The sequence below is a fragment of the Streptomyces sp. NEAU-W12 genome (assembly GCF_026242095.1).
Taxonomy (GTDB): Bacteria; Actinomycetota; Actinomycetes; order Streptomycetales; family Streptomycetaceae; genus Streptomyces.
Window position 1 is genome coordinate 226625 of record NZ_JAPJDM010000003.1, and the last position, 195302, is coordinate 421926.

General features: G+C 72.2%; 164 protein-coding genes, 2 tRNA genes and 6 pseudogenes (1 of these 172 cut by a window edge). 103 read left to right on the forward strand and 69 right to left on the reverse strand.

Annotated elements, in window-relative coordinates:
* The 5 genes in view from ORI94_RS05300 to ORI94_RS05320 are tightly spaced (at most 27 nt apart) and all read left to right on the forward strand, a layout consistent with a single transcriptional unit that may run on beyond the window.
* On the forward strand, nucleotides 1-343 hold the end of the coding sequence (locus tag ORI94_RS05300; RefSeq protein ID WP_266072914.1) for an AfsR/SARP family transcriptional regulator. The gene continues 539 nt to the left of window position 1, outside the view; 343 of the gene's 882 nt are visible here — the last part of the coding sequence; the start codon falls outside the window, past its left edge; it ends in the stop codon at nucleotides 341-343.
* Between the two features lie 27 nt (nucleotides 344-370).
* A complete protein-coding gene (locus ORI94_RS05305; RefSeq protein WP_266072915.1) occupies nucleotides 371-640 on the forward strand; it encodes an acyl carrier protein in 270 nt (89 codons plus the stop codon).
* Nucleotides 637-1380, forward strand: a complete 744-nt coding sequence (locus ORI94_RS05310) for an SDR family NAD(P)-dependent oxidoreductase (RefSeq protein ID WP_266072917.1) — start codon at nucleotides 637-639, stop codon at nucleotides 1378-1380. The genes ORI94_RS05305 and ORI94_RS05310 overlap by 4 nt, the downstream gene beginning before the upstream one ends.
* Complete coding sequence (locus tag ORI94_RS05315) at nucleotides 1380-1769, forward strand: SchA/CurD-like domain-containing protein (RefSeq protein WP_266072919.1); 390 nt, start codon at nucleotides 1380-1382, stop codon at nucleotides 1767-1769. Before ORI94_RS05310 ends, ORI94_RS05315 begins: the two co-directional genes overlap by 1 nt.
* Nucleotides 1766-2218 carry a DUF1772 domain-containing protein gene (locus tag ORI94_RS05320; RefSeq protein WP_266072921.1) on the forward strand — a complete coding sequence of 151 codons (453 nt, stop codon included), beginning with the start codon at nucleotides 1766-1768 and terminating at the stop codon, nucleotides 2216-2218. The genes ORI94_RS05315 and ORI94_RS05320 overlap by 4 nt, the downstream gene beginning before the upstream one ends.
* 341 nt (nucleotides 2219-2559) lie before the next feature.
* On the opposite strand, the gene ORI94_RS05325 is transcribed toward ORI94_RS05320, so the two are convergent.
* Nucleotides 2560-2940, reverse strand: coding sequence for a SchA/CurD-like domain-containing protein (locus ORI94_RS05325; RefSeq protein WP_266072923.1), 381 nt, complete (start codon nucleotides 2938-2940; stop codon nucleotides 2560-2562).
* Between the two features lie 198 nt (nucleotides 2941-3138).
* On the opposite strand from ORI94_RS05325, the gene ORI94_RS05330 reads away from it, so the two are divergent.
* The 12 genes from ORI94_RS05330 to ORI94_RS05385 all read left to right on the forward strand — a co-directional run bounded on the left by ORI94_RS05330 (nucleotide 3139) and on the right by ORI94_RS05385 (nucleotide 12087).
* Nucleotides 3139-3474: a TcmI family type II polyketide cyclase gene (locus ORI94_RS05330; RefSeq protein ID WP_266072925.1), complete on the forward strand. Its 336-nt coding sequence runs from the start codon at nucleotides 3139-3141 to the stop codon at nucleotides 3472-3474.
* Nucleotides 3471-3908, forward strand: a complete 438-nt coding sequence (locus tag ORI94_RS05335) for a cupin domain-containing protein (protein WP_266072926.1) — start codon at nucleotides 3471-3473, stop codon at nucleotides 3906-3908. Before ORI94_RS05330 ends, ORI94_RS05335 begins: the two co-directional genes overlap by 4 nt.
* Nucleotides 3905-5191, forward strand: a complete 1287-nt coding sequence (locus ORI94_RS05340; RefSeq protein WP_266072928.1) for a beta-ketoacyl-[acyl-carrier-protein] synthase family protein — start codon at nucleotides 3905-3907, stop codon at nucleotides 5189-5191. The genes ORI94_RS05335 and ORI94_RS05340 overlap by 4 nt, the downstream gene beginning before the upstream one ends.
* Before the next feature lie 2 nt (nucleotides 5192-5193).
* Nucleotides 5194-6414 carry a ketosynthase chain-length factor gene (locus ORI94_RS05345; protein ID WP_266072930.1) on the forward strand — a complete coding sequence of 407 codons (1221 nt, stop codon included), beginning with the start codon at nucleotides 5194-5196 and terminating at the stop codon, nucleotides 6412-6414.
* Nucleotides 6415-6471: 57 nt separating this feature from the next.
* Nucleotides 6472-6936, forward strand: a complete 465-nt coding sequence (locus ORI94_RS05350; protein ID WP_266072932.1) for an SRPBCC family protein — start codon at nucleotides 6472-6474, stop codon at nucleotides 6934-6936.
* 10 nt (nucleotides 6937-6946) lie between these two features.
* Nucleotides 6947-7402 (forward strand): DUF1772 domain-containing protein, encoded by a 456-nt coding sequence (locus tag ORI94_RS05355; RefSeq protein ID WP_266072934.1) that lies wholly within the window; start codon nucleotides 6947-6949, stop codon nucleotides 7400-7402.
* 51 nt (nucleotides 7403-7453) lie between these two features.
* Entirely contained in the window at nucleotides 7454-8209 is a 756-nt protein-coding gene (locus ORI94_RS05360) for an SDR family NAD(P)-dependent oxidoreductase (RefSeq protein WP_266072935.1), read from the forward strand.
* Nucleotides 8209-8529: an antibiotic biosynthesis monooxygenase family protein gene (locus ORI94_RS05365; protein WP_266072936.1), complete on the forward strand. Its 321-nt coding sequence runs from the start codon at nucleotides 8209-8211 to the stop codon at nucleotides 8527-8529. The genes ORI94_RS05360 and ORI94_RS05365 overlap by 1 nt, the downstream gene beginning before the upstream one ends.
* Nucleotides 8519-8863 carry an antibiotic biosynthesis monooxygenase family protein gene (locus tag ORI94_RS05370; RefSeq protein ID WP_266072937.1) on the forward strand — a complete coding sequence of 115 codons (345 nt, stop codon included), beginning with the start codon at nucleotides 8519-8521 and terminating at the stop codon, nucleotides 8861-8863. Before ORI94_RS05365 ends, ORI94_RS05370 begins: the two co-directional genes overlap by 11 nt.
* Before the next feature lie 110 nt (nucleotides 8864-8973).
* On the forward strand, nucleotides 8974-9849 hold the full coding sequence (locus tag ORI94_RS05375; protein ID WP_266072939.1) for an NAD(P)-dependent oxidoreductase: 876 nt from the start codon (nucleotides 8974-8976) through the stop codon (nucleotides 9847-9849).
* Nucleotides 9791-11554: an FAD-dependent oxidoreductase gene (locus ORI94_RS05380; RefSeq protein ID WP_323056025.1), complete on the forward strand. Its 1764-nt coding sequence runs from the start codon at nucleotides 9791-9793 to the stop codon at nucleotides 11552-11554. Before ORI94_RS05375 ends, ORI94_RS05380 begins: the two co-directional genes overlap by 59 nt.
* Nucleotides 11555-11562: 8 nt before the next feature.
* Nucleotides 11563-12087: an antibiotic biosynthesis monooxygenase family protein gene (locus ORI94_RS05385; RefSeq protein WP_266073226.1), complete on the forward strand. Its 525-nt coding sequence runs from the start codon at nucleotides 11563-11565 to the stop codon at nucleotides 12085-12087.
* Here the strand turns inward: ORI94_RS05385 and ORI94_RS05390 are convergent.
* Nucleotides 12008-13549, reverse strand: a pseudogene (locus tag ORI94_RS05390) (MFS transporter); the annotation flags it as partial. The gene ORI94_RS05385 and the pseudogene ORI94_RS05390 sit on opposite strands and share 80 nt — an antisense overlap.
* Nucleotides 13550-13669: 120 nt before the next feature.
* On the opposite strand from ORI94_RS05390, the gene ORI94_RS05395 reads away from it, so the two are divergent.
* The 3 genes from ORI94_RS05395 to ORI94_RS05405 are packed head-to-tail and all read left to right on the forward strand — an operon-like array spanning nucleotide 13670 to nucleotide 18337.
* Nucleotides 13670-15505 (forward strand): asparagine synthetase B family protein, encoded by a 1836-nt coding sequence (locus tag ORI94_RS05395; protein WP_266072942.1) that lies wholly within the window; start codon nucleotides 13670-13672, stop codon nucleotides 15503-15505.
* Nucleotides 15502-16764 (forward strand): M24 family metallopeptidase, encoded by a 1263-nt coding sequence (locus tag ORI94_RS05400; protein WP_266072944.1) that lies wholly within the window; start codon nucleotides 15502-15504, stop codon nucleotides 16762-16764. The genes ORI94_RS05395 and ORI94_RS05400 overlap by 4 nt, the downstream gene beginning before the upstream one ends.
* Nucleotides 16765-16771: 7 nt before the next feature.
* Nucleotides 16772-18337, forward strand: a complete 1566-nt coding sequence (locus tag ORI94_RS05405) for a multicopper oxidase family protein (RefSeq protein WP_266072946.1) — start codon at nucleotides 16772-16774, stop codon at nucleotides 18335-18337.
* A 71-nt stretch (nucleotides 18338-18408) separates the two neighbouring features.
* Here the strand turns inward: ORI94_RS05405 and ORI94_RS05410 are convergent, their stop codons facing one another.
* On the reverse strand, nucleotides 18409-20148 hold the full coding sequence (locus tag ORI94_RS05410; protein WP_266072948.1) for an FAD-dependent oxidoreductase: 1740 nt from the start codon (nucleotides 20146-20148) through the stop codon (nucleotides 18409-18411).
* A gap of 151 nt (nucleotides 20149-20299) precedes the next feature.
* On the opposite strand from ORI94_RS05410, the gene asnB reads away from it, so the two are divergent.
* The 8 genes from asnB (at nucleotide 20300) to cydC (ending at nucleotide 31287) form a co-directional block, all read left to right on the forward strand.
* A complete protein-coding gene (asnB, locus tag ORI94_RS05415) occupies nucleotides 20300-22156 on the forward strand; it encodes an asparagine synthase (glutamine-hydrolyzing) (protein ID WP_266072950.1) in 1857 nt (618 codons plus the stop codon).
* A complete protein-coding gene (locus ORI94_RS05420) occupies nucleotides 22153-23094 on the forward strand; it encodes a DUF6410 domain-containing protein (RefSeq protein WP_266072951.1) in 942 nt (313 codons plus the stop codon). The genes asnB and ORI94_RS05420 overlap by 4 nt, the downstream gene beginning before the upstream one ends.
* 23 nt (nucleotides 23095-23117) lie before the next feature.
* Nucleotides 23118-24002 (forward strand): GNAT family N-acetyltransferase, encoded by an 885-nt coding sequence (locus ORI94_RS05425; RefSeq protein WP_266072953.1) that lies wholly within the window; start codon nucleotides 23118-23120, stop codon nucleotides 24000-24002.
* Nucleotides 23999-24967: a 2,3-diaminopropionate biosynthesis protein SbnA gene (gene sbnA, locus ORI94_RS05430; RefSeq protein ID WP_266072955.1), complete on the forward strand. Its 969-nt coding sequence runs from the start codon at nucleotides 23999-24001 to the stop codon at nucleotides 24965-24967. Before ORI94_RS05425 ends, sbnA begins: the two co-directional genes overlap by 4 nt.
* A 292-nt stretch (nucleotides 24968-25259) precedes the next feature.
* Nucleotides 25260-26564 (forward strand): cytochrome ubiquinol oxidase subunit I, encoded by a 1305-nt coding sequence (locus ORI94_RS05435; RefSeq protein ID WP_266072956.1) that lies wholly within the window; start codon nucleotides 25260-25262, stop codon nucleotides 26562-26564.
* Between the two features lie 39 nt (nucleotides 26565-26603).
* Entirely contained in the window at nucleotides 26604-27614 is a 1011-nt protein-coding gene (locus ORI94_RS05440) for a cytochrome d ubiquinol oxidase subunit II (RefSeq protein WP_266072957.1), read from the forward strand.
* Nucleotides 27614-29548 carry a thiol reductant ABC exporter subunit CydD gene (gene cydD, locus ORI94_RS05445; protein WP_266072959.1) on the forward strand — a complete coding sequence of 645 codons (1935 nt, stop codon included), beginning with the start codon at nucleotides 27614-27616 and terminating at the stop codon, nucleotides 29546-29548. Before ORI94_RS05440 ends, cydD begins: the two co-directional genes overlap by 1 nt.
* Nucleotides 29545-31287 carry a thiol reductant ABC exporter subunit CydC gene (gene cydC, locus ORI94_RS05450; RefSeq protein ID WP_266072961.1) on the forward strand — a complete coding sequence of 581 codons (1743 nt, stop codon included), beginning with the start codon at nucleotides 29545-29547 and terminating at the stop codon, nucleotides 31285-31287. Before cydD ends, cydC begins: the two co-directional genes overlap by 4 nt.
* A 618-nt stretch (nucleotides 31288-31905) precedes the next feature.
* On the opposite strand, the gene ORI94_RS05455 is transcribed toward cydC, so the two are convergent.
* Nucleotides 31906-33828: an ABC1 kinase family protein gene (locus ORI94_RS05455; RefSeq protein WP_266072963.1), complete on the reverse strand. Its 1923-nt coding sequence runs from the start codon at nucleotides 33826-33828 to the stop codon at nucleotides 31906-31908.
* A gap of 183 nt (nucleotides 33829-34011) precedes the next feature.
* Between ORI94_RS05455 and ORI94_RS05460 the strand changes: the two genes are divergently transcribed.
* The 4 genes from ORI94_RS05460 to ORI94_RS05475 all read left to right on the forward strand — a co-directional run bounded on the left by ORI94_RS05460 (nucleotide 34012) and on the right by ORI94_RS05475 (nucleotide 41689).
* Nucleotides 34012-36237 carry an MMPL family transporter gene (locus tag ORI94_RS05460; RefSeq protein WP_266072965.1) on the forward strand — a complete coding sequence of 742 codons (2226 nt, stop codon included), beginning with the start codon at nucleotides 34012-34014 and terminating at the stop codon, nucleotides 36235-36237.
* 417 nt (nucleotides 36238-36654) lie between these two features.
* A complete protein-coding gene (locus ORI94_RS05465; RefSeq protein ID WP_266072966.1) occupies nucleotides 36655-38178 on the forward strand; it encodes a peptide MFS transporter in 1524 nt (507 codons plus the stop codon).
* 145 nt (nucleotides 38179-38323) lie between these two features.
* Nucleotides 38324-39148, forward strand: coding sequence for an ABC transporter ATP-binding protein (locus ORI94_RS05470; RefSeq protein ID WP_266072968.1), 825 nt, complete (start codon nucleotides 38324-38326; stop codon nucleotides 39146-39148).
* Between the two features lie 3 nt (nucleotides 39149-39151).
* Nucleotides 39152-41689, forward strand: coding sequence for an FtsX-like permease family protein (locus ORI94_RS05475; RefSeq protein ID WP_266072970.1), 2538 nt, complete (start codon nucleotides 39152-39154; stop codon nucleotides 41687-41689).
* Between the two features lie 206 nt (nucleotides 41690-41895).
* On the opposite strand, the gene ORI94_RS05480 is transcribed toward ORI94_RS05475, so the two are convergent.
* The 3 genes from ORI94_RS05480 to ORI94_RS05490 all read right to left on the reverse strand — a co-directional run bounded on the left by ORI94_RS05480 (nucleotide 41896) and on the right by ORI94_RS05490 (nucleotide 44391).
* Nucleotides 41896-42372, reverse strand: a complete 477-nt coding sequence (locus tag ORI94_RS05480) for a MazG-like family protein (protein WP_416237778.1) — start codon at nucleotides 42370-42372, stop codon at nucleotides 41896-41898.
* Between the two features lie 60 nt (nucleotides 42373-42432).
* Nucleotides 42433-42975, reverse strand: coding sequence for a DoxX family protein (locus tag ORI94_RS05485; protein ID WP_266072972.1), 543 nt, complete (start codon nucleotides 42973-42975; stop codon nucleotides 42433-42435).
* 414 nt (nucleotides 42976-43389) lie between these two features.
* Nucleotides 43390-44391: a Gfo/Idh/MocA family protein gene (locus tag ORI94_RS05490; RefSeq protein WP_266072974.1), complete on the reverse strand. Its 1002-nt coding sequence runs from the start codon at nucleotides 44389-44391 to the stop codon at nucleotides 43390-43392.
* A 184-nt stretch (nucleotides 44392-44575) separates the two neighbouring features.
* Here ORI94_RS05490 and ORI94_RS05495 point away from each other — a divergent pair, with 184 nt between their 5' ends.
* From ORI94_RS05495 to ORI94_RS05505, 3 genes are all read left to right on the forward strand, one after another.
* Nucleotides 44576-46018 carry a multidrug effflux MFS transporter gene (locus ORI94_RS05495; protein ID WP_266072976.1) on the forward strand — a complete coding sequence of 481 codons (1443 nt, stop codon included), beginning with the start codon at nucleotides 44576-44578 and terminating at the stop codon, nucleotides 46016-46018.
* 11 nt (nucleotides 46019-46029) lie between these two features.
* Complete coding sequence (locus ORI94_RS05500; RefSeq protein WP_266073231.1) at nucleotides 46030-47148, forward strand: serine hydrolase domain-containing protein; 1119 nt, start codon at nucleotides 46030-46032, stop codon at nucleotides 47146-47148.
* Between the two features lie 193 nt (nucleotides 47149-47341).
* Nucleotides 47342-48355: a small ribosomal subunit Rsm22 family protein gene (locus ORI94_RS05505; protein ID WP_266072977.1), complete on the forward strand. Its 1014-nt coding sequence runs from the start codon at nucleotides 47342-47344 to the stop codon at nucleotides 48353-48355.
* Here ORI94_RS05505 and ORI94_RS05510 read toward each other — a convergent pair.
* Nucleotides 48352-49080: an NAD(P)-dependent oxidoreductase gene (locus tag ORI94_RS05510; protein ID WP_266072978.1), complete on the reverse strand. Its 729-nt coding sequence runs from the start codon at nucleotides 49078-49080 to the stop codon at nucleotides 48352-48354. The two genes, ORI94_RS05505 and ORI94_RS05510, sit on opposite strands and share 4 nt — an antisense overlap.
* Nucleotides 49081-49174: 94 nt before the next feature.
* On the opposite strand from ORI94_RS05510, the gene ORI94_RS05515 reads away from it, so the two are divergent.
* On the forward strand, nucleotides 49175-49858 hold the full coding sequence (locus tag ORI94_RS05515; RefSeq protein WP_266072979.1) for a TetR/AcrR family transcriptional regulator: 684 nt from the start codon (nucleotides 49175-49177) through the stop codon (nucleotides 49856-49858).
* 691 nt (nucleotides 49859-50549) lie between these two features.
* Here the strand turns inward: ORI94_RS05515 and ORI94_RS05520 are convergent.
* Entirely contained in the window at nucleotides 50550-50777 is a 228-nt protein-coding gene (locus tag ORI94_RS05520) for a DUF6243 family protein (RefSeq protein ID WP_266072982.1), read from the reverse strand.
* Nucleotides 50778-50882: 105 nt separating this feature from the next.
* On the opposite strand from ORI94_RS05520, the gene ORI94_RS05525 reads away from it, so the two are divergent.
* Both ORI94_RS05525 and ORI94_RS05530 read left to right on the forward strand, forming a co-directional pair.
* Nucleotides 50883-51539, forward strand: coding sequence for a TetR/AcrR family transcriptional regulator (locus ORI94_RS05525; protein WP_266072984.1), 657 nt, complete (start codon nucleotides 50883-50885; stop codon nucleotides 51537-51539).
* A gap of 184 nt (nucleotides 51540-51723) precedes the next feature.
* The gene (locus ORI94_RS05530; RefSeq protein WP_266072986.1) at nucleotides 51724-52461 is read left to right on the forward strand and encodes a bifunctional DNA primase/polymerase; all 738 of its coding nucleotides are present in this window, start codon (nucleotides 51724-51726) and stop codon (nucleotides 52459-52461) included.
* Between the two features lie 66 nt (nucleotides 52462-52527).
* Here ORI94_RS05530 and ORI94_RS05535 read toward each other — a convergent pair whose 3' ends face one another.
* Together ORI94_RS05535 and ORI94_RS05545 are read right to left on the reverse strand one after the other, a co-directional pair.
* Nucleotides 52528-53583, reverse strand: coding sequence for a hypothetical protein (locus tag ORI94_RS05535; RefSeq protein WP_416237779.1), 1056 nt, complete (start codon nucleotides 53581-53583; stop codon nucleotides 52528-52530).
* Between the two features lie 208 nt (nucleotides 53584-53791).
* Nucleotides 53792-54961, reverse strand: coding sequence for a serine hydrolase domain-containing protein (locus ORI94_RS05545; RefSeq protein ID WP_266072988.1), 1170 nt, complete (start codon nucleotides 54959-54961; stop codon nucleotides 53792-53794).
* A gap of 212 nt (nucleotides 54962-55173) precedes the next feature.
* Between ORI94_RS05545 and ORI94_RS05550 the strand changes: the two genes are divergently transcribed.
* Complete coding sequence (locus ORI94_RS05550) at nucleotides 55174-55635, forward strand: DNA-binding protein (protein WP_266072989.1); 462 nt, start codon at nucleotides 55174-55176, stop codon at nucleotides 55633-55635.
* Nucleotides 55636-55702: 67 nt separating this feature from the next.
* Here the strand turns inward: ORI94_RS05550 and ORI94_RS05555 are convergent, their stop codons facing one another.
* Together ORI94_RS05555 and ORI94_RS05560 are read right to left on the reverse strand one after the other, a co-directional pair.
* Nucleotides 55703-56164 (reverse strand): hypothetical protein, encoded by a 462-nt coding sequence (locus ORI94_RS05555; protein WP_266072991.1) that lies wholly within the window; start codon nucleotides 56162-56164, stop codon nucleotides 55703-55705.
* A 45-nt stretch (nucleotides 56165-56209) separates the two neighbouring features.
* Nucleotides 56210-56962: an SCO4225 family membrane protein gene (locus ORI94_RS05560; protein ID WP_266072992.1), complete on the reverse strand. Its 753-nt coding sequence runs from the start codon at nucleotides 56960-56962 to the stop codon at nucleotides 56210-56212.
* A gap of 156 nt (nucleotides 56963-57118) precedes the next feature.
* On the opposite strand from ORI94_RS05560, the gene ORI94_RS05565 reads away from it, so the two are divergent.
* Nucleotides 57119-57412, forward strand: a complete 294-nt coding sequence (locus ORI94_RS05565; RefSeq protein ID WP_266072994.1) for a hypothetical protein — start codon at nucleotides 57119-57121, stop codon at nucleotides 57410-57412.
* On the opposite strand, the gene ORI94_RS05570 is transcribed toward ORI94_RS05565, so the two are convergent.
* Nucleotides 57413-58165, reverse strand: a complete 753-nt coding sequence (locus ORI94_RS05570; RefSeq protein WP_266072996.1) for a transposase family protein — start codon at nucleotides 58163-58165, stop codon at nucleotides 57413-57415.
* A gap of 97 nt (nucleotides 58166-58262) precedes the next feature.
* On the opposite strand from ORI94_RS05570, the pseudogene ORI94_RS05575 reads away from it, so the two are divergent.
* The 3 genes and pseudogenes from ORI94_RS05575 to ORI94_RS05590 form a co-directional block, all read left to right on the forward strand.
* Nucleotides 58263-58557, forward strand: a pseudogene (locus ORI94_RS05575) (transposase); the annotation flags it as partial.
* 970 nt (nucleotides 58558-59527) lie between these two features.
* Nucleotides 59528-60295: a transposase family protein gene (locus ORI94_RS05585; RefSeq protein ID WP_266072998.1), complete on the forward strand. Its 768-nt coding sequence runs from the start codon at nucleotides 59528-59530 to the stop codon at nucleotides 60293-60295.
* A gap of 342 nt (nucleotides 60296-60637) precedes the next feature.
* Complete coding sequence (locus ORI94_RS05590) at nucleotides 60638-61282, forward strand: PhzF family phenazine biosynthesis protein (protein ID WP_266073000.1); 645 nt, start codon at nucleotides 60638-60640, stop codon at nucleotides 61280-61282.
* A gap of 56 nt (nucleotides 61283-61338) precedes the next feature.
* Here the strand turns inward: ORI94_RS05590 and ORI94_RS05595 are convergent.
* Both ORI94_RS05595 and ORI94_RS05600 read right to left on the reverse strand, forming a co-directional pair.
* Nucleotides 61339-61524: pseudogene (locus tag ORI94_RS05595) on the reverse strand (DUF397 domain-containing protein); the annotation flags it as partial.
* Nucleotides 61521-61676, reverse strand: coding sequence for a Scr1 family TA system antitoxin-like transcriptional regulator (locus ORI94_RS05600; protein ID WP_266073002.1), 156 nt, complete (start codon nucleotides 61674-61676; stop codon nucleotides 61521-61523). The gene ORI94_RS05600 and the pseudogene ORI94_RS05595, both read right to left, overlap by 4 nt.
* Nucleotides 61677-61713: 37 nt before the next feature.
* Here ORI94_RS05600 and ORI94_RS05605 point away from each other — a divergent pair, with 37 nt between their 5' ends.
* Both ORI94_RS05605 and ORI94_RS05610 read left to right on the forward strand, forming a co-directional pair.
* Entirely contained in the window at nucleotides 61714-62286 is a 573-nt protein-coding gene (locus tag ORI94_RS05605) for an ATP-binding protein (RefSeq protein WP_266073004.1), read from the forward strand.
* Between the two features lie 44 nt (nucleotides 62287-62330).
* Nucleotides 62331-62465: a hypothetical protein gene (locus ORI94_RS05610; RefSeq protein WP_266073006.1), complete on the forward strand. Its 135-nt coding sequence runs from the start codon at nucleotides 62331-62333 to the stop codon at nucleotides 62463-62465.
* A 223-nt stretch (nucleotides 62466-62688) separates the two neighbouring features.
* On the opposite strand, the gene ORI94_RS05615 is transcribed toward ORI94_RS05610, so the two are convergent.
* Together ORI94_RS05615 and map are read right to left on the reverse strand one after the other, a co-directional pair.
* Nucleotides 62689-63336, reverse strand: coding sequence for a heme oxygenase (biliverdin-producing) (locus ORI94_RS05615; protein ID WP_266073008.1), 648 nt, complete (start codon nucleotides 63334-63336; stop codon nucleotides 62689-62691).
* 153 nt (nucleotides 63337-63489) lie between these two features.
* Entirely contained in the window at nucleotides 63490-64347 is an 858-nt protein-coding gene (gene map, locus ORI94_RS05620; protein ID WP_266073010.1) for a type I methionyl aminopeptidase, read from the reverse strand.
* A 60-nt stretch (nucleotides 64348-64407) separates the two neighbouring features.
* Here map and ORI94_RS05625 point away from each other — a divergent pair, with 60 nt between their 5' ends.
* A complete protein-coding gene (locus ORI94_RS05625) occupies nucleotides 64408-64644 on the forward strand; it encodes a hypothetical protein (protein ID WP_266073012.1) in 237 nt (78 codons plus the stop codon).
* A 30-nt stretch (nucleotides 64645-64674) separates the two neighbouring features.
* On the opposite strand, the gene ORI94_RS05630 is transcribed toward ORI94_RS05625, so the two are convergent.
* Nucleotides 64675-65277, reverse strand: coding sequence for a hypothetical protein (locus ORI94_RS05630; RefSeq protein WP_266073014.1), 603 nt, complete (start codon nucleotides 65275-65277; stop codon nucleotides 64675-64677).
* 148 nt (nucleotides 65278-65425) lie between these two features.
* Here ORI94_RS05630 and npdG point away from each other — a divergent pair, with 148 nt between their 5' ends.
* Together npdG and ORI94_RS05640 are read left to right on the forward strand one after the other, a co-directional pair.
* Nucleotides 65426-66160, forward strand: a complete 735-nt coding sequence (gene npdG, locus ORI94_RS05635; protein WP_266073016.1) for an NADPH-dependent F420 reductase — start codon at nucleotides 65426-65428, stop codon at nucleotides 66158-66160.
* A gap of 56 nt (nucleotides 66161-66216) precedes the next feature.
* Nucleotides 66217-66435: a hypothetical protein gene (locus tag ORI94_RS05640; protein ID WP_266073018.1), complete on the forward strand. Its 219-nt coding sequence runs from the start codon at nucleotides 66217-66219 to the stop codon at nucleotides 66433-66435.
* A 24-nt stretch (nucleotides 66436-66459) separates the two neighbouring features.
* Here the strand turns inward: ORI94_RS05640 and ORI94_RS05645 are convergent, their stop codons facing one another.
* Nucleotides 66460-67260 carry a site-2 protease family protein gene (locus ORI94_RS05645; protein ID WP_266073020.1) on the reverse strand — a complete coding sequence of 267 codons (801 nt, stop codon included), beginning with the start codon at nucleotides 67258-67260 and terminating at the stop codon, nucleotides 66460-66462.
* Between the two features lie 207 nt (nucleotides 67261-67467).
* Here ORI94_RS05645 and ORI94_RS05650 point away from each other — a divergent pair, with 207 nt between their 5' ends.
* A complete protein-coding gene (locus ORI94_RS05650; protein ID WP_266073022.1) occupies nucleotides 67468-70857 on the forward strand; it encodes a BTAD domain-containing putative transcriptional regulator in 3390 nt (1129 codons plus the stop codon).
* 32 nt (nucleotides 70858-70889) lie between these two features.
* Here ORI94_RS05650 and ORI94_RS05655 read toward each other — a convergent pair whose 3' ends face one another.
* The 3 genes from ORI94_RS05655 to panB all read right to left on the reverse strand — a co-directional run bounded on the left by ORI94_RS05655 (nucleotide 70890) and on the right by panB (nucleotide 74001).
* Complete coding sequence (locus ORI94_RS05655; protein WP_266073024.1) at nucleotides 70890-71801, reverse strand: ABC transporter permease; 912 nt, start codon at nucleotides 71799-71801, stop codon at nucleotides 70890-70892.
* Entirely contained in the window at nucleotides 71798-72823 is a 1026-nt protein-coding gene (locus tag ORI94_RS05660; protein ID WP_266073026.1) for an ATP-binding cassette domain-containing protein, read from the reverse strand. Before ORI94_RS05660 ends, ORI94_RS05655 begins: the two co-directional genes overlap by 4 nt.
* Before the next feature lie 302 nt (nucleotides 72824-73125).
* Nucleotides 73126-74001 (reverse strand): 3-methyl-2-oxobutanoate hydroxymethyltransferase, encoded by an 876-nt coding sequence (panB, locus tag ORI94_RS05665; RefSeq protein ID WP_266073028.1) that lies wholly within the window; start codon nucleotides 73999-74001, stop codon nucleotides 73126-73128.
* Nucleotides 74002-74356: 355 nt separating this feature from the next.
* Between panB and ORI94_RS05670 the strand changes: the two genes are divergently transcribed.
* Nucleotides 74357-75412 carry an endonuclease/exonuclease/phosphatase family protein gene (locus ORI94_RS05670; RefSeq protein WP_266073031.1) on the forward strand — a complete coding sequence of 352 codons (1056 nt, stop codon included), beginning with the start codon at nucleotides 74357-74359 and terminating at the stop codon, nucleotides 75410-75412.
* Nucleotides 75413-75549: 137 nt separating this feature from the next.
* Here the strand turns inward: ORI94_RS05670 and ORI94_RS05675 are convergent, their stop codons facing one another.
* Nucleotides 75550-77304, reverse strand: a complete 1755-nt coding sequence (locus ORI94_RS05675) for an NAD+ synthase (protein WP_266073033.1) — start codon at nucleotides 77302-77304, stop codon at nucleotides 75550-75552.
* A gap of 173 nt (nucleotides 77305-77477) precedes the next feature.
* On the opposite strand from ORI94_RS05675, the gene ORI94_RS05680 reads away from it, so the two are divergent.
* A complete protein-coding gene (locus ORI94_RS05680) occupies nucleotides 77478-77939 on the forward strand; it encodes an RrF2 family transcriptional regulator (RefSeq protein WP_266073035.1) in 462 nt (153 codons plus the stop codon).
* Nucleotides 77940-77961: 22 nt separating this feature from the next.
* Here ORI94_RS05680 and ORI94_RS05685 read toward each other — a convergent pair whose 3' ends face one another.
* Nucleotides 77962-79146 (reverse strand): globin domain-containing protein, encoded by a 1185-nt coding sequence (locus tag ORI94_RS05685; RefSeq protein WP_266073037.1) that lies wholly within the window; start codon nucleotides 79144-79146, stop codon nucleotides 77962-77964.
* Between the two features lie 392 nt (nucleotides 79147-79538).
* Between ORI94_RS05685 and ORI94_RS05690 the strand changes: the two genes are divergently transcribed.
* Nucleotides 79539-80900 (forward strand): glutamine synthetase family protein, encoded by a 1362-nt coding sequence (locus ORI94_RS05690; protein ID WP_042173535.1) that lies wholly within the window; start codon nucleotides 79539-79541, stop codon nucleotides 80898-80900.
* A 111-nt stretch (nucleotides 80901-81011) separates the two neighbouring features.
* On the opposite strand, the gene ORI94_RS05695 is transcribed toward ORI94_RS05690, so the two are convergent.
* From ORI94_RS05695 to ORI94_RS05710, 4 genes and pseudogenes are all read right to left on the reverse strand, one after another.
* Nucleotides 81012-81662 carry a DUF3618 domain-containing protein gene (locus ORI94_RS05695; RefSeq protein ID WP_266073040.1) on the reverse strand — a complete coding sequence of 217 codons (651 nt, stop codon included), beginning with the start codon at nucleotides 81660-81662 and terminating at the stop codon, nucleotides 81012-81014.
* The gene (locus tag ORI94_RS05700) at nucleotides 81638-82060 is read right to left on the reverse strand and encodes a phage holin family protein (protein ID WP_266073042.1); all 423 of its coding nucleotides are present in this window, start codon (nucleotides 82058-82060) and stop codon (nucleotides 81638-81640) included. Before ORI94_RS05700 ends, ORI94_RS05695 begins: the two co-directional genes overlap by 25 nt.
* Before the next feature lies 1 nt (nucleotide 82061).
* Nucleotides 82062-82727 (reverse strand): hypothetical protein, encoded by a 666-nt coding sequence (locus ORI94_RS05705; RefSeq protein ID WP_266073235.1) that lies wholly within the window; start codon nucleotides 82725-82727, stop codon nucleotides 82062-82064.
* Between the two features lie 297 nt (nucleotides 82728-83024).
* Nucleotides 83025-83222, reverse strand: a pseudogene (locus ORI94_RS05710) (IS110 family transposase); the annotation flags it as partial.
* Nucleotides 83223-83724: 502 nt separating this feature from the next.
* Here ORI94_RS05710 and ORI94_RS05715 point away from each other — a divergent pair.
* Entirely contained in the window at nucleotides 83725-86727 is a 3003-nt protein-coding gene (locus ORI94_RS05715) for a bifunctional [glutamine synthetase] adenylyltransferase/[glutamine synthetase]-adenylyl-L-tyrosine phosphorylase (RefSeq protein ID WP_266073044.1), read from the forward strand.
* Nucleotides 86728-86747: 20 nt separating this feature from the next.
* Here the strand turns inward: ORI94_RS05715 and ORI94_RS05720 are convergent, their stop codons facing one another.
* Together ORI94_RS05720 and ORI94_RS05725 are read right to left on the reverse strand one after the other, a co-directional pair.
* On the reverse strand, nucleotides 86748-87791 hold the full coding sequence (locus ORI94_RS05720) for a phosphatase PAP2 family protein (protein WP_266073046.1): 1044 nt from the start codon (nucleotides 87789-87791) through the stop codon (nucleotides 86748-86750).
* Between the two features lie 235 nt (nucleotides 87792-88026).
* A complete protein-coding gene (locus ORI94_RS05725; RefSeq protein ID WP_266073048.1) occupies nucleotides 88027-88797 on the reverse strand; it encodes a response regulator in 771 nt (256 codons plus the stop codon).
* 107 nt (nucleotides 88798-88904) lie between these two features.
* On the opposite strand from ORI94_RS05725, the gene ORI94_RS05730 reads away from it, so the two are divergent.
* Together ORI94_RS05730 and ORI94_RS05735 are read left to right on the forward strand one after the other, a co-directional pair.
* A complete protein-coding gene (locus ORI94_RS05730) occupies nucleotides 88905-90512 on the forward strand; it encodes a sensor histidine kinase (RefSeq protein ID WP_266073049.1) in 1608 nt (535 codons plus the stop codon).
* Entirely contained in the window at nucleotides 90509-91714 is a 1206-nt protein-coding gene (locus ORI94_RS05735; RefSeq protein ID WP_266073051.1) for a PP2C family protein-serine/threonine phosphatase, read from the forward strand. The genes ORI94_RS05730 and ORI94_RS05735 overlap by 4 nt, the downstream gene beginning before the upstream one ends.
* A gap of 577 nt (nucleotides 91715-92291) precedes the next feature.
* Here the strand turns inward: ORI94_RS05735 and ORI94_RS05740 are convergent.
* Nucleotides 92292-93329, reverse strand: a complete 1038-nt coding sequence (locus ORI94_RS05740) for a LacI family DNA-binding transcriptional regulator (protein WP_266073053.1) — start codon at nucleotides 93327-93329, stop codon at nucleotides 92292-92294.
* A gap of 470 nt (nucleotides 93330-93799) precedes the next feature.
* Here ORI94_RS05740 and ORI94_RS05745 point away from each other — a divergent pair, with 470 nt between their 5' ends.
* The 4 genes from ORI94_RS05745 to ORI94_RS05760 all read left to right on the forward strand — a co-directional run bounded on the left by ORI94_RS05745 (nucleotide 93800) and on the right by ORI94_RS05760 (nucleotide 98956).
* Nucleotides 93800-95071 (forward strand): extracellular solute-binding protein, encoded by a 1272-nt coding sequence (locus ORI94_RS05745; protein WP_266073055.1) that lies wholly within the window; start codon nucleotides 93800-93802, stop codon nucleotides 95069-95071.
* 97 nt (nucleotides 95072-95168) lie between these two features.
* Nucleotides 95169-96164: a carbohydrate ABC transporter permease gene (locus tag ORI94_RS05750; protein WP_266073057.1), complete on the forward strand. Its 996-nt coding sequence runs from the start codon at nucleotides 95169-95171 to the stop codon at nucleotides 96162-96164.
* Nucleotides 96165-96177: 13 nt separating this feature from the next.
* A complete protein-coding gene (locus ORI94_RS05755; RefSeq protein WP_266073059.1) occupies nucleotides 96178-97095 on the forward strand; it encodes a sugar ABC transporter permease in 918 nt (305 codons plus the stop codon).
* Nucleotides 97096-97261: 166 nt separating this feature from the next.
* Entirely contained in the window at nucleotides 97262-98956 is a 1695-nt protein-coding gene (locus ORI94_RS05760; RefSeq protein ID WP_266073061.1) for a glycoside hydrolase family 13 protein, read from the forward strand.
* A 71-nt stretch (nucleotides 98957-99027) separates the two neighbouring features.
* Here the strand turns inward: ORI94_RS05760 and ORI94_RS05765 are convergent, their stop codons facing one another.
* Both ORI94_RS05765 and ORI94_RS05770 read right to left on the reverse strand, forming a co-directional pair.
* Complete coding sequence (locus ORI94_RS05765) at nucleotides 99028-99255, reverse strand: hypothetical protein (RefSeq protein WP_323056026.1); 228 nt, start codon at nucleotides 99253-99255, stop codon at nucleotides 99028-99030.
* Nucleotides 99256-99528: 273 nt separating this feature from the next.
* Nucleotides 99529-100386 carry an SDR family NAD(P)-dependent oxidoreductase gene (locus ORI94_RS05770; RefSeq protein WP_266073065.1) on the reverse strand — a complete coding sequence of 286 codons (858 nt, stop codon included), beginning with the start codon at nucleotides 100384-100386 and terminating at the stop codon, nucleotides 99529-99531.
* A gap of 171 nt (nucleotides 100387-100557) precedes the next feature.
* Here ORI94_RS05770 and ORI94_RS05775 point away from each other — a divergent pair, with 171 nt between their 5' ends.
* Both ORI94_RS05775 and ORI94_RS05780 read left to right on the forward strand, forming a co-directional pair.
* Nucleotides 100558-101430 carry a helix-turn-helix transcriptional regulator gene (locus ORI94_RS05775; protein ID WP_266073067.1) on the forward strand — a complete coding sequence of 291 codons (873 nt, stop codon included), beginning with the start codon at nucleotides 100558-100560 and terminating at the stop codon, nucleotides 101428-101430.
* A 189-nt stretch (nucleotides 101431-101619) separates the two neighbouring features.
* The gene (locus ORI94_RS05780; RefSeq protein ID WP_266073068.1) at nucleotides 101620-102003 is read left to right on the forward strand and encodes a hypothetical protein; all 384 of its coding nucleotides are present in this window, start codon (nucleotides 101620-101622) and stop codon (nucleotides 102001-102003) included.
* On the opposite strand, the gene ORI94_RS05785 is transcribed toward ORI94_RS05780, so the two are convergent.
* The 3 genes from ORI94_RS05785 to ORI94_RS05795 form a co-directional block, all read right to left on the reverse strand.
* Nucleotides 101912-102355, reverse strand: coding sequence for a replication-relaxation family protein (locus ORI94_RS05785; RefSeq protein ID WP_266073070.1), 444 nt, complete (start codon nucleotides 102353-102355; stop codon nucleotides 101912-101914). The two genes, ORI94_RS05780 and ORI94_RS05785, sit on opposite strands and share 92 nt — an antisense overlap.
* Nucleotides 102356-103192: 837 nt before the next feature.
* Complete coding sequence (locus ORI94_RS05790) at nucleotides 103193-103882, reverse strand: potassium channel family protein (protein ID WP_266073072.1); 690 nt, start codon at nucleotides 103880-103882, stop codon at nucleotides 103193-103195.
* Complete coding sequence (locus tag ORI94_RS05795; RefSeq protein ID WP_416237781.1) at nucleotides 103875-105215, reverse strand: TrkH family potassium uptake protein; 1341 nt, start codon at nucleotides 105213-105215, stop codon at nucleotides 103875-103877. Before ORI94_RS05795 ends, ORI94_RS05790 begins: the two co-directional genes overlap by 8 nt.
* A 432-nt stretch (nucleotides 105216-105647) precedes the next feature.
* Between ORI94_RS05795 and ORI94_RS05800 the strand changes: the two genes are divergently transcribed.
* The 3 genes from ORI94_RS05800 (at nucleotide 105648) to ORI94_RS05810 (ending at nucleotide 113084) form a co-directional block, all read left to right on the forward strand.
* On the forward strand, nucleotides 105648-107021 hold the full coding sequence (locus ORI94_RS05800) for an alpha-amylase (RefSeq protein WP_266073076.1): 1374 nt from the start codon (nucleotides 105648-105650) through the stop codon (nucleotides 107019-107021).
* Nucleotides 107022-107226: 205 nt separating this feature from the next.
* The gene (gene pulA / locus ORI94_RS05805) at nucleotides 107227-112644 is read left to right on the forward strand and encodes a pullulanase-type alpha-1,6-glucosidase (RefSeq protein WP_266073078.1); all 5418 of its coding nucleotides are present in this window, start codon (nucleotides 107227-107229) and stop codon (nucleotides 112642-112644) included.
* A gap of 65 nt (nucleotides 112645-112709) precedes the next feature.
* Nucleotides 112710-113084 (forward strand): 5-carboxymethyl-2-hydroxymuconate Delta-isomerase, encoded by a 375-nt coding sequence (locus tag ORI94_RS05810; protein WP_266073080.1) that lies wholly within the window; start codon nucleotides 112710-112712, stop codon nucleotides 113082-113084.
* Between the two features lie 31 nt (nucleotides 113085-113115).
* Here ORI94_RS05810 and ORI94_RS05815 read toward each other — a convergent pair whose 3' ends face one another.
* Nucleotides 113116-113832: a TetR/AcrR family transcriptional regulator gene (locus ORI94_RS05815; RefSeq protein ID WP_266073082.1), complete on the reverse strand. Its 717-nt coding sequence runs from the start codon at nucleotides 113830-113832 to the stop codon at nucleotides 113116-113118.
* Between the two features lie 87 nt (nucleotides 113833-113919).
* A complete protein-coding gene (locus ORI94_RS05820) occupies nucleotides 113920-115887 on the reverse strand; it encodes a hypothetical protein (RefSeq protein ID WP_266073084.1) in 1968 nt (655 codons plus the stop codon).
* 129 nt (nucleotides 115888-116016) lie between these two features.
* Between ORI94_RS05820 and ORI94_RS05825 the strand changes: the two genes are divergently transcribed.
* A complete protein-coding gene (locus ORI94_RS05825; RefSeq protein WP_266073086.1) occupies nucleotides 116017-116502 on the forward strand; it encodes a hypothetical protein in 486 nt (161 codons plus the stop codon).
* Nucleotides 116503-116621: 119 nt separating this feature from the next.
* Here ORI94_RS05825 and ORI94_RS05830 read toward each other — a convergent pair whose 3' ends face one another.
* The 4 genes and pseudogenes from ORI94_RS05830 to ORI94_RS05845 form a co-directional block, all read right to left on the reverse strand.
* Nucleotides 116622-118172, reverse strand: coding sequence for a DUF1996 domain-containing protein (locus ORI94_RS05830; protein WP_266073088.1), 1551 nt, complete (start codon nucleotides 118170-118172; stop codon nucleotides 116622-116624).
* A 225-nt stretch (nucleotides 118173-118397) separates the two neighbouring features.
* Nucleotides 118398-119051, reverse strand: coding sequence for a response regulator (locus ORI94_RS05835; RefSeq protein ID WP_266073090.1), 654 nt, complete (start codon nucleotides 119049-119051; stop codon nucleotides 118398-118400).
* The gene (locus ORI94_RS05840; RefSeq protein ID WP_266073237.1) at nucleotides 119036-120304 is read right to left on the reverse strand and encodes a sensor histidine kinase; all 1269 of its coding nucleotides are present in this window, start codon (nucleotides 120302-120304) and stop codon (nucleotides 119036-119038) included. The genes ORI94_RS05835 and ORI94_RS05840 overlap by 16 nt, the downstream gene beginning before the upstream one ends.
* 159 nt (nucleotides 120305-120463) lie before the next feature.
* Nucleotides 120464-121351 (reverse strand): annotated as a pseudogene (locus tag ORI94_RS05845) (NAD-dependent epimerase/dehydratase family protein); the annotation flags it as partial.
* On the opposite strand from ORI94_RS05845, the gene ORI94_RS05850 reads away from it, so the two are divergent.
* Nucleotides 121329-121697: an alpha/beta hydrolase gene (locus ORI94_RS05850; RefSeq protein ID WP_266073239.1), complete on the forward strand. Its 369-nt coding sequence runs from the start codon at nucleotides 121329-121331 to the stop codon at nucleotides 121695-121697. The pseudogene ORI94_RS05845 and the gene ORI94_RS05850 overlap by 23 nt on opposite strands.
* A gap of 47 nt (nucleotides 121698-121744) precedes the next feature.
* Entirely contained in the window at nucleotides 121745-122812 is a 1068-nt protein-coding gene (locus ORI94_RS05855) for an alkene reductase (protein ID WP_266073092.1), read from the forward strand.
* Between the two features lie 289 nt (nucleotides 122813-123101).
* Here ORI94_RS05855 and ORI94_RS05860 read toward each other — a convergent pair.
* From ORI94_RS05860 to ORI94_RS05870, 3 genes are all read right to left on the reverse strand, one after another.
* A tRNA-Pro gene (locus tag ORI94_RS05860) sits at nucleotides 123102-123175 on the reverse strand.
* A gap of 33 nt (nucleotides 123176-123208) precedes the next feature.
* A complete protein-coding gene (locus ORI94_RS05865) occupies nucleotides 123209-124012 on the reverse strand; it encodes a Pr6Pr family membrane protein (RefSeq protein WP_266073094.1) in 804 nt (267 codons plus the stop codon).
* Nucleotides 124013-124147: 135 nt separating this feature from the next.
* The gene (locus tag ORI94_RS05870; protein ID WP_266073096.1) at nucleotides 124148-125074 is read right to left on the reverse strand and encodes a metallophosphoesterase; all 927 of its coding nucleotides are present in this window, start codon (nucleotides 125072-125074) and stop codon (nucleotides 124148-124150) included.
* A 189-nt stretch (nucleotides 125075-125263) separates the two neighbouring features.
* Between ORI94_RS05870 and ORI94_RS05875 the strand changes: the two genes are divergently transcribed.
* Nucleotides 125264-125728 carry a GatB/YqeY domain-containing protein gene (locus ORI94_RS05875; protein ID WP_266073097.1) on the forward strand — a complete coding sequence of 155 codons (465 nt, stop codon included), beginning with the start codon at nucleotides 125264-125266 and terminating at the stop codon, nucleotides 125726-125728.
* 111 nt (nucleotides 125729-125839) lie between these two features.
* On the opposite strand, the gene ORI94_RS05880 is transcribed toward ORI94_RS05875, so the two are convergent.
* The 3 genes from ORI94_RS05880 to ORI94_RS05890 form a co-directional block, all read right to left on the reverse strand.
* Entirely contained in the window at nucleotides 125840-126016 is a 177-nt protein-coding gene (locus ORI94_RS05880) for a hypothetical protein (RefSeq protein WP_266073244.1), read from the reverse strand.
* An 18-nt stretch (nucleotides 126017-126034) separates the two neighbouring features.
* Nucleotides 126035-126535, reverse strand: coding sequence for a hypothetical protein (locus tag ORI94_RS05885; RefSeq protein ID WP_266073246.1), 501 nt, complete (start codon nucleotides 126533-126535; stop codon nucleotides 126035-126037).
* Nucleotides 126536-126705: 170 nt separating this feature from the next.
* The gene (locus ORI94_RS05890) at nucleotides 126706-129051 is read right to left on the reverse strand and encodes a transglycosylase domain-containing protein (RefSeq protein WP_266073098.1); all 2346 of its coding nucleotides are present in this window, start codon (nucleotides 129049-129051) and stop codon (nucleotides 126706-126708) included.
* Between the two features lie 783 nt (nucleotides 129052-129834).
* Between ORI94_RS05890 and wblA the strand changes: the two genes are divergently transcribed.
* Nucleotides 129835-130170 carry a transcriptional regulator WblA gene (gene wblA, locus ORI94_RS05895; protein ID WP_266073099.1) on the forward strand — a complete coding sequence of 112 codons (336 nt, stop codon included), beginning with the start codon at nucleotides 129835-129837 and terminating at the stop codon, nucleotides 130168-130170.
* Nucleotides 130171-130462: 292 nt separating this feature from the next.
* Here wblA and ORI94_RS05900 read toward each other — a convergent pair whose 3' ends face one another.
* Both ORI94_RS05900 and ORI94_RS05905 read right to left on the reverse strand, forming a co-directional pair.
* Nucleotides 130463-131980: an ArsA family ATPase gene (locus tag ORI94_RS05900; RefSeq protein ID WP_266073100.1), complete on the reverse strand. Its 1518-nt coding sequence runs from the start codon at nucleotides 131978-131980 to the stop codon at nucleotides 130463-130465.
* Nucleotides 131981-132074: 94 nt separating this feature from the next.
* Nucleotides 132075-133052 (reverse strand): ArsA family ATPase, encoded by a 978-nt coding sequence (locus ORI94_RS05905; RefSeq protein WP_266073101.1) that lies wholly within the window; start codon nucleotides 133050-133052, stop codon nucleotides 132075-132077.
* 81 nt (nucleotides 133053-133133) lie between these two features.
* Between ORI94_RS05905 and ORI94_RS05910 the strand changes: the two genes are divergently transcribed.
* The 4 genes from ORI94_RS05910 to ORI94_RS05925 all read left to right on the forward strand — a co-directional run bounded on the left by ORI94_RS05910 (nucleotide 133134) and on the right by ORI94_RS05925 (nucleotide 135672).
* Nucleotides 133134-133295 (forward strand): DUF4177 domain-containing protein, encoded by a 162-nt coding sequence (locus tag ORI94_RS05910; protein ID WP_019355547.1) that lies wholly within the window; start codon nucleotides 133134-133136, stop codon nucleotides 133293-133295.
* Nucleotides 133292-133762, forward strand: a complete 471-nt coding sequence (locus ORI94_RS05915; protein WP_266073106.1) for a RidA family protein — start codon at nucleotides 133292-133294, stop codon at nucleotides 133760-133762. Before ORI94_RS05910 ends, ORI94_RS05915 begins: the two co-directional genes overlap by 4 nt.
* Before the next feature lie 153 nt (nucleotides 133763-133915).
* Nucleotides 133916-134845: an NUDIX hydrolase gene (locus ORI94_RS05920; protein WP_266073108.1), complete on the forward strand. Its 930-nt coding sequence runs from the start codon at nucleotides 133916-133918 to the stop codon at nucleotides 134843-134845.
* On the forward strand, nucleotides 134842-135672 hold the full coding sequence (locus tag ORI94_RS05925) for an MBL fold metallo-hydrolase (protein WP_266073110.1): 831 nt from the start codon (nucleotides 134842-134844) through the stop codon (nucleotides 135670-135672). The genes ORI94_RS05920 and ORI94_RS05925 overlap by 4 nt, the downstream gene beginning before the upstream one ends.
* 84 nt (nucleotides 135673-135756) lie before the next feature.
* On the opposite strand, the gene ORI94_RS05930 is transcribed toward ORI94_RS05925, so the two are convergent.
* Complete coding sequence (locus ORI94_RS05930; protein WP_042163713.1) at nucleotides 135757-136431, reverse strand: Crp/Fnr family transcriptional regulator; 675 nt, start codon at nucleotides 136429-136431, stop codon at nucleotides 135757-135759.
* Between the two features lie 397 nt (nucleotides 136432-136828).
* On the opposite strand from ORI94_RS05930, the gene nth reads away from it, so the two are divergent.
* From nth to ORI94_RS05945, 3 genes are all read left to right on the forward strand, one after another.
* Complete coding sequence (gene nth / locus ORI94_RS05935; protein ID WP_416237782.1) at nucleotides 136829-137770, forward strand: endonuclease III; 942 nt, start codon at nucleotides 136829-136831, stop codon at nucleotides 137768-137770.
* A gap of 128 nt (nucleotides 137771-137898) precedes the next feature.
* On the forward strand, nucleotides 137899-138594 hold the full coding sequence (locus ORI94_RS05940; protein ID WP_266073115.1) for an NUDIX hydrolase: 696 nt from the start codon (nucleotides 137899-137901) through the stop codon (nucleotides 138592-138594).
* A gap of 117 nt (nucleotides 138595-138711) precedes the next feature.
* Nucleotides 138712-139911: a MarP family serine protease gene (locus ORI94_RS05945; RefSeq protein WP_266073117.1), complete on the forward strand. Its 1200-nt coding sequence runs from the start codon at nucleotides 138712-138714 to the stop codon at nucleotides 139909-139911.
* A gap of 102 nt (nucleotides 139912-140013) precedes the next feature.
* On the opposite strand, the gene ORI94_RS05950 is transcribed toward ORI94_RS05945, so the two are convergent.
* The 6 genes from ORI94_RS05950 to ORI94_RS05975 all read right to left on the reverse strand — a co-directional run bounded on the left by ORI94_RS05950 (nucleotide 140014) and on the right by ORI94_RS05975 (nucleotide 148532).
* Nucleotides 140014-140202: a hypothetical protein gene (locus ORI94_RS05950; protein ID WP_266073118.1), complete on the reverse strand. Its 189-nt coding sequence runs from the start codon at nucleotides 140200-140202 to the stop codon at nucleotides 140014-140016.
* A gap of 223 nt (nucleotides 140203-140425) precedes the next feature.
* Entirely contained in the window at nucleotides 140426-141376 is a 951-nt protein-coding gene (locus ORI94_RS05955) for an alpha/beta fold hydrolase (RefSeq protein WP_266073120.1), read from the reverse strand.
* On the reverse strand, nucleotides 141373-141861 hold the full coding sequence (locus ORI94_RS05960) for a phage holin family protein (RefSeq protein ID WP_266073122.1): 489 nt from the start codon (nucleotides 141859-141861) through the stop codon (nucleotides 141373-141375). Before ORI94_RS05960 ends, ORI94_RS05955 begins: the two co-directional genes overlap by 4 nt.
* Before the next feature lie 219 nt (nucleotides 141862-142080).
* Nucleotides 142081-143523: a Na+/H+ antiporter NhaA gene (nhaA, locus tag ORI94_RS05965; RefSeq protein WP_266073124.1), complete on the reverse strand. Its 1443-nt coding sequence runs from the start codon at nucleotides 143521-143523 to the stop codon at nucleotides 142081-142083.
* A 261-nt stretch (nucleotides 143524-143784) separates the two neighbouring features.
* Nucleotides 143785-145740 carry an acetate--CoA ligase gene (gene acs, locus ORI94_RS05970; RefSeq protein ID WP_266073126.1) on the reverse strand — a complete coding sequence of 652 codons (1956 nt, stop codon included), beginning with the start codon at nucleotides 145738-145740 and terminating at the stop codon, nucleotides 143785-143787.
* Between the two features lie 215 nt (nucleotides 145741-145955).
* Nucleotides 145956-148532, reverse strand: a complete 2577-nt coding sequence (locus tag ORI94_RS05975) for a bifunctional SulP family inorganic anion transporter/carbonic anhydrase (RefSeq protein WP_266073129.1) — start codon at nucleotides 148530-148532, stop codon at nucleotides 145956-145958.
* A 336-nt stretch (nucleotides 148533-148868) separates the two neighbouring features.
* Here ORI94_RS05975 and ORI94_RS05980 point away from each other — a divergent pair, with 336 nt between their 5' ends.
* A complete protein-coding gene (locus ORI94_RS05980) occupies nucleotides 148869-150140 on the forward strand; it encodes a hypothetical protein (protein WP_266073131.1) in 1272 nt (423 codons plus the stop codon).
* Between the two features lie 94 nt (nucleotides 150141-150234).
* A complete protein-coding gene (locus tag ORI94_RS05985; RefSeq protein ID WP_266073133.1) occupies nucleotides 150235-151059 on the forward strand; it encodes an oxidoreductase in 825 nt (274 codons plus the stop codon).
* Nucleotides 151060-151459: 400 nt separating this feature from the next.
* On the opposite strand, the gene ORI94_RS05990 is transcribed toward ORI94_RS05985, so the two are convergent.
* Complete coding sequence (locus tag ORI94_RS05990) at nucleotides 151460-152293, reverse strand: HAD family hydrolase (RefSeq protein ID WP_266073135.1); 834 nt, start codon at nucleotides 152291-152293, stop codon at nucleotides 151460-151462.
* A 576-nt stretch (nucleotides 152294-152869) separates the two neighbouring features.
* Between ORI94_RS05990 and ssd the strand changes: the two genes are divergently transcribed.
* From ssd to ORI94_RS06025, 7 genes and pseudogenes are all read left to right on the forward strand, one after another.
* Nucleotides 152870-153970 carry a septum site-determining protein Ssd gene (gene ssd, locus ORI94_RS05995; RefSeq protein ID WP_266073137.1) on the forward strand — a complete coding sequence of 367 codons (1101 nt, stop codon included), beginning with the start codon at nucleotides 152870-152872 and terminating at the stop codon, nucleotides 153968-153970.
* Nucleotides 153971-154167: 197 nt separating this feature from the next.
* Complete coding sequence (locus ORI94_RS06000) at nucleotides 154168-155385, forward strand: TadA family conjugal transfer-associated ATPase (RefSeq protein WP_266073138.1); 1218 nt, start codon at nucleotides 154168-154170, stop codon at nucleotides 155383-155385.
* 157 nt (nucleotides 155386-155542) lie between these two features.
* Entirely contained in the window at nucleotides 155543-156400 is an 858-nt protein-coding gene (locus ORI94_RS06005; protein WP_416237783.1) for a type II secretion system F family protein, read from the forward strand.
* Complete coding sequence (locus ORI94_RS06010; protein ID WP_266073139.1) at nucleotides 156397-157185, forward strand: type II secretion system F family protein; 789 nt, start codon at nucleotides 156397-156399, stop codon at nucleotides 157183-157185. Before ORI94_RS06005 ends, ORI94_RS06010 begins: the two co-directional genes overlap by 4 nt.
* Before the next feature lie 93 nt (nucleotides 157186-157278).
* Nucleotides 157279-157488: a DUF4244 domain-containing protein gene (locus ORI94_RS06015; protein ID WP_266073242.1), complete on the forward strand. Its 210-nt coding sequence runs from the start codon at nucleotides 157279-157281 to the stop codon at nucleotides 157486-157488.
* The gene (locus ORI94_RS06020; protein WP_266073141.1) at nucleotides 157475-157840 is read left to right on the forward strand and encodes a TadE family type IV pilus minor pilin; all 366 of its coding nucleotides are present in this window, start codon (nucleotides 157475-157477) and stop codon (nucleotides 157838-157840) included. Before ORI94_RS06015 ends, ORI94_RS06020 begins: the two co-directional genes overlap by 14 nt.
* Nucleotides 157841-158181: 341 nt before the next feature.
* Nucleotides 158182-158391: pseudogene (locus tag ORI94_RS06025) on the forward strand (Rv3654c family TadE-like protein); the annotation flags it as partial.
* An 86-nt stretch (nucleotides 158392-158477) separates the two neighbouring features.
* Here ORI94_RS06025 and ORI94_RS06030 read toward each other — a convergent pair.
* A complete protein-coding gene (locus ORI94_RS06030; protein ID WP_266073143.1) occupies nucleotides 158478-161015 on the reverse strand; it encodes a DEAD/DEAH box helicase in 2538 nt (845 codons plus the stop codon).
* Between the two features lie 79 nt (nucleotides 161016-161094).
* On the opposite strand from ORI94_RS06030, the gene bldG reads away from it, so the two are divergent.
* The 11 genes from bldG to ORI94_RS06085 all read left to right on the forward strand — a co-directional run bounded on the left by bldG (nucleotide 161095) and on the right by ORI94_RS06085 (nucleotide 177790).
* Nucleotides 161095-161436 (forward strand): anti-sigma factor antagonist BldG, encoded by a 342-nt coding sequence (gene bldG / locus ORI94_RS06035; RefSeq protein WP_003991900.1) that lies wholly within the window; start codon nucleotides 161095-161097, stop codon nucleotides 161434-161436.
* A gap of 113 nt (nucleotides 161437-161549) precedes the next feature.
* Entirely contained in the window at nucleotides 161550-161987 is a 438-nt protein-coding gene (locus ORI94_RS06040; RefSeq protein ID WP_266073159.1) for an ATP-binding protein, read from the forward strand.
* Nucleotides 161988-162497: 510 nt separating this feature from the next.
* Nucleotides 162498-164903 (forward strand): sodium-translocating pyrophosphatase, encoded by a 2406-nt coding sequence (locus ORI94_RS06045; RefSeq protein ID WP_266073161.1) that lies wholly within the window; start codon nucleotides 162498-162500, stop codon nucleotides 164901-164903.
* Nucleotides 164904-165099: 196 nt separating this feature from the next.
* Nucleotides 165100-165690: a small secreted protein gene (locus ORI94_RS06050; RefSeq protein WP_266073163.1), complete on the forward strand. Its 591-nt coding sequence runs from the start codon at nucleotides 165100-165102 to the stop codon at nucleotides 165688-165690.
* A gap of 170 nt (nucleotides 165691-165860) precedes the next feature.
* Nucleotides 165861-167390, forward strand: a complete 1530-nt coding sequence (locus tag ORI94_RS06055; RefSeq protein WP_266073165.1) for a N5-glutamine methyltransferase family protein — start codon at nucleotides 165861-165863, stop codon at nucleotides 167388-167390.
* Nucleotides 167391-167655: 265 nt separating this feature from the next.
* Entirely contained in the window at nucleotides 167656-167853 is a 198-nt protein-coding gene (locus ORI94_RS06060; RefSeq protein WP_266073167.1) for a hypothetical protein, read from the forward strand.
* Nucleotides 167854-168120: 267 nt separating this feature from the next.
* A complete protein-coding gene (topA, locus tag ORI94_RS06065; protein WP_266073168.1) occupies nucleotides 168121-171030 on the forward strand; it encodes a type I DNA topoisomerase in 2910 nt (969 codons plus the stop codon).
* 145 nt (nucleotides 171031-171175) lie between these two features.
* Entirely contained in the window at nucleotides 171176-174511 is a 3336-nt protein-coding gene (gene tmk / locus ORI94_RS06070; protein ID WP_266073170.1) for a dTMP kinase, read from the forward strand.
* A gap of 186 nt (nucleotides 174512-174697) precedes the next feature.
* The gene (locus ORI94_RS06075) at nucleotides 174698-175903 is read left to right on the forward strand and encodes a DNA polymerase III subunit delta' (RefSeq protein WP_266073172.1); all 1206 of its coding nucleotides are present in this window, start codon (nucleotides 174698-174700) and stop codon (nucleotides 175901-175903) included.
* 105 nt (nucleotides 175904-176008) lie between these two features.
* The gene (locus tag ORI94_RS06080; RefSeq protein ID WP_266073174.1) at nucleotides 176009-177598 is read left to right on the forward strand and encodes an alpha/beta hydrolase; all 1590 of its coding nucleotides are present in this window, start codon (nucleotides 176009-176011) and stop codon (nucleotides 177596-177598) included.
* 118 nt (nucleotides 177599-177716) lie between these two features.
* Nucleotides 177717-177790 (forward strand) — tRNA-Thr (locus tag ORI94_RS06085).
* A 128-nt stretch (nucleotides 177791-177918) separates the two neighbouring features.
* On the opposite strand, the gene ORI94_RS06090 is transcribed toward ORI94_RS06085, so the two are convergent.
* On the reverse strand, nucleotides 177919-179562 hold the full coding sequence (locus ORI94_RS06090) for a tyrosine-type recombinase/integrase (RefSeq protein WP_266073176.1): 1644 nt from the start codon (nucleotides 179560-179562) through the stop codon (nucleotides 177919-177921).
* The gene (locus ORI94_RS06095; RefSeq protein WP_266073178.1) at nucleotides 179559-180260 is read right to left on the reverse strand and encodes a helix-turn-helix domain-containing protein; all 702 of its coding nucleotides are present in this window, start codon (nucleotides 180258-180260) and stop codon (nucleotides 179559-179561) included. The genes ORI94_RS06090 and ORI94_RS06095 overlap by 4 nt, the downstream gene beginning before the upstream one ends.
* 94 nt (nucleotides 180261-180354) lie before the next feature.
* Here ORI94_RS06095 and ORI94_RS06100 point away from each other — a divergent pair, with 94 nt between their 5' ends.
* From ORI94_RS06100 to ORI94_RS06120, 5 genes are all read left to right on the forward strand, one after another.
* The gene (locus ORI94_RS06100; RefSeq protein WP_030782216.1) at nucleotides 180355-180585 is read left to right on the forward strand and encodes a hypothetical protein; all 231 of its coding nucleotides are present in this window, start codon (nucleotides 180355-180357) and stop codon (nucleotides 180583-180585) included.
* A 233-nt stretch (nucleotides 180586-180818) separates the two neighbouring features.
* Nucleotides 180819-182120, forward strand: a complete 1302-nt coding sequence (locus tag ORI94_RS06105; RefSeq protein ID WP_266073184.1) for a DUF3631 domain-containing protein — start codon at nucleotides 180819-180821, stop codon at nucleotides 182118-182120.
* 421 nt (nucleotides 182121-182541) lie between these two features.
* The gene (locus tag ORI94_RS06110) at nucleotides 182542-183396 is read left to right on the forward strand and encodes a DUF2637 domain-containing protein (RefSeq protein WP_266073185.1); all 855 of its coding nucleotides are present in this window, start codon (nucleotides 182542-182544) and stop codon (nucleotides 183394-183396) included.
* 321 nt (nucleotides 183397-183717) lie between these two features.
* Nucleotides 183718-184278, forward strand: coding sequence for a MobC family plasmid mobilization relaxosome protein (locus tag ORI94_RS06115; protein WP_266073187.1), 561 nt, complete (start codon nucleotides 183718-183720; stop codon nucleotides 184276-184278).
* A complete protein-coding gene (locus ORI94_RS06120) occupies nucleotides 184275-185984 on the forward strand; it encodes a relaxase/mobilization nuclease domain-containing protein (protein WP_266073190.1) in 1710 nt (569 codons plus the stop codon). The genes ORI94_RS06115 and ORI94_RS06120 overlap by 4 nt, the downstream gene beginning before the upstream one ends.
* Before the next feature lie 42 nt (nucleotides 185985-186026).
* Here ORI94_RS06120 and ORI94_RS06125 read toward each other — a convergent pair whose 3' ends face one another.
* From ORI94_RS06125 to ORI94_RS06155, 7 genes are all read right to left on the reverse strand, one after another.
* Complete coding sequence (locus ORI94_RS06125) at nucleotides 186027-186701, reverse strand: hypothetical protein (protein WP_167968002.1); 675 nt, start codon at nucleotides 186699-186701, stop codon at nucleotides 186027-186029.
* Between the two features lie 329 nt (nucleotides 186702-187030).
* Nucleotides 187031-188050 carry a glycosyltransferase gene (locus tag ORI94_RS06130; protein ID WP_266073194.1) on the reverse strand — a complete coding sequence of 340 codons (1020 nt, stop codon included), beginning with the start codon at nucleotides 188048-188050 and terminating at the stop codon, nucleotides 187031-187033.
* A complete protein-coding gene (serS, locus tag ORI94_RS06135) occupies nucleotides 188051-189343 on the reverse strand; it encodes a serine--tRNA ligase (protein ID WP_266073196.1) in 1293 nt (430 codons plus the stop codon).
* The gene (locus ORI94_RS06140) at nucleotides 189336-190052 is read right to left on the reverse strand and encodes a histidine phosphatase family protein (protein WP_266073198.1); all 717 of its coding nucleotides are present in this window, start codon (nucleotides 190050-190052) and stop codon (nucleotides 189336-189338) included. The genes serS and ORI94_RS06140 overlap by 8 nt, the downstream gene beginning before the upstream one ends.
* Nucleotides 190049-190981: an aminoglycoside phosphotransferase family protein gene (locus ORI94_RS06145; protein WP_266073200.1), complete on the reverse strand. Its 933-nt coding sequence runs from the start codon at nucleotides 190979-190981 to the stop codon at nucleotides 190049-190051. Before ORI94_RS06145 ends, ORI94_RS06140 begins: the two co-directional genes overlap by 4 nt.
* On the reverse strand, nucleotides 190981-192231 hold the full coding sequence (locus ORI94_RS06150) for a methionine adenosyltransferase (protein WP_266073201.1): 1251 nt from the start codon (nucleotides 192229-192231) through the stop codon (nucleotides 190981-190983). The genes ORI94_RS06145 and ORI94_RS06150 overlap by 1 nt, the downstream gene beginning before the upstream one ends.
* Nucleotides 192232-192310: 79 nt before the next feature.
* On the reverse strand, nucleotides 192311-193204 hold the full coding sequence (locus ORI94_RS06155; protein ID WP_266073203.1) for an aminoglycoside phosphotransferase family protein: 894 nt from the start codon (nucleotides 193202-193204) through the stop codon (nucleotides 192311-192313).
* Nucleotides 193205-193395: 191 nt separating this feature from the next.
* Here ORI94_RS06155 and ORI94_RS06160 point away from each other — a divergent pair, with 191 nt between their 5' ends.
* Together ORI94_RS06160 and ORI94_RS06165 are read left to right on the forward strand one after the other, a co-directional pair.
* Nucleotides 193396-194616 (forward strand): helix-turn-helix domain-containing protein, encoded by a 1221-nt coding sequence (locus ORI94_RS06160; RefSeq protein ID WP_266073205.1) that lies wholly within the window; start codon nucleotides 193396-193398, stop codon nucleotides 194614-194616.
* Nucleotides 194617-194626: 10 nt separating this feature from the next.
* On the forward strand, nucleotides 194627-195109 hold the full coding sequence (locus ORI94_RS06165) for an NUDIX domain-containing protein (RefSeq protein WP_266073207.1): 483 nt from the start codon (nucleotides 194627-194629) through the stop codon (nucleotides 195107-195109).
* Nucleotides 195110-195302: the final 193 nt, after the last annotated feature.

Here is a 195302-nt window from a genome sequence, read left to right on the forward strand (position 1 = left end):
CGAGGCAGACCTGAGGCTGGGCCGCCACCATGAACTCGTCGGCGAACTCTCCGGGCTCGCCGCCCGGCATCCGCTGCACGAGGCGATGCACGAGCAGCTGATGCTCGCGCTGTACCGGGTGGGGCGCCGCAGCGACGCCCTGTCCGTCTACCGGCAGCTGCGCCGCTGCCTGAACCAGAGCCTGGGACTCGACCCCTCACCCAGCGTCGAGCAACTGCACCGCGCGGTGCTCGATTCCTCACCGCGGCTCGACCTGGACACAGCAGCACTCGAAACACACGCAGCACCCGCGGTATCCGCGACGACGCACGCCGCGGGCCCGCAACTGGCGAGGGCCAACTGACCCCTCAAGCAAGCGAGAGGAAGCATCGTGAGCGATATGACCCTGTCCGAACTCGGCGACCTGCTGCTGGAATGCGTCGGTGCCCCGGAGGAGGGCATGGCACTCGAGGGTGAGCAGGCCCTCGACACCCCGTTCCTGGAGTTCGGCTACGACTCCCTCGCCCTGCTCCAGGTCACCAGCGTGATCAACCGCAAGTACGGCATCGTCCTCGACGACGACGCCGTCGCGGAGGCCGAGACCCCGCGGATGCTCCTGCGGATGATCGGCGTCGCGCCGCGCGCCGGGGCGGTCCGGTGACCGCTGGGGCAGCGGCACGCCGCGTGGTGGTCACCGGCGGGACCAAGGGCATCGGCCGGGCGACGGCACTCGCCTTCGCCCGGACCGGCGCCCGGCTCGTCGTCTCGTACGGGCACGACGACGCGGCGGCGAGGGAACTGGCCGCCGAACTGGACGCGCTGGGCGCCGACGCCGGGACCGTCCGGGCCGACCTGACCACCCGCGAGGGCGCCGGGACGCTGGCCCGGACGGTCGTGGACCGGTTCGGCGAGGGCGGCCTCGACGTCCTCGTCAACAACCTCGGCGTCGACGGGCACATGCCCTTCGCGCAGCTCACCGACGCCGAATGGCACCGTGTCACCGACCACAACACCACGTCCGCCTACCTGGTCACCCAGGCGCTGCTCCCGGCGCTCGCCGACGGCGCGTCGGTGGTCGGCGTCGGCGCCTCGGTGGCGCTCCGCGGCCGCCCCTTCGGCGTCCACTACAGCGCCTCCAAGGCCGCCCTGACCGGGTTCACCCGCGCCCTCGCCAAGGAACTCGGGCCGCGCGGCATCCGGGTCAACCTGGTCGCCCCCGGCGTGACCCGGGCCGGGCCCGGGGACGGACCGCCGCCCCCCGTGGCGGAGAAACTCGCGGCGCTCACCGCGCTGGGCCGGCTGGGCCGGCCCGAGGACGTGACGGGCGCCGTGCTGTTCCTCGCCGGGGACTCGGCCGCGTACGTCACCGGCACGACCATCGAAGTCGACGGAGGAATCTGATGCCCTACGCAGCCATCATGTACCGGGTCAAGCCCGGCCACGAGGACGAGATCGCCGAGGTCTTCACCAACTTCCGGCGCGTCGACACCCCCGACTTCACGGCACAGGACGGTTCGGCGGCGGGCCGGCTGCTGGGCACCGCCGTGTTCGTCCTGGAGGACGTCGTCGTGCGGGTCATCCACTACGAGGGGGACTTCGCCGCGCTCGGCCGCCACATGGCCTCCCAGCAGGGGGTGCACACGGCCGAGGCCGCCCTGCAGCCGCTCCTCCTCGAACCACGCGACACCAGCTCGCCGACCGCGTTCGCGGAGTACTTCCGCAAGGCCACCATGCGCACGGTCGCCCAGTTCACCGTCGACACCCACCCCGCCGGGGCCGCGGCGTCATGACCGAGGTGCTGGGAGTCGCGGCCCTGATCGGCAGCGGCCTCACCGCCGGAGTGCTCTTCGCCGTCGCGCTGAGCGTGCTGCCCGCGCTCTTCGCGATGGAGACCGGCACCTACGTGTACGCACACCGGCTGCTGGGCCGGAACTGGGACCCCACGATGCCCGTCATCGTGCTGTCCAGCACCCTGGCCGACGGCGTACTGGCGGTGGCCGTCACCGGCACCGCACGGCCCCTCTTCGCGGCCGGCGCGGTCCTGCTGCTCGGCGTGTCCGGGGTGTCCCACCTGTGCAACGTGCCGATCAACCGCCGCGTCAAGGCGATCACCGACCCGGCGGTCATCCCGCCGGGCTGGCAGGACCCGCGCCCCCTGTGGCGCCGGTACCACTACCTGCGCACCGCGCTGGCCGTCCTGGCCCTGACGGTCAACGCGGCCGCCCTGACCGCGATGTGACGGCGCACCGTGCCGAGGCCGCACCCCCGGGTCCTCCGGGAGTGCGGCCTCGGCGTGTGCCTCCGGCCGGTGGGGCGTGGCGCGGGAGAGGGGCGGTGGTGGGCCGCACCGGGGCGTGCGGGACGCGGGGAGGGCGGAGGCCGTGCCTCACGGCCGGGTGGAGGCGGGCCCGCGGTGCGCCCGCGTCCCGCGCTTCCCGCTCCCCACGTCCCGCCCCGCTCCCCACGTCCCGCCCCACGCGCCCCGTGCTCCATGCGTCCCGCGCCCCGCGCGTCCGGCCCGGGGCGCCCCCTGCACCGGCACCGGCCCAGGGGATGCCCCGGGCCGGTGCCGGTCGGGGGTCAGGCCGACGCAGGGACGTCCCGGGCCGAGATCTGGGCGACGGTGGTGAGCAGACTGCGCCGGAAGGTGGCCACGAAGCCCTCGACCGTGTCCGTCTCGCGCGGACGGGTCAGGTACGGCTTCAGCCTGCGCTCCACCTCCTGGACGCCCGGCTGCGCCGCCATGTGCCGGGCGACGGCCTCCAGGTCGCCGGTGTACTCGATGACCCGGACCAGGGTGTCGTCCCGCAGGAACACCGCGGTGGCCACGATCGTGCCGGCCTGCTCGCCCGAGGCGTCCTCGACCCTGCTGCTCGGCACCCGCCTGAAGTTGCCGAAGATCTCCGTGAGCTCCTTCTCGTAGCCCGGCTCGATGTCGTACGTGATGGCCGCGAACGGCATGGCTGTCGCCCCTTCTCTCCGGGTTCCGGTGCGTCGTTGCCCGCACGCCGGGGACCGGCGGGCGGCCGGCCCCCCTCCAGCACAGCCGCGCCGCCTCGGGCCGGACTCGAACTCCCCTCGTTGGAGGGGGTCTCGAGCGGCTCTCCAGACGGCGGTGCGACGTTCCCTGGCGACCACCGACCCGTTGGGAGGGACACCGTGCACCGCACCCTGATCGTGGCCAAGCTGCGGCCGGACAAGACGGACGACATCGCGAAGATCTTCGAGGACTCCGACTCGACCGACCTGCCGCACATGATCGGCGTCAGCCGCCGCACGCTCTTCAAGTTCCACGGCCTGTACTTCCACCTCGTCGAGGCGGAGCAGGACATCGGTCCCCACCTCTACCGGGCCCGCAGCCACCCGCTCTACGACGACGTCAACACCCGGCTCGCCGAGTGCGTGGAGCCCTACGACCCGGACTGGAAAGAGCCCAAGGACGCGATGGCCGACCCCTTCTACATCTGGACCAAGGACGGAGGGCGGATCCAGTGACCACCGCCATCACCCGCACCGTGAAGGTGGCCGCCGACGAGGTCGAGGCCAACACCAAGCGCGGCGGCGACATCCGCGTCACCCTCAGCCCCAGGACGGTCGGCTGCGGCTCCGGCTTCGGCGGCGTCATGACGCTCGAGCCGGGCGACTTCGTCACCGAGCACTTCCACCCGTACTCCGAGGAGTTCCTGCACGTCATCGACGGCCGGCTGGAGATGACGATGGACGGGCGGGAGGTCGTCACGCTCGGCCCCGGCGACTCCCTGCTGGTGCCGATCGGCGTCCGCCACCGCCTCGTCAGCATCGGTGACGCCACCGCCCGCTGCGCCTTCCACCTCTCCCCGCTCGCGCCCCGCCCCGAGCTGGGCCACGTCGACACCGAGCAGGCGCAGCGCCCCGAGCAGGCCAATCCGGACGTGGGCGGTGCCCGGTGACCCGACGCGCCGTCATCACCGGCATCGGCGCGGTCGTGCCGGGCGGGGTCGGCCGTGAGGCTTTCTGGCGGACGCTGTCCGAGGGGCGCACGGCGACCCGCCGGATCACCCTGTTCGACCCGGCGGCGTTCCGCTCGCAGGTCGCCGCCGAGGTCGACTTCGACCCGGCGGCCGCCGGACTCACCCCGCGTCAGATCCGGCGGATGGACCGGGCCGCGCAGTTCGCCGTGGTCTCCGCGCGCGAGGCGGTGGCCGACAGCGGCCTCGCGCCGGCCGCCGTCGACCCGGAGCGCGTCGCGGTCAGCCTCGGCAGCGCCGTCGGCTGCACCATGGGCCTGGAGGAGGAGTACGTCACCCTCTCCGACAGCGGCCGCAAGTGGCTCGTGGACCACGAATACGGCGTACCGCACCTGTACGGCTACATGGTGCCGTCCACGCTGGCCGTCGAGGTCGCCTGGGAGACCGGCGCGGAAGGGCCGGTGGCCCTCGTCTCCACGGGCTGCACCTCGGGCCTGGACTCGGTCGGGCACGCGGTGCAGCTCATCGAGGAGGGCTCGGCCGACGTGGTGATCGCCGGTGCCACCGACGCGCCCATCTCGCCCATCACCTCCGCCTGCTTCGACGCCATCAAGGCGACCACCCCGAACAACGCGGACCCGGAGCACGCCTCCCGCCCCTTCGACGGGGAACGCGACGGCTTCGTGCTCGGCGAGGGCTCCGCCGTCATGGTCGTCGAGGAACGCGAGGCGGCCCTCGCCAGGGGAGCCCGGATCTACGCCGAGATCGCGGGATTCGCCGGCCGCAGCAACGCGTACCACATGACCGGACTCAAGCCGGACGGGCGGGAGATGGCCGAGGCCATCACCGTCGCCCTGGACCAGGCGAGGCTGGACCCGACCGCGCTCGACTACATCAACGCGCACGGCTCCGGCACCAAGCAGAACGACCGTCACGAGACCGCCGCGTTCAAGCGCAGCCTCGGACAGCACGCCTACGACGTGCCGGTCAGCTCCATCAAGTCGATGGTCGGGCACTCGCTGGGCGCGATCGGCTCCATCGAGGTGGCCGCCTGCGCCCTGGCGCTGGACCGCCAGGTCGTGCCGCCCACGGCGAACCTGAGGACCCGGGATCCGCTCTGCGACCTGGACTACGTGCCCGTCACCGCACGCGAGCACGCCATGGACGCCGTGCTCTCCGTCGGCAGCGGGTTCGGCGGCTTCCAGAGCGCGATGGTGCTCGCCCGGCCCGGCAGTGCCGCCGCCGCCGCGGGCAGAGGGGAGTGAGCATGACCGCGCAGGCCGCACCCGTCGTCACGGGACTCGGCATCTTCGCGCCCACCGGCATCGGTGTCGGGGCGCACTGGGCGTCGGTGCTGGCCGGCAAGTCCGGCATCGGCCGCATCGGCCGCTTCGACCCGTCCCCGTACCCCGTCCAGTACGCGGGCCAGGTGCCCGGCTTCGACACCGCCGGGCACGTACCGGGCCGGCTGATCGCGCAGACCGACCACTGGACGCACCTTGCGCTGGGCGCCGGCGAGGCAGCCCTGGCCGACTCCGGCGCCGACCTCACGGCCGTCCCCGAGTACGAGATGGCCGTGGTGACCTCCTCGTCCTCCGGCGGCACGGAGTTCGGGCAGAAGGAGATGACCGCGCTCTACCAGCACGACCCCGGCTGGGTCGGCGCCTACCAGTCCATCGCCTGGTTCTACGCCGCCACCACCGGCCAGCTGTCCATCCGCCACCGCATGCGCGGCCCGTGCGGAGTGCTCGCCTGCGAGCAGGCCGGCGGGCTCGACGCCATCGGCCAGGCCAGACGGCTGGTCCGGCGCGGCTCCCGGCTCGTCCTCACCGGCGGCACCGACGCCTCGCTGTGCCCGTACGGCCTGACCGCGCAGCTCTCCACCGGCCGGCTGTCCACCGTCCCGGACCCGGAGCGGGCCTACCTGCCCTTCGACGCACAGGCCTCGGGCCACCTGCCCGGCGAGGGCGGGGCGATCCTCGTCCTGGAGAGCGCCGAGGCCGCCGCCGGGCGCGGCGCGGACACCGGCTACGGCCGGGTCCTCGGCTACGCCGCCGGATTCGACCCGGCACCCGGCTCCGGCCGGCCGCGCGCCCTGCGCCGCACGGCCCGACAGGCCCTCGCCGACGCCGGGCTGGCACCCTCCGACATCGACGTCGTCTTCGCCGACGCCTCCGGCGTACCGGCCGACGACCGCGACGAGGCCGAGGCCCTCACCGCCGTCTTCGGCCCGCACGGCGTCCCGGTCACCGCGCCGAAGACGCTCACCGGCCGGCTGTACGGCGGCGGTGCCCCGCTGGACGTGGCCACCGCGCTGCTCGCCCTGCGCGAGGGCGTGATCCCGCACACCGCCCACGTGAGCGGACCGGCCCCCGGCCTGACCGTCGACCTGGTCACCGGCGCCCCGCGGGAACTGCCGCTGCGGCACGCCCTGGTACTGGCCCGCGGCCACGGCGGCTTCACCTCCGCCCTGGTACTGGGCCGCTGAACCCGCCGACACCGCTGTACCGACCTCCCCCGCCCCTACCGTCACCGAGGAGTTGTGATGGCCGGCCACACCGACAACCACATCGTCATCGACGCGCCCATGGACGTCGTCTGGAAGATGACCAACGACGTCCCCAACTGGCCCCACCTGTTCAGCGAGTACGCCTCGGCCGAGGTCCTGGAGCGCGACGGGGACACCGTCGTCTTCCGGCTCACCATGCACCCCGACGACGAGGGCAACGTCTGGAGCTGGGTCTCGAGGCGGACCGGCGACCCCGTCACCCGCACCGTGCGCGCCGAGCGCGTGGAGACCGGGCCCTTCGAGTACATGAACATCCGCTGGGAGTATTCCGAGGAGCCCGGCGGCGGGGTCCGCATGCGGTGGATCCAGGACTTCCACATGAAGCCCCAGGCCCCCGCGACCGACGACGCGATGACCGAGCACCTCAACATCAACACCAAGGTGCAGATGGCGCTCATCAAGGAGCGGGTCGAGACCGCGGCCCGCGTCCCCACCCGCTGAGGAGCGCCCCGTGCTGAACGTCCTCGCCCCCGCGCTGCTGCTGCTCAACGGCCTCGCCGCCGGCGTCCTCCTCGGCACCCAGCTCGGCGGCTTCCCCTACCTCGCCTCGCTGCCCACCGACCGCTACGTGCACGCCCACGCGTTCTTCGGGCAGCGCTACGACCCGGCCATGCCGGTCTGCCTGGTCGGCACGGTCGTCCTGGACGCCGTCCTGGCCGCGGGCACCGCGGACACCGCGGCGCGCGCCCTGTTCGCCGTGGCCGGGGTGCTCGCCGCGGCCACGGCCCTCATCTCGGTCACCAGGAACGCGCCGGTCAACCGGTGGATGCGGACCATCGACCCGGAGCACCTCCCCGAGGACTTCCGAGACCCGCGCCGCGAGTGGGGCACCTGGAACCACCGGCGCAGCCTGCTCACCATCACCGCGCTCGTCGCCAACTGCGCCGCGCTCGGTTTCCTGCTCTGACCCGCGACACGTATCGAGAACGTCGCATACGCCGATTACGGAGGAACACCCATGGATCTCGGCCTCAAGGGCAAGAAGGCCCTGGTCACCGGCGGCACCCGAGGTGTCGGCCGGGGCGTGGTGCTGGCGCTCGCCCGCGCCGGTGTCGACGTCGTCACCTGCTACCAGAAGGAGAGCGAGTACGTCACCTCCCTGGAGCGCGAGCTGAAGGAGACCGGCGGCGACCACCACGTGCTGCGCGCCGACCTGTCCCGGCCGGAGGAGATCGCCGCCCTGCTGACCCGGGTCCGCGAACTGCACGGCGGCCGCCTCGACCTGCTGGTCAACAACGCCGGCGCGATCAGCCACGTCCCGTACGCCGAACTGCCGCTCGAGGAGTGGCTGCGCATCCTCAACACCAACGTCACCGGCGCCCACCTCGTCATCCAGCACGCCCTGCCGCTGCTCGGCGAGGGCTCCTCGGTGGTCTCCATCGGCTCCCGCGCCGTCGACGCGGGCATACCGCTGCGCGCCCACTACACCACCACCAAGGCCGCCCTGGTCGGCCTCAACCGCTCGCTCGCCAAGGAGTTCGGCCCGCGCGGCATCCGCTTCAACGTCGTCGCGCTCGGTGTCATCGAGACCGAGAACTTCCACGCCATGCCCGAGGAGCAGCGCACGGTCATGGCCGAGCGCTACGGCGCCAAGACCGCCCTCGGCCGGCTCGGCACCCCCGACGAGGTGGCCGGCGCGATCATGTGGCTCGCCAGCGACCTGTCCCGGTACGTCACCGGCAACACCATCGGCGTCGACGGGGGGATCTCCTGATGGCCTTCCGCGTGATGCTCCGCATGGAGATCGAGCCCGGCAAGGAGTCCGCCTTCGAGGAGGCGTGGCTGGCGGGAACCGGCGCGGTCACCGGCCACCCGGCCAACCTGGGCCAGACGCTGTCCCGGGAGGACGGCCCCGGCAGCACGTACGTCATCGTCAGCGACTGGGTGGACGAGCCGCGGTTCCGCGAGTTCGAGGAAAGCCCGGCCCACCTCGAGCACCGGGCCACGCTCCACCCGTTCCGCAAGGGCGGCACCTTCCACGTCATGGAGGTCCTGCACCGCGTCGAGGGAAGGGCGGCCGCCGATGCCCGGTGAGGGCGGCGCCGTGGGCGGGGCTCCGGGCGGCGGGGTGCGGGTCGTGGTCTACCAGGCCGCGTACGACGAGGAGGAGCTCGCCGCGGTCCGCGCCGCCTATCACCGGGTGAGCGAGCGCCTCGCAGAGGTGCCCGGCATGCTCGGCAACGAGCTGCTGCGCAGCCCCCAGGACCCGACCGCGCTCGCCGTCCTGAGCCGCTGGGAGTCGGTGGAGGCCTTCCGGGCCTGGGAGGCCGGCGCCGACCACCGCCAGGACACGGCACCGCTGCGGCCCTTCCGCGACACCCGCACCACCGCCCCCTTCGCCGTCTACGAGGTCGACGCCACCTACTGAGCACGGGCGCCCCGACGGGGGCGCCCGTCGCGCGTACCACCCTTCGTCCCGCACCTGCGACAAGCACGCCCGAAGAAGCACGTCCGAGATCACAGAGAAGAGAACTCACCATGGCGAACCGCCAGTTGGCGTTCATCGGCCTCGGCAGCATGGGTGGCGGCATGGCCCGGCGCCTGCTGGACACCGGGCACACCCTGACCGTCTTCAACCGCACCGCGCGCAAGGCCGCCCCCCTCGTCGAGGCGGGCGCCCACCTCGCCGACGCCCCGGAGCGCGCGGCGGCCGGCCACGACGTCGTCCTGCTCAGCCTGAGCGACGAGAAGGCCGTCGAGGAGATCCTGTTCGGCCGGGTGGTGCCGGTGCTGGCGCCGGGCGCCGTCGTCGTGGACACCTCCACCGTCTCCCCGGGCTACGCCCGCGAGGCCGCCGCCCGGCTGGCGGAGAAGGGCCTGCGCCGGGTCGAGGCCTGCGTCGTCGGCAACCCGCTCCAGGCCCGCAAGGGCGAACTGCGCGTGTTCGTCTCCGGGGCGGCCGAGGACCTGTACGAGACCCGTCCGGTCCTGGAGGCCATCGGCAACGAGGTCGTCCACGTCGGCGTGCCCGGCACCGCCGCGAGCATGAAGCTCATCCTCAACCTGCTGCTCGGCGCCCAGGTCGCCGCCCTCGCCGAGGCCGTCGACTACGGCACCGCGGCCGGACTGGACCGCGACCAGCTGATCGGCGTGGTCGCGGCGAGCGGCTTCAGCTCCATGGTGATGCGGTTCCGCGCCGACCTGATGCTCAAGCGCACCTACGAACCGGCCTTCTTCCGCTCCGAACTGATGGAGAAGGACATCCGGATCGCGATGGAGGCGGCCGCCGAGCTGGGAACCGCCATGCCCGTACTGGGCACGGTACGGGAGCGGTTCGCGCAGGTCCTGGCCGCCGGTGACGGGGACAAGGACGCGTCCGTCCTGGTCGAACACCAAGCGAAGCAAGGAGGGTGACACTGTGCTGAGCACCACCCGGAGCACGCTGAGGAACACCGATGTCCTGGTGGTCGGCGGGGGACTCGCAGGGCTGTCGACCGCCGTCTTCCTGGCCCAGCAGGGCGTGGACTGCCTGCTCGTCGAGCGGCAGCCCGAGCTCTCCGGCCACCCGCGCGCCCGCGGGGTCCATCCGCGGGCCATGGAACTGATGCGGGCCGCCGGCGTCGAGGACGAGATCCGCGCCATGCCCTCCGCCCGCCTGCTCGCGCACCACTCCGGTGTGATCGCCGCCCGTTCCCTGGCCGGCCCCGAACTGGGCTCGCTGGACGACAAGTACGTCATGGACGTCGGCGCCGACGTGGCCTCGCTGTCCCCGACGCCCTGGTGCCTGTGCCACCAGGGCGAGCTGGAGGACGTGCTGCGGGACCGCGCCGAACGCCTGGGCGTGGCCCTGCGGTTCCACACGGAGCTGCTCTCCTTCGCGCAGGACGGCCCCGAGGGCGAGGAGATAACGGCCCGCGTCAGGGACCACGCCACCGGTGCCGAACGCACGCTCAAGTCCCGTTACCTGGTAGCCGCCGACGGTGCCCACAGCGGCGTCCGGGAGTCGCTCGGCATCCCCTTCGGCGGTGAGGTCTTCGGCCACTACATCAACGTGCACTTCCGCGCCGACCTCACCGAACAGCTCTCCGGCCGCCGGTTCCTGATGTGCTACACCTTCAACGAGCAGGTGCGCGGCGCCCTGATGCCGCTCGACAACGGCACCGACTGGCTGCTGCACATCTCCTACGACGCCGCCGGCACGGACGCCGGCTCGTTCACCGAGGAGCGGTGCGCGGAACTGGTGCGGGCCGCCGCCGGCGTCCCGGACCTCGAACCGCGCATCCTGTCCCTCTCCCGTTGGGAGGGTGCCGCCCGCACCGCCGACCGGTTCCACGACGAGCGGGTGTTCCTGGTCGGCGACGCGGCCCATGTGATGCCGCCCAGCGGCGGTTTCGGCTCCAGCACCGGCATCCAGGACGCGCACAACCTGGCCTGGAAGCTCGCCGCCGTACTCGACGGCTGGGCCGGGTCCGCGCTGCTGACCAGCTACGACGAGGAGCGCCGGCCGATCAGCGAGGCCACCGTGGAGCAGGCCGCGCTCCGCTCCCGCGACCGGCTGCGGCTGCTCGACGCGCCGGGCGAGCGCCGCCCCGCCGATCCGGGCATCGTCGAGGACGCCCTGGTGTGGCTGTCCTGGCGGTACCGCTCGTCGGCCGTCACCGACTGGGACGAGAGCGTGCTGCCCGGGCACGGCGTCTGGTCCGCCGAGAACGACGGCCGGCCCGGCAGCCGGGCCCCGCACCTGCGGCTGCGCAGGGGCGGCGCCGAACTGTCCGCGCTGGACCTGTTCGGCTCCCGGCCGGTGCTGCTCACCGGTCCCGACGACCGGGCCTGGCGGGAGGCGGTGCGTGCGGTCTCGCACGACCTGGACGTGCCGCTCGCGCTGTACGGCATCGGGACGGAGGTGACCGACATCGAGGACCGCTGGCCCGAGCGGTACGGGGTGACGGCACAGGGTGCGGTCCTGGTCCGTCCCGACGGCGTGGTGGCCTGGCGCTGCGCGGACGCGCCGGTCTTCGCCGACAGGACCCTGCGCACGGTACTGACCCGGCTGCTCGGCCGGGACGCCGAAGGGGAAGCGGCGGGGACGACACGACGAGAGGGGAGTGGGGAGCGGTGACGCACAGGGTGATCCTCCGGATGGAGGTCTTCCCGGAGCTGGCCGAGGACTTCGAGCGGACCTGGGGTGAGGTGGGTGAGGCGATCTCCCGGGAGCCGCACAACCTCGGACAGACGCTGGTACGGGACACCGAGGAGCAGGGCGTGTACTGGGTCCTGACCGACTGGACGGACGAACCCCGCTTCCGGGCCTTCGAGCTGAGCCCCGCCCATGTGGAACACCGGCAGCGGCTGCGGCCGTACCGCAGGGGCGGTTCGATGAACGTCACCGAACTGGTCCGGCACATCCACCCGGCGCCCTTCGCCGTACCCGCACGCACCGCACGCACCGCACGTCCCCGCACGCGGGGCGGGGACCCGGCCGGGCCCCCGCCCGGTGTCAGCGGGGAACGTGCTCGCGGACCGGCCGCCGGTCGGCGGGCGGGGCGGACCCGGTGGACCCGGCGGCGGACCGGGGGAGACCCAGCCGGAGCAGGGCCAGGGCCAGGACGTACAGGGCGAGCTGGCAGCCGAGGGCCCAGCCGACGGCCGTGACCGATCCGCTCGCGCCGCCGGCGAGACCGTAGAACACCGTGCCGACGAGAGCCACGCCGACGGCGTTGCCGATCTGGCCGAAGGTGGAGAACACCCCGCTCGCCGAGCCGACGCCGCCGCGGGACATCGCGGAGAGCGTGATGTTGTACAGCGGCGGGCTCAGCAGTCCCATGCCCGCGCCGCACAGGACGAGTCCCGGCAGGATGTGCGCCGGGCGCAGCCCGTCGCCCTGCGCGACGGTCAGCCACAGCAGGACGCCGGTGCCGAGGGCCATCAGCAGCGCGCCGCACTCCAGCATGGGCCGGCCCAGCCGTCCGGTCAGCGGCACCGACGCGGCGGAGGCGAAGGCCGCGGACAGGGCGAACGGCAGCAGGGCGAAACCCGCCTCCTTCGCGGTGAAGCCGAGCCCTTCCTGGAGGTGGACGACGTAGACGAGGAAGAACGACGCCACCGCGCCCATGACCAGGGAGTTCACCGCGGCACCCGCGGGGAGGGCGCGGTCGCGGAACAGGCCGGGCGCGAGCAGCGGGATGCGCCCGGCACGTTCGGCCCGCCGTTGCAGCGGGACGAGCAGGGCGAGCACCGCGACCCCCGCCACGGCCAGCGGCATCACCAGCAGCGGACGCCCGCTCTCCCGGCCCTGGACCAGCGGGACCAGGAACAGCAGCAGACCCGCGGTCGCCACCGCCACACCGACCAGGTCCAGCCGCGGCGCCCGTGCGTCCCGGGCGCTCCGCTCGGCGGGCAGCCCGTACACGGCGAGCAGCAGCGCGAGCGCGCCGACGGGCAGGTTGACGAGGAACACGGCACGCCAGCCGAGCCCGAACAGGTCGGCGTGCGCGAGCAGTCCGCCGAGCACCGGCCCGCTGCACGTGGCGGCGGCGATCACGGCGGCCTGGACGCCGAAGGCGGCTCCCCGGCGCTCCTTCGGGAACAGCAGGACGATCACCGGCGCGATCTGCGGGGCGAGCAGCGCCGCCGACAGGCCCTGGAGCACCCGCGCGGCGACCAGCACCCCCGCGTTCGGGGCGGCGGCGCACAGCGCCGAGGCCAGTGTGAACGAGATGATGCCCCACAGCACCAGCGGCCGCCGCCCGTAGGCGTCGCCGAGGCGTCCCGCGGTGACCAGCAGCAGCGCGAACGCCAGACTGTAACCGGCGAGCAGCCACTGCACGGCCGCGTCGGACGCGCCGAGCCCGTCCTGGATCGACGGCGCCGCGATGCTCACGACCGTCACGTCGAAGGTGTGCAGGAATCCTGCGAGCAGCACCGCGCCGAGCGCCAGCCATGAGCTGCGCGGCACGGTCGGATGGGTGGTCACGTACGCCTCCTCGGAGTCCGGCGACGACGTCGGCGACGACGTCGCCGCCACCCTCCGCCGGGTCTGCGGAGGACGCCCGGAGGACCGCTCGAGAACCGCCGCCGGCCCGCCCGCGCGGCACCCCGGCGCCACCTCTCGCACCGCCCCCGGCCTGCGGCGTCGACCGCCGCTCCAGCGCCGTGCGTCCCGCGCGCGACCGCCGCGCCGGATGCTGCCCGTGACCCTTCAGGCGCAGTGAGACGTAGGACGTGAGGTGACGGCGTGTCCGGGCTGGTTGGCTGGATCGACTTCGAGAGGGACCTGCGCAGGCATCGGCCGGTCGTCACGGCGATGGCTTCCACACTGGCGCAGCGCGGGCCGGACGGGGAAGCGGTGTGGACCGGTGAGCACGCCGCGCTCGGCGCCCGGCTGCTGCACCTCGACGGCGTGCGGGACGTGCAGCCGTACGTACTGCCGGCGGGCGGGCACGACATCGTGGCCTGCGTGACCGGCTGGCCCACCGGCACCGCTCAGGTGCGCTCCGAACTCGCCGCCGCGGGTGTACGGGTGGCCGCGGCGGACGGACCCACCGCGCTGGTGGCGCACGCCTACCGCGAGTGGGGCGCCGACTTCCTGCCGCGCCTCGGCGGCGCGTGGGCGGTCGCCGTCTGGGACGGGCGCACCGAGGAGATGGTCCTCGCCCGCGACCACCTCGGCGGCCAGCCGCTGTACTGGACCCGCACCGCCACCGGCATGGTGTTCGGCTCCGAACGCAAGGTACTGCTCGCCCACCCCGAGGTGGACCCGGTGGTCGACGCGGCCGGTCTGCGCGAGGCCGTGTCCCAGGCGCTGCCGCACGGCGGCATCTTCTCCGGCTTCGACCGCGTCGGCGCCGCCGAGATCGCCCGCTGGGGCCGCGACGGCCTCAAGCGCACCAAGTACTGGGGCATCAGCACCCAGCCGCACACCGACGACTACGACACGACCGTCGCGAAGGTCCGCGACATCCTGGCCCGCAGTGTCGAGGACAACCTGACCGAGGACCCCTCCCAGCTGCTGGTGATGCTCTCCGGCGGCGCCGACTCCTCCGCCGTGGCGGGCCTGGCCGCCGACGCGCTGGCCCGGTCGCAGAGCGGCAGCCTGCGCTCCTTCACCATCGAGTTCCGCAGCAGCGAGTTCCGCGCCGACGTCATGCGCAGCACGCACGACACGCCCTTCGCCGAAGAGGTCGCCGCGCACATCGGCGCCGACCACACCACGGTCGAGCTGGAGACCGGCGACATCCTCGACCCGCTGGTCCGGGCCGGCATGCTGAAGTCGAAGGACTTCCCCACCCGCCAGTACGACATGGACACCGCCCAGTACCTGACGGTGCAGCGCGCCGCGCAGGAGGGCTGCAAGGTGGTCTTCGCCGGGTACGGCGGCGACAAGTACTTCCAGGGCGCCACCTGGTTCACCCACCGCGACCTGGTGCTGTCCGGCACCTTCCCGTGGGTGGCGCTCGCGCAGAAGCACGGCGCGGCCAACGGCTTCGGCACCGGCCTGTTCAACGCCGACGCGCTCGCGGCCCTCGACTTCCCGGCGTACTACCGGGACGTGTACGCGACCGGGGTCGCCGAGGTGGAGTACCTGCCCGAGGAGGACGAGTGGCAGCGTCACATGCGGCGCGTCGCCTACCTCATGAACACCCGGTTCGGCATCGACGCCGGCTCCTACTCGGCGGCCGGACTCCAGCTGCGCACCCCGATCAACCACCCCGAACTGGTGCAGTACGCGTACAACATCCCCAACGAGATGCACAACCGGCGGGGAATCGAGAAGGGAATCCTGCGCGCGGCCGTCGCCGACCTGCTGCCCGAGTCGGTGCTGAACCGGCACCGCAGCGCCTCCCCGGTCTCCCACCACCCCGACTACCCGGCGGGCCTGCAGCGGGCGATGAAGGCCGTGCTGGCGGACCCGGCGGCCCCGGTGCGGCAGATCATGGACCTGGAGGCGGCCGGCGCGGTCGCCGCGAGCCTGGAACGGCTCACCAAGGACCGTATGGCCCGCGCCGACGTGGAACTGATGCTCCAGCTGAACATGTGGCTGGACCACTACCGCGTCAGGCTCGCGCTGTGACGGCCGGCGACGGGACCCCCCGCGGCGCGACCGGTGCCGCGACCGCCGGGGACGCGTCCGGCGCCGGCCCGCGCTCCCGGCGCCTGGCCCGGCACCTCGACGAGGCGGGGCTCGACGCGCTGGTCGCCACCTCGGCGGAGAACGTCCTGTACCTGACCGGCATCTCCAGTGTCGGCGGCCAGAACCACCCCTACAGCAGCCGCGCCCTGGCCGTGGTGACCCGGGAGCGCCCCGACGCCCCGTACTTCGCCAGCTCGCGCGGCGACGTGGACCAGTTCCTGGACGCCACCACCGCGCTCGGCGGCGTCGTAGCCTACGGCACCTTCCACCGGGTGCTGCCCGAGGGCCTGGAACTCACCGCCCGCGAGGAGCGGTTCAAGGAGATCGGCGTGGACGCCCCGCCCTGCGCGGACGCCCTGGCCGCGCTGGTGCGGATCCTCACCGGCGCCGGTCTCGCGAAGGCCCGGATCGGCGTGGACGAGAACGCCGCGCCCCTCGGCTTCCCCGACCGGCTCCGGGAGGCGCTGCCGGGCGCCGAGGTGCGCCCGGCGGCCGCGCTGCTCCAGCAGGTCCGCAAGGTCAAGGGCGAGGGGGAGCTGGACCGGATCGCCCGGTCCGCCGCGATCGCCGAGGCCGGGGTGCTGGCCGCCCTCGGCATCGCCGCCGAGGGCGTCACCGAGCGGGACATGGTGCGGGAGTTCGAGACCGCCGTCGCCCGGGAGGGCGGCCGGTCCCGGTTCACCCTGATCAAGTTCGGCCGGGAGGGTGTCCTGGGCCAGACCCGGCCGGGCGGCACCCCGCTGCGCCGCGGCGACTCCATCTGGTTCGACGCGGGCTGCACCTGGCGGGGCTACTGGTCCGACATCGCGCGCACCGCCAGCTTCGGCGCCCCCGCGCCCCGGCTGGCCGCGGTGTACGCGGCGATGCTGGCCGGCGAACAGGCCGCGCTGGAGAGCGCCGAACCCGGGATGACGGGTGGCGAGCTGTTCGACCGCACGGTCGAGGCGGTCCGGGCCGCCGGAGTGCCGCACTACCGCCGGCACCACGTCGGGCACGGCATCGGCGCGGAGATCTACGAACCCGTACTGATCACACCTGGCAACAAAGATGTCATCGAAGACGGAACTGTGGTCAATTCCGAAACTCCCTACTACGAGTTCGGGCTGGGCGGCGTCCATGTGGAGGACCCCTTCGTCGTCACCTCCGACGGCAACCGGCTCCTGACCACGCTGGACCGTTCGCTCATCGTCATCGACTAGGAAACCCATGACTCTCTCCCGACGCCATTTCCTGGGTGCCGCCGGCCTCACCTCCGCCGGGCTTCTCCTGCCCCTCGCGACCGGCTGCGACAGCGCCGGTGGCGGGGACGGGGCCGTCCAGTCCGGTGACGTACCGCTGCCCGGCCGCTTCAGCCTCCCCTTCAAGGTGCCCCCGGTCATCAGGCCGACCTCCTCGGAGGGCACGACGGACTACTTCGACGTGCGGGCGCACACCGCCACCGTGGAGATCCTGCCCGGTGTGCGGACCGAGATATTCGGCTACAACGGCGTTTTCCCGGGTCCCACCTTCCGCGTCCGCAAGGGCCGCACGGCGGTCGTCAGGACCACCAACGACCTGCCCGTGCCGATCGTCACCCACCTGCACGGCGGCAAGACGCCCGCCGCGAGCGACGGTTACCCCACCGACCTCCTCCTGCCCACCTCGGGCTGGAAGGCCGCCGCGCACCGGCACCACTCGGGCCTGGCGATGGAGGGCGTGACCGCCGAGGGGACCCGGTCCTACACGTACCCGAACGCCCAGCGGGCCGCCACGCTCTGGTACCACGACCACCGGATGGACTTCACCGGCCCGCAGGTCTGGCGCGGACTGGCCGGCCTCTACCTCGTGCACGACGACGAGGAGGACGCGCTGCCGCTGCCCAAGGGCGACCGCGACCTCCCCGTGATGATCATGGACCGGGCCTTCGAGTCCGACGGGTCCCTGGCCTACCCGTCGATCGACCCCACCCTGAAGACCACCCCCGGGGTCACCGGCGACGCCCACAACGGCATGGAGGGCGACGTCCTCCTCGTCAACGGCGTGCCCTGGCCGCGCCTCGAGGTCAGGGGCGCCCGCTACCGGCTGCGGCTGGTGAACGCCTCCAACGCCCGCCGCTACCGCGTCAGACTGGATCCCGAACCGGACTCCGGCGAGCCCTTCACCCTCGTCGGCAGCGACGGCGGACTCCTCGCCGCACCGCAGGAGACGGACTCCCTCTACATGGTCCCCGGTGAACGCTTCGACGTCGTCGTCGACTTCGGGAAGTACAAGCCCGGCACGAAGATCACCATGAAGAACAGCCTCGGCGACGGCTCCACCTCGGAGATCATGCAGTTCGTCGTGGGGGAGAAGATCACCGACAACACCTCCGTACCGTCCCGCCTCTCCACCGTCGAACGGCTCGACCCGGCCAGGGCGGTGCGCACCCGCTCCTTCACCCTCGGCCGCAACCGCGAGGACGGCCACTGGGTCTACAAGATCAACGGCCATCCGTTCAGCACCGACCGCAGCTGGGCCGACGTCAAACGCGGCGAGGTCGAGATCTGGGAGTTCACCTCCACCACCCACCACCCCATCCATCTGCACCTGTCACCGTTCCAGGTGTACAAGCGCGGCGGCTCCACCAACGTCAACCCCGAGGACGCCGGTCTGAAGGACACCGCGCGCATGGTGCCCAACGAGAAGCTCAGCCTCCTCGTCCGCTTCGACGACCACACCGGCAAGTTCGTCTTCCACTGCCACAACCTCGAACACGAGGACATGGCGATGATGGCCAACTTCACCGTGACGTAGGAGCCCTACACCGTACGGGAAAGGGCCGCCGTCCCCCGTGGACGGCGGCCCTTCCCCCTGCCCGCGTGCGGTCAGGCGGGCTCCTCCTCCCGCGCCAGGGCGCGGCGCAGGGCACCGGCCAGGGCACCGGCCGCGTCCGCGGGGACACCGGCCGACCGCCAGGCGACGAAGCCGTCGGGGCGCACCAGCACGGCACCGTCCGCCCGCACCCCGTACCGCTCGTGCCAGCCCCGCTCCGACAGATCCCGCAGCCCGGCCCCGAACCCGGCGGTACGCAGCCGCACCCCGGCCCGCCGCGCGGCCTGGGCGGCGGCGCGGGCCCACACCGGCTCGTCGTCGCCGGTGGTCCCGCCGCCGTGCACCAGCACCGGTGCAGGGTCGCCGCCGTACACGTCCAGCAGCGAACCGGGAGCCTCCCGGCCGCCGTCGCGCAGCAGCACCGGCACGTGCGGGGCGCGGGTCCCGGGCTCGCCGGCCAGCTCCGCCGGGTCCCGGAACCGGGGCAGCCGCGCCCCCGGCTCCGCGGCCGACGGGTAGGTGTGCCCGAGCATCACCGCGAGCACGTCCGCGGTGGCCCGGCGCTGTTCCCCGTCGGCCCGCCCGGACCGCACCAGCAGCCGCAGCCGGGCCTGTTCGAGGGTCGCCTCCGCGACCGGCCTGCGCTCCGCGTCGTAGCTGTCGAGCAGCCCCTCACCCGCCTCGCCGCGCAGCACCGACGCCAGCTTCCAGGCCAGGTTGTGCGCGTCGTGGATGCCGGTGTTGGCGCCGTAGCCGCCGATCGGCGGCACGACGTGCGCGGCGTCCCCGACCAGGAACACCGACCCGTCCCGGAACCGCTCGGCGGACAGGGCGGCCAGCTCCCACGGCAGGACGCCGACGACGTCCACGTCGAGGTCCGGGTCGCCGACGGCCGAGCGCACCAGTGCCACGGACCGCTCGGTCGTGAAGTCCTCGGGCGTCTCGCCCCGTTCGGGGCGGTACTGGAGGATGAGGGTGCCGCGCCGCAGCGTGTCGTCGTGGCCCAGGACGGCGCCCCTCAGCTCGTCGTTCTCGATCTGGCAGATGGAGAACCGGCGGCCGGCCAGCGGGCCCGTGAGATCCGCGCGGAACAGGATGCTCACCTGGTGCTGGAGCGTGCCCCGGCCCACGCGCCGGATCCCCAGCGTCTCCCGTACGGGGCTGCGCCCGCCGTCCGCCGCGACCAGCCAGCGGGCCCGCACCCGCCGCTCGGCGCCGGTGTCCCGGTCCTCGACCGTCGCGACGACCGGCCCGGCGGGGCCCGTTGGCCGGGAGAAGGAGGTCAGTTCACTGCCGAAGCGCAGCACCGCCCCGGCGCGGTCCGCCGCCTCGCGGACGATCGGCTCCATCCGGTCCTGGCCCAGCGAGATCTGCCGGGACGGCGTGACGCCGCCCAGGTCACCGGGCGCGGGCAGCATGACCGCCTTCACCTCGCGCCCCGTCAGCGACTCCACGGTCGCCTGGCGCCGGTGCTCCGCGTACCCGGCGGCGGCCTTTAGGACCGTCCCCTCCACCCCGACGGACCGCAGCAGCTCCAGCGTCCGCGGGTACCACCCCCACGCCCGGGGATGGACCGAGGTCGACGCGTGCCGCTCCACCAGCACGCAGCGCACCCCGTGGTGGCGCAGGAACAGCGCACAGCTCAGTCCGGTGATCCCGCCGCCCACGATCAGCACGTCGGTCGCGTCCGCCGCGTCGCTCACCTCCACCGCATCGACGGGATCCGCCGCGTCCGTCCCCACGTCCGCCGCCCTCCCGGGCCGCTCCTGAAGTTCCTCGGGCTCCTTGCCCACGGCCACTCTCCCTTCCGGTACCGGTGCCCGGACCCCGTGTCCGAGGATCCGGTCCGCGCGGCATCGTCCGCAGGGCCGCTGGAGAGGCCGTCCAGGGAAACTTGAGGTGCCCCGGCCAGCCTGTGGCTCCCCATCGAGAGGAGCCCACGCCGTGTCCGGAATCACAGGATGGATCGATCACGAGCGGGATCTGCGACGCGAGCGGCCCACGCTGCTCGCCATGACCGCCGCGCTCGCCCAGCGCGGCCCCGACGGCGAGCGGCTGTGGCTCGCCGAGCACGCCGCCGTCGGCACCCGGTGGTCCGACGAGGACGGCACCGGAGCCCCCCGCCAGCCCTGGGTGTTCGAGGAGGCCGGGCGTACGGTCCTGGCCGCCGCCGTCACCGGTGTGCTGTACGACACGGACGCACTGCGCTCGGACCTCGGCGTCACCGGCCGCCCCACCACCCAGGCGGAACTCGTCGGCCGCGCCTACCTGCGCTGGGGCGAGCGGTTCGCCGAACACCTCGACGGCGCCTTCGCCGTCGCCATCTGGTCCGAGCGCGACCAGGAACTGGTGCTCGCCCGCGACCGGCTCGGCAACCAGCCCCTCTACTACTACCCGCTGCCCTCCGGCGTGCTGTTCGGCTCCGAACGCAAGGCGATCCTCGCCCACCCCGCCGTGGAACCGGTCATCGACGCCGACGGCCTGCGCGAGCTGTTCTCCTACGCCGGCACCTCTGGACACGGCATCCTCAAGGGCTTCGCCCAGGTCGAGCCCGGCCACGTCCTGCGACTGGCGCGCGGTGGCCGAAGGACGGCGTACCGCTACTGGGAGCTGACCGCCCAGGAGCACACCGACGACCAGGAGCAGACCATCGCCCGGGTCCGGGACCTGCTCGGCAACTCGGTGCGCCGCAGCCTCGGCACCGGCGCCGTCCCCGGCATCCTGCTGTCCGGCGGCATCGACTCCAGCGCCGTCACCGCCCTCGCCCACCAGGCACTCGCCCAGCGCGGCGGCGGCACCGTCCGCACCTTCACCGTCTCCTTCGGCTCCGCCGAGGAGTTCAAGCAGGACGAGATCTGGGGCAGCCCCGACGCCCCGTTCGTGCGGTCCGTCGTCCGGCACCTGGGCACCGAGCACACCGACCTGGTGCTGGACACCTCCGACATCATCGACCCGGGGGTGCGGGCCGCCGTCCTGCGCGCCAAGGACGTGCCCAGCCCGCTCGGCAACATGAACACCTCGCTGCACCTGCTGTGCCGGGCGGTGCGCGAGCACGTCGGCTCCGTCCTGCTCGGCGAGATCGCGGACGCCGTCTTCGGCGGCTTCGCCTGGGTGCACAACAAGGAACTCGTCGAGGCCCCCACCCTGCCCTGGGTGGCCATGGCCCGCTTCGGCGGCGGCAGGCACGGCCTGGGCGGCGACCTGCTCGCCCCCGACCTGCTCGGCAAGCTGGACCTGGGCGGCTACTGCGCCGACGCCTACGCCACCAGCATGGCCCAGGTGCCCCGCCTGGACGGCGAGAGCGGCCAGAACCTGCGGATGCGGGAGATCACCTACTTCCACCTCACCCGCTGGCTGGAGACCCTGCTCTCCCACGACGAGTCGCTCGGGGCCGCGGCCGGACTCGGCACCCGGATGCCGTTCTGCGACTGGCGCCTGGTCAGTTACGCCTACAACGTGCCGTGGTCGATGAAGAGTTTCGACGGCCGGGAGAAGTCCCTGCTGCGCGCCGCCGTCGCCGACCTGCTTCCCGACGACGTCGTCAACCGCGCCAAGAGCCCCTACCCGGTCACCCAGGACCCCGCCTACGGCCACGCCCTGTGCGACGGCATGGCGGCCCTGCTCGCCGACCCGTCCGCACCGGCCGCCCCGCTCGCCGACACCGCCGGCGTCCGCGCCCTCATCGACGACCCGTCCGTCCTGGACAGCGGGATGCGGGCCTGGGTGGCCCGGGCCAACGTCGAGATGCTGCTCGGCCTGAACGACTGGCTGCGCCGCTACGGCGTGAGGGTGGAGCTGTGAGTCCGGCCCGCACCCCGGGAGTGCGCCGGGCTCCCGTCCTCGGGCGGGACGCCGGGCCCGTCGGGCGGGCGGTGCGCGTGGCGGCCGGCGGGGCGGCCCTGACGCACCTGCTGACCACCAAGGCCCCCGACCACGGCGGCGGCGCCCTCCTCGCGGCGGCCGCCACGGCCGTCGCCCTGGCCGCCGGGTACACCGGTCTGCTGCTCCTGCTCCGGCCGCTGCTCACCCGGGGCGCCCGTCACGGCCTGGCCGGGTGGCCCGGCGGCGCCCTGCTCCTGCTGCCGATGCTGCTCTACCCGATCGGCGTGCTGCCGGACGCGCCGGCCCTGGGCGTCGCCCTCTACGTCGAGCTCTCCGTCCTCACCGCCGGGATCACCGGATACGGAGGCATCGAGCTGGCCGCCCCGCCCGCGCTGCTGCTGGGCCGGCGCCCCGTGCTGTACGGCCCGTTCAACGCCGTCGACCTCGCCGAACGCGGTATGCGGCGCCCGTGGCACGCCGCCCCCGAGCGGACGGCCGGGTGGCTCGCCGCGGCCGGTCTCGCCTGGTTCTGGGTGGTCCCGCCGCTGGCCGCCGTACGCGGCGGGTCCGGCGACGCCTTCGACGCGCTCGGCGTGCTCGACCCGGCGGCCTGCGGGGCACTGGTGACCGCCGGTGTGCTGCTCGCCGTGCCGGCGCCCGGACCGGCACGGCTGCGCCGGCTGAGGGCGGGCGCGTTCGTGCTGCTCGGTCTGGGCGGCGCCGTCGGCGCCCTGCCCGACGTGCTGTGGCCGGTCGTCATCCTGACCGGCCTGGTGACCGGGGCCCTCCGGCTCGCTCCGGGCGGTCACCGCGACGCGCGCGTCCCCGCCACCGGGGCCCCGGCCCCCGGGACCGCCGTGCCGGGACTCCCGGTCACCGCCCGCCCGCACGTCGAGACGTCTTCCACCACCCGTTGAGACCGTCTGCGGAGCATTCCCCCATGGCAGAGAACACCGCTGAAAGCACCCGGACCACACCGGGCGCACCGGACCACGCACCCGACCGCGCACCGGGACGAGTGCCCCGCCGCGGCGCGGGCCGGGCACCGGGCACCGGCCCGGACCAGGCTCAGGACCACGGCGCGCACCCCGCACCGACACCCGGTCCGGCGACCGCCCCCGGCCGCGAGCGCGCCGCACTCGCGGTCTGGGCGCCCCAGTTCCGGCTCCGGCTCACCACCCCCGGGCTGGAGCTGCGCGTCCCCGACGAGAGCGACCTGCGCGCCCTCGCGGAACTCGTCGCCGACCAGGGCATCCACGCCCCCGACGCGGCCCCGTTCCAGGGCGGCTGGAGCAACGCACTGCCCCAGGTCGTCGCCGGCCGCGTCCTGCAGTACCTGTGGAAAGGGCTCGCACTGAGCCGTCCCGACTACTGGAACCTCGGCCTCGCCGTGTTCCTCGACGGCCGGCCCGTCGGCGTCCAGGGCCTCCAGGCCAGGAGGTTTCCCACGCTGGGCGAGATCGCCACCGAGAGCTGGCTGGCCCGCGGCCACCAGGGTCGGGGCATCGGCACCGAGATGCGCGCCGCGGCCCTCCGCCTCGCCTTCGAGGGGCTGGGCGCCCGGTACGCCACCTCCGCCGTGTTCGAGGACGGCGCCGCCGCCCTCGCCGTCAACAAGAAGCTCGGCTACCGGCAGGACGGCATCGAGATCCAGGAACGCAAGGGCGAGCCCGTGGTCCTCACCCGCTGGCGCATGACCCGCGCCCAGTGGGAACCGGGCCCCGCCGCCGACGTACCCACCACCCTCCACGGACTCGACGGGTGCCGCGCCCTGTTCGGCGCCCGCCCGCACGACACCCCCACCGCTCGACGGGAGCCGGCGTGATCCACGACTCCATCACCGACTGCGTCGGCAACACCCCGCTCGTCCGGCTCGGCCGGCTCTTCCCGCAGCGGGACATCGAGGTCCTCGCCAAACTCGAGATGCTCAACCCCGGCGGCAGCGTCAAGGACCGCTCCGCCCGCTACATCGTGGAACGCGGCATCGGCGACGGCATGATCCGTCCCGGCACCCACATCGTCGAGAGCACCTCCGGCAACTTCGGGGTGGCGCTCGCCATGGTGGCCGTACGGCACGGACTGCGGTTCACCGCCGTCGTCGATCCCAACGCCTCCCGGACCAACCTGCGGATCCTGCGCCAGTTCGGCGCCGAGATCGAGATGGTCCGCGAACCCGACTCCGCGGGCGGCTACCTGCACACCCGGCTGGCCCGGGTGCAGGACCTGCTGACCGAGGACCCGGACGCCGTCTGGATCAACCAGTACGCCAACCACCTCAACTGGGAGACCCACGCGGTCACCACCGCCCGCGAGGTCATCGCGGACTGCCCCGACCCCGTCGACGTCCTGGTCGCCGCCGTCAGCACCACCGGCACCCTGCACGGCCTCGCCCGCGGACTGCGCCGCGTCTGGCCGGCCCTGCAGGTGGTCGCGGTCGACGCCGTCGGCTCGGTCATCTTCGGCACGCCGCCGGGCCCGCGGATGCTGCCCGGCGTCGGTTCGAGCCGGGTACCCGAACTGCTCACCCCGGCCGAGATCGACCGGGTGGTGCACATCGACGACGCCGCCGCCGTCCGCGGCTGCCACCGGCTGCTGCGCCAGGAGGCCATCTTCGCCGGGGGCTCCTCCGGCTCGGTGGTCGCCGCCATCGACACCCTGCTGCCCGACCTCCCGCGCCCCAGCCGCGTACTGACGCTGCTGGCCGACCGGGGGGAGCGCTACCTCGACCTCGTCTACACCGACGAGATGGCGATCGAGCACGACGAACTCGCCTACTCCAGCCACTCCTGACGACCGTTCCCGACACCCACTCAGGAACGTCGGGCCCCGCACCGGGGGTGCCCGACGCGCACCCCCGGCCGTCCCGGAGCAGGGGACGGCCGCGGGGGAGCCGGGACACTCCCGCCCACCGCGAACCAGGACTGCGGCCCGCCCGCTCGAGCCGGACTCCACCACGACTCCACCACGCCGCGAGCCGCACTCCACCGGCTCCGGCTGAAGTGGGAAGGCCGCCCATCCACCCGCAACACCACGCAAGCCACCACACGACCGACGGCTTCACGGCCGACCGAGGGGAACCATCGTGGAAGACGTGCTCGTACTCGCACGGCTCCAGTTCGCCATCACCGCCATCGCCCACTACCTGTTCGTCGCGCTGACGCTCGGTCTCGTCACCTACCTGGTGGTGATGCAGACGCGCTGGGCGGCCACCGGAAAGGAAACCCATCGCCGGCAGACCCGCTTCTGGGGCCAGCTCTACGTCATCAACTACGCCATGGGCATCGGCACCGGCATCGTGATGGAGTTCCAGTTCGGCCTCACCTGGAGCGGGCTGACCCACTTCGTCGGCAACGTCTTCGGCGCGCCGCTGGCCATCGAGACCCTCGTGGCGTTCTTCGCCGAATCCACCCTGCTCGGCCTGTGGATCTTCGGCTGGAACCGGATGGGGCGCACCCTGCACACGGTCCTGCTGTGGCTGGTGGCGCTCACCGCGTACGCCTCGGTCTTCTTCGTCCTCACCGCCAACGGCTTCCTCAACCACCCGGTGGGCTACGAGACGAAGGACGGCACGGTCCGCCTCACCGACTTCACCGCCCTGCTCACCAACCCCAACGCGCTGTCCGCGTCCGCCCACATCCTCGCCGCCGCGGTGGTCACCGGGTCCTTCTTCATCATCGCCGTCAGCGCCTGGCACCTGCGCCGCCGCACCGGCCACGACGAGTTCTTCTGGTCCTCGATGAAGCTGGCCCTGCCGGCGGCCCCGGTGCTCGTCCTGGCCACGGCCGCGCTGGGCGGCTGGCAGATCGACAACTCCGTGCGGCAGACCCCCACCAAGTACGGTGAACGGTCCGAGCGGGCCCAGGCCCTGGTGGAGACCTTCACGGAGAAGTTCGGACCCGGGAACTACTTCCCGCCGGGGTTCAGCCAGACCGCCGAATTCGTCATGATCATCCCAGCGCTGTTCATGATGCTGATCGCCGTGATCGGCGGGCTGTTCATGATCAGGCGCAACCTGATCCGCCGCAAGGTGCTGCTGTGGCTGCTCACCGCCGCCCTCGTCCTGCCGTACGTCTCGAACGTCTCCGGCTGGATCTTCCGCGAGGTGGGACGCCAGCCCTGGGCGGTCTACGGCGTGCTGAAGACGGAGGACGCCGTCACCCCGGGGCTCGGCTTCGGCACCGTGCTGACCTCGCTGCTCGTCTTCGGCGCCCTCGTCATCGGCCTGCTGGTCGTGGACTGGGCCCTGCTCCTGCGGTTCGCCCGGCGCGGCCCGGACGGCTCGCACCTCGGCCGCGCCCCCGGCGAGAAGTCCGAGGACACCCTCGCGGACCTGCCCCGGCAGGCCGGCGACCCGGTCCCGGCCGCCTCCTCGCCCCCGACCTTCTGACGGCTCTCCACAGCGCCCTCTGCACACCGGGAGTTCAACGTGTGGCACAACATCTGGTACGCGCTGCTAGGGCTCTTCCTGGCGGGCTACCTGGCCCTGGACGGCATCACCCTCGGCACCGGGATCATCGGCGGGCGGCTCGCCCGTGACGACGCCGAACGGCGCACGGTCGCCGCGGCCACCGGACCGTTCTTCCTCGGCAACGAGGTCTGGCTGGTCGCCGCGGCCGGCATCACCCTCGGCGGCTTCCCCGGCCTGGAGTCCGGCGTGATCAGCGGGGTGTACCCGGTGATCGTGTGCGCCGTCGCCGCGCTGCTGGTGCGGGAGGCCGCGACGCAGTTCCGCCGCCGGGGCTCCGGCGAGCGTTCCCTGCGCCGCTGGGACTCCCTGGTCCGGTCCGCCTGCCTGACGCTCGCCCTGATGTGGGGGCTCCTCGGCGGCGTGCTGATCGGCGCGATCCCGGTGCGGGACGGTCATCTCCCCATCGACGCCGCGGTGCTGCTGCAGCCGGTGGCGATCCTGTCCGCGCTGACCGCCGTCGCCGTCTTCGCCCTGCACGCGGCCGTGTTCCTCGCGGTGCGCACCGAGGGAGGCGTCGCCGGACGGGCCGCCGGCCTCGCCCGCCGGCTGGCGCCCGCCGCGGCCGGCCTCGCCGTCCTGACGGCGCTGGTGGCCGTCGCCGACGGCACCGTACGCGACGGTCTGCTCAACCCCCTGCCCACCGCCCTGCTGTTCCTGGCCGCCCTGGCCGCCGTGCTCCTGGCTCCCCGGATCATCGCGTCCGCCGGCTGGAAGGCCCTGCTCGTCAGCGGCTTCGCCGCGCTGTCGCCGGTGCTGCTGCTGGGCGCCGCGCACTTCCCGCAGGCCCTGGTGAGCAGTGCCGGTGCCGGTGAGAACGTCTCGGTCGCCGAGGCCGCCGCCGACCCGTCGACCCTCGGCGTCGTCGGACCCGTGGTGCTGCTGGTCCTGCCGGTGCTGCTGGCCTTCCAGGCGATGCAGTGGTGGGCCCACCGCGCCAAGGCGGACGACCGATCCCCGGCGTACTTCTGATGTCCCGCCGGCAGGGCGCGGCCGACGGGACGCCCGGCGCCCGGTCGCCCGAACCGGAGGACCGGTCACCTGACGACCGGCCCACGGACCCGGGCGACCGGGGTCCCTCCGGAGACCGGGGGGCTCCGGGTGACCGGGATGCCTCCGGTGCGGGCGGCCGGGACGCGTCGGGCGGCCGCGAGGTCTCGGCGGACCGCCGGTCCCCGGCCGGCCGAGGGGCCCTGTCCGACCGGGTGGTGCGGCGGCGGCTGCTCGCGCTGACCCCGCGGACCCGGACGACGGCGGTCCTGGTGACGGCCGCCGTCCTGCTCGGCGCGGCAGGCACCGTGGGCCAGGCCCTCGCCCTGGCCCGGCTGCTCGGCGAGGTGTTCACCGGGCACGGCCCCACCGCCACCGCCGTCACCTGGGTCGCGGCCGCGGTCGCCGCGCGGGGCCTCGCCGGGTGGGTGCGGGCCGCCGCCGCGCAGCGGGCCGCCTCCGGGATCAAGCTGGAACTGCGCACCGGCCTGCTCGGGGCCGCCGTCCGCCGCAACGCCTACGACGCCCAGGACCGCCGCACCGGGGAGATCAGCACCCTGCTCACCCGTGGCCTGGACGCCCTCGACCCGTACCTCGTCGGCTATCTGCCGCAGATGCTGGTGGCCGCGCTCGTCCCGCCCGCCGTGCTCGTGGCGATGCTGCTGCACGATCCGCTCGCCGCGACGATCCTGCTGGTCACACTGCCCCTCATCCCGGTCTTCGGCGCCCTGGTCGGCCTGCACACCCGGGACGCCACCGCCCGCCAGTGGGCGGCGCTCGCCCACCTCGGCGGCCACTTCCTGGACGCCCTGCGCGGACTGCCGACCCTGCGCACCTTCGGCCGGGCCGACGCCCAGGAGGGCATCGTCGCCGAGGTCGCGGACACCCACCGCAGGGCCACCCTGCGCACCCTGCGCATCACCTTCCTGTCCACCCTGGTGCTGGACACCGTGGCCACCCTGTCCCTCGCCCTCATCGCCGTCCCGGTGGGCCTGCGCCTGCTCCACGGCTCCCTCGACCTGACGACCGCGCTGACGGTGCTGCTGCTCGCCCCGGAGGCGTACCTGCCGCTGCGTGCGCTGGGCAGCCAGTTCCACGCCGGTACGGAGGGCACGACGACGGCACGGGAGGCGTTCGGGCTGCTGGACGAGGGGACGGAGACGGGGCCGGGGAGGGGCGCGGCGTCCGCCGCGCCCGGAAGCGCGCCCGGAAGCGCGCCCGGCCCCGCCTCCGGCCGCCCCCCGCGCATCCGCTTCGAGAACGTCACCGTCCGCCTGCCCGGCCGCCCCGAACCCGTGCTCCACGACGTGTCGTTCACCGTCGAACCGGGGGAGCGGGTCGCCCTGACCGGACCCAGCGGCGCGGGGAAGTCCACGCTGCTCGCCCTGCTGCTCGGGCTGGTCCGCCCGGAGGGGGGCCGGATCCTGGTCGGCGGACACGACCTCGGATCGCTCGACCCGAAGGCATGGCTGCGGACCGTCGCCTGGGTGCCCCAGCGGCCGTACCTCTTCGACGGCAGCGTCGCCGACAACATCCGGCTCGGAGCCCCGGACGCCGCCGACGAGGACGTCGTGCGCGCCGCCCGCGCCGCAGCGGCCCACGACTTCGTCACCGCGCTGCCCGACGGCTACGCGACCCGGCTCGGCGCCCGCGGCACCGGAATCTCCGCCGGGCAGCGGCAACGCGTCGCGCTCGCACGGGCGTTCCTGCGTGAGGCGCCCCTCGTCCTGCTCGACGAACCCACGGCCGGTCTCGACGCCGGCAGCGAACGGGCGGTCCTCGCCGGCAGCGAACGGCTGATGGCCGGCCGTACCGTCCTGGTCGTCGCCCACCGGGCCGGGCTCCTCGACGGCGCCGACCGCAGGCTGGAGGTGCGCGACGGGGCGGTACACGCGTGCGAGGTGACGGTCCGGTGAGAGCGCTGTTCTCGGTACTGCGTACGGCGGGGGCGCACCGCGGGCTGCTCCCCGCCGCCCTTCTCGCGCTCGCCGCCGACCTGGCCGGCGTGACCCTGCTGACGCTGGCCGCCTGGCTCATCGCCCGCGCCGCCGAGCAGCCCCCGATGGGCGTGCTGTCGGTGGCCGTCGTCGCGGTGCGGGCGCTGGCCGTGACCCGCGGGCTCTTCCGGTACGGGGAGCGGCTGGCCGGGCACGACGCGGCCCTGCGGGCGGTGGCGGGACTGCGCGGCCGGGTCTTCGGTGCGCTGGCCCGCCGGCCGGCCGGCGAGGACGCCCGCACCGTACGGGACGCGGACGCCGCCTCCCGGCTGGTCGCCGATGTCGACCTGGTCCAGGACGCGCTGCTGCGGGTGGCGCTGCCCGCGCTGTCCGCGGCGGCCGTGTCGGTCGCGGCGGTGGTCTGCGCGGCACTGGTCTCCCCGCGGGCCGCGCTGGTCCTGGCCGTCGGCCTGGCGGCCGGGGGACTGCTGCTGCCCGCCCTCACCGCCGCCGCCTCGGCCCGCGCGGCCCGACGGGTGGCCGCGCTCCGTGCCCAACTGACCCAGCAGGCCGTCGACCTGATGGACGGCGCCGCGGATCTGCGGATCTTCGGCGCGGCGGACCGGGCGAGCGCCCGGGCCGCCGCCACCGCCCGCCGGCTGCGTGCCCACGACCGGGGCGCGGCCCTGCAGTCCGCGCTGGCCGCGGCGGCCCTGACGGTCGTCCAGGGCGGCACGGCCGTCGCGGTCGCCCTGGTCTGCGCGCACTCCGCCTCCGGCGTCTGGACGGTGACCCTTCCCCTGCTGGCCCTCGCCTCCTTCGAGCCGCTGACCCCGCTGCCGGCCGCCGCCCAGCACCTCACGGCCCTCCCGGAGAGCGCCCGCCGCGTCCACGCCCTGCTGCACACGCCCGCGCGTCCCGCGGCCGATGCCGTCGCAACGGACGGCACGGACGGTGCGCACGCTGCCGCTGCCGGAACCGGCCCCCATCTGTCCGTACGGAACCTGTACGTGCGCCACCGCCCCGACGGGCCGTTCGCGGTGCGCGGGGTGAACCTGGAACTCCCGCCCGGACGCCGGGTGGCCGTCGTCGGCCCGAGCGGCGCCGGAAAGTCGACGCTGCTCGCCGCGATCGCCCGCTTCGCCCTGCCGCACCGGGGCCACCTCCTCCTCGACGGCGAGGACCTGACCCGCTTTCCCGAAGCGGCCCTGCGCCGGACGGTCAGCGGAGCCCTCCAGGACGCGCACGTCTTCCACACCTCCGTACGCCACAACCTGCTGCCCGCCCGCCCCGGCGCCACCGACGCCGAACTGCACGAGGCGCTGCGCCGGGCCGGCCTGCTCTCCTGGGTGCTCTCCCTGCCCCGGCAGCTGGACACCGTCGTCGGCTCGGACGGGGGCAGGCTGTCGGGCGGTCAGCGCCGCCGGCTGGTCCTGGCCAGGGCACTGCTGGCCGCGCCGCCCGTGCTGCTGCTCGACGAACCGACCGAGGGCCTGGACCCCGCGTCCGCCGACGCCGTCCTGGCCGATGTCCTCACCGCCACCCGCGGCACGTCCCTGGTCCTGGTCACCCACCGCACCGTAGGCCTGGAGGCCGTCGACGAGATCCTCGTCATGGACGCCGGCCGCGTCGTCCGCCGCGGCACCCCCCGCGCCGTCCTCACCCCGGCCCCGGACACCCAGGACACGCTCGCCCCCGCCGGACCCCACCCGGGCTGACGCGGCAGGCCGGCTCCCCGTACACGCCCCGGCCGGCCGGGAGCCGTGCTCCGGGCCGTCGCCGGGGCGGTGCCGTACGCGCAGGCACGGCCCACCGGGAGGACGAGCCCGCCGAGGCCGTGCCGGCGGCGTGCTTCCTCCGTCGCTCCGGGGTACGGCGCACGCGGTACGTGCCGGACCGGGTGCCCCCGGCACCGTGCGCGGACACGCCGCGCACCGGCGCCCGTGGTGACACAGGGGTGCTGCTCACCGGATGACCGGTACGGCCCGCCTGAGCACCTCCGGCCGGTCCTCGCGCCCGGCCCACCCCCGGCTGGTACCCGCCGCCCGCGGGTGCCTCCGGCCGGTCCTCGGCCCGGCCGTCGCCCTGGCCCGCCGCCCGTCGCCCTGGCTCGCCGCTCGTCGCCCGCTGCCCGCCGCCGGTGGGTACCTCCGGTCGGTCCTCGTGCCCGGCCCGTCACTCCGGCCCGTCACTCCGGCCCGTCACCCCGGCCCGTCACCCCGGCCCGCCGCTCGCCGCCCGCGGGTACCTCCGGCCGGTCCTCGTGCCCGGCCCGTCACCCTGGCCCGCCGCTTGCCGCCGGTGGGTACCTCCGGTCGGTCCTCGTGCCCGGACCGTCAGGACAGCGGCCGCGTCAGGGCGTACACCGTGCGGAGCACCACCGCGGCGGACAGGACCAGCAGGTGGGAGCCGATCACCGCGTACAGGCTCAGGGCGGCCGTGACCTCCGGGCCGCCCTCCGTGCCCAGCAGCTGCACCCCGAGCACCCCGAAGAAGATCCCCAGGCCGGCCAGCAGGACCCGGCTCAGCAGTTCACCGATCACCCGGCGGTCCCGCGCATCCGCGAGCAGGCGCACGTTCACGCCGAGCCGGCCCTCCTCCAGCGCGCCGGTGATCCGGTCGAGGCGGCGGGGGAGCCGGCGCAGCACCGGCAGCAGCGCCAGCAACTCGTCGCGCGCGGCGTCCCGTACGGTCTCGGGCTCCAGCTGCCGGGTGAACCGGGCCTGCGCGTACGACCGTGAGGCGGCCAGGATGTCGAAGCCCGCCGACACCCGCCCCAGGGTGCCCTCCAGGGTGGCCAGCGCCCGGAACACGGCCGCGATCTCCGGCGGAACGGCCAGCCGGAAGTCGGCGACCAGCCGGAACAGGTCGGTGAACATCTGCACGTCGGGCGTCGCCCCCCGCCCCAGGTGCCGCCCGCTGAACTGGCCGAGCGCCCGCTGGAGCCGCTGCTCGTCCACGTCCTCCGGCCGCTCGGTCACCTCCAGCAGGGCATCGCGCAGCGCGGCCGGGTCGCCGCGGTCCACGGCGAGGAACAGCCCGACCATCGCCGAGCGCAGCCCGCCGTCCAGCCGCCCCACCGAGCCGAAGTCGAGCAGGGCCGGGCTCCCGTCGGGCATCAGCAGGATGTTGCCGGGGTGCGGGTCGGCGTGGAAGACACCGTCGTACATGATCTGGTCCAGGAGCGCGGTGAGCAGCGTCCGCGCCAGCTTCGCGCCGTGCTCGGGGCTGTCCGGCCGCGCCCGTCCGAGCGGCACGCCGTCGATCCGGGTCATCACCAGAACCCGTTCGCCGCTCAGCTCGTCCCAGGTGACGGGAAGTGTGACGCCGCCGTCGTGGCGGGTTTCGGCGGCCCGGCGGACCGTGGTGAGGTTGCGGGCCTCCACCCGGAAGTCCAGTTCCTCGCGCAGCGCCACCGCGAAGCCGTCGGCGAGAGCGGTGAGGCCCAGCGAACGGCCCCAGTCGGTGCGCTGCTCCAGGGTGCGGGCCAGCCGCCCCACGATGTCCAGGTCGCGGTCCACGGCCGCGTCGATACCGGGCCGCCGCACCTTCACGATGACGCGGGTGCCGTCGTGCAGCACCGCCGCGTGCACCTGGGCGACCGAGGCCGCGGCGAGCGGTTCGGGGTCGAACTCGGCGAACACCTCCTGCGGGGGCGCGCCGAGGCTCTCCAGCAGGACGGCCTCCACCTTCGGCCACGGGGCGGGCGGGACCCGGTCCTGGAGCCGGCTGAGTTCGACGACGTACGGCTCGGGCAGCAGATCGCGCCGGGTGGACATCAGCTGACCCAGCTTCACGAACGTGGTGCCGCCGGCCTGCAGCGCCTCGCGCAGTTCGGCGGCCAGGTGCTCGTGCCGGGTGCCGCCGGTGTTCCTGGCCCGGCCGGTGAGGTACGGGCCGAGGCCGTGCCGGCCGACGACGGCGAGGATCTCGGAGTAGCGGCGGGTGCGGGCCAGCCGTCCCCGTACCGCCCGGATCCGGGCGAGCAACCGGACGCGGCGCTCCGGCGCCAGCAGATCGAGCAGGACGAGGCACACCATGGCGCCGAGCAGCCCGATCCCGAGCATCAGCGGCAGCAGGGCCGGACCGCGCTCCGGATTCTGCAGCTGGGTGCCGACCAGCGTCCCGGACACCGTGGCACCGACCAGCGCGGCGGCCACCAGCCGCAGACCGCCGGTCTCCATGCCGAGCAGCCTCCGGGCGATCAGCGCCGGAAGGACGACGACGGTGAAAGCCCCCAGAACCCCTATAAGCCACATACCGTCCATGGTAGTGAACTCACCTCACAGGAAAGGGAGTTGCGCTCGAGGACTCCTCGAGTCCCGCTCGAGTCCTCTCGAACCGGACTCGAGCGGGACCGCTGACGGCCCGGTCGACAGCGGCTCAAGCCGCCCTCGATGACGTTGTGACACCACTGGTCGCACTGTCTCAGCAAGGAGAGCATGGTGACCACAACTCCGGTCCGGGGCGACACCCCCACCCCGCCGCCACCCCCACCCCGCCGTTCCCTCCTGGAACGCGCCGCCGGATTCGCCCAACGGCACCGGTGGACCGCCCTGTTGCTGTGGGTCGTCGTCCTGTTCGCCGTCTGGGGCGGCGCGACCGTCACCGGCGACGCCTACCGGGACGACTTCTCGCTGCCCGGCACCGAGACCCAGCAGGCGCTGGAGACCATGAAGGAGCACGGTTCCGCGCAGGCCGGCGACACTCTCGACATCGTGCTGCACGACGAGCGGGGCGTGACCGGCGCCGACACCCGCGAGCGGGTCACGGCCATGCTCGACGAGGTGGCCGGCCTGCCCGAGGTCGCCCAGGTGCGCAGCCCGTACGAGGACCGGCAGGCCGTGTCGAGGGACGGCACCGTCGGCTACGCCACCGTCGTCCTCGAGGTCAGGTCCGAGGACATGACCACCGAGAACACCCGGCGCATCCTCGACACCGCCCGGTCGGCCCAGTCGTCCGCCGCGTCCGCGTCGGACGGCTCCGGAGGCCTCACGGTCGAACTCGGCGGCGAGGCCGCGCGGGTCCTCGCCGAATCGGAGGGCGGCGGCGCCGAAGGCGTCGGCATGCTCGCCGCACTGGTGATCCTCGGTTTCATGTTCGGCACCGTCATAGCGGCCGGACTGCCCGTCATCACCGCCGTGTTCGCGGTCGGGAGCACCCTCGGCGCGATCATCCTGCTCTCGCACGTCTTCACGATCGCCAGCTACACGCCGTACGTCATGATGCTCGTCGGTCTCGGCGTCGGTATCGACTACGCGCTGCTGATCTTCGCCCGCTACCGGACCGAACTCGTCCGCGGCGCGAGCCCCGAGGAGGCGAACCGGCGGGCCCTGGACCTCGCGGGCCGCACGGTGGTCTTCGCCGGGTGCACCGTCATCGTGGCGCTGCTCGGACTGGTCGCCCTCGGACTCGGCTCGCTGCAGGGCATGGCGGTCGCCGTCGCGCTCACCGTCCTGGTGACCATGCTCGCCTCACTGACCCTGCTGCCCGCTCTGCTCGCCCTGTTCGGCAGGCGTTTCGCCCGGCAGTTCCGGGCGAGGGCGAAGAAGCGTGCCGCGAAGGGCAGGGCGGCGGAGAGCGGGGCCGGCTGGCGCCGCTGGTCGGACCTGGTGCAGCGCCGCCCGCTGGCCGCCCTGGTGCTGGCCGTGGCCGCGCTGGGCGCGCTCGCCGCCCCCGCGCTCGACCTGCGGCTCGGCCTCGGCGACGCGGGCAACGAGCCGCCGGCGAGCACCAGCCGCAAGGCCTACGACCTGCTCGCCGACGGCTTCGGCCCCGGCTTCAACGGCCCGCTCGTCGTGGTCGCCGAGACGAAGACCGCCGGCGAGGACCCGGGGGAGGCCGGTGCGGATCTCACCCGGGTCCTCGACGACACCCCCGGCATCGCCGCCGCCACGGACCCGATCCCCGCCGGGGACGGCAAGGCGTTCACCGTCATCGCCTTCCCGGAGACCTCCCCGCAGGACGAACGCACCGGCGAGCTGGTGCACACCCTGCGCGACGACGTCCTGGTGGACCTGAGCGAGGAGACCGGCACCCGCTACCTGGTGGGCGGCGCCACCACCGCGGTCATCGACTACTCCGACACGGTCGCCGACCGCATGCCGCTGTTCGTCGCCATCGTGGTGGGCCTGTCGCTGCTGATCCTGGTCGCGTTGTTCCGTTCCCTGCTGGTGCCGCTGAAGGCCGCCCTGCTCAACCTGCTGAGCATCGGGGCCGCACTGGGCGCCATGACGCTGGTCTTCCAGAAGGGCCTGTTCGGCGTGGAGCCGGGACCGATCGAGGCGTATCTGCCGGTCATGATCTTCGCGATCGTGTTCGGGCTCTCCATGGACTACGAGATCTTCCTGATCTCCCGCATCCGTGAGGAGTGGCTGCGCGGCGGCGACGCGAACGCCGCCGTCCGCGAGGGCCTCGCGCACACCGGTTCGGTCGTCACCGCGGCCGGCGCCATCATGATCGCCGTCTTCGGCGCGTTCATGCTCGGCGGCGACCGGATGCTCCAGCAGTTCGGGTTCGGGATGGTCGTCGCGGTCTTCGTCGACGCGGTCGTCATCCGCTGCCTGATCGTCCCCGCCGCGCTCCAGCTGATGGGGCGGCACGCCTGGTGGATCCCGGCGGGACTGGACCGCCGGATGCCGAGACTGGACATCGAGAAGCACGACTGACAGCGATGATGTCCGTGGTGACGCCGCGGGCGGGGCGCCCCGCCCGCGGCGTCCGTCCGTGTGCCCTCCGGGTCCTCCCTCCTGGCCTCCTTCGGACCGCCCGCCGGTCACGAGCCGGGCGCGAGTACGTCCCGAGGAGCAGGCGGTTCTCTGAAGGGGTGAGGGAACGGCTCCCGGCGCGGCGGGCGGCGCCGGGATCCGTGGGCCCTCCGTCCGGGCCGGGCGGTGGCCGTCCCCCGTTCACCGCATCCGCCCGCGACGCGGCCCGCCCTTTGAGCCGCGGCGCCCGGCACTCCCCCGGCCGGGCGCCGCACATCCCGCACGCCCCTTCCTCCCGAGCGGAACTCGAGCCGTCGTCGAACCCGCCCGGCGAGGCTCGGGTGCGCCGCGCCGCCCGACGTCTCCCGGAGGACCCCCATGGCCGCCCCGCCCCAGCCACCCACCGCCCCGACCCCGCCTCCCGCCCCCGCCGCCGCCAAGAGCCCGCGCGCCGCGGCCGGCCCGGGCCTCCTGGGCCGCCCCCGCTGGTTCACCACGCTGTTCGGCACGGACATCTGGGAACGCTTCAGCTTCTACGGCATGACCGCGATCCTCGTCCTGTACGCGACGGAGGACACCGACCGCGGCGGCCTCGGCATGTCCGCCGGCGACGCCGCGATGCTGTACGGCGCCTACATGGCCGCGGTGTTCCTGGCCTCCGTCCCCGGCGGCTGGATCGGTGACCGCGTCCTGGGTGCGCACCGCGCCGTACTGCACGGCGGCATCCTGATCGGCCTCGGACACCTGTCGATGGCCGTGCCCGTCGCCTGGTCCCTCTACCCCGGCCTGCTGCTGATCGCCTGCGGCACCGGCCTGCTCAAGCCCAACATGGCGAGCCTGCTGAGTGCCTTCTACGACCGCGAGGACCGGGCGGGCCGGGACGCGGGCTTCGCCGTCTTCTACATGAGCGTCCAGGTCAGCGCCCTGCTGGCGCCGATCGTCGTGGGCGTGCTCGGTGAGGGCATCAACTGGCACCTGGGTTTCGGCGCCGCCGCGCTCGGCATGGGCCTGGGCCTGTTCCAGTACGTCCGTGGCGCCCGCCACTTCGGCACCACGGGCCGGGCACCGGAACGGTCCGCCACTCCGGCACAGCGCACGCGCGTGTTCCGCGTGAGCTTCGCCGCCACCGCACTCGTGGTCCTCGTCTACGGCGCCGACGCCGCGGCGGGCACGTTCCGGATGGGCCACCTGATGGCGCTGATCGGCCTGCTCTGCGTGGTGCTGCCGGTGGTCTGCTTCTGGCGGCTGCTGCGCAACCCGCTGCTGACCGCCGCCGAACGGGTCCGGGTGCGCACGTACACCTGGCTCTTCCTCGCCTCGGCCGTCTTCTGGGCGCTGTTCCTCCAGAGCGGTTCGGCGTTCGCGCTGTTCGCGAAGCACGCCACCGACCGCGAGGTGCTCGGCGGTACGGTGCCCGCCAGTTGGTTCCAGGCGGCGATCCCGCTGTTCGTCCTCGTCCTGGCGCCGCTGTTCGCCTGGCTGTGGACCCGGGCGGGCGACCGCGTCCCGACGGCGGCCAAGTACGCGGTCGGCATGGGCGCGGTGGCGGCGGCCTACCTGGTGATGGCCGTGGCCGCGACCCTCGTGGCGGACGGCGGCCGGGTGTCGCCGCTGTGGCTGCTGCTGTCCTTCCTGCTGCTGGCCGGAGGCGAGGTGGCCTTCGCCCCCATCGGGATGAGCGCCACCACGGCGATCGCCCCCGCCACCTTCGTCAGCCAGATGGTCGCCCTGTTCTGGTTGTCCGGTGCCCTCGGCGGCGGCATCGGCGGCAACGCCCTGAAGGCCTCCGGCGACCAGGTTCCGGGCCCCGTCTACTTCCTGGCCCTGGGCGCCGTGGCCCTCGTCACCGGCACCGTCCTGTTCCTCTGCCGCCGCCCCCTGACCCGCCGCCTGGGCGTCTGACCGCACCACCCGCGACCCGCGACCCCCCACCCGGTGGTAGTGCCTGCGCCACCACCGGGTGGGTCACTGGTGGGATGGGTTGGCGCGGGCGCGGGTTCTAGCGTCGGGGTGTTCCGCTTCACGCTCGCCCGGAAGGCGTTTCACCATGTCAGTGACCTCGGCCGACTTCGCCGTCAGCCTCGACCGCGTACGGAAGACGTACGGCGGTGATCAGCCGGTGGTGGCGTTGGACGACGTCGACGTCCGCTTCGCCCGGGGCACGGCGACCGCGGTGATGGGGCCGTCCGGCTCCGGGAAGAGCACGCTGCTGCACTGTGCGGCCGGGTTGGACCGGCCCGATGCGGGGACGGTCCGGATCGGGGCCACCGATCTCGCGTCGATGACGGAGAAGCGGCTGACCGAACTGCGCCGCAGCCGGATCGGCTTCGTGTTCCAGGCGTTCAACCTCGTCGGCGCCCTGAACGTGGAGCAGAACATCCTGCTGCCCTCGCGGCTGTCCGGGCAGCGGCCGGACCCGGCGTGGGTCGTCGAGGTCGTCGCCCGGGTCGGCCTCGGCGACCGGCTGCGGCACCGGCCCTCGCAGCTGTCCGGCGGCCAGCAGCAGCGGGTCGCGATCGCGAGGGCGCTGGTCACCCGCCCCGAGGTGATCTTCTGCGACGAGCCCACCGGCGCCCTCGACACCCGCACCGCGGCCGAAGTCCTGTCGCTGCTGCGGTCGGTGGTCGACCAGACCGGGCAGACCGTCGTCATGGTGACCCACGACCCGGTCGCCGCGTCCTACGCGGACCGGGTCGTCGTCCTCGCCGACGGGCGGGTCGTGCGGGACGTGCCGCAGCCCGGTGCCGAGCGGATCGCCGAGCAACTGGCCCACCTCGGCCGCCACCAGTCCGCCGTGCCGTCCGCCGAGCCGGCCGCCGCGCAGGCCTTCGCGCAGTCCGCCGCCCGGCCCGCCGCGCGCCGGGAGGGCTGACCCGTGCTCACTCCGGCCGCGCAGATGCTGCGCCACCGCAAGGGAAGCTTCGTGGCGACGTTCGCCGCCCTCGCCGCCGGCGTCGCCGTCCTCATGGCGTGCGCGCTGCTCGTGGAGTCCGGCTGGCGCTACCACGGTCAGTCGCAGCGGTACGCGGGGACGGTCGCCGTCGTCGCCGACCGGGACCTGACCGTGTCCGCCGAGATGTTCGGCGAGACCGAGTACACCACCGTCACGCTGCCCGAACGCGGCAGCGTACCCGCGTCGTTGACCGACAGGCTCGCCGCCGTGCCCGGCGTGGACCGCGCCGTCGGCGACCGCTTTCTCGCCGTCACCGCCGCGAGCGCCCCGGACGTGCCGGCCACCGGCCACGGCTGGGCGAGCGCAGCCCTCGCCCCGTACCGGACGGTCGACGGAAGCCCGCCCCGCTCCGAGGGGGAGATCGCCGTCGACGCCCGCCTCCTCGCCGGCACCGGGCTCGGCCCCGGCGACTCCACGGAGATCATCACCGGGGGAACGAGCCGTTCCTACCGGATCAGCGGGATCGTGGAGGCGGAGGGTGATCCCGACGCCACGGGCAGCGCGGCGCTCTTCTTCACCGACGCGCACGCCGCCCGCCTCGACCCGCACCCCGAACGCTTCGACGCCGTCGGCGTCCTCGCCGCCCCCGGCGCCGACCGCGACGCCCTCCTCGCCGGCGTCCGCGAGGTGACCGACGAGGCCGGGGCGACGACCTACACCGGCGACGACCGGGGCCTGGCCGAACAGCCCGAGGCGAGGGCCGCGCGGGACTTCACCCTGCAGGCCGGCGGCGCCTTCGCCGGTTACGCCGCGATGATCATCGCCTTCGTCGTCGCCGGCACCGTCGGCCTCTCCGTACGGCACCGCCGCCGCGACCTCGCCCTGCTCCGCGCCGTCGCCGCGACCCCCGGCCAGGTACGGCGGATGATCCTCGGCGAGGTCGGCCTGCTCACGGTCCTCGCCGCGGCCGTCGGCGTCCCCCTCGGGCTCGTCGTCACCGGACGGATCCGTGACGGACTCGTCGCCCGCGCCTTCGTCCCCGACGGTTTCACCGTGCAGGGCGGCCCGCTGTCCGGCGCGGCGGTCACTGCCGCCGTCGCCGCCGTGGCGCTGGCCTCCGCCTGGATCGCCGCGCTGCGCACCACCCGCATCCGGCCCACCGAAGCGCTCGGCGAGGCCGCCGTCGAACCCGGCCCCGGCAGCAGGGCACGGATGGTCACCGGCCTGGTGTCCCTCGCCGGGGCCGTGTCCCTGACCGGCTTCACCGGCGCCACCGACGGCCAGACCGCCCTCAACGCCGCGGTCGGCATGCTCTACACGTTCGTCCTGGCCACCGCCCTGCTGGCCCCCTGGATCAACCAGGCCGCCGCCCGGTTCCTCGGCCCCGTCCTGCGGGGCGTCTGGGGCAACAGCGGCTACCTCGCCGCCGCGAACCTGCGGGCCAACGCCCGGGGCACGGTCGCCGTCCTCACCGCGCTCGTGCTCTCCGTCGGCTTCGGCGGCTCCGTCTGGTTCCTCCAGGACAACCTCCAGCGCCAGACCGTCGTCCAGAGCCGCGACGGCACCCTCGCCCAGCACGCGCTGGTCGCCGGCACCGGCCTGCCCGCGTCCGCCACCGCAAAGGCCCGCCGCATCCCCGGCGTGGTCGCCGCGACGGGCGTGCGCCGTACCTCGGTCGTCGTGCCGAACGACCTGGGAGCCCAGGCCGTCGTCGCGCAGGGCATCGACCCGCGGGGCGCCGAACGCACCCTGGACCTGAAGGTACGGTCGGGCAGCCTCGCCGGCCTCGCGAAGGGCACCGTCGCGGTGTCCACCGCCCAGGCGGACGCGGCCGGCTGGGAACTCGGCACCGCGGCCCGGCTGTGGCTCGGTGACGGCACCCCCGTCACCCTGGAGGTCGTCGCCCTGTACGAGCGCGGCTGGGGCTTCGGCGACGTCACCCTCCACACCCGGACCCTCACCGGGCACACCGTCACCGGACTCGACGACCGGGTCCTCGTCCGCACCGCCCCGGACGCCGGCGCCGGCACCCGCGAGGCCCTGACCGACCTCGCCGGCCGCCACCCGGCCATCTCCGTCGTCGCCACCGGCACCCTCACCGGCGAACTCGCCCGCGACCTGGCCGTCAGCGGCTGGCTCAACAAGCTGCTCATCGCCGTCCTGGTGGGCTACGCGGCGCTCGCCGCCGCCAACACCCTGATCATGGCGGCCCTCGCCCGGACCAGGGAACTGTCCCTGCTGCGCCTGGTCGGCGTCACCCGCGGCCAGGTCAAGCGCATGGTCCACGCCGAGCAGGCCGGCCTGCTCGGCGTGGCGCTCCTCATCGGCGGGGCGATCGCCGCCGTCACCCTCACCTCGGTCGTCAACGCCGTCGCCGGACAGCGCATCCCGTACGTCCCGGCCGGCGGCTGGATCGCCATCACCGGCGGCACCGTCGCGCTCGCGCTGATCGCCACGATGCTGCCCGTCGGCCGGCTCCTGCGCACCCCGCCGGTCCGGGGCATCGGCATCCGGGAGTGAGGACGGAGCGTCCGGCGGCCGCGGCAGGCCGAGCCGGAACCCGTGATCCGGCCCCGTCGCGGCAGCGTCGGGGCCGGTCCCGTAACCGGCATCCCTGCGCTGATCGCCCTGCGCCGACCGGCCGTCACCGCTGCCGCCTGCTGCGCCAAGCCGGACCTGGCCCCCACCACCGGCCGCACCGGCCGCAGGGCTCCCGCCGTCCCCCACTACCTGGAGGGCGGCGCCGCCCGGCGCTCCCGACCGGTGGCACGGGCGTCCGGGCCGAGCGAGCGCGCGGTGACCTGCGCCACATGCCGGGTGAACACCTCACCGGCGTCGGGGGTGAGGGAGCGCAGGGCGACGAGCGCCGTGAGGGCGACATCGCACAACTCCGAACCGACGTCCTCCCAGGAATGCGTGGTGCCCTTGCGCGGGTTCTGCCCGGTCGCGCCGATCACCGCCTCGGCGACCTCGCCGACCTCCTCGGACAGCTTCAGCACACGCAGCAGCAGCGCCTCCCGGCCGTCGACCGCGCGGCGGGCGTCCAGCCAGGCGTGCAGGCCGTCGACGGCGTCCCAGAGACCGTCCGGCGACGAGGCGGGGGGCGGGGAGGAGGCCGCCGGGGGAGCGGCCGGGGACGGGGAGAAGGGGAAGGAGGGGGACACGGGCGGGTTCGGGATCGGGCTCGGATGCGTGTCGCTCATACGCCAGACCCTGGCACAGGGCGCCGACAACGCCCGACCGGCCGCCCGACCCGCCGGCCGTCAGTCGAACAGAACTTCCTGCTCGCCCTCCCGCGCCCTGCGCAGGCGCCGGCTGCGTGCGCCCACGACGACCGCCGTGGCCGCCGCGGTCGCGGCGAAGGCCGCGACGACCATCCAGTCCCGGTCGGCCGAGTGCCCGAGGGCGTGGTCCAGCGAGAGGCGGCCGGGCCCGGTGACGGCGAGGCCGGCCGCCGTCAGCCCCAGGGTCGCGGCGTGTTCGTAGCCGCCCTCCTGGTTGAAGAAGCCGTTGGGCGCGTGCACGGCGGCCGCGCCCGCCATCGCCCCGGCCGCCGCCGCACCCGCCGCCGGAGTGGCGAGGCCGAGTGCGAGCAGCGTGCCGCCGCCCGCCTCCGCGAGGCCCGCGGTCATCGCGCTGACCCTGCCCGGTGCGTAGCCGATGGTCTCCATGAACTGGCCGGTGCCCTCGATCCCGCCTCCGCCGAACCAGCCGAACAACTTCTGCGTGCCATGGGCCGCCAGGGCGCCGCCCGTCCCCAGCCGGAGCAGCAGCAGGCCCAGATCACGTCGGTCGTAACAGGTCACGTCGTCTCCCGGTCCCCGAGCAGTCCCAGTCCCCGAGCAGTGCCGGTGCCAGTCGCAGTCGCTTGGCGTGACCACCGTCGCACCCCGGCGTCCGGCCCTGCCTGCGGCCGTCCGCCGTTCGGGTGGTGCGGCCGGCGCTGGGGGCGGCCGCACGGCAGACCGACGCGGCAGCCGTCCCGCCCACCGGCGCGTACCCCGCGGTCCCCCGCGGGTCCGCCCCCTGCCGGTGCGGTGGAACGACTGCCGCCTCCTCCCCCTCGACGTGGTCTGCGGAGTCCACGGAAGCCATCGGCCCCACATGTGAGGCTTTCGTGCAGGAAGGCCGGGCGTACGCCCGCCACCGGCCCCCTGCTGCGGACCGTTGCCTTCCGTTGTGCGGCTTGCGGATTCCGGAGGGTCGGTCTCCGGATCGGCTCAGCCGGCTTCCCCGGGGTAGCGGACGCCGATGCGCTCCCGGATCGCGTCGAGCGTCCGCATCACCGCGAGCGTGCCGTCCAGCGGGACGAGCGGGGACTCGGTCTCGCCGGCCCGCAGGGCGCGCATCGCCTCGGCCGCCTCGTGCTTGAGGGTGTTGCGGGACCCGTCCGCCGGGTCCGCGGTGAACTCCTCCGCGTCCCGGCCCTCCCGGTGCAGCACGAACCGGTCCGGGAAGAAGAAGCCGTACGGGATGTCGATCCGGCCCTCGGAACCGGTGACCGACGCGGAGGTCGCGGTACCGCTGACGATGGAGCAGTGCACCGACGCGACGGCCCCGTTCTCCCAGGAGAGCAGCGCGCCCGTCTGGAGGTCTACCTTCTCCTCCGAGAGCGTGGCCTTCGCCACGACGTCCGACGGCTCCCCGAGCAGCAACTGCGTGAACGACACCGGATACACGCCCAGGTCCAGGAGCGCGCCGCCGCCCAGCGCCGGGTCCCGCAACCGGTGCGACGCGGGGACGTTCGCCGCCAGCCCGAAGTCGGCGTGCACCGTGCGCACCTCACCGATCGCGCCGTCGTCGATCAGCGCCTTCAGCCGCCGCACCATGGGGTGGCAGTACATCCACATGGCCTCCATCAGGAAGCGCCCCCGGTCGCGTGCCAGGCCGACCAGTTCCGTCGCCTCGCGCGCGTTGAGGGTGAACGGCTTCTCGCACAGCACGTTCCGCCCGGCCTCCAGGCACAGCCCGGCCGCGGTCCGGTGCGCCGAGTGCGGGGTGGCGACGTAGACGATGTCGACCTCCTCGTCCCGCGCGAGCGACTCCCAGTCGCCGTACGCCCGCGGTATCCCGAACCGCTCGGCGAACGCCTTCGCCGGCTCGGGCGACCGCGAGGCCACCGCCACGACCTCCGCGTCCGGCAGATCGACCAGATCCGCCGTGAACGTCGCGGCCATGCCGCCCGTCGCCAGAATTCCCCAGCGCACGTTCTGCCCTGTCATCCGTTCCGCCCTTGCTCGTTCGTGGTGCATGGTTCGTTCGTCGTTCGTGGTCCCGGTCACTCTTCCGTGGAACCGCTCCCATGACATCCTCGCGAACATCTTCACCCGGGAACGCCGCTCCGGGCGAGCACCCCGTACGGGCTGAGAGCATAGGGAGCCTACAAACCAGAGAGGGAGGGGCCACATGCCCGAGGGCGGGGCGTCCACATCCACCACGACATCGAGTACGGCGCCGGGCACGGCCACTGCGACAGCCACCGCGGGCAGGGGGAGCCCCCGCGGGAACCCGGGGACCCCGGTACGGGTGACCGGGGCGACCCGGGCGACCCTCCTGCTCACGCTCATCCTGGGCAGCCTGACCGCCACCGCCCCGCTGGCGATGGACATGTACCTCCCGGCGCTCCCCGAGGTCACCCGGTCGCTGGGGTCGACCGCGTCCACCGTCCAGCTCACCCTCACCGCCTGCCTGGCCGGTATGGCGCTCGGGCAGCTGGTGGTGGGACCGATGAGCGACCGGTGGGGGCGCCGCAGGCCGCTGCTCGTCGGCCTCGCCGCCTACATCGTCGCCACCGCGCTGTGCGCGATCGCGCCCAGCGTGGAACTCCTCATCGCCTTCCGGCTGGCCCAGGGCCTCTCGGGCGCGGCCGGCATCGTCATCGCGCGGGCGGTGGCCCGTGACCTGTACGACGGCGTGGCCATGGCCCGCTTCTTCTCCACCCTCATGCTGGTCTCCGGCGTCGCCCCGATCGTCGCCCCGCTCATCGGCGGGCAGGTGCTGCGGGTCACGGACTGGCGGGGTGTCTTCGTCGTCCTCACCGCCCTCGGCGTCCTGATGGCGGCCGTGGTGTGGGCGAAGCTGCCGGAGACGCTGGAGCCCGCCGAACGGCACCGCGGCGGGATCGGGGAGGCGCTGGGCTCGATGCGCGGGCTGCTCGCCGACCGGGCCTTCAGCGGCTACGTCCTCACCGGCGGCTTCGCCTTCGCCTGTCTCTTCGCCTACGTCGCCGCCTCCCCGTTCGTCGTCCAGGAGATCTACGGGGCCTCCCCGCAGACGTTCAGCCTGCTGTTCGGGATCAACTCGGTGGGCCTGGTGATCATGGGCCAGATCAACGGCAAGGTGCTGGTCGGCAGGGTCCGGCTGGACCGGGTGCTCGGCCTCGGGCTCGCCGTCGTCGTGACCGCCTCGACCGCGGTGCTGCTGATGGCGCTGGGCGTGTTCGGGGACGTCGGGCTGGCGCCGATGGCCGTCGCGCTGTTCGTGCTGATGTCCGCCATGGGCATCACCATGCCCAACACCCAGGCGCTCGCCCTGATGCGCGTCAAGCACTCCGCGGGCTCCGCGTCCGCCCTGCTCGGCACGTCGTCCTTCCTCATCGGTGCCATCGCCTCCCCGCTGGTCGGGATCGCGGGCGAGGACACCGCCGTTCCGATGGGCGTCGTCCAACTGACCGCGGCCCTGGTGGCGTCGGCCTGCTTCCTGGGAATGTGCCGCCCCTGGCGCGGGCGCACGGCCACGGACGACGGAATCACCCTGCGTCCCCGCGCGGCCGGCGGACCCGGCGGAAGCAGTACAGCCGACGGAACCGACGGAACCCGTGGTACCGGGAGAGCGGAGGCGGACAGCTGAGCGCACCGAGACTGCGTCACGGGACACCGGAACGGGCCGGGCTCGACCCCCGCGAACTCGCCGCCCTCGTCCGCGAGGTCCGCGCCCGCACCGCCGGGGAACACCTCTGGGCCGCCGGCGCCGTCGTGGTCGCCGGCCGGGGCCCGGTGCTCGCCGTGCGGGAGGCGGTGGGCTGGGCCGTACGGTACGCGGCGTACGACGAGCGGACCGGGGCCGCGGTGGAACTGCCGCCCGGCGACCGCGTGCCGATGGCCGTGGACACCCCCTTCGACCTGGCGTCCCTGACCAAACTGTTCACCTCGGTGGCCGCCGTCCAGCAGATCGAGCGCGGCACCCTGGGCATCGACGCCCGGGTGGGCTCGTACCTGCCGGACTTCCCGGCGGCCGTACGGCACGGCGTCACCGTCCGGCAGCTGCTCACCCACACCTCCGGGCTGCGCCCCGAACTCCCGCTGTACGACTGTGCCGACGACGCCGAGCGCCTGGCCCGGCTCCGCGCGGAGCGGCCGATCGGGGTGCCCGGCACGTACTGCTACTCCGACCTGAACATGCTGCTGCTCCAGCACCTCCTGGAGCGCCTCACCGGCCACGCCCTCGACGTGCTCGTCCGCGACGGCATCACCCGGCCGCTCGGCATGACCGCGACCGGCTTCGGCCCGTGCCCGGGCGCGGCGGCCACCGAGGACCAGCGGCGGCCCTGGGCCAAGGCGGACCGGGGCATGCTGCGGGGCGAGGTGCACGACGAGAACGCCTGGGCGCTCGGCGGTGTCGCGGGCCACGCCGGTCTCTTCTCCACCGGCCCCGACCTGGCGGTCTTCTGCCGCGCCCTGCTGGCGGGCGGCTCGTACGGCCCCGCCCGCATCCTCGGCCCCGACTTCGTGGACCTGCTCCTCGCCCCGCCCGGCCTGGGCTTCGCCGTGGACCAGCCGTGGTTCATGGGGGAGCTGGCCGGGCGGGGCGCGGCCGGCCACACCGGCTTCACCGGCACCTCCCTGGTGCTGGACCGCGCCACCGGCACCTACCTCGTCCTCCTCGCCAACACCGTCCATCCCCGCCGCCCGCAGGCCCCGTCCAACGGCCCCCGCGCGGCGGCGGCCACGCGCGTGGCCCGCGCGGTCCGGGGGAAGTGAGGGCCGCCCCGGCCCGGCGGGCCGTCGTGGCGAAACCGCCGACGTGCTCGGATCCGGTCCCGGCGTGGGCCCGTCCCTCCGCGGGCGTCCGTCCCGCTCCTGGGACTCCTCCCGACGACGGCCGCCGCGGTGGAGCGGGTGCGGCGTCGTGGCCGGTGGCGGGGGTCGTCCGCCCGCGCCGTAGAATCGCGAGGTGAACGCCCTCGCTCCCGCCTCGCCCGGCTCTCCCGCCGACACCCTGCGCGGCGCGCTCGCCGGGCTGCTCGACGGGCTTCCGCCGCGGCAGGCGGCGCAGGCCGTCGAGCGGCTGATCGCCACCTACCGGGGCGCCACCCCGACCGCGGCGCCCATCCTGCGCGACCGCGCGGACGTCGTCGCGTACGCCGCGTACCGGATGCCCGCCACCTTCGAGGCCGTACGGTCCGCGCTGACGGCGTTCGCCGACGCGGTGCCCGGCTGGACGCCCGGCGACCACCTCGACCTCGGCGGCGGAACCGGCGCCGCGGCCTGGGCGGCGAGCGCCACCTGGGACGGGAAGCGGCCGGTGACCGTCCTCGACTGGGCCGAGCCCGCCCTCGCCCTCGGCCGGGAACTCGCCGCCGCCCACCCCGCCCTCGCGGACATCCGCTGGCAGCGCTCCCGGATCGGCGCCGCGCTCACCCTCGAGCCCGCCGACCTCGTCACCGTCTCCTACGTCCTCAACGAACTGACCGGCGCCGACCGCACCGCCCTCGTCGACGCCGCCGCCGGTGCCGCCCGGGCCGTCGTGATCGTCGAGCCCGGCACCCCCGACGGCTACGCCCGCGTCATCGAGGCCCGCGACCGGCTGATCCGGGCCGGTTTCCGGGTCGCCGCCCCCTGCCCGCACAGTGCCGCCTGCCCGATCGTCCCCGGCACGGACTGGTGCCACTTCTCGGCGCGGGTCAGCCGTTCCTCGCTGCACCGCCAGGTCAAGGGCGGATCCCTCGCCTACGAGGACGAGAAGTTCAGCTACGTCGCCGCCACCCGCCTCCCGGCGAGCCCCGCCCCCGCCCGCGTCGTCCGCAAGCCGCAGATCCGCAAGGGCCAGGTCCTCCTCGACCTCTGCGAGACGGACCCGGCCCTGCGCCGCGCCACCGTCACCAAACGCCACGGCGACCTGTACCGGGCGGCCCGGGACACCGACTGGGGCGCGCCCTGGCCGCCGCCGGCCGGCGAGGCGTACTAGGTGTTCTGTCCCGGGAGGTCGTGAGAGCCGCCGGTATGGGCGAAGGCGCTGGGAGTCCGGCAGCCGACGATCGCGGGGGCCTCCTGGACGAGCGTGTCGTCGGTGAGCGCTTCCACCATGAACAGCGCGAAGTCCACCCGGCGCGTCAGGTTGCTGGCCAGGACCGGATCGCCCACGTGCCGGCTCCACACCGGCAGACCCTGGCTCTCACCTTCCTCCAGGCTGCTGCCGCGCACCACGGTCCACCGGGTGTCGCTGGCGAACACCCGTCGGCACGCCTCCACCTGGTCGTCGATCTCGACGGCGCGGACCAGCCTGCCCAGCGCGGCGGCGATCCGGACGCCCGTGGTGAACATCCGCGAGTACTTGTCCTTGCCGTCGCGCGTGATGTGCCAGCCGCAGGAGAAGACCAGGCGCGCACCCGGCCGTGCATGGTCGAGCACCGCCTGCGCCGTGCCCGACGCGTACTGCTGTACACCCCAGGGCACCAGGACCGTCAGCACCCCGTCGCACCCGGCGACCGCCCGCCGGATCACCTCAGGGTCGTTCGTGGGTCCGGGAACGACGGTCATCCGGCCTTCGAACCCGGCCAGTTTCGGCACGCTGCGCTCCCGGCACACGCCGACCACCTCGTAACCGCGTTCCAGCGCGTGCCCGACCATGTACTGCCCGAGCTTCCCCGAAGCCCCGACGACGCAGACCTTCTTCACACGATCCGTACCCATGGCACAGCCCTTTCACCGGAACGCTCACCTTATGTTGTAAGGCACGCTAGACTTACGCTGTAAGGCAGTCAAGGGGGGCGAACGGGAGGGTCGGATGCGTGAGGGAGGCAAGCGTCGGCGCGGGGCGTCGGCGCGCACCCCGCTCAGTCGCGAGCGCGTGATTCGTGCGGCGGTGGCGGTGGCGGACGAGAAGGGGGCGGCCGCGCTCACCATGCGGGCCGTCGCCGAACCGCTGGGAGTCGAGGCGATGTCGCTCTACCACCACGTGGCGGGCCGGGAGGACATCCTCGACGGCATGGTGGACGCGGTGTTCGGCGAGATCGACCTGCCGCCGCGCGACACGGACTGGAGAAGTGCCATGCGTCATCGCGCGGCCTCCGCCCGTGCCGTCCTCCGGCGTCACCGGTGGGCCATCGGCCTCATGGACTCCCGCTCCCGGCCCGGCCCCGCGACCCTGCGCCACCACGACGCCGTCATCGGGGCGTTGCGTGCCGGAGGGTTCTCCGTCCCCATGACCGCGCACGCCATCTCGCTGATCGACAGCTACCTGTACGGCTTCGTGCTCCAGGAACTGAGCCTGCCGTTCACGGGCGCGGCGGAGCTGGACGAGGTCGCAGGCGCCATCCTGCGCGAAATGCCCGCCGACACCTACCCCCACCTCACCGAACTGACCACCGAGCACGTCCTCGAGCCCGGCTACGACTACGCCGACGAGTTCACCTTCGGCCTCACCCTCATCCTGGACGCCCTCCACCCGGACGAGACCGCGGACGCCTAGAGGATCTTCATCACTCTTCCAGGCGGCTTCCTGTGCCAGTGGTTGATCCTCGGATGCAAGGTGACTTCTCCTGCTGGTGCGTCAGTTCCCCGTCAGGACCCGAAGCCGGAACCGCTGCTGTCGTCCGCCGGTGAGCGGGCGGTGTCGGAGCGGTGGACGCGTCGGGCGGCATCGGCCCGGGCGCTGGCCCCGCGCGCGGACCGGGCCCGCGCGCGGGCACGGAACCGCTCACGGCCACTGGAGCCAGTACGACAAGGGACCGTGCCCGCGCGCGCGGGCCCGGAGGTGCCGCCGGTCGTGGCGGCCGCCCGGGATCCGCGGGTGGCCGCCGGCACCGTCCGCAAGTGGCGGCGACGGTTCCTCGCCGACCGCCTGACGGCCTCGTTGACGAGCCCCGGCCGGGCCGGCCGCCCGCCATCAGTGTTGACCGGATGGAAGCGGTCGTGGTCACGTCCGGCCGGCTCCTCCTGGGGCAACCAGGTCGAGCGGTGGTTCGGCTTCCCGGCCGACCGGATGATCCGCCGCGGCGCCCACGAAGACGTACAGGCACTCGAAGCCGGCATCCGCCGCTGGGCCAAGGACCGGAACGAAGATCCCGAACCGTTCGTCCGGGCCGGGACCACCGAAGGGGCCCTCGATCCCCTCGTCCGCTTGTGCCGACGGACCTCCGGCGCAGGACACCGGGCCCGGTTCAGGCCCGGTTCCCGGGCTCTCCGGCGCTTCCTTCCCGTTGCTGCTCTTGCCGCTTTTCCTGCTCCCGCCGCTCCTGGAGCCCGCGCAGCAGTTCGCGCTTCCGGGACCGGGCGTCGAGCCCGCCGCCGATGCGGCCGCCGCGGCCGCCACCGCGCAGGGCCTCGCGGCCGAGGTGCTGTCGGGTGCCGCCGACGCCCAGCATGTTTCCGGATCCGCCTCGGGACATGGTGATCTCCATTCTTCAAGAACGTGACGATACGTATCGTCTCGCTCAACCTCCCCCCACTCTCAGGCGAGACGTATCGTCTTGTCAACCTGGTAAATTCGAGACATGGCCTCGAACAGCTCCTCGTCCCCCGACTCCACCCGCCGCAGCGAGCGCTCCCGCCGCTCCATCTACGACGCGGCCATCGCCCTGGTCGTGGAGGTCGGCTACCCGAAGACCACGATCGAGGGCATCGCCGCCCGGGCCGGCGTCGGCAAACAGACGATCTACCGGTGGTGGCCGTCGAAGGCGGACGTCCTGCTGGAGGCCTTCCTCGACCTCGGCGAGCAGACCGCCCGCACCGCCGCGGAGGAGCGCGGGACCGTCGAGGACGGGCGAGGAGGGCCGCAGGGCCAGGGCATCCCCGACACCGGGGACCTCGCCGCCGACCTCAAGTTCGTCCTGCGCGCCACGGTCGACGAGCTGCACAACCCGGCGTTCGAGGCGCCCACCCGCGCCCTGGCCGCCGAGGGCGTCGTCAACGAGGAGCTCGGCCGGAGGTTCGTCGCCAAGCTGCTGGAGCCCTCGCTCCAGCTCTACGTCGACCGGCTGCGCTCCGCGCAGGAGGCGGGCGACGTCCGCCCCGGGATCGACCCGCGCATCGCCCTGGAACTGTTCGTCTCACCACTCGCCCAGCGCTGGCTGCAGTACACCGGGCCGATCTCCTACGAGTACACCGACACCCTCGTCGACTACGCCCTGGGCGGCATCGCACCCCGCTGACCGGGCCCGGTACCGAAGGGCGAGCGCGCCGCACGGGCATACCTTCCACCCTGTGGGGCACCCCTCGTCACGTCCGGGCCCCGCTTGTCCCGGCTGCGCCGATTATGGGCTCCGGCCCCCGGAGGCGCAGGATGATGAGACCATGGGGCATGCTGTGCAGCACGACGGCGAGGCGAGGAGCTAGATGAGCGCGGAGTTCGGCGGTAGGACCGGCAGGCAGGGCAAACTCTCCCGATGGCTGCGCGGGCGCCGCCCGGAACCGGCCGTCGACGAAGGCGGCCGCGAGGCTCTGCTGCTCGCCGCCGCCGGTGCGGGACTCCCGCTCGCGCCCGCCGCCCACCCGGCCGGATACGGCTGTTCCTGCGACCGCGTCGGCTGTCCCACTCCCGCCCGGCACCCCGTCTCGTTCGCCTGGCAGACGCAGTCCACCACCGACCGCTCCCAGATCGAGCGCTGGGCCCGCCACCAGCCGCAGGCCAACTTCATCACCGCGACCGGCATGGTGCACGACGTACTCGACGTGCCCCTCGAAGCCGGTCACGAGGCGTGGGAGCGCCTGCTGGAGGCGGGGGTCGAGGTCGGTCCCGTCGCACAGAGCGACGACGGCCGCATGCTGTTCTTCACCCTCACCCGGGGCACCCCCGAGGACGAGGACGAATGGTGGCCGTGCGAGCTGGACTGCCACCCCGAGACGATGGACGAGCATCCGGGCCTGCGCTGGCACTGCCGCGGTTCGTACGTCCTGGTGCCGCCCGCGCGGCTGCCCGGCGACGACAGCCGGTCGGTGCACTGGCTCCGCGGCCCCGAGCATCCGCTGCCCGACCCGTTGAGCCTGCTGGAATACCTCACCGACGCCTGCGCCCGCCACGTCGGCGAGCACCCCGACCAGGCGGCCGCCGCGGCCTGGCCCTCGCGCCGCTGACCCGCCGCGGCACCCCGGTCCCCCGCGGTCCGGTCACGCCGCAGGGCGGCGACGGCGGCGGACGCGCTACTCGCCCTTCGCCGACGTCAGCCCCTGGATCCGCCCCAGGACCTCCACCTCGCCGTCGCCACCGCCGGCGTCGCCCGGGGCCAGGGCCACCTCGTTGGACACGAACTCCATCGTCAGGGTCTGCCGTATCTCGCCGGTGGTCAGCGCCAGTACGTCCTTGTTCGGCGTCGGCACGGACGTCCCGGCGGCGGCCGTCTGCTTCTCGAAGTGGCGCGTGGTGAAGAAGACCAGCGCCCCGCCGTCCCCGGTACGCAGCGCCAGCGGCGCGTAGTCGCCGTTCGTCATCGGCTCGTCGATGTACTGCGTGGCCAGCCCCGGCCGGGCCGACTGCTTGGTCCGCAGCGCCCGCCACGCGCTGGTGTGCGGCCCCTCGGCGAAGGCGGCGCTGCCGCCGTCCTCGCCGTTCTTCAGATAGGTCGCGTACGCCGCGCTCAACTCGCCGGGCGGTACGGCCACGTCGGTCGCGTTCGCGGGCACCGCCTCGGCCCAGCCGTCCTCGTCCACCGCGAACCCGGGCATCTCGTCCGGGGCGACCAGCGTCAGATACGCCGCCTGCCAGGTCTCGTCCAGCCCGCTGCGCGTGAACACCAGCAGCCAGCGGGAGTCGCCGCCCTTGTTGCCGGCCGCGTCCGCGAGGAACCAGCGGGGCCAGCCGGCCTTCTTGGGGATGGTGAACTTCGCGTCGGTCAGCTTCAGCGGCGCGTGCCGGGGATTGCCGTCCGGGCTGTTGGCCTTCCCGGCCGTCAGCCGCGCCGTGTCGATGTCGGCGAGCGCACCGGTGGTGTGGTCGGCGTCCAGGGAACTGTCGTACGCCTTGTCGGCCTTGTTGTAGGCGGCCGTGAACTCCTGGAGTGCCGTGGCCGCTTCGGCGCGGGTGGTGGCCGGAAGCACCTCCCGCTCACCGTGCACCACCACGCAGCCGCTCGCCGTCAGCGACAGAGCGGTCACCGAGGCGGCCGCGGTCAGCACGCTCCGGTCGAACCCGCGGAACCCGCGGAACCCGCGGAACCCGCGGAACCCGCGAAGCCTTCGAAGGCCGAGATACCTGCTCATCCGGATCCTTCACCTTCCCCTTCCCGGAGCCGAACCCTACCGGGGCGGGGTGCGGCGCGAACGCCGGGACCGGACACAGCGGCCACACCGTGACCCGGCGCGGGACCCGCCCGGGCGGGGGAGCGTGGGGAGGGGGCGTGACGGCGCGGCCGGGAAGGGCGCCCCCGACAGGGGAGGCGCCCTTCCCGGTCCTCACGTCCTGTACGTCCTACCGGTCGAAGGCAGGCAGGGCGAACCGGGCGACGAGCGGGAAGCCGTCCTCCCGGGCGCTCTTGGCGTTCACCGAGTACACCACCGTCCGGGACAGGTCCCGGGTCGCGGCCAGCACCGTGTGGTAGCCGGGACGGGACCCCGTCTTGCCCCAGATCTCCGTCCCGTCGTGGACGAAGCGCTGCAGCGCCATGCCGTAGGACGCGCCCTCGACGTCGGGGACGACGAACATCTGGTCCAGGAGCGGCTGCGGCACCACCCGCCCCCGGAACAGGGCCACCAGGAACCGCTCCAGGTCGGCGGTGGTGGAGATCATGTTGCCGACCGCCCAGCGGTCGGACATGTTCCACTCCGTGACGTCGGTGGTCCGGCCGCCGATGTCCGTGTAGGCCCGGTGGTGCGGGCCGTGGACACGCGGGTCCGGCCCGGCGGGGAAGCCGGTGTGCCGCATGCCCAGCGGACGGAGGATCCGTACGTCGGCCTGGTGCTCGTAACGGTCGCCCGTCACCTTCTCGACCAGCAGGCCGAGCACGGTGTAGTCGATGTTCTGGTACACCTGCCGCTTCCCGGGCGTGAAGGCCGGCCCCTTCGCGACCGCCGTGGCCGCCACCCGCTCGGCATCGAGGGTCCGGAACCGGTGGGGGTACATCTCCTCGGTGGTCGAGCCGAGGTTCGCCCCGGGCCGCAGACCGCTGGTGTAGGTGAGCAGGTGCCGTACGGTCGGCGGCTCGGTGAAGGAGGCCGGCAGCAGACCGGGCAGATAGCGGGTGAGGGGCGCGTCGAGCTCGACCCGTCCCTCCGCGACGAGCTGGAGCACCAGCGCCGCGGTGACCACCTTGGTCGTCGACCCGGCCCGGAACCGGGCGTTCTCCAGAGCCGGGGCCCCGGTCCGCAGATCCCGCACCCCGGCGGCCCCCGCCCAACTCCCCTCGCCCCCGACCCGGACGAGAGCGGCCGAGACGTCCCCGTCGGGGAGTCCGGTGAGGGCCTTCTCCAGAGCGCCGACGTCGGGACCGGCAGGGTCGGGAGCGACTCCGACGGACGAGACGGCCGCCGCGGAAGCCGGCCCGGGGGGACGGGCGGCGGACACCCCGGCAAGGGGGCCGAGAGCCAGCCCGGCCAACAACGCGGAGGAAACGGCGATACGGACAGGGCGACGGGCATTCATGTACGGGTTCTCCTGCTTCCCAGGGGGCAGCGCTTCGGACGGACTCCATCCTGGCGAGCACGCACGCCACCGGGATCCTGCGCGAAGAGGAGCCCAACCCCTCATGTCCGGGGCCCGGTTCTCCGGGTGACCCCTGGTTGCACAGGCTGCTTGAACGGATCGTTTAAAATAATCTGTTGGTAAGTGGCCGTGGGGCGCTGCATCCTTCTCCCATGCAGTCGACTCCCGAACAGTGCCCCGAGCCCCACCCCGACCCCTTCACGCCCCAGCACCCGGAGCAGGCGCGGGCGCAGCGCGCCCACGCGTCCCTGTTCCGCATCGCCGAGCGGCACGCGGCCACCGACGAGCAGCGCCGCCGGCAGGTCCACCCCTCGGTCCTCGGCCCGCACGAGGCCGTCCGGCTCGTGTCGTTCCTGCTCAGCGGGGCCGCACAGGTGGACGACGGTGAACCGGAGGTGGACCGGGCCGACGTCACGGCCGCGCTGAGCCTGGTGCCCCTGGTCCGCGGGGAGCTGGACGAACTGGAGACCGGCCTCCTCCAGATGGCCCGAGGCCGCGGGATGACCTGGCAGGACATCGCCTTCGGCCTCGGCCTCGGTACCCCCCAGGCGGCCAGGCAACGCTACGAACGCCTGGTCGGCCGCACGGCGGCCGCCGAGGAAGGCCCGGAGTAGAAGGGCCCGCGGTACGCCTCCGTGCACCTCGCGCTTCAAGACATTCGATCAGGCGGTCATCGTGAACTCAGCACCGTTCCGACTCCGCGTGATCCGCGACGATCTCCACGTGGAGAACGCCTTTCTCCGGGCCCTCCACAACGAGGTATGCGGTTGTTCCGCCCACCGACTTGGTGAAGCAGCCGGGCACCGTCCCGCCGCCGGCCGCGGCCCCAGGCCGCCAGCCGTCGGCCTGGGCAGCCTTCCGGTAATGCCGCAAAGCCGTCCTCGGTGAGCTGTCGTGCGGGTATTGCCTCCCCACGACCACGAAGCGGTCGTCGTCGTCGCACTCCTGGTAGCGGTTCGCCCGGCCCGCCCCGTCCGGCGCTGTGTCCAGGACCGTCTCGTGGGCCATCGCCTCGGCGAGCCGGTCCTCTCCCTCGCCGCAGCCGTAGGCGGTCAGGAAGTACACCGCGGGCAGGCCCACCAGCAGCAGCCCCGAAGCGGCCACGGCGGCAGCCAGTCTGGATCCCGTCCCGATTTCCCTCATGCCGAAGCACGTTAGCCCACCACCGCGAAGGCAGGAGCGGAGGTGTCAGGCGACCGGGCGTGCTTCCCGCGCCCGCAGCGTGCGTGCGAGCCGACCGAGCAGGACGGCGTTGAACAGTCCGGACAGAGCCGCACCGGCGGAGAAGAGCAACGGACCCAGCCAGGCGAGCGAGGAGCTCCATTCGGCGGGGGACGCCACCGGGAGGGCGACGATGCTGAGCGGTGCCGTGGTCATGAGCGGCCAGATCCCGGCGAACCCCGGGTCCGGCAGCAGGTACGCGGCGACGAGGAAGAACCCCAGCGACGACGCGACCACGGCGAGATACCCGCGCGCGAGCCAGTTGTCCATTGCGGGGGCCAGTAGGGACCGAGCCCTGCGCACACCAGGGCTCGCACGGCGAGCAGTGTCCGTTCCCTCCCGCTCCGAGGGGCCGGAGATACGCGGGAGGGACTCACGCGAGCCGGGCGACACGGTGATCGTGGATTTCGCGAGGAGAGCGCCGAGCACGGCGGCGTTCACGAAGGCACACAGAAGGAGCCATGCGGCCCAGAAGGTGATGGCCGGCACCTCGACCGCCTCGCCACCCTCCGCGCCCGGACCGAAGGGCAGAACCGCAGCCAGGAGGGAGAGAGGCGCCGTGAGCAGCAGAGGGATCGAGGCGAAGCCGTTCTCCGGGAAGAGGAACATGGCCGGTACGGAGAGAGCGAGGACAGCCAGATAGCTCCTGGCAAGCCAGTTGCCCGTGGCGAGCGCAAGGAGCCGGTGCGGGAGGCTGCGCGGGCGGGAGTCGTTCGGCATCGCGGGTTCCTTCAGGTCGGCCCAGGCTTGGCGCTCTCAACGGTGGACCGGAACTCCCGTGCGGGGATGAGTACACGTACTCACCCCCGCACGGGAGTTCCGGAAAGTGCTCCACCCTCGTCCACGGCGGTCGTTTCCGGGTGGCATTCTGGGGCCATGCGCCCCTGGACCCTCTCCACCGGGAGCGACCTTCGGCATCTGCTCAACGAATGGGATCCGATCGGCGTCGCCGACCTCGTCCAGGACGAGTACGCCTGCATGCCGGCCCCCTTGCTCCAGCGGCTCCGTGGCGGTGCGAGCCAGACGGAGATCGGTGAGTTCCCGCGGCGCGAACTGGAGGATCACTTCGGGCTTGATCCCCTGGGTCTGCGGCTCGAAGCGATGGCCGCCCGAGTGATCGCCTGGTGGGCGGCTGCCGACCGGCCGGGCACTGAGCCTTTTCCATCTTGATCAGGCGGCGAGTTCGAGGGTGACGACGGCTCGGACGGCGGCGGTGATCCGGGTGGTGCTGCAGCGGAGCTTCCGCAGGAACCGCCAGGACTTGAGGATCGCCATGACGCGTTCACCGAGGCTGCGGATCTTCGCGTGGTCCCGGTTGTGACGCCGACGCCGGCCGCGCAGGTGCTTGCCACGGATCGGGACACGGACAGCAGGGCCGGCGCCCTGGTACGCCTTGTCGGCCGAGCACTTGATGTCCTCCGCGGCGAGGGCGGCGGGAATGCCGTGGGCCCGCGCCGCGGTCAGGTCGTGGGTGGCCCCCGGCAGTGCGTCCGAGACCCAGACCAGGCGTCCGGCGGGATCAGCGAGGACCTGCACGTTCATCCCGTGGTGCTTCTTCTTCCCGGAGTAGTACGGCTGGTCGGCGGCGATGCGGTCGATCGGCAGCACGGTGCCGTCGAGGATCACGTACGCCTTCTTCCCGACAGTAGCCATGGCCTGTTCCGGCGTGGGCGCGAGAGCGGCCAGGAGGTCGACGGCCTCGCGTATGCAGCGGTAGGCCGTGGCGATCCCGATGCGGAAGCCTCCGGCGAGCCGCGCGTAGGTGTCGCCGCACCGCAGGTGGGCCAGAACGAGCAGGGCCTGCCGGCCGCAGGTCAGGCGACGCCACCGGGAGCCGATCCGACGACGGTGACCTGCGAGAAGACCGGAGAGGTGCTGCAGGGTACGGCTGGACAGATCGATGCCGGACGGACAAACAAGCACGCGAAAGCTCCTGGCGGACTGGTGATCTTGATCGTGAACCCGTCTACCAGGAGCTTTCTCCGTGCCTGCTGCTGGGGTGCCAGTCCAACCACAGGACGTCCGGTGCGGCAAAACCACCGGATTCGGCCGCTTCCCCTCGCGCCGCTTCGGCATCAGCGCCGCCTGGCTCGAACTCAGCCTCGCGACGATCGACCTCCTCGCTTGGACCCACGTCCTCCTGCTGGACGGCGAACTCGCGACTGCCGAACCCAGGAAACTCTGCTACCGGCTCCTGCACGTCGCCGCCCGGATCACCCGGGGCGGCCGCCGCATCCCTCCGCATATCCGCGACTTGGCCCTGGCGACATGAACTCGCCGCGGCATTCCACCGCCTGACCGCACTATCCCGCCCCGCCAGCCGACCTGCCGTCCCCGCCCACCTCGACCCAAGACCCTGGAAAACCCGACCCCGCGTCAGGCTCTCACCATGCCCACCGGCCGACACGACCTCAAGCAACCTCGCTCCCCGCCCAGCAGCCCCAACTGAAACGGCGAGGCTAGGCGGGTCGAGGCCCAGCACCGCGGCAGAGACGTCACCTTCGCCGAGGACGCCTCCCGGTTGCGGACCGGGAATACACCCTGGGCGATGGCGACCTGCAGAAACCTCGCGATCGGAGCCTCCGCCTCGCCGGCATCCGCGACATCGCCGCCGGCCTCCGACGGGCAGCCCGGGGCCAAACCCGCGCCCTCACTCTTCTCGGTCTCACATGATCAAAACGGACGAGGCCGACTACACCGAAGCCCTGGGCCCGTCCCCCGTGCGAGCTACGGAAAAGTGTCCACTTCCGGGTGACGATTCCGGGCCGCCGGATCCGTAGCTTCGGAGTCCGAAGACACCGCCACGATCGTGAGGTTGCGGTTTTGATGAAGTAACAGCGCGACCGTGTTCGGCACGTGACCACTCTGATCGCCGCAGGAGCACTGTCCGAGCCGTCGTCACCCTCGAACTCGCCGCCGTTGCGGGCCTCCAGCGCGACCGCGTCCGCGGTCAGGGCCCCGGCCCGTAGCGCGGTGGCCAGGCCGGCGACGATGTGCCCGTGCGCGAGGTGGCGCCCCAGCAGGAGCACCTCGATCAGAGCCCGGGTGCCCTCGGCGTCGCCGTGAGCCCTGACCGCCGCAGCCCACCAGGCGTCGTGGACCGGAGTGAACTTTCCGGCAGAGCGGGCCTGGTCGCGTGCAGTCACACCGGGAAAGGCACCCGGCGTGCGGACCAGTGAGCCCTTTCCAACCTGCGGGTGGTGCTTGGTGGTTGGGCTGACAACGTGGTGAAGCCCCTGGTAGACGGGTTTTCGACCAAGAAACCGTCTCCACCGGAGGCTTCACGTGCTTGTCTACCCGTCCGGACTGGACGTGTCCAGCTCTGCTCTTCGCTTCCTCACGCAGCAGTTGCGGCGGCACCGCCGTGCGACCGCCTCCCGTTGGCGGCGTCTGAGCGCCGGCCGCCAGGCCCTCCTCACGCTCGCCCACCTGCGGGTGGGACACACCTATGCCCAGCTCGCGGCCGGATTCGAGGTCGCAACCACGACCGCATACCGCTACGTCACCGAGGCCGTCGACCTCCTGGCCTCCCTCGCCCCCACCCTGGCCGACGCCGTGCGCACCGCGTCGACGAAGGCATACCTGCTCCTGGACGGCACGCTCCTGCCGATCGACCGCATCGCCGCAGACCGACCCTCCTACTCCGGCAAACACAAGAGGCACGGGATGAACGTGCAGGTCCTCGCCGATCCCTTCGGCCGTCTGCTGTGGGCCGCCCCCGCCCTGCCCGGAGCTGTCCACGACGTCCGCGCGGCCCGCGAACACGGCATCGTCGACGCCCTCACCGAGGCCGGTCTCCAGTGCTGGGCGGACAAAGGTTACCGGGGTGCCGGCGGCACCGTCCGGATCCCGTGCTGGGGACGGTGGGAGGCCCTCTCCACAGGCCAGAAGGCGGTGAACCGGTCCCACGCGAAGATCCGGGCACTCGTCGAGCAGGCCGTCGCCACCCTCAAGTCCTGGCGGCTCCTCCGCAGACTGCGGTGCTCGACCACTCGGATCACCCGCCTCGTCCAGGCCCTCCTTACCCTGCATCTGGCCAGCTCGGACCGATGATGGAAAAGCCTCACTGTGTCCGGGCGACCGCCGTACAAGCAGGCACCAGCGGTGACTGGTCTTGGACTGGACCACTGTGACCACGATCGGGGCCGTCAACGGCAGCGAGAAGCGAGTGCGCGGACTACCGCCGGGAGACGGACCCGGTGGTCAGCCTTGCAGGTGCTGGAGGCTGACGGTCGGAAGGGCGCCCTTGGCCACCTCGGGTGACAGCGTCAGGCCGAACTCGCGCTCCAGCTACGTGGGCGCGGATGCTCGCGTCCTCCCGGGAGCGGTCGGCTCCAGACCGGCGCCACCGCGAGCGGGGCGACCTCGTTTGCTGCGCGATGCTTCAATGCCCCCGTGACTGACTACGACGTGGTGCGCGTCTTCTGCGGCCCCCGGGGCGGGTACGGCAACGAGCTCGGTGTCGTCCGCGAGGGTTCCGTCATGCCCGGGCGGAGCGAGCGGCAGCTGTTCGCGGAGAAGCTCGGCTTCAGCGAGACCGTGTTCGTCGACGACCCCGAGCGCGGGGTGATCGACATCTACACGCCCACCCTGCGCCTGCCCTTCGCCGGTCACCCCTGCGTCGGTGCGGCCTGGCTGCTCGACGTCCCCGAGCTGGTCACGCACGCCGGGGTGGTGGGCGCACGGCAGGACGGGGAGTTCTGCTGGATCGAGGCGCGCGCGGAGTGGGTGCCGCCGCGCACCCTGCGCCACTACGCCACCGCCGCCGAGGTCGACGACCTGGCCGTGCCGCCGAAGGGGGAGTGGGTCTACGCCTGGGCCTGGGAGGACGAGCCCGCCGGCCGGGTCCGCGCCCGTGCCTTCCCCGGCCGTGACGACGGCATCGACGAGGACGAGGCGACCGGCGCCGCCGCCCTCCTCCTCACCGACCGACTGGGGCGCGCCCTCAACATCACCCAGGGCACCGGATCCCAGATCCTCACGGCACCCCAGCCGTACGGATGGACCGAGATCGGGGGGCGGGTCGTCTTGGAGCGCTGAACTGCGATGAGGGCTTGTGTGCTGTCAGGCAGCCAGTGTCGGTCCACGCGCGCGGCGAATGCCTGCCACGCGTCTCGGCTGAAGGGGATGGCCGGGCTGCTGGGGTTCTTGCCGTCGCGTACGGGTGCAAGGGCGGGGACGTCGTGGGCGAGTTCGAGGCACTCACCCTGTCCGCCGCTGTAGCTGCTCTTGGTCCATATGGTTTCGGCCAGGTCAAGGACCGTGAAGCGTTCGAGGCTCATCCGGTGAACTCCTCGGCAGTGCGACGGATGAGTGCGAGCGATTCCGTCGGCGGCAGCGCGACAGTGCGTGCGTCGTCGAAGAGGCCCCGGTAGTAGGTTGCTTCGGCTTCCTGCTCCATCCAGAAGTTGCCCGTGGGCGCTTCTGTCAGCACGAGGTCCTGCGCCGTCGCTTCCCGCAGCCGCGGCAGTGTGCCCCGGGCGCGGGCGCTGCTGCATGCGGTGTTCGGCGGGTGGGGTGTCGGCCAAGAGGTTCTGGAAGACGCCGAGTCGGTGCTCTCCGAACTGGTGACCAACGCGCTGCGCGTGCCGGTGCCGAGTGACCGGCGGATCGGGGTGCGGATCGCACGTTCCGCTGCCGAAGGGCTGCTGCGGCTGGAGGTGAGCGGCGCAGGGGGTGGCCGGCCCGAGGTCCGGGAGCCCGGTGAGGACGGGACCGGCGGGCGGGGGCTGCCGCGCGTGGCGGCGCTCGCACACCGCTGGGGGCACGAGGAGCGCGCGGCCAGGTTCGGGAAGACGGGGTTCGCGGAGCTGAAGGCCCCGGACATCGTGGCCGAACCCGCGACGCGCGAGGTGGCGGCGGCCACGGTCCGGACCGGGCAGGCGCTGCGGGTGCGGGGCGAGTGGCGGGCCGTCCTCGGTGCGCGGAGCGACCCGTACGCAGCGGGCGGGCCCGCCGTGGTGCCGGAACCCGCCGAGGGCCCGCCGCTGCGGGTGCACGCCGCCGCACCGTTGACCCTGCGGACGGGCGAGTGCTCCGGATGACGTGGCGCCATGCCCATGTGGTCGTGCCGAGAGGAGGTGGCAGGGTGATCACGTGGATCGGGATCGACGGGTACGAGCCGTTCGACGACTTCGCCCTCGACCTGCCGCCGTTCACCGTCCTGGTGGGAGCCGACGCCTCGGGCGAGTCCCATCTGCTGGAGAGCGGCACCCACGCGTGACGCCGCGTGGGAGGTGCCGCACGACGTGGAGAAGGCCGCAGACCCGAAGGCCGTGCCGAAGGCGGCTCTCGGTGGCCGGCGCGACGCGGAGCGGGACTTCGGCCGGCTGGGGCGGACGGTCGGGCCCGATGCCCTGCGCAGGGTTCCCGCGTACCGGGCCCGGAGCGAGGCGTTGCGCAGGGCGACGGAGCGGCTGCGGTTTCTGCGAGCCGCGGGGCGGGCGTCACGCCGACAGCGGGAACTCCTCGCCCAGGGCGCGGAAGACGTCGGTGTTCAGGGCGAAGGCCCGCTTGCACTCGGTGATGACGCGCTGCTTCTCCAGGTCGTCCGCCCGGACGCCGTCGAGGAGTTCGCGGTACTCGCGCTTGAAGGCGGCCGGGTTGGATATCTCCTCGAAGACGTAGAAGCGGACGCCGTCGCCCTTCTTCGGGAAGCCCCAGGTGCGCTCCGCCCTGTCGCGGATGATCTGGCCGCCGGAGAGGTCGCCGAGGTAGCGGGTGTAGTGGTGGGCGATGTAGCCCGCCGGCCACGCGTTCGCGCAGTGCGCGACGCGCTCCGCGTACGCCCGCGTGGCGGGCAGCGCCGTCAGGGTCGCGCGCCATTCGGGGCCCCGCAGGTGGGCGAGGTCCTGCTCCAGGGAGGGCAGGCGCAGCAGCTCCGGGCGGACGAACGGGCCGGCCACCGGGTCCGACGCCAGCCGCTGCGCGCCGGACTCCAGCGCCTCGTAGACGAACCACAGTTGCTCGGTGTAGCGCGCGTACGCGTCCATGCCCAGCCGGCCGCCGAGCAGGTCACTCATGAACGTCGAGGTCTCCGCCTCCACGTGCTGCTCGTGCGAGGCGGTGCGGATGAGGGTCGAGAAGGAGTCCATGAGTCCAGATCTTCTGTGGTTAGGCTTGCCTAAGTCAATGCCTTGCCGACGGTTCGTCGGCATCCCGTCGGTGACTTCCTACCCCGTTGCGGAACGACGAAAGCCCGCCCTCCGAAGAGGGCGGGCCCGAGGGGGAAGGGGCTTCGGGGCCGGCTACGGCAGGGTCAGGATGTCCGCGCCCGTGTCCGTCACCACCAGGGTGTGCTCGAACTGGGCCGTCCGCCTGCGGTCCTTCGTCACGACCGTCCAGCCGTCGTCCCACATGTCGTACTCGTGCGTGCCCAGCGTCAGCATCGGCTCGATCGTGAACGTCATGCCGGGCTGGATGACCGTCGTCGCGTGCGGGCTGTCGTAGTGCGGGACGACCAGCCCGGAGTGGAACGCGGTGTTGATGCCGTGGCCGGTGAAGTCCCGGACCACGCCGTAGCCGAAGCGCTTGGCGTACGACTCGATGACCCGGCCGATGATGTTGATCTGCCGGCCCGGCCTGACGGCCTTGATCGCCCGGTTCAGCGACTCCCGGGTGCGTTCCACCAGGAGCCGGCTCTCCTCGTCCACGTCGCCCACCAGGTACGTGGCGTTGTTGTCGCCGTGCACCCCGCCGATGTACGCCGTCACGTCCAGGTTGACGATGTCGCCGTCGCGCAGCACCGTCGAGTCCGGGATGCCGTGGCAGATCACCTCGTTGACCGACGTGCACAGCGACTTGGGGAAGCCGCGGTAACCGAGCGTCGACGGGTACGCCCCGTGGTCGCACATGTACGCGTGCGCCACCCGGTCCAGCTCGTCGGTGGTCACGCCGGGCGCGATGAGCTTGGCGGCCTCCGCCATCGCCCGCGCCGCGATCCGCCCGGCGGTCCGCATCGCCTCCACGGTCTCGGGGGTCTGCACCTCCGGGCCGGTGTACGGCGTGGGAGCGGGCTTCCCGACGTACTCGGGTCGGCGGATGTTTCCGGGTACGGAACGGGTGGGGGACAGTTCCCCTGGGATGAGCAGCGACTGGCCAGACATGGCGGCGAGTCTAATTCAGTGCCCACGGGGCACCGTCTTCCGTGGCGAGAGGAGCCGGTCATGCCCCTGTTCAAGAAGCGGACGGTCGGAAAGCCGGGCGAGTGGTACTACTGCCTGGAACACCAGAAGGTCGAGGAGGGTCCGGACTGTCCGAACAAGGACCGCTTCGGGCCCTACACGAGCCGCACCGAGGCCGAGCACGCCATGGCGACGGCCCGCGAGCGCAACCTCCAGTGGGAGAACGACCCCAGGTGGCACGACGCCGCCGAGGGCGACGGCGGACGCGGCGACGCCTGACCGGGCGGCCCGCGGGCGGGCCCGCTCCGGCTACCAGCGGGCCGGGGGCGGGGCCGTCAGGAGGTCGGCCAGGCGTGACATGCGGTCCCGGAAGGGGCGGCGGCCCCGCGACGGCGGCAGCGCGTTCTCCCCGGCCGCCGCGCCGACCAGGTGCTGCACGGTGTCCAGGTCCAGCTCGGCGCCGTCCGGGACGGCCAGCGCCTCGTGGGCCAGCGCCGGCAGCTCGCCGTCCCCGGGGCCCAGGGACAGCAGCGTCGCGCCGGCCCGGCGGGCGTCCGCCACCCGCTCCAGCAGCGGGGCGGTGGGCTCCCCGGGCGCCACCACCAGCAGCGTCTCGCCCCGCCGCGCCGCCTCCAGCCGTCCGAGCCCCACCGCCAGATGCGCGGGGTCCGAAGGGCGCGCGTCGTGCCGTACGAGCGTCGGGGCCAGCTCCGGCGTGCCCGACCAGGCGGCCTCGTCCACCAGATGCGCCGCCAGGTGCCACGGCTCGTACTCCCGCGTACCCACCAGCAGCAGCCCGCCCCCGTGCGACACCACCGATCCCCGCAGCGCCCCCGCGAACCGCCGGGTGGCCCCCAGCCACTCGGTCCCGGCGAGCACGTCCCGCAGCAGCGCGACCCGTACGGCATCCATGGGCCGCACCCTGCCCCGACCGGGCCCCGGAGATCCGGTGTTCGCCGCCGGTTCACCCGGCCGAGGGGAGCGGCGGGCGGCGCAGTGACGGGGCTCACGTGGGCCCGCCGGGCCGGAAACGGCCTCCCCGCGCCCGTAGAGTCGGGCCATGACCTCCCGTACCCCCAGCGACAGCGCACAGCAGCCCGAAAACGCCCCCGCGAAGGCGCCCGCCAAGGACCCCTGGGACCTGCCCGACGTCTCCGGACTCGTCGTCGGCGTGCTCGGCGGCACCGGACCGCAGGGCAGGGGCCTCGCCTTCCGGCTCGCCAGGGCCGGCCAGAAGGTGATCATCGGTTCGCGCGCCGCCGAACGCGCGCAGGCCGCCGCCGAGGAGCTCGGCCACGGTGTCGAGGGCGCCGACAACGCCGAGACCGCCCGCCGCAGCGACATCGTGATCGTCGCCGTGCCCTGGGACGGCCACGGCAGGACGCTCGAAGACCTGCGCGAGGAACTGGCCGGCAAGCTCGTCGTCGACTGCGTCAACCCGCTCGGCTTCGACAAGCAGGGCGCCTACGCGCTCAGGCCGGAGGAGGGCAGCGCCGCCCAGCAGGCCGCAGCCCTCCTCCCGGACTCCCGGGTCACCGCCGCCTTCCACCACCTGTCCGCGGTCCTGCTCCAGGACCCGGAGACCGAGATGATCGACACCGACGTGATGGTGCTCGGCGAGGTCCGCGCCGACGTGGAGATCGTGCAGGCCCTCGCCGGACGCATTCCCGGCATGCGCGGCATCTTCGCCGGGCGGCTGCGCAACGCCCACCAGGTGGAGTCCCTGGTCGCCAACCTGATCTCCGTCAACCGCCGCTACAAGGCGCACGCCGGGCTCCGCGTCACGGACGTGTGACCCCATGGGGGACACTGGTCGGCGAAGCAGTGTCCCCCGACAGGAGCCCAGCCGCCATGCCCCGCCTCGCTCTCTACGCCCTCACCGTCTGCCTCCTCGCCGTCGCCGCGGCCGTCGTGTCCTTCGTCCAGGGCAGCTGGCTGGGCGTCGTCTGGATCCTGCTCGCGGGGCTGTCGTCCAACATGACCTGGTACTACGTGCGGCGCGGGAAGGCCGAGCGGGAGGCCGGGAGGGCGGCGCGCGCAGCCCGGGCCGAAGGCCCCGTCACGGGCTGAGCCACCCGCCGCCGGCCGGACCCCTCACGCCGCTGCCGCGCAGAACTCGTTCTCCCCCTGCCAGAAGCGGAACAGCTCCAGGCCGCAGTACGTCTCCGCCTCGTGGATGCCCAGGGCCGACAGGACCGAGTCGATCACCTCGAAGAACACGCCGTTGACCGCCGGCACCCACAGCAGCGCGAACACGAACAGCAGGCCGAACGGAGCGAACGGCTCCACCTGCCGCCGCAGGCCCGGCGACAGCCAGGGCTCGAGCACGCCGTAGCCGTCCAGGCCCGGCACCGGCAGGAAGTTCAGGATCGCCGCCGTCACCTGGAGCAGCGCCAGGAACGCCAGCGCGAACCGGAAGTGGACCGGCACGCCGTCCAGCGCGCCCAGCCAGAACGGTGCCGTGCACACGAGCGCGAACAGCACGTTCGTCAGCGGGCCCGCCGCCGAGATCAGGCTGTGCCGCCAGCGCCCCCGGATCCGGTGCCGCTCGATGAACACCGCGCCGCCCGGCAGACCGATCCCGCCCATGATCACGAACAGCACCGGGAGCACGATGCTGAGCAGGGCGTGGGTGTACTTCGCGGGATTCAGCGTGAGGTAGCCCTTCGCGCCGATCGAGATGTCGCCGCTGTGCAGCGCCGTGCGGGCGTGCGCGTACTCGTGCAGGCACAGCGAGACGATCCAGGCGGCCGTCACGAACAGGAACACGGCCACGCCCGGCTGGTTCGCGAACCCGGTCCAGGCGGCCCATCCGGTGACCGCCGTGACGGCCAGGATGCCCAGGAACACCGGGCTGATCCGCCGGTCGCTGCGGCGGGTGGTGGCGGTGGTCATGGGGCTCCCTGGGCTGGCTGTCGGGCACGCGGCCGTCGGAGACACGCGGGCGGACTGCCCGACCGTACCCGGCGCACCCGGAAAACGTCTCGCGTCGGCCACCGGTTCCGGAGAGGGTGGGGGACCTGCGGGCGGCGGCGGGCGGACGGGGCCGCCGGCCCGCCCGTCCGACCCCGGCCCGCGACCGCCCCCGGACCACCGGAGACAATGGACCCCGTGCGCTATCGCATCCTCGGTACCACCCAGGCACTCCGTCCCGACGGCACCGCCGTCCCGGTCGGCGGGGCGCGGTTGCGTGCGCTGCTCACGGTGCTCGCGCTGCGGGCCGGCCGTACGGTGCCGGTGCGTCACCTCGTCGACGAGGTGTGGGACGGCGAACCGCCGGCCGACGCGACGGGCGCGCTGCAGGCGCTGGTGGGGCGGCTGCGCCGGGTGCTCGGCGCGGACGCGGTGGCCTTCGACGACGGCGGCTACCGCCTCACCGCCGCACCCGACGACGTCGACCTGCACCGGTTCGGGCGGCTGGCCGGCGAGGGCCTGCGCGCGCTGTCCGACGGGGATCCGGCCAAGGCGTGCCTCGTGCTGGACGAGGCCCTCGCCCTGTGGCGCGGACCGGCCCTCGCCGATCTGCCCGACCGCACCGGCGAGGCGGCCCGGGCCGCTGCCCGGCGCCTGGACGCCCTGCGCGCCCGGCACGGCGCCGCCCTGGCCCTCGGCGAGGCCGAGCAGTCGCTGCCCGAGCTGACCGCCCTGTGCGACGGCCACCCCCTCGACGAACCCCTCCAGGCGCTGCGGCTGCGCGCCCTGCGGGACGCCGGACGCACCGCCGAGGCGCTGGCCGCCTACGAGGACGTACGCCGGCTGCTCGCCGACCGTCTCGGCTCCGACCCCGGCGCCGAACTGCGGTCCCTGCACGCCGCGTTACTGAGACCGGAAGCGACGCCGGCGGTCGCACCGGCGCCACCGCCCCCACCCCCGCCCGGCGGCCTGCGGGCCCGGCTGACCTCCTTCGTCGGCCGGGAGGCCGACATCGAGGCCATCCGGGGCGATCTCGCCTCGGCCCGGCTGGTCACCCTGCTCGGGCCCGGAGGGGCCGGGAAGACCCGGCTGTCGCAGGAGGCCGCGGACGCCCTCCTGCGGGTGTCCGCGACACACGACGGAGCGCCCGCGGCACACGACGGAGCGTCCGCCGGGCACGACGGCACGGGGGACGGCGCGGCCCGGGGCGGGCTCCCGGACCTCGTACGGGACGGCGTCCGGGTCGCCGAACTCGCCCCGGTCGACGACCCCGCCGCCGTCCCCGAAGCGGTCGTCACCGCCGTCGGCGCCCGCGAGACCGTGCTGTACGGCGCCGGCGCCGAGGGCATGCGGGCCGCCGCCGAACGCGGCGACGACCCCGTGGGCCGCCTCGCCGAACACTGCGGCAGGCGCCGCATGCTGCTCGTCCTGGACAACTGCGAGCACGTCGTGGACGCCGCCGCCCGGCTGGTCGAGACCCTCCTCGAACGCTGCCCCGGACTCACCGTGCTCGCCACCAGCCGCGAACCCCTCGGCGTCCCGGGGGAGGTGCTGCGCCCGGTGGAACCGCTGCCGGAACCGGTCGCGCTGCGGCTGCTCGCCGACCGCGGGGCCGCCGCCCGCCCCGGCTTTCGCGTCGACGACGACCCGAAGGCGTGCGCGGAGATCTGCCGCCGGCTCGACGGGCTGCCCCTGGCCATCGAACTCGCCGCAGCCCGGCTGCGGATGCTGACCCCGCGCCAGATCGCCGACCGGCTCGACGACCGCTTCCGGCTGCTCACCTCCGGCAGCCGCACCGTCCGGCCCCGCCAGCAGACCCTGCGGGCCGTCGTCGACTGGTCCTGGGACCTGCTCGACGCCGGTGAACGGGACGTCCTGCGGCGGCTGTCCGTCTTCGCGGGCGGCTGCGACCTGGCCGCCGCCGAGGCCGTGTGCGGCCCCGCCGTACTGGACGTGCTCGGCTCGCTCGTGGACAAGTCCCTCGTGGTGGCGGCCCCTTCGGGCGCGGGCACCGGCGCGGGCGGTGACGAGATGCGCTACCGGCTGCTGGAGACGGTCGCCGAGTACGCGTCCGAACGGCTCGACGAGGCCGGACAGCGGCCCGGCGCCGAACGTGCCCACCTCAGGCACTACCGCGAACTCGCGCGCACCACAGATCCGTTGCTGCGCGGCCCCGACCAGCTGCTCGCCATCGAGCGGCTGGAGCGCGAGTACGAGAACCTGCGTACCGCGCTGCGCCACGCCCTCACCGCCCGCGACGAGCAGGAGGCGCTGTGCCTGACGCTGTCGCTGGTCTGGTACTGGCAGATGCGCGACCAGCGGATCGAGGCCCGCACCTGGTGCCGTGAGGTGATGGCGCTGGGCCCGGACCCCTTCACCGAACCGGCCCGCCCCGTCCCGTCGTTGTGGCAGAGCTGCACCGACGCCCCGCCGCCGATGACCGACGAGGTGCTCGCCGAGGCCCGGCGCGAGGTGCATCTGGCCCACATGGCCTGCATGGACACGGAGCTGGACGACTGGATGACGCCCCAGGCGCAGCGCAGGCTGCGGGTCATCGCCGCGACCTACGAGCCCGGCCAGCCGCAGACCTGCCGCCCGCCCGGCACCTTCTGGGCGTTCGCCCTGCTGCTGAACGGCGAGATGAACACCCTGCACAAGGTCGTCGACGCGGCCGTCCGCACCTGCCGGCAGACACCCGGCTTCGACTGGGAACTGGCCTCCAACCTGCAGATGAGGGCCAACTTCCTCGCCAACCGCAGCGACTGGGCCGACGACGCGCTGCGCGACGCCGACGAGGCCCTGGAGATCCACCGGCGGATCGGCGACGCCTGGGGCGCCGCCGAAGGTCTCGCCGCCCGCGCCGAGGCACGCGAACGTCGCGGCGAGTGCGCGCTCGCCGCCGCCGACTACGAGGAGGCGATCCGGTACGCGGAACGTCTGGGCGCCCACGCCCAGACCGCGGTGCTCACCGCCCGGCTGGGCGGCGTGCTGCTGGAGGCGGGGGAGGAGGAGCGTGGTGAGCGGCTGCTGCGCGACGTCATCGACCGGCGCGGCGGCGGACACGAGCCGGCGCTGCCCGCCGCCCGGCTCTTCCTGACCGATTGGCTCGGCATGACCGGGCGCGTCGCCGAGGCGCGCGAGCAACTGCGGGCGCTGCGTGAGGAGTTCCGTATCGCGCACTACGTCGTCTTCGACGCCTTCATCCTCGGCGCCGAGGGCTGGCTCGACATCGCCGACGGACACGACGAACGGGCGCTGGGCACGATCCGTGCGGCGCTCGCCCAGTCCAACAACCCGCTGACCCTGGCGATCGCCGTCCATATGCGGGCCTCGCACCTGACCATGGCCGCCATGGCCCTGGCCGGCGTGGACGGCGGCCGGCACGCCCGCGACGCGGCCCGTTGCCTCGGCGCCGCCGACGCCTCCCTGCCGTCCCGTCACATCGCCGGGCGCATGGATCGCGAGGTACGTGAACGGGCCGAGCGGCGGATCCGGGAGGCCCTCGGCGACACCGCGTACGCCGCCGCGTACGCGGAGGGCGGCCGCCTCTCCCCGGAGGAGGCCGCCGCCCTGGTCTGACCGCACGCGGGGCCGGAGGACCGGCTCCCCGGTCAGCTCTTCGTACGGAACTTGTGGATCGCGACCGGTGCCATCACCGCCGTGATCCCCACCGACCAGGCCACCGTCAGCCACAGGTCGTGCGCGACCGGGCCGCCCACCATCAGGCCGCGCGCGGCGTCGGCCAGCGAGGACAGCGGGTTGACGTCGGTGAAGGTCTGCAGCCAGCCCGGCATCGATCGGGTCGGCGCGAAGATCGACGAACCGAACTGCAGCGGCATCAGCACCAGGAAGCCCATCGCCTGCACCGACTGCGCGCTCTTCATCGTCACACCCAGCGTGATGAAGATCCACATGAGGGCCGAGCCGAACAGCACGGACAGCCCCACGGCGGCGAACAGCCCCGGCCAGTGGGTGATGTCGAAGCCGACCAGGACACCGACGACGATGAGGATCGCGGTGGCGATCAGCATGCGCAGTATCTCGACCGCGATCTTGGCGAACAGCACCGAGCCCCGGCCGATGGGCAGCGACCGGAAACGGTCCATGACACCCGTGTTGAAGTCCTGGTTGAAGCCGGTGCCCACCCCCATGGCCATGCTCATGCCCGTCATGGCCATCAGGCCGGGCACGACGTACTGCACGTACGCCTCCTGCCCGCCGCCCAGCGACTGTCCGATCGAGCCGCCGAAGACGTACACGAACAGCAGGGTGAACACGATCGGGAACAGCACGGCGTCGAACATCGACTCCGGGTCCTGCCGGATCCACAGCAGATTGCGGCGGACCAGCGCGCTGGTGTGCCGCAGATGGGAACGCAGCGGGATCCGGCCGTCCCCGACGGCCGCCCGAGCCGTGCCGGCCCCATGGGCGGCACCGGCCGCCGTGGTCCCGCCGGCCGGGGTGACGGCGGTCTTCGGAGTCGTCGCGGTCGGCGCGGTCTTCGGGGACGTCGCGGAGCTCATGCGGCGGCCTCCTCGTGGGTCTCGGCGGGCACGGTGCCCTGCGGGGCACTGGGACGGTGGCCGGTGAGCGAGAGGAACACCTCGTCCAGGCTGGGCAGTTCGGTGGTGAGGGAGGCGAGGGTCAGGCCCCGCGCGGTGACGGCGCCGACCACCGCGGTCAGCTGCTCGTCGCTGAGGACCGGGACCAGGACGGCGCCCCGCTCGGAGTCCACGGTGGTGGTGGCGAGCCCGGTGACGCCCAGCCCGTCGAGCGCGGCGGCGAGCGGACGCAGCTGGAGCGGATCGGCCGGACGGATCCGCAGGGTACGACCGCCGACCTTGGCCTTCAGCTCCTCGATGCGGCCGTTCGCGATGACCTTGCCGCGGTCCACGACGGTCAGCTCGGAGGCGAGCTGCTCGGCCTCCTCCATGTACTGGGTGGTCAGCAGCACGGTCACCCCGTCCCCGACCAGCCGCCTGACCTCGACCCACACCTCGTTGCGGGTACGCGGGTCCAGTCCCGTGGTCGGCTCGTCGAGGAACAGCACCTCCGGCCGGCCGATCATCGACGCGGCCAGGTCCAGCCGGCGCCGCATACCGCCGGAGTACGTGCCCGCCGGACGCCGGGCCGCCTCGGTGAGGGAGAACCGCTCCAGCAGCTCGTCGGCGCGGCCACGGGCCTCCTTGCGGGACAGGTCGAGCAGCCGGCCGATCAGGTACAGGTTCTCCCAGCCGGCGAGCTTCTCGTCCACGGAGGCGTACTGCCCGGTCAGCCCGATCACCCTGCGCAGCTGCCGGGGCTGGCGGAGCACGTCGTACCCGGCGACGGTGGCCCCGCCGGAGGTCGGGGCGAGCAGGGTGGAGAGGATGCGGACGAGGGTGGTCTTGCCGGCGCCGTTCGGTCCGAGAACCCCCATCACGGTGCCCTCGCGCACATCCAGGTCGACACCGTCCAGTGCCCTGGTCCCGCCGTAGTGCTTGACCAGCCCCCGCACGGTGACGGCGCTGCCCGCGCCACCGGAGTCGTTGTCGTTTCGCGTCATGCCCCGACCCTGCCACCCCCCACCGACAAACCCCCGACGGCCGCCCGACAGCCGCCCGACAGAGGGCTGTCGGGATGCTGCCGGGGGCCCGTGGGCGGGGCACTGCTGCGACGCGGCCGGCGTTGCCGGCCCGTCCGGCGTTCGAGGACGAGGCCGTTCGGGCCGGCGGGGGTCCGGGGGCGCAGCCCCGGGACAGCGGCCCTCACGGGGAGACGGGCCCGCCGATGGGGGAAGTCGGCGGGCCCGTCCGTGTGCGGCGTTGGCTCAGCGGCAGTGCCACGGCAGCGCCACGGCGGCGTGGTTCAGTGAACGGAGTGCTCCTCCTGCGGGAACGTTCCGCCCACGACGTCCTCGGCGAACGCCTTCGCCGCGCCGCCCATGACCCCACGCAGGTCCGCGTACTGCTTCACGAACTTCGGCACCCGGCCCCCGGTCAGCCCGAGCATGTCGGTCCACACCAGCACCTGCGCGTCCGTCCCGGGCCCCGCGCCGATCCCGACCGTGGGGATGTGCAGCGTCCGGGTCACCTCGGCGGCCAGCTCGGCCGGCACCAGTTCCAGGACCACGGCGAAGGCCCCCGCGTCCTGCACGGACTTGGCGTCCCGCAGCAGCTGCTGCGCGGCCTCCTCGCCACGCCCCTGGACGCGGTAGCCCATGGCGTTCACGGACTGGGGGGTGAGGCCGATGTGCGCCATGACCGGGATGCCGGACTCGACCAGCAACTCGATCTGCCGGTGCGAGCGCTCGCCGCCCTCCAGCTTCACGGCGCCGGCCCCGGCCTCCTTGACCAGCCGGGTCGCCGAGCGCAGCGCCTGCACGGGGCCCTCCTGGTACGAGCCGAAGGGCAGGTCGGCGACGATCAGGGCGCGGCTCGTGCCGCGCACCACGGCCGCGGACAGCATGGTCATCTCGTCGAGGGTGACGGGGACGGTCGTCTCGTACCCGAGGTGGCAGTTGCCCGCGGAGTCGCCGACGAGCATGACCGGGATGCCTGCCTCGTCGAAGACGGACGCGGTCATCGCGTCGTACGCGGTGAGCATGGGCCACTTCTCGCCGCGTTCCTTGGCGAGGGCGATGTCACGAACGGTGATACGGCGTGTGCCCTTTCCCCCGTACAGCGTCTTGCCGCCGTCGGAGGGGCGCGACCCCGAAGTCGGGGCAGCCGAAAGCTGCGTCATGGCAACTGCTCCTAACACGTCATCTCGAGGCACCCTGACGGCGTCCCCGGATCCCCTCCATGGTGGCACTTCGCGAGAGCCGGTGCCAGGGGTGGACACCGGCGGAAGGACCGCCACCGGGGCGGCGACGGGGAACTCCCCGCCGACAGCCCGCCCCGTGCGCCCCGGCCGTCACCATGTGCGCGTTCCGTCACAGAGCACGCTTTCCCCGGGCCCCTCCGGAACCCCCGGGACGCTTCCGTTCGTCCTCGCCTCCGTACGGCCGTCGACGGACGGCGGGAAGGACACCGATCATCCCCTAGGGTCTACGCACACAGGGGGAGTCGGTGTGCACGGCAAGGTGTGAGGCGACGGTATGGCGCAGCAGGCGTACATGACGGAGACGGACGACGGCGGCCCGGGGCCCGAGCAACGCCGGACAACCGGGCTTCGGCGCCTGTGGGACCGCCTGACCAGAGGCTGGCGCGGAGACCGCCGTATCTGGCGCCGGGGCGTGGTCCTCGCCGTGTGCGCGGTGCTGCTCGCCCTCGTCATGGCGGTCCACGCCCGGATCCCCAACGTGGTCGGCAACCTGGGCAGTCTGCTCGAGACGTTCCTGCCGTGGCTGGGTCTGGCCATCCCGGTGCTCCTGGTACTGGCCCTGGTCCGCAGGTCCGCCACCGCGCTGATCGCGGTGCTGCTGCCCGCCGTCGTCTGGCTGAACCTCTTCGGCGGCCTGCTCACCGACCGGACCGGCCCCGGCGGCGACCTCACGGTGGCCACGCACAACGTCAACGCGCAGAACCCCGACCCGTCCGGAACCGCCCGCGACGTCGCCGCCTCGGGGGCGGACGTCCTGGCCCTGGAGGAACTGAAGGCGTCGGCGGTCCCGGCGTACGAGGCGGCGCTGGCGTCGACGTACGAGCACCACGCGGTGGTCGGCACCGTCGGGCTGTGGAGCAAGTACCCGCTGAGCGACGTGGCGGCCGTCGACATCCGGCTCGGCTGGAAGCGCGCGATGCGGGCCACGGTGACGACGCCCGAGGCGCAGGTCGCCGTGTACGTCGCCCATCTTCCGTCCGTACGCGTGAAGATGGAGGCCGGCTTCACCGCCCGCCAGCGCGACAAGAGCGCCGACGCCCTGGGCGCGGCCATCTCGAGGGAGCCCCTGGAGAACGTCGTCCTGCTCGGCGACCTGAACGGCACGATGAACGACCGCGCCCTGAACGCCGTGACCTCCCAGATGCGTTCCACCCAGGGCGCGTCGGGCAACGGCTTCGGCTTCAGCTGGCCGGCGGCGTTCCCGATGGCGCGGATCGACCAGATCATGGTCAAGGGCGCCGAACCGGAGAGCTCGTGGTCGCTCCCCCAGACGGCGAGCGACCACCTCCCCATCGCGGCCCGGGTGAAGATCGCGACGCCGGACGACTGAGACCGCCGGATGTCTGGGGCCGTTGGGCGGCGGAGGCCGTTGGTCGGCTGGGACCGTCGGGCGGTTGGGACCGCAGGGCGGCCCCGGGACGCGAGTTCCCGGGGCCGCTCCGGTCCTGCTCCGCGCTCGTGTGCCGACTACTCCCGCCAGCCGTTCGTGATCGGCAGCCGGCGGTCCTTGCCGAAGCCCTTCGGGGAGATCTTCGTCCCCGGCGGGTACTGCCGCCGCTTGTACTCGGCCCGGTCGACCATCCGCAGTGTCTTCTTCACCAGTTCCGCGTCGAACCCGGCCGCGACGATCTCGTCCGCGCCCCGGTCCCGGTCCACGTACAGGTCGAGGATCGCGTCGAGGACGGGATAGTCCGGCAGTGAGTCCGTGTCGACCTGGCCCGGCCGCAGTTCCGCACTCGGGGGCTTCGCGATCGAGTTCTCCGGCACGGGCGGGGTCTCGCCACGCGCCGCCGCCGAGCGGTTGCGCCATTCCGCGAGCCGGAACACCGACGTCTTGTAGACGTCCTTGATGGGCCCGTACGCCCCCACCGAGTCCCCGTAGAGCGTCGAATACCCGACCGCCAGCTCCGACTTGTTGCCCGGCGCCAGGACGAGGTGGCCCTCCTGGTTGGAGATCGCCATGAGCATCGTGCCGCGAAGCCGGGACTGCAGGTTCTCCTCCGCCAGCCCGGAGAGCCCCAACGACCCCATGTACGCGTCGAACATCGGCTCGATGGAGACGGTCCGGAAGTTCAGCCCGGTCCGCCGCGCCAGCTCCGCCGCGTCGCTGCGGGAGTGGTCCGAGGAGTACTTCGACGGCATGGAGACGCCGTAGACGTTCTCCGCGCCCACCGCGTCGCAGGCGATCGCGGCGACGAGCGCCGAGTCGATCCCGCCGGACAGGCCGATCAGCACCGACTCGAAGCCGTTCTTCACGACGTACGCGCGGAGCCCCGCGACCAGCGCCGCGTACACCTCCTCGTCGTCGTCGAGCGGCCGAGCGGACGATCCGTGGCGCTCGGGCGCGTACGCGGGCAGCGGCGCCTCGGACAGGACGACGCGGTCGATCCGCAGCCCGTCGTCGACGACCTCGCCGGCCGGCGGCGCGTCCGCGGCGGCCCCGGGGAGGTCGAGGTCGAGCACCATGCACTCCTCGGTGAACTGCGGCGCGCGCGCCACGACGTCACCGGCCCGGTCGACGACGATCGAGTCCCCGTCGAAGACCAGGTCGTCCTGCCCGCCGGTCATCGCGAGGTAGGCGGTCGTGCAGTCGGCCTCCCGGGCCCGCCTGCGGACCAGTTCGAGTCGGGTGTCGTCCTTTTCCCGCTCGTACGGGGAGGCGTTGACGGAGAGCAGCAGCCCGGCCTTCGCCGACCGCGCGGCCGGGACCCGGCCGCCGTCCTGCCACAGGTCCTCGCAGATGGCGAGGGCGACGTCCACGCCGTGCAGCCGCAGGACGGGCAGGGTCTCGCCCGGCACGAAGTACCGGAACTCGTCGAAGACCCCGTAGTTCGGCAGATGGTGCTTGGCGAAGTTCAGTACGACCTCGCCGCCGTGCAGCACGGCCGCGGCATTGCGCGGCGCACCGGCCGGCTGGCCGTACTTCGGCTGGGCGGCGGCGCTGCGGTCGAGGTAGCCGACGAGCACGGGCAGCTCCCCGAAGCCCTCCTCGGCGAGCCGTGCGGCGAGGGAACGCAGCGCCTCGCGGGAGGCCTCCACGAAGGACGACCTCAGCGCGAGGTCCTCCACGGGATACCCGGTCAGCGCCATCTCCGGGAACGCCACGAGGTGGGCTCCCTGCTCGGCACAGTGCCGGGTCCGGCGGAGGATCGTGTCGGCGTTGCCGGCGAGGTCGCCGACACGCGAGTCGATCTGATTCAGAGCGAGACGAAGTTGAGGCACGCGGCCCAGTGTAATCGTCAACTCGACACTATGGGGTGGGGTGGGCGGGCGGTGAGCCGTGGATCACCCTGAGCCGGCCGCCGGGCCGTCGCGCGTGACGGCTCCCGGCCCGCGGCTTGCGGGTTGCGACAGATAATTTGAACGCGGGATGCGCATTACCTACGCTCCCCGGTATGAGGCTGCTGCGCTCCACCGACCTGGCCCTGCGGGTCCTGATGCGCCTCGCCGTGGCCGCGGAGGGCTCCCATCCGACGACGCGCGATGTCGCCGAGGCCATGGGCGTGCCGTACACCCATGCCGCGAAGGTCGTCGCCGAACTCCGGCACAGGGGCCTGCTCACCGCCCGGCGCGGCCGGGGCGGCGGCCTCGCCCTCACCGAGCGGGGCCGGACGGCCTCGGTCGGTGCCCTGGTGCGGGCCTTCGAGGGCGAGGGCGACGTCGTCGACTGCGAGGGCGCGTCCGCGTCCGGCACGGGCACGCCCTGCCCGCTCCGGTCCGCCTGCCGGCTGCGCGGCGCACTGCGGCGGGCCCGGGAGGCGTTCTTCGCCTCGCTGGACCCGCTCACCGTGTCGGACCTCGCCGCGAGCCCGACGGGCCCGCTGCTGCTGGAGATCTCCCGCCCCCCTCGGCCGTAGCCCGCGGCCGTGCGGGGCGCGCTCAGTCCTGCTTGGCCAGCCAGAGGTCCGGGCCGAACACCTCGTAGTGGATGTCGGCCGGTGCGACGCCCTTGCCGATCAGCTGCTCCCGCACCGTCCGCATGAACGGCAGCGGGCCGCACAGGTACGCCCGCGTGCCCGCCGCGACCGGTACGCCGGTGAGGTCGACGTAGCCGGTGGAGGCGCCGGCCGGGGCGTCCTGCTCGTACCACAGGTGCACCGCCGCGTCCGGCAGCTTCGCCGCGTGGGTCTCGTGGTCGGCGCGCAGGGCGTGGTCGGCGGGGGAGCGGTCACCGTGCACGACGGTGACCGGGGCGTCGTAGCCGTGGTCGGCGAGGTGGGCCAGCATCGCGGTCATCGGGGTCACGCCGATGCCGGCGGAGGCGAGCAGGGGGGCGGCGGGCTCGGCCTCGAGGACGAGATCGCCGTACGCCTCGGACAGTTCCAGGACGTCCCCGACCCGCACGCGCGCGTGCAGGTGGCCGGAGACCTCGCCCTCGGGCGTTCCGTCGTCGTGCACGCGCTTGACGCTGAACTGCCGCTCGCCGGGGCCGGGCGCGCCGGAGAGGCTGTACTGGCGGATCTGCCGGGCGCCGTCGCCGAGGGTGACGCGGACGGAGACGTACTGGCCCGGGCGGAAGCCCCGCACCGGCCCCCCGTCGGCCGGTCGCAGCCGCAGCGACACGACGTCGGCGGTCTCGGCGACCCGCCCGACGACCTCCCACTTCCGCCGGCCGGGTCCGCCCTGCTCCTCGTGGAGCCGCTTCTCGATGGCGATGAGGGCGTTGGCCATCAGCCAGTAGACCTCCTCCCAGGCGGCCGCGACCTCGGGCGTGACGGCCTCGCCCAGGACCTCCGCGATCGCGGCGAACAGGTGCTCGTGGACGATCGCGTACTGCTCCGGGGCGATGCCGAGCGAGGCGTGCTTGTGCGCGATGCGCCCCAGCATCGCGTCGGGCCGGGTGTCGGGGTGCGCCAGCAGGTGCGTGGCGAACGCCGCGACGGACCCGGCGAGGGCCTCGCGCTGGGTGCCGGCGGCCTGGTTGCCGCGGTTGAACAGGTCGCGCAGCAGCTCGGGGCGGGCCTCGAACATCCCGGCGTAGAACCGCTCGGTTATCTCGCCGAGGGCCCCGCCCACGGCGGGGAGCGTGGCGCGGACGGTGGCGGCGGACTGCTCGGACAGCATCGGGTCTCCTCGGTGTGGACTGCCTTCTCGACGGCCTGCACCGCCCATTAAAACTTGCATATGGAATACCAATTAAAGGGGGGGGTGGGCCCAGGGCCGCCGGGAGGACCGTGTACAAGGCGTGTGCCGCGGGGCGCCGGGGCGGGCCGGAGCGCGCACGGGCCCCTCCGTGACGAACCCCGGCCCGAGCGGGCAGGATGGGCCGCAGGGTGACACGCCTGGCGTGGCCGGGCTCTTCGCGCCACCGTGGAAGCCCGTGGGACGATCAAGGTCGGCAACACGCGCGAAACCCGGATGTGGTGGGATGGCCGAAGTGCCCGACCGCCGCCCGAGGAGGCCACCCGGTGCGGGAGAGACTGGCGGCCTGACCGGCAAGGATGGGGAAGCGGAAGATGGACAAGCAGCAGGAATTCGTGCTCCGGACGCTGGAGGAGCGCGACATCCGGTTCGTACGGCTGTGGTTCACGGACGTCCTGGGCTTCCTCAAGTCCGTGGCCGTGGCCCCGGCCGAGCTGGAGCAGGCGTTCGACGAGGGCATCGGCTTCGACGGCTCCGCCATCGAGGGCTTCGCCCGGGTGTACGAGTCCGACATGATCGCCAAGCCGGACCCGTCGACGTTCCAGGTCCTGCCGTGGCGCGCCGAGGCCCCCGGCACGGCCCGCATGTTCTGCGACATCCTGATGCCGGACGGCTCCCCGTCCTTCGCCGACCCGCGCTATGTCCTCAAGCGCGCGCTGGCCCGCGCCTCCGACCAGGGTTTCACCTTCTACACCCACCCGGAGATCGAGTTCTTCCTGCTGAAGGACAAGCCGGTCGACGGCAGCCGCCCGACCCCGGCGGACAGCTCCGGCTACTTCGACCACACCCCGCACAACGTGGGCATGGACTTCCGCCGGCAGGCGATCACCATGCTGGAGTCGATGGGCATCTCGGTGGAGTTCTCCCACCACGAGGGCGCCCCCGGCCAGCAGGAGATCGACCTCCGCTACGCGGACGCGCTGTCCACGGCCGACAACATCATGACCTTCCGCCTGGTCATGAAGCAGGTGGCGCTGGAACAGGGCGTGCAGGCCACGTTCATGCCGAAGCCGTTCTCGGAGTACCCGGGCAGCGGCATGCACACGCACCTGTCCCTCTTCGAGGGCGACCGCAACGCGTTCTACGAGTCGGGCGCCGAGTACCAGCTCTCCAAGGTGGGCCGCTCCTTCATCGCGGGCCTGCTGCGGCACGCGGCGGAGGTCTCCGCCGTCACCAACCAGTGGGTCAACTCCTACAAGCGCATCTGGGGCGGCTCCGAGCGCACCGCCGGCGCCGGCGGCGAGGCCCCCTCGTACATCTGCTGGGGCCACAACAACCGCTCGGCCCTGGTCCGCGTCCCGATGTACAAGCCCGGCAAGACCGGCTCGGCCCGCGTCGAGGTCCGCTCGATCGACTCCGGCGCCAACCCGTACCTGACGTACGCACTCCTCCTGGCCGCCGGCATGAAGGGCGTGGAGGAGGGCTACGAACTCCCGCCCGGCGCCGAGGACGACGTCTGGGCCCTCTCCGACGCCGAACGCCGCGCCCTCGGCATCGAGCCCCTCCCGCAGAACCTCGGCGAGTCCCTCACCCTGATGGAGCGCAGCGACCTGGTCGCCGAAACCCTCGGCGAACACGTCTTCGACTTCTTCCTGCGCAACAAGCGCCAGGAGTGGGAGGAGTACCGCTCCGAGGTCACGGCCTTCGAGCTGCGCAAGAACCTGCCGGTGCTGTAACGCGCGGAAGGGAGCCCTGTTCCCCGACCCGTACACGGTCCGGGGAACAGGGCTCCCTTCCGGTGGGACCGGCCTCGGATGGGGCCGGGACCGGAGCGGTGCGGTGCGGCCCTAGCCCTTGAGGTGCCGGCCGGAGTCACGTGCCTGCTCGGTGACCTCGCCGGTCCGGCCGCGTGCCTCGTCCTGGGTGGTGCGTGCGGCCTGCGCCGCGGTGTCCTTCACCTCCGCGGCCGCGCTCTGCGTCACCTCCCGGGCGCCTTCCTTGAGGTGCTGCGCGGACTCCGCGGCGGCCTCCTTCACCGGCTCCAGGGCCTCGCCTCCGCGTTCCATCAGCTCGGTGGCCTTCTGCTGCTCGGTCCGGGACGCGGGCACCATCGAGGACGCCAGCAGACCGACGCCGAAGGCGACCAGGCCGGCGGCCAGCGGGTTGCCCTGGGTCTGCCTGCGGGCCATGTCGGGTGCCTGCTGCACGGCGTCCCCCGCCTGAGCGGCCGCGGCGCGAGCCGAATCGGACGCCTTTCCGGCGCCCTCCTGCACCGAGCCGGCCGCCGACTGCGCGGTGCCCGCCACACCCTGCGCGGACTGCGACGCGGTGCCCATGACCCGGTTGCGGACGCCCGACACCCTGTCACGCATCCGGTCCGCGCGGCGGCGCACCACCCGGCCGGGGCTGGTCCGCTCGGCGAGCTGGTCCACGTTCGTGGAGAGTTGTTCGCGAGTGGCCTCTATCTCGGCCCTCACCTGGTCGGGTGACGTGCCCATTCCGCGTTCTCCTTCATGGTCTCGACGGTCTGCTCGGGCTTCGGGGAGACGGCACGCATCCGTGCGCGGCCCTTCTGGTACAGCACGGCCGCGACGACGGCCCACACCGCGGCGACGATCAGGGCGGCCCAGCCCCCGTCCATCACATTGGCCAGCCCCAGCACGGCGGCCAGCGACAGGAACAGCAGCACCAGGTAACCGGCGAAGCCGGCACCGCCGTACATCCCCGCGGCCTTGCCCGCCCTGGTCCCCTCCTCCTTGATCTCGGCCTTCGCCAGCTCGACCTCCTGCCGGAAGAGGGTCTGGAGGTCGGAGGTCACGCCGGCGAGAAGCTCGCCCACGGACTGCTCCTGCCCCGGCGGCTCGGTCGGGTCGGGCACGGGCGACATGGAGGACATCTCACACCTCCGGGTGTGCGCGACCCGGTGCACCGGCAGGCGGTGCCCCTCCGGCAGGCGGAGGACCGGCCGGAGGGCCGCTGGGAGGCAGCGGCCGGGTGGGGGGCGCGCCCAGCCCGTCCCACCCCTGCGACCCGGAGGCCTGCTCCTGCCCGGACCCGTCGGACTGCGACCGGGTCCGGGAGGCGGCGCCCGACGCCTTCGCCAGCCGCCCGACGGCCAGCCCGGCCAGCAGCGCGCCACCGAGGAAGGCCCCGGGGCGCCGGCGGGCGAAGCTCTGGAGGTCGGAGACGAGCCCTTCGACGCCCTGCTCCTCCAGGTAGTCGGCGGCACGGTGGCTCCGGTCGGCCGCCTGGGCCGCGAAACCGCGGGCGGCGGAGTCGCTCTGGGCGTGGTCGGCGAGATCGGTGAGGTCGCCCGCCCACCCCCGCAGTGCTTCGGCCGCGCGCCTGGCCTGCCCCTCGGCCTCCTCCATCGCCCGGCCCCGCAGGTCATGGACGGCTGTACCGGCCTGCTGCCGAGCCTCGCCCGCCACGGTCCGGGCCTGCTCCGTCGCGGTGTCCGCGACCCGGCCCGCGGCCTGCTTGGCCTGACCGGCCGTCGCGGAGGCCTCCGTCCTGACCTTCTCTCCGGTATCCCTGGTTCCGGTGTGTACGGACTCACTCATCGGCGACTTCTCCTCATCGGATGTCCTGCGTGAGGTCCCGCGTCCCGGACGCCCCGGCGCCTGCCGGAAGCCGTACACCGGGCATCCCACGTGACCGTCCGTCCCGCCCCGAGTGGCCATTCGTGCGTACTTGACACACTTTGTCCACAAGGAATCTCTGCCGGAGACCACCGGGCCGGCTCCGGCCGGTGGGCGAGGAGGTGGCGGCGGGGGAGGGGGAAGGGGCGAGCGGTGCGCCTGCGAGCGGCTCGGGCGGGCAGCGGGTCCGGGTGCGTGGCCCGCGGCGTGGGACCGGGGGGCGGGCTGGTCCACGACCAGCAGGACGGTGCCCAACTCGGCCTTGGGTTTGTCGAAGACGGCCCGCAGCTTCGGTTCGCTGTGGGGCGGAGCCTTGTCGAAGGCCGTCTTCCCGGCCGGGGTCAGGCCGTGTCCGTGACGCGTCCGCCTGCCGACGTCCAGGCCCGGGAAGACGGCCACCCCGTCGGTGCCGGCCATCGTGCCCCCACATGTGTCGATGCGTGCCGGCCTCGGCGGTCGGGGCCGTTCTCGCGCATCCACGTCATGCAGACCTGCCGCCCGCGAACGGCCGGGCATTGCGCCCGGCCGGGCGGTGGCCGGACCTCTGATCAGCGTCTGTGACGGCACCCCTCGGACCCGGTGGCACCACCCCCAGGTCATCGACTTCGACAGGGGGCAACAGTCATGCCGGGCCCGGAGGCCGGCGGCCCTCTTGCAGGACCGCGAAAGAGACGACGGGAGACGGGAGCCCCGTTCGTCGGGGGTGGTGCGTCGGTCATCAGGTCCTCACCGGTCGGGACGGGGTGGCGGGGGAGTTCTTCCCCCGGGAGGTCCGGCCCCGCACGCCCCCGGAACTCACCACGCACCGCACGGCATCGCACCGGCGTCCCGGGGCCGGGTCGTGGCGGGACGGATAGGCTCGTGGCCTGGAAGGGCCCGTGGTGGGCCGGAGGCGGGTCAGGACCGAGGGAGGCCGGGGATGACGTCGGTGCCGGGGCGCAGGAGCAGTACCTTCACCCGGCTGCTGCGGCACGGTTTCACCGACCCGTCGGCGGCCGAGCGGCTGCTGGACGGGCCCGAGCCGGCCGCGGTGCGCGACGACCCGGTACTCCTCGACGCGCTCGGCGGCACCGCCGACCCCGATCTCGCGCTGCTGGGACTGGTCCGGCTGCTGGAGGCGCAGACCGGCGCCACCGGCCGGCAGGAGCTGCTGGACACGCTGATCGCCGCCAAGCCGCTGCGTGACCGGCTGCTCGGCGTGCTCGGCGCCTCCGAGGCCCTGGCCGACCACCTCGCCCGGCACCCCGACGACTGGCAGGCGCTCGTCACGTACGAGGCGCGGGACCTGCACCCCGGCGTCACCGAGTTCGAGCGCGGCCTCGTCTCCGCCACCGACGCCGTGTCGCTGCGCGTCGCCTACCGGCGGTGCCTGCTGTCCATCGCCGCCCGCGACGTCTGCGGCACCACCGAGGTGTCCGAGACCGCCGCCGAACTCGCCGACCTGGCCACCGCCACCCTGCGTGCCGCCCTCTCGCTCGCCGAGGCCGCCGCGCCCGAGGACACCGCCCTGTGCCGGCTCGCGGTGATCGCGATGGGCAAGTGCGGCGGGCACGAGCTGAACTACGTGTCGGACGTCGACGTCATCTTCGTCGGCGAGGCGGTGAACGGCGCCGACGAGGACAAGGCCCTGCGCGCCGCCACCCGGCTGGCCTCGCACATGATGCGGATCTGCTCCGAGAACAACGTCGAGGGCACCATCTGGCCCGTCGACGCCAACCTGCGGCCCGAGGGCCGCAACGGCCCCCTCGTCCGCACCCTCGCCTCGCACCGCGCGTACTACCAGCGCTGGGCCAAGACCTGGGAGTTCCAGGCGCTGCTCAAGGCCCGCCCGGTGGCCGGCGACCTCGCGCTCGGCGAGGAGTACGTCGCCGCCCTCCGCCCCCTGGTGTGGCAGGCCGCCGAGCGGGAGAACTTCGTCGCCGACGTGCAGAAGATGCGCCGCCGGGTGATCGACACCATCCCCACCGCCGAGGTCGACCGTCAGCTCAAGCTCGGCCCCGGCGGGCTGCGCGACGTCGAGTTCGCCGTGCAGCTGCTCCAGCTGGTGCACGGCCGCACCGACACCTCCCTGCGCAGCGGCACCACCCTCGACGCGCTGGGGGCCCTCGCCGCCGGCGGCTACGTGGGCCGCGCCGACGCCGCCCAGCTCGACAACGCCTACCGCTTCCTGCGCTCCCTGGAACACCGCATCCAGCTCTTCAAGCTGCGCCGCACCCACCTGGTCCCGGAGGGCGACGCGGACCTGCGCCGCATCGGCCGCTCCCTGGGCCTGCGCACCGACCCGGTGACGACCCTGAACCGCGAGTGGCGGCGGCACGCCTCCGCCGTACGGCGGCTGCACGAGAAGCTGTTCTACCGGCCGCTGCTCGACGCGGTCGCCCAGCTCGCCCCCGGTGAGGCCCGGCTCAGTGCCGAGGCCGCCCGCGAACGGCTGGTCGCCCTCGGCTACGCCGACCCGGGGGCCGCCCTGCGCCACCTGGAGGCGCTGGCGTCCGGCGTGACCCGCAAGGCGGCCATCCAGCGGACCCTGCTGCCCGTGCTGCTCGGCTGGTTCGCCGACTCCGCCGACCCGGACGCCGGCCTGCTGAATTTCCGCAAGGTCTCCGACGCGCTCGGCAAGACCCCCTGGTACCTGCGGCTGCTGCGCGACGAGGGCGCCGCCGCCGAGAACCTCGCCCGCGTCCTGTCCGCCGGACGGCTCGCCCCCGACCTGCTGATGCGCGCCCCCGAGGCGGTGGCCCTGCTCGGCGACGGCGAGGCCGGCGGCCTCAGCCCCCGCTCCCGTGCCCACCTGGAGCAGGAGATCATCGCCGCCGTCCGCCGCGCCGACGGCGCCGTCCAGGCGGTCGCCGCCGCCCGCGGAGTCCGCCGCCGCGAGCTGTTCCGTACCGCCGCCACCGACATCGTCGGCTCCTACGGCACCGAGTCCCAGCCCGCGGAGGCCGACCAGGGCGCCCTGGTCGACCTGGTGGGCGGCGCCGTGTCGGACCTGACCGCCGCCACCCTCGCCGGCACGCTGCGCGCGGTCGTCCGGGAGGGCTGGGGGGACACCCTCCCCACCCGCTTCGCGATCATCGGCATGGGCCGCTTCGGCGGCCACGAGTTGGGCTACGGCTCCGACGCGGACGTCCTGTTCGTCCACGAACCGCGCGACGGCGTGGACGAACGGGAAGCGACCGACGCGGCCGGCAAGGTCGTCGCCGAGATGCGCCGCCTGCTCCAGATCCCCAGCGCCGACCCGCCCCTGCTCATCGACGCCGACCTGCGCCCCGAGGGCCGCTCCGGGCCGCTGGTCCGCACCCTGAAGTCGTACGAGGCGTACTACCGGCGCTGGTCCCTGGCGTGGGAGCGGCACGCGCTGCTGCGGGCCGAACCGGTCGCCGGTGACGAGGACCTCGGCCGCCGCTTCGTCGAGCTGATCGACCCGCTGCGTTATCCGTCCGCCGGAATCGGTGAGGACGACGCGCGCGAGATCCGGCGCCTGAAGGCCCGCATGGAGTCCGAGCGGCTGCCCCGCGGCACCGACCCCAAGCTGCACGCCAAGCTCGGTCCCGGTGGCCTGTCCGACGTCGAGTGGACCGTGCAGCTGATCCAGCTGCGGCACGCCGCGCACGAACCGGGGCTGCGCACCACCCGCACCCGCGAGGCGCTGGAGGCCGCCCGGGAGGCCGGGCTGATCCCCGCGGACGAGGCGGCCGTCCTCGACGAGGCATGGGTGCTGGCCACGGGCGTGCGCAACGCGGTCATGCTGGTCCGGGGCCGGGCCGGGGACACCTTCCCCACCGACCCGCGGGAGCTGGCCGCCGTCGGCCGCTACCTCGGCTACGGTCCCGGCCGTGCCGGCGACATGCTCGACGCGTACCGGCGCACGGCCCGCAGGGCACGGGGCGTGATGGAGGAGCTGTTCTACGGCGGGTCGTAGACCCGGCGGTGCGGGACGCCTCAGGGGCGCGGGGCCGTCTCCTCCGCCCGGGTGCGGGCGGAGGCGCCCGCGGCGGGGGAGCCGCCCGGGTCCTTCGGGGTACGCGGGCTCACGACCACCGTGCTCCCGCCGCCCGTGCCCCGGCTGCCGTCCGCGTCCTTGCCGCCGTCCGCCTCCACGACGGCCGCACCCGTGCCGCGCCGGCCCGGCGAACCCCTGAACCGGCCGGCCCCGTCGCCGTCGTCCGGCACCGCTCGCGGCAGCGCGTACGGCCTGCTCCCGTACCAGAGGGTCGCCAGCGCGTAGCCGAAGGCGAGGCAGAGCAGGCCGCCCACCGCGTCCAGCCAGAAGTGGTTGGCGGTGGCGACGATGACCACCAGCGTGCCCGCCGGGTACAGCAGGCCCAGGACCTTCGCCCACGGGACCGTCGCCAGGGCGAAGACGGTCAGTCCGCACCACATCGACCAGCCGATGTGCATCGAGGGCATCGCGGCGTACTGGTTGGACATGTTCTTCAGGTCGCCGGAGGCCATCGACCCCCAGGTCTCGTGGACCACCACGGTGTCGATGAAGCCGCCGCCGTTCATCAGGCGCGGCGGGGCGAGCGGGAACAGGTAGTAACCGGCCAGGGCGACGGCGGTGGTGGAGAACAGCACCAGCCTGGTCGCCGCGTAACGGCCGGGATGACTGCGGTAGAGCCACACCAGGACACCCAGCGTGACCACGAAGTGCAGGGTGGCGTAGTAGTAGTTCATGCCGACGACCAGCCAGGTCACCGAGTTCACCGCGTGGTTGACCGACTCCTCGAAGGCGAGGTTGAGCTGCCGCTCCAGGTCCCAGAGCCGGTCCGCGTTGCGCAGCGCCTCGGACTTCTGCTCCGGCACCGCGTTGCGGACGAGCGAGTACGTCCAGTAACTCACCGCGACCAGCAGGATCTCGAACCACAGCCGCGGCCGGCGGGGGGTGCGCAGGCGACGCAGGAGTCCTCGCCCCGTCCCGCCCTCGACGGGGTGCGCTGCGGCCTGATGCCGGCCTTCCGGCGTGGTCGCCGTCGCTTCACCCATGGGCACAGAGTCTGCCAGAAAAGCCCCTCCCGCAGATCATCCTACGGTCTGGGTGGACCCGCACGTTCTCTCCGGGGAGGGGCTCCACTGCCTCCTCCTGGAGCAGGGTGCGAGGCCCGCCGCCTGCGCCCCGGGGAGGACACGGCGCCCCGGACGGCCTCTGCGGGTGCGCGGTGCCACGGCTCCGCGCGTGCGGTCGGAGCCTGCTTCCGGGGAGCCGTGACACCGGGCCGGTTCAGGGACGGGGACGGGTGGCGGTGTCGAGGTAGAAGGCGTCGATGCTCTGGACGGCCTGCTCGAACTCCTCCAGGTTGACGGGCTTGGTCACGTAGGCGTTGGCGTGACTGCTGTACGCGCCCGTGACGTCGTCCGGGGCGGTGGACGTGGTCAGGACGACCACGGGGATCGTCTGCAGGTCGTCGTCGCTCTTCAGGACCTTGAGCAGATCGCGGCCGTTCATCCGGGGCATGTTCAGGTCGAGGACGATGAGGTCGGGCCGTGGACTGTCCGGGGCCCGCAGGTGTTCCAGTGCGGCGACTCCGTCGGTGACCTGGACGAGGTTGCGGGCTCCGCGCTCGGAGAGGGCTTCCTCGATGAGCATGGCGTCGGCAATGTCGTCTTCGACCAGCAGGACGTCGAAGGGGCGTGTGGGGGTGGTCATCGTCGGATGCTCCGTGGGTTTCTCGGGGGAATGGTGGAAGAGCCCCGGCCAGCGCCGCCGGGCACCTTGCCGGGTCATACCGCAGGCGGCGCCGATCTGCGGGTAGCCGGCACCCGCGCGGGCGGCGGCCACGGCCGCTTCCTGCTGGAGTCGTTCAGTGGCCTGCTTGAGGTGATTCAGCACGCGGAGCAGAGCCAGGGCCTGTGCCGGGTCGTCCGGCGCCGGGTGGGAGGGGGTCTCCAGGAGCCGGTGGGCGAGGCGCTGCGCAAGATCACCGACTGCCGCGTCCGTGAGGGAGGCGGTCTCCTGCGGAGTGATCCGCGGTGCGAAGTCCTTGCCAGGCATGTCTGGCACTCTAGGTCCCGGAGCGGCTCCGCGACAACAAGGGTTGTCACCCTCTAAAGTGTGCTGGCCCAACTTTCACACGATTGCCACACCGAGGAGCCCACACGATGACCGTCGACGAGAGGCGATCACGCCCACGGGGGTTTTCCGCGTGGACGACCAGGCGGTGGCTTCGCGTGGGGACGGCCGCGTCCCTCGTGGTCCTGGCCCTGCTCGGGACGGCGGGCGCATGGGTCCTGGGGCGGACGGAGACGATCAGCGACGAACTCGTGGACGTGCGCTCCTCCGCGCTGACCGTCGCGGTCCGCCTGGAAGCGTCCGTGCTCAACCAGGAGACCGGAATCCGCGGCTACGGCCTCACCGGCATACCGGAGTTCGTCGACCCCTACGAGCAGGGGCTCACCGAGCAGAAGGCGACCGTCGCGCACCTCACCGAGCTGCTCAAGGACGACCCCACGGGTCTGGACGACCTGAAGACCGTGCAGGACGCCGTGGCGAAGTGGCAGGAGAGGGTCGCCCGGCCCGTCGCCACCGCGCCCCCCGGCTCCCCCTCGCCGACGGCCACCCAGCGGGCGACGGAGGGCAAGGCGGCCTTCGACGACGTACGCGCCGCCCTGAGCAGCCAGCAGGACCAGCTGCGCGCGGACCTCGCACAGGTGAGGGAGGACCTGACGGCCACGATGGCCTTGAGGAACGGGGTGTTCAGTGCCATCGCGGTGCTCATCGTCGTCCTCACGGCTCTGATCTTCGAAGGACTGCGCCGGGGCATCAACATGCCGCTGGAGCGGCTCGGCGCGGACGCCCGGGCCGTCACCGGCGGCGACTTCGAGCATCCCATCACCCCGACGGGCCCCGCCGACCTGCGGCGCCTCAGCCGTGAGATCGACTTCATGCGGCAGCGTCTCGTACGGGAACTGGCCCTCAGCGAGGAGACACGGCTGCGGCTGGACGCGCAGGCCGCGGACCTCCAGCGCTCCAACGCCGAGCTGGAGCAGTTCGCGTACGTGGCCTCCCACGACCTGCAGGAGCCGCTGCGCAAGGTCTCCAGCTTCACCCAGCTCCTCCAGCGGCGCTACGGGGGGCAGCTCGACAGCCGGGCCGACCAGTACATCGACTTCGCGGTCGACGGGGCGAACCGCATGCAGACCCTCATCAACGACCTGCTCGACTTCTCCCGGGTCGGGCGGCTGCACAACACCCACCAGAGCGTCGACCTGGAGGAGGTGCTCGAACGGACCCTGTCCGCGCTGAGCGTCGGCATCGAGGAGGCCGGAGCGGAGATCACCCACGACCCGCTGCCGACCCTGGTCGCCGACCCCACCCAGCTGGGCATGCTCTGGCAGAACCTGATAGGCAACGCCGTCAAGTTCCGCCGCCCGGGTGAAACGCCGAAGATCCACATCACGGCGGCCCCGGAAGGCGAACTGTGGCGGTTCACCGTCACCGACAACGGCATCGGCATCGCACCCGAGTACGCCGACAAGGTGTTCGTGATCTTCCAGCGGCTGCACACCAAGGACACCTACACCGGCAGCGGAATCGGCCTCGCGATGTGCAAGAAGATCGTCGAGTTCCACGGAGGCACCATCCAGGTCGACCCGGAGCACCGCGACGGCGCACGCATCGTCTTCACCCTCGCACCCCGGCCGCCGGAGAGCCCCGGCCCGTCCACCGTGCCGGAGGCCGTCCGCGCCGACGCGGAACCCGTGCGATGACGACAGACATGCCGGCCGTGCCGGAAGTGGCCTCCGAGGGGTCGTTGTACCGCGTCCTGCTGATCGAGGACGACCCGGGCGACGCCCTGCTCGTGGAGGAACTCCTGCACGACACGGGGATGCGGTTCGCGCTGACCACCCGGACCACCCTGGCCGAGGCGCGCGCCGAACTGGCCGGCAGCCCGATCGACTGCGTCCTCCTCGACCTGCACCTGCCCGACGTGGCCGGCGTCGACGCGGTCACGGCCGTGCGAGGGCTGGCCCCGCACACCGCGGTGATCGTCCTGACCGGGCTGTCCGAGGACCGGGCGGGCACCGAGGCCATGGCCGCCGGAGCGCAGGACTACCTCGTCAAGGGCAAGGTCGAAGCGGACCTGCTGCGAAGAGCGCTGCGCTACGCCGTCTACCGGAGCCGGACGGAACGCGCGAGTGCCGAAGCCCAGGCCACCCGGCTGCGGGCGGAGGAGAACGCCCGCCTGGAACGCGGCCTGCTGCCCCAGCCGATGCTCGACACCTCCACGGTGAGGGTGACGTCCCGCTACCTGCCCGGTGCGGAGATGGCCCTGCTCGGCGGGGACTTCCTCGACGTGGTGGAGGGGGACGACGGGCTGCTGCACGCCGTCGTGGGCGACGTCAGCGGCCACGGTCCCGACGCCGCGGCGCTGGGGGTCTGCCTGCGGATCGCGTGGCGTTCCCTGGTGCTCGGCGGGTACCGCGGAGACGACCTGCTGCACCTGATGGAACGCATCCTGATCGCCGAACGCGACAGCCAGCACCTGTTCGCCACCTGCACCCTGCTCACCCTCGACCAGAGTTCCGGCACCGCCGTCCTCCACCTGGCCGGCCATCACGAACCCCTCCTGACCACGGCCGAGGGAACCCGGGAGGTGAGCGCCGAGCACGGCATCGCCCTGGGCATCGTCCCCGGAGACGGCAGCTGGCCCTCCACGGTCGTTCCGCTCCCGGAGACCGGAGCCCTGACCGTCTACACCGACGGCCTCATCGAAGGGCACAACGGGACGAAGGGGGAGCGGCTCGGCGTCGAAGGGCTGCTCTCGCTGATCGGGAACCTGCCGCCGACGGATCCGGAGGACCACGTCGACCTCCTCATCAAGGAAACCCACACGCTCAACGCCGGCCGCCACTCCGACGACCTGGCCGTGCTCCGCCTCGACTGGGGCCACCTGCCCGCCGGCCGCTGAGGGTCCGGTGCGCCGGCACCGGCCCGGCGACCGCGGCAGCCGCGACGCCGTCCGCGGGGCTCCTCGCCGGTGTGCGCAGGGCGGGCAGTCCGAGCGGCCCGGTGGCTGTCGGCACCGCGCTCCGGCCGGGCCCGCCCCGCGGACCAAGGCCGAGGTGACCAGCGGCACCTCTCCCGCCGAGGCGAGCGGGGCCGGTGCGTGGGGACGCACGGCGCAGGAGGGGCCGCCACGGAGAGACCGGGGCTCTCCCGCTCACCGGGGGCGGGGAGAGGGACGAGGACGCGGCTGGGGGCGCCTCCGGCCCGAAGAGCTCGGAGGGCCGGGGAAGTGCGTACTCACGGGGCTCGTCTCTTCGGCGTGTCCTGCCGGACAGACCCGGGGCCTGTGGCGAAAGGGGTGCCTGCCGCGCGACGCCCGGCAGGCACCCCCACCGCGCACTCCCGGCGCACCGCCCCAAAGCCCGGGTACGCCCGGGACGAGGGCTTCAGGGCGGCACTCCGGGAGCACGCTCCAAGGGGGACCCTCAGGACGCCGCGCGCCCGCCCTGCGGGCGACGACGCCCCTTCCGCCCCGGGCCCTACTGGGAACGGGTCCGGTCCCCGGGGGCCGAGGCCGTCGAGCCGCGGACCACCAGCTCCGGCATGAACACGAACTCGCTGTGCGGGGCGGGCGTCCCGCCGATCTCCTCCAGCAGGGTGCGCACCGCGGCCTGGCCCATCGCCGGGACCGGCTTGCGGACCGTGGTCAGCGGCGGGTCGGTGAAGGCGATCAGCGGGGAGTCGTCGAAGCCGACCACCGAGATGTCCGTCGGCACCTCGAGACCGCGCTGCCGGGCCGCCCGTATCGCGCCCAGCGCCATCATGTCGCTGGCGCACACCACCGCCGTGCACCCGCGGTCCATGAGCGCGTTGGCGGCGGCCTGGCCGCCCTCCAGGGTGTACAGGGAGTGCTGGACCAGTTCCGTCTCCACGGCCCCGGCGTCCAGGCCCAGCTGGTCCTGCATGGCGCGTGCGAAGCCCTCGATCTTGCGCTGCACGGGCACGAACCGCTTCGGCCCGAGCGCCAGCCCGATCCGGGTGTGCCCGAGGGAGGCGAGATGGGTGACCGCGAGTGCCATCGCCGCCCGGTCGTCGGGGGAGATGAACGGCGCCTGCACCTGCGGCGAGAAGCCGTCGACCAGGACGAACGGCACGCCCTGGGCGCGCAGTCGCTCGTAGCGCTGCATGTCGGCCGTGGTGTCCGCGTGCAGGCCGGAGACGTAGATGATGCCGGCCACCCCGCGGTCGACGAGCATCTCCGTCAGCTCGTCCTCCGTCGACCCGCCCGGGGTCTGGGTGGCCAGGACCGGTGTGTAGCCCTGGCGGGTCAGCGCCTGCCCGATCACCTGGGCCAGGGCCGGGAAGATCGGATTCTCCAGCTCGGGAGTGATCAGCCCCACCAGGCCCGCGCTGCGCTGCCGCAGCCGCACCGGGCGTTCGTAGCCCAGGACGTCGAGGGCGGCGAGGACGGACTGGCGGGTGGTGGCGGCGACGCCCGGCTTGCCGTTGAGCACGCGGCTGACGGTCGCCTCGCTCACCCCGGCCTGAGCGGCGATGTCGGCAAGACGTGTGGTCACAGCACCGGACCCTATCGGCCGCCCCGCTCCTTGCGCACCGGCCGGACGCCTGGTGCGCGCCGTCGAACGGCCCGTCGTGGGCTGCTGCGTCATCGCGGTCCCTCATGTCGTGGTCGGCATGTCGTACTCGACACGTCGTGCTCGGCGTCCGTACCGCAACGGATGATTCCCCCGACGGAAACGGATGGCAAGTACTTGCAGAGTCTTGCACAGCTGTCGAACTCCTGCCCTGGCCTCGGAAACCCGGCGGTGGCAAGGCGATCGGGGCGTCACGGGGAGGGGGGCGGGGAGGTCACGGCGGGGTAACCGTCAGAGTTTCTTGCACGATTTTTCAGCAAGGTCTTTCGGATCGGTTGCATCGCTGTTACGTTCACGTCGCCCGGCGGCCCCATCGGCGCGGTCGGCACGTAGGCAGGACGGCAGACGGGGCCTTCCTGCATCACACGGGCTTTCACCCTCAAGGAGAACTCATGCGGCGTGGCATAGCGGCCACCGCGCTGGTGGCGTCCCTCGCCCTCACGGCGACGGCCTGCGGCGGAGACAGCGACAGCGGCGACTCGGCCGACGGCCCGGTCACCATCACCTGGTGGGACACCTCCAACGCGACCAACGAGGCGCCGACGTACCAGGCCCTGGTCAAGGAGTTCGAGGCCGCCAACAAGGACGTCAAGGTCAAGTACGTCAACGTCCCCTTCGACCAGGCGCAGAACAAGTTCGACACCGCCGCCGGTTCCAAGGGCGCCCCCGACGTGCTGCGCTCCGAGGTCGGCTGGACCCCCGCCTTCGCCAAGAAGGGCTTCTTCCTGCCGCTGGACGGCACCGGGGCGCTGAAGGACCAGGCGAAGTTCAAGTCCAACCTGATCGAGCAGGCCACCTACGAGGACAAGGTCTACGGCGTTCCGTTCGTCACGGACACCCTCGCGCTGGTCTACAACAAGGAACTCTTCGAGAAGGCCGGCGTCGAGGCCCCCGAGACCTGGGACGACCTGAAGAAGGCCGCCGCCACCATCAAGGACGAGACCGGCGTCGACGGCTACTGGGGCTCCACCCAGGCCTACTACGCCCAGTCCTTCCTCTACGGCGAGGGCACCGACACGGTCGACGTCGACGCCAAGAAGATCACCGTCAGGTCGCCCGAGGCCGAGAAGGCCTACGGCACCTGGCTGGACCTCTTCGACGGCAAGGGCCTGCACAAGGCCGACACCACCGCCGACGCCTACGCCCACATCCAGGACGCGTTCGTCAACGGCAAGGTCGCCTCGATCATCCAGGGCCCGTGGGAGATCACCAACTTCTACAAGGGCTCGGCCTTCAAGGACAAGGACAACCTGGGCATCGCCACCGTCCCGGCCGGCTCCGCGGGCACGGCGGGCGCCCCGACCGGCGGCCACAACCTCTCCGTCTACGCCGGCTCCGACGCCGCGAAGCAGGAGGCCGCGCTGAAGTTCGTGAACTTCATGACCTCGGCCGGGTCCCAGGAGACCATCGCCCTGAAGAACTCCACGCTGCCCACGCGGGACGACGCCTACACCGACAAGGTCAAGGCCGACCCGGGCATCGCCGGCTACCAGACGGTCCTCGAGGCCGCCCAGCCGCGCCCGGCCCTGCCCGAGTACAGCTCGCTGTGGGGTCCGCTCGACGACGAACTGCCCCAGATCGCGGGCGGCAAGGAGTCCCTGGACAAGGGTCTCGGCGACGCCGAGACCGCCATCGCCAAGCTGGTGCCGGACTTCAGCAAGTAGGGCCCGCGTGGCCGCCGGGTCCCTTTCCGGAAGGGGAGGACCCGGCGGTCACCGGCCTGTGTGCCGAACCCCTTGACCCTCCAGAAGGTGCCCCACCATGACAGTCGCCATCGACCGTGCGACCGGCAGGCGCAGCGGTGACCGCCCGCCCCGCGCCGGCCGCCTGAGGCAGGCCTACCAGAAGCACTGGTACGCGTTCGCCATGATCGTGCCCGTGGTCGTCGTGCTCGGCGTCCTCGTGCTGTACCCCCTGGCGTACGGCTTCTACCTCACCCTCACCGACGCCAACAGCCTCAACTCGGCCCGCACCATCGGCGTCAACGAGATCGAGGCCACGTACACGTTCATCGGCCTGGACAACTACGCCGACATCCTCTGGGGCGAGACGGCGTACGACCGCTTCTGGTCGCACTTCGTCTGGACGATCGTCTGGACGGCGGCCTGTGTCGGCCTGCACTACACCATCGGTCTGGGCCTGGCCCTGCTGCTCAACCAGAAGCTGCGCGGACGCACCTTCTACCGGCTGATCCTGATCCTGCCCTGGGCCGTGCCGACCTTCGTCACCGTCTTCGGCTGGCGGTTCATGCTCGCCGACAGCGGCATCATCAACTCGGGCCTGGAGTTCCTGGGCCTGCCGACGCCGCTGTGGCTCGAGGACACCTTCTGGCAGCGGTTCGCCGCGATCATGGTCAACACCTGGTGCGGCGTGCCGTTCATGATGGTGTCCCTGCTCGGCGGGCTCCAGTCGATCGACGGGACCCTGTACGAGGCGGCCGAGATGGACGGCGCGAGCGCCTGGCAGCGGTTCCGCCACGTCACCCTGCCCGGCCTGCGCTCGGTCAGCTCCACCGTCGTGCTGCTCGGCATCATCTGGACCTTCAACCAGTTCGCCGTCATCTTCCTGCTGTTCGGCAACACCGCGCCGGACGCACAGATCCTCGTCACCTGGGCGTACCAACTCGGCTTCGGACAGCAGCCGCGCGACTTCGCACAGTCCGCGGCCTACGGCATGCTGCTGCTGGCCGTCCTGATCGTCTTCACCTCCTTCTACCGCCGCTGGCTGAACCGCAATGAGCAGCAGCTCGCGATCTGAGGCAGGAGCCCCCATGAGCACCCTCGACACCCCACCGTCAGCAGTGGTGACGGGCCCGCCGGCCGGGCGGACCACGCCCCGCCGGCCCGGGACGCGGCGGCGCGGCGAGGTCGGCCGCGGCGGCGTCCTCGCCTCGCACGGCATCCTGACCGTGGCGAGCGCCATCGCGCTGTTCCCGGTCGCCTGGCTGGTCTTCCTGTCCCTCGGCCCGGACAAGGACGACTATCTGCGCCCCGGCGGCATCTGGGGCAAGATGACGCTGGACAACTACGCGTTCGTGCTGCAGAACACGAACTTCTTCGACTGGCTGAAGAGCTCGCTGATCGTCTCGCTCGGCACCACCGTCATCGGCGTGCTGGTCGCCGCCACCACCGGGTACGCGGTGTCCCGGATGCGGTTCCCCGGGTACAAGAAGTTCATGTGGGTCCTCCTGGTCACCCAGATGTTCCCGGTGGCCGTCCTGATGGTCCCGATGTACCAGATCCTGTCCGACCTCCAGCTGATCGACACCTACTTCGGGCTCATCCTCGTCTACTGCTCGACCGCGGTGCCGTACTGTGCCTGGCTGATGAAGGGCTACTTCGACACCATTCCGTTCGAGATCGACGAGGCGGGCCGGGTCGACGGGCTGTCCCCGTTCGGCACGTTCGTTCGGCTGATCCTGCCGCTCGCCAAGCCGGGGCTCGCCGTCGCCGCCTTCTACAGCTTCATCACGGCGTTCGGCGAGGTCGCCTTCGCCACGACGTTCATGCTGGACGACGAGAAGTACACGCTCGCCGTCGGTCTGCAGAGCTTCGTCAGCGAGCACGACGCCCAGCGCAACCTCATGGCCGCCACCGCGGTCCTGATCGCGATACCCGTCTCCGCGTTCTTCTACCTCGTGCAGAAGAACCTGGTGGCCGGCCTCACCGCGGGCGGCACGAAGGGCTGACGCCCTCCGTACGAAGACTCCCGCGCGCCGCGGCGCGCGGGGAGGCGGTCGCGGTGCACAGACATCCGACCCCGCCGGCACCGCGGCCGCCTCGTCTCCCGACTCCTGCCCTCCCGGCCCCGGCCCCACTCGCCTCCCTGACCGACCCCACGTATTCAAGGACGACATGAGCCAGCAGCACGCCGCCGCCCCGGCCCCGACCCCCACGACCGACGCTGCCGTCGCCACCGTCGCCAGGCGTCACGACTGGTGGCGGGACGCGGTGATCTACCAGGTGTACCCGCGCAGCTTCGCCGACAGCAACGGCGACGGCATGGGCGACATCGAGGGCATCCGCTCCCGCCTGCCGTACCTGCGCGACCTCGGGGTGGACGCCGTGTGGCTCAGCCCCTTCTACGCCTCCCCGCAGGCCGACGCCGGCTACGACGTCGCCGACTACCGCGCCGTCGATCCCATGTTCGGCACCCTGCTCGACGCGGACGCGCTGATCCGGGACGCCCACGGACTGGGCCTGCGGATCATCGTCGACATCGTGCCCAACCACTCCTCCGACCAGCACGAGTGGTTCAAGCGGGCCCTCGCCGAGGGCCCCGGCTCGGCCTCGCGCGACCGCTACCACTTCCGGCCCGGCAAGGGCGTGGACGGCGAACTCCCGCCCAACGACTGGGAGTCGATCTTCGGTGGCCCCGCCTGGACCCGGGTCACCGAGCCCGACGGCACCCCGGGCGAGTGGTACCTGCACCTCTTCGCGCCCGAGCAGCCCGACTTCAACTGGGAACACCCGGCCGTCGGCGACGAGTTCCGCTCCATCCTCCGGTTCTGGCTGGACATGGGCGTGGACGGCTTCCGCATCGACGTCGCGCACGGCATGGTGAAGGCCGAGGGCCTGCCCGACCTGGGGAACCACGAGCAGCTGAAACTGCTGGGCAACGATGTCATGCCGTTCTTCGACCAGGACGGTGTCCACGACATCTACCGCCAGTGGCGGCTCATCCTCGACGAGTACTCCGGCGAACGAATTTTCGTCGCCGAGGCATGGACCCCGACCGTCGAGCGCACCGCGAACTACGTCCGCCCCGACGAACTGCACCAGGCCTTCAACTTCCAGTACCTGGGCACCCACTGGGACGCCGAGGAACTGCGCGAGGTCATCGACCGCACCCTGGACGCGATGCGCCCGGTGGGCGCCCCCGCCACCTGGGTGCTGTCCAACCACGACGTCACCCGGCACGCCACCCGCTTCGCCAACCCGCCCGGCCTCGGCACCCAGATCCGGCTGCCCGGCGACCGGGCGCTGGGCCTGCGCCGGGCCCGCGCCGCGACCCTGCTGATGCTGGCGCTGCCCGGCTCTGCCTACGTCTACCAGGGCGAGGAGCTGGGCCTGCCGGACGTCGTGGACCTGCCGGACGAGGTGCGCCAGGACCCGGCGTACTTCCGGGGCGCCGGCCAGGACGGCTTCCGCGACGGGTGCCGGGTGCCGATCCCGTGGACCCGTACCGGTTCCTCCTACGGCTTCGGGGGCGGCGGCAGCTGGCTGCCGCAGCCGGAGGGCTGGGGCGAGCTGAGCGTCGAGGCGCAGACCGGAAAGGCCGGTTCGACCCTGGAGCTGTACCGCACCGCGCTCGCCGTGCGGCGGGACCAGGCCGGGCTGGGGGCGGGCGACGCGGTGGAGTGGCTGGCGGCGCCCGAGGGCGTCCTCGCCTTCCGCCGCGGGGAGTTCGTGTGCGTCGCGAACACCACGGGCCAGGCGGTGACCACCGAGGCGTACGGGCGGGTGCTGCTCGCCAGCGGCGACGTGGAGGGGGCGGACGGCGGAGTGAGGGTGCCGGCCGACGCGACGGTGTGGTTCACCACGGACTGAGTGTTCACGGGCCGGGCACAGGGCCCGCCGCTTCCCGACCGGGAGCGGCGGGCCCTCGCCCGTTGCCGGTGCTACCTGCTGCGCTGCTCGCTCCGCCGGTTCACCTCACGGACCCTGGTGATCAATCCGGTGGCGCGGCCCTCCCGCAGCGCCTCCGCCAGTTTGCGTGCCGTGCCCGGGTCGCAGCGCCCGAGGTCCACCAGTGGCGGCAGATAGTCGCTGGCCGGCGAGACGGTGTCGAGTCCCGGCGAGGGCAGGAGCACGCCGGCGTCGTCCAGTTGCCGAAGGCATGAGGGCATGCGGGAAGACGGGTGCACAGGCATGGACTCGCTCGGTGCTCATACGGACTCGACACCCACATGATCACCAGCGGCCATGCCTGTTCTGCGTTCAGGGTGGACACCGGTAGAAGTCGACAAGCCGCCACATCCGGTACTCAGCAGGCGAACCGCTCACCTCGGCACTTCTCAAAGACCCTGCATCAGGTGCCTTGCAGCGCAGACCGTCCATCGACTTCTTCACATCCCTGAGCTGGTCACCTGCCAGACGGCCCGCTTGATGAAAGCGCGAGGTCAGGCACCGGTTCCGGTGAGAGTGGCGGTTGCCTGCCACAGTCGTTCGGCGACGGCCGGGTCCTGGCCGGCCCGGCTGGGCTTGCGGATCAGCGGGTAGCCCGTGAAGCTGAACAAACCGTCCGGGCCGACGTACGCGTTGCCGGGGACGCCCTGCGTGGCCGCGTACAGCAGCGGCAGCGCTCCGTGCTCGACGTCTTGGACCAGGAACGGGAGCCGGTTGACGATATTGAGCTTCGAGTGCGTGACCAGTCCGGTCCGCGCGACGCCGGGGTGCGCGATGACCGAACGCACGGGGCTGCCTGCAGCACTGAGACGGCGCTGCAATTCCAGCGAGAACAGAACAACGGCAAGCTTGGACGACTCGTAGGCAGCCAACGAGTTGTACGTGCGGGCGCGCCAGTCGAGGTCGTCGAGCTTCAGCTTGGCGAACCGGTGCAGCTGGCTGGACACCGTCACCACGCGGTCGGTCAGCCGGGGCAGTAGCAGGTTGGTGAGCACGAACGGCCCGAAGTAGTTCGTCGCGGTCTGCACGTCCAGGCCCTGCGCGGTACGCGCCGCTGGGATGTGCATCACCCCGGCATTGTTGATCAGGACATCGACTTCGCCGGTGTAGGACTGCGCGAACGCCCGTACCGAATCCAGGTCGGCGACATCGAGGTGCCGAAAATCGAAGTCGCCGCGCATACCGGCCACTGCCCGGCGCGCCTTGTCGATGTTGCGGACGGCCAGCACCATGTGGGCACCGACCCGGGCGAGTTCGCGGGTGGCCACTAGTCCGATCCCTCCACCTGCGCCGGTGATCACCACTGTCTTACCGGTCATGTTCGGCAGCTGGTCTGCGGTCCATGCGGCCATGGGAAATACCCTCCAGGTGTTGCGTGCTCGATCCTTGACGTCATCCAGTGGAGACGTTCCGTGCCAGCGGATGAAGGACCTGCTCAGCCACTGAATGGCAGGGCGTGGCTAACCCTCACTCACCTGCCGGACGATGAGGTCGGGGCAGACGACGTGTGAGGTGGGAGCCCGATGGTGGACACAACGCTGGACCGCGACGGTCTGGCCGCTTTCCTGCGCGGCCGCCGGGAGTTGATGCAACCCGAGGATGTCGGGTTGCGTCGCGGGGCCCGTCGGCGCACGAGCGGGCTGCGCCGCGAGGAGGTCGCCGAGCTGTGCGACATGTCGTCCGACTATCTGGCCCGTCTGGAACGCGGCAGCGGGTCCCAGCCGTCCCAGCAGATGGCCGCAGCCATCGCCCGAGGACTACGCCTGACCCTGGACGAGCGTGACCACCTGTTCCTGTTGTGCGGGCACCGCCTGCAACCGCGGCATCTGCGCGACGCGCACATAAGTCCGGGGCTGCTACGCGTCATGGACCGGCTCCAGGACAGCCCAGCCCAGATCCTGGGCCCGGTCGGGGAGACGCTGCAGCAGACGCCGCCCGCCGTGGCCCTGCTCGGCGAGGAGACGCATCACACCGGCCCAGCGCGTAGCGCCCTCTACCGGTGGTTCACCGATCCCACCGCCCGCGATCGCTACCTGCCCGACGACCACCACCTGCACAGCCGCGTCTACGTCACCATCCTGCGCGCCAGTGCCACTGCGCAGGGCCCCCAGTCGCCGGCCGCCTCACTCGTGGCTGACCTGAAGCACAACAAGGAATTCGCCGAGCTGTGGAGCCGTCAGGAAGTAGGACTGCGGTGGAGCGGTGCCAAACGCTTCGTCCACCCTGAGGTCGGGCGGATCGACCTTTACTGTCAGACACTTCTCGACCCCGATCAGGGGCAGTCACTGCTCATCTTCACAGCCACACCCGGCACGGAGAATGACCACAAGCTCGCTCTGCTGAAGGTACTCGGCTCCGACACGTTCACCGGTTCCCGAGGAGGCGTCAACAAGTAAGCCCCCAGCAAGGTCCTCAGCCGCACCCGTCGGGCGGGGCGTGCACACGTATCGTGATCTTCGAATGCGAGATGCGCTTCGATGAATGGTCGGCCCACCAAGAACGTGTCCTACAGGGTGATGCGGACGAGCCGCTTGTAGCAATGGGGTGCTGCGGCGGGCCCGCTCGAAGCCGCCGCCGCGCTGGCCGTGGCCGAGGACGCCGGCGCCGACGGTTACGCAACGGTGCTGCACCACCGCGACGAGGCCCATCCGGCCGCCTGGACCGCCGATGTCCCCGCCGCGCTCACCGCCCTGGCCCGCACGGAACTGCGCGCGTTCTGCCTCGCCGCTGCCGCACCCGGCCCACCGGACTCCACCGCCGTCCTGTGCGCCGACCAGGCGCTGTTCGGTCTGCTGACGCTGGTGTGGCGCACCGGCGCCGACCTTGCCGACGGCCTGCTGGCCGCCTTGGAGCACCTGCACGCTCTCGCCGAGCCCTTCACCCACTCCGTCCGCCTCGCCGCCATTCGGCCCGGGTCATGCCGTCCGGGTGGCCGGCGGCGGCCCAAACGACGCCGACGGGGTACATGATCCGGCTGGGAACCGGCCCGGCTCCAGCCCGGCGGTGCGTGCGCTGGGGTGCTTGCTGGAGTACGCCGCCCACCGGGCCCGCGCGGGCGCCGCGGCCTTCGACGACGTCCTTGCTCTTGTCGCCGGGGCCCTGGCCGCGCGCGGCGGCGAGGCGGTCGCCACCGCGGTCGGCGTGCGCCTGCGCCAAGGTGATGCGGTCCACCAGCCCCTCTGCGCGCAGTTTCATCAGCCGGCGCCGGGTCTGCTCGATCCGCACCCCCGGGGCGGTCAGCAGATGCAGCTGCTCGGTCGTCGCCATCCGGTACTGCGCCAGCACCGCCAACGCCAGCCGGTCCCCACCGCTCCCGTCCATGTTCACCATCGCTGCCTCGCGAGAGCGCCGCCCCGTGGAAGGCGTCCGCGACCGGCCCGCAGCGGTGGGCAAGCCCCGGTGAGCTCCTTGCGCCGCCGCTTGCGTTCCCACTGCCGAAGCCACTTCCGTGCCCGACGCCCGACCACCCGGCATTTCCCCTTGTCAGAGCCGATTTCCGCACCCGCCCCGGATTGTCACAACCCTCTTCTCTACTACTGAACCTGAAAGGAAGGGCGGAGGAGGAGATCATCGGGTCTATGGAGACGTGCTCCACTGCGGCACCGTCGGCGTAGACGCAGGCGCTCCGAAGAGGCCGGCGCCCCTGCTCGCTACCTGCCAACTCGGCACCGGAGGCGTTCCGGTCTTCGCACAACGCGGGAAACGGCCCTCCTGCGGTCACGGAGAACCAGCCGTAGCAGTACACGGCAGCTGCCGAGGAACCGAAGGCCAGAACGAGAACCGCACAGAGCCCGGGCGGAGGCAGGGGCGGGTCGTTCAGCATCAGGACAACGGTCACGAGGCCCGCCGCCGCAGTAGCCAGACTGATGAGCATGAGCATGCCCATCAAAGGCACGGGCACCGTGTCACCTCCTGATCGACGAGACGCCGCAGAACTTCGGTGAGGCGGGATCCCGACTCTCCGGCAGGGACAACCGCCGGTCGACGGCCGCCGACGCGCCGTCGGAGGCCAGGTGCGGCGACACCCCGGGCCGCCGGTCGCCGGCCTTGCCCAGCCGGGCGGCCACCGGTCCCCCCGACTGCGCCGCCCGCCGCGACGTGAGCGGTCGAGGTGCGGGCACCAGGGATCTGCGTGCCGCTGTCTGCCGGGGGCCGGTCCTACTGGAGTTCGCTGAAGCGTTCGGTCGCTCGGGTGCGTCCGGCGACGATGATGGTGTCGTCCGCTTCCACGACGGTCTCGGGGGTGGCGTAGGTGAAGCCTTCGCCGGGGCGTTTGATGGCGACGACGGTGACGCCGTGGCGGGTGCGGACGGCACTGTTGGACAGGGGGAGACCGATGATGTCGGCGGGCGGTTTCGTCTTGACCATGGCGAAGTCGTCCTCGAACTCGATGTAGTCGAGCATGCGGCCCCGTACGAGGTGGGCGACGCGCTGGCCCATGTCGTGTTCGGGGTAGACGACGTGGTGGACGCCGAGCTGGGTGAGGATGCGGCCGTGGGCCTCGCTGATGGCCTTGGCCCAGACGCTCTCGATGCCGAAGGAGATCAGCAGCGAGGCGGTGAGGATGCTGGCTTCGAGGTCGCTGCCGATGGCGACGACGGCGCGGTCGAACTCGTGCACCCCCAGCTGGCGCAGGGCGTCCTCCTTGGTGGAGTCGGCGCGCACGACGTGGGTGAGGGAGCCGGAGACGGCCTGGACGACTTCGGCGCTCTCGTCGATGCCGAGGACCTCGGTGTCCTCGTCGACGAGTTCCAGGGCCAGGGCGCGGCCGAAGCGGCCCAGGCCGATGACGACGACGGAGCCCTGCGGCCCCGTGCGCCGTTTTCTGGGGGTGGTCTTCCTAGCCAATGACGGGTCGCTCCTCGGGAAGGTCGTACAGGCGGACACGGCTGCGCAGGGCGAGTGCGGAGGCGACGGTGATGGGGCCGAGCCGGCCGATGAACATCAACGCGATCAGCAGCAGCTGCAGGCCGGGGTGAAGGTCGGCGGTGATGCCGGTGGACAGGCCGACGGTGGCGAAGGCGGAGGTGACCTCGAACAGCGACTCGTCCAGGCTGTGGTCGCTGAAGACCATGAAGGCCACGGTGCAGGTGGCGACGGCGGCCACGGACAGCAGCACCACGGTCAGGGCCTGACGCTGGAGGTCACCGTGCAGGCGGCGGTGGAAGATGTTGACCGCGCCCTCGCCACGGATCTCGGCGTATATGACGAAGAACAGCACGGCGAAGGTGGTGACCTTGATCCCGCCGGCGGTGCCGGCGCTGGCACCGCCGACGAACATCAGCACGTCCGTGCCCAGCCAGCTCGCGGGGTTCATCTGGGAGGTGTCGACGCTGTTGAACCCGGCGGTGCGCGGCATGACGCCCTGGAAGAACCCGGCCAGCAGTTTCCCGGGTGTGTCCAGGGGGCCCAGGGTGGCCGGGTTGGACCACTCGATCGCGGTGACGAAGGCGCTGCCGCCCACCAGGAAGACCCCGGAGGCCCACAGCACGATCTTGGTGTGCAGGGACCAGCCGCGCGGCCTGCGGAACCGGCGGCGCAGCTCGAACAGTACGGGGAAGCCCAGTCCGCCGGCGATGACCGCCAGCGCGATGGGCAGACAGATCCACGGATCGGTGGCGAAGCCCATCAGGCTGTCCGAGTACAGGGCGAATCCGGCGTTGTTGAACGCCGAGACGGCGTGGAAGGCACCCAGCCACACCGCCCGCGGCCAGGGCTCGTCGTAGGCGGTGGCGAACCGCAGGGCCAGCGCCAGGGCGGTGAGGGCCTCCAGCAGCAGACTGACCTTGACCACACCGGTCACGACCGAGCGGACATCGCCCAGCCCCAGGGTCTTGGTCTCCGCGGCGGCCGTCAGCCGTGCCTTCAGGCCGATGCGGTGCGAGACCAGCAGGACCAGCAGGGAGGCGAAGGTCATGATGCCGAAGCCGCCCACCTGGATGAGCGCCATGATCACCGCCTGCCCGAACCCGCTCCAGTAGCCGGGGGTGTCCACCACGATCAGACCGGTCACGCACACGGCGGAAGTGGAGGTGAACAACGCCTCCACCGCACCGGCCCCGCCGGCTCCCGCCTTGGCCGCCGGCAGCATCAGCAGACCGGTCCCGGCCGCGATCGCCGTGGCGAAGCCCGCCACGACCACCTGCGCCGGATGCCGAAAGCGCGGCCACCGGCGCGTCACCACGACAAGCCCTCCGCCCAGCGGACAGGCACCACGATTGTTCGCACTGGGAGACGATAGACAATGCTCGCACCGTTCTCGGCACCAGGCCCCGCCGCGAGCCCTCCGCCGTGTCCGGGCCCCCGCCGTGTCCGGGCCTGCGCCGTGTCCGGGCCTGCGCGGTGTCCGGGCCTGCGCCGTGCGGCCGCGCCGAAGGCTCCGCCGTCCGGCCGACGCGCTCCGGTCCGCCCCCGACGGACGGATCCTGCTCGCCCGGCCTCGAGCAGCCCACCCGCCTTTTGAAGTTCTCGCCACAACTGCGGACCGACCACTGCCTTTTGTTGGGTGAACGTTTTAACATCTGCGTTGCCGCAAGGTTTCCGAAGCTTTCAGCAAGAGGCTTCAGTCGTCTTGCGCGCTCCCCACACCCTTCGACGGAGAAGGAAACCCCACATGGCACGCAGGACCCTCGCCGGTGCCGCCGCCCTCGCGGTCGCCTCGGTTGTCATGACCCCGACTATGGCGGAGGCCGCGCCGCCCGGCGCCAAGGACGTCACCGCCGTCCTCTTCGAATGGAACTTCCACTCGGTCGCCCGCGAGTGCACCACCACCCTCGGCCCCGCCGGGTACGGCTCCGTCCAGGTCTCCCCGCCCGCCGAGCACATACAGGGCTCGCAGTGGTGGACGTCGTACCAGCCCGTCAGCTACAGGATCGCCGGCCGGCTCGGCGACCGCGCGGCCTTCCGGAACATGGTGAACACCTGTCACGCGGCCGGTGTGAAGGTCGTCGTGGACGCCGTCGTCAACCACATGTCCGCGGGCAACGGCACCGGAACCGGCGGCTCCCCGTACACCAAGTACGGCTACCCGGGCCTGTACTCGTCACCCGACTTCGACAACTGCACCTCGCAGATCAACAACTACCAGGACCGCTGGAACGTCCAGAACTGCGAACTGGTCGGTCTCGCCGACCTCGACACCGGCGAGAATCACGTCCGCGGAGCCATCGCCGGATACCTCGACGACCTGCTCTCCCTCGGGGTGGACGGCTTCCGCATCGACGCGGCCAAGCACATGCCGGCCGCCGACCTGGCGAACATCAAGTCCCGGCTCTCCCGTCCCGGCGTGTACTGGAAGCAGGAGGCCATCCACGGCGCCGGAGAGGCCGTCCAGCCCGGCGAGTACACCGGCACCGGCGACGTCCAGGAGTTCCGCTACGCCTTCGACCTCAAGCGGGTCTTCACCAACGAGAACCTCGCCTACCTGAAGAACTACGGCGAGGGCTGGGGCTACCTGAACAGCTCGGTGGCGGGCGTCTTCGTCGACAACCACGACACCGAACGCAACGGCTCCACGCTCAGCTACAAGGACAACGCCACCTACACCCTGGCCAACGTCTTCATGCTGGCCTGGCCGTACGGCTCCCCGGACGTCAACTCCGGCTACGAGTTCTCCGACCACGACGCCGGCCCGCCCAACGGCGGTCAGGTGAACGCCTGCTGGCAGAACGGCTGGAAGTGCCAGCACGCCTGGCCGGAGATCAGGTCCATGGTCGCCTTCCGCAACGCCACGCGCGGCCAGGCGGTGACCGACTGGTGGGACAACGGGGGCGACGCGATCGCCTTCGGCCGGGGCGACAAGGGCTTCGTGGCCGTCAACCACGAGTCCGGCTCCCTGTCCCGCACCTTCCAGACCTCGCTTCCCGCGGGTACGTACTGCAACGTCCAGAACAACACCCCGGTGACAGTGGACGGTTCGGGCCGGCTCACCGCCACCCTGGGCGCCCGCACGGCCCTCGCGGTGCACGCGGGCAGGTCCTCCTGCTGAACGCGCGCCGGTCGCGCCGCCGTTCACGGGGGCGACGCGACCGGCGTCCGCATGAAAGTCCTTACCGTTACTTTCACAACCCTTGCTGTAAAGCTTTCAGCGGCGATACGGTCACGCCGGCGCCCCGGTGACGTGGCCGGAACAGGTCGTGCCGAGGTGCGGGGTCGGACCCTCAACGAGCCGTAAGCGCAAGGAGTTCACGCCTGTGATACCCAGATGGCCCGCGCCCCCCGGGCGCCGCACCGCGCACGGAGGCCGAGTGGCCGCCGTCACCGCGGCCGCCCTCGCCGCCACCCTCCTGCAGCCCCTGACGGCCCAGGCCGCCCCACCCCCCGCGCCCCCGTCCGACGCCACGCTGGCGAAGGCCCCCGCGCGGCACGATCTCACCCGGGAGCAGTTCTACTTCGTCCTGCCGGACCGGTTCGCCAACGGGGACGCGAGGAACGACCGGGGCGGGCTCACCGGTTCGCGGCTCAGCACCGGCTACGACCCCACCGACAAGGGCTTCTACCAGGGCGGCGACCTCAAGGGCCTCACCGAGAAGCTCGACTACATCAAGGGGCTCGGCACCACCGCCCTCTGGATGGCGCCCCTCTTCGAGAACCAGCCCGTCCAGGGGACGGGGGAGAACGCCTCGGCCGGATACCACGGGTACTGGATCACCGACTTCACCCGGGTCGACCCGCACTTCGGCACCAACAAGGACCTCGAGACCCTCATCGACAAGGCCCACGACAAGGGCATGAAGGTCTTCTTCGACGTCATCACCAACCACACCGCCGACGTCGTCGACTACGAGGAGAAGTCCTACGGCTACCTCTCCAAGGGCGCCTTCCCCTACCTGACCAGGGACGGGAAGCCCTTCGACGACGCCGACCACGCCGACGGCTCCCGCGGGTTCCCGCGGGTCGGCACGGAGTCCTTCCCCCGCACCCCGGTCGTCCCCGCCGCGAAGAGGGACGTCAAGGTCCCGTCGTGGCTCAACGACCCGACGATGTACCACAACCGGGGCGACTCCACCTTCGCCGGCGAGTCCGGCGAGCACGGCGACTTCTCCGGCCTCGACGACCTGTGGACCGAGCGTCCCGAGGTCGTCGACGGCATGGAGAAGATCTACCAGCGGTGGGTGAGGGACTTCGACATCGACGGCTTCCGGATCGACACCGTGAAGCACGTCAACATGGAGTTCTGGACCCAGTGGGCCACCGCCCTGGACGCCTACGCGGCGAAGAAGGGGCGCGACGACTTCTTCATGTTCGGCGAGGTCTACTCCGCCGACACCGACGTCACCGCGCCCTACGTCACCGAGGGCCGCCTCGACGCCACCCTCGACTTCCCCTTCCAGGAGGCGGCCCGCCGGTACGCCTCCCAGGGCGGCGGCGCGCAGCGGCTCGCGTCCGTCTTCGGCGACGACCACAAGTACACGACGGACCGGGCCAACGCCTACGAGCAGGTCACCTTCCTCGGCAACCACGACATGGGCCGCATCGGGACGTTCCTGAAGCAGGACAACCCCGGGGCGTCCGACGCCGACCTGCTGAAGAAGGACATGCTCGCCAACGAGCTGATGTTCCTCAGCCGCGGCAACCCCGTCGTCTACTACGGCGACGAGCAGGGCTTCACCGGCGCCGGCGGAGACAAGGACGCCCGCCAGACCCTGTTCGCCTCCCGCACCGCCGACTACCTCGACGACGACCTCATCGGCACCGACCGCACCCACGCCGACGACACCTACGACACGCAGGCCCCCCTCTACCGGCAGATCAGCGCCCTCGCCGAGCTCCGCAAGGCGCACCCCGCCCTCACCGACGGTGTGCAGCAGGAGCGGTACGCGGCCGACGGCCCCGGCGTCTACGCCTTCTCCCGCACCGGGACCGGCAAGGACACCACGGAGTACGTGGTCGCCTTCAACAACGCCGACGACGACAGGAAGGCGACCTTCGCGACCAACTCCGCCCGCATGACCTTCCGCGGCATCCACGGCACCGACGCCTCCGTCACCAGCGGCGCCGACCGGAGGATCACCGTCACCGTCCCGGCCGGCTCGGCGGTCGTCCTCGAGGCGGCGGGCAGGCTCGCCGAGCCCGCCGCGAAGCCCACGGTCACCCTGAAGGCCCCCGAGGCCGGGGCCACCGGCACCGTCGAGCTCACCGCCGGCGTCGAGGGCGGACAGCTCAACCGGGTCGTCTTCGCCGCACAGACCGGCAACGGCAAGTGGCGCACGCTCGGCTCCTCCGACCACGCTCCCCACCAGGTCACCCACACCATCGGCGACGACGTCCCCGCCGGCACCGCCCTGCGCTACAAGGCCGTCGCGATCGACTCCGCCGGCCGCACCGCGAGCGCCCTGGCGGCCTCCGCCACCGGCACCCCGCCCGTCGCGGAACCGCCCACCGCCGCCTCCCGCGACCACGTGGTCGTCCACTACCAGCGCGCCGACGGCGACTACGACGACTGGGGCCTGTACGCCTGGGGCGACCTCGCCGACGGCGAGGCCACCGAGTGGCCGGACAGCCACCCCTTCACCGGCCGCGACGCCTACGGCGCCTTCGCCCACGTCAAGCTCAGGCCCGGCGCCTCCACCGTCTCATTCCTCGTCGTCGACCGGGACGGCACCAAGGACGTCTCCACCGACCGCACGATCGACGTCACGAAGAACGGCGAGATCTGGATCGAGCAGGGCGAGGAGACCGTCACCACCGAACGCCCCGAGTACCCGGCGCAGGACAGGACCAAGGCGGTGCTGCACTACCAGCGGGCGGACGGGGACTACGACGGCTGGGGCCTGCACGTGTGGACCGGTGCCGCCGAACCCACCGACTGGTCGAACCCCCTGGAGCCGGTGAAGACCGATCCCTATGGCGCGGTCTTCGAGGTACCGCTCACCGAGGGTGCCACCAGTCTCAGCTACATCATCCACAAGGGCGACGAGAAGGACCTCCCCTCCGACCGGTCGCTCGACCTCAAGGCGAACGGCCACGAGGTGTGGCTGTTGAGCGGCGAGGAGAAGTACCTGCTGCCGCAGCCGCCCGGCTCGGCCGCCGCCGTCGACCCGGCCACCTCGAAGGCGGTCTGGATCGACCGGAACACCGTCGTCTGGGACGGCTCCGCGGGCGCCGCCTCCACCCAGCTGCTCGCCTCCCGCAGCGGCTCCGTGAAGGCGGAGGGCGGCACGCTCGCCACCGGCGACGACACCCGCGTCCTGCGCCTGACCCCCACCACCCTCACCGACGCGCAGAAGGCGACGTTCCCGCACCTGAAGGACGGCACCGCCTGGACCGTCGACCCGCGCGACCGGGACCGCGTGCGCGGGGCCCTGCGCGGCCAGGTCGTCGCCGCCCAGCGCGCCGCCGACGGGGCCGCCCTCGCGGCGACCGGCGTGCAGACCGCGGGCGTCCTCGACGACCTGTACGCGGCCGGCGCGACGAAGGCGGAGCTCGGCCCGACGTTCCGGCACGGCCGGCCCACGCTGTCCGTGTGGGCGCCGACCGCGCAGAACGTCTCGCTGGAGATCGGCGGTTCCACCGCCCGCATGAAGCGCGACGACGCCACCGGCGTCTGGGCCGTCACCGGTCCGAAGTCCTGGAAGGGCAAGCCCTACCGGTACGCCGTGAAGGTGTGGGCGCCCAGTACCCGCGAGCTCGTCACCAACAAGGTCACCGACCCCTACTCGGTCGCCCTGACCACCGACTCCGCGCGCAGCCTCGTCGTCGACCTCGGCGACCGCCACCTCGCCCCCACGGGCTGGTCCGGCCTGGACAAGCCGAAGGCCGTCCCCCTCGAGGACGCCCGGATCCAGGAGCTGCACATCCGCGACTTCTCCGTCGAGGACCGCACGGCGAAACGGCCCGGCACCTACCTGGCCTTCACCGACGAGGACAGCGACGGCTCCGGGCACCTGCGGAGGCTGGCCGAGGCCGGCACCTCGTACGTGCACCTGCTGCCCGCCTTCGACATCGCGACCATCCCCGAGAGGAAGTCCGACCGGGCGACGCCCGAATGCGACCTGGCCTCCTACCCGGCCGACTCCGGCAAGCAGCAGGAGTGCGTGGCGAAGACCGCCGCGAAGGACGCCTACAACTGGGGCTACGACCCCTACCACTACACGGTCCCCGAGGGCTCCTACGCCACCGACCCGGACGGCACGGCCCGCACGGTCGAGTTCCGCAGGATGGTCAAGGCACTCAACGAGGACGGCCTGCGCGTCGTCATGGACGTGGTCTACAACCACACCGCCGCGAGCGGCCAGGCGAGCACCAGCGTCCTGGACCGGATCGTGCCCGGCTACTACCACCGCCTCCTCGCCGACGGCTCCGTCGCCACCTCGACCTGCTGTGCCAACACGGCGCCCGAGAACGCCATGATGGGCAAGCTGGTCGTCGACTCGGTCGTCACCTGGGCCAGGGAGTACAAGGTCGACGGCTTCCGCTTCGACCTCATGGGTCACCACCCCAAGGCCAACATCCTCGCCGTCCGCGAGGCCCTCGACGCGCTGACCCCCGCGAAGGACGGCGTCGACGGCAAGAAGATCATCCTGTACGGCGAGGGCTGGAACTTCGGCGAGATCGCCGACGACGCCCGCTTCGCCCAGGCCACGCAGAAGAACATGGCCGGCACCGGCATCGCCACCTTCTCCGACCGGGCCCGCGACGCCGTCCGCGGCGGCGGCCCCTTCGACGAGGACCCCGGCGTCCAGGGCTTCGCCTCCGGCCTCTACACCGATCCCAACTCCTCCGGCAGCAACGGCACCGAGGCCGAGCAGAAGGCCCGGCTCCTGCACTACCAGGACCTGATCAAGGTGGGCCTGAGCGGCAACCTCGCCGGCTACCGCTTCACCGACACCAGGGGCAAGGAGGTCACCGGCTCCCAGGTCGACTACAACGGCGCACCGGCCGGATACGCCCACGCCCCCGGCGACGCCCTCGCCTACGCCGACGCGCACGACAACGAGACCCTGTACGACGCGCTCGCCTACAAACTGCCACGGAACACAACGGTGTCGGATCGTGCCCGCATGCAGGTGATCGCGATGGCGACCGCCGCCCTCTCCCAGGGCCCGGCGCTCTCCCAGGCCGGCACCGACCTGCTGCGCTCCAAATCCCTGGACCGCAACTCCTACGACAGCGGCGACTGGTTCAACGCCATCCACTGGAACTGCGCCGACGGCAACGGCTTCGGCCGCGGCCTGCCGCCGGCCGCCGACAACGCCGACAAGTGGCCCTACGCCGGGCCGCTGCTGAAGACGGTGCCGACGCCCGGGTGCGCGGAGATCGACGGCGCCTCCGCCGCCTACCGGGACCTGCTGAGGATCCGCACGACGGAGAGGACCTTCTCCCTCGGCACCACGGGGCAGGTGCAGTCCGCGCTGTCCTTCCCGCTCTCCGGGAAGGACGAGACACCCGGAGTGATCACCATGCGCCTCGGTGACCTGGTCGTCGTCTTCAACGCGACGCCGCGGAAGCAGGACCAGCGCGTCGCCGCGCTCGCCGGCACGGACCACCGGCTGCACCCGGTGCAGGCGGCGGGCTCGGACGCGGTGGTGAAGACCTCGTCCTACGCGGCGGACACCGGCACCTTCACCGTGCCGGCCCGCTCGGTCGCGGTGTTCACCACGGCCGGCTGACGCACCGGGCGCACCGGCGCAGAAGCTAGGGTGGGCCCTCCGACCCGAAACCGGAGGGCCCCTTCATGCCGCAGATCACCGTCGACCACTCCGCACAGCTGAAGCACGGCTTCGCGTGGGACCGGCCCGCCTTCGTCCGGGACCTGCACAGCACCGTGGTGGAGATCGCGGCGGCGAAGCTCCCGGCGTGCAAGACCCGGCTCCGCCCGACCGACGACGTCTGCATCGGCCACGAGCAGACAGGGGACCACGCCCTCGTGCACGTCCACATCGGCCTGCTCCCCGGGCGGACCGAGGAGACCAAGGCGCGGCTCACCGAGGCCGTCCTGGAACTGGTGCGCCGGCACGTGCGGCCGGTCGACGGCCTGACCCTGCACGCCTCCGCCGAGGTACGCGACCTCGACGCGTCGTACCGCAAGTTCGTGGAGCCGGCGGAGTAGAGGGAGCCGGCGAAGCAGGTGGAGGGCCGCTTCAGCGGGCCAGCGCGATGAGCCGGGTGGCCAGGTCGGCGAACGGCCCGTCGCCCGGCTCGTCCTTGAGCAGGCCGCGCAGCAGCCCGCCCAACTCCTCGTCGTGGGCCGCGGCGACCGCACAGAGCGCGGCGAAGTCGTGCACCAGCTGGGTCTCCAGCTCGTCCCGCGGTATGCGGCGGCCGTCCAGCCAGATCAGCGCCGTCGACTCGGCGAGCGAGATCCAGGACCGCACCACCAGTTCCAGCCGCGCGGGCGGGTCCACCACGCCCATGTGCGACAGGATCTGCTCGTACGCCGCCTGCCGTACGGAGTCGACCAGCGCATGGGTGGTCGAGGCTGTGTTCATTGACCAGGCCGCGCCTGCGGGTACCGCCGGGCCGCCGCGCATCAGGGCGGAGAAGCCGGGCCCGTGCTCGTCGACGAAGTCGAAGTACCGGCCCATCACCCGCAGCAGCCGCGCCCCCAGCGGGCCCTCGCGCGGCTCCACGAACCGCGACGCCAGATCGTCCGCGGCCCGCTTCAACGCGGCTTCGTAGAGGCTGAGTTTGCCGGGGAAGTAGTGGTACACCAGCGGGCGCGAGATACCGGCCGCCGACGCGATCTCGTCGATGGAGACGTCGTCGGGCGAACGACGGCTGAACAGTTCGAGGGCGACGCCGATCAACTGCTGCCGTCGTTCCTCGACTCCCATCCTGCGACGCACCCCGGTAGTCATACAGACAGCCTACCGATCGAATCCGGCCGTGAACGGTCCGCACCGGACGGCGGTGATCGTCCGGGGTGCCGGCCGGTCCGGCTCCGGTCAGCGGAGCCCGGTGACCCGGTCCCCGTTCTCCAGGGTTCCCTCGAGGTCGGCCCGGGCGCCCTGCTCGGCCTCGACGGTCAGCAGGCTGCCCTGCGCGGTGCCCTCGACACCGCCCGTCGCGGTGACCGACGTCGTGCCGGGGCTGCCGGCGGCCAGCAGGTACCAGGTGCCCGCACCGGACTTCCACAGCACCCCGGCCAGCACCCGCGGCTCACGCTCCCCGCACTGCGGTACGTCCTCGGCCTGGGCCGCCACCACCCCGGACGGCCCGCCCGGCGTGTGGAACTGCGCCTGCGTCCGGGTGCCGCCGCCCCGCCAGGTCTCGGCCCGCGTGCACACCCAGGCCGCGGCCCCGCTCGCGTCCGGCAGCGGCTGCTCGGCGAACGCCCACGCGTTCACGCTCCGTACGCCCGCCGAGCGCATCGAGGCCAGCGAGCAGGCGAACGGCGCCCAGGTGCGCAGCGCCTCCCCTCCGGCCACCTCACCGGCCTTTCCGGGGCGCCCCGCGGTCAGCGCGGCCGGTACCAGCTCGCCGAGGTCGGACACCAGACGGGTGCCGGTGTCGTCGGTCAGCTCCAGCACGTTCCACGAGGTGCACGAGCCGGCCTTCGGGGTCGCACCGGCCAGCGGCGGGGTCACGCCGCCGGTGAGCGCGAGGTCCGCCGCGTCCGCGCCGGGCTCGCGCAGGTCCCGCGTACCGGCCGCACGCACCCAGGGCGCCGTCAGATAACGGACGTTGCCGTCGGACCGGCCCAGCACCAGCGCGCTCGCCCCGGCCCGGTCCGCGCCGTCCGCCCGGGCGAGGTCCAGGGCGGTGCCCCCGGTGCCCTCCACGGGTTCGGCGTACCTGGCGATGCGCAGACCGTCGTGGAGGACCACCACGCGCGCGTTGTCGACCGTCCCGGCGTACAGCAGCTGGGGCGGTCCGGCCGGGCCCCCGGACGGGGTGCCCGGCGTCGCCGACACCCGCACCCGCTCGCCGGGCCGGGCCCACACGGCGAGGGCCCGGCGCAGCAGCCCCGCGTCACCGGCCAGGTCGCCGCGGGCCGGCCACACCGAGAAGTCGGTGCGCGCGGAGGTCTTCCAGGCGGCGGGGGAGACCCGGGTCAGCTTCCCCGGATCCAGGGCGGCCTGCGCGGCCCGGTTCAGCGCGTACGGCGGCGCGGCGGCACCGTCGGGGCCCCAGCCGTCCTCCGGCAGCCCGAACAGCGCGCCGCAGACGACGAGCGCGGCCCCGCCGGCCAGTACGGCCTTCAGACGCCGGCGGCGGCGCACCAGATCGGTGGGCCGGGCCTGCAGCGAGCAGGGGTCGAACGCGGGGGAGCCCAGCAGCCGGTCCTCGGCCGGCACCCGGTCGGCCTCGCGCAGCGCACCCACCGCGTCGGCCACCCCCGCCTCCGTGAGCAGCGTACGGACGTCGGCGTCCGGGAGCCGCTCCAGAGCACGCAGCACATGGGCGGCGCGGGCGGGACCGGACAGGGCGGACAGCCTTTGCTCCAGGGCGAGTTCGTCGGCACCGCCGGACCGCGGGAACAGGCGCAGTCCCCACACCTGGGGCAGCGGTGGCGGCAGGGCGGGCAGCCCGGCCCGCCTGCGCCGGGCCCCGCGCCGCCGCACGGCCGTACGGCGCGACGGGCTCACCCGCAGCGCCGTACGCACCACCTGGAGCCGGACCAGCGCGTAACCGGGGTCGCCGTCCGGGCCGACGGCCCGCGCGGGCCGGGGGGACTGGGCGGGGATCACGGGTGCCGCGGTGCGGCCGCGGGGCAGCGCGCGCTGGACCAGGGCGTGCGCGGTCAGCACCCGCCTGCCCCCGGCGCCCGGCTCCGGCGGCAGCATCAGGTACGCGAGCCGGACGAGCCGCGGATAGTGCTCGACGAGAGCGGCCTCGGCCTGACGGACGTCGACGAGCGGGCCGTCGGGGGAGGGGACCGTGGGCCGCTTGGCGGCATGCTGTGACTGCACGTCAGGCAGAACGAGCGATGTCTCCGTAGGTCACCGGTTGAGCAGTCCGGCTCCCGGAGCCGTATCGAAGGCGGAGAGCCCCTCGCCGGGGCTCCGTGCGGCATGTCGCCGGAAGGACCGGAGGAACTCATGAGGCTGACCCGACCGAGGCTCGCGCTGACCGGCGCGGTGGCGGTACTGGCACTGGCGGGCTGCGGGTCCGGCGGCGGGGGGAACGACGGCGACGGGAGGAGCGGGGCGCCCGTCACGGCCACCGGCAGCCTGGAACACCTGGCCGCCGAGGCGAAGTGCGAGCCGGACATGCAGACCGACGCCGACACCATCCGTCAGGCCATCTGCAAGACGGGCAAGGAGAAGTACATCCTCGCCACCTTCGCCACCGACCGCGGCCAGCGCGAGTGGATCGACACGGCCAAGGACTACGGCGGTCTCTACCTCGTCGGCCGCAAGTGGGTCGCCGTCGGACACGAAAACGTGCTCGAGGACCTGCGCGGCCGACTCGGCGGCGACGTGGAGGAGGGCATCGACCACAGCGGCGGGGGCCACGGCGGTGGCGCGCACGCCTCCGGTCCCGCCGGCGAGAAGACGAGCGGTCACACCGGGCACGGAGGCTGAACGGACACACCGGGCACGGAGGCTGAACGGACACACCGGGTGCACCGGGTACACGGGAGGAGGGCCGGCGGCGGGAATCCCGCCACCGGCCCTCCTCCCTCAGTGGGCGACCGAGGGGACTACGTGCAGTTCTTGCCCCGGTTGATGCACTTGACCATCTTGTTCATCAGCCTCTCGTCCATGACGTTGATGAAGTCGTTGTGGTCGGTGATCGGCTTGTGCAACTGCTCCGGGAAGCCGTCCACGGCGTACGGGTTCTGCACCTGACCGTTCTCGACGGTCGGGGCGGGGACGTCGTACACCAGGCGGACCTGGAGCTGCGGGATGGCCTGGAAGCCGTTCGGGCAGCTGCCGTCCTGCTGGACGAACGCCACGTGGTCACGGTGGTTGGCGCTGTCGATGTTCTGCCCGTCCCAGCAGCTCTGGAAGTTGGACGTGCGCACCACCTGGCTGCCCTCGGGGCACAGCACGTACTTGTCCGTGACCTGCCGGTCCTCGAATCCGGTGCAGCTGAACGACGTGTTGGCGTTCGCGACGCCGTTGGTGAAGGCCTTGGCGTCACCGGTGATGATCCGGATGAACTTCGGCATCGCGACGACGTCGCCCTGCTTGTTGCCGACGAACTTGATCTCCGCCTGGCTGGCCTTCAGGATCTTGCCGACGTTGCCCTCGGCGCCGCCGCCCAAGTCGCCCGCGTCGAACTCCTGGGTACCGTCCTGCAGACGCAGCACCGGCCAGTAGTACGTGGACTTGTCGCCCTGGTTCCGGCAGGTGGTGTCGGCGTTGGCCAGGTCGTCGTCGCTGGCGAACGCGGTGTTGCCCTGGTTGCCGACGTAGTCGTGCGTGTGGTGGGCGCCGTTGTCGACACCGGGGGCCACGATGATGTTGTCGCTGTTGAACAGGTCGTTCTCGTTGACACCGCACACCGTGGTGAAGGATCCGGTGGATCCGGTGGCCCCGTTCGCGGCCAGACCGTTCGGCAGGTCGCGCGAGTTCGGCTGGACGTCGTTGATGTCGACGAAGTCGTCGGCGAACGGGCCCGCGGCGCCGTTGCCGTTGTCGTCCGGCGTCTGCCCGTTGCCCTGGTCCTGGCCGCCGCCGTCCTGACCCTGGTCCTGGCCGCCGCCGTCCTGGCCGTCGTCCTGACCGTCGTCGTCCTGGCCGCCGCCGTTCTGGCCGTCGTTCGGCAGGGGCTGGTCGGCGGGGCGGCCGGAGCAGGAGGCGAATTCGTCCAGGTTTCCGGGTGCCTGGCCGCCCGCGCGGTTGATCTCCAGCTTGATCCGGTCGATGAGCGCCTTACGGCGGTCCTTGAGCGGACCCAGAATGGCGTTCTGGACGAACTGCGAGTCCCCGGCCTGTGCCTGGCGCGTGGTGACCAGGCGCTGGTAGGCGTCGGTGATCTGCTGGTCCATCGAGGCCAGTTCACCGTCGACCTCACCACGGGCCCGGTCCGGTACGTCGGAGAGCTGCTGGCCGACGTCCGGGCAGTCGATCGTGGCGATCTGCCGGGCCGCGCTCGACTTCGTCCGGTTGTTCTGCGAGTCGGACTCGTGAGCCGAAGCGTAGAAGTTCGCCCAGACCAGCCCGCCCCCACCGAGCGCTAGGGCCGCCGATGCGGCCACGGCCTTGGTGGCCAACGGCATACGGCGTTTTCTTGTATTGCGTCCCATGGAACTCCTCTGACTTCCTTGCGGGGCATCCCTTGCGGGGCATCGAGGCGCCCGACAGGAGTGAAGCGGCTCCCTTGAGTACGGGGAGGGCCCCACGGGTGTTCAGCCGTCCCGGAGATTGATGAGAAGTTCGTACGGCACGCTGGTTTCAACAGCCGCCGTACCACCAGGAGTTGCGGATCAACCGCAACGGGTGAGGGGGCCGTCGGTGCGGCGGGTGCGGTTCTACCGGCCACGGTCGAGATGGGCGAGAACCGCCAGCACGCGCCGGTTGTCGTCCTCCGAGACCTCCAGGCCCAGTTTGGCGAAGATGTTGGCGGTGTGCTTGGCGACGGCCCGTTCCGTCACCACCAGCTTGCCGGCGATCGCCGCGTTGGACCGGCCCTGCGCCATCTGCTCCAGCACTTCCCGCTCCCGGGGCGTCAGCCGCGCCAGTGGCCGGTCGTCGCCCGGCTCCCGTGCCAGCAACTGCTGGATCACCTGCGGATCCATGGCCGTACCGCCGCCCGCCACCCGCCGTACGGCGTCCACGAACTGCTCCGCGTCGAGCACCCGGTCCTTGAGCAGGTAGCCCACCGCACCGCTGCCGTCGGCCAGCAACTCCCGGGCGTACAACTGCTCGACGTGCTGCGACAGAACCAGCACCGGCAGCCCGGGACGCCGCCGCCGTGCCTCGAGCGCGCACTGCAGCCCCTCGTCGGTGTGGGTCGGCGGCAGGCGCACGTCGACCACGGCGACGTCCGGCTCCGACTCGGCGAGTGCGCGGGTCAGTTCGGGTCCGGACTCCACGGCTGCGGCGATCTCGAAGTCATGGGCCTCGAGGAGCCGGACCAGCCCGTCGCGCAGCAGGAACAGGTCTTCGGCTAGGACAACTCGCAAGGGATCTCCACGGTGACCATGGTGGGGCCGCCCGTGGGGCTGCTGACGGCCAGGACGCCGTCGAATGTACCCAGCCGCCGCTCCACCCCGGTCAGCCCCGAGCCGGCCCCGATCACCGCGCCGCCCCTGCCGTTGTCGGTGACGCTCGCCCGCAGGTGCCCGTCCGCATGGTGCAGGTCCACCCAGATCCGGTCGGCCTCCGCGTACTTCACCGCGTTGGTGAGCACCTCACTGACGGCGAAGTACGCGGCCGACTCCACCGGCGCCCCGGCCCGCCCCGGCAGGTCCACGCTCACCTCGGTCGCCACCGGGAGCCGCAGCGCCAGCGCCCGCACCGCGTCGCCCAGACCGCGCTCGGCCAGCACCGGTGGATGGATGCCGCGCACCAGCTCACGCAGCTCCGACAGCGCCTCCGCCGACGACTTGCGGGCCTGCGCGATCAACTCCCTTGCTTTTCTGGGATCTTTGTCGAGCAGTACCTCGATGGTCCCCAGATCCATGCCCATCGCGACCAGCCGGGCCTGCGCCCCGTCGTGCAGATCCCGCTCGATGCGCCGCAGTTCGGCCGCGGAAGTGTCCACCGCGTCACGCCGCGTCTCGGTCAGCACCCGTACGCGCTCCTCCAGACCCCCCTGCCCGGGGGAGAGGACGGCGCGGGTGAGCCGGTAGTGGGCGTTCAGCACCGACGGGGCGAAAACGTGGGCGACGAAGACCAGACCGAGGGCCAGCGCCCCGGCGCCGAGCGCGGACGCCTGGTCGCCGACGGGGACGAAGCCGTACCAGTACGGGTCCGGCATCACCCGCCACAGCCCGGCCGCGAGCGCGAGCCCCTCCAGCGGGTACAGCAGCAGCGCGGCCGGCAGCACCGCGGTGGCGAACCCCGCGCTCATGTCGACCGGCAACCACAGCAGTTCCCGCCAGGTCGCCGGGTCGCGCAGCATCACGGAGGTGCGCGCCCACGGGCCGGCGTCCTTCGGCACCGGCCGGTACGCGGGCGGAATGCGCACCCCGCCCCACTCCGCGGCCAGCACCCGCCGCCAGTTCGCGTAGGTCCGGGCCCACTCCAGCACGTACGGCGTGGTGACGATGCCGACACCGGCCGGGATCAGCGCGAGCGACATCACGGTCAGGGTGAAGGCCGTCACCGTCAGCGGGAGCGACACCAGCGCCAGCCCCAGCCCCCGTAACGCTCCCTTCAGAAGGCCTCTGGTGCGCCTGGTGCGCCCGCTGCCGGCCCGGGTGTCCGCGCTCATGCCGTCCGTGGTCACGGGGTTGGTGGTCATGACGCCAGTCTGGCCGAGCGCCGCATCCGGGTCACGGGGCCGGGCCCCCGGCCGGGGGGTGGTGCTGCCTCCACCTCGGTCGTCCCTTCCCCCGGCTCCCCGGCCCTGCGGCCCTGCGGCCCCGTCCCGTCACGCCCTGCCGGCCGCGGCGAGCACCCTCGCCTCCGTCTGCGGGTCGAGGCCCTTGGCCGTCCGGTCCCGGCGCCGGGGCGCGCTCCCCTCGAGGCCCCGCAGCCAGCGCCAGGTGTCGGCGACGGTCTCACCGACGGGACGGCAGCGCAGCCCCGTCGCGAGCGCCCGGGAGACGTCACCGGCGTGCAGGGCGGCGTGCATCTCGCTGCCCGGCGGCACCCAGACCGGCAGCTGGGTCCACGGTTCGACGCCGGCTTCGAGGATCACCTCCGGCTCGGTCCACCGCAGCTCGGCCGCGTCCCCGGTCACCTCCGCGCAGGCCTCCAGCAGCGTGCCCGTCGTGGCGTGCCCCTGCGGGCCGGTCAGGTTGTACGGTCCGCCGATCCCCTGCTCGGCGGCCCCGAGGATCCACTCGGCGAGGTCGCGGACGTCGACGTACTGGAGGGGCAGGTCACGCGGCCCCGGTGCGAGGACCGGGCCGCCGCGCGCCATCCGGTCCAGCCACCAGGGCAGCCGGCCGACGTTCTCGTACGGGCCGAGGATCAGCCCCGCCCGCACCAGCACCGACCGGTCCGCGCCGAACGCGTCCACGACGGCCAGTTCGCCGCCCCGCTTGTCCCGCGCGTAGTCGGTGCGACCGGCGTTTGCGTGGGCGTCGGCCACGACCGGGGCCGCCTCGGTGGCTCCGGCGGGTGCGGGCCACGCGTACACCGAGCGGCTCGACACGTACACGTACCGTCCGGCGCGGTCCCGCAGCAACCGCGCCGTGTCCCGGACGGCACGCGGGGCGGCCGACCAGGTGTCGACGACGACGTCCCAGGCGTCGTCCGACTCGTCCAGGGCGGCCAGACCGCCGACGGCCGTGGGGGGGGGCCCCCGCCCCCGCCCCCCCCCCCCCCCCCCCCGCCCCCCCCCCCCGCCCCCCCCCCCCCCCCCCCCCCGCCCCCCCCCCGGGGGGGGGGGGGGGGGCGCCCCCCCCGCCCCCCCCCCCCCCCCCCCGCGATGGCTCGAGGACGCGACCGGGCTGCCTCCGGCCTACATCGAGGTCGGCCAGCTCGATGCCTTCCGCGACGAGGACCTCGCCTACGCGACCAAGCTCAGCCGGGCCGGCGTCCCTGTGGAGTTCCACCTGCACCCCGGTGTCCCGCACGAATTCGACTCCCTCGCCTTCACCACCGACGTTGCTCGCCGCGCCATCGCCGACCGCGTCCGCGTCCTCGTCTCCCTCTGACCCTTACCGCTCATCTGACAGCTCTGAAGAGCAGAAAGCGACAACCCGTGACTCTTTGGACCCCCTTCACCGTCGGGGCCATGGAACTGCCGCACCGGCTGGCCATGGCACCCATGACCCGCGACCGCTCCCTGGCGGACGGCGCACCCAGCGAGCTCAACGTCGAGTACTACCGGCAGCGGGCCTCGATGGCCCTGATCATCACCGAAGGCACCCAGCCCTCCGACGACGGCCAGGGCTACCTGCTGACCCCGGGCATCTACACCGATGCCCACATCGCCGGCTGGCGCAAGGTCACCGACGCCGTGCACGCCGAGGGCGGCCGCATCGTGGTCCAGCTCATGCACACCGGCCGTATCTCCCACCCGGACAACACCCCGCACCACCGCACGCCCGTCGCCCCTTCGGCCGTACAACCCAAGGGCGTCATGTTCACCACCGTCGGCCCCCAGGAGATGCCCGTCCCGCGGGCCCTCACCGCCGACGAGATCACCGGTGTCGTCGACGGGTTCCGCCACGCGGCGGCGGCGGCCGTCGCTGCCGGGTTCGACGGCGTCGAGATCCACGGCGCCAACGGCTACCTCCTCCACCAGTTCCTCTCAGCCAATGCCAACAACCGCACCGACCAGTACGGCGGCTCCGTCACCAACCGCATCCGCTTTACCGCCGAGGTGACATCTGCGGTCGCCTCCGAGATCGGCGCCGACCGGACCGGCCTGCGTATCTCCCCCGGCAACCCCTACAACGACATCACCGAGCACGACACCCACGACGTCTACCCGGCGCTGCTCGACGCCGTCGGCCCGCTCGGCCTCGCCTACCTGCACGTCATCCAAGGGCCTGACGCAGAACTCCTCCAGCGGATGCGCCGGCAGTGGCCCACCGCACTGATCGTCAACCGCGCCGGCACCCCGCTCGACACCCGCTTCGCCGATCTCGACTCCGGTCTGGCCGATGTCGTCACGGTCGGCGCCACAGCACTGGCCAACCCCGACCTGCCCCACCGCATCCGCACGGGTGCGCCCCTCAACGAGCCCGACCCGGCCACCTTCTACGGCGGCGACCACCGCGGCTACACCGACTACCCGGCCCTCACCACCACCGCTGCGAGCTGAACCATGACCACTCTCCTCATCAGGCCCGACGACAAGACCGTCACGGCGTCCCACTGGAGGAGATCTCCCGTCTCGTCGGCCACTCCGGTACGGCTGTGACTGAGGAGGTCTACCGGAAGCAGATCCGGCCCGTGATCCGGACCGGCGCCGTGGTCATGGACGGGATCTTCGGCGCTGATCCGCAGCGGCCGTAGGCACACGGGAAACGGTAGTCACGCAGATAGACACGCACAAAGCAGATCAGCCAGGCTACTCACATGAGTAGCCTGGCTGATCTGGTGTTTCTCTGTCGGGGTGGCGGGATTTGAACCCACGACCTCTTCGTCCCGAACGAAGCGCGCTACCAAGCTGCGCCACACCCCGATTGTCGCTGCTCTCGCGGCGACGACGTTCACTTTAGCCCACCGGTGGCTGGAGACGAAATCCGGTTCTTGCGCCGAGGCGGACGGGGTCCGGGCGGGTGCGGTCCGCGGTGATGAGGACGAGCGCCAGGGCGTAGAGGGCGAGGAGCAGGAGGAGGGAGACGCCCAGGACGTGCTGGTGGCCGTGTCGGCCGGTGTCCTGGAAGGGGTGGAGGAAGCGGGCTGCGCCGTCGGGGAGGAGGGCGCCGAGGGCCGGGGCGAAGGTCAGGTACGTCGTCGGGTACAGGAGCCATGCGGCGGCGTGGGCGAGGCGTGTGCGGGCCGGCGGGGAGAGGAGCAGCCAGTCCAGGACCGCCGCGACGGGAAGCGCCGTGTGCAGGGCGGGCGGCGCGAGGGCGGCCAGCGTGGCGGCTGTTCCGGTCAGGGCTGCCGTCGTCGTCGGCTCCGTCATCGTGAACGCCGGTGTCGCGTCCGCCGGGAGTACGTGGTGGACCAGGGCTGTCGCGACCACGTACAGCAGCGTCGCTCCGGTCACGGCGCCCGGCAGGGGGCGGCGGGCCGCCCAGGCCCTGCCGGCCGAGGCGAGCATGACCACGGCCAGCAGGAGCGTGCTCTGGATCGCGAAGTGGCTCAGGACGCGCGCAGGGCTGCCGAGCAGGAGCTCCACGGTCACCGCCGCGATCGCTGCCAGCGCCAGGAGCAGGCGGTACGCCGCTGTCAGGGGGCGGCGTACGGGTGGTGCCACGGCTCCCGCGGGGGCGGACGACGGCATGAGGTTCGTTCGTCTGCCCGGGATGACGGGGAGGTCAGGGATGTCCCTGGGTATCGGGGCGGTCATGAACCCCAGAGTGGGTGAACGACCTGGTCGGGGCGATGCGGGTGGGCCGGAAGGGGTACGCCGCCGAGTGGCTTGCCGCGTTCGTCCCCGGGCAGGACCGTCCCCGGGCCGTCCCCGGACAGGCCCGTCCCCGGGCTACTCCCGCCCCACCAGCGTCATCAGCGTCGCCTCCGGAGGGCAGGCGACGCGGATCGGGGTGTAGCGGTTGGTGCCGCAGCCCGCGGAGACGTGGAGGTACGACGTCCGGCCCTCGGACGTGTGCGAGGACAGGCCCTTCACACGGTCGGTGTCCAGGTCGCAGTTGGTGACCAGGGCGCCGTAGAAGGGGATGCACAGTTGGCCGCCGTGGGTGTGGCCGGCCAGGACCAGGGGGTAGCCGTCGGCCGTGAAGGAGTCCAGGACGCGCAGGTAGGGGGCGTGGACGACGCCCATCGAGAAGTCCGCCGTGCCCGACGGGCCGCCCGACACCTCCGTGTAGCGGTCCCGCTTGATGTGCGGGTCGTCCAGGCCGGTCAGCTCGATCGTGACGCCCTCGATCTTCAGGGTGTCCCTGGTGTTCGTCAGGTTCCGCCAGCCCGCGTCGTCGAAGCCGTCCCGCAGGTCCTCCCACGGGTTGTGGACCACGTCGGCGGCCGGGGCGTTGCCGTTCAGGCCGTGCCGGCCCTGGGCCTTCTCGATCAGATAGCGGGCCGGGTTGCGCAGCTTCGGGCCGTAGTAGTCGTTGGAGCCGAAGACGTACGCACCCGGGAACTCCATCAGCGGGCCCAGCGCGTCCAGTACCTCCGGGACGCCCTCCGGGTCGGACAGGTTGTCGCCCGTGTTGATCACGAAGTCCGGGCGCAGACCCGCCAGCGAGCGCAGCCAGCGCTGCTTCTTGCGCTGGCCGCTCACCATGTGGATGTCGGAGACCTGCAGCACGCGCAGCGGGCGCATTCCGGCGGGCAGGACCGGGATCGTCACCCGTCGCAGCCGGAAGGAGCGGGCCTCGAAGCCCGCCGCGTACACCAGTCCGGCGGCGCCGGCCGCCGTGATTCCCAGGGGGATTCCGTATCGCGCGCGCATGTGTCCATCGTGTCAGATCCGGGAGCGTGGAGGTCCGGCGGTACCAGTTCGCACCGGTCGGCCCCGGAGCCGGTACCGGTCGGCACGGGGGGAGGACCGTCCACCCGAACGGGCCCCACGGGAAAGGGGTTTGGGAGCACGCCGTAAATGTGCGGGCGCCCCTCCCTCCGTTCCTGCGAGAATCAGGGCATGACCACGCTCAAGTCGAAGCTGCACGACGACCTCAACGTTGCGATCAGAGAGCGCGACGAGCTCAGCTCCTCGACGCTCCGGCTGACGCTCACCGCGATCACCAAGGAGGAGGTCGCGGGGACGGAGAAGCGCGAGCTCTCCGACGACGAGGTCCTCAAGGTGATCACCCGCGAGGCGAAGAAGCGCCGTGAGGCGGCGGACGCCTTCGCCCAGGGCGGGCGTCCCGAGCAGGCCGAGCGGGAGAAGGCGGAGGGCGAGTTCCTCGCGCGCTACCTGCCCCAGCAGCTGTCCGACGAGGAGTTGAACGCGATCGTCGCCCAGGCCGTCGAGGAGGCGAAGGCGGCCGGTGCAGAGGGTCCGCGGGCCATGGGCGCGGTCATGAAGATCGTCAACCCGAAGGTGGCCGGGCGGGCCGAGGGCGGCCGCGTGGCCGCCGCGGTCAAGAAGCTCCTCGCCGGCTGAATACGTCCGACGGCCGGGATCGCTCTCGGTCGTCGGACGACGGCGAGCCGTCCCTCAGGGCGTTCAGCGGTGGCCGGTGGCCGGCGGCGCGGCGGTGTCGGGGCGGTTGCGTCATGTCGCCGAGGACGCCGGCCCGGGCCCGGCTTTCGTTCCAGGCGCGGATCTTGGCCGCATGGCCGCGGTGAGGAGCAACGCCCAGGTGCCGGTGGTGCCGACGGCGACGGTGTGGTCCTTCAGGCCGGTCCGGGTGCCTGGGCCGAAGACGCCGTTGGCGGTGCCGTCGGCCATGCCGAGTTCGTACCGGACTCAGTACCAGGGCGTGCAGCTCTGGTCGCCCGACGGGTCCTCGACGCAGGCTCGCATCATGTGCGTCGAGGGGTTGTGGTACATCGGTGTGCGCGTCCAGTAGTAGTTCGTCCCGCCTGGGATCTTGGCGGTCCAGCCCGAGGCGCCGCCCTTCTTCAGGCCGAGCCGCCAGTAGCAGGAAGACCGATCCTTGGTGCAGCGCTGGACGTACACGTTCCAGTCCTGCTGGCCCGAGCCGCTGATGTAGTGCAGCCGGGCCCAGCTGTACTGGTCGCCGTCCGTCTTTCCCCACCGCAGCTCGTACAGGAGGGAGTTGCCGAGGGCGTAGGGACCGTACGGGGAGACCGGTCCGGACTCCCAGCTCTGGATGTTCGGGTCGTGTCCGTCGCACCCGAAGTCGTAACAGGCCAGTGCGGTGGCCGACGCTGAATTCGGGACGGCGAGTGTGAGGGCGGCCGCCAGCGCGCCGAGTGTCACACCGAGGCGGGATCGGGTTTTCATGGCCCTCCATGTGAAGGGAAAAAGAAAAAGGGGCAACCTCGTGGTCGCGCCGTGAGTGAATACTTCACGGCCTTCGCTCCGAGGGTGCCCCTTTTCGAACAGCTGGCGCTATTGCGCCGGACCGGCCGAAAGGTTGTGGGGAAAAAGGCGGATCCTGTCCGGCGGGCCGGTCAGCGTCGTCCGCCGGGCCCGTTGCCGGGGCCCTGGAGGAAGCCCTCCGGGAGGGAGATGGTCGGGAGCGGTTCGGCTCCGCCGTTGGTGGCGGTCCCGCCGTTGCCACCGCCGTTGCCGCCACCGCCGCCGTTGCCGCCACCGCCGCCGTCTCCGCCGCCGAAGAGGCCTCCGATGATTCCGCCGGCGTTGTTGTTGCGGCCGTCACCGCCGCCGCCGTTGCCGCCGCCGCCGTTGTTCCCGCGGTCCCGGTCCTCGTCCTCGTCCTCGTCCTTGGGATCCGGGATGCTGACGAAGTTGAAGCTGGGTGCTTCCTTGCCCGACAGGGCGCCGGTCATCGCGTCCCGCCAGATGGGGCCCGGCACCGAGCCGCCGTAGACCTTGGGATGCCAGGTACCGCCGATGCTGATGTCGACCATCTTGACCTGCTGGGTGTCGCTGCCGACCCAGACCGCGCCCGACAGGTTCGGCGTGTAACCGACGAACCAGGCGTTCTTGCGCTCGTCCGTCGTACCCGTCTTACCTGCGTTGGCGCGGTCCGTCAGACCGGCCTCCTGGCCCGTACCGGAGTCGACCACACCCTGCAGCAGGGTGTTCACCGTGTCCGCGGTCTTCTCACTCATCGCCCGCGAGCACGTCGACTTCGGTACGGCCAGTGACTTCTGCTGGTCGCCGATCTTCTGGGTGATCGACTCGATGGCGACCGGCGTGCAGTACATGCCCCGTGAGGCGAAGGCGGCGTATGCGGACGCCATCGTCAGCGGCGAGACGCCCTTGGAGCCGAGGGAGATGGCGGGCACCTCCGGAAGCTTCTCGCTGTTGCCCTGCACGACGTGCAGGGCGTCCGTCATCTTCACCAGCGGGCACAGGCCGATGTCGGCGACCATCTGCACGAAGTAGGTGTTGACCGACAGGGCCATCGCCTCCTTCAGCCGGTACGGGCCGACCTCCGACTCGTCCTCGTTGGGGACGGTTTCGCTGCTCTCGTTCATCCAGGGTTTGCCGCTGCACGTCTGCACGGGGTCGGGGTAGGGCATCTCGTACGGCGACGAGTACTCCTGGGTGGGAGGCCTCCCCTCCTCGATCGCGGCCGCCGCGACGAAGGGCTTGAACGTCGAACCGGTCGGGAAGCCGTAGTTGGAGCCGCCCATGCTGTGGTCGACCGAATAGTTGATCTCGGTCTCGTTCTTGTCGTAGCCGTACGGTTTCGACTGGCCCATGCCGAGTACCTTGCCGGTGCCGGGCTCGACCAGGGTGATTGCCGCGGCGACCGAGTCGCTCTTGTTGACGTGGCTCTCGAGCGAGTCCTGCACCGACTTCTGCGCCTGCGGGTCGAGCGTCGTACGGATGGTCAGGCCGCCCTGGTTCCAGACCTTGGCCCGGTCCTCCTTCTCCTTCCCGAAGACCGGGTCGTTCAGGAACACCTCGCGCACGTAGTCGCAGAAGAAGGCCGCGTCGTCGACCGCCGTGATGCAGCCGTTCTTCGGCTTGCTGACCTTCAGTCCGAGCGGTGTCCTCGACGCCTCGGCGGCCTCCTCCCGGGAGATGTCGCCGACCTGGGCCATCCGTGCGAGGACCACGTTGCGCCGCTCGGTCGCCTCCGTCTCGTCGTTGACCGGGTCGTACCGGCTCGGCGACTGGACGAGGCCGGCGATGAGGGCCGACTCCTGGAGGTTGAGGTCCTTGGCGGGCTTGGAGAAGTAGCGCTGGGCGGCGGCCTCCACGCCGTAGGCCTGCTGGCCGAAGTACGTGATGTTCAGGTAGTTCTCGAGGATCTTCTTCTTGCCCAGCTCCTCCTCGACCTGGATCGCGAACTTCAGCTCGCGGATCTTGCGGCCGATGGTCTGCTGGGTGGCCTGCGCGACCTTCGTCGGGTCGTCGCCCGCCTCCTCCACGAAGACGTTCTTCACGTACTGCTGTGTCAGGGTGGACGCGCCCTCGGAGACGCCGCCGGTCTGCGCGTTGCGGTTGAGCGCGCGCAGCACGCCCTTGAGGTCGACCGCGCCGTGCTCGTAGAAACGCGAGTCCTCGATCGCGACGATCGCCTTCTGCAGGTGCGGCGAGATGTCCTTGAGGTCGACCACCGTGCGGTCGCGCGAGTAGACGGTCGCGATCTTGCCGCCCGCCGCGTCGAGGATGGTGGTGCGCTGGCTCAGCGGGGGCGTCTTGAGGTTGGCGGGGAGCTCGTCGAAGCTCTCCACCGACCCCTTGGCGGCGAGGCCCAGCGCACCCACGGCGGGGATCGCGATACCGGCCAGCACGGCTCCCGACAGGACACTGACACCGAGGAACTTGGCGGCCTGCTGCGTTGGCGACAGACCACCGCCCGAGCGCTTCTTTGGCATGGGAGCAGCCTAATCCGTAGTGAGCGGCGTTCCGCAGGAGCAGGGGCCTCTCGGAGCGTTCGAGTACCAGACCGTGACATCCAGGTGCAGCCGGGCCGTCGAGGCCTCAACGGAGACCGGTGCGCGATCTGGTGCGAATGGTGGTGGCGGTCGCGTGGGCGTCGGACGGATGCCTCACGACCGCCGAACCTCGATGCCCAGCTGCAGACCGTGCGTCGCCCGGCGCTCGCGTGACCGCCACCACCCTCGTCGGCCCCGGACGGATTCCTGAAGCCTGCCTGGCCCATGAGGCCTCGGCTGGGACCTGGTGCCGTCCGGCGTCGTCAATCCCAGGACTCATCCCGAAGACTTGACGGCACAGCAACGTGAGGTGGCTACGTTCTCGTTCGCCGGACAGGCGTACAGGCCTTGGCCTAAGCTGCTCACAACTGTCACAGCACTGAGGTCACGTATCAATACGTCCGGCGACCCCGAATCGTTCCGGATCCCTCCGGCTTTTTTCGTCGGGGCGTGTTGGGTGCGTGTCCGGATCCGCCTTCCGTGTCACATGGTGTCCGTTGTGGCGCAAGTGAAACGACCCGAAACGTCGGGATTGTCGCGCATGTCGTCAGCTCACTCCCCCGGGTGATCTGCCGCTTACCCATAGTCCGTTCGGGCCATTCAAGATTGGGCCCGCTGGGGGTGTTGCGCCGTGCCCACCTTCCGTAACGTCCTCAACTGGCGGCGGTGAATATGCCGCTGCCGCCGTGGGGGAGCCTCGATTCGGGAGAGGACGGCGCCGGTATGGGCTGGGTTACCGACTGGAGTGCGCAGGCTGCCTGTCGCACTACTGATCCGGATGAACTGTTCGTTCAAGGAGCAGCGCAGAACAGGGCCAAGGCGGTGTGCACCGGATGTCCGGTACGCACGGAGTGCCTGGCCGACGCGCTCGACAACCGCGTCGAGTTCGGCGTATGGGGAGGGATGACGGAACGTGAACGCCGCGCACTGCTGCGCCGGCGGCCCACGGTGACGTCCTGGCGCCGGCTGCTGGAGACCGCGCGCACGGAGTACGAGCAGGGGACGGGCATCGTCCCCCTCGACGACGAGGTGTACGCGAACCTTGCCGCGGTGGGCTGAGGGCTCTCGGGGGACCTTGGCCTCTGCGCGGGAGCACAGCGGGCAGGATTCCGGACGAGCAGACTCCGCGCGGGGCAGGAGTCCGTGCGGGCGGCGCTCGGCGGGCGGACAGTGTTCGGCGGGCGGTCAGTGCTCGGCTGCGCGTCACGGCGGGGCCGTCGGTGCGGACCCGTGGACCCGTGGACCCGTCCGTCAGGGGGATGGGGGCGCGTCTCGGGGCAGGGGGCCCAGTGGTGTTCCGGCTGATCCGGTGACGGGGCGCGGCGCCGCCGTCAGGGCGTGCCGACGTGTGTCAGGCGCTCGCCCCGGGCAGCTCCGGCCGGTTGGCCGCGAGCCGGTCGCCGATGTCCCGCAGCCCCGCGAGGTCGTGCACGTCGCCGGGCAGCGCGGCCACTTCCGTCACCGCCACCTCGGGATGGAGCGCGGTGAAGCGGTCCCGTGTGCGCTGCTCGCGTGAGAGCAGCCGCATCCGCTCGGCGTGCAGCCTCAACAGGCCCGCGGTGAGCTGGCCGACGGACCGTTCCGCGTCCGCCTCGTCCGCCCCGCCGGCGCCGGTGTCGTCCACGGTGGCGGGGGAGCCTCCGTCGGGGACGTCGTCCTGTGCCGGGGTGCCGGGAGAGACGGGTGTGGGTGTCTTGGGCGTGTCAAGGGCCCCGGGTGCCTCCGGAGTGGGAGTGTCCGCAGCGGGATCGGCCGAACTCTCGTATGGGTCGGGTGAGTTACGAAGTCCAGCTTTCCCGTCCTCCTGATCCACAATGCGGGAGTCCTCAAGATTTTCTGCGGCGGCGAGTGCCCGCTCGGCCGACAGCCGGTCGGCGTCGCTGCCGTGCACCCGGTTGAGGACCAGGCCGGCCAGCGGCATGTCCTCGGCGGCCAGCCGTTCCACGAAGTACGCGGCCTCGCGCAGCGCGTCCCGCTCCGGGGCCGCGACCACCAGGAACGCGGTCCCGGGTGCCTGGAGCAGCTTGAACGTGGCGTCCGCGCGGGTACGGAACCCGCCGAACATGGAGTCCATCGCCGCCACGAACGTCTGCACGTCGCCCAGCAGCTGGCCCCCGAGCACCTTCCCCAGGACGCCGGTCATCATGGACATCCCGACGTTCAGGAACTTCATCCCCGCCCGGCCGCCGACCTTCGCCGGGGTCAGCAGTACGCGGATGAGCTTGCCGTCGAGGAAGGAACCGAGCCGCTTCGGCGCGTCCAGGAAGTCCAGCGCGGACCGGGACGGCGGGGTGTCGACGACGATGAGGTCCCACTCGTCCCGGGCCCGCAGCTGCCCCAGCTTCTCCATCGCCATGTACTCCTGCGTGCCCGCGAAGCCCGCCGAGAGCGACTGGTAGAAGGGGTTCCGCAGAATCGCCGAGGCCCGCTCGGGGTCCGCGTGCGCCTCGACGATCTCGTCGAACGTGCGCTTCATGTCGAGCATCATCGCGTGCAGTTCGCCGCCCGCGGAGTCGTCGATGCCCTTCACCCGGCGGGGGACGTTGTCGAGCGAGTCGATGCCCATGGACTGGGCCAGTCTGCGGGCCGGGTCGATGGTGAGGACGACCACCTTGCGTCCCCGCTCGGCCGCGCGCAGACCCAGCGCCGCCGCGGTGGTCGTCTTGCCCACCCCGCCCGAACCGCAGCACACCACGATCCGGGTGCCGCGGTCCTCGATCAGCGGGTCGATGTCGAGCGAGGCCACAGAGGAGAGGTGGTGGCGGGCCGAGTCGCCCGAGTGGGCGGGACCACCCGGGTGGACCGTGTCGGCGGAGCCCCCCGAGAGGGACGGGCCGGGCGACTGCGCCGGTTCCGGACGACGACTCATGACACTCCCTGCTTCCGATGCTTCCGGTTCGGTTGCCGGTCGGTGACGGGCACGCCCGTACGGGGCGCGGCTTCGGCGGGCGGGTTCTTGCCGGTCATGACACACCCTGGGCGCGGAGTTCCTCGGCCAGCTCGTACAGGCCGGCCAGGTCCATGCCCTCCGCGAGCAGCGGCAGCTCGTGCCGGGGCAGCTCCACCTCGGCCAGCGCGGCGCGCTGCTCGGCCTCCAGCGCGTACCGCTCGGCGTACTCCTGCGCCTGCGCGAGCAGGGGGTCCACCAGCCGCTCGGCGTGGCCGCCGCGCCGTGCGCCACCGAGACCGGCGGAGGACAACGACCGCGCCACGGAGGAACGCGTGACCGTCCCCACGAGTTCCAGATCGGACGCGTCCAGCAGTTCCGGGCGCACCATGTTGACGACGACCCGCCCCACCGGCAGCCGGGCCGCCCGTAGCTCGGCGATGCCGTCCACGGTCTCCTGGACCGGCATCTCCTCCAGCAGCGTGACCAGGTGCACCGCCGTCTCCGGCGACTTCAGCACCCGCATCACGGCCTGTGCCTGATGGTGTATCGGGCCGATCCTGGCGAGGCCCGCGACCTCGTCGTTGACGTTGAGGAAGCGGGTGATGCGCCCGGTCGGCGGGGCGTCCATCACGACGTAGTCGTAGACGAACCGCCCTCTCCTGTCCTTGCGCCGTACCGCCTCGCACGCCTTGCCGGTCAGCAGGACGTCCCGTACGCCCGGCGCGATGGTGGTCGCGAAGTCGATCGCGCCGAGCTTCTTCAGGGCACGCCCGGCGCCGCCCAGCTTGTAGAACATCTGGAGGTAGTCCAGAAGCGCCCGCTCCGCGTCGATGGCGAGGGCGTGCACCTCCCCGCCCCCGGGAGCGACGGCGATCTTCCGTTCTTCGTACGGCAGCGCCTCCGTCTCGAAAACCTGTGCGATTCCCTGGCGGCCCTCGACCTCGACGAGAAGCGTCCGCTTCCCCTCCGTGGCCAGAGCCAGCGCGAGGGCCGCGGCCACCGTGGTCTTGCCGGTTCCGCCCTTGCCACTGACGACCTGAAGCCTGCTCACGCCTTTGAGCCTAATTCCTCCCCGCGCGTCCCGGTGGATCCGGGTGGGATCTCCCCGGAATGCAGCCGCTAGAGTCGCCACATGACGAAATGGGAGTACTCCACGGTTCCGCTGCTGGTCCACGCCACGAAGCAGATTCTGGACACCTGGGGCGAGGACGGCTGGGAGCTCGTACAGGTCGTTCCCGGCCCGAACAACCCCGAGCAGCTGGTGGCCTACCTGAAGCGGGAGAAGCAGGCGTGAGTGCGGTCGAGGCGAAGCTGGCCGAGCTCGGGCTGAGGCTGCCCGAGGTCGCCGCGCCGCTGGCCGCGTACCGTCCGGCCGTGCTGTCCGGCCGGTACGTCCACACCGCCGGCCAGCTGCCCATGGTGGACGGCGCGCTCTCGCTGACCGGCAAGGTCGGCGCCGAGGTCACGGCGGAGGAGGCGAAGGAACTGGCGCGCACCTGTGCGCTGAACGCCCTCGCCGCCGTGAAGTCCGTCGCCGGCGACCTGGACCGCGTCGCGCGCGTGGTGAAGGTCACCGGGTTCGTGGCCTCGGCCGCGGACTTCACGGGCCAGCCGGGCGTCCTCAACGGCGCGAGCGAGCTGCTGGTCGACGTCCTCGGCGACAAGGGCGTCCACGCCCGCAGCGCGGTGGGCGTCGCGGTACTGCCGCTGGACGCGCCCGTGGAGGTCGAGATCCAGGTGGAACTGACCGAGACGGACTGACGGAGAAGGACCGCGGACCGACGGGGGCGGCTACGGGGCGGCTTACGGGGGCGGGCGGGTGCTTCTCCCCGCTCCTCGCTGCTCCCGCTCCTCGCTGCTCCCCGCTCCTCGCTCCCCCTCGAACATCGGCCCGTCGCGGGATAGCCTCCGGCCATGGCGAATGCGCAGGCTGATGGGCGGGCCGGGGGCCAGTCGGGTGGCCGGGCGGGTGGTCGGACCGGCGGACAGTGGTATCCGCCGGAATGGCCGGAGCGTATCCGCGCGCTCGCGACCGGGACCCTCGTCCCGGTCGCACCGAAGCGCGCGGCCACCGTCATGCTCCTGAAGGACACCGGCAACGGCTACGCCGTCCACATGCTGCGCCGACGCGCCTCCATGGCCTTCGCCGGGGGCGCCTACGCCTATCCCGGCGGTGGGGTCGACCCGCGCGACGACGATCTTCACGTCCGCTGGGCGGGCCCCCCGCGCGCGTGGTGGGCGGACAGGCTCGGCGTCGGCGAAACGGCGGCCCAGGCGATCGTCTGCGCCGCGGTGCGCGAGACGTACGAGGAAGCCGGCGTGCTGCTCGCGGGCCCTGCGCCCGACTCCGTGGTCGGCGACACCACGGGCCCGGACTGGGAGGCGGACCGCGCGGCCCTCGTCGCGCGGGAGACGTCCTTCGCGGAGTTCCTCGACCGCCGGGGGCTGGTCCTGCGCTCGGACCTGCTCGGCGGGTGGACCCGGTGGATCACCCCGGAGTTCGAGCCCCGCCGCTACGACACCTGGTTCTTCGTCGCCGCCCTCCCCGAGGGACAGCGCACCCGGAACGCCTCCACGGAGGCCGACCGTACGGTGTGGATCGCCCCGGCCGAGGCGGCCGCCGCGTACGACCGGGGCGAGCTGCTGATGATGCCGCCGACCATCGCGACCCTGCGCCAGCTGACGGCGTACACGGCGGCGGCACAGGCGCTCGAGGCGGCAACCGCGCGTGACCTCACGCCGGTGCTGGCCACCGCGCGGCTGGACGAGGGCGAGGTCGTACTGTCCTGGCCGGGGCACGACGAGTTCACCCGGCACATCCCGAACGGTGGAGCCCTCGCATGACGGACGCGGCAGCCCTTCCCGGCCAACCGCGCGGAGGAGTCCTCTCCGGACCCGCCACCGCGCGGGCGGTCAACGTCCTGGCGCCGAACGCCTCGGCGATGACCCTGGACGGCACCAACACGTGGATCCTGTCGGAACCCGGCTCCGCGCGGGCGGTCGTGATCGACCCGGGTCCGCTGGACGAGGGACATCTGCGCAACGTCGTCGACACCGCCGAGCGGGCCGGCACCCGCGTCGCCCTCACCCTGCTGACGCACGGTCACCCGGACCACTCCGAGGGCGCCGCCCGTTTCGCCGAGCTGACCGGCACGAACGTACGGGCACTGGACCCGGAGCTGCGCCTGGGGGACGAGGGACTGTCCGGCGGGGACGTGGTCACCGTGGACGGCCTGGAACTGCGGATCGTCCCCGCCCCCGGCCACACCGCCGACTCGCTGGCCTTCCACCTGCCGGCCGACGGTGCGGTCCTCACCGGCGACACGGTCCTGGGGCGCGGTACGACCGTCGTGGCCCACCCCGACGGCCGCCTCGGCGACTATCTGGACACGCTGCGCCGTCTGCGCTCGCTCACGGTCGACGACGGCGTCCACACGGTCCTGCCGGGCCACGGCCCCGTACTGGAGGACGCCCAGGGCGCCGTCGAGTACTACCTGGCGCACCGCGCGCACCGCCTGGCCCAGGTGGAGACGGCCGTGGAGAACGGCCACCGCAGCCCGTCCGAGGTCGTCGCCCACGTCTACGCCGACGTGGACCGTTCCCTGTGGCCGGCCGCGGAGCTGTCGGTCCGCGCGCAGCTGGAGTACCTGCGGGAGCACGGGCTCATCTAGGGCCGGGCAGGCCCCGGGGCCCCCGGGGCCCCGGCCCTCCGGGGCTCCGGAGGGCCGGGCCGGGGTGAGGTCAGGACAGCGGGGTCAGCGGGACCGCTTCGCGAGGCGTTCGACGTCCAGGAGGATCACCGCGCGGGCCTCCAGGCGGAGCCAGCCGCGCTGGGCGAAGTCCGCCAGGGCCTTGTTGACCGTCTCGCGGGACGCGCCGACCAGCTGGGCCAGCTCCTCCTGCGTGAGGTCGTGGACGACGTGGATGCCCTCCTCGGACTGCACGCCGAAGCGGCGGGAGAGGTCCAGCAGGGCACGGGCGACCCGACCCGGAACATCGGAGAAGACGAGGTCCGACATGGCGTCGTTGGTCTTGCGCAGCCTGCGCGCGACGGCCCGCAGCAGCGCGGTGGCGACCTCGGGGCGGGCGTTCAGCCAGGGCTGGAGGTCGCCGTGGCCGAGGGCGAGCAGCTTGACCTCGGTCAGTGCCGTGGCGGTCGCGGTGCGCGGACCCGGGTCGAAGAGCGACAGCTCACCGATGAGCTCGCTGGGTCCGACGACGGCCAGCATGTTCTCGCGGCCGTCGGGGGAGGTGCGGTGGAGCTTGACCTTGCCCTCGGTGACCACGTAGAGCCGGTCTCCCGGGTCGCCCTCGTGGAACAGGGAGTCGCCCCGTGCGAGGGTCACCTCGCTCAGCGAGGCGCGAAGCTCCGCGGCCTGCTCGTCGTCGAGCGCCGCGAAGAGCGGGTTCCGCCGCAGAACGTCGTCCACGTGTTCTCTCCTTGTCGACCTGCTCAGGGGATCCTGATCCCCACGTACCAGGGGACCGAAGTGCCCATTTTGCCGGACAGTCCAAACAGTGTGATCTGTCACAAGGATGCCGCACAGGCCTGCCGGGGTAAGCGGCAGGGGTCCAATTGGGGGCCGGTCTCCAGGGGCCGGGACGGATGTCAGTGCCGAGCCGTAGGCTGGCCGGGTGTCCACATCGCCGGTGGGAGAGCCAGTGGGAGAGCACGCCCAAGGGACTGTTCGGGCGGCGGCGCACCGGGATTCCGCCGTGGGCGAACAGGGCTCGGATGGCGGCAGGGAAACGGCGAAACCGACAAAGAAGGCGCCGGTGAAGAAGAAATCGACCGCGAGTACGACCGGGAGCACGACCTCGGATCCGATGTCGGCCCCGACCCTGGACGGCAACTCGAACCCCGCCTCGGACGCGGCCTCGAGTGCGGCCTCGAGTGCGAGTGCGAGTGCGAGCCGCGCGGTCGGGGCGGATTCGGCGAAGCCGGTGAGCCCGTCGAAGCCCGCGGACGCCGGCAGGGCGGCCAAGCCGCCCAAGACGGAGTCGCGCATCGCCCTCGTCCGCCGCGCCCGGCGGATCAACCGGGAGCTCGCCGAGGTCTTCCCGTACGCCCACCCCGAGCTGGATTTCGAGAACCCCTTCCAACTCGTGGTCGCCACGGTCCTGTCGGCCCAGACCACCGACCTGCGCGTCAACCAGACGACCCCCGCCCTCTTCGCGAAATACCCCACCCCCGAGGACCTGGCCGCCGCCAACCCGGAGGAGGTGGAGGAGATCCTGCGCCCCACCGGTTTCTTCCGGGCCAAGACCAAGTCGGTGATAGGCCTTTCGAAGGCGCTGACGGAGGATTTCGGCGGCGAGGTGCCGGGCCGGCTCGAGGATCTCGTCAAGTTGCCCGGTGTGGGCCGCAAGACGGCCTTCGTCGTGCTCGGCAATGCCTTCGGCCGGCCCGGCATCACCGTGGACACGCACTTCCAGCGTCTGGTGCGGCGCTGGAAGTGGACCGAGGAGACCGACCCCGACAAGATCGAGGCGGCCGTCGGCGCACTCTTCCCGAAGAGCGGATGGACCGACCTCTCGCACCACGTGATCTGGCACGGCCGCCGCATCTGTCACGCCCGTAGACCCGCGTGCGGCGCCTGCCCCGTCGCCCCGCTCTGCCCGGCGTACGGCGAGGGCGAGACCGACCCCGACAAGGCGCGGAAGCTGCTGAAGTACGAGAAGGGCGGCTTCCCGGGCCAGCGCCTGAACCCCCCGCAGGCCTACCTGGACGCGGGCGGCCGGCCGGCCCCGCCGCTGGGTGCCGGGTGAGTCGCCTGGGCCGCCTGAACCGCATGACGGGGGCATACACGGCGGGCCTCGGTGGAACGATCCAGGGACCGGCGGGCGTTGAACGAACGGGGCAGGGGAGCGGTGGGGCGAGGGCGGCAGAGGTGGCGATGACACGGGTGACCGACCCCCGGGGCGGCCGGGTGACGCTCAATACGGAGGGCCTGCCCTCCTGGCTGGACCCCGTGGTCCGGGTCGCGGAGACGGTCGCACCGAACGAGTTGAGCCGCTTCCTGCCCCCGGCGGACGGCGCGGGCCGCCAGGCCGCCGTCCTCGTCCTGTTCGGCGACGGTGAGCGCGGCCCGGAGCTGCTGCTCATGGAGCGGTCGGCCGCGCTGCGCTCGCATGCCGGACAGCCTGCCTTCCCCGGCGGCACGCTCGACCCCGAGGACGGCGACCCGCTGGCCGACGGGCCGCTGCGGGCCGCGCTGCGCGAGGCCGAGGAGGAGACGGGGCTCGATCCCGACGGCGTCCAGCTCTTCGGAGCGCTGCCGAAGCTCTACATCCCCGTCAGCAGCTTCGTCGTCACGCCGGTCCTGGGCTGGTGGCGGACCCCCAGCCCGGTCGGTGTCGTCGATCCGAACGAGACCGCGCGCGTCTTCACCGTTCCCGTGGCGGATCTCACCAATCCGGACAACCGGACGACCACCGTCCACCCCAGTGGCCACCGGGGTCCGGCATTCCTGGTCGAATCGGCCGTCGTGTGGGGTTTCACGGCCGGGATCATCGACCGGCTGCTCCACTACACGGGGTGGGAGCGCCCCTGGGACCGGGAGAAGCAGGTCCCGCTGGACTGGCGGTCATGACAGGGTGGGCGCGGTGCCGTGCGGTACGGGGGCTCGTGACGACGGCGGTTCATGCCGTGTGCCCCCGGACTCCGGCCCGGTAAGGACGACCGGAACGACGAGGCGAGGCAAAACGCGGTGAACGTGCTGGACATCCTGTTGCTGGTCACCGCCGTGTGGTTCGCGGTCGTCGGCTACCGCCAGGGGTTCGTCGTCGGCATCCTGTCGGTGATCGGGTTCCTGGGCGGCGGTCTCGTCGCCGTCTACATCCTCCCCGTCATCTGGGACCTCATGACGGACAACGCGGAGGTCGGCACGGCCGCCGCTGTGGTCGCGGTCGTCGTCGTCATAGTCTGCGCCTCCGTCGGCCAGGCCCTGACCACGCACCTCGGCAACAAGCTGCGCCGTCACATCACATGGTCCCCGGCCCGCGCGCTCGACGCCACCGGAGGCGCCCTGGTCAACGTCGTCGCGATGCTCCTGGTCGCCTGGCTGATCGGTTCCGCCCTCGCGGGCACGACCCTTCCGACCCTCGGCAAGGAGGTCCGCCAGTCCAAGGTGCTGACCGGCGTCTCCCGGGCACTGCCCGACCGGGCCGACACCTGGTTCGCCGACTTCTCCTCCGTCCTCGCGCAGAACGGTTTCCCCCAGGTCTTCAGCCCGTTCGCGAACGAGCCGATCACCAACGTCCAGCCCCCCGACCCCGCCCTGGCCGGCAGCCCCGTGGCCGGGCGGGCGCAGCGGTCCATCGTCAAGGTCACGGGCACCGCCCCGCAGTGCGGCAAGGTCCTCGAAGGCACCGGCTTCGTGTTCTCCGAGCGCCGCGTCATGACCAACGCGCATGTCGTGGGCGGCGTCGACGAGCCGACCGTGCAGATAGGCGGCGAGGGCAGGAAGTACGACGCGACGGTCGTCCTCTACGACTGGAAACGCGACATCGCGGTCCTCGACGTCCCGGACCTGGAGGCGCCCGCGCTGCGGTTCACCACCGAGGACGCGAGCAGCGGCGACAGCGCGATCGTCGCAGGCTTCCCGGAGAACGGCGCGTACGACGTCCGGTCCGCGCGGCTGCGCGGGCGCATCACGGCCAACGGCCCGGACATCTACCACCGGGGCACCGTCCGCCGTGACGTCTACTCCCTGTACGCGACGGTCCGGCAGGGCAACTCCGGCGGCCCGCTGCTGACCCCCGAGGGCCAGGTCTACGGCGTGGTGTTCGCCAAGTCCCTCGATGACGCCGAGACGGGGTACGCGCTCACCGTGGACGAGATCCAGGAGGACATCGTCAAGGGCCGTTCCGCGACCCAGCAGGTGGACAGCGACAGCTGCGCACTCTGAGCCGCGGGAGAGCTGCCGCGGAGGGGCGTACGGCGGGGAACGCCGCGGACGGGCGTACGGCCGGGAAAACGGCCCGCGGCACGTTCGGCCGTACGCCCGTCGTCAGCCGCGAGGGTGATGGTGACGGAGCCGTACCGAGACCCAGCGGGCCCGGCGGCGGAGGATATGCGGAATCCCGACCCGGAGATCCGTACCTGCCATCTGCGGTGCACCGCCTTGCTGGTGGGATCCCCTGCCGGCCGCCGAGCGGCGGTCGCGGCCTGCGTCACTGTGGTCGTGCGTCCAGCCCATACTCCGACCCCTGCCCCCACCACATGGTCTATAACCGCCTGGAGGGGGGCCAATTGGCCTATGCGCCAGGCAAATGGCCTTTCGTAGGACAGGTGTTCAGTTCCGGTGGTCGGATCTGTGTACCGGAAGGGGGCGGAAGAGCACGGAGCAGTGCTGAGGGGTGCCGAGAAGCGCGGAGCGGAAGGGCGGGAGAGGCATCGGAAGCCGCCGCCTCGGCCGGTTGTCAGCGGTCGGGTTCCGGGTCCTTCAGCCAGTTGACCAGCTCGGAGGAGAACGCGGCCGGGTCCTCCTCGTGCGGGAAGTGCCCGAGCCCGTCGAACAGCCGCCAGCGGTAGGGCGCTTCGACGTACTCCCCGGACCCGGCGGCGTTGCGGGCACCCACCACGGGGTCGAGCGAGCCGTGCAGATGCAGCGTCGGCACCCGCACCGGCCGCTTCATCCGGCGGTTGAACTGGATGCCGTCCGGCCGGGCCAGGGACCGCACCATCCAGCGGTACGGCTCGATCGAGCAGTGCGCCGTGGAGGGGATGCACATGGCCCGTCGGTAGTGCTCCAGCGCCTTCTCCTCGGGCGGGCAGGGACCGGACCAGTCCCGGATCAGCCTGGCCACCAGCGCCCCCCCGTCGGCGGTGAGCCGCCGCTCCGGGATCCAGGGCCGCTGGAACCCCCAGATGTGCGACATGGCGGACGACTGCCGCACGTCGGCGACCATGGCCGCCCGCCAGCGCCGCGGATGCGGCATGGACGACACCGCGAGCCGCCGTACGAGCTTGGGGCGCATCGCCGCCGCCGTCCAGGCCAGGTATCCGCCCAGGTCGTGCCCGACCAGCGCGGCGTCCGGCTCGCCGAGGGAACGGATCACACCGGTGACGTCCAGCGCGAGGTTGGCCGGGTCGTAACCGCGCGGTGTGCGGTCGCTGCCGCCGACGCCCCGCAGGTCCATGGCGACCGCGCGGAACCCGGCGTCGGCGAGCGCCGTCAGCTGGTGCCGCCAGGTCCACCAGAACTGCGGGAAACCGTGCAGCAGCAGCACCAGCGGCCCGTCGCCGAGTTCGGCGATGTGGAAGCGCGCGCCGTTGGCGGCGACGTCCCGGTGGGTCACCTCGGCACCGCCCGGGATGTCGAGGCGTACGGCCGAGAGGGGTTGCGCCGAAGGAGTGGCGGGGTCCGTCATGAGGATGAGCGTGCCACAGCTTCGATCGCCTCGGGGACCCGGTCCTTGGGGAGTTCGGGACGCGGGTGCGGCTTGGCCTTCTGCAGCACGACCGCCGTCTCCTTCATCGAGGCGGCGACCTTCTGCGGACCGCGGCCCTTCTTCGCCTTCTTCGCGAAGACCACCCCGATCAGGGCCAGGAGGAGCGCGAGCAGCACGTTCGCCGCGAAGGACAGCAGGAAGCAGACGGCGAGGTTCCAGTCGCTCCAGGTGTGGATGCCGTAGGCCAGGGCGAAGCTCAGCATCGGCAGGGAGAAGAGCAGCACGAGGCCGGCCAGGGTGAACAGCCCGCCGCTCGTCGCGCCCCGCTGCACATCCCGCTTGAGCTGTGCTTTCGCCAGCGCGATCTCGTCGTGCACCAGCGCGGACATGTTCTCCGTCGCCGAGGCGAACAACTGGCCGATGCTGTGTTCGGCGCCGACCGGGCTGCCGTCGGGTGCGCTCATCGCGGTCTCCCTCTTCTTCTTTCGTCCTGGGTGCCTCTGCGTACCTCTGGGTAAGGCTCAGTCTGCCGCCCGACGGCCCTCGTCCGCCCACCACCTGCGCCCGACCGCGTGTGTCCCGTTGTGGTGGCGGCCGTGGTGAGGGCTGCGGGTGCGGCGGGGGCGGGTGCGGGCGTCCGACGGGGGCGTTCGACCGTCCTGACTTCGTACTGTCCCGTCAGATCATGCCGGACCGTCGTGGTCCTCGCCTGCCCCGCCCGGTACGTCGGCAAGCCCGTTCTGTTCCTCGGCCTTCTCCCGCGCGATCCGCCGGTGCTCGGCGGCCTTCTTCTCGCATATCTCCGCCATGCGCAGGTGGTACGCCGGGTCGTCCTCCTCGTAGATGTCCGGGACGCCGCTGAGGTCGTCGTCGCGTTCCTCGTCCTCGGTCAGCTTGCGGTACTTGGCGTTCTGGATCTTCAGCAGCACGGTCGCGAGGACTGTCGCGACCAGCGAACCGACCAGCACGGAGGCCTTGACGCTGTCCGACATCAGGGCGTCGCCCTCGAAGGCGAGCTCCCCGATGAGCAGGGAGACGGTGAACCCGATCCCGGCGAGGGCCGACACCGCCAGGATGTCCGCCCAGGCGAGGTCGTCGCTGAGCGAGGCCCTGGTGAAGCGGGTGGTCAGCCACGTGCCGCCGAAGATGCCGACCGTCTTGCCGACGACGAGGCCGAGGACCACACCGAGCGTCTCGGGCGTGGTGAACACCTCCCCGAGCGCGCCGCCGGAGACCGTGACCCCCGCGCTGAACAGGGCGAACAGCGGAACCGCGAGACCCGAGGAGATGGGCCGGACCAAGTGCTCTATGTGCTCACCGGGGGACTGCTTCTCGTCCTCGTGGCGGTGACAGCGCAGCATCAGGCCCATCGCGACACCGGCGATGGTGGCGTGGATCCCGCTGTTGTACATCAGGCCCCAGATGGCCAGGGCGAGCGGCACGTACACGTACCAGCCGCGTATGCCCTTGCGCAGCAGCAGCCAGAAGGCGGCCAGGCCCACCACGGCGCCGCCGAGCGCGAGGAAATCGAGGTCGCTGGTGAAGAAGACCGCGATGATCAGGATCGCGAAGAGGTCGTCGACGACCGCGAGGGTCAACAGGAAGGCGCGCAGCGCGCTCGGCAGGGACGTGCCGATGACGGCGAGCACGGCGAGCGCGAAGGCGATGTCGGTGGCGGTGGGAACGGCCCAGCCGGCCAGCGAACCGCCGCCGATGCCGTTGGTGAGCGCGTAGACGAGGGCCGGTACGACCATGCCGCACAGGGCGGCGACGACGGGGAGCGCGGCGGCCCGGGGATCGCGCAGATCACCGGCGACGAGTTCGCGTTTGAGTTCGATTCCGGCCACGAAGAAGAAGATCGCGAGCAGTCCGTCGGCGGCCCAGTGCGCGACGGACAGGTCCAGGCCGAGGGTCGCGGGCCCGAAGTGGAAGTCGCTGACGCTCTCGTAGCTGTCCTGCAGGGCGGGTACGTTCGCCCATATCAGCGCGGTGACCGCGGCGATGAGCAGCAGCACGCCGCCGACGGTCTCGGTGCGCAGCGCGTCCGCGACGTAGTTCCGCTCAGGCAGGGAGAGGCGGCCGAAAGCCTTGGGCGGGGTGGGTGTGGGGGTGCGGGGTGCGGGCACAGGGTGATCCTCTGGTAGGCGGGCAGCACGAATCGCGTGCCGACCAGACTTCCCGGCGCTCCATGAGACGACGTTTGCTCGGGTGGCCTGTTGTGGCCACCTTTCATGGTCACTGTAACCAACGTGCTTGGCTGCTGCACCGACAGCTTTCGGTGACGGATGTCACGGAGCAACCCGGCGCCCACGCGGCGCCGGGTTGCTCCGTGGCCCGCGGGCGGGCGGGCCGTGACCGACGGTTCCGAGAGGGAACCCGCCCTGGTGTCAGTCCTCGCTGGACGACTGGGGCAGCTTCGCCTGGATCAGGTTCATGACCGTGGCGTCGGTCAGCGTCGTCACGTCCCCGAGCTCGCGGTTCTCGGCGACGTCCCGCAGCAGGCGGCGCATGATCTTGCCGGAACGGGTCTTCGGCAGCTCGTTCACCGGCAGGATGCGCTGGGGCTTGGCGATCGGTCCCAGCGCGGAACCCACGTGCGCGCGCAGCTCGGCGACCAGGTCCTCGGTCTCGGAGGCCGTGCCGCGCAGGATGACGAAGGCGACGATGGCCTGCCCGGTCGTCTCGTCGGTCGCGCCGACCACGGCCGCCTCGGCGACCGACGGGTGGGAGACGAGCGCCGACTCCACCTCGGTGGTGGAGATGTTGTGCCCGGAGACCAGCATCACGTCGTCGACCCGGCCGAGCAGCCAGATGTCGCCGTCGTCGTCCTTCTTGGCGCCGTCACCGGCGAAGTACTTGCCCTCGAAGCGGGACCAGTACGTGTCGAGGAAGCGCTGGTCGTCGCCCCAGATGGTGCGCAGCATCGACGGCCACGGCTCGGTGAGGACCAGGTAGCCACCGCCGCCGTTCGGTACCTCGTTCGCCTCGTCGTCGACGACGGTCGCGGCGATGCCGGGCAGCGGGGTCTGGGCGGAGCCCGGCTTGGCGGCGGTCACGCCCGGCAGCGGCGAGATCATGATTCCGCCGGTCTCGGTCTGCCACCAGGTGTCCACCACGGGGGTGCGGTCCGCGCCGATGTTCTTCCGGTACCAGACCCAGGCCTCGGGGTTGATCGGCTCGCCGACGGAGCCGAGGACCCGCAGCGAGGACAGGTCGAACTTCGCGGGGATGTCGTCGCCCCACTTCATGAACGTCCGGATCGCGGTCGGCGCCGTGTAGAGGATCGTCACGCCGTACTTCTGCACGATCTCCCAGAAGCGGCCCTGGTGGGGGGTGTCGGGCGTGCCCTCGTACATGACCTGGGTCGCGCCGTTGGCGAGCGGCCCGTAGACGATGTACGAGTGCCCGGTGACCCAGCCGACGTCGGCCGTGCACCAGAACACGTCCGTCTCCGGCTTGAGGTCGAAGACCGACCAGTGGGTGTAAGCCGTCTGGGTGAGGTAGCCGCCGGAGGTGTGCAGGATGCCCTTCGGCTTACCCGTGGTGCCGGAGGTGTAGAGGATGAACAGCGGGTGCTCGGCCTCGAACGCCTCGGGGGTGTGCTCGGCGGACTGGCGCCCCACCAGGTCGTGCCACCACACGTCGCGGCCCTCGGCGAAGGCGACGTCCTGGCCGGTGCGGCGGACGACGAGGACGTGCTCGACGGTGCCGGCCTTGCCGACCGCCTCGTCCACGGCCGGCTTGAGTGCGGACGGCTTGCCGCGCCGGTAGCCGCCGTCGGCCGTGATGACGACCTTGGCGTCGGCGTCCTGGATACGGGTCGCGAGCGCGTCGGCCGAGAAGCCGCCGAAGACGACGGAGTGCGCGGCGCCGATGCGGGCGCAGGCCAGCATCGCGATCGCGGCCTCGGGGATCATCGGCAGGTAGACGGCGACCCGGTCGCCCTTTCGTACGCCCAGCTCCAGCAGGGCGTTGGCGGCCTGGGAGACCTCGTCCTTGAGCTGGGCGTAGGTGATCGCGCGGCCGTCGCCGGGCTCGCCCTCGAAGTGGATGGCGACGCGGTCGCCGTTCCCGGCCTCGACGTGGCGGTCCACGCAGTTGTAGGCGACGTTCAGCTCGCCGTCCTTGAACCACTTGGCGAACGGCGGGTTCGACCAGTCGAGGGTCTCGGTGGGCTCCTTGGTCCAGGTCAGCCGGCGGGCCTGCTCGGCCCAGAAGCCGAGCCTGTCAGCCTTGGCCTGTTCGTACGCCTCCGCGGTGACGTTGGCGTGTGCGGCCAGGTCGGCGGGGGGTGCGAACCTGCGTTCTTCCTTGAGCAGGTTGGCCAGGCTTTCGTTGCTCACGGCATCTGCCTTTCCCGGAGTGTCCGTTGTGTCCCAGGCCACAGCTCATCAGAACCAGGGGTGCGCTGACAAGGGTCGACGGCAAAGTGGTTTAGACCTTTCGAGGTCGACCGGTTGCTTCCGTGGCCAGAGGTCACCCCTACCCACGGACGCCGGTGATGTGCGGTTCAGCCTCGGCCCTGCCTCGTGTGCCTGCGGGGTCCGGTCGCCGTCCCTCACGGTGCCAGGTCCTCGGCCCGTACCCGGTCGAACACCCGCTCTCCTCCGTCCGCCTCGGTGAGGAGATATGCCTGTGCCTCACCCACGTGGAAATAAAGGCCGTGGAGCGTCAGGAGCCCGTCCTTCAGGGCGCGGGCCACCGATTCGTGGGCGCGCAGGTGCTCCAGTTGCTGGACGACGTTGGCCAGACAGAGCTGCTCGGCCGTGTCCGCCGGTGCCCGCCCGGCCAGCCGCACCCGGGGCCCGCTCGTGTCCCGCACGCGCTCCAGGCTCGGCAGCCCGTGCCGCAGCCACCGTCTCAGCGGGGTGCGGGCGCCGTCCGGCTGGGGGTCGAGCAGTGCCTGCATCGCACCGCAGCCCGAATGCCCGCACACCGCGATGGACCGCACCGCCAGCACCTCCACGGCGTACTCGAGGGCGGCTGCCACTGAATCGTCGCCGCTCCCCTGGCCGGGCGGTGGCACGAGGTTGCCGACATTGCGGACCACGAACAGGTCGCCCGGGCCGCTGGAGGTGATCATCGACGTGACCAGCCGGGAGTCGGCGCAGGCGAGGAACAGCTGCGTCGGTTGCTGCCCCTCGCGCGCCAGCCGGGCCAGCTCACCGCGCACCAGAGGAGCGGTGCTCCGCTGGAACGTACTGAGCCCGCGCACCAGGTCGGTCCCGGTCCCGGACGTCTCCGGATTGCCGACACCTGACACGGTGCCGGTGCCGGAGGCGGTGTCCAACCCCGTGCCCACGGCTGAGCCCGTGCCCGACGGGTCGTTCCCCGTACCCGACGGGTCGTTCCCCACGCCGGGCGGCTTCGGCCGCCCGCGGGGACCACTCTGCCCGCCACCAGCGTCTCCGGCGCTATGGCTGCCGTGGTCGCCCAGGTCGTCGTCCGGTGCGGAGAGCGGGGGCTCGCACTGGTGGTTGCGCCAGGCGGTCCAGGGCCGGCAGCGGCACCCGGCGCTGGACGGCACGCCGGTCTCGTCCGCCGCGGGAGAGGAGGCGAGGACCGCGGGCTCGGCGATCCGCACGCCCACTCCGGGCCGGCGCCCGGTGATCTCCACCGCCCCGCCCCGGGCGGTGTGCGTGTTCTGCCAGTCGTGCAGAGCCTCGTACGCCGCGTGGTCCATGAACGAGCCGTCCAACGCCACGACACCTGTGGCCCCCTGGGGCACGAGATGCAGGGCCCGGCTGAGCCTCGGCACCGCCAGGAACGTCAACTGTCCTCGGACATGTACGTGATGGACTCCTTCCTTCTCCTCATGCGTGATCCGGGTGCGGGTGAGACGGTGCAGGGCCACGCCCACGGCGACGGCGATCCCCAGGGCCACGCCCTCCAGGACTCCCGCGAAGACCACGCCGACGACGGTCACGGCGTAGACCAGGGCTTCACGGTGGCGGGTCACCGTGCGGATGTGGTGCAGGGACACCATCTGGATGCCGACGGCCATCACCAGGGCAGCGAGCGAGGCCAGCGGGATGAGCTCCAGGAGGGGAACCATCAGCAACGCGGCGACCACTACGAGAACGCCGTGCAGCATCGTGGAGTTCCGGCTCACGGCACCTGCGTGCACATTCGCGGAACTGCGCACGGCCACCCCGGCCACGGGCAGGCCGCCGAGGCAGCCGGAGGCGATGTTCGCGCTGCCCTGGCCGAGCAGTTCGCGGTCCAGGTCGGAGCGTGGGACTTGGCCCGGGCCGGGGCGCCGGGACACCAGTTTGTCCACGGCGACCGCGCCCAGCAGCGACTGAACGCTGCACACCAGCGTGGTGGTGAGCACGGCGGCGACGAGCCCGAGCACGGGCCCTTCGGGGAGCCCGGCCAATGCGTGGCTGCGCCAGGACGGCAGGTCGACCTCGGCCAGGACGAGTCCGGCCGCTGCGGCCGTCGCGGTGGCCCCGGTGACGGCGACGAGAGCGGCGGGGATCCTGCGCAGAAGGCGTCCGGCCTGTCCGGGCAGTCTCGGCCACAGCAGGAGCAGGGCCAGGGTGAGCACGCTCACCGCGACGGCGGCGGGGTCCACGTTCGCCAACTGGGCTGGAAGCGCCCGGAGGTTGTCGGGGACGGAGCTCTGTGGGGTGCCGCCGAGGACGATGTGTACCTGGGCGACGGCGATGGTGACGCCGATGCCGGCGAGCATGCCGTGCACGATCGCAGGGCTGACGGCGAGCGCGCCGCGCGCCACCCGCAGGCAGCCCAGGCCGATCTGGGCGAGCCCGGCGAGGACGGTGATGGCACAGGTCGTCCGCCATCCGTACTGCTGGATGAGGTCGGCGGTGACGACGGTGAGTCCGGCGGCCGGACCGCTGACCTGGAGCGGGGAGCCGCCGATCCGTCCGGCGACGATTCCGCCCACGGCGGCGGCGACCAGGCCGGCCTGGAGCGGCGCGCCGGTGGCGAGGGCGATGCCGAGCGACAGGGGCAGGGCGATCAGGAAGACCGCCACGGCGGCCGACAGGTCGGCGCCCGCGATGCGCAGGCGGCGGGGCCGGGGCGGCCGGGCCGGTGGCGGACTGTGCGGTGGATGAGCGCGTTCGGGCCGGTTCGGGTCGGCGGCGTGGGTGGGAACACAGGCTGGCATGTTTCCCGTCTCCTCCGGGGGGCTGCGCGGTCACGGAAAGGGGGTGGTGACCCGATCGACTGCAGGGGGACGCGGCCCTGGGGCACGGCGTCGGAACGAGGGGATCCCAACTATCAGTAAACGGATCGTAATCCAGAGTAAAGGGCAGGCATAGATTTTCCCGGTAAATGGGGCAATGAATCACCTTTACGGGTGAAGTGGGCATTCCATCGGCTTGTCGTACTAATTCCTTCTCGATTGCGTGCGACCTTGGCGGCTCTGTCGGCCTGGGCCGACACGGCACCAGACATCGCCCCCGCCAGGGTTGGCCCGAGAGAAGGAAGAAGGTGGGCGGACATGGCCGCCACCCGAAGGATCGCCGTGGGCACCGTGATCACCGCGGTCTGCGCCGCCTCGCTCGCCGGCTGCGGAACCGGCGCCGAGGGACCCGGAAAGGAGTCGCACGGCCCCGAGAGGGCGAAGCCGGCGCCCGCGCCGGAGAAGGTGGTCCGTCTGATCGGCGACGGCTCCACCGCGTACACCGGGGAGCAGCCGTACCTGACCGAGCCCGAGCGGCTGAAGCCCGGCGAGAAGCCCCCGCAGTTCGTCGTCTTCTCGTGGGACGGCGCGGGTGAGGACGGCCAGAAGCTCTTCTCGCACTTCCGCAAGGTCGCCAGGGAGAACGACGCGAGCATGACGTACTTCCTGAGCGGCGTGTACATGCTCCCGGAGGAGAAGCGGGACCTGTACCGCCCGCCGCAGCACTCACCGGGCCGTTCGGACATCGGCTTCAACGATGCGGAGGGCATCGCGGCCACCGTGGAGCAGCTGCGCCTCGCGTGGCTGGAGGGCAACGAGATCGGCACCCACTTCAACGGCCACTTCTGTGGTGCCGACGGCGGGGTCGGCGAATGGTCGGTGGAGGAGTGGAAGGACGAGATCGCCCAGGCCAAGGAGTTCGTGAAGTCCTGGAAGACACACACCGGCATGAAGGACGCGGCCCCCCTGCCCTTCGACTACGACAAGGAGCTCATCGGCGCCCGTACCCCCTGCCTGGAAGGTCAGGAGAACTTCACGAGGGCCGCGAGCGAACTGGGCTTCCGTTACGACACCAGTGGCGTCAACAACCAGGTGTGGCCGAAGAAGAAGCGGGGCCTGTGGGACCTGTCGCTGCAGCTCGTCCCGTTCCCCGGGCACTCCTTCGAGCAGCTCACCATGGACTACAACTTCATGGTCAACCAGTCCGGCACCACCACCCAGGGCGACCCCGCGAAGCACGAACTGTGGGGCGACCAGATGCGGGACGGCCTCATCGCGGGCTTCCAGCGGGCCTACGACGGCAACCGGGCACCTCTGGTCATCGGCAACCACTTCGAGTCCTGGAACGGCGGCACCTACATGCGCGCCGTCGAGGAGGCCGTCGAGGCGGTGTGCACCAAGCCGGAGGTGCGCTGCGTCTCCTTCCGGCAGCTCGCGGACTGGCTGGACGCCCAGGACCCGCAGACCCTGGAGAAGCTGCGCACCCTGAATGTGGGCGAGGCCCCGAAGCAGGGCTGGAAGTCCTTCCTGTCCGCCAGTCCCGCCCCGGCTCCCAAGGGCGTACCCGGGGCACCCGCCGCGGAGGGGTGAGCGGCGGTCTCCGCCGTGGCCGCGAGCGGCGGTCCGGCGTGAGGAAGGCCACTCCTTCGAGGGGCGGGCGCCGGGGGTGCGTAATGTCGTACTCATGAGTACGACAGGGGCGACCGCCGATCCGCTCGCGGCCCTGGGCTCGCTGCCCGGTGTGGCCGAATCCGTGGAAACCGTGCGCAAGGCCGTGGACCGCGTCTACGGACACCGGGTCATGCGGCGGCGCAGCAACGAGATCACTTCCGAGGCGGCGCTGCGCGGCGCCCGCGGCTCGGCCGCGCTGTCCGGCGCGGACTGGGCGCTGGAGGAGGTGCGCAGGCGCAGCGACTTCGGCACCGACGACGAGGCACGCACGATGGGCGCCGCGCTGCGGCTGTCCGCCGAGGCGGGCCAGTTGCTGACCATCTGGCGGCAGTCCCCGCTGAGGGTGCTCGCCCGGCTGCACCTGGTGGCGGCAGCCGACCGGGCCGACCGGGTCGGACGGCCCAGGAAGGACGGTGAGCGGGTCGACGAGCCCTTGATCGGCCTTCCGCTGCCCGGCTCGGCGGAGACACACGGTCGGCTGGAGGGCCTGGCCGGACTGATCATCGCGGGCGGTCCCGCCCCGGCGCTGGTCACGGCCGCCGTCGTGCACGGCGAACTGCTCGCGCTGCGCCCCTTCACCTCCCACAACGGCCTTCTCGCACGTACGGCCGAGCGCATCGTGCTGGTCGGCAGCGGACTGGACCCGAAGTCGGTCTGCCCTGCCGAGGTCGGTCACGCCGAGCTGGGCCGCGAGGCCTATCTGACGGCGCTGGAGGGCTACGTCTCCGGCACCCCCGGGGGTGTGGCCGCCTGGATCGCCCACTGCGGCCGGGCGGTCGAGCTGGGGGCACGCGAGTCCACGGCGGTGTGCGAGGCACTGCAGCGCGGGGCGGCGTAACGCGCGCTCGGGGCCCGAGTGCGGGGGCCTGCGCAGAAATGCGGCGGTACGAGTTCTCGTACCGCCGCTGGCATGTCCACCTGGTTACCAGGCGTCCTCGATATGTACCCATCAGGTCGGGAACTCTGCCCGTCCCTGGTGCGGCTGGCCCGTAATCGACGGGTCGACGTCGCGTGGGTGCCCTGTGGCCATGCTCGGTCCGTGGGGCCAAATGCGTTGTGAAGGTGATCCTCTCGGATGTCCTTGGTCTCGCGGGCCGTTGAGTCCTTTGTACTCCAGGTTCCAAGCAAGCGGAAGTGGAGGGCCCGCTTCTTTACTTTTGGGTTCGAAGGCGCGCCGATCGGGCGTCCGGGTGCCGGACGGAAACCCGCACCCGCGGGTGCGTCTTCGCTGTGCCCGGTCAGGCCACCGGCGCGCGGCGTCGGCTGGTGTACCAGACCAGGCCCGCGGTGGCCGCGGCGGCTCCTATCGCGGCCACCGCCACAAGGGCCGGGCGGTGCGGGACGGAGAGCGCGGGGATGCGCTGCTTGAGCCGGACGGGCCGGTGGAAGTCCAGGATCGGCCATGCGCGCGCGACGGCTTCGCGGCGCAGCGTCCGGTCCGGGTTCACGGCGTGCGGGTGGCCCACGGACTCCAGCATCGGTACATCGGTCGCCGAGTCGCTGTAGGCGTAGCAGCGGGCGAGGTCGTAGCCCTCCGACTCGGCCAGCTCCCTGATCGCCTCGGCCTTCGTCGGCCCGTACGCGTAGTACTCCACCTCCCCGGTGAAGCACCCGTCGTCGCCCACGACCATGCGGGTGGCGACGACCCGGTCCGCGCCCAGCAGCTCGCCGATCGGCTCGACCACCTCGGCGCCCGAGGTGGACACGATCACCACGTCGCGGCCGGCGGTGTGGTGCTGCTCGATGAGGGTGGCGGCCTCGTCGTAGATGATCGGGTCGATCAGGTCGTGCAGGGTCTCGGCGACGATCTCCTTGACCTGCTGGACGTTCCAGCCGCGGCACAGTGCGGACAGGTACTTGCGCATCCGCTCCATCTGGTCGTGGTCGGCGCCGCCGGCCAGGAAGACGAACTGGGCATACGCGGTACGCAGGACTGCCCTGCGGTTGATCAAACCGCCTTGGTAGAACGACTTGCTGAACGTGAGCGTGCTCGACTTCGCAATGACCGTCTTGTCCAGGTCGAAGAAGGCGGCTGTACGGGGCAGTGAGTGGTTTTCCACGCCCCTGAGCATAGGGGCAGCCCATTCGGCGTAAGGTGTGGCGCGTGGGTTTGCCTGAGAGGGCTCTCGGGTACACCATGGAAGTCACGGATCGTTCGCGACCGTGCTAACCCGGTCCGGCTCCTCCCCCCCCGAGTCGGCCGTGGGGACGACCCCCGCTCTCCCCCCCGGCGGGGGTCGTCGCATGTCCGGGTGGGTTTTCCTCCTTCTCTTCACAGCCGAGGCGCCGCTCGACGGCCCTGCCCGGATTGATTGTCATGCCCATGGCTCGTTGCTCTGCGTAGTCATTGGGGTGCTCTGCGAGATTCTCCCAGGGGTGCCCGGGACTCACCGGTACGGGTGACGGCGATATTCACAGGCGTCGGACTGTCCACAGTTTTCGACCAAGATCCACACGATTTTCCGGATCGCCGCACCGTGATTCCAGCGCGTCCCGCTCGCGGCGGGTTCACCGCCCGTTCCGTTTGCCGAGTCGCGTACGGCCGGTTTCCACCGGCCGTTCATAAGAAGACCGCTTGCCGGTTCTTCACACGTCTGGGAATCGCGGGGCCGCAGAGGCGGCGCGTGATGCAGCGAAGGGGGAAGGAAATGGCAGGAACCGTTACACACGATCCGCCCGCCGCCGGAGGCCGGCCGGGCGGACCGCTGATCGTCACCGAGGACGCCGGACTTCTCGACGATCTGCTGCGCCTGTGCGCGGCGGCCGGTGCCACCCCGGAGGTCCACCACGGGGTACCGGAGCAGCGGGGCAGCTGGGAGGCCGCACCGCTCGTCCTCGTCGGGGACGACGCCGCGCGGCGCGTGCGCGGTGCCGCGCGGCGGCGCGGAGTGGTGCTGGTCGGCCGCGACCAGGACGACTCCGGGGTCTGGCGCCGGGCCGTCGAGATCGGCGCCGACCATGTGCTGATGCTGCCCGATGGCGAGCAGTGGCTGGTCGACCGCATCGCCGATGTGGCCGAGGGCGTGGGCCGGCCGGCCCTGACCGTCGGCGTCCTCGGCGGCCGGGGCGGGGCCGGCGCCTCCACGCTCGCGTGCGCGCTCGCCGTCACTTCGGCGCGTGAGGGGCTGCGCACCCTCCTGGTGGACGCGGATCCGCTGGGCGGCGGACTCGACGTGGTCCTCGGCGGCGAAACGGCGGAAGGGCTGCGCTGGCCCGCTTTCGCCGCCTCACGGGGGCGGGTCGGCGGTGGCGCCCTGGAGGAGTCGCTGCCCGAACTGCACTCCCTGCGGGTGCTCAGCTGGGATCGCGGCGACTGCGTCACCGTGCCGCCGCAGGCCGTACGGGCGGTGCTCGCCGCGGCCCGGCGAGGGGGCGGCGCGGTCGTGGTCGACCTGCCCCGGCGCGTCGACGGCGGGGTGGCCGAGATCCTCGCGCAACTCGACCTCGGGCTCCTGGTGGTCCCCGCCGAACTGCGCGCCGTCGCGGCGGCCGGACGCGTCGTCTCCGCCGTCGGCATGGTGCTGCGGGACCTGCGGGTGGCGGTGCGCGGCCCGTACGCGCCCGGCCTCGACGACCGGGAGGTGGCCCGGCTGCTCGGCCTGCCTCTCGTGGGCGACGTACCCGTCGAGCCCGGACTGCAGCGCCCGCCCGGTTCGGGACGGCCACCCGGGGCGTCGAGCCGGAGCCCACTGGCCCGGTTCTGCAAGGAGTTCTGGGAGCGGGCGCTGGTGGAGGCGAGGGCCGCATGAACATCGGAGTACGTCAGAGGCCGGAGGGGCCGCACGGGATGCCGGCGGGCGGCCGGGAGGCTGCCCTGCCCCCGGAGTCGTGGGGGACGCCACCAACAGGGTTCGGGGACATGGCCCCGGCCGGTGGCGGGGGCGGCGGTGTGGCTGCCGCGGGCTCCCGTAGCGGCGGGGCGGCGGGGCACGGGGCCGGGGCGCCGATGGCGGGAAGGACGCCCGGTACGCCGGTGAGCGCCGCCGGGAGTGGGCCGGGGGCGCCTCCCGGACTGCTCGACGGAGTACGGCGGTGGCTCGCGGAGAGCGGGTCCGAACCGACGCCCGCGCGGGTGGCTCAGGCCCTGCGGGAGCAGGGGCGGGTGCTCGGTGCCGCCGAAGTGCTGGGCGCCGCGGAACACCTGCGGTCCGAACTGATCGGCAGCGGACCGCTGGACCCGCTCCTCGCCGACCGGTCGGTCACCGACGTGCTCGTGTCGGCGCCCGACCGGGTCTGGGTGGACCGGGGCGGCGGACTGGAGCTGACGGGCGTCTCCTTCCCGGACGCGGTGGCCGTACGCAGGCTCGCCCAGCGGCTCGCCGCCGTGGCAGGCCGCCGTCTGGACGACGCCCGGCCCTGGGTCGACGCGCGGTTGCCCGACGGGACGCGGCTCCACGCCGTGCTGCCCCCGGTGGCCGTCGGTTGCACCTGCCTGTCGCTGCGCGTCGTACGGCCCCGAGCCTTCACCCTGGACGAACTGACGGCGGCCGGCACGGTGCCGCCGGGCGGCGACCGGATTCTGCGCGCACTGCTCGACGCACGGCTGTCCTTCCTGGTCAGCGGCGGCACCGGGACCGGTAAGACGACCTTGCTCAGCGCGTTGCTGGGGCTGGTCGGTCCGGACGAGAGGATCGTCCTCGCCGAGGACTCGGCCGAACTGCGGCCCGACCATCCGCACGTCGTGCGCCTGGAGACCCGGCCCGCGAACCAGGAGGGCGCCGGGCTCGTCACGCTCGAGGACCTGGTGCGCCAGGCGCTGCGGATGCGGCCGGACCTGCTGGTCGTGGGTGAGGTGCGCGGCCCCGAGGTGGTCCATCTGCTGGCGGCCCTCAACACCGGACACGAGGGCGCCGGGACCGTCCATGCCAATGCCGCCGCGGACGTGCCCGCCCGGCTGGAGGCGCTCGGCACGGCGGCCGGGCTCGACCGTTTCGGACTGCACAGCCAGCTGGCAGCTGCCCTGTCCGTGGTGCTGCACCTCGTCCGCGACCGGACCGGCGGGCGGCGGATCGCTGAGCTGCACGTGCTGGAACGGGACGCGTCGGGGCTGGTGCGGACCGTGCCCGCCCTGCGCTGGGGCTCCGACGCGTTCGTCCCCGAGCGGGGATGGGAGCGGCTGCGGGTCCTGCTCCGGAGCGGCGGCGCCGACGGCGGCGGACTGTGAGCGGGCGGCTCGTGGGAGGCCGGCTCGCGGGAGGTCGGCCTCTGGACGAGAGGTCTTTGACCGAGGAGCCCTTGACCGAAGGGCCGCTGAACCGGTGGAGACAGCAGACGGTGAGGAAGGACCGAGGGTGAACGGGACTGCCGGGATGCCGACCGGGATGTCGGTGGGGACGGCCATGGCGTGTTTGGGGGCCGCCGCGTGGCTGCTGGGCGGCCGGCGGGCCGGAGCCAGGCGGGCGCGGCTGCTGCTGGCCCACGGGGGGCCGGTCGGGAGCGGGCCACCGGGATGGCCCCGGGTGATCCGCGCGTGGGGACGCATCCGGGGAAGACTGCGGGCCGAATGGTGGGCCCTGGCCGCCGGGGCGGTGCTCGCGCTGCTGGGCGCATCGGCGCTGCCGCTCGTCGCGGGCGCGGTCGGGGTGCCGTTGCTGCGGCGGGGGCGGCTGGCCGCTGGGGAGCGCCGGGCCCGTGAGCGCCGGGGCGACGCGGTGATCGCACTGTGCGGGGCGCTCGCCGGGGAGGTGCGCGCGGGGCGGCAGCCGGGTGAGGCGCTGTCACCGGCCGTGCGGGACTCCGGTGGGCTCGGTGCCGCCCAGGCGGCGGTGCTGGCGGCGGCACGGTTCGGCGGGGACGTGCCGGAAGGGCTCGCGGCGGCGGCGCGGCAGCCGGGCGCCGAAGGGCTCCGGGGACTCGCCGCGTGCTGGCGGGTCGCCGTGGACCAGGGGGCGGGACTCGCGGCCGGACTGGACAGGCTGGAAGCGGCGCTGCGTGCCGAACGGGACCAGCGTGCCGACCTGCGCGCCCAGTTGTCCGGTGCCCGCGCCACCGCGGTGGTACTCGCAGGGCTCCCCGCCCTGGGGCTCGGGCTCGGCGCCGCACTCGGGGCCGACCCCCTGCACGTCCTCCTGCACACCCCGTCGGGGCTCGGCTGTCTCGTGGCCGGCGGGGTCCTGGAGGGCCTGGGGCTGTGGTGGGTGCTGCGGATCATGCGGGGTGCCGAGGAGGTGTCGGCATGAGCGGCGAGGCTGTCCACAGGCTGGGGATTGTGGTGGGGGCGGCGCTGGCGCTCGGCTGGCCGGCCTGGTGGCTGCGCCACGTGCGGTGCGAGCGCCGGCTGCGACGACGGCTGGCCGAGATGCTGGCCGAAGGACAGGCGACTGCCCGGCCGCGCCTCACCGTGCCGGAAGGTGCGCGCGGTTGGCTGCCTCCGGCTGGCGTGGCCTGCGCGGGCTGGTTACTGGTGGGCGGTCCCACCGGAGTACTGGTCGGGCTGGCCTGCGCCACCGGACTGTGGCGATGGCGCCTGCGGCAGACGGTGGCCGGCGCGCACGAGCGGGAACGCGCGCAGGCCTGTGCGGCACGGCAACTCCCCCTTGCCGCCGATCTGCTGGCCGCCTGCATCGCGGCCGGCGCCGGACCCGTGCCCGCTGCGCAGGCCGTCGGTGAGGCCCTGGGCGGGCCGGTCGGGGACGCGCTGGCCGGAGGCGCGGCGGAGGTACGGCTCGGTGGGGAACCGGGCGAGGCCTGGCGCCGGCTGGCCGCTGTGCCGGGAGCCGCGGCCCTGGCCAGGCTGCTGGAACGGGCTGACGTGTCCGGACTCCCCATGGCCGCGCCCGTCGCGCGGCTCGCCGCGGACTCCCGCGCGCAGTGGGCCCGCGAGGCGACGGCACGGGCACGGCGGGCCGCCGTCATGGTCACCGCGCCGGTCGGGCTGTGCTTCCTTCCCGCCTTCATCGCGGTCGGCGTGCTGCCCGTGGTGATCGGACTCGCCGGCGGGGTGCTGGGAGGAGGTGGTCGATGACGGGAGGGAACCGGAACGGCGGCAGGACGAACCGTCAGACAGGCGAGTGGTGTTTCAACAGGACTTTCGCATGAAGGAGTGGAGATGTATCAGGTGGTGCAGGTGGTACGGGCTCGGTTGTATGCCCTGCTGTGCAGGGGGCGCGCCTCACGGAAGGACGCCGGAATGGTCACTTCCGAGTACGCCATGGGCATCGTGGCGGCGGTGGCCTTCGCCGTCGTGCTCTACAAGGTGGTCACGAGCGGCCCGGTCGACGAGGCGCTGACGAGGATCGTGGAGCAGGCGCTCGATGGCGACATGTGAACGGCGCTCGGACCGCGGCTTCGTGACGGCGGAGTCGGCGATGGTGCTGCCCGTACTGGTGATGTTCGCGATGGCGCTGGTGTGGGCGCTGTTGGTGGTGGCGGCGCAGATCCGGTGCGTGGACGCGGCCCGCACCGGTGCCCGCGCGGCGGCCCGGCAGGATTCCCCCGGTGCCGTCGCCGAGGTGGCCCGCCGGGCGGCACCGTCCGGCGCGGAGGTCACCGTGCGCCGGGAGGCGACGCACGTCCGCGTGACGGTCGTGGCCAGGCCCCCGCTGCTGCACGGACTGCCCTTCGACGTACGGGAGGAGGCGGTGGCGGCCGTGGAGGAGACCGTGGGGGCGGACACGTGAAGCAGGAGCTCCGTGACAGGCGGCGACGGCAGAGCGACCGGGGGCGTGGCCGAGGGCGCGGGCGGGGGTGTGGAGCCGGTCCGTCGGACCGGAGGGCCGAGCGCCGTACCCGTGGGGAGCGTGCCGGAGGGCGCGCCGCACAGGCCGGACGGGAGGCGGCCGGGCCCGGGCGGGGACTGAGCCCGGACGGCAACCGCCACCAGGAGCCCGACCGGTGCCGGGACGCGGACCGGCGTCAGGAGTACCGCCGGCACCAGGCCCGGCCCCCAGGTCGGCGCCGGTACTCCGGACAGGTACCCGACCGGGGTTCCGCGACCGTCTGGAGCGTCGGGGCGATCACCGTGCTGTGTGTCGTCTTCGGCGCCGTCCTCACCCTGGGACAGGCCGTCGTGGTCCGGCACCGGGCGGCCGGCGGTGCGGATCTCGCCGCGCTGGCGGCGGCGGGCCGGTGGATGGACGGTACGACGGCGGCCTGCGCGCGGGCCGACCGGGTGGCCGGGGCACAGGGCACGCGCCTGGTGCGGTGCACCCTCGAGGGCGAGGTCTCGGACGTGTCGGTGGCCGCAGGACGAGCACTGTTCGAGGCGGAGGTCAGGGCACGGGCGGGGCCGGCCGGTCCGGTGGCCCCCGCTGCCGCTCACCCCGGGCCGGCCTCCGCCGCCATACCGCCCGTCGGGCCCGTACTGCCCGCCCGCTCCGCCTCGCTCTCCCCCGCCCCGTCCTCCTTCACCGGTGCCCCCTCCAGCAGCACCGTGAGGAGCCGTACCGCACCTCGCTTGTGCAAAGGCTCGTTGCCGTTGCCGCACTTGGGGGACTGGATGCAGGACGGGCACCCGGCCTCGCACTCGCAGGAGGCGATCGCCTGCCGGGTGGCGGTGAGCCAGTCGCCGGCGGTGTGGAAGGCGCGCTCGGCGAAGCCGGCCCCGCCCGGATGACCGTCGTAGACGAAGACGGTGGGCAGCAGGGTGTCGGGGTGCAGGGGGACGGAGACCCCGCCGATGTCCCAGCGGTCGCAGGTCGCGAAGAGGGGCAGCATGCCGATCGAAGCGTGCTCGGCAGCGTGCAGGGAGCCGCCGAGGATCTCCGGGTTGATCCGGGCCCGGTCCAGCTGGTCCTCGGTGACCGTCCACCACACCGCGCGGGTGCGCAGCGTACGGGGCGGCAGGTCGAGTTTCGTCTCACCGAGCACCTCGCCGGTGATGACACGTCGACGCAGGAAGGAGACCACCTGGTTGGTGACCTCGACGGAGCCGAAGCACAGACGGCCGTCGCCCCAAGGGAGTTCGGTGTCCGTCTCCAGCAAGGAGATCGACGTCGTGTCGCGGGCGACCGTCGTGTAGGCCGGGGCGGCCTGCTCGACCAGGGCGACGGAATCCTCCAGGTCGAGGGAGCGGACGAGATACGTGCGGCCCTGGTGCAGGTGGACCGCGCCCTCGTGGACGGTCGTGTGCGCGGCGCCGGCGTCCACCGTGCCGAGCAGCCGTCCCGTCCCGTCCTCGACGACCTGGACGGGACGGCCGCCCTCCCCGCGGATGTCGGTCAGGTCGGCGGCCCGTTCCCTGCGGGTCCAGTGCCAGGCCTTCGTCCGGCGGCGGAGCAGCTTCGCGGCCTCCAGCTGCGGCAGCAGCTCCTCGGTGGCCGGGCCGAACAGTGCCAGATCCTCGTCCGTCAGCGGTAGTTCCTCGGCCGCCGCGCACAGGTGCGGGGCGAGCACGTAGGGGTTGTCGGGGTCGAGGACGGTGGATTCCACGGGCCGGTCGAACAGGGCCTCGGGGTGATGGACGAGGAAGGTGTCCAGGGGATCGTCACGGGCGACCATGACGGCGAGGGCGCCCTGCCCGGACCGGCCCGCTCGGCCCGCCTGCTGCCACAGGGACGCCCGGGTTCCCGGATAACCGGCGATCACCACGGCGTCCAGACCGGAGACGTCCACGCCCAGTTCCAGGGCGTTCGTCGCGGCCAGTCCGAGGAGTTCGCCGGAGTGCAGGGCACGTTCGAGGGCGCGGCGTTCCTCGGGGAGATAGCCGCCCCGGTAGGCCGCCACCCTCCGGGCCAGCGAGCGGTCGACCTCGGCGAGGCGTTCCTGGGCGATCACCGAGATCAACTCGGCGCCGCGCCGGGAGCGCACGAAGGTGACCGAGCGGACGCCCTGGACGGTGAGGTCGGTCATCAGGTCGGCGGCCTCGGCGGTGGCCGTACGCCGGACGGGGGCGCCCTTCTCGCCGTGCAGCTCGGTCAGCGGAGGCTCCCAGAGGGCGAACACCAGTTCACCGCGAGGTGAGGCGTCGTCGGCGACCTCGACCACCGGCAGACCGGTGAGACGGCGGGCGGCGACCGCGGGCTCGGCGGCGGTGGCGGAGGCGAGCAGGAACACGGGCGAGGCGCCGTAGCGGGCGCAGAGGCGGCGCAGCCGGCGCAGCACCTGGGCGACGTGCGAGCCGAAGACGCCCCGGTAGGTGTGGCACTCGTCGACGACGACGTACTTCAGCGATTTCAGGAAGGAGGACCAGCGGGCGTGGGACGGGAGGAGGCCCCGGTGCAGCATGTCGGGGTTGGTCAGGACGTAGTTGGCGTACTGGCGGATCCACTCGCGTTCCTCGAACGGGGTGTCGCCGTCGTGGACCGCCGCGCGCACCGAATGGCCCAAAGGTTGTGAAAGTTCCTTCACAGCACGGCACTGGTCGGCCGCCAGGGCCTTCGTGGGGGCCAGGTAGAGGGCGGTCGCGCCGCGGCCGTTCGGGGCCTCGGAGCCGTCCAGGAGCGCCGACAGGACGGGCGTGAGATACGCCAGGGACTTGCCGGAGGCGGTACCGGTGGCGACCACGACGGACTCGCCGTCGAGGGCGTGCTCGGCGGCGCGTGCCTGGTGGGCCCACGGATGGTCGATGCCCGCGGCCTGCACGGCGGCGAGCACCTCCGCCCGGATCCGGTCCGGCCAGACGGCATGGCGACCCGCGCGCGGGGGCAAGTGCTCCGTATGAGTAATGCGCGAAGCCCTGCTCGGTCCGGCTGCGAGCCGGTCGAGGAGCGCCCCCGGCGAGGGCCGGGGTGTGCTGTCCGCCGGGGGCCGATCGGGTCGGAGATTCTTGGCCATCGGCACCGAGTGTGTCACCGGCATGACGGACAATGGGTCCAAGGCGTCGTGCACGCCTGCCGGTAAGTGATTGAATGCCATCGCGGCTGGCGAACCGTCCCGGGGGCTGAGCCGAGATGCCCCAAGGGCGACCGCTCGAAAGCTAGGTGCTGGAGGATCCGTGGACCTGTCCCTGTCGACCGAGACCATGGGCGATCGCACGATCGTCAGGGTCGGTGGCGAAATCGACGTATATACCGCGCCCAAGCTGCGCGAGCAGCTGGTCGAGCTGGTGAATGACGGCAGTTTCCACCTTGTCGTCGACATGGAGGGTGTGGACTTCCTCGATTCAACCGGACTCGGCGTGCTGGTCGGCGGCCTGAAGCGTGTGCGTGCCCATGAGGGCTCGCTGCGCCTGGTCTGCAACCAGGAGCGCATTCTCAAGATCTTCCGTATCACCGGCCTCACCAAGGTGTTCCCGATCCACACCTCGGTCGAGGAAGCGGTGGCGGCCACCGACTGATCACCGGTCCCGGGCGTCCGCGTCCGGGAGCAGCAGTGAAGTACGAGGAGGACCGGGCTCTTCGGCGGCCCGGTGCCTCCCCACAGCACGCCCGAAGTCTGCGAGGGGGATGCATGGCCACCGTTGAGCTCCGCTTCAGCGCGCTGCCCGAGCATGTCAGGACCGCCCGCCTGGTGGCGGCAGCGGTGGCGCGCAGGGCCGGAGTGGACGAGGCCGTCCTCGACGAGGTCCGGCTGGCCGTCGGTGAGGCGTGCACGCGTGCCGTCGGACTGCACCAGAACGGCGGCATCTCGGCCCCTGTGAAGGTGCTGCTGATCGAGGAGGAGAAGCAGTTCTCCATCGAGGTCGGTGACGAGGCGCCCCACGCGGTTCCCGGCGGGCGCACGCCCGGCGGGGGTCCCGGGAGCACCGAGGCCGAGATCGAGGAGGACGAGATGGGCCTCGCGGTCATCAGCGGACTCGTCGACGATGTCGAGGTCAGTGCCGGGGAACACGGCGGATCGATCCGCATGAGGTGGTCCACCACGCCGCCGGCCACCTTCCCCGTCTGACCCGTCTGACCCGTCTGGTCGGGCGTGCCCGACTCGCTCGTACCGAAGGGCCCCACCACCTGTGGGGCCCTTCGGCATGTGCGGGTGTGATCGCCCGCGCCTACAGTGGCCCCTGTACCGGCCGCCCCCGCGCTCCGCCCTCAGGCTCCGTCCTCACCCTCAGTCCCCTCCGGGTGGTCCCCGGGCATACGGTCCTGTGCGCCCGGGAGCGTGCGAGCGGCTCCGGGCGGGCTGTCCGCAGCGCCGTTCACCGCGTGAATTCATTCACGACCAGCCAGGTGATCAAAAAGGTTTTTGCGCGATCACCGAAAGGATCATCCGCCTGATCAGGTGAATGGTCCCCCGAATGCCTCAGTGGCATTACGGATTGTGGTTCCCGGGTCGTCCGGCGATCATTGCGTGAAGAGCACGTGCGGCCATTTACATTTAACGCACTCTGTTTTGATCAGGTTCCGGGTACCTACAATCCCGTCCACATCTTGAGCTCAGCCCAAGCGTCAAGGAGGACGAATGGCGGAGCTTTCGCTCTCACATCAGCCAGGCCAACCCCTCTCCCTCGCAGCTGCCGTGCTGACCGACGGCAACCGTGTGCTCGTGGTGGTCATCGGGCTCGTAGCACTGGCAGCGCTGGCCGTCGCGGGCATCCTGGTGCGCCAGGTGCTCGCGGCCGGCGAGGGCACCGAAAAAATGAAGGAGATCGCCGCAGCGGTCCAGGAGGGTGCCAACGCCTATCTGGCCCGCCAGCTTCGCACGCTCGGCGTATTCGCCGTAGCCGTGTTCTTCCTGCTCCTGCTGCTGCCCGCGGACGATTGGAACCAGCGTGCCGGACGATCGGTTTTCTTCCTGATCGGAGCGGCGTTCTCGGCGACCACCGGATACATCGGCATGTGGCTCGCCGTCCGCGCCAACGTGCGAGTCGCCGCGGCGGCCCGCGAGGCGACACCGGCTCCGGGAGAGCCGGAAAAGGATCTCACCGCCGTCTCGCACAAAGCGATGAGGATCGCCTTTCGTACGGGCGGTGTGGTCGGCATGTTCACCGTCGGACTCGGTCTGCTGGGCGCCGCCTGCGTGGTGCTCGTGTACGCGGCCGACGCGCCGAAGGTGCTCGAGGGCTTCGGGCTCGGGGCCGCGCTCATCGCGATGTTCATGCGGGTCGGCGGCGGCATCTTCACCAAGGCCGCCGATGTCGGCGCCGACCTGGTCGGCAAGGTCGAGAAGGGTATTCCGGAGGACGACCCGCGCAATGCCGCGACCATCGCCGACAACGTGGGCGACAACGTCGGCGACTGCGCGGGCATGGCGGCCGACCTGTTCGAGTCGTACGCCGTGACGCTGGTGGCCGCGCTGATCCTTGGCTCGGTCGCCTTCGGCGACGCCGGACTGGCCTTCCCGCTGCTCGTGCCGGCGATCGGCGTCCTCACCGCGATGATCGGCATCTTCGCGGTGGCCCCCAGACGCACCGACCGCAGCGGGATGAGCGCGATCAACCGCGGCTTCTTCATCTCCGCGGGGATCTCGGTCGTCCTGGTCGCGATCGCCGTGTTCGTCTATCTGCCGTCGTCGTACGCCGGGCTCGACGGTGTCACGGACGCGACGATCCAGGGCAAGGACGGCGACCCGCGGGTCCTCGCGCTCGTCGCGGTCGCCATCGGTATCGTCCTCGCCGCCCTCATCCAGCAGCTCACCGGCTACTTCACCGAGACCACCCGGCGCCCCGTCAAGGACATCGGGAAGACCTCGCTCACCGGCCCGGCCACCGTCGTGCTCGCCGGTATCTCCCTCGGGCTCGAGTCGGCCGTCTACACCGCCCTGCTGATCGGCCTCGGCGTGTACGGGGCCTTCCTGCTCGGCGGTACGTCGATCATGCTGGCGCTGTTCGCGGTGGCGCTCGCGGGTACCGGCCTGCTCACCACGGTCGGTGTGATCGTCGCGATGGACACCTTCGGACCGGTCTCCGACAACGCGCAGGGCATCGCCGAGATGTCCGGCGACGTGGAGGGTGCCGGCGCCCAGGTGCTCACCGACCTGGACGCCGTCGGCAACACCACCAAGGCCATCACCAAGGGCATCGCCATCGCCACGGCGGTTCTCGCGGCGGCCGCGCTGTTCGGCTCGTACCGCGACGCCATCACCACCGGCGCACGGGAGGTGGGCGAACGGCTCAGCGGGGAGGGCGCCCCGATGAGCCTGATGATGGACATCTCGCAGCCCAACAACCTCGTCGGGCTCATCGCGGGCGCGGCGGTCGTCTTCCTCTTCTCGGGACTGGCGATCAACGCGGTGTCGCGGTCGGCGGGTTCGGTGGTCTTCGAGGTGCGGCGGCAGTTCCGCGAGAAGCCCGGAATCATGGACTACAGCGAGAAACCGGAGTACGGCAAGGTCGTCGACATCTGCACCAAGGACGCCCTGCGCGAACTCGCCACACCCGGTCTGCTCGCCGTGATGGCACCCGTCTTCATCGGGTTCACGCTCGGCGTCGGGGCACTCGGCGCCTTCCTCGCGGGCGCGATCGGCTCGGGCACCCTCATGGCGGTGTTCCTCGCCAACTCCGGTGGCGCGTGGGACAACGCGAAGAAACTCGTCGAGGACGGCCATCACGGCGGCAAGGGCAGCGAGGCCCACGAGGCGACCGTCATCGGCGACACCGTCGGCGACCCCTTCAAGGACACCGCGGGACCGGCCATCAACCCGCTGCTGAAGGTGATGAACCTGGTCGCGCTGCTCATCGCGCCCGCGGTCATCCAGTTCTCCTACGGCGCGGACAGGAACGTCGGCGTACGGGTGCTGATCGCGGTCCTCGCCCTGGCTGTGATCGTCGGCTCGGTGTACGTGTCCAAACGGCGTGGGATCGCCATGGGCGCCGAAGGCGATGCCGAACCGGACTCCACATCGGCCGACCCGGCGGTGGTTTCGTAGGCACGCCACCGAGTCCCCGTCCGAGGTGCGGGCGGGCAGCGCGTCGTGATGACGCGTCGCCCGCCCGCGCTGTGTGCGGTGAGCCCCTCGTCATGAGCCTTCTCTCGATGGTGCAAATGGCTTCAATGGTGGTCTCAGCAGACATTCGTCGGGGAGGTGTCGCGCGTCCGGCGTGTATCTTCCGGGGCCGGGAGTCATGGAAGGGGCCGATCCGGTGAACAAGAAGCTCGCGGCCGCGCTGTCCAGCGGTGCGGTACTGGTACTGGCGCTGACGGGATGCGGCGGCGACGACGACAACGAGAAGCTGAACTCCTGGGCGGACCAGGTCTGCGGCGCGGTACAGCCGCAGGCGAAGAAGATCCAGGCCGCCAACGCCGCGATCCAGAAGGAGACCTCGGACAACAGCACCCCGGAAGAGGTCCGGAAGACCGACTCGAAAGCCTTCCAGGACATGTCCGACGCCTACAAGGCGATCGGTGCGGCCGTGACCAAGGCGGGGGCGCCGGACGTGGAGAACGGCGAGAAGAAGCAGACGGACGCGGTCAAGGAACTCAACGGCATCTCCGCCTCGTACGCCTCCCTGAAGAAGCAGGTCGACGGACTCGACACGGACGACCAGGCGAAGTTCGCCGACGGTCTGAAGGACATCGCCGCCGAGCTGGACAAGCTCAGCAAGAGCGGCAACGACGCCCTCAAGACGCTGGAGGAGGGCGAGGTCGGCGAGGCGATGGCCCGGCAGCCCAGCTGCAAGACGGCCACCGGTCCGGCGCAGTCCACGACGGGCTGACGGCGCGCCGGCGCGCAGCCGCCCTCACCCCGTGATCACGGGGCCGCCGCGCCGGCCGCGCCGGCCGCGCCGGCCCCCACGGCCGTGACCCGCGACGGCTGCCACCGCCGTGGCGGTCGCGGCCGGTCACGGCGGGCCACGGCACGCGCGGGGAGAGGGCGGCGGCCACAATGGAGGGCGTGAGTAACACCGGCCTGCCGCCCCTGCCCTCGTCCGACCGTCCCGACACCGCCGCCCGCCTCCGGGACGCGCTGCTCGGGGCCTCCTTCACCGCCGACGGACTGCTCGAACTGCTGGGCGCCCCCGCGTACGCGGCGCTGGCCCGCAGCGAGACCGTGCCCGCCTTCCGGGCCACACGCGGGGACACCCCGCTGGAGACGCTCGTGCGCCTCTTCCTGTTGCAGCAGCCCGTGCCGCACGCGCGTGTGGCGGACGTGCTGCCCGTCGGCGCCTGCCTGGAGGACGGGTGGCTGGTCCGCGCCGGCGCGGGCGACGTCACCGCGACCGTGGACGTGCGGCCGTACGGCGGGCCCGCGGACGAGGACTGGTTCATCGTGTCCGACCTCGGGTGCGCGGTCGGCGGCGCGGGCGGCATCGGCAGTGCGCACGAGGGCGTCGTCCTCGGCGTCGGCGGGGCGTCCACGACCCTGGCCGGCATCACCGTCCGCACGCCCGTGGCCTCCGCGCTTGACCTCGGCACCGGCTCCGGCATCCAGGCGCTGCACGCCACCCGGCACGCCACGCGCGTGACGGCCACCGACGTCAACCCGCGCGCGCTGCACATCACCGCGCTCACCCTGGCCCTCTCCGGGGCTCCGGCCGCCGACCTGCGCGAGGGGTCGCTGTTCGCGCCGATCCGCGCGGACGAGAAGTACGACCTGATCGTCTCCAACCCGCCCTTCGTGATCTCGCCGGGCGCGCGGCTCACCTACCGTGACGGCGGTATGGGCGGGGACGATCTGTGCCGCACGCTCGTTCAGGAGGCGGGGGAGCGGCTCGGGGACGGAGGGTTCGCGCAGTTCCTCGCCAACTGGCAGCACGTCGAAGGGGAGGACTGGCAGGACAGGCTCAGGTCCTGGGTGCCCCGTGGGTGCGACGCCTGGATCGTGCAGCGCGAGGTGCAGGACGTCAGCCAGTACACCGAGCTGTGGCTGCGGGACGCCGGCGACCACCGCGGTGACACGGCCCAGTACCGGGCGCGGTACGACGCCTGGCTGGACGAGTTCGAGGCGCGCGGGGTGAAGGCGGTCGGCTTCGGCTGGATCACGCTGCGCAAGTCGGGCGCCGACCTGCCGTCGGTCACGGTGGAGGAATGGCCGCATCCGGTCGAGCAGCCGCTCGGGGACACGGTGCGGGCCCACTTCGAGCGGCTCGACCACCTCCGCGCGCACGACGACGCGGCGCTGCTCGCGGCACGCTTCAAGCTGGCCGCCGAGGTGGTGCAGGAACAGGTCGGGCTGCCCGGCGCGGAGGACCCGGAGCATGTGGTGCTGCGCCAGAACCGCGGCATGCGCCGGGCCACCCGGGTGGACACCATCGGCGCCGGCTTCGCGGGGGTGAGCGACGGCACGATGAGCGCGGGCCGCATCCTCGACGCCATCGCCCAGCTCCTCGGCGAGGACCCGGTCGTGCTGCGCGACCGCACCCCGGCCCAGATCCGGCTGCTGGTCGAGCAGGGCTTCCTGGAGCCGGTGAGATGACGGTGCGGGACTTTCGGCCCGGACGACGGTGAGGGCGGATCGAGGGCTCGGGAGGGAAGAAGGGCTCGGGAGGGTGGTGGGTTCGCCAACTTCCGAGTGGTTTCGGACACCCTTGCCGAGGTCGACCGCCCTCACCGAGGTCGGCCGCCCTCGCACCCGTCCCCGTCGCCCCCGCGTTCACTTCCGGTTCGCCTTCCCGCCGCTCGCGCGTGCCAGCCTCACCCCCGGGCCGGCACAGCGGCCGGGAAGAAGGGTTCGGGGGACCATGGAGAGCGGACCGGCGGTCTTCGCGGGGATGGTGTTCTGCCTGTTCGGGGGCGGGCTGCTGGCCTGGACCGCGATCAGTGTCCGCCGGCGTCGCCCCGTGGCCCAGGGGGTGGGCCCGGTCGCCTCGGTCACCGTCGCGAGCCTGGTCTCGCTGATCTCCCTCCTCGTCGGGGTGTGGTGCCTCACCCGCCTCTGAGGGCCGGCCGGGGAACGCGGGCGAACAGGGGGTTTTGGTAACCGAGAGGTCGCGCTCCGCACAGGGGCGGGCAGGGTCTGGGCGGTCCGGGCGGCAGGAACGGTGCAAGTCGGGTTACCGTTCGAGTGGCCGTTGCGGGCTTTTCCCGTTTGACACGGGGGTGGGATGTACCGTCACACTCCGCAGCGGCACGAACCGTGCATGCAGACCCGACCTCGGGCCGAGAGCCCGGGGAGGCCCCAGCGTCGACCGGAGAGAAGAGCGAAGTTGTCCCCGACCAGCGAGACCGCGAAGGGCGGCCGCCGACTCGTCATCGTCGAGTCGCCTGCCAAGGCGAAGACGATCAAGGGCTATCTCGGCCCTGGCTACATCGTCGAGGCGAGCGTCGGGCATATTCGCGACCTTCCCAACGGCGCCGCGGAGGTGCCCGAGAAGTACACCGGTGAGGTCCGCCGTCTCGGTGTGGACGTCGACCACGACTTCCAGCCGATCTATGTGGTCAACGCCGACAAGCGGGCCCAGGTCAAGAAGCTCAAGGACCTGCTGAAGGAATCCGACGAACTCTTCCTCGCCACCGATGAGGACCGCGAGGGCGAGGCCATCGCCTGGCACCTGCAGGAAGTGCTCAAGCCGAAGATCCCGGTCAAGCGGATGGTCTTCCACGAGATCACCAAGGAAGCGATCCGCGCGGCCGTGGCCAACCCGCGCCAGCTCAACCAGAAGCTGGTCGACGCCCAGGAGACCCGCCGCATCCTCGACCGCCTCTACGGCTACGAGGTCTCGCCGGTCCTGTGGAAGAAGGTCATGCCCCGGCTGTCGGCCGGCCGTGTCCAGTCCGTCGCCACCCGGCTCGTGGTCGAGCGGGAGCGCGAGCGCATCGCGTTCCGTTCCGCCGAGTACTGGGACCTGACCGGCACCTTCGCGACCGGCCGCGCCGGAGACGCGTCGGACCCGTCGACGCTCGTCGCCCGTCTGCAGTCCGTCGAGGGCAGGCGCGTCGCGCAGGGCCGCGACTTCGACTCCCTGGGGCAGCTGAAGAGCGCGAACACCCTCCAGCTCGACGAGGCGAACGCCCGCGCCCTGGCCGCCGCCCTGGAGAACACCCGGTTCTCCGTGCGGTCCGTCGAGTCCAAGCCGTACCGCCGCTCGCCGTACGCCCCGTTCCGTACGACGACGCTGCAGCAGGAGGCGAGCCGCAAGCTCGGTTTCGGCGCGAAGTCCACCATGCAGGTCGCGCAGAAGCTGTACGAGAACGGCTACATCACCTACATGCGTACGGACTCGACGACGCTGAGCGAGACGGCGGTCACCGCCGCCCGCGCCCAGGTCACGCAGCTGTACGGTGCCGACTACCTGCCGCCGCAGCCGCGCACCTACGCCGGGAAGGTGAAGAACGCGCAGGAGGCGCACGAGGCGATCCGCCCCTCCGGCGACCGCTTCCGCACCCCGGCCGAGACCGGCCTGACCGGCGACCAGTTCCGGCTCTACGAGCTGATCTGGAAGCGGACCGTCGCCTCCCAGATGAAGGACGCCACCGGCAACTCCGTCACCGTGAAGATCGGTGGCACGGCGGCCGACGGACGCGACGTCGAGTTCACCGCGTCCGGTAAGACCATCACCTTCCACGGTTTCCTGAAGGCCTACGTCGAGGGCGCGGACGACCCGAACGCCGAACTCGACGACCGCGAGCGCCGACTGCCGCAGGTCACCGAGGGCGACGCCCTCGCCGCCGAGGAGATCACGGCCGACGGCCACGCCACCAAGCCCCCGGCCCGCTACACCGAGGCGTCGCTGGTCAAGGAGCTGGAGGAGCGGGAGATCGGCCGCCCGTCGACGTACGCGTCGATCATCGGCACGATCCTCGACCGCGGCTACGTGTTCAAGAAGGGCACGGCCCTGGTGCCGTCCTTCCTCTCCTTCGCCGTCGTCAACCTGCTGGAGAAGCACTTCGGCCGACTCGTCGACTACGACTTCACCGCGCGCATGGAGGGCGACCTCGACCGCATCGCGCGCGGCGAGGCGCGGTCCGTGCCGTGGCTCAAGCGGTTCTACTTCGGTGAGAGCGCCCCCGGCAGCGGCTTCCCCGCGGGCGGCACCGGCGGCGGAGCGGCCGAGGCGGGCAACGGCGACGGGGACCACCTCGGCGGCCTCAAGGAGCTGGTGACCGACCTGGGCGCGATCGACGCGCGCGAGGTGTCGTCGTTCCCGGTGGGCGACGGCATCGTGCTGCGGGTCGGCCGCTACGGCCCGTACATCGAGCGCGGCGAGAAGGACTCCGAGAACCACCAGCGAGCCGACGTTCCCGAGGACCTGGCGCCCGACGAGCTGACGGTGGAGTACGCCGAGGAACTGCTCGCCAGGCCGAGCGGTGACTTCGAGCTGGGCACCGACCCGGCGACGGGCCGCCCGATCGTCGCCAAGGACGGCCGTTACGGTCCGTACGTCACGGAGATCCTCCCCGAGGGCACCCCGAAGACCGGCAAGAACGCGGTCAAGCCGCGTACGGCCTCCCTCTTCAAGTCGATGTCCCTGGACACGGTGACGCTCGACGACGCGCTGAAGCTGATGTCGCTGCCGCGCCTGGTGGGCGCCGACGCGGAGGGCGTGGAGATCACCGCGCAGAACGGCCGGTACGGGCCGTACCTGAAGAAGGGCACCGACTCGCGGTCGCTGCAGTCCGAGGACCAGCTCTTCACGATCACGCTGGAGGAGGCGCTGGCGATCTACGCCCAGCCCAAGCAGCGTGGGCGGGCCGCGGCGAAGCCGCCGCTCAAGGAGCTGGGCACCGACCCCGTCAGCGAGAAGCCGGTCGTCGTCAAGGACGGCCGCTTCGGCCCGTACGTCACGGACGGCGAGACCAACGCGACCCTCCGCTCCGGCGACAGCGTCGAGACGATCACCCAGGAGCGCGGATTCGAGCTGCTCGCCGAGAAGCGCGCCAAGGGGCCCGCCAAGAAGACGGCGAAGAAGACGGCCAAGAAGGCTCCGGCCAAGTCGGCGGCGGCCAAGAAGGCTCCGGCGAAGAAGACGGCGGCCGCCAAGAAGACCGCGGCGAAGAAGACCACGGCCGCGGCGAAGACGACGGCGCGGAAGACGACGACGGCGACGGCCGCCGCGACGAGGACCGCCGCGAAGAAGGCGACGGCCGCATCGAACGGCGCCGGCACCGAGGACTGAGGGGCCTTCAGGACCTGCCCGTCCCCAGGCGTGGATCTTCGCCGGGGGTTCGGAACGCGAACGTCCCGGCAGCGCTTCGGTGCCGGGACGTGCGCATGCCAGGGCGGAGGTCCGGGGTGTCGGCGCGGGCCGATAGGCTGAACGCATGACGCGAGCCGAGCCGCCAACGGACCCTCAGACGGCCCCCGACGACGCCCTGGTCGCGGACTCCCGCGAGCGCGCCGTCCGGGCCCTGCTGCGCAGCCCGCAGCAGAAACGCCTCTGGAGCGCGCAGTTCGTGGGCGGTGTCGGGGACATCCTCGCCCTCCTCGTGCTGGTGCTCCTCGCCCTCCAGGCGGCGGTCGCCGAGGGATCGTTCGGCGGCGGCTACCGGGGCGTCGCGTTCGCAGTGGCGACCGTTTTCGGGGTGCGGATCCTCGCGACGCTCCTGTTCGGCGCCGTCCTCCTCGGCCCGCTCACCTCGCTCACCTCGCCGGGCGGCCCGCTGGACCGCCGCTGGACCATGGTCGGCGCGGACGGACTGCGGGCGGCCCTGCTCATCGTCGCGCCGCTGTGGATCGACTGGACGCCCGAGGACGCGCTCGCCCTGCTCCTCGTCACCACCTTCGTGACGTCGGTCGCCGAGCGGTTCTGGACGGTGTGCCGCGAGAGCGCGGCGCCCGCGCTGCTGCCCGCCCCGCCCCTGGAGGGCGCGACGGTGCGGCCGCTGCCGGACCACATGGACGCGCTGCGCCGCCTGTCGCTGCGTACGGGCTTCGTGGCGGTGCCCGCCGCGGCCCTCGTCCTCGTCGGCGCGGGACTCCTCAACAACCTGCTGGGCGCGGGCATCGACTGGTTCGGGCAGCACCAGGCGGCGCTCGCCTCGTACGTGGCGGCCGGACTGTTCGCCGCGTCGCTGTCCATGGTCACGTTCCTCGAGCTGCCCGGCACGCGCACCCCCCGCCCGCGGTCGCCGCTGGAGGGGTTGCGCCGGCCGAGGAGCGGCACCGGTTCCGGCGCCGGTTCGGACAAGGGCCGCACCGGTGCCATGCCGTTGCTGGTGCTCGCGTCCGCGTCCGTGGCCGCCGCGGTGTCGGCCGCCGTCGCCGTGTTCGTGCTGCACGCCAAGGACCTGGGCGGCGGGCCCGTGCTGTACGGCCTGCTGGTGGCCGCGCTGACCGGCGGTGTCGTCGTCGGCATACGGACGGCGCCGGCCCTGCTGCCGTCGCTGTCGCGGCGCCGGCTGCTCGCGCTGGCTCTCGCCTTCACCGGCGTCGCGCTGCTCGCCGCCGGACTCGTGCCGGACGTCACCAGCGTGCTGCTGATCGCCGCGCTGGCCGGTGCCGGCGCGGGTACGGCGGCCAACACCGGGCACACCCTGCTCGACCAGGAGACCGAGGACCAGCGGCGGGCCCGTACGACGGAGCACCTGCATGCGGTCGTCCGCCTCTCCGTGGCACTCGGCGCGGTGATCGCCCCACTGGTGGCCGCGGGCGTCGGACCGCACCGGCTGGAGAGCGGCCGGTTCGTCTTCGCGCACGGCGGTGCCGCGTTCACGCTGATGCTGGTGGGCGCGCTGCTGCTGCCGGTGGCCGCACTCGTGCTGGCCAAGGTCGACGACCGTTCGGGGGTGCCGCTCCGCCACGACCTGCGGGACGCGCTGCTCGGCGGCGACGACCCCGCGCCCGCACCGGCGGGCACCGGATTCTTCATCGCCCTGGAGGGCGGCGACGGGGCCGGGAAGTCCACCCAGGCCGAGACGCTCGCCGAGTGGATCCGGGACAAGGGCCACGAGGTCGTCCTCACGCGAGAGCCGGGGGCGACGCCGGTCGGCAAGCGGCTGCGGTCGATCCTGCTGGACGTCTCCAGCGCCGGACTGTCCCACCGCGCGGAGGCCCTGCTGTACGCGGCGGACCGCGCCGAGCACATCGACACGGTCGTACGGCCCGCCCTGGAGCGCGGCGCGGTCGTCATCTCCGACCGGTACATCGACTCCTCCGTGGCCTACCAGGGCGCCGGGCGCGACCTGTCGCCCACCGAGATCGCCCGCATCAACCGCTGGGCGACCGACGGCCTCGTACCGCACCTCACCGTGCTGCTCGACGTGGCGCCGGAGACCGCGCGCGAGCGGTTCACCGAGGCTCCGGACCGGCTGGAGTCGGAGCCCGCCGAGTTCCACGCGCGCGTGCGGGCCGGCTTCCTCACGCTGGCCGCGGCCGACCCCGGCCGGTACCTGGTCGTCGACGCCGGTCAGGAGCCGGACGCGGTCGGCACGGTCATCCGGCACCGGCTCGACCAGGTGCTGCCGCTGTCCGAGGCCGAGATCGAGGCCATCGAGGAAGCGCGGCGCAAGGCCGAGGAGGAGGCCCGCCGCAAGGCGGAGGAGGAAGCGGCGCGCAAGGCCGAGGAGGAGCGCCTGGAGCGCGAGCGCCAGGAGCAGCTGGCCCGGCTGCGTGCCGAGGAGGAGGAGCGCAAGCGGCGCGAGCTGGAGGAGGCGCAGCGGCGCGAGGCCGAACGGCAGGCGGAGGAGGCCCGGCAGCGTGCCGAGGAGGCCGCCCGCCGGGCGGAGGAGGAGCGGCAGCGGCTCCTCGCCGAGGAGAAGGCACGGGCGGAGGCGGAGGCACGCCGCAAGGCGGAGGAGGAGCGTCGCCGCAAGCAGGCCGAGGAGGAGGAGCGGCTGCGTGCCGAGGCCGAGGCACTGCGCCTGGAGAAGCAGCGCAAGGCCGAGGAGGCACTGCGGCGGGCCGAGGAGGCCCGACGCCTCGCGGAACAGGCCGCGGCCGCGGCGGCGACGGGTCCCTCCAGGACGATTACGCCGAGCATGCCGAGCACGCCGAGCAGGTCGAGCACGCCGGGCAGGTCGAGCAAGCCGAGCACGCCGAGCACGCCGGGCAGGTCGGACGCTTCGCGTGGGCCGGATGCTTCCGGCGGGTCGGACGCCTCCCGCGGGTCCGCGTCGGCGGACGACACGGCGGTGCTGCCCAGGGTGCCGGGCGACACGGCGGGCGCCGCAGCCGCAGCCGGAGCCGGAGAGGACGGACCGGGCTCCGGTGAGTCCTCGGACCGGTTCCGCAAGGACCGGCACGACTCCGCCCGGGGCGAGAGCGGGGGACAGCCCGGCTGGGCCGGGTCCTCCCAGCCGTCCGAGGCCGAGGTGACGACCGAACTGCCGCAGGTGTCGGTCCCGCCGAAGGCGGCCGACGACGAGACCGAGGTACTGCCGGCCGTGCCGCCGCCGAGCGCCACGGAGGAGACGGCGGTGCTTCCCGCGGTCACCCGGGACGACGAGGTGACCAGCACGCGCGAGCTGCCCCAGGTCGACCTCGAGAACATGCCGGACCGGCGCAGGCAGCGCTCGGACTGGGCCGAGGAGACCCCGCTGGACGACCTGCCGACCCTGGCGGACGAACTGCTGGGCTCGCGCGAGGACGAGCGCGGCGAACCGGGCGAGTCCGGCGAGGACGGCCGGGGCAAGGGCAAGGGGTGGGGACGGCGCCGCTGACACGGGCGGCGGTCCACCGGGGCACGCCGGTGCAGGGCTGGGCGGGGGCGGAGCGACGGCCCCCGCCCAGCGCCGTTCTCCCCGGGCCGGTCCGTCGCTGGTCCGGGACTGTCGGCGGCCACCCCCACAATGGATTCAGTGAGTAATGAGGGCCATGACGGATGTGACGGAAGGGCGGAGTGACCCGTGACCGTGTGGGACGACCTCGTCGGGCAGCACCGGGTGAGCGACCAGCTCGCCGCCGCCGCGCGGGACGCCGACGCCCTCGTCACGGCCGCGGCGGCCGACGCCCCGCCACCGGAGGCGTCGAAGATGACGCATGCGTGGCTGTTCACCGGCCCGCCCGGCGCGGGGCGCAACCAGGCGGCGCGCGCCTTCGCCGCCGCTCTGCAGTGCGTGAGCCCCGACCGCGCGCTCGGCGGCTCCCCGGGCTGCGGATTCTGCGACGGCTGCCACACCGCCCTGGTCGGCACCCATGCCGACGTGAGCACGATCGCCGCCGTCGGCGCGACGATCCTGGTGCGCGACATGCGTGACACCGTCCGCAAGTCGTTCACCGCACCGGCGAACGGCCGCTGGCAGGTGATCCTCGTCGAGGACGCCGAGCGGCTGAACGAGAGTTCCGCCAACGCCGTCCTCAAGGCCGTCGAGGAGCCCGCGTCCCGCACGGTCTGGCTGCTCTGCGCCCCCTCCGTCGAGGACGTCCTGCCGACGATCCGCTCCCGTTGCCGCCACCTCAACCTGACCACGCCCTCCGTGGACGCCGTCGCCGACCTGCTCGTACGACGCGAGGGCATCGAGCCGGACGTCGCCGCGGCCGTGGCCCGCGCCACCCAGGGGCACGTCGACCGGGCCCGCCGGCTGGCCACCGACCCGGCGGCCCGGGAGCGCCGCGCCGCCGTACTGAAGCTGCCGCTGCGTGTCGAGGACATCGGGGGCGCGCTCAAGGCGGCCCAGGAACTCGTGGACGCCGCCGCCGAGGACGCCAAGCAGCTGGCGGAGCAGACGGACACCAAGGAGACCGACGAGCTGAAGGCGGCACTCGGCGCGACGCCGGGCGGCCGGCTGCCGCGCGGCACCGCGGGCGTGGTCAAGGATCTGGAGGACATGCAGAAGCGCCGCAGAACCCGTACCCAGCGGGACAGTCTCGACGTGGCCCTGACCGACCTCACCAGCTTCTACCGCGACGTCCTCGCCCTGCAGCTCGGCTCCCGCATCGCCCTCGCCAACGCGGACGCCGAGGACACCCTGGAGCGCCTGGCCCGGGGCAACCCACCCGAATCCACACTCCGCCGGATCGAGGCCATCGCCGCCTGCCGCGACGCCCTCGACCGCAACGTGGCCCCGCTCCTGGCGGTGGAGGCGATGACGATGGCCCTCAGAGCAGGCTGATCACCCCACCGGAACCCCCAACCCCCAACCCCCGACCCGTGACTCACACGAGGCGCGACACGCACACAACGCACTCGTCGCGTCGCGCAGAGTTACGCTCGCTGTATGCACACATGGCGCACCCCCCGCAGGACCCGTACCGGAGCCACACTGCTCGCCGCCGCGCTCCTGGTCTCCGGCTGCTCCTCCGGGAGCACGACGACCACCACGAGTTCCGCGAGCTCGGCGGCGAAGGGTGCGGCGGTGCTGGCCGCCCTGCCCCGCTCCACGCCCGGGGCGCTCGCGCCGTACTACGAGCAGAAGCCGGCCTGGCGCGACTGCGGTGCGCCCGGCTTCCAGTGCGCCACGCTGAAGGCCCCGCTCGACTACGCCGACCCGTCCGCCGGTGACATCCGCCTCGCCGTGTCCCGCAAGAAGGCCACGGGCCCGGGGGAGCGGCTGGGATCCCTGCTGGTCAACCCGGGCGGACCGGGCGGCTCGGCGATCGGCTACCTCCAGGCGTACGCCGGCATCGGCTACCCGGAGGAGGTGCGCGCCCGTTACGACATGGTGGCCGTGGACCCGCGCGGCGTGGCCCGCAGCGAGCCCGTCGAATGCCTGGACGGCCCCGGGATGGACGCGCACACGCGGACGGACTTCACACCGGACGGCGAGAGGGAGGCGGACGCGCTGGTCGGCGCGTACCGGAAGTTCGCCGAGGGCTGCGCGGCGGACGCGCCGAAGCTGCTGCGCCACGTGTCCACCGTCGAAGCGGCCCGGGACATGGACATCGTGCGGGAGGTACTGGGCGACGAGAAGCTGAACTTCGTCGGAGCCTCCTACGGGACCTTCCTCGGGGCGACGTACGCGGGGCTCTTCCCGGACCGGACGGGCAGGTTGGTGCTGGACGGCGCCCTGGATCCGTCCCTGTCGGCGCGGCAGCTCAACATCGAGCAGACGGCGGGCTTCGACACGGCGTTCACGGCCTTCGCGAAGGACTGCGTACGGCGGAGCGACTGCCCCCTCGGTGACCGGGACACCGGCCCCGAGGAGGTCGGCGCCAACCTGAAGGAGTTCTTCGGCAAGACCGACGCCCGGCCGGTCCCCACCGGTGACGCCGACGGCCGTGAGCTCACCGAGTCGCTGGCCACCATCGGTGTGATCGCCGCGATGTACGACGAGGGCGCCTGGCCGCTCCTGCGCAAGGCCCTGAGGGCGGCGACGAAGGAGAACGACGGTGCCGGGCTCCTCGCCCTGGCCGACAGCTACTACGAACGCGACGCCGACGGCGAGTACGCCAACCTGATGTTCGCCAACGCCGCCGTGAACTGCCTGGACCTCCCGGCCGCCTTCGACTCCCCGGAGCAGGTGCGCGAGGCGCTCCCGGACTTCGAGAAGGCGTCCCCGGTCTTCGGTGAGGGCTTTGCCTGGGCCGCCCTGAACTGCGCGTACTGGCCGGTCGGCGCCACCGGCGAGCCCCGGCGCATCGAGGCCGAGGGCGCGGCTCCGATCGTCGTCGTCGGCACCACCCGCGACCCCGCGACCCCCTACCGCTGGGCGGAGGCCCTGGCCGGCCAGCTCACCTCGGCCCGCCTCCTCACGTACGAGGGCGACGGCCACACCGCCTACGGCCGGGGCAGCGACTGCATCGACTCCGCGATCAACACCTACCTCGTCGAAGGCACCCCGCCCACGGACGGAAAGCGCTGCTCATAACCGGTGCGCCCGCCCCGAAGGCCGGCCCCTCGGCCGGCCTTCGGGGCAGGTACGAAGCACCATCCGAAACTGTGTAGACTTACCGTCGTCGCTGATCGCACCATGGTGCCAGCAGCGCGCCGCCTTAGCTCAGATGGCCAGAGCAACGCACTCGTAATGCGTAGGTCTCGGGTTCGAATCCCGAAGGCGGCTCGGAATTACCCCAGGACTCACTCGCCGTGACCTGGGGTTTTTTCATGCCTGGGGCATGCCGAGCCGCGCGACGGGGAGGTCGCGAAAGTGCTTGCGTGAGCGATGCGTGAGCGGAGCGGCTCAGGGACCTACTTCTTGGGCTTCCGGCGCTTGGCCTTCTTGCCCGCCTTGGCCTGGGCTTTCGCCTTGTCCTTCGGCTTGCCGCACTTTGCCTTGCCCGCGTTCTTGGCCTTCTCCTTCTTCGCGGCCTTGCGTGCCGCTTTCTCGGCCTCGGCCTTGCGCTGGAGAGGGACGAGCTTCGCGGTCGCCTCGGCGGCGCTCCTGCCGACCTGGGGCAGGACGCTCTGGTAGATGTCCCGCGTGATGCGGGTGTCGCTGTGCCCGAGAGTGTCCGACACGATCTTGATGTCGATGTCGGCGGCGAGCATGAGGGTGGCCGCACCGTGGCGCAGGTCGTGCAGCCGGATCGGCGGGAGGCCGGAGGCGGCGACGAGCCGCTCGAAGAGGTCCGTCACCTTGCCGGGGTGGAGCCAGGAGCCGTCTTCCTGGGTGAAGACGTGGCCCGTGTCGACCCAGGCCGTGCCCCACTTCTCGCGGGCCTTGTCCTGCCGCTCGCGGTGGCCCTTCAGGACGTCGACGGTGTCGTTGTCGAGTGCGACCACGCGATAGCCGCTGTCCGTCTTGGGGTCGGACGCCTCGATCTCCCAGCCGTCCTGCACGAGTTGGGAGGAGACGGTGAGGGAGTGTGTGTCGAGGTTCGTCTCCGGCCAGGGCTGCCCGCATGCCTCGCCTCGGCGTAGGCCGCGGAAGGCGATCAGGTGCCACATCGCGTACAACCGGTCCTCGGCTACGAAGTCGAGGAAGGAGCCGGTCTGTTGGGGCGTCCAGACCATCACAGGCGACGGCTTCTCGCCCGTCTGCTCCCACTTGGCGACCCGCTCGTCCGTCCACACGAGCGCCTTCGGCTTGCGCACGGGGTCGATCTCCACGTGGGCGGCGGGGTTGAACGTGATGATCTGCTGGCCGATCGCGTCATTCAGCGCCGCGCGGAGGGTTGCCTTGACGTGCTGACGAGTGGCGGGGCCGGTGATGCGGCGGAAGGGCGGCATCTCGTCGATTGCGGCCTTCATCGCCTTGCGTCGGGCTCGGTTCTCGGTGCCCTTCCACGGCACGGTCGCCAACTCGTCGATCGCGGCTCGCCGCTGGGCGTTGTCCTCCAGGATCTGGGCGTTGGCGTCGCGGATGTCCGTGAACATCTCGCTCAGATGGCTGACGCGTAGCCGGTCCAGACGCCGGTTGCCGATGCGCGGCTTCAGGTGGACGCGGATGTCTGTCTCGTAGCGATTGAGGCCGGACTTGCGTATGCGCTTGCCGGTCAGCCAGCGGTCGAGCCATTCGGCGACAGTCAGGCTGCCGATGAGGTCTTGGCCGGAGTTGAGACGCCGCCGCGTCTCCTCTACCTCGGGCAGGGGCGAGCGCTCGCGGCTGACCTCGGCCAGCATCTCGGCGATGAGTTCGGTGCCCTCCGGATCGTCCGAGTCGGCGAGCCCGAGCAGGGCGCGTACGTGGTCGAGGGCGGCTTGGGCTGCCTTGAGGCTGCCATACCCGCCACGGGCGAAGGAGCGTCGGCTGCCGTCCTCGCGGGGTGAGAGCTCCTGGCGTACGGAGTAGGTGCAGTGGTTCCTGCTGTTGCGCTTGGGGCAGGAGGTGCCGAGTTCCTTGCCGGTCTTCGGGTCGCGGCAGGAGCAGCGGCGGTAGGTGGAGCCCTTCAAAGATCATTCTCCTCGGTGGTGTCGGGGTTGGTGCCGGTCGATTCGATGGCGCTGATGACGTCGGGCCACAGGTGTGGGGGTGTGACGCCCTCTTCCTCGATAAAGGCGCGGACCCGGTGCAGGCGTGTCTTGGCCTTCTCGGCGGCTACGGCGGCCTGCGCCTGGGCTCGCAGGGCCTTGGCCTTTCGATCCGCGTTGTGGGCGGTCTTGGCCTGGTAGCGGGCGTGCTCCTCGTCTTGCTGTGCGCGGCGCATCTGCTCCTGCGCGGCGTGGTGGGCACGGAAGTAGCGGAGCATGTCGTCGTCCGCGCCGAGGTCGGTCTCCTCCCCGGTGAACCAGCGCAGCGCGTCCAGCGACGTGGTCGGGTGTTGGAGAGGAAGGCGTTGTACGTCCTCGACGTAGCCAACGGGATAGAGCAGGCAGATGGGCGGGGTGTTCAGCGCCTCGGCCAGCACCATGACGTCGACCAAGGGCAGGTTGGATCGGCGCCCGGACTCCATGTTGGCGATGACGTTGCGAGGGATCGGATGACCGATCTCCTCGCACTTGTCGGCCAAGTCCTGTGCGCTCCAACCCAGTTCCTTCCGTCGTCTGCGGACCTCGGCGGCCACGGTGGCCATGACCTGGTCCACCCACTCCGGGACGTCGTCCCCGTCATCGGCCTTCTTCTCTCTAGAATGGCTACGGTGTTGTGTCATGGAGACACATTAGCTCGCTTAGCGTTGATTCCAAGACCTGGAGACGGACGCAGAGGTCGCGTTCGCCGTGGGCTCAGTCATGGATGGAGTGCGCATGCGCGAGAACGAAGACGCCGGATGGGCGAAGGGGATGAGTCGCGAGGAGCTTCTGGGGCTCCCGGCGGCCGTTGACCTGGAGACGGGTAACCGGGCGTTGGGGCTCGGCCGGAGCAAGGGCTACGAGCTGGCCAAGCGCGGCCAGTACCCGTGCAAGGTGCTCAGGCTCGGGAACGCCTACCGGGTGGTGACCGCAGACCTGTTGGCCTTGCTGGGGCTGGCCGCGTGAGGCGCCTGATGCGCCATAGGCCATTCTGCGCTGAGCTGACACAGAAACGCTGGACTGTGGCATGGCGTGGACGTACTGTCCGTGGTCGCTCGCGGTACCGAAACCCCCGCGAGCAAAGGGAGAGCCTCCGGCGGTGCAACGCCGGAGGCCCCGAGACTCCCCAGCAATCCCGTGAGATCCGACCCGGCGGCAGGGGCGTGCAAGCCCGACACCGCCAGACGAGGAGCCGCCCAGTGCAACCCGAGAACCCCGACTCCTATTCCGCCTCCGCCCGAGCGGCCTGGCCCGCCACAGCCATCCCCGGCCAGCCCGGCGCCCACCTGCGCCCCGCCCAAGCCGACGGTGCCACAGCGGACGCGTACGACGGTCCGGCCGACGGCAGCAGCGAGGCGGACCCGGCGAGGGGCCTGGAGACCATCCCCGACGCGGAGCCGACGCCGGGCTCGGAGCTACTGGATGAACTGCGTTCCCAGATAGCCCAGTTCGTGATCCCACCCTCTTCCGAGGCGCTGGACGCGATCACCCTGTGGGTGGCGGCGACGCAGCTCCAGCCCGCGTGGCAGCACGCCCCACGGCTGGCAGTGGTGGGTCCTGCGAAGCGGTGCGGGAAGTCGCGGCTCCTGGACGTGCTGACCGAGACGGTCCACGAGCCGATGCTCACCATCAACACCACACCAGCGGCCATCTTCCGCTCGATCAACGAAGAGGAGCCGCCGACGCTGCTGGTGGACGAGGCCGACACCATCTTCGGCCCCAAGGTCGCGGAGAAGAACGAGGAGACACGCGGCCTCCTCAACGCTGGCCACCAGCGCGGCCGGTACGTCACCCGGGTCGTCGGCAACGACCACACCCCGCACAAGTTCGCCACCTTCGCGATGGCGGCCATCGCGGGCATCGGTGACCTGCCGGACACCGTCATGGATCGATCGGTCGTCATCCGCATGCGCCGCAGGGCCGAGGGTGAGAAGGTCAAACCCTTCCGCTCGCGACGCGACATCCCCGCTCTGCACGAACTACGCGACCGCATCCGTGCCTGGGCCCTCCCGCTGCTGGAGGACGCTGCGAGCCTGGAGCCGGAGATGCCGGTCGAGGACCGAGCCGCCGACACCTGGGAGCCCCTGGTGATCGTCGCCGACCTGGCCGGCGGTCGCTGGCCCCGGCTCGCGCGGATCGCGTGCGCACGAATGGTCGCCGCCGAGGTGGCGGCCGAGGAGGACCACCCGAGCGGGGCGCGGATCCTCGCTGACATCCGACGGGTCTTCTTCGCGCAGCGGGAGGCGGACAGCCTCTCCACCGAAGACCTCCTGCACCACCTGAACGCGGACGCCGAAGCCCCGTGGGGAGAGCGTGGACGCTACGGCCTGACCTCCCGGGAACTCAGCGCCATGCTGCGCGACTACGACATCCGGCCCGGCAACGTACGCATGGCCGACCGGACGCAGCGCAAGGGCTACACGCGCAACAAGTTCCTGGACGCCTGGCGGCGCTACTGCCCGACCGTCCACCCGGTCAACGCCCGTCGCGGCGAAGACTGACCCCCACCTCCCTGGTTGCCGTACTTGCCGTCCCTGCCGTGATCGTGCAGGTCAGGGCACACACCAGCAAGACGGCAGTCGAGGGCAAGACGGCAACGAACGCGCCTGAGCACGTGCAGCCAGCAGAGGGATCGCGTCCTGATCCGTCTTGCTCCGTCCCAGGCGTCCTCGCCGTATCGCCGCAGGTCACAGTCCTGCTTGCCGGGACGGCTGCCATAACGCAGCCGTCCCGGCAGGGGACAAGCCGTCCCAAGGCGGAGCCCGAACCGAAGCCGCCGCCTCCCTGTCCCGAATCGGGACAAGACGCTGGCGCTGCCCGCCAGGACGGCACGTCCGGAGCGCTGCCGTCCCGCGCTGACCTGCACGTGCAACGGCCGAGACGGCAAAGACGCCCCGCACCACCACCCCCAGGAGCTTCCGCTTGACCGCCCCGCACCTCACCACGCAAGCACCACAGCCACGAGCCGACGCCCGCAGCGAGAGGCAGCCGAAGAAGCGGGCTGACGCCGAGCAACTCGTGCTCGGCGCGGCCGGCCTCGTCATCGTCGCCCTGACAGCCGGAGCGTTCTGGCTCTCCTACGCGCACCTCGCCGACGTCGCCGGCCAACACGGGCTCGGAGCGACCCCCATCCGCCGCTGGGCCTGGCCTGCCACTTTGGACGCGTTCATCGTCGCGGGCGAACTGCTCATGCTGCGCGCAGCGCTGCGCCGCATAACCGACCCCTGGGCAATCGCCGTCACCGCTGCCGGATCAGTCGGCTCCATCGCGTTGAACGTCGCCGGGGTCAGCGGAACGGACAACGCACGCAGCGTCCCGCTCCTCGATTACGTGGTCGCAGCCGTTCCTCCGGCCGCCGCGATGGTCGCCTTCGGCGTCCTGATGCGACAGATCCACCAGCTCGTCGCATCGCCCGGCGACTCCTCGGACAGGGGTTCCGTACAGGCACAGAAACGATCGGTCGGCGACATCGGCCACAGCCACCGGCCAGACGCCGCTCCCGATGGTTCGCCAGCCTCCGGTGACGAGCGGACGGAACCTGCGGCCCAGGTGCCGGAGAGCAAGTCGAGCGGTGGCCGTCCGCCGAAAGCGACCATCGCGGAGCTGGCGGACATCGGACGGACGACCGGTCATCAGCACGGCAAACTCACGCGCGGCCTGCTTCGAGCGGCAGTGAAGGACCGAGACCTGACGATCGGCAGTGAGCGGCAGACCGAGGTGATGGAACTACTTCGGCCGGAACTCGAAGCAGCCGGCATCGAGGTCTCCAGGCGCTGACCCCGGCCTGCTCGGGTGACCGGAACCCTTCCGGTCACCCGAGCATCGGCCAACCCGCCGCAGATTTCCACACCTGTGGACAACGCGACGGCCGCGCCGCGCAAACATCGCCGCCCCGCACGCCCAGTCGTACATGGAGCATCTTCCTTGACGCACAACCAGCACCTGCCTGACGACACCCACTCTGAGCCACCTGCGTCGCCGCAGTCCCCTACGCTGCTGCCACGTCTGCGGCGGGCGTTCGGGCGGACGGCCCCTGGCGGAGCCAGTAGTACCCCGAGTCCGACTCAAGTCCGGTCTTCGGGGGTTTCCGCCCCAGGGGTGGCGGAGACAGCCCAGCGCCAGGGGGCGCCGGACCGGGAGGTCCGAGCCGAGGACGGCCCCGACCAAAACGAGCTCCATACCGTCCAGCAGCAGATCCTCCACCCCACACCCACCACCGAGCCGCCAACAGGCGAGCGAGAAGCGCAGAGCGTCCAACCGGCGATCCGTCGTTTCACCGGCATCAAGCGGACCGTCCGTGTCGGCCCACTGCGGTTCACCGGCGACGAGCACAACGTGCTCCAGGAGGCCGCCGCCGAGCACGGCTACAAGGGGGAATCCGGCTTCGCTGCCGACATCGTCCTCGCGTTCGTCTCCGGTCGGTTCACGGCGAACCTACCGCTGTCTGAGGACCGCCGCCGCACCCACATGTTCCGCGCCCAGGCGCTGCGCGAGCTCAACCGGATCGGCGTCAACGTCAACCAGATCGCCCGCGCCCTCAACAGCGACCTCACCCCACCCGACGTACGTCACCGCCTCGACGAGCTGCACCGCCTGCTGGAGCTGATCGCCGAGGCCCTGCGCGAACCCGCCGACCCCAGGAAGGACCAAGCCGCGTGATAGCCGCCATCAAGCCGACCGGGTCCAACACCCGTGGCCTGCTCGCCTATCTCTACGGCCCCGGTCGGCACGATGAACATCTCGATCCGCACATCGTCGCGGGCTTCGCCATGCTCGGCATGCCCGATCCCGGCCGGAACCCCGACGCCACCCTCACCCAGCTCGCCCACCACCTCGACGAGCCCGTACGGCTCCGCAACAGCGAGTTCGGAAAGAAGGTCACCGACCACGTCTGGCACTGCCCCGTCCGAGCAGCCCCCGAGGACCGGCGCCTCTCCGACACGGAGTGGGCCGACATCGCACAGCGGATCGTCGAAGCCGCAGGCATCGCCCCACCCGGAGACGACCTGGCCTGCCGGTGGATCGCAGTACGTCACGCGGACGACCACATCCACATCCTCGCAACCACCGTCCGTGAAGATGGCCGCCGTTCCAAACTCCACGACAGCGGCATCCGCGTAGGCGACGCCTGCCGCCAGGTCGAAAAGGACTACGGCCTACGCCAACTGAAGAAGGGCGACCGCACCGCCGGACGCCGCCCCACCCAGGCCGAGATGCACAAGGCCGAACGCCTCGGCTGGGAGCAGACCAGCCGCGACTGGCTCCAGGACCGCATCCGCGCCGCCATCCCCCACGCCGGCAGCGCTGATGAACTCCTCGCCTACCTCGAAGCCGACGGCATCGCGGTCAAGCCGCGCCGCGGACCGTCCGGAGACCTCCTCGGCTACGCCGTCGGCCGCCCCGGCGACCTCAACAAAGACGGCGAACAGATCTTCCACCCTGGCGGCAAGATCGCTCCCGACCTCACCCTTCCCAGGCTCAAGGCCCGCCTGGGAACCACCGCGCCAGAGGAACACCCCACCGCCCGCCGAGAGCGCCGCACTACCCCCTGGCACCAGGCCACTGACGCCCTCGACACCCTCCATGCCGGCATGGCCGACGACTCCCACGCTCAGGCCCACATCACCGCGCTCGGCGAACTCATCGAAGCCACCGCCCAGAATGCCACCGCCCACTTCCACGCCGAACTGCGAGCCGCTTCACGGGCGTTCGTCCGTGCTCAGCGCTCCCAGATCCGAGCCGAGAACCAGGTCGCCCACACCCTGCGCACGGCGGCCCGCGACATCGCACACACCGCCACCGGCCCCGACGGCAGCGCCCTGGCGACCCTGCTCGGCGCCCTCGTCTGGGCCACCGTCGTCGCCGCCCGCTGGCATGAAGCGAAGAACCACGCTCACCAAGCCGAGGCCGCCCGCCAGACTCTCCACCACCTCCAGACCGGCGCCGACCGAGCCCTCACGCCCGTCATCGAAAGCCTCGCCACTCGCCATCCGAACGACCAGGACCGTCGCTCCCTCGTCCGCGATGTCCGCGCAGCCATCCCCGACTACGCCGACCACATCCTCACTGACCCTGCCCGGCCGGCCCTCGCCACCGTTCTCGCCGATGCCGAAGCCGGCGGCCACACACCCCACCAGCTCCTCAAGGAAGCAGCCGCCCAACGCGAACTACACACCGCCCGTCAGCCCGCCCGCGTCCTGATCACTCGCATCCAGCACACCAGCCGAAACCCTGTGCCCAACCGCCGGGCAGAGGCTGCTCGCCGACGCTCGACCATGACGTCTTCGGTGTCGGCTCACCTGAATCCACAACCTGCAGCGGCACCCACGGCACCCGCCGAACGACAGTTCGGACGGCGCCGATAGTCCCAGTCGGTCTGGCCGACGGCGACACGAACGGCCAGCCCTTCAGGCACCCAGCTCCTCCTCCATCGCCATGGCCACGGCTGGCCAAGGTGCCTTCAGCTCGCCGAACAGCCGCCAGTAGCGGTACGACGCGCGAACCAGGGAACTGACGCCCAACCTCGCCGCACCAGGATCGACCGTTGCGATCACTCGGCGAGTGATTCCGCCTGCTCCTCGCGAGGCGGGACGGATGCCGTGCGCGAGGAGGAGAGTGGCGGTGCGGACGGCATCCAGGGTCGGTGGTGGGGCCAGGGATGCGAACCTGCCGAATATGAGATCCCTCCACCCCAACCGAGTCCGTGCCCAGGCCAGTCGCTCAAGACCGGTACCGAGGTCCACGGCCAGACGGGCAGGGTTGTCGGCGTTCCACAGGAGGACGATGTCACCGACAGGCAGGTCCAAGTGCTTGAAGCGAAGTGTGATGCCCTCGACTTGGCGGCGCTTCCAAGTGGTCAGTGTGCCGTGGACGCTGATGTGGCGCGCGTGGAAACCGAGTCGTGACAGCACGCTGAACCAGCCGTCCAAGATTCCTCCGTACTCGTCCATGTGCTGGATCGGCTGGACACGGGAGACGTTGACGAACGAGGTCAGGAACCCTGGCCGAAGATCACCCGATGCGTCGCGCTGTCCGGTGAAGCGGACAACAGGCTGAGGCAGGAAGCCGCTGCGGTAGGTCACCGGACGCCCGTCCTTGAGATAGGGATCGAGGGCTTGGACTGCCGAGATCGTCAGCTCGGTCTCGCGGCCCCACTGAAGCGGCAGGCAGGTGTCCTGCGGGACGCCTAGCGCCGCGAAACCCGTCGTGAGCCCCGCCAGTAGTTCCTCCCACGACGGCGCCTGACGAGGCGGACGGTATGGGGAGCCTCTGTGTGCGTGCTCGATCTTGACCTGTCTGTCGGAGACGGTGAACTCCCAGTGGGCCCCGAGGATGCGCTGAAGGACCTCAGGTATGAGGACGGCTGAAGGAGGTGATGGCACGAACGGGCGTTCTCTGGGATGACTCGACATCACGGCCGACTCGCCATCGCCCTGAAGTGGCGGGCCGGATCGAAGCGGTCCATCCCGATCTCCTGGACCTCCGCGTACTTCAGGTCCTCAGCCTTCTCGATCGCCCGCGCGAGGAGTTCCGCTGCCGTCTCGTCGTCCACGACAGGGTCGGCCACCGCCACCACGCCGGTCTGATCGCACAGAGCGGCTTGGGCGCATGTGCCCTCACGCCAGGTGAGCGCGGCCATGGAGGTGCCGGCGCGGAGAGACTCGCCGAAGACCGCGGCGCCGGCCTCCACGTATGCACGGGCGTAGGTGTAGACGAAGACGGAGGCGTCGCGGATAGCAGCCGTCTTGGCGGGGCCGCCGAGTTCACCGACCCACTTCACGTGGTCCGCGCTGAAGAGGTGTTCGTGGCGGCGCACGTACGCCTCGTCGAAGACAGGGCCGACGATCTGTATCCGGCGGCCGAGGATCTGGGCGGCTCGGACAGCGATGTGCGGCGCCTTCTCCTCGTCTATTCGGCCGAGCCATACGAGGTCGCTACCGGCGACGGCGGGCGGCTCTTCCTCGTTCAGGCCGAGGTGGACAGCGAGTTCGGGGATCGGTCGGTGGGCTGCGTACCGCTCGATCATCTCGGGCGAGTAGCAGTAGAGCCGTGACCGCTCGCCGTCGAAGGCCGTGTCCGCGTGCTGGAAGACGGGCGAATGCTGGAACGTGGTCATGTCGCAGTCCAGCTTGTTCCAGGTACGCGTCCAGGCCGGCAGCGACGGGTATTCGTGCCCGACGACCAGGAGGTCGTATCCGGCGCTGCGGAGCTCGCGCTCGGCGAGCGATCCGGGAGTGAGGTCCTCCAGGCGGACCGGCTTGCGGACCCAGTCGTGTTCCAGGTCCGTGAGCCAGCCCGGCCCGAGGAGGTGTACGTCGGCACCTGCAGTTCGGGCGCCTACGGCGACTGCCCACAGCCATCGTTCGATCCCGCCGTATCCGGCGGGTGGAAAGGCGTAGCTACCGGGGAAGTCGCAGACGCCGACGAGCACTTATGCCTCCGGTGTTCCGTCCGCCGAGATCCGGCGGAAGCCGAGATACGGGAAGAGAGATTCGGGAAGGACGAGAGATCCGTCCTGCTGCTGGCACTGTTCGAGAAGCGCGGCCAGGGTGCGGCCGACGGGCAGGCCGGAGCCGTTGAGCGTGGCGACGAGCTTGGGCTTGCCGTCCTCGCCGCGAGTGCGGATGTTGGCGCGGCGGGCCTGGAAGGTGCCGAAGTTGGAGATCGAGGAGATCTCCCGGTAGGTGTTCTGGCTCGGGATCCAGACCTCGATGTCGTACGTGAGCTGGGCGGAGAAGCCGGTGTCGCCGGCGGCCAGCTTGACCACGCGGTAGGCGAGGCCGAGCTCCTTCAGGCACGCCTCGGCGTGGCCGACCATCGTCTCCAGCTCGGCGTCCGCCGTCTCCGGGTCGACGATCTTGACCATCTCGACCTTGGAGAACTGGTGCTGGCGGATCAGGCCGCGGGTGTCGCGCCCGTACGAGCCAGCCTCCGAGCGGAAGCACGGGGTGTGGGCCGTGAGGGCCAGGGGCAGCTCGGCGGGCGGGATGATCTCGTCGGCGTAGAGATTGGTCAGCGGGACCTCAGCCGTCGGGATGAGGAACAGGTCGCGATCGGCAGCGCCGGTCTTGAACAGGTCCTCCTCGAACTTCGGCAGCTGGCCGGTGCCGGTCATCGTCTTGCGGGTCACCAGGTACGGGACACCGTGCTCGACGTAGCCGTGGCGGCGGGTGTGGATGTCGAGGAAGAGCGTGGCTAGAGCGCGCTCCAGGGCGGCGCCGGCACCGCGGGAGACCGCGAAGCGCGAACCGGACAGCTTGGTGGCGCGGGCGAAGTCGAGGATGCCGGTGGCCTCGCCCAGGTCGACGTGGTCCTTCGGCTCGAACGAGAACGCCGGCGGGTTGCCGACGCGCCGGATCTCGACCGCGAACTCCTCCGAGTCACCGTCCGGGGCCTCGTCGTCCGGGAGGTTCGGGATGGTAAGCAGGAGTTCGGTGAGCTCCTCCTGGACCTTCTCCTGCGCGGCCTCGATGTCGCGGATCTGGTCCTTCAGCTCGCGGGCGCGCTCCTTCAGCTTGGAGATGTCCCCACCCTGCTTGGCCGTCTGCTGGACCTCGCTCGCCACCCGCTTGGACTCCGCCCGCAGCTCGTCGGCCGAGCGGATGCTCTGGTTGCGCCGGGACTGGAGGTCTTCCAGCCGGGACAGGTCCAGGGAGTAACCGCGACGAGCGAGCCGACGTACCGCTTCGGCACCCATTTCAATCAGGGCGCGGGCATTATGCATGAGGAAGATCCTTCTTATCCGGCGGGTGGGACGGGGATACCGCATCGACGGTAGCAACCACCGGGCCCTCGCCGATCCGCAATATCGACGCGTCACCACCGGTGGTGGTCTCGCGCAGAGCGGCCGATTCAAGATCATCCAAGAGCTCCGTGGCCAAGAGGGAAAGATCGTCGTCGGTGATTGTGAGTGGCTCGATATAGGGAGCCTCGGCGAAGAACAGCGGCATGGGCTCGCCAGCCGCGCGATCTCCATGCCAGTGGAGGACGGACACCAGCAGGCCGTGCCCGACCAGGACGCGGGGCCCCGGGTGCTCCAGAGCGGCGAGGACGCCGGTGAGCAGCCTGCGTATGCCCTCATGCTGCGACTCCGCGGCTCCCGGTGGGCGCCGACGAGGACCGTGCTCGTCGAGCCAGGCCGCGTATTCGAGGAAGGGCTTGCCCTCGAACTCCCCGTAGTCGAGTTCGTTCAGCCGGGCGTCGACAACCAGCTCGGGCGAGGGTACGCCCATAAGGAGCGAGGCGGTCTGCCGAGCTCGCGGAAATTCGCTGGTCAGCCAGGTGGCCACGGAATGGAGAGGGAGGACGTCCCACGCACGGCCGAGCGGCTGTCGGCCCTCGTCGGTCAGAAGAATCTGCTTGGTCGGGTCGCCGTTGACGAGGTACCGCTTGCTGTAGTCGGTCTGGCCATGGCGAAGGATGTACGTCGTCACGTTCCACTCCGAGGGATTGTCGCTGTCGCCAGAAGATCGCTGAGCACGGTGGCCATGAACGTCGCGCGTGGGTCGCCGGACTCCACGTAGAAGAGGAGGCCGTGGATCGCCAGGAGTCGGCACCAGGGTGCGAGCACGGGGACGGGGATCCGAGACGCACGTGAGGCGACGGCCAGCCGTACGGACGTCCCGCGACCGAGCTCGTAGTAGACGGACCAGAACGCCCAGTCGAACGCAGGGTCGCCCACCATGGGGAGTGGATCGATCAGCCGAGGGTGTCCCCGCCAGTCGAACAGGACGTTCTCCCGGTACAGGTCGGCGTGCAGCACCGTCGCCCGGCGGGAGCCCTCCTCCAGATCGGCGACGGCAGCGAACCCTGCTTCGACGAGGGGATGCCAGCCACCAAGGTCGAGTTCGCGCATCCGCCGCTCGATCTGCGGACGGACGTCGTGGGCGAGGTAGTCGGTGAGGAGTGGAAGCTGCTCCGACCGGAGCCTGTGGCGCCCCAAGGTGTGGAGCCCGTGGACGGCCGCCGCCACCATCTGCAACTCCCGCCGCGGCCGATCCGCGCCGCCGGGTTGCCCGCCGATGAGTTCGAGCGCGGCCACGGCCAGGTCGTCCGCGGCCTCCACGACCTCCGCCGTCGGGCCACGGGCCCAGAGCCGTAACGCTTCCACCTCGTGGCGAAAACGAGATGGATCAACCCATGCTTTGAGGAGCAGCGGACGCCCGTCGGGACGAGCCGCGGTCGCGATCACCGAGGCGTGGCCGGCGTCGTGGTACGCCACGAGCGTCAGCTTCCACCTCCCTGCCGCACGTGCCAGCAGACTCGGGACGGCGTCGAGCCACGGCTTGACCGCAGGCCCGTAGTGCGCGAGCAGCCGTTGCCTGCACCCCGCGGGGATCTCGCCGAGCGTCCGCTTCGTCATCAGCTCAGCTCGATCCCGTCCGAGACGAGCTCATCGGTCAGGGCCGGGAACTCACCCAGTACCTCCGCGACGAGGGCCTGCACCTTGTCGACCTCGGCGTCCGGGGCGGAGAGGCGGACGAGGATGCGCCAGGGTTCGTCGAGGCGCTGGCCGGTGGTGCTGACCAGGTGCACTTCCGCGTGCCCGTCGGTGGTCTCGTGCAGGCGGTGGGCCAGGCGCTGCGCGGCGATGTTGTAGAGCTTGCCGACGTGGTAGACGGGGTTCTTGCCGTTGGCGCCCTCCAGGTTCATCGGCCGCAGCGGCGTGATCAGCCCGTTGACCCGGTTGCCGCGCCCGACGACGCCCTCATCCCCCGACTCGATCGAGCTTCCGGTGTAGGTCAGGTACAGCTCGTCCTTCTCCGGGACGTCGCGGGCGTTGAGCCGGAAACGCGCCTGGGCGCCCGGCAGCCGGAGGCCGGCCAGCCGGTGGCACTCGGCGAGGACGGTCTCCTTGTTGCGGATGTACTCGGCCCGGCTGGCGACGTGCCGGGACTTCTGCGGCACGCACAGGACGATGTCGGCCTCGTCGCCGTCCCAGAAGCCCATCAGCTTGACGTCGGACCCGCACCACGCGTGGGAGAGGGTGAACTCGCTCTCGCCGGAGAAGTGGTTCACCAAGTCGCGGACAAACGTCTCAAAGGCGTTCTCTGGAGCCCACCCGGTTCCCAGCGACGTGTCGTTCGAGAGCCGCACCCGGCGCTCGCGCAGGTCGTCGACAGAGCGGGGATTGAACCAGCGCGTGCGGTCGGGAACCCCGTCGCCGGTGAGGACCGCCCCAGGGCTGGAGTTACTGGTGATGTTGAAGACGATGTCGAGGTGGTCCGACACCTCAGGCAGCCGCTCAGCGAAGAACGCCCGCACCTCGGCCTCGACGATCTCCTTGACCGGGATCGTCTCGCCCCCGCACATGGGCGCCGCACGCCCGTTGACCAGGACACGGACCGGGGCGGTCATCTCGCCTGCCCCGTACCGGACTTCGCTGGCACCGCCGAGGAGAGCGAGCTTGTCGAAGTTGTGGTGCAGTACGGCGCCGAAGCGCGCGACGGTGTGGTGGCTGTAGGCGCGGGACAGCCGCTCGGCGAGGTGATCGGCGAGGGTGTCCGGGTGGCCGAGGCCCTTCCGCTCGACGATGGTCGTCGCGTCCGGTCTGGCCATGGCGGTGTCGATGACGAGGTGGCTGTTGCCGATGATCGTGCTCGTACGAGGCATCACGAACTCCCGTTCAGGGGTGGGAAGAAGGGGATGAGCGCAGGCGTCAGCACGCCTGGAGGAGCGGTGCGGTCGAGATTCAGCGAGGGACTCCGGCGGCGCGGAGGTGCGCCACGATCTCTGCGAGCGACTTGTACGCGGAGACGGCTTGTTCTTCAGCAGCGAGTCGGACGATGTCCTGGGTGGTGACGAGGTCGATGTCCTGGGTCCGCCGGCGATCGAGCCAGAGCAGCAGACGCCAGGCGAGCACCGGCCCGCAGAACGGCAGCCGGTCCTCGAGATCGACCGGGATGCGCGCCGGCGCTACGTCCTCGTACAGCAGGTCGCGTACGAGGTGGAAGACGACGTCGGTGTAGTCGAGAACGGCTGGGCCGCAGGCACTCGCCTCCCAGTCGACGACGTGCAGGCACCCTCCGTCGACGAAGAGGTGTTCGGGCTTGAGATCGCCATGCAGGTGAACAGTTGGGTGGGCGTCGATCGTTTGGAGGGCCTCCCGCAACGCAGCCCACCAAGGCATCCACCGGCAGCGGGCCGAGAACTGATCCAGCAGGAACTGGCTCGCGGAAACAGAGCTGCCAGTCCGTGCCGCCCAGCCGGGGCCAGGAGTAGCGCCGGCAGTGGGCCGGTGAAGCATGCCGCTCACCGCCACGACGTGACCGATGTAGTCCTCGGTCGCCTTGCGGGTGGCCACCGAGCACGGCGTCCCGTGCACCGCCCGGAACACTGTCCAGGAACCGGCCTCGTCGCCTCCCGTCGCGAGGACGGGCGGAACCGAGATGCCGCGCAGCGGAGCACGCTGGACCGTGGCGGCCTCCCGTCGGCGTCGGCCCTCGGGGTCGATGCCGACGTAGACCTTCAGTACAGAGCTGCCGTCCGTGGCGAACCGCGTTCTGGAGTACGGCTTGAGGACTGCCACGCCGAACGGCCCCAGCCCTTGTCCGACCCACGGCTCCGCCATCTTCGTGCTGCGCATCCTCCACACACCTCCGTCCCGTTCGAGAAGCAGAACTGATCGCCAAAGTCCGTTGGAATGGCGGGAGTTACCCCCATCGCCCTGCGGCCTTCTCGGTCTGCTGCGACAGTAGGCGCGGCGCCCCGCAGCACCCCGGAAAAACCTTCCGGGGTCGATTCCGGCCACGAGGTGATGCTCAGGACATGCGAGGGATGACAGAGAACCTGACCATCGGCGAACGCGTGGCCTGGTACCGGCGCCGACGTGGACTTTCCCAAGAGGTCCTGGCCGGCCTCGTCGGCCGCACCACGGACTGGCTGAGCAAAGCGGAGAACAACCGGATCGAGCTCGACCGCCTCTCGGTGATCACTTCACTCGCCGAGGCTCTCGACGTCTCGCTCGGGGATCTCCTCGCCGAGCCGACGCTCCTGGAGTGGTCGAGTGACAGCGGCCGCCGTACGGTGCCCGCTCTGCGTGACGCGCTCATGGACTACAAGCAGCTCACGCCCTTGCTGGGGCTCCCACCCGACGACGAACCGCCGACCCTGGCGGGCTTGCGGGCCGCAGTGAAGGAAGTCCTCGACGCCTACCAGGTGTCTCAGTACGGCTTCGCGACCCGACGGCTTCCCCTCGTCCTCGCCGACGCCCTCGCGGCCTCCCGCTCGTATTCAGGGCGTGAAGGGGAGGAGGCCCATGCCGAACTCGCATTGGCCTATCACGGTGCGGCCATGGTGCTGGGCAAGGTCGGGGAGTCGGAACTGGCGTGGATCGCCGCCGACCGTGGCCTGGCGGCAGCGCAACAGAGCGGCCAGAGCACGGTGACGGGCTCGCTCTTCCGCGCGGTCACGCACTGCCTGATGGCCACTGGCCGCTTCACCGCGGCGATCCAGCTGGTGAACGACGCGGCGGCCGTCATGCAGCCCGGCCTGGGCACTGCGAACGACGAGTACCTCTCGGTCTACGGCACGCTCTTCCTCGCCGGCGCCATGGCGGCCGCCCGAGCGGAGGACCGGGCAACCACACAGACCTTCCTCCGCGAGGCGGATGAGGTCGCACGACGACTGGGTGCCGACGCGAACCACCTTTGGACGGCCTTCGGCCCGACCAACGTAGCCATCCACTGCGTCGCCACTGCCGGAGAACTCGGCGACATCCAGATCGCGGCCGATCTCGGGCAGCGCATCGACACCAGCGGCCTGCCGGTGGAACGGCGCGTGAGGCACAGCCTGGAAGTAGCCCGAGCGCTCAGCGCCTGGAACCGGACCGACGAAGCGCTGGCCACCCTGCTGGACGCCGAGCGGGCCGCACCCGAGCAGGTACGCCACCACTACCTGAGCCGCGAACTGGTCATCGGCTGGATCCGCGGCACCCGAGGCCGCCCGTCCCTGCCGGTGGCCGACCTGGCTCGTCGGCTCGGCGTGGTCGGCGGTTAGAGTCCGTTCCGTGACCGAGAACGAGCACGAAGCGAAGATGGCCCACCCGCGCATGGCCGCCGGCGCGCTGTTCTTCGACGACGCCGACCGGGTCCTGCTCGTCGAGCCCTCGTACAAGGACTACCGGGATATCCCCGGCGGGTATGTCGAGACGGGGGAGTCGCCCCTGCAAGCCTGCGTACGCGAGGTCCGGGAGGAGCTCGGCATCAAGCCCGCGATCGGCCGCCTACTCGTCGTGGACTGGGCGCCGAACCCGGGGGAGGGTGACAAGGTGCTCTACCTCTTCGACGGGGGCCGCCTCACTGCGGATGAGTGCCGGCACATCGAGCTTCAGGCAGACGAGCTTCGCGGTTATGCCTTCCACGACGCGCGAGAGCTGCCGGACCTCACGATCCCTCGCCTTGTGCGCCGCATCATTGCGGGCATTGAGGCCCGTGCCGACGGGGCGACTGCCTACCTGGAGCGTGGAGCGGCGCCGGAGGCGGCCGCCTAGCGAGGGAGCGTCGGGGCCGCCTCGTCAGGCAGGTCTGCCTGACACGCCGCTTGCCCATCGGTGCCTGGTGTTCCCTGGCCGACGCGACCGCGTGTGTCAGTGAGCCTTTTCCAGCCTGACGGTGCTGACCGCGTGTCGGACAGATCGGTGGAACGACGAAGCTCCTGGTAGACGGGTTCTCGACCAAGATTGC

Coding starts and splice junctions, on each gene's coding strand:
- ORI94_RS05315 (WP_266072919.1), top strand. CDS start 1,380: ATGCCCTACGCAGCCATCATGTACCGGGTCAAGCCCGGCCACGAGGAC.
- ORI94_RS05320 (WP_266072921.1), top strand. CDS start 1,766: ATGACCGAGGTGCTGGGAGTCGCGGCCCTGATCGGCAGCGGCCTCACC.
- ORI94_RS05325 (WP_266072923.1), bottom strand. CDS start 2,940: ATGCCGTTCGCGGCCATCACGTACGACATCGAGCCGGGCTACGAGAAG.
- ORI94_RS05345 (WP_266072930.1), top strand. CDS start 5,194: ATGACCGCGCAGGCCGCACCCGTCGTCACGGGACTCGGCATCTTCGCG.
- ORI94_RS05350 (WP_266072932.1), top strand. CDS start 6,472: ATGGCCGGCCACACCGACAACCACATCGTCATCGACGCGCCCATGGAC.
- ORI94_RS05360 (WP_266072935.1), top strand. CDS start 7,454: ATGGATCTCGGCCTCAAGGGCAAGAAGGCCCTGGTCACCGGCGGCACC.
- ORI94_RS05365 (WP_266072936.1), top strand. CDS start 8,209: ATGGCCTTCCGCGTGATGCTCCGCATGGAGATCGAGCCCGGCAAGGAG.
- ORI94_RS05370 (WP_266072937.1), top strand. CDS start 8,519: ATGCCCGGTGAGGGCGGCGCCGTGGGCGGGGCTCCGGGCGGCGGGGTG.
- ORI94_RS05375 (WP_266072939.1), top strand. CDS start 8,974: ATGGCGAACCGCCAGTTGGCGTTCATCGGCCTCGGCAGCATGGGTGGC.
- ORI94_RS05405 (WP_266072946.1), top strand. CDS start 16,772: ATGACTCTCTCCCGACGCCATTTCCTGGGTGCCGCCGGCCTCACCTCC.
- ORI94_RS05425 (WP_266072953.1), top strand. CDS start 23,118: ATGGCAGAGAACACCGCTGAAAGCACCCGGACCACACCGGGCGCACCG.
- cydD (WP_266072959.1), top strand. CDS start 27,614: ATGTCCCGCCGGCAGGGCGCGGCCGACGGGACGCCCGGCGCCCGGTCG.
- ORI94_RS05455 (WP_266072963.1), bottom strand. CDS start 33,828: ATGTGGCTTATAGGGGTTCTGGGGGCTTTCACCGTCGTCGTCCTTCCG.
- ORI94_RS05460 (WP_266072965.1), top strand. CDS start 34,012: ATGGTGACCACAACTCCGGTCCGGGGCGACACCCCCACCCCGCCGCCA.
- ORI94_RS05465 (WP_266072966.1), top strand. CDS start 36,655: ATGGCCGCCCCGCCCCAGCCACCCACCGCCCCGACCCCGCCTCCCGCC.
- ORI94_RS05470 (WP_266072968.1), top strand. CDS start 38,324: ATGTCAGTGACCTCGGCCGACTTCGCCGTCAGCCTCGACCGCGTACGG.
- ORI94_RS05480 (WP_416237778.1), bottom strand. CDS start 42,372: ATGAGCGACACGCATCCGAGCCCGATCCCGAACCCGCCCGTGTCCCCC.
- ORI94_RS05490 (WP_266072974.1), bottom strand. CDS start 44,391: ATGACAGGGCAGAACGTGCGCTGGGGAATTCTGGCGACGGGCGGCATG.
- ORI94_RS05495 (WP_266072976.1), top strand. CDS start 44,576: ATGCCCGAGGGCGGGGCGTCCACATCCACCACGACATCGAGTACGGCG.
- ORI94_RS05510 (WP_266072978.1), bottom strand. CDS start 49,080: ATGGGTACGGATCGTGTGAAGAAGGTCTGCGTCGTCGGGGCTTCGGGG.
- ORI94_RS05515 (WP_266072979.1), top strand. CDS start 49,175: ATGCGTGAGGGAGGCAAGCGTCGGCGCGGGGCGTCGGCGCGCACCCCG.
- ORI94_RS05520 (WP_266072982.1), bottom strand. CDS start 50,777: ATGTCCCGAGGCGGATCCGGAAACATGCTGGGCGTCGGCGGCACCCGA.
- ORI94_RS05525 (WP_266072984.1), top strand. CDS start 50,883: ATGGCCTCGAACAGCTCCTCGTCCCCCGACTCCACCCGCCGCAGCGAG.
- ORI94_RS05530 (WP_266072986.1), top strand. CDS start 51,724: ATGAGCGCGGAGTTCGGCGGTAGGACCGGCAGGCAGGGCAAACTCTCC.
- ORI94_RS05535 (WP_416237779.1), bottom strand. CDS start 53,583: ATGAGCAGGTATCTCGGCCTTCGAAGGCTTCGCGGGTTCCGCGGGTTC.
- ORI94_RS05545 (WP_266072988.1), bottom strand. CDS start 54,961: ATGAATGCCCGTCGCCCTGTCCGTATCGCCGTTTCCTCCGCGTTGTTG.
- ORI94_RS05550 (WP_266072989.1), top strand. CDS start 55,174: ATGCAGTCGACTCCCGAACAGTGCCCCGAGCCCCACCCCGACCCCTTC.
- ORI94_RS05555 (WP_266072991.1), bottom strand. CDS start 56,164: ATGAGGGAAATCGGGACGGGATCCAGACTGGCTGCCGCCGTGGCCGCT.
- ORI94_RS05560 (WP_266072992.1), bottom strand. CDS start 56,962: ATGCCGAACGACTCCCGCCCGCGCAGCCTCCCGCACCGGCTCCTTGCG.
- ORI94_RS05565 (WP_266072994.1), top strand. CDS start 57,119: ATGCGCCCCTGGACCCTCTCCACCGGGAGCGACCTTCGGCATCTGCTC.
- ORI94_RS05615 (WP_266073008.1), bottom strand. CDS start 63,336: ATGGACTCCTTCTCGACCCTCATCCGCACCGCCTCGCACGAGCAGCAC.
- map (WP_266073010.1), bottom strand. CDS start 64,347: ATGTCTGGCCAGTCGCTGCTCATCCCAGGGGAACTGTCCCCCACCCGT.
- ORI94_RS05625 (WP_266073012.1), top strand. CDS start 64,408: ATGCCCCTGTTCAAGAAGCGGACGGTCGGAAAGCCGGGCGAGTGGTAC.
- ORI94_RS05630 (WP_266073014.1), bottom strand. CDS start 65,277: ATGGATGCCGTACGGGTCGCGCTGCTGCGGGACGTGCTCGCCGGGACC.
- npdG (WP_266073016.1), top strand. CDS start 65,426: ATGACCTCCCGTACCCCCAGCGACAGCGCACAGCAGCCCGAAAACGCC.
- ORI94_RS05640 (WP_266073018.1), top strand. CDS start 66,217: ATGCCCCGCCTCGCTCTCTACGCCCTCACCGTCTGCCTCCTCGCCGTC.
- ORI94_RS05645 (WP_266073020.1), bottom strand. CDS start 67,260: ATGACCACCGCCACCACCCGCCGCAGCGACCGGCGGATCAGCCCGGTG.
- ORI94_RS05650 (WP_266073022.1), top strand. CDS start 67,468: ATGGACCCCGTGCGCTATCGCATCCTCGGTACCACCCAGGCACTCCGT.
- ORI94_RS05655 (WP_266073024.1), bottom strand. CDS start 71,801: ATGAGCTCCGCGACGTCCCCGAAGACCGCGCCGACCGCGACGACTCCG.
- ORI94_RS05660 (WP_266073026.1), bottom strand. CDS start 72,823: ATGACGCGAAACGACAACGACTCCGGTGGCGCGGGCAGCGCCGTCACC.
- panB (WP_266073028.1), bottom strand. CDS start 74,001: ATGACGCAGCTTTCGGCTGCCCCGACTTCGGGGTCGCGCCCCTCCGAC.
- ORI94_RS05670 (WP_266073031.1), top strand. CDS start 74,357: ATGGCGCAGCAGGCGTACATGACGGAGACGGACGACGGCGGCCCGGGG.
- ORI94_RS05680 (WP_266073035.1), top strand. CDS start 77,478: ATGAGGCTGCTGCGCTCCACCGACCTGGCCCTGCGGGTCCTGATGCGC.
- ORI94_RS05685 (WP_266073037.1), bottom strand. CDS start 79,146: ATGCTGTCCGAGCAGTCCGCCGCCACCGTCCGCGCCACGCTCCCCGCC.
- ORI94_RS05690 (WP_042173535.1), top strand. CDS start 79,539: ATGGACAAGCAGCAGGAATTCGTGCTCCGGACGCTGGAGGAGCGCGAC.
- ORI94_RS05695 (WP_266073040.1), bottom strand. CDS start 81,662: ATGGGCACGTCACCCGACCAGGTGAGGGCCGAGATAGAGGCCACTCGC.
- ORI94_RS05700 (WP_266073042.1), bottom strand. CDS start 82,060: ATGTCCTCCATGTCGCCCGTGCCCGACCCGACCGAGCCGCCGGGGCAG.
- ORI94_RS05705 (WP_266073235.1), bottom strand. CDS start 82,727: ATGAGTGAGTCCGTACACACCGGAACCAGGGATACCGGAGAGAAGGTC.
- ORI94_RS05715 (WP_266073044.1), top strand. CDS start 83,725: ATGACGTCGGTGCCGGGGCGCAGGAGCAGTACCTTCACCCGGCTGCTG.
- ORI94_RS05720 (WP_266073046.1), bottom strand. CDS start 87,791: ATGGGTGAAGCGACGGCGACCACGCCGGAAGGCCGGCATCAGGCCGCA.
- ORI94_RS05725 (WP_266073048.1), bottom strand. CDS start 88,797: ATGCCTGGCAAGGACTTCGCACCGCGGATCACTCCGCAGGAGACCGCC.
- ORI94_RS05730 (WP_266073049.1), top strand. CDS start 88,905: ATGACCGTCGACGAGAGGCGATCACGCCCACGGGGGTTTTCCGCGTGG.
- ORI94_RS05735 (WP_266073051.1), top strand. CDS start 90,509: ATGACGACAGACATGCCGGCCGTGCCGGAAGTGGCCTCCGAGGGGTCG.
- ORI94_RS05745 (WP_266073055.1), top strand. CDS start 93,800: ATGCGGCGTGGCATAGCGGCCACCGCGCTGGTGGCGTCCCTCGCCCTC.
- ORI94_RS05750 (WP_266073057.1), top strand. CDS start 95,169: ATGACAGTCGCCATCGACCGTGCGACCGGCAGGCGCAGCGGTGACCGC.
- ORI94_RS05755 (WP_266073059.1), top strand. CDS start 96,178: ATGAGCACCCTCGACACCCCACCGTCAGCAGTGGTGACGGGCCCGCCG.
- ORI94_RS05760 (WP_266073061.1), top strand. CDS start 97,262: ATGAGCCAGCAGCACGCCGCCGCCCCGGCCCCGACCCCCACGACCGAC.
- ORI94_RS05765 (WP_323056026.1), bottom strand. CDS start 99,255: ATGCCCTCATGCCTTCGGCAACTGGACGACGCCGGCGTGCTCCTGCCC.
- ORI94_RS05770 (WP_266073065.1), bottom strand. CDS start 100,386: ATGGCCGCATGGACCGCAGACCAGCTGCCGAACATGACCGGTAAGACA.
- ORI94_RS05775 (WP_266073067.1), top strand. CDS start 100,558: ATGGTGGACACAACGCTGGACCGCGACGGTCTGGCCGCTTTCCTGCGC.
- ORI94_RS05785 (WP_266073070.1), bottom strand. CDS start 102,355: ATGGACGGGAGCGGTGGGGACCGGCTGGCGTTGGCGGTGCTGGCGCAG.
- ORI94_RS05800 (WP_266073076.1), top strand. CDS start 105,648: ATGGCACGCAGGACCCTCGCCGGTGCCGCCGCCCTCGCGGTCGCCTCG.
- ORI94_RS05810 (WP_266073080.1), top strand. CDS start 112,710: ATGCCGCAGATCACCGTCGACCACTCCGCACAGCTGAAGCACGGCTTC.
- ORI94_RS05815 (WP_266073082.1), bottom strand. CDS start 113,832: ATGACTACCGGGGTGCGTCGCAGGATGGGAGTCGAGGAACGACGGCAG.
- ORI94_RS05825 (WP_266073086.1), top strand. CDS start 116,017: ATGAGGCTGACCCGACCGAGGCTCGCGCTGACCGGCGCGGTGGCGGTA.
- ORI94_RS05830 (WP_266073088.1), bottom strand. CDS start 118,172: ATGGGACGCAATACAAGAAAACGCCGTATGCCGTTGGCCACCAAGGCC.
- ORI94_RS05840 (WP_266073237.1), bottom strand. CDS start 120,304: ATGAGCGCGGACACCCGGGCCGGCAGCGGGCGCACCAGGCGCACCAGA.
- ORI94_RS05865 (WP_266073094.1), bottom strand. CDS start 124,012: ATGACCGCCCCGATACCCAGGGACATCCCTGACCTCCCCGTCATCCCG.
- ORI94_RS05870 (WP_266073096.1), bottom strand. CDS start 125,074: ATGCGCGCGCGATACGGAATCCCCCTGGGAATCACGGCGGCCGGCGCC.
- ORI94_RS05875 (WP_266073097.1), top strand. CDS start 125,264: ATGACCACGCTCAAGTCGAAGCTGCACGACGACCTCAACGTTGCGATC.
- ORI94_RS05880 (WP_266073244.1), bottom strand. CDS start 126,016: ATGGCCGACGGCACCGCCAACGGCGTCTTCGGCCCAGGCACCCGGACC.
- ORI94_RS05885 (WP_266073246.1), bottom strand. CDS start 126,535: ATGAAAACCCGATCCCGCCTCGGTGTGACACTCGGCGCGCTGGCGGCC.
- ORI94_RS05890 (WP_266073098.1), bottom strand. CDS start 129,051: ATGCCAAAGAAGCGCTCGGGCGGTGGTCTGTCGCCAACGCAGCAGGCC.
- wblA (WP_266073099.1), top strand. CDS start 129,835: ATGGGCTGGGTTACCGACTGGAGTGCGCAGGCTGCCTGTCGCACTACT.
- ORI94_RS05900 (WP_266073100.1), bottom strand. CDS start 131,980: ATGAGTCGTCGTCCGGAACCGGCGCAGTCGCCCGGCCCGTCCCTCTCG.
- ORI94_RS05910 (WP_019355547.1), top strand. CDS start 133,134: ATGACGAAATGGGAGTACTCCACGGTTCCGCTGCTGGTCCACGCCACG.
- ORI94_RS05920 (WP_266073108.1), top strand. CDS start 133,916: ATGGCGAATGCGCAGGCTGATGGGCGGGCCGGGGGCCAGTCGGGTGGC.
- ORI94_RS05925 (WP_266073110.1), top strand. CDS start 134,842: ATGACGGACGCGGCAGCCCTTCCCGGCCAACCGCGCGGAGGAGTCCTC.
- nth (WP_416237782.1), top strand. CDS start 136,829: ATGTCGGCCCCGACCCTGGACGGCAACTCGAACCCCGCCTCGGACGCG.
- ORI94_RS05940 (WP_266073115.1), top strand. CDS start 137,899: ATGACACGGGTGACCGACCCCCGGGGCGGCCGGGTGACGCTCAATACG.
- ORI94_RS05950 (WP_266073118.1), bottom strand. CDS start 140,202: ATGGGCTGGACGCACGACCACAGTGACGCAGGCCGCGACCGCCGCTCG.
- ORI94_RS05955 (WP_266073120.1), bottom strand. CDS start 141,376: ATGACGGACCCCGCCACTCCTTCGGCGCAACCCCTCTCGGCCGTACGC.
- ORI94_RS05960 (WP_266073122.1), bottom strand. CDS start 141,861: ATGAGCGCACCCGACGGCAGCCCGGTCGGCGCCGAACACAGCATCGGC.
- ORI94_RS05975 (WP_266073129.1), bottom strand. CDS start 148,532: ATGCCAGCCTGTGTTCCCACCCACGCCGCCGACCCGAACCGGCCCGAA.
- ORI94_RS05980 (WP_266073131.1), top strand. CDS start 148,869: ATGGCCGCCACCCGAAGGATCGCCGTGGGCACCGTGATCACCGCGGTC.
- ORI94_RS05985 (WP_266073133.1), top strand. CDS start 150,235: ATGAGTACGACAGGGGCGACCGCCGATCCGCTCGCGGCCCTGGGCTCG.
- ORI94_RS05990 (WP_266073135.1), bottom strand. CDS start 152,293: ATGCTCAGGGGCGTGGAAAACCACTCACTGCCCCGTACAGCCGCCTTC.
- ssd (WP_266073137.1), top strand. CDS start 152,870: ATGGCAGGAACCGTTACACACGATCCGCCCGCCGCCGGAGGCCGGCCG.
- ORI94_RS06000 (WP_266073138.1), top strand. CDS start 154,168: ATGGCGGGAAGGACGCCCGGTACGCCGGTGAGCGCCGCCGGGAGTGGG.
- ORI94_RS06005 (WP_416237783.1), top strand. CDS start 155,543: ATGTCGGTGGGGACGGCCATGGCGTGTTTGGGGGCCGCCGCGTGGCTG.
- ORI94_RS06010 (WP_266073139.1), top strand. CDS start 156,397: ATGAGCGGCGAGGCTGTCCACAGGCTGGGGATTGTGGTGGGGGCGGCG.
- ORI94_RS06020 (WP_266073141.1), top strand. CDS start 157,475: ATGGCGACATGTGAACGGCGCTCGGACCGCGGCTTCGTGACGGCGGAG.
- ORI94_RS06030 (WP_266073143.1), bottom strand. CDS start 161,015: ATGGCATTCAATCACTTACCGGCAGGCGTGCACGACGCCTTGGACCCA.
- ORI94_RS06040 (WP_266073159.1), top strand. CDS start 161,550: ATGGCCACCGTTGAGCTCCGCTTCAGCGCGCTGCCCGAGCATGTCAGG.
- ORI94_RS06045 (WP_266073161.1), top strand. CDS start 162,498: ATGGCGGAGCTTTCGCTCTCACATCAGCCAGGCCAACCCCTCTCCCTC.
- ORI94_RS06050 (WP_266073163.1), top strand. CDS start 165,100: ATGGAAGGGGCCGATCCGGTGAACAAGAAGCTCGCGGCCGCGCTGTCC.
- ORI94_RS06055 (WP_266073165.1), top strand. CDS start 165,861: ATGGAGGGCGTGAGTAACACCGGCCTGCCGCCCCTGCCCTCGTCCGAC.
- ORI94_RS06060 (WP_266073167.1), top strand. CDS start 167,656: ATGGAGAGCGGACCGGCGGTCTTCGCGGGGATGGTGTTCTGCCTGTTC.
- tmk (WP_266073170.1), top strand. CDS start 171,176: ATGACGCGAGCCGAGCCGCCAACGGACCCTCAGACGGCCCCCGACGAC.
- ORI94_RS06080 (WP_266073174.1), top strand. CDS start 176,009: ATGCACACATGGCGCACCCCCCGCAGGACCCGTACCGGAGCCACACTG.
- ORI94_RS06095 (WP_266073178.1), bottom strand. CDS start 180,260: ATGACACAACACCGTAGCCATTCTAGAGAGAAGAAGGCCGATGACGGG.
- ORI94_RS06100 (WP_030782216.1), top strand. CDS start 180,355: ATGCGCGAGAACGAAGACGCCGGATGGGCGAAGGGGATGAGTCGCGAG.
- serS (WP_266073196.1), bottom strand. CDS start 189,343: ATGCATAATGCCCGCGCCCTGATTGAAATGGGTGCCGAAGCGGTACGT.
- ORI94_RS06145 (WP_266073200.1), bottom strand. CDS start 190,981: ATGACGAAGCGGACGCTCGGCGAGATCCCCGCGGGGTGCAGGCAACGG.
- ORI94_RS06150 (WP_266073201.1), bottom strand. CDS start 192,231: ATGCCTCGTACGAGCACGATCATCGGCAACAGCCACCTCGTCATCGAC.
- ORI94_RS06155 (WP_266073203.1), bottom strand. CDS start 193,204: ATGCGCAGCACGAAGATGGCGGAGCCGTGGGTCGGACAAGGGCTGGGG.
- ORI94_RS06160 (WP_266073205.1), top strand. CDS start 193,396: ATGACAGAGAACCTGACCATCGGCGAACGCGTGGCCTGGTACCGGCGC.